The 225120-nt window shown below is 70.6% G+C and carries 211 protein-coding genes, 3 pseudogenes and 2 riboswitches (2 of these 216 cut by a window edge); of the genes and pseudogenes, 91 read left to right on the top strand and 123 right to left on the bottom strand.

The genetic code is table 11. The features are described from left to right. From SALPAC3_RS0101595 to SALPAC3_RS0101570, 6 genes and pseudogenes are all read right to left on the bottom strand, one after another. A protein-coding gene (locus SALPAC3_RS0101595) for a beta-ketoacyl-[acyl-carrier-protein] synthase family protein (protein ID WP_018219517.1) crosses the window boundary here: on the bottom strand, positions 1-682 show its 5' portion. Its footprint begins 557 nt before the window's first position; the window shows 682 of its 1239 coding nt (coding positions 1-682); it begins with the start codon at positions 680-682; its stop codon lies beyond the left edge, outside the window. Beyond that, positions 679-2295 carry a class I adenylate-forming enzyme family protein gene (locus SALPAC3_RS0101590; protein ID WP_026185868.1) on the bottom strand — a complete coding sequence of 539 codons (1617 nt, stop codon included), beginning with the start codon at positions 2293-2295 and terminating at the stop codon, positions 679-681. Before SALPAC3_RS0101590 ends, SALPAC3_RS0101595 begins: the two co-directional genes overlap by 4 nt. 111 nt (positions 2296-2406) lie before the next feature. Next, a pseudogene (locus SALPAC3_RS29325) lies at positions 2407-2577 on the bottom strand (beta-ketoacyl synthase chain length factor); the annotation flags it as partial. Between the two features lie 227 nt (positions 2578-2804). Further along, positions 2805-3884, bottom strand: coding sequence for a beta-ketoacyl-[acyl-carrier-protein] synthase family protein (locus SALPAC3_RS0101580; RefSeq protein WP_018219515.1), 1080 nt, complete (start codon positions 3882-3884; stop codon positions 2805-2807). Then, a complete protein-coding gene (locus tag SALPAC3_RS0101575; protein WP_018219514.1) occupies positions 3877-4116 on the bottom strand; it encodes a hypothetical protein in 240 nt (79 codons plus the stop codon). Before SALPAC3_RS0101575 ends, SALPAC3_RS0101580 begins: the two co-directional genes overlap by 8 nt. After that, positions 4116-4382 (bottom strand): acyl carrier protein, encoded by a 267-nt coding sequence (locus tag SALPAC3_RS0101570; protein WP_018219513.1) that lies wholly within the window; start codon positions 4380-4382, stop codon positions 4116-4118. The genes SALPAC3_RS0101575 and SALPAC3_RS0101570 overlap by 1 nt, the downstream gene beginning before the upstream one ends. Before the next feature lie 15 nt (positions 4383-4397). Between SALPAC3_RS0101570 and SALPAC3_RS26490 the strand changes: the two genes are divergently transcribed. Then, the gene (locus SALPAC3_RS26490; RefSeq protein ID WP_080635102.1) at positions 4398-5129 is read left to right on the top strand and encodes a 4'-phosphopantetheinyl transferase family protein; all 732 of its coding nucleotides are present in this window, start codon (positions 4398-4400) and stop codon (positions 5127-5129) included. Here SALPAC3_RS26490 and SALPAC3_RS0101560 read toward each other — a convergent pair. From SALPAC3_RS0101560 to SALPAC3_RS0101515, 10 genes are all read right to left on the bottom strand, one after another. Beyond that, positions 5024-6424, bottom strand: coding sequence for a class I adenylate-forming enzyme family protein (locus SALPAC3_RS0101560; RefSeq protein ID WP_018219511.1), 1401 nt, complete (start codon positions 6422-6424; stop codon positions 5024-5026). The two genes, SALPAC3_RS26490 and SALPAC3_RS0101560, sit on opposite strands and share 106 nt — an antisense overlap. Positions 6425-7190: 766 nt before the next feature. Continuing rightward, positions 7191-7550: an antibiotic biosynthesis monooxygenase family protein gene (locus SALPAC3_RS0101555; RefSeq protein WP_018219510.1), complete on the bottom strand. Its 360-nt coding sequence runs from the start codon at positions 7548-7550 to the stop codon at positions 7191-7193. Next, positions 7547-8794 carry a beta-ketoacyl synthase N-terminal-like domain-containing protein gene (locus SALPAC3_RS0101550; RefSeq protein WP_018219509.1) on the bottom strand — a complete coding sequence of 416 codons (1248 nt, stop codon included), beginning with the start codon at positions 8792-8794 and terminating at the stop codon, positions 7547-7549. The genes SALPAC3_RS0101555 and SALPAC3_RS0101550 overlap by 4 nt, the downstream gene beginning before the upstream one ends. Continuing rightward, complete coding sequence (locus SALPAC3_RS0101545) at positions 8791-10062, bottom strand: beta-ketoacyl-[acyl-carrier-protein] synthase family protein (protein ID WP_018219508.1); 1272 nt, start codon at positions 10060-10062, stop codon at positions 8791-8793. Before SALPAC3_RS0101545 ends, SALPAC3_RS0101550 begins: the two co-directional genes overlap by 4 nt. Before the next feature lie 22 nt (positions 10063-10084). After that, positions 10085-10489, bottom strand: coding sequence for a cupin domain-containing protein (locus tag SALPAC3_RS0101540; protein ID WP_018219507.1), 405 nt, complete (start codon positions 10487-10489; stop codon positions 10085-10087). Beyond that, the gene (locus SALPAC3_RS0101535) at positions 10482-11201 is read right to left on the bottom strand and encodes an SRPBCC family protein (RefSeq protein ID WP_018219506.1); all 720 of its coding nucleotides are present in this window, start codon (positions 11199-11201) and stop codon (positions 10482-10484) included. Before SALPAC3_RS0101535 ends, SALPAC3_RS0101540 begins: the two co-directional genes overlap by 8 nt. Beyond that, a complete protein-coding gene (locus SALPAC3_RS0101530; RefSeq protein ID WP_018219505.1) occupies positions 11198-12574 on the bottom strand; it encodes an acetyl-CoA carboxylase biotin carboxylase subunit in 1377 nt (458 codons plus the stop codon). The genes SALPAC3_RS0101535 and SALPAC3_RS0101530 overlap by 4 nt, the downstream gene beginning before the upstream one ends. 13 nt (positions 12575-12587) lie before the next feature. Beyond that, on the bottom strand, positions 12588-13193 hold the full coding sequence (gene accB, locus SALPAC3_RS0101525; RefSeq protein ID WP_018219504.1) for an acetyl-CoA carboxylase biotin carboxyl carrier protein: 606 nt from the start codon (positions 13191-13193) through the stop codon (positions 12588-12590). Beyond that, complete coding sequence (locus SALPAC3_RS0101520; protein WP_018219503.1) at positions 13190-14884, bottom strand: acetyl-CoA carboxylase carboxyltransferase subunit alpha; 1695 nt, start codon at positions 14882-14884, stop codon at positions 13190-13192. The genes accB and SALPAC3_RS0101520 overlap by 4 nt, the downstream gene beginning before the upstream one ends. Continuing rightward, complete coding sequence (locus tag SALPAC3_RS0101515; protein WP_018219502.1) at positions 14881-15213, bottom strand: TcmI family type II polyketide cyclase; 333 nt, start codon at positions 15211-15213, stop codon at positions 14881-14883. The genes SALPAC3_RS0101520 and SALPAC3_RS0101515 overlap by 4 nt, the downstream gene beginning before the upstream one ends. A 393-nt stretch (positions 15214-15606) precedes the next feature. Here SALPAC3_RS0101515 and SALPAC3_RS0101505 point away from each other — a divergent pair, with 393 nt between their 5' ends. The 4 genes from SALPAC3_RS0101505 to SALPAC3_RS0101490 all read left to right on the top strand — a co-directional run bounded on the left by SALPAC3_RS0101505 (position 15607) and on the right by SALPAC3_RS0101490 (position 19177). Continuing rightward, positions 15607-16431, top strand: coding sequence for an AfsR/SARP family transcriptional regulator (locus SALPAC3_RS0101505; RefSeq protein WP_018219501.1), 825 nt, complete (start codon positions 15607-15609; stop codon positions 16429-16431). A gap of 78 nt (positions 16432-16509) precedes the next feature. Beyond that, positions 16510-16857, top strand: a complete 348-nt coding sequence (locus tag SALPAC3_RS0101500) for a TcmI family type II polyketide cyclase (protein ID WP_018219500.1) — start codon at positions 16510-16512, stop codon at positions 16855-16857. 7 nt (positions 16858-16864) lie between these two features. Beyond that, positions 16865-18217, top strand: a complete 1353-nt coding sequence (locus SALPAC3_RS0101495) for an FAD-dependent oxidoreductase (protein WP_018219499.1) — start codon at positions 16865-16867, stop codon at positions 18215-18217. A 207-nt stretch (positions 18218-18424) separates the two neighbouring features. Further along, positions 18425-19177 (top strand): helix-hairpin-helix domain-containing protein, encoded by a 753-nt coding sequence (locus tag SALPAC3_RS0101490; RefSeq protein WP_026185140.1) that lies wholly within the window; start codon positions 18425-18427, stop codon positions 19175-19177. Positions 19178-19278: 101 nt separating this feature from the next. On the opposite strand, the gene SALPAC3_RS0101485 is transcribed toward SALPAC3_RS0101490, so the two are convergent. Then, the gene (locus SALPAC3_RS0101485) at positions 19279-20718 is read right to left on the bottom strand and encodes a right-handed parallel beta-helix repeat-containing protein (protein WP_018219497.1); all 1440 of its coding nucleotides are present in this window, start codon (positions 20716-20718) and stop codon (positions 19279-19281) included. A gap of 408 nt (positions 20719-21126) precedes the next feature. Here SALPAC3_RS0101485 and SALPAC3_RS0101480 point away from each other — a divergent pair, with 408 nt between their 5' ends. Beyond that, positions 21127-22476, top strand: coding sequence for a hypothetical protein (locus SALPAC3_RS0101480; protein WP_018219496.1), 1350 nt, complete (start codon positions 21127-21129; stop codon positions 22474-22476). Positions 22477-22561: 85 nt separating this feature from the next. Here SALPAC3_RS0101480 and paaI read toward each other — a convergent pair whose 3' ends face one another. Further along, positions 22562-23065, bottom strand: a complete 504-nt coding sequence (gene paaI / locus SALPAC3_RS0101475; RefSeq protein WP_018219495.1) for a hydroxyphenylacetyl-CoA thioesterase PaaI — start codon at positions 23063-23065, stop codon at positions 22562-22564. A 155-nt stretch (positions 23066-23220) separates the two neighbouring features. Here paaI and SALPAC3_RS0101470 point away from each other — a divergent pair, with 155 nt between their 5' ends. Then, entirely contained in the window at positions 23221-23736 is a 516-nt protein-coding gene (locus SALPAC3_RS0101470) for a fluoride efflux transporter FluC (RefSeq protein WP_018219494.1), read from the top strand. Beyond that, positions 23733-24092 (top strand): fluoride efflux transporter CrcB, encoded by a 360-nt coding sequence (gene crcB, locus SALPAC3_RS0101465; RefSeq protein ID WP_018219493.1) that lies wholly within the window; start codon positions 23733-23735, stop codon positions 24090-24092. The genes SALPAC3_RS0101470 and crcB overlap by 4 nt, the downstream gene beginning before the upstream one ends. Positions 24093-24167: 75 nt before the next feature. On the opposite strand, the gene cobA is transcribed toward crcB, so the two are convergent. The 14 genes from cobA to SALPAC3_RS0101395 all read right to left on the bottom strand — a co-directional run bounded on the left by cobA (position 24168) and on the right by SALPAC3_RS0101395 (position 42498). After that, on the bottom strand, positions 24168-25829 hold the full coding sequence (cobA, locus tag SALPAC3_RS0101460; RefSeq protein ID WP_018219492.1) for a uroporphyrinogen-III C-methyltransferase: 1662 nt from the start codon (positions 25827-25829) through the stop codon (positions 24168-24170). Continuing rightward, positions 25826-26416, bottom strand: a complete 591-nt coding sequence (locus tag SALPAC3_RS0101455; protein WP_018219491.1) for a precorrin-8X methylmutase — start codon at positions 26414-26416, stop codon at positions 25826-25828. Before SALPAC3_RS0101455 ends, cobA begins: the two co-directional genes overlap by 4 nt. Beyond that, positions 26413-26670 carry a DUF362 domain-containing protein gene (locus tag SALPAC3_RS0101450; RefSeq protein ID WP_018219490.1) on the bottom strand — a complete coding sequence of 86 codons (258 nt, stop codon included), beginning with the start codon at positions 26668-26670 and terminating at the stop codon, positions 26413-26415. The genes SALPAC3_RS0101455 and SALPAC3_RS0101450 overlap by 4 nt, the downstream gene beginning before the upstream one ends. Next, a complete protein-coding gene (cobJ, locus tag SALPAC3_RS0101445; RefSeq protein WP_018219489.1) occupies positions 26658-28391 on the bottom strand; it encodes a precorrin-3B C(17)-methyltransferase in 1734 nt (577 codons plus the stop codon). The genes SALPAC3_RS0101450 and cobJ overlap by 13 nt, the downstream gene beginning before the upstream one ends. Next, a complete protein-coding gene (locus SALPAC3_RS0101440; RefSeq protein WP_018219488.1) occupies positions 28388-29707 on the bottom strand; it encodes a bifunctional cobalt-precorrin-7 (C(5))-methyltransferase/cobalt-precorrin-6B (C(15))-methyltransferase in 1320 nt (439 codons plus the stop codon). The genes cobJ and SALPAC3_RS0101440 overlap by 4 nt, the downstream gene beginning before the upstream one ends. Then, entirely contained in the window at positions 29674-30816 is a 1143-nt protein-coding gene (locus tag SALPAC3_RS0101435; RefSeq protein WP_018219487.1) for a cobalt-precorrin-5B (C(1))-methyltransferase, read from the bottom strand. The genes SALPAC3_RS0101440 and SALPAC3_RS0101435 overlap by 34 nt, the downstream gene beginning before the upstream one ends. Beyond that, entirely contained in the window at positions 30816-31637 is an 822-nt protein-coding gene (gene cobM / locus SALPAC3_RS0101430; RefSeq protein ID WP_018219486.1) for a precorrin-4 C(11)-methyltransferase, read from the bottom strand. Before cobM ends, SALPAC3_RS0101435 begins: the two co-directional genes overlap by 1 nt. Continuing rightward, positions 31634-32377, bottom strand: coding sequence for a precorrin-2 C(20)-methyltransferase (gene cobI / locus SALPAC3_RS0101425; RefSeq protein ID WP_018219485.1), 744 nt, complete (start codon positions 32375-32377; stop codon positions 31634-31636). Before cobI ends, cobM begins: the two co-directional genes overlap by 4 nt. Continuing rightward, complete coding sequence (locus SALPAC3_RS0101420) at positions 32374-33732, bottom strand: cobyrinic acid a,c-diamide synthase CobB (protein WP_018219484.1); 1359 nt, start codon at positions 33730-33732, stop codon at positions 32374-32376. The genes cobI and SALPAC3_RS0101420 overlap by 4 nt, the downstream gene beginning before the upstream one ends. After that, a complete protein-coding gene (gene cobO, locus SALPAC3_RS0101415) occupies positions 33726-34337 on the bottom strand; it encodes a cob(I)yrinic acid a,c-diamide adenosyltransferase (protein WP_018219483.1) in 612 nt (203 codons plus the stop codon). Before cobO ends, SALPAC3_RS0101420 begins: the two co-directional genes overlap by 7 nt. After that, positions 34337-36559, bottom strand: coding sequence for a VWA domain-containing protein (locus SALPAC3_RS0101410; RefSeq protein WP_018219482.1), 2223 nt, complete (start codon positions 36557-36559; stop codon positions 34337-34339). Before SALPAC3_RS0101410 ends, cobO begins: the two co-directional genes overlap by 1 nt. Then, positions 36556-40224, bottom strand: a complete 3669-nt coding sequence (gene cobN / locus SALPAC3_RS0101405; protein ID WP_018219481.1) for a cobaltochelatase subunit CobN — start codon at positions 40222-40224, stop codon at positions 36556-36558. Before cobN ends, SALPAC3_RS0101410 begins: the two co-directional genes overlap by 4 nt. Before the next feature lie 325 nt (positions 40225-40549). Further along, a riboswitch (cobalamin riboswitch) is annotated at positions 40550-40679 on the bottom strand. A gap of 110 nt (positions 40680-40789) precedes the next feature. Further along, positions 40790-41134 carry a hypothetical protein gene (locus SALPAC3_RS0101400; RefSeq protein WP_018219480.1) on the bottom strand — a complete coding sequence of 115 codons (345 nt, stop codon included), beginning with the start codon at positions 41132-41134 and terminating at the stop codon, positions 40790-40792. 143 nt (positions 41135-41277) lie between these two features. Next, a complete protein-coding gene (locus SALPAC3_RS0101395; protein WP_018219479.1) occupies positions 41278-42498 on the bottom strand; it encodes a PucR family transcriptional regulator in 1221 nt (406 codons plus the stop codon). A 193-nt stretch (positions 42499-42691) separates the two neighbouring features. Between SALPAC3_RS0101395 and SALPAC3_RS0101390 the strand changes: the two genes are divergently transcribed. Then, entirely contained in the window at positions 42692-44347 is a 1656-nt protein-coding gene (locus SALPAC3_RS0101390; protein WP_018219478.1) for an FAD-binding dehydrogenase, read from the top strand. A 124-nt stretch (positions 44348-44471) separates the two neighbouring features. On the opposite strand, the gene SALPAC3_RS0101385 is transcribed toward SALPAC3_RS0101390, so the two are convergent. Then, positions 44472-45686 carry an MFS transporter gene (locus SALPAC3_RS0101385; protein ID WP_018219477.1) on the bottom strand — a complete coding sequence of 405 codons (1215 nt, stop codon included), beginning with the start codon at positions 45684-45686 and terminating at the stop codon, positions 44472-44474. A 160-nt stretch (positions 45687-45846) separates the two neighbouring features. Between SALPAC3_RS0101385 and SALPAC3_RS0101380 the strand changes: the two genes are divergently transcribed. Both SALPAC3_RS0101380 and SALPAC3_RS0101375 read left to right on the top strand, forming a co-directional pair. After that, positions 45847-46833 (top strand): LacI family DNA-binding transcriptional regulator, encoded by a 987-nt coding sequence (locus tag SALPAC3_RS0101380; RefSeq protein WP_018219476.1) that lies wholly within the window; start codon positions 45847-45849, stop codon positions 46831-46833. Positions 46834-46893: 60 nt separating this feature from the next. Further along, the gene (locus tag SALPAC3_RS0101375; RefSeq protein ID WP_018219475.1) at positions 46894-47541 is read left to right on the top strand and encodes a CatB-related O-acetyltransferase; all 648 of its coding nucleotides are present in this window, start codon (positions 46894-46896) and stop codon (positions 47539-47541) included. Positions 47542-47747: 206 nt separating this feature from the next. Here the strand turns inward: SALPAC3_RS0101375 and SALPAC3_RS0101370 are convergent, their stop codons facing one another. Next, positions 47748-48962, bottom strand: coding sequence for an MFS transporter (locus tag SALPAC3_RS0101370; protein ID WP_018219474.1), 1215 nt, complete (start codon positions 48960-48962; stop codon positions 47748-47750). 274 nt (positions 48963-49236) lie between these two features. Here SALPAC3_RS0101370 and SALPAC3_RS0101365 point away from each other — a divergent pair, with 274 nt between their 5' ends. Next, complete coding sequence (locus tag SALPAC3_RS0101365) at positions 49237-50196, top strand: hypothetical protein (protein WP_026185138.1); 960 nt, start codon at positions 49237-49239, stop codon at positions 50194-50196. An 18-nt stretch (positions 50197-50214) separates the two neighbouring features. Here SALPAC3_RS0101365 and SALPAC3_RS0101360 read toward each other — a convergent pair whose 3' ends face one another. Next, positions 50215-51837 (bottom strand): ABC transporter permease, encoded by a 1623-nt coding sequence (locus SALPAC3_RS0101360; protein WP_018219472.1) that lies wholly within the window; start codon positions 51835-51837, stop codon positions 50215-50217. Continuing rightward, a complete protein-coding gene (locus SALPAC3_RS0101355) occupies positions 51834-52760 on the bottom strand; it encodes an ABC transporter ATP-binding protein (RefSeq protein WP_018219471.1) in 927 nt (308 codons plus the stop codon). Before SALPAC3_RS0101355 ends, SALPAC3_RS0101360 begins: the two co-directional genes overlap by 4 nt. Positions 52761-53161: 401 nt before the next feature. Here SALPAC3_RS0101355 and SALPAC3_RS0101350 point away from each other — a divergent pair, with 401 nt between their 5' ends. Next, a complete protein-coding gene (locus SALPAC3_RS0101350) occupies positions 53162-54943 on the top strand; it encodes an N-acetylglutaminylglutamine amidotransferase (protein WP_080635101.1) in 1782 nt (593 codons plus the stop codon). A gap of 75 nt (positions 54944-55018) precedes the next feature. Here the strand turns inward: SALPAC3_RS0101350 and SALPAC3_RS0101345 are convergent, their stop codons facing one another. Together SALPAC3_RS0101345 and SALPAC3_RS0101340 are read right to left on the bottom strand one after the other, a co-directional pair. Further along, positions 55019-56155 (bottom strand): carboxylate-amine ligase, encoded by a 1137-nt coding sequence (locus SALPAC3_RS0101345; RefSeq protein WP_018219469.1) that lies wholly within the window; start codon positions 56153-56155, stop codon positions 55019-55021. 141 nt (positions 56156-56296) lie between these two features. After that, entirely contained in the window at positions 56297-56719 is a 423-nt protein-coding gene (locus SALPAC3_RS0101340) for a Fur family transcriptional regulator (protein ID WP_018219468.1), read from the bottom strand. A gap of 265 nt (positions 56720-56984) precedes the next feature. Here SALPAC3_RS0101340 and SALPAC3_RS0101335 point away from each other — a divergent pair, with 265 nt between their 5' ends. From SALPAC3_RS0101335 to SALPAC3_RS0101315, 5 genes are all read left to right on the top strand, one after another. Continuing rightward, complete coding sequence (locus SALPAC3_RS0101335) at positions 56985-57410, top strand: TOBE domain-containing protein (RefSeq protein WP_018219467.1); 426 nt, start codon at positions 56985-56987, stop codon at positions 57408-57410. Beyond that, positions 57407-58174 (top strand): molybdate ABC transporter substrate-binding protein, encoded by a 768-nt coding sequence (modA, locus tag SALPAC3_RS0101330; protein ID WP_018219466.1) that lies wholly within the window; start codon positions 57407-57409, stop codon positions 58172-58174. Before SALPAC3_RS0101335 ends, modA begins: the two co-directional genes overlap by 4 nt. Next, on the top strand, positions 58171-59019 hold the full coding sequence (locus tag SALPAC3_RS0101325; protein ID WP_018219465.1) for an ABC transporter permease: 849 nt from the start codon (positions 58171-58173) through the stop codon (positions 59017-59019). The genes modA and SALPAC3_RS0101325 overlap by 4 nt, the downstream gene beginning before the upstream one ends. Then, complete coding sequence (locus SALPAC3_RS0101320; protein ID WP_026185137.1) at positions 59016-60080, top strand: ABC transporter ATP-binding protein; 1065 nt, start codon at positions 59016-59018, stop codon at positions 60078-60080. Before SALPAC3_RS0101325 ends, SALPAC3_RS0101320 begins: the two co-directional genes overlap by 4 nt. Before the next feature lie 109 nt (positions 60081-60189). Further along, the gene (locus tag SALPAC3_RS0101315; RefSeq protein ID WP_018219463.1) at positions 60190-60777 is read left to right on the top strand and encodes an ester cyclase; all 588 of its coding nucleotides are present in this window, start codon (positions 60190-60192) and stop codon (positions 60775-60777) included. A 51-nt stretch (positions 60778-60828) separates the two neighbouring features. Here SALPAC3_RS0101315 and SALPAC3_RS0101310 read toward each other — a convergent pair whose 3' ends face one another. The 3 genes and pseudogenes from SALPAC3_RS0101310 to SALPAC3_RS0101300 all read right to left on the bottom strand — a co-directional run bounded on the left by SALPAC3_RS0101310 (position 60829) and on the right by SALPAC3_RS0101300 (position 63229). Further along, on the bottom strand, positions 60829-61383 hold the full coding sequence (locus tag SALPAC3_RS0101310; RefSeq protein WP_018219462.1) for a GNAT family N-acetyltransferase: 555 nt from the start codon (positions 61381-61383) through the stop codon (positions 60829-60831). Positions 61384-61391: 8 nt separating this feature from the next. Further along, positions 61392-62089, bottom strand: a pseudogene (locus SALPAC3_RS0101305) (hypothetical protein); the annotation flags it as partial. A 108-nt stretch (positions 62090-62197) separates the two neighbouring features. Then, positions 62198-63229: an ABC transporter substrate-binding protein gene (locus tag SALPAC3_RS0101300; protein WP_018219460.1), complete on the bottom strand. Its 1032-nt coding sequence runs from the start codon at positions 63227-63229 to the stop codon at positions 62198-62200. Between the two features lie 76 nt (positions 63230-63305). Between SALPAC3_RS0101300 and SALPAC3_RS0101295 the strand changes: the two genes are divergently transcribed. The 5 genes from SALPAC3_RS0101295 to SALPAC3_RS0101275 are packed head-to-tail and all read left to right on the top strand — an operon-like array spanning position 63306 to position 68910. Then, the gene (locus tag SALPAC3_RS0101295) at positions 63306-64397 is read left to right on the top strand and encodes a FecCD family ABC transporter permease (RefSeq protein ID WP_026185136.1); all 1092 of its coding nucleotides are present in this window, start codon (positions 63306-63308) and stop codon (positions 64395-64397) included. Beyond that, positions 64394-65422: a FecCD family ABC transporter permease gene (locus tag SALPAC3_RS0101290; protein WP_018219458.1), complete on the top strand. Its 1029-nt coding sequence runs from the start codon at positions 64394-64396 to the stop codon at positions 65420-65422. Before SALPAC3_RS0101295 ends, SALPAC3_RS0101290 begins: the two co-directional genes overlap by 4 nt. A 26-nt stretch (positions 65423-65448) precedes the next feature. After that, positions 65449-66258: an ABC transporter ATP-binding protein gene (locus tag SALPAC3_RS0101285; RefSeq protein ID WP_026185135.1), complete on the top strand. Its 810-nt coding sequence runs from the start codon at positions 65449-65451 to the stop codon at positions 66256-66258. Next, complete coding sequence (locus tag SALPAC3_RS0101280; RefSeq protein WP_018219456.1) at positions 66255-68363, top strand: penicillin acylase family protein; 2109 nt, start codon at positions 66255-66257, stop codon at positions 68361-68363. The genes SALPAC3_RS0101285 and SALPAC3_RS0101280 overlap by 4 nt, the downstream gene beginning before the upstream one ends. Further along, positions 68356-68910: a GNAT family N-acetyltransferase gene (locus tag SALPAC3_RS0101275; protein ID WP_018219455.1), complete on the top strand. Its 555-nt coding sequence runs from the start codon at positions 68356-68358 to the stop codon at positions 68908-68910. Before SALPAC3_RS0101280 ends, SALPAC3_RS0101275 begins: the two co-directional genes overlap by 8 nt. Positions 68911-69249: 339 nt before the next feature. Here the strand turns inward: SALPAC3_RS0101275 and SALPAC3_RS0101270 are convergent, their stop codons facing one another. The 8 genes from SALPAC3_RS0101270 to SALPAC3_RS0101235 form a co-directional block, all read right to left on the bottom strand. Beyond that, positions 69250-70002 carry an SDR family NAD(P)-dependent oxidoreductase gene (locus SALPAC3_RS0101270; RefSeq protein WP_018219454.1) on the bottom strand — a complete coding sequence of 251 codons (753 nt, stop codon included), beginning with the start codon at positions 70000-70002 and terminating at the stop codon, positions 69250-69252. Positions 70003-70153: 151 nt separating this feature from the next. After that, on the bottom strand, positions 70154-70843 hold the full coding sequence (locus SALPAC3_RS0101265) for a RibD family protein (RefSeq protein ID WP_018219453.1): 690 nt from the start codon (positions 70841-70843) through the stop codon (positions 70154-70156). After that, positions 70836-71480, bottom strand: a complete 645-nt coding sequence (locus SALPAC3_RS0101260) for a GTP cyclohydrolase II (RefSeq protein ID WP_018219452.1) — start codon at positions 71478-71480, stop codon at positions 70836-70838. Before SALPAC3_RS0101260 ends, SALPAC3_RS0101265 begins: the two co-directional genes overlap by 8 nt. An 11-nt stretch (positions 71481-71491) precedes the next feature. Further along, a complete protein-coding gene (locus SALPAC3_RS0101255) occupies positions 71492-72424 on the bottom strand; it encodes a lysylphosphatidylglycerol synthase transmembrane domain-containing protein (protein WP_026185134.1) in 933 nt (310 codons plus the stop codon). Between the two features lie 65 nt (positions 72425-72489). Beyond that, the gene (locus SALPAC3_RS0101250; protein ID WP_018219450.1) at positions 72490-73338 is read right to left on the bottom strand and encodes a methyltransferase domain-containing protein; all 849 of its coding nucleotides are present in this window, start codon (positions 73336-73338) and stop codon (positions 72490-72492) included. Next, positions 73335-74369 (bottom strand): glycosyltransferase family 4 protein, encoded by a 1035-nt coding sequence (locus tag SALPAC3_RS0101245; protein ID WP_018219449.1) that lies wholly within the window; start codon positions 74367-74369, stop codon positions 73335-73337. The genes SALPAC3_RS0101250 and SALPAC3_RS0101245 overlap by 4 nt, the downstream gene beginning before the upstream one ends. Continuing rightward, positions 74366-74764: a 6-pyruvoyl trahydropterin synthase family protein gene (locus SALPAC3_RS0101240; RefSeq protein WP_018219448.1), complete on the bottom strand. Its 399-nt coding sequence runs from the start codon at positions 74762-74764 to the stop codon at positions 74366-74368. Before SALPAC3_RS0101240 ends, SALPAC3_RS0101245 begins: the two co-directional genes overlap by 4 nt. A gap of 4 nt (positions 74765-74768) precedes the next feature. Next, entirely contained in the window at positions 74769-75749 is a 981-nt protein-coding gene (locus tag SALPAC3_RS0101235; protein ID WP_018219447.1) for a zinc-dependent alcohol dehydrogenase, read from the bottom strand. An 86-nt stretch (positions 75750-75835) separates the two neighbouring features. On the opposite strand from SALPAC3_RS0101235, the gene SALPAC3_RS0101230 reads away from it, so the two are divergent. Continuing rightward, positions 75836-78199, top strand: coding sequence for a CDP-alcohol phosphatidyltransferase family protein (locus SALPAC3_RS0101230; protein ID WP_018219446.1), 2364 nt, complete (start codon positions 75836-75838; stop codon positions 78197-78199). Between the two features lie 126 nt (positions 78200-78325). Here the strand turns inward: SALPAC3_RS0101230 and SALPAC3_RS0101225 are convergent, their stop codons facing one another. After that, positions 78326-79525, bottom strand: a complete 1200-nt coding sequence (locus SALPAC3_RS0101225; protein ID WP_018219445.1) for an acyltransferase family protein — start codon at positions 79523-79525, stop codon at positions 78326-78328. A gap of 102 nt (positions 79526-79627) precedes the next feature. Here SALPAC3_RS0101225 and SALPAC3_RS0101220 point away from each other — a divergent pair, with 102 nt between their 5' ends. Continuing rightward, the gene (locus SALPAC3_RS0101220; RefSeq protein WP_026185133.1) at positions 79628-80272 is read left to right on the top strand and encodes a TetR/AcrR family transcriptional regulator; all 645 of its coding nucleotides are present in this window, start codon (positions 79628-79630) and stop codon (positions 80270-80272) included. 128 nt (positions 80273-80400) lie between these two features. Here the strand turns inward: SALPAC3_RS0101220 and SALPAC3_RS0101215 are convergent, their stop codons facing one another. After that, positions 80401-81300: a siderophore-interacting protein gene (locus SALPAC3_RS0101215; RefSeq protein WP_018219443.1), complete on the bottom strand. Its 900-nt coding sequence runs from the start codon at positions 81298-81300 to the stop codon at positions 80401-80403. Between the two features lie 257 nt (positions 81301-81557). On the opposite strand from SALPAC3_RS0101215, the gene SALPAC3_RS0101210 reads away from it, so the two are divergent. Further along, on the top strand, positions 81558-83030 hold the full coding sequence (locus tag SALPAC3_RS0101210; protein WP_018219442.1) for a coiled-coil domain-containing protein: 1473 nt from the start codon (positions 81558-81560) through the stop codon (positions 83028-83030). Between the two features lie 44 nt (positions 83031-83074). Here the strand turns inward: SALPAC3_RS0101210 and SALPAC3_RS0101205 are convergent, their stop codons facing one another. From SALPAC3_RS0101205 to SALPAC3_RS0101195, 3 genes are read right to left on the bottom strand one after another with little or no spacing between them, the layout of a single operon-like run. After that, complete coding sequence (locus SALPAC3_RS0101205; RefSeq protein WP_018219441.1) at positions 83075-83632, bottom strand: GerMN domain-containing protein; 558 nt, start codon at positions 83630-83632, stop codon at positions 83075-83077. Further along, the gene (locus SALPAC3_RS0101200; protein WP_026185132.1) at positions 83629-84981 is read right to left on the bottom strand and encodes a sensor histidine kinase; all 1353 of its coding nucleotides are present in this window, start codon (positions 84979-84981) and stop codon (positions 83629-83631) included. The genes SALPAC3_RS0101205 and SALPAC3_RS0101200 overlap by 4 nt, the downstream gene beginning before the upstream one ends. Then, a complete protein-coding gene (locus SALPAC3_RS0101195) occupies positions 84978-85652 on the bottom strand; it encodes a response regulator transcription factor (protein ID WP_018219439.1) in 675 nt (224 codons plus the stop codon). The genes SALPAC3_RS0101200 and SALPAC3_RS0101195 overlap by 4 nt, the downstream gene beginning before the upstream one ends. A 177-nt stretch (positions 85653-85829) precedes the next feature. On the opposite strand from SALPAC3_RS0101195, the gene SALPAC3_RS0101190 reads away from it, so the two are divergent. From SALPAC3_RS0101190 to SALPAC3_RS0101165, 5 genes are all read left to right on the top strand, one after another. Next, a complete protein-coding gene (locus tag SALPAC3_RS0101190) occupies positions 85830-86174 on the top strand; it encodes a hypothetical protein (protein ID WP_018219438.1) in 345 nt (114 codons plus the stop codon). Further along, positions 86171-86704: an STAS domain-containing protein gene (locus tag SALPAC3_RS0101185; protein WP_018219437.1), complete on the top strand. Its 534-nt coding sequence runs from the start codon at positions 86171-86173 to the stop codon at positions 86702-86704. Before SALPAC3_RS0101190 ends, SALPAC3_RS0101185 begins: the two co-directional genes overlap by 4 nt. Before the next feature lie 72 nt (positions 86705-86776). Further along, complete coding sequence (locus SALPAC3_RS0101180; protein ID WP_018219436.1) at positions 86777-87076, top strand: BON domain-containing protein; 300 nt, start codon at positions 86777-86779, stop codon at positions 87074-87076. A 280-nt stretch (positions 87077-87356) separates the two neighbouring features. Next, positions 87357-87797, top strand: coding sequence for a hypothetical protein (locus SALPAC3_RS0101170; RefSeq protein WP_018219435.1), 441 nt, complete (start codon positions 87357-87359; stop codon positions 87795-87797). Between the two features lie 74 nt (positions 87798-87871). Then, a complete protein-coding gene (locus SALPAC3_RS0101165) occupies positions 87872-88255 on the top strand; it encodes a hypothetical protein (protein WP_018219434.1) in 384 nt (127 codons plus the stop codon). A gap of 39 nt (positions 88256-88294) precedes the next feature. Here SALPAC3_RS0101165 and SALPAC3_RS0101160 read toward each other — a convergent pair whose 3' ends face one another. Then, the gene (locus SALPAC3_RS0101160) at positions 88295-89821 is read right to left on the bottom strand and encodes a glycerol-3-phosphate dehydrogenase/oxidase (protein ID WP_018219433.1); all 1527 of its coding nucleotides are present in this window, start codon (positions 89819-89821) and stop codon (positions 88295-88297) included. 49 nt (positions 89822-89870) lie between these two features. On the opposite strand from SALPAC3_RS0101160, the gene SALPAC3_RS0101155 reads away from it, so the two are divergent. Beyond that, entirely contained in the window at positions 89871-91433 is a 1563-nt protein-coding gene (locus SALPAC3_RS0101155) for an FAD-binding oxidoreductase (RefSeq protein WP_018219432.1), read from the top strand. 37 nt (positions 91434-91470) lie between these two features. On the opposite strand, the gene SALPAC3_RS29320 is transcribed toward SALPAC3_RS0101155, so the two are convergent. Then, the gene (locus SALPAC3_RS29320) at positions 91471-91719 is read right to left on the bottom strand and encodes a hypothetical protein (RefSeq protein ID WP_408640406.1); all 249 of its coding nucleotides are present in this window, start codon (positions 91717-91719) and stop codon (positions 91471-91473) included. Positions 91720-91776: 57 nt separating this feature from the next. Here SALPAC3_RS29320 and SALPAC3_RS0101145 point away from each other — a divergent pair, with 57 nt between their 5' ends. Further along, complete coding sequence (locus SALPAC3_RS0101145) at positions 91777-92679, top strand: hypothetical protein (RefSeq protein WP_018219430.1); 903 nt, start codon at positions 91777-91779, stop codon at positions 92677-92679. Beyond that, entirely contained in the window at positions 92676-93251 is a 576-nt protein-coding gene (locus tag SALPAC3_RS0101140; RefSeq protein ID WP_018219429.1) for a flavoprotein, read from the top strand. Before SALPAC3_RS0101145 ends, SALPAC3_RS0101140 begins: the two co-directional genes overlap by 4 nt. 25 nt (positions 93252-93276) lie before the next feature. On the opposite strand, the gene SALPAC3_RS0101135 is transcribed toward SALPAC3_RS0101140, so the two are convergent. The 6 genes from SALPAC3_RS0101135 to SALPAC3_RS0101110 all read right to left on the bottom strand — a co-directional run bounded on the left by SALPAC3_RS0101135 (position 93277) and on the right by SALPAC3_RS0101110 (position 98785). Next, entirely contained in the window at positions 93277-93870 is a 594-nt protein-coding gene (locus tag SALPAC3_RS0101135) for a TetR/AcrR family transcriptional regulator (RefSeq protein ID WP_018219428.1), read from the bottom strand. Between the two features lie 25 nt (positions 93871-93895). After that, positions 93896-94786: a bile acid:sodium symporter family protein gene (locus SALPAC3_RS0101130; protein WP_018219427.1), complete on the bottom strand. Its 891-nt coding sequence runs from the start codon at positions 94784-94786 to the stop codon at positions 93896-93898. Positions 94787-94861: 75 nt separating this feature from the next. Continuing rightward, on the bottom strand, positions 94862-95743 hold the full coding sequence (locus SALPAC3_RS0101125; protein WP_026185130.1) for a hypothetical protein: 882 nt from the start codon (positions 95741-95743) through the stop codon (positions 94862-94864). A 73-nt stretch (positions 95744-95816) separates the two neighbouring features. Further along, positions 95817-97475, bottom strand: a complete 1659-nt coding sequence (locus SALPAC3_RS0101120) for an ABC transporter permease (RefSeq protein WP_018219425.1) — start codon at positions 97473-97475, stop codon at positions 95817-95819. Beyond that, positions 97475-98383 (bottom strand): ABC transporter ATP-binding protein, encoded by a 909-nt coding sequence (locus SALPAC3_RS0101115; protein ID WP_018219424.1) that lies wholly within the window; start codon positions 98381-98383, stop codon positions 97475-97477. Before SALPAC3_RS0101115 ends, SALPAC3_RS0101120 begins: the two co-directional genes overlap by 1 nt. Before the next feature lie 114 nt (positions 98384-98497). Further along, on the bottom strand, positions 98498-98785 hold the full coding sequence (locus SALPAC3_RS0101110; protein ID WP_018219423.1) for a hypothetical protein: 288 nt from the start codon (positions 98783-98785) through the stop codon (positions 98498-98500). A 118-nt stretch (positions 98786-98903) separates the two neighbouring features. On the opposite strand from SALPAC3_RS0101110, the gene SALPAC3_RS25200 reads away from it, so the two are divergent. The 6 genes from SALPAC3_RS25200 to SALPAC3_RS0101080 all read left to right on the top strand — a co-directional run bounded on the left by SALPAC3_RS25200 (position 98904) and on the right by SALPAC3_RS0101080 (position 104228). Then, positions 98904-100151: a MalY/PatB family protein gene (locus SALPAC3_RS25200; protein ID WP_018219422.1), complete on the top strand. Its 1248-nt coding sequence runs from the start codon at positions 98904-98906 to the stop codon at positions 100149-100151. A gap of 145 nt (positions 100152-100296) precedes the next feature. Next, a complete protein-coding gene (locus SALPAC3_RS0101100; protein ID WP_018219421.1) occupies positions 100297-100857 on the top strand; it encodes a sigma-70 family RNA polymerase sigma factor in 561 nt (186 codons plus the stop codon). A 54-nt stretch (positions 100858-100911) separates the two neighbouring features. After that, the gene (locus tag SALPAC3_RS0101095) at positions 100912-101697 is read left to right on the top strand and encodes a zf-HC2 domain-containing protein (RefSeq protein ID WP_018219420.1); all 786 of its coding nucleotides are present in this window, start codon (positions 100912-100914) and stop codon (positions 101695-101697) included. A gap of 98 nt (positions 101698-101795) precedes the next feature. After that, complete coding sequence (locus tag SALPAC3_RS0101090) at positions 101796-102383, top strand: copper chaperone PCu(A)C (RefSeq protein ID WP_018219419.1); 588 nt, start codon at positions 101796-101798, stop codon at positions 102381-102383. After that, a complete protein-coding gene (locus tag SALPAC3_RS0101085) occupies positions 102380-103609 on the top strand; it encodes a Dyp-type peroxidase (RefSeq protein ID WP_026185129.1) in 1230 nt (409 codons plus the stop codon). Before SALPAC3_RS0101090 ends, SALPAC3_RS0101085 begins: the two co-directional genes overlap by 4 nt. 16 nt (positions 103610-103625) lie before the next feature. Continuing rightward, the gene (locus SALPAC3_RS0101080; protein WP_018219417.1) at positions 103626-104228 is read left to right on the top strand and encodes a copper resistance CopC family protein; all 603 of its coding nucleotides are present in this window, start codon (positions 103626-103628) and stop codon (positions 104226-104228) included. A 138-nt stretch (positions 104229-104366) separates the two neighbouring features. On the opposite strand, the gene SALPAC3_RS0101075 is transcribed toward SALPAC3_RS0101080, so the two are convergent. From SALPAC3_RS0101075 to SALPAC3_RS0101045, 7 genes are all read right to left on the bottom strand, one after another. Further along, entirely contained in the window at positions 104367-105209 is an 843-nt protein-coding gene (locus SALPAC3_RS0101075; RefSeq protein WP_018219416.1) for an energy-coupling factor ABC transporter ATP-binding protein, read from the bottom strand. Then, positions 105206-105946: a cobalt ECF transporter T component CbiQ gene (gene cbiQ, locus SALPAC3_RS0101070; protein WP_018219415.1), complete on the bottom strand. Its 741-nt coding sequence runs from the start codon at positions 105944-105946 to the stop codon at positions 105206-105208. The genes SALPAC3_RS0101075 and cbiQ overlap by 4 nt, the downstream gene beginning before the upstream one ends. Position 105947: 1 nt before the next feature. Continuing rightward, complete coding sequence (locus tag SALPAC3_RS0101065) at positions 105948-106265, bottom strand: energy-coupling factor ABC transporter substrate-binding protein (RefSeq protein ID WP_018219414.1); 318 nt, start codon at positions 106263-106265, stop codon at positions 105948-105950. After that, on the bottom strand, positions 106262-106942 hold the full coding sequence (locus SALPAC3_RS0101060) for an energy-coupling factor ABC transporter permease (RefSeq protein ID WP_018219413.1): 681 nt from the start codon (positions 106940-106942) through the stop codon (positions 106262-106264). Before SALPAC3_RS0101060 ends, SALPAC3_RS0101065 begins: the two co-directional genes overlap by 4 nt. 29 nt (positions 106943-106971) lie before the next feature. Continuing rightward, positions 106972-107143, bottom strand: a riboswitch (cobalamin riboswitch). A 104-nt stretch (positions 107144-107247) separates the two neighbouring features. Next, the gene (locus tag SALPAC3_RS0101055; RefSeq protein ID WP_018219412.1) at positions 107248-108060 is read right to left on the bottom strand and encodes a class I SAM-dependent methyltransferase; all 813 of its coding nucleotides are present in this window, start codon (positions 108058-108060) and stop codon (positions 107248-107250) included. Next, positions 108057-109649 carry a radical SAM protein gene (locus SALPAC3_RS0101050; protein WP_018219411.1) on the bottom strand — a complete coding sequence of 531 codons (1593 nt, stop codon included), beginning with the start codon at positions 109647-109649 and terminating at the stop codon, positions 108057-108059. Before SALPAC3_RS0101050 ends, SALPAC3_RS0101055 begins: the two co-directional genes overlap by 4 nt. A gap of 130 nt (positions 109650-109779) precedes the next feature. After that, positions 109780-110343, bottom strand: a complete 564-nt coding sequence (locus SALPAC3_RS0101045) for a PadR family transcriptional regulator (protein ID WP_018219410.1) — start codon at positions 110341-110343, stop codon at positions 109780-109782. Positions 110344-110581: 238 nt separating this feature from the next. On the opposite strand from SALPAC3_RS0101045, the gene SALPAC3_RS0101040 reads away from it, so the two are divergent. Next, a complete protein-coding gene (locus tag SALPAC3_RS0101040; protein ID WP_018219409.1) occupies positions 110582-111607 on the top strand; it encodes an LLM class F420-dependent oxidoreductase in 1026 nt (341 codons plus the stop codon). A 105-nt stretch (positions 111608-111712) separates the two neighbouring features. Here SALPAC3_RS0101040 and SALPAC3_RS0101035 read toward each other — a convergent pair whose 3' ends face one another. Continuing rightward, on the bottom strand, positions 111713-112804 hold the full coding sequence (locus SALPAC3_RS0101035; RefSeq protein WP_018219408.1) for a Zn-dependent alcohol dehydrogenase: 1092 nt from the start codon (positions 112802-112804) through the stop codon (positions 111713-111715). Between the two features lie 100 nt (positions 112805-112904). On the opposite strand from SALPAC3_RS0101035, the gene SALPAC3_RS0101030 reads away from it, so the two are divergent. Both SALPAC3_RS0101030 and SALPAC3_RS0101025 read left to right on the top strand, forming a co-directional pair. Continuing rightward, positions 112905-113579, top strand: a complete 675-nt coding sequence (locus SALPAC3_RS0101030) for a TetR/AcrR family transcriptional regulator (RefSeq protein ID WP_018219407.1) — start codon at positions 112905-112907, stop codon at positions 113577-113579. Positions 113580-113654: 75 nt separating this feature from the next. Further along, positions 113655-114581 (top strand): SDR family NAD(P)-dependent oxidoreductase, encoded by a 927-nt coding sequence (locus SALPAC3_RS0101025; protein WP_018219406.1) that lies wholly within the window; start codon positions 113655-113657, stop codon positions 114579-114581. Positions 114582-114736: 155 nt separating this feature from the next. Here the strand turns inward: SALPAC3_RS0101025 and SALPAC3_RS0101020 are convergent, their stop codons facing one another. Continuing rightward, positions 114737-116245, bottom strand: a complete 1509-nt coding sequence (locus SALPAC3_RS0101020; protein ID WP_026185128.1) for an aldehyde dehydrogenase family protein — start codon at positions 116243-116245, stop codon at positions 114737-114739. Between the two features lie 252 nt (positions 116246-116497). On the opposite strand from SALPAC3_RS0101020, the gene SALPAC3_RS0101015 reads away from it, so the two are divergent. From SALPAC3_RS0101015 to SALPAC3_RS0101000, 4 genes are read left to right on the top strand one after another with little or no spacing between them, the layout of a single operon-like run. Beyond that, positions 116498-117244, top strand: a complete 747-nt coding sequence (locus tag SALPAC3_RS0101015; RefSeq protein ID WP_018219404.1) for an enoyl-CoA hydratase family protein — start codon at positions 116498-116500, stop codon at positions 117242-117244. A gap of 29 nt (positions 117245-117273) precedes the next feature. Beyond that, positions 117274-118116 carry a CoA transferase subunit A gene (locus SALPAC3_RS0101010; RefSeq protein ID WP_018219403.1) on the top strand — a complete coding sequence of 281 codons (843 nt, stop codon included), beginning with the start codon at positions 117274-117276 and terminating at the stop codon, positions 118114-118116. Beyond that, positions 118113-118844: a CoA-transferase subunit beta gene (locus SALPAC3_RS0101005; protein WP_018219402.1), complete on the top strand. Its 732-nt coding sequence runs from the start codon at positions 118113-118115 to the stop codon at positions 118842-118844. The genes SALPAC3_RS0101010 and SALPAC3_RS0101005 overlap by 4 nt, the downstream gene beginning before the upstream one ends. 52 nt (positions 118845-118896) lie before the next feature. Next, positions 118897-119958 carry an NAD(P)H-dependent flavin oxidoreductase gene (locus SALPAC3_RS0101000; RefSeq protein ID WP_018219401.1) on the top strand — a complete coding sequence of 354 codons (1062 nt, stop codon included), beginning with the start codon at positions 118897-118899 and terminating at the stop codon, positions 119956-119958. Here SALPAC3_RS0101000 and SALPAC3_RS0100995 read toward each other — a convergent pair. Next, entirely contained in the window at positions 119942-121075 is a 1134-nt protein-coding gene (locus SALPAC3_RS0100995) for an acetyl-CoA C-acetyltransferase (protein WP_018219400.1), read from the bottom strand. The two genes, SALPAC3_RS0101000 and SALPAC3_RS0100995, sit on opposite strands and share 17 nt — an antisense overlap. 58 nt (positions 121076-121133) lie before the next feature. On the opposite strand from SALPAC3_RS0100995, the gene SALPAC3_RS0100990 reads away from it, so the two are divergent. The 3 genes from SALPAC3_RS0100990 to SALPAC3_RS0100975 all read left to right on the top strand — a co-directional run bounded on the left by SALPAC3_RS0100990 (position 121134) and on the right by SALPAC3_RS0100975 (position 125495). Next, complete coding sequence (locus SALPAC3_RS0100990) at positions 121134-122339, top strand: acyl-CoA dehydrogenase family protein (RefSeq protein WP_018219399.1); 1206 nt, start codon at positions 121134-121136, stop codon at positions 122337-122339. After that, the gene (locus SALPAC3_RS0100985) at positions 122336-123475 is read left to right on the top strand and encodes an acyl-CoA dehydrogenase family protein (RefSeq protein ID WP_018219398.1); all 1140 of its coding nucleotides are present in this window, start codon (positions 122336-122338) and stop codon (positions 123473-123475) included. Before SALPAC3_RS0100990 ends, SALPAC3_RS0100985 begins: the two co-directional genes overlap by 4 nt. Positions 123476-123863: 388 nt before the next feature. Then, the gene (locus SALPAC3_RS0100975) at positions 123864-125495 is read left to right on the top strand and encodes a GMC oxidoreductase (protein ID WP_018219396.1); all 1632 of its coding nucleotides are present in this window, start codon (positions 123864-123866) and stop codon (positions 125493-125495) included. A 35-nt stretch (positions 125496-125530) separates the two neighbouring features. Here the strand turns inward: SALPAC3_RS0100975 and SALPAC3_RS0100970 are convergent, their stop codons facing one another. Then, positions 125531-126757 carry a cytochrome P450 gene (locus SALPAC3_RS0100970; RefSeq protein ID WP_026185127.1) on the bottom strand — a complete coding sequence of 409 codons (1227 nt, stop codon included), beginning with the start codon at positions 126755-126757 and terminating at the stop codon, positions 125531-125533. A gap of 110 nt (positions 126758-126867) precedes the next feature. Here SALPAC3_RS0100970 and SALPAC3_RS0100965 point away from each other — a divergent pair, with 110 nt between their 5' ends. Beyond that, positions 126868-128031, top strand: a complete 1164-nt coding sequence (locus SALPAC3_RS0100965; protein ID WP_018219394.1) for a steroid 3-ketoacyl-CoA thiolase — start codon at positions 126868-126870, stop codon at positions 128029-128031. 39 nt (positions 128032-128070) lie between these two features. On the opposite strand, the gene SALPAC3_RS0100960 is transcribed toward SALPAC3_RS0100965, so the two are convergent. Both SALPAC3_RS0100960 and SALPAC3_RS0100955 read right to left on the bottom strand, forming a co-directional pair. Further along, entirely contained in the window at positions 128071-128865 is a 795-nt protein-coding gene (locus SALPAC3_RS0100960) for an SDR family oxidoreductase (RefSeq protein WP_026185126.1), read from the bottom strand. After that, on the bottom strand, positions 128862-130022 hold the full coding sequence (locus SALPAC3_RS0100955; RefSeq protein WP_018219392.1) for an acyl-CoA dehydrogenase family protein: 1161 nt from the start codon (positions 130020-130022) through the stop codon (positions 128862-128864). Before SALPAC3_RS0100955 ends, SALPAC3_RS0100960 begins: the two co-directional genes overlap by 4 nt. A 153-nt stretch (positions 130023-130175) precedes the next feature. Between SALPAC3_RS0100955 and SALPAC3_RS0100950 the strand changes: the two genes are divergently transcribed. From SALPAC3_RS0100950 to SALPAC3_RS0100935, 4 genes are read left to right on the top strand one after another with little or no spacing between them, the layout of a single operon-like run. Next, a complete protein-coding gene (locus SALPAC3_RS0100950; RefSeq protein WP_018219390.1) occupies positions 130176-131021 on the top strand; it encodes an enoyl-CoA hydratase in 846 nt (281 codons plus the stop codon). Next, the gene (locus tag SALPAC3_RS0100945) at positions 131018-132289 is read left to right on the top strand and encodes an acyl-CoA dehydrogenase family protein (RefSeq protein WP_018219389.1); all 1272 of its coding nucleotides are present in this window, start codon (positions 131018-131020) and stop codon (positions 132287-132289) included. The genes SALPAC3_RS0100950 and SALPAC3_RS0100945 overlap by 4 nt, the downstream gene beginning before the upstream one ends. Beyond that, complete coding sequence (locus SALPAC3_RS0100940; RefSeq protein ID WP_018219388.1) at positions 132286-133293, top strand: acyl-CoA dehydrogenase family protein; 1008 nt, start codon at positions 132286-132288, stop codon at positions 133291-133293. The genes SALPAC3_RS0100945 and SALPAC3_RS0100940 overlap by 4 nt, the downstream gene beginning before the upstream one ends. Continuing rightward, positions 133290-134381 (top strand): acyl-CoA dehydrogenase family protein, encoded by a 1092-nt coding sequence (locus SALPAC3_RS0100935; protein WP_018219387.1) that lies wholly within the window; start codon positions 133290-133292, stop codon positions 134379-134381. Before SALPAC3_RS0100940 ends, SALPAC3_RS0100935 begins: the two co-directional genes overlap by 4 nt. Here SALPAC3_RS0100935 and pip read toward each other — a convergent pair. From pip to SALPAC3_RS0100910, 5 genes are all read right to left on the bottom strand, one after another. Next, the gene (pip, locus tag SALPAC3_RS0100930) at positions 134372-135337 is read right to left on the bottom strand and encodes a prolyl aminopeptidase (RefSeq protein WP_018219386.1); all 966 of its coding nucleotides are present in this window, start codon (positions 135335-135337) and stop codon (positions 134372-134374) included. The genes SALPAC3_RS0100935 and pip overlap by 10 nt on opposite strands. 68 nt (positions 135338-135405) lie before the next feature. Beyond that, positions 135406-136593: a lipid-transfer protein gene (locus SALPAC3_RS0100925; protein ID WP_018219385.1), complete on the bottom strand. Its 1188-nt coding sequence runs from the start codon at positions 136591-136593 to the stop codon at positions 135406-135408. Beyond that, positions 136590-136979: a hotdog family protein gene (locus SALPAC3_RS0100920; protein ID WP_018822095.1), complete on the bottom strand. Its 390-nt coding sequence runs from the start codon at positions 136977-136979 to the stop codon at positions 136590-136592. The genes SALPAC3_RS0100925 and SALPAC3_RS0100920 overlap by 4 nt, the downstream gene beginning before the upstream one ends. After that, entirely contained in the window at positions 136976-137965 is a 990-nt protein-coding gene (locus tag SALPAC3_RS0100915; protein ID WP_018219383.1) for a bifunctional MaoC family dehydratase N-terminal/OB-fold nucleic acid binding domain-containing protein, read from the bottom strand. The genes SALPAC3_RS0100920 and SALPAC3_RS0100915 overlap by 4 nt, the downstream gene beginning before the upstream one ends. A gap of 40 nt (positions 137966-138005) precedes the next feature. After that, entirely contained in the window at positions 138006-140255 is a 2250-nt protein-coding gene (locus SALPAC3_RS0100910; protein WP_018219382.1) for an acyl-CoA dehydrogenase family protein, read from the bottom strand. Positions 140256-140399: 144 nt separating this feature from the next. Between SALPAC3_RS0100910 and kstR the strand changes: the two genes are divergently transcribed. Further along, complete coding sequence (gene kstR, locus SALPAC3_RS0100905) at positions 140400-141020, top strand: cholesterol catabolism transcriptional regulator KstR (RefSeq protein WP_018813424.1); 621 nt, start codon at positions 140400-140402, stop codon at positions 141018-141020. Positions 141021-141444: 424 nt separating this feature from the next. Next, positions 141445-142185, top strand: coding sequence for a hypothetical protein (locus SALPAC3_RS0100900; protein WP_018219380.1), 741 nt, complete (start codon positions 141445-141447; stop codon positions 142183-142185). 72 nt (positions 142186-142257) lie between these two features. On the opposite strand, the gene SALPAC3_RS0100895 is transcribed toward SALPAC3_RS0100900, so the two are convergent. Continuing rightward, positions 142258-142941, bottom strand: coding sequence for a PaaI family thioesterase (locus SALPAC3_RS0100895; RefSeq protein WP_018219379.1), 684 nt, complete (start codon positions 142939-142941; stop codon positions 142258-142260). A gap of 278 nt (positions 142942-143219) precedes the next feature. Here SALPAC3_RS0100895 and kstD (SALPAC3_RS0100890) point away from each other — a divergent pair, with 278 nt between their 5' ends. The 4 genes from kstD (SALPAC3_RS0100890) to SALPAC3_RS0100875 all read left to right on the top strand — a co-directional run bounded on the left by kstD (SALPAC3_RS0100890) (position 143220) and on the right by SALPAC3_RS0100875 (position 147497). Continuing rightward, entirely contained in the window at positions 143220-144869 is a 1650-nt protein-coding gene (kstD, locus tag SALPAC3_RS0100890; RefSeq protein WP_018219378.1) for a 3-oxosteroid 1-dehydrogenase, read from the top strand. A 163-nt stretch (positions 144870-145032) separates the two neighbouring features. Then, on the top strand, positions 145033-146052 hold the full coding sequence (locus SALPAC3_RS0100885) for a synaptic vesicle VAT-1 family membrane protein (RefSeq protein WP_026185124.1): 1020 nt from the start codon (positions 145033-145035) through the stop codon (positions 146050-146052). Between the two features lie 134 nt (positions 146053-146186). After that, positions 146187-146948, top strand: coding sequence for a glucose 1-dehydrogenase (locus SALPAC3_RS0100880; RefSeq protein ID WP_018219376.1), 762 nt, complete (start codon positions 146187-146189; stop codon positions 146946-146948). Between the two features lie 66 nt (positions 146949-147014). After that, positions 147015-147497 carry a pyridoxamine 5'-phosphate oxidase family protein gene (locus tag SALPAC3_RS0100875; protein ID WP_018219375.1) on the top strand — a complete coding sequence of 161 codons (483 nt, stop codon included), beginning with the start codon at positions 147015-147017 and terminating at the stop codon, positions 147495-147497. 229 nt (positions 147498-147726) lie between these two features. Here the strand turns inward: SALPAC3_RS0100875 and SALPAC3_RS0100870 are convergent, their stop codons facing one another. Next, positions 147727-148485 carry an SDR family oxidoreductase gene (locus SALPAC3_RS0100870; protein ID WP_018822104.1) on the bottom strand — a complete coding sequence of 253 codons (759 nt, stop codon included), beginning with the start codon at positions 148483-148485 and terminating at the stop codon, positions 147727-147729. A gap of 107 nt (positions 148486-148592) precedes the next feature. Here SALPAC3_RS0100870 and SALPAC3_RS0100865 point away from each other — a divergent pair, with 107 nt between their 5' ends. Further along, complete coding sequence (locus SALPAC3_RS0100865; RefSeq protein WP_018219373.1) at positions 148593-149465, top strand: TIGR03619 family F420-dependent LLM class oxidoreductase; 873 nt, start codon at positions 148593-148595, stop codon at positions 149463-149465. On the opposite strand, the gene SALPAC3_RS0100860 is transcribed toward SALPAC3_RS0100865, so the two are convergent. From SALPAC3_RS0100860 to SALPAC3_RS0100840, 5 genes are all read right to left on the bottom strand, one after another. Beyond that, positions 149462-150586: a sulfotransferase family protein gene (locus tag SALPAC3_RS0100860; protein ID WP_018219372.1), complete on the bottom strand. Its 1125-nt coding sequence runs from the start codon at positions 150584-150586 to the stop codon at positions 149462-149464. The genes SALPAC3_RS0100865 and SALPAC3_RS0100860 overlap by 4 nt on opposite strands. A gap of 15 nt (positions 150587-150601) precedes the next feature. Next, positions 150602-151378: an SDR family oxidoreductase gene (locus tag SALPAC3_RS0100855; RefSeq protein ID WP_018219371.1), complete on the bottom strand. Its 777-nt coding sequence runs from the start codon at positions 151376-151378 to the stop codon at positions 150602-150604. Between the two features lie 3 nt (positions 151379-151381). After that, positions 151382-152539, bottom strand: a complete 1158-nt coding sequence (locus SALPAC3_RS0100850) for a hypothetical protein (protein WP_018219370.1) — start codon at positions 152537-152539, stop codon at positions 151382-151384. A 134-nt stretch (positions 152540-152673) separates the two neighbouring features. Next, complete coding sequence (locus SALPAC3_RS0100845; protein ID WP_018219369.1) at positions 152674-153768, bottom strand: NAD(P)H-dependent flavin oxidoreductase; 1095 nt, start codon at positions 153766-153768, stop codon at positions 152674-152676. Further along, a complete protein-coding gene (locus tag SALPAC3_RS0100840) occupies positions 153758-155377 on the bottom strand; it encodes an acyl-CoA synthetase (protein ID WP_018219368.1) in 1620 nt (539 codons plus the stop codon). Before SALPAC3_RS0100840 ends, SALPAC3_RS0100845 begins: the two co-directional genes overlap by 11 nt. Positions 155378-155440: 63 nt before the next feature. On the opposite strand from SALPAC3_RS0100840, the gene SALPAC3_RS0100835 reads away from it, so the two are divergent. Further along, complete coding sequence (locus SALPAC3_RS0100835; protein WP_018219367.1) at positions 155441-156235, top strand: crotonase/enoyl-CoA hydratase family protein; 795 nt, start codon at positions 155441-155443, stop codon at positions 156233-156235. A 5-nt stretch (positions 156236-156240) separates the two neighbouring features. Here SALPAC3_RS0100835 and SALPAC3_RS0100830 read toward each other — a convergent pair whose 3' ends face one another. Further along, positions 156241-157791 (bottom strand): acyl-CoA synthetase, encoded by a 1551-nt coding sequence (locus SALPAC3_RS0100830; protein ID WP_018219366.1) that lies wholly within the window; start codon positions 157789-157791, stop codon positions 156241-156243. 90 nt (positions 157792-157881) lie between these two features. Here SALPAC3_RS0100830 and SALPAC3_RS0100825 point away from each other — a divergent pair, with 90 nt between their 5' ends. The 6 genes from SALPAC3_RS0100825 to SALPAC3_RS0100800 all read left to right on the top strand — a co-directional run bounded on the left by SALPAC3_RS0100825 (position 157882) and on the right by SALPAC3_RS0100800 (position 162825). After that, positions 157882-158889: a Zn-ribbon domain-containing OB-fold protein gene (locus SALPAC3_RS0100825; RefSeq protein ID WP_018219365.1), complete on the top strand. Its 1008-nt coding sequence runs from the start codon at positions 157882-157884 to the stop codon at positions 158887-158889. After that, a complete protein-coding gene (locus SALPAC3_RS0100820; RefSeq protein WP_018219364.1) occupies positions 158886-159944 on the top strand; it encodes a thiolase domain-containing protein in 1059 nt (352 codons plus the stop codon). The genes SALPAC3_RS0100825 and SALPAC3_RS0100820 overlap by 4 nt, the downstream gene beginning before the upstream one ends. Continuing rightward, the gene (locus tag SALPAC3_RS0100815; protein ID WP_026185123.1) at positions 159941-161098 is read left to right on the top strand and encodes a thiolase domain-containing protein; all 1158 of its coding nucleotides are present in this window, start codon (positions 159941-159943) and stop codon (positions 161096-161098) included. The genes SALPAC3_RS0100820 and SALPAC3_RS0100815 overlap by 4 nt, the downstream gene beginning before the upstream one ends. Positions 161099-161133: 35 nt before the next feature. After that, positions 161134-161310, top strand: coding sequence for a hypothetical protein (locus SALPAC3_RS28205; protein WP_018219362.1), 177 nt, complete (start codon positions 161134-161136; stop codon positions 161308-161310). Positions 161311-161527: 217 nt separating this feature from the next. Further along, positions 161528-162073 (top strand): DUF4265 domain-containing protein, encoded by a 546-nt coding sequence (locus SALPAC3_RS0100805; RefSeq protein WP_232430438.1) that lies wholly within the window; start codon positions 161528-161530, stop codon positions 162071-162073. Then, entirely contained in the window at positions 162070-162825 is a 756-nt protein-coding gene (locus SALPAC3_RS0100800; protein WP_018219360.1) for a 5-formyltetrahydrofolate cyclo-ligase, read from the top strand. The genes SALPAC3_RS0100805 and SALPAC3_RS0100800 overlap by 4 nt, the downstream gene beginning before the upstream one ends. Positions 162826-162997: 172 nt before the next feature. Here SALPAC3_RS0100800 and SALPAC3_RS0100795 read toward each other — a convergent pair whose 3' ends face one another. Together SALPAC3_RS0100795 and SALPAC3_RS0100790 are read right to left on the bottom strand one after the other, a co-directional pair. After that, on the bottom strand, positions 162998-163720 hold the full coding sequence (locus SALPAC3_RS0100795) for a response regulator (RefSeq protein WP_080635100.1): 723 nt from the start codon (positions 163718-163720) through the stop codon (positions 162998-163000). Continuing rightward, positions 163717-164577 (bottom strand): sensor histidine kinase, encoded by an 861-nt coding sequence (locus SALPAC3_RS0100790; RefSeq protein WP_018219358.1) that lies wholly within the window; start codon positions 164575-164577, stop codon positions 163717-163719. The genes SALPAC3_RS0100795 and SALPAC3_RS0100790 overlap by 4 nt, the downstream gene beginning before the upstream one ends. A gap of 137 nt (positions 164578-164714) precedes the next feature. On the opposite strand from SALPAC3_RS0100790, the gene SALPAC3_RS0100780 reads away from it, so the two are divergent. Together SALPAC3_RS0100780 and SALPAC3_RS26485 are read left to right on the top strand one after the other, a co-directional pair. Beyond that, positions 164715-166784 (top strand): hypothetical protein, encoded by a 2070-nt coding sequence (locus tag SALPAC3_RS0100780; RefSeq protein WP_080635099.1) that lies wholly within the window; start codon positions 164715-164717, stop codon positions 166782-166784. Next, positions 166784-167449, top strand: a complete 666-nt coding sequence (locus tag SALPAC3_RS26485) for an ABC transporter ATP-binding protein (RefSeq protein WP_332308186.1) — start codon at positions 166784-166786, stop codon at positions 167447-167449. The genes SALPAC3_RS0100780 and SALPAC3_RS26485 overlap by 1 nt, the downstream gene beginning before the upstream one ends. Positions 167450-167711: 262 nt before the next feature. Here the strand turns inward: SALPAC3_RS26485 and SALPAC3_RS0100775 are convergent, their stop codons facing one another. The 8 genes from SALPAC3_RS0100775 to SALPAC3_RS0100740 form a co-directional block, all read right to left on the bottom strand. Further along, positions 167712-167990: a hypothetical protein gene (locus SALPAC3_RS0100775; RefSeq protein WP_018219356.1), complete on the bottom strand. Its 279-nt coding sequence runs from the start codon at positions 167988-167990 to the stop codon at positions 167712-167714. 131 nt (positions 167991-168121) lie between these two features. After that, complete coding sequence (gene amcA / locus SALPAC3_RS29150) at positions 168122-168283, bottom strand: multiple cyclophane-containing RiPP AmcA (RefSeq protein ID WP_332308157.1); 162 nt, start codon at positions 168281-168283, stop codon at positions 168122-168124. Between the two features lie 445 nt (positions 168284-168728). After that, positions 168729-169613: a phosphotransferase gene (locus tag SALPAC3_RS0100765; RefSeq protein WP_018219354.1), complete on the bottom strand. Its 885-nt coding sequence runs from the start codon at positions 169611-169613 to the stop codon at positions 168729-168731. Positions 169614-169620: 7 nt separating this feature from the next. Beyond that, positions 169621-170982: an NsdA family TPR-like regulatory protein gene (locus SALPAC3_RS0100760; protein WP_018219353.1), complete on the bottom strand. Its 1362-nt coding sequence runs from the start codon at positions 170980-170982 to the stop codon at positions 169621-169623. A 152-nt stretch (positions 170983-171134) separates the two neighbouring features. Beyond that, positions 171135-174749, bottom strand: a complete 3615-nt coding sequence (locus tag SALPAC3_RS0100755; RefSeq protein WP_018219352.1) for an AAA domain-containing protein — start codon at positions 174747-174749, stop codon at positions 171135-171137. After that, a complete protein-coding gene (locus SALPAC3_RS0100750; RefSeq protein WP_018219351.1) occupies positions 174749-175132 on the bottom strand; it encodes a hypothetical protein in 384 nt (127 codons plus the stop codon). Before SALPAC3_RS0100750 ends, SALPAC3_RS0100755 begins: the two co-directional genes overlap by 1 nt. A gap of 348 nt (positions 175133-175480) precedes the next feature. Then, a complete protein-coding gene (locus SALPAC3_RS0100745; RefSeq protein WP_018219350.1) occupies positions 175481-176251 on the bottom strand; it encodes a nucleotidyltransferase domain-containing protein in 771 nt (256 codons plus the stop codon). Further along, the gene (locus SALPAC3_RS0100740; RefSeq protein ID WP_018219349.1) at positions 176248-176922 is read right to left on the bottom strand and encodes a nucleotidyltransferase domain-containing protein; all 675 of its coding nucleotides are present in this window, start codon (positions 176920-176922) and stop codon (positions 176248-176250) included. The genes SALPAC3_RS0100745 and SALPAC3_RS0100740 overlap by 4 nt, the downstream gene beginning before the upstream one ends. A 315-nt stretch (positions 176923-177237) precedes the next feature. Here SALPAC3_RS0100740 and SALPAC3_RS28200 point away from each other — a divergent pair, with 315 nt between their 5' ends. The 3 genes from SALPAC3_RS28200 to SALPAC3_RS0100725 all read left to right on the top strand — a co-directional run bounded on the left by SALPAC3_RS28200 (position 177238) and on the right by SALPAC3_RS0100725 (position 179375). Beyond that, positions 177238-177399: a hypothetical protein gene (locus SALPAC3_RS28200; protein ID WP_018219348.1), complete on the top strand. Its 162-nt coding sequence runs from the start codon at positions 177238-177240 to the stop codon at positions 177397-177399. A 10-nt stretch (positions 177400-177409) separates the two neighbouring features. Continuing rightward, the gene (locus SALPAC3_RS0100730) at positions 177410-177670 is read left to right on the top strand and encodes a hypothetical protein (RefSeq protein ID WP_026185122.1); all 261 of its coding nucleotides are present in this window, start codon (positions 177410-177412) and stop codon (positions 177668-177670) included. A gap of 253 nt (positions 177671-177923) precedes the next feature. Continuing rightward, positions 177924-179375, top strand: a complete 1452-nt coding sequence (locus SALPAC3_RS0100725; protein ID WP_018219346.1) for an MFS transporter — start codon at positions 177924-177926, stop codon at positions 179373-179375. A gap of 44 nt (positions 179376-179419) precedes the next feature. Here SALPAC3_RS0100725 and SALPAC3_RS0100720 read toward each other — a convergent pair whose 3' ends face one another. After that, positions 179420-180451 (bottom strand): cell envelope lipid trafficking protein PgfA, encoded by a 1032-nt coding sequence (locus tag SALPAC3_RS0100720; protein WP_080635237.1) that lies wholly within the window; start codon positions 180449-180451, stop codon positions 179420-179422. Between the two features lie 171 nt (positions 180452-180622). Here SALPAC3_RS0100720 and SALPAC3_RS0100715 point away from each other — a divergent pair, with 171 nt between their 5' ends. Then, the gene (locus SALPAC3_RS0100715) at positions 180623-182137 is read left to right on the top strand and encodes a FadD3 family acyl-CoA ligase (RefSeq protein WP_026185121.1); all 1515 of its coding nucleotides are present in this window, start codon (positions 180623-180625) and stop codon (positions 182135-182137) included. 16 nt (positions 182138-182153) lie between these two features. On the opposite strand, the gene hsaB is transcribed toward SALPAC3_RS0100715, so the two are convergent. Genes hsaB through hsaA form a run of 4 tightly spaced genes read right to left on the bottom strand, consistent with a single transcriptional unit; the run spans position 182154 to position 185635 of the window. Next, a complete protein-coding gene (gene hsaB, locus SALPAC3_RS0100710; RefSeq protein WP_018219343.1) occupies positions 182154-182711 on the bottom strand; it encodes a 3-hydroxy-9,10-secoandrosta-1,3,5(10)-triene-9,17-dione monooxygenase reductase subunit in 558 nt (185 codons plus the stop codon). Next, positions 182708-183607 (bottom strand): iron-dependent extradiol dioxygenase HsaC, encoded by a 900-nt coding sequence (gene hsaC, locus SALPAC3_RS0100705; protein WP_018219342.1) that lies wholly within the window; start codon positions 183605-183607, stop codon positions 182708-182710. Before hsaC ends, hsaB begins: the two co-directional genes overlap by 4 nt. Then, complete coding sequence (gene hsaD, locus SALPAC3_RS0100700; RefSeq protein ID WP_018219341.1) at positions 183604-184455, bottom strand: 4,5:9,10-diseco-3-hydroxy-5,9,17-trioxoandrosta-1(10),2-diene-4-oate hydrolase; 852 nt, start codon at positions 184453-184455, stop codon at positions 183604-183606. Before hsaD ends, hsaC begins: the two co-directional genes overlap by 4 nt. Positions 184456-184462: 7 nt before the next feature. Next, complete coding sequence (gene hsaA / locus SALPAC3_RS0100695; protein WP_018219340.1) at positions 184463-185635, bottom strand: 3-hydroxy-9,10-secoandrosta-1,3,5(10)-triene-9,17-dione monooxygenase oxygenase subunit; 1173 nt, start codon at positions 185633-185635, stop codon at positions 184463-184465. 123 nt (positions 185636-185758) lie between these two features. On the opposite strand from hsaA, the gene SALPAC3_RS0100690 reads away from it, so the two are divergent. From SALPAC3_RS0100690 to SALPAC3_RS0100680, 3 genes are read left to right on the top strand one after another with little or no spacing between them, the layout of a single operon-like run. After that, positions 185759-186892, top strand: coding sequence for a 3-ketosteroid-9-alpha-monooxygenase, oxygenase component (locus SALPAC3_RS0100690; protein WP_018219339.1), 1134 nt, complete (start codon positions 185759-185761; stop codon positions 186890-186892). Further along, the gene (locus SALPAC3_RS0100685; RefSeq protein ID WP_018219338.1) at positions 186889-187152 is read left to right on the top strand and encodes a hypothetical protein; all 264 of its coding nucleotides are present in this window, start codon (positions 186889-186891) and stop codon (positions 187150-187152) included. Before SALPAC3_RS0100690 ends, SALPAC3_RS0100685 begins: the two co-directional genes overlap by 4 nt. Next, positions 187152-188138, top strand: a complete 987-nt coding sequence (locus SALPAC3_RS0100680) for a ferredoxin--NADP reductase (protein ID WP_018219337.1) — start codon at positions 187152-187154, stop codon at positions 188136-188138. Before SALPAC3_RS0100685 ends, SALPAC3_RS0100680 begins: the two co-directional genes overlap by 1 nt. A 53-nt stretch (positions 188139-188191) precedes the next feature. Here SALPAC3_RS0100680 and SALPAC3_RS0100675 read toward each other — a convergent pair whose 3' ends face one another. After that, entirely contained in the window at positions 188192-189784 is a 1593-nt protein-coding gene (locus SALPAC3_RS0100675) for an FAD-binding protein (protein WP_018219336.1), read from the bottom strand. 109 nt (positions 189785-189893) lie between these two features. Between SALPAC3_RS0100675 and kstD (SALPAC3_RS0100670) the strand changes: the two genes are divergently transcribed. After that, positions 189894-191567, top strand: a complete 1674-nt coding sequence (gene kstD, locus SALPAC3_RS0100670; RefSeq protein ID WP_018219335.1) for a 3-oxosteroid 1-dehydrogenase — start codon at positions 189894-189896, stop codon at positions 191565-191567. Then, complete coding sequence (locus SALPAC3_RS0100665) at positions 191567-192397, top strand: MaoC/PaaZ C-terminal domain-containing protein (protein ID WP_018219334.1); 831 nt, start codon at positions 191567-191569, stop codon at positions 192395-192397. The genes kstD (SALPAC3_RS0100670) and SALPAC3_RS0100665 overlap by 1 nt, the downstream gene beginning before the upstream one ends. 3 nt (positions 192398-192400) lie before the next feature. Here SALPAC3_RS0100665 and SALPAC3_RS0100660 read toward each other — a convergent pair whose 3' ends face one another. The 3 genes from SALPAC3_RS0100660 to SALPAC3_RS0100650 all read right to left on the bottom strand — a co-directional run bounded on the left by SALPAC3_RS0100660 (position 192401) and on the right by SALPAC3_RS0100650 (position 195122). Next, positions 192401-193543: an acyl-CoA dehydrogenase family protein gene (locus SALPAC3_RS0100660; RefSeq protein WP_026185120.1), complete on the bottom strand. Its 1143-nt coding sequence runs from the start codon at positions 193541-193543 to the stop codon at positions 192401-192403. Beyond that, a complete protein-coding gene (locus tag SALPAC3_RS0100655) occupies positions 193524-194543 on the bottom strand; it encodes an acyl-CoA dehydrogenase family protein (RefSeq protein WP_018219332.1) in 1020 nt (339 codons plus the stop codon). Before SALPAC3_RS0100655 ends, SALPAC3_RS0100660 begins: the two co-directional genes overlap by 20 nt. 147 nt (positions 194544-194690) lie before the next feature. Continuing rightward, on the bottom strand, positions 194691-195122 hold the full coding sequence (locus SALPAC3_RS0100650; RefSeq protein ID WP_018219331.1) for a type II toxin-antitoxin system Rv0910 family toxin: 432 nt from the start codon (positions 195120-195122) through the stop codon (positions 194691-194693). A 223-nt stretch (positions 195123-195345) separates the two neighbouring features. On the opposite strand from SALPAC3_RS0100650, the gene SALPAC3_RS0100645 reads away from it, so the two are divergent. From SALPAC3_RS0100645 to SALPAC3_RS0100635, 3 genes are read left to right on the top strand one after another with little or no spacing between them, the layout of a single operon-like run. Continuing rightward, entirely contained in the window at positions 195346-195690 is a 345-nt protein-coding gene (locus SALPAC3_RS0100645; protein WP_018219330.1) for an ArsR/SmtB family transcription factor, read from the top strand. Beyond that, a complete protein-coding gene (locus tag SALPAC3_RS0100640; RefSeq protein ID WP_018219329.1) occupies positions 195687-196184 on the top strand; it encodes an SRPBCC family protein in 498 nt (165 codons plus the stop codon). The genes SALPAC3_RS0100645 and SALPAC3_RS0100640 overlap by 4 nt, the downstream gene beginning before the upstream one ends. Further along, positions 196184-196849 carry a dihydrofolate reductase family protein gene (locus tag SALPAC3_RS0100635; protein WP_018219328.1) on the top strand — a complete coding sequence of 222 codons (666 nt, stop codon included), beginning with the start codon at positions 196184-196186 and terminating at the stop codon, positions 196847-196849. Before SALPAC3_RS0100640 ends, SALPAC3_RS0100635 begins: the two co-directional genes overlap by 1 nt. 42 nt (positions 196850-196891) lie before the next feature. Here SALPAC3_RS0100635 and SALPAC3_RS0100630 read toward each other — a convergent pair whose 3' ends face one another. After that, on the bottom strand, positions 196892-198835 hold the full coding sequence (locus tag SALPAC3_RS0100630) for a cellulase family glycosylhydrolase (RefSeq protein WP_018219327.1): 1944 nt from the start codon (positions 198833-198835) through the stop codon (positions 196892-196894). A gap of 216 nt (positions 198836-199051) precedes the next feature. Here SALPAC3_RS0100630 and SALPAC3_RS0100625 point away from each other — a divergent pair, with 216 nt between their 5' ends. Then, positions 199052-199603 carry a DUF5872 domain-containing protein gene (locus SALPAC3_RS0100625; RefSeq protein WP_018219326.1) on the top strand — a complete coding sequence of 184 codons (552 nt, stop codon included), beginning with the start codon at positions 199052-199054 and terminating at the stop codon, positions 199601-199603. A 112-nt stretch (positions 199604-199715) separates the two neighbouring features. On the opposite strand, the gene SALPAC3_RS0100620 is transcribed toward SALPAC3_RS0100625, so the two are convergent. Then, positions 199716-201884 carry a carbohydrate-binding module family 20 domain-containing protein gene (locus SALPAC3_RS0100620; RefSeq protein WP_018219325.1) on the bottom strand — a complete coding sequence of 723 codons (2169 nt, stop codon included), beginning with the start codon at positions 201882-201884 and terminating at the stop codon, positions 199716-199718. Between the two features lie 223 nt (positions 201885-202107). Between SALPAC3_RS0100620 and SALPAC3_RS25190 the strand changes: the two are divergent. Beyond that, positions 202108-202583, top strand: a pseudogene (locus SALPAC3_RS25190) (serine hydrolase domain-containing protein). Positions 202584-202608: 25 nt separating this feature from the next. Here the strand turns inward: SALPAC3_RS25190 and SALPAC3_RS0100610 are convergent. Together SALPAC3_RS0100610 and SALPAC3_RS0100605 are read right to left on the bottom strand one after the other, a co-directional pair. Beyond that, positions 202609-203280: a response regulator transcription factor gene (locus SALPAC3_RS0100610; protein WP_018219323.1), complete on the bottom strand. Its 672-nt coding sequence runs from the start codon at positions 203278-203280 to the stop codon at positions 202609-202611. Next, a complete protein-coding gene (locus tag SALPAC3_RS0100605) occupies positions 203268-204557 on the bottom strand; it encodes a sensor histidine kinase (protein ID WP_018219322.1) in 1290 nt (429 codons plus the stop codon). Before SALPAC3_RS0100605 ends, SALPAC3_RS0100610 begins: the two co-directional genes overlap by 13 nt. 131 nt (positions 204558-204688) lie before the next feature. Between SALPAC3_RS0100605 and SALPAC3_RS0100600 the strand changes: the two genes are divergently transcribed. Beyond that, positions 204689-205312, top strand: a complete 624-nt coding sequence (locus tag SALPAC3_RS0100600; protein WP_018219321.1) for a DUF998 domain-containing protein — start codon at positions 204689-204691, stop codon at positions 205310-205312. A 138-nt stretch (positions 205313-205450) separates the two neighbouring features. Then, on the top strand, positions 205451-205846 hold the full coding sequence (locus SALPAC3_RS0100595; RefSeq protein WP_018219320.1) for a VOC family protein: 396 nt from the start codon (positions 205451-205453) through the stop codon (positions 205844-205846). Here the strand turns inward: SALPAC3_RS0100595 and SALPAC3_RS0100590 are convergent. After that, the gene (locus tag SALPAC3_RS0100590; RefSeq protein ID WP_018219319.1) at positions 205835-206500 is read right to left on the bottom strand and encodes a helix-turn-helix domain-containing protein; all 666 of its coding nucleotides are present in this window, start codon (positions 206498-206500) and stop codon (positions 205835-205837) included. The two genes, SALPAC3_RS0100595 and SALPAC3_RS0100590, sit on opposite strands and share 12 nt — an antisense overlap. Before the next feature lie 61 nt (positions 206501-206561). Beyond that, on the bottom strand, positions 206562-207002 hold the full coding sequence (locus tag SALPAC3_RS0100585) for a cupin domain-containing protein (RefSeq protein ID WP_018219318.1): 441 nt from the start codon (positions 207000-207002) through the stop codon (positions 206562-206564). A 171-nt stretch (positions 207003-207173) separates the two neighbouring features. On the opposite strand from SALPAC3_RS0100585, the gene SALPAC3_RS0100580 reads away from it, so the two are divergent. Both SALPAC3_RS0100580 and SALPAC3_RS0100575 read left to right on the top strand, forming a co-directional pair. Continuing rightward, a complete protein-coding gene (locus SALPAC3_RS0100580; protein WP_018219317.1) occupies positions 207174-207668 on the top strand; it encodes a response regulator transcription factor in 495 nt (164 codons plus the stop codon). Positions 207669-207850: 182 nt separating this feature from the next. Beyond that, entirely contained in the window at positions 207851-208708 is an 858-nt protein-coding gene (locus tag SALPAC3_RS0100575) for an SDR family NAD(P)-dependent oxidoreductase (protein WP_018219316.1), read from the top strand. Here the strand turns inward: SALPAC3_RS0100575 and SALPAC3_RS0100570 are convergent. Then, the gene (locus tag SALPAC3_RS0100570) at positions 208659-210281 is read right to left on the bottom strand and encodes an MFS transporter (RefSeq protein ID WP_018219315.1); all 1623 of its coding nucleotides are present in this window, start codon (positions 210279-210281) and stop codon (positions 208659-208661) included. The genes SALPAC3_RS0100575 and SALPAC3_RS0100570 overlap by 50 nt on opposite strands. A 37-nt stretch (positions 210282-210318) precedes the next feature. Continuing rightward, positions 210319-210987 (bottom strand): DUF899 domain-containing protein, encoded by a 669-nt coding sequence (locus SALPAC3_RS0100565; RefSeq protein ID WP_018219314.1) that lies wholly within the window; start codon positions 210985-210987, stop codon positions 210319-210321. Positions 210988-211116: 129 nt separating this feature from the next. On the opposite strand from SALPAC3_RS0100565, the gene SALPAC3_RS0100560 reads away from it, so the two are divergent. Then, positions 211117-214437, top strand: coding sequence for an AfsR/SARP family transcriptional regulator (locus SALPAC3_RS0100560; protein ID WP_018219313.1), 3321 nt, complete (start codon positions 211117-211119; stop codon positions 214435-214437). Between the two features lies 1 nt (position 214438). On the opposite strand, the gene SALPAC3_RS0100555 is transcribed toward SALPAC3_RS0100560, so the two are convergent. The 7 genes from SALPAC3_RS0100555 to SALPAC3_RS0100525 all read right to left on the bottom strand — a co-directional run bounded on the left by SALPAC3_RS0100555 (position 214439) and on the right by SALPAC3_RS0100525 (position 223089). Next, positions 214439-216124 carry a M16 family metallopeptidase gene (locus SALPAC3_RS0100555; protein ID WP_018219312.1) on the bottom strand — a complete coding sequence of 562 codons (1686 nt, stop codon included), beginning with the start codon at positions 216122-216124 and terminating at the stop codon, positions 214439-214441. Beyond that, positions 216121-217065 (bottom strand): hypothetical protein, encoded by a 945-nt coding sequence (locus SALPAC3_RS0100550; protein WP_018219311.1) that lies wholly within the window; start codon positions 217063-217065, stop codon positions 216121-216123. Before SALPAC3_RS0100550 ends, SALPAC3_RS0100555 begins: the two co-directional genes overlap by 4 nt. Positions 217066-217183: 118 nt before the next feature. Continuing rightward, the gene (locus SALPAC3_RS0100545) at positions 217184-218437 is read right to left on the bottom strand and encodes a TIGR04053 family radical SAM/SPASM domain-containing protein (protein ID WP_018219310.1); all 1254 of its coding nucleotides are present in this window, start codon (positions 218435-218437) and stop codon (positions 217184-217186) included. Then, the gene (locus SALPAC3_RS0100540) at positions 218434-218886 is read right to left on the bottom strand and encodes a hemerythrin domain-containing protein (protein WP_018219309.1); all 453 of its coding nucleotides are present in this window, start codon (positions 218884-218886) and stop codon (positions 218434-218436) included. Before SALPAC3_RS0100540 ends, SALPAC3_RS0100545 begins: the two co-directional genes overlap by 4 nt. Before the next feature lie 190 nt (positions 218887-219076). Next, a complete protein-coding gene (locus SALPAC3_RS0100535; RefSeq protein ID WP_018219308.1) occupies positions 219077-220156 on the bottom strand; it encodes a hypothetical protein in 1080 nt (359 codons plus the stop codon). Continuing rightward, a complete protein-coding gene (locus SALPAC3_RS0100530; protein ID WP_018219307.1) occupies positions 220153-222075 on the bottom strand; it encodes a CRTAC1 family protein in 1923 nt (640 codons plus the stop codon). Before SALPAC3_RS0100530 ends, SALPAC3_RS0100535 begins: the two co-directional genes overlap by 4 nt. 396 nt (positions 222076-222471) lie before the next feature. Then, a complete protein-coding gene (locus SALPAC3_RS0100525; RefSeq protein WP_018219306.1) occupies positions 222472-223089 on the bottom strand; it encodes a MerR family transcriptional regulator in 618 nt (205 codons plus the stop codon). A 472-nt stretch (positions 223090-223561) separates the two neighbouring features. On the opposite strand from SALPAC3_RS0100525, the gene SALPAC3_RS0100520 reads away from it, so the two are divergent. Further along, positions 223562-224284 carry a helix-turn-helix domain-containing protein gene (locus SALPAC3_RS0100520; protein WP_080635096.1) on the top strand — a complete coding sequence of 241 codons (723 nt, stop codon included), beginning with the start codon at positions 223562-223564 and terminating at the stop codon, positions 224282-224284. Positions 224285-224482: 198 nt separating this feature from the next. Here SALPAC3_RS0100520 and SALPAC3_RS0100515 read toward each other — a convergent pair whose 3' ends face one another. Beyond that, positions 224483-225120: the 3' portion of a cytochrome P450 gene (locus SALPAC3_RS0100515; protein WP_018219304.1), read on the bottom strand. Its footprint extends 724 nt past the window's final position; only the last 638 of its 1362 coding nucleotides appear in the window; its start codon lies beyond the right edge, outside the window; its stop codon occupies positions 224483-224485.

Below are 225120 nucleotides of genomic sequence, written 5' to 3'. Positions count from 1 at the left end.
CGAACCCGTTGCGGCGAAGGTCGAACGGTCGGCTGGCCGCCGTCGGGTCGGCCCACCCGCGGGCGAGGGCCCGGGCGTTGCCGAAGGTGTCGGCGAAGGTCGGGAAGAGGGGTGCCTCGCTGGCCCCGCAGAGCACCACGTCGGCCTCACCGGTCTGGAGCAACCGAACGGCGTCGGCGACCGCCTGGACACCGGAGGCGCAGGCGGTGCCGACCGAGGAGCTGTACCCCCGAATGCCGTGCCGGATCGCGATCCGGGCCGACGGCATGTTCGGCAGTACCCCGGTGAGCAGGTACGGGCTGACTCCCGCTCGCCCCCGGGCCGCCCGGGTGAGTACCTGCGTCTCCAGGGTGGACAGCCCGCCGACTCCGCCGACGATGACCGCCGCCCGCTCCGCGGCAACGTCCCGGCCCACCTCGACACCGGCGTCGGCGAGGGCATCCGCGGCGGTGAGGAGGGCCAGCAGCACGATCCGGTCCAGCACCCTGGTGTCCGGACCGGACGAGACCGACCGCGGGTCGATCGCCGGCAGCAGCCCGGCCACCTCCAGGCTTCCGGCGGCAGGGTGGTCGGCCGGCGGACGGGCCAGCCCGGAGCGGCCGGTGCACAGCGCCTCGAAGGTGGCCTCCACCCCCCGGCCCAGCGGGGTGTACAGACCCATCCCGGTGATGACCACGCTCATCGGGACGCCTCGCTCAGGTAGCGTTCCCGCAGCGCCACCTTGCGGACCTTGCCCGTCACCGTGACCGGGAGCTCGGCGGAACGGACCGGAACCACCCGCCGTAGGGTCGCCCCGACCTCACCACCCAGCGCCTCCCGCACCGCCGCGGTGCGGTCCGTCGTCTCGTCCGCGCCGGTGGCCAGTTCCAGCAGCACGTCGGTGACGACACCGGCCGGCTCACGCACCATGACCACCGTGCAGTCGGTGACATCGGGGCAGGCGGCGAGAATCCGTTCCTCGGAGAGCGCGGTGTAGAAGCGCTTCCCGTCGACCGAGTCGACCGAGTCGACCGCCCGGTCCAGGTGGTAGTACCAGCCGTCGGCGTCGGCGTAGACCAGGTCCCCGGTCAGGTACCAGCCGCGCTGTCGGTAGCGGTGGGTGGTGACCGAGTCGTTCCAGTAGCCGCGGAACAGCGATGGCGAGTCGATACCCAGCCAGCCGGCCTCGCCCGTGGGCACCGGCTCGCCCGCCGCGTCCAGGACGGCGACCTTCGTGAACCGGTACGGCCGGCCGATGCACCGTCCGTACCGCTCGGTCTCCTGGGTGTGGGTGATGTGGAACACGGAGTGTCCCATCTCGGAGGAGCCGAGACCATCGATGAACACCGATCCCGGCACTCGGGTGACCCCGGTACGGGTCATCACGTCCCGGGAGCCAACCGCCACCAGGCGCCGGATGTGCGGCTCGTGCGACGAGTCACCGGTGTTGAACCACAGCCGTACCGAGTCCAGGTCGTACCCGGCCAGCTCGCACCGGGCCAGCTCGGCCCAGGTGACCGAGAAGCCGAACACCCCGTCCGGGCGCCAGCGCTGGATGGCGTCGAGAACCCGCTCTCCACCTTGTTCGGAGAGGAGGAGCATCTCCGAACGGTTACCGAGCACCTGGTTGACCATGAGCACGGTGGCGGTGTGCGGGGCGGGCAGGGCACTCAGGATCCGGCTGGTGCCCTGCGCCTGCGGCATGCTCAGCAGGTGCCGGGTCGCCGCGAAGAGGCTGGCGTGCGAGTGCAGCACCGCCTTCGGCACTCCGGTGGTGCCGGACGTGTGGGTGATCACGATCGGGTCGTCCGGGTGGTGCCGGTAGTGGGCGGGCGCCGCGGCCGGGTCACCGCTACCGGCCTCGGCCGGCGTGCCCAGCACGGGGACCCCAAGGTCATGTCCGGTGAGCAGCGTGCGGTGTGCCTCGTCGGCGAGCACCGCGACGCCACGCAACCGCCGGATGTACTCGGCGGCGATGGTCGGCGGCAACTGCCCGTTCATCAGCGCCGGGATCGCGCCGAGCCGGGTCAGCGCGAGGTAGCTCAGCACCATGTCCGCGACCGCGGTGGCCCAGACCGCCACCGGGTCGCGGGGGCCGATGCCCCGTTCGTGCAGCCAGGCGGCCCGGGCTGCCACTCGGCGGTCGAGCTGTCCCAGCGTGAGTGTCGTCTCGGCGGGATGCCCGTCCAGCGGTGTGTCGAACGTCAGGCAGGGCGTGTCCGGGTCGGCGCCGTGCGCCAGTACCCGCTCGAGCACGTTCCCGGCGCCAACATGGTCGTCGGCGGCGAGCAGCCCACGGATTCCCCTGGGTTTCATGGTCGCTCCTCCCTCCAGCAGCACGGCGACGGCTGACTCCGCATCACCGTCGTCCGGTGCCGTGTCGATCAGGATCAGCAACACCGCGTCGGCATCGCCGTCGTACAGCAACAGGTCGGCCTCGGCGAACCCGGCCGCCTGCGGGTCGCCGGTCGGCGCGAGGCAGACCACCGGTCCACCCAGCCCCCAGCGGGCGGCCAACTGGCCGGCCACACTGTTCGGCACCGACTGGAAGAAAAACAGTGGTCCCGGCCGACGGTCAGCGGCCACCGCCGCTTTCACGTAGGCCGCACTGGCCTCGTCACCGGTCGGGCTGACCAGCACGATCGCGGTGCGCTCCCCGTCGACGGCCGGTGCCGCCCGGTATGCCCGGCGCAGGCACCGATCCGCCACCGCCGCCACCAGCGGGTTGAACGCCGAGTGGACGAATCCTGGTAGCGGTGGCAACGCGCCGTCGCCCGGTTCCGGCCAGACCGCCCGGGCCCGGACGGTCGGTCCACCCAGGCCGGTCACATCGCACCCAGCAGCAGCGCGGTGCTCGCGCCGCCGAAGGCGGCGTTGAGGGTGAGCGCGTAGCCGTTGGCCGCCGGTCGGGGCGCGTCCCGGATGACATCGAGCGGGCAGTCCGGGTCCGGCCCGAGCCAGCCGGCGTTCGTCGGCAGCTCGCCGCGCCGCAGCGCGAGCACCGTCACCACCAGTTCCAGCAGGCCAGACGCCTCCAGAGCATGCCCGTGCAGAGCCTTGGTGGAGCTCACCGGCACCCGCTCGGCCTGCGGGCCCAGGGCGGTCCGCAGCGCCACCGCCTCGGCCGCGTCGCCCGGCCCGGACCCGGTGGCGTTGGCGTTGACGTAGCTGATGTCCGCTGGGTCACGACCGGCGCGGGCCAGCGCGGCGGTGATCGCCCGGGCCAGGCCGCGGCCCTTCGGCTCTGGCTGACAGGGGTGGAAGGCGTCACTCGCCCGCCCCCAGCCGAGGAGGCCGGCGATCGGTTGCCCGGCGATGTCAGCACGTTCCAACACCACCGCCGCCACTCCGTCGCCGAGCAGCAGGCCGGTCCGCCCGGCGCTGAACGGACGCACCGTCGCGTCGGTGGCGAGCGCCCGGCCCACGTCGAAGAGGGCGTACTGGTCGGGCTCGACCAGGTAGCCGGCGGCGACTACCGCCCGGTTGACCTCGCCGCGACGCAGCAACACCGCCGCGTCGGCGACCGCGTTGGTTCCCGAGACACACGCCGTGGTGTACGTACGCACGGCGGGGAAGCCGGTGGCCGCGGCGAGACCCGCGCTCAAGGCCGGTATGGACCTCCCGCCGTGCACCGCGAGCAGCAGTGCCGCCTCAGCCCGGTGCGATGCGGTGAGCCCTGCCGACCGGCACGCCGCGGTCACCGCCTCGGTCAGTTCGTCGGCGAGCGGGCCGGTGTCCGGCAGGGTGGCCGCCGCCTTGACCCGCCGGGGGCCGGTGTCGAACCGGCTGACCGGTCGGAACGCGGGGATTCCGGCTAGTACCCCGGTCAACTGTGCCTCGGCACCCCGACCGAGTGCACTGGTCGCGTGGACACCGGTGAGGAGAACATCGGCCGACTCAACCATCGGCGGCGGCCAGGGCGGTCTGGAAGATCACCAGTGCGTCGTCAACGGTGCGGATCCCGGCGAGTTGGTCGTCGGTGAGGTCGAGCCGCCGGCCATAGCGCTGCTCGACCATGTGTACAAGCCAGGCCAGCTCCATCGAGCCGATCCGGTCGGGCTGGTCAGTGGATCGGTGGGTGAGCTGGGCGAGCATGGCCACCAGGTCGCCACGCCCGAGGTCGGGCTGACCGGCCATCAGGATTGGTCGCCCGGCGCCCCGGCAACCCGGTTGGCGACCATCGTGGTGAACTCGCCCACCGTCATCAGGGCGAGCTTCTCCGACTCCTCCTCGGCGAACGTCAGTCCGTACTGGTCCTCGACCCGGACAGCCAGGTCGGCGAGGGCCAGTGACTCCAGGTCCACCCCAGCAGGCCCGAGAGTGGCATCGTCGTCGATTCCCTCCACGTCGTAGTTCATGTCGGTGAGTTGCTCGACGACGAAGGCGCGGATCTCGGCTCTCATGGTTAACCTCTCTCCGTGAACCTGTCACCGGTGTCCGGTCGGGACACCGTTTTCGTGTGGATCGGTCGGGGTACTGGCGATCAGCCGGCCTCAGCCGAGCGGCTGCTGCGGCAGGCGGCTGCTGAGGTGCTGGGCTGTCCGGAGGCGGACCTCGTGGTGACCCACCGGCCCGGCGCGGCTGCACTGGTCACCCGGGACACCGGCCCGGGTGACCAGCTCGTCGTGCCGGCGAGTGTGAGCCGCGGCGGTGGCGTGACCGTGGTCGCCGTGCGGACCGGCGGGCCGGTGGGGGTGGACGTCGAGCGGTGCCGCCAGTTGCCCGCGCTGGGCCTGGCCCGCCGCTGGTACAGCCCGGCCGAGGTGGCTTGGCTCGCCGCCCGCCCCGAACCGGGCCGCAGTCGGGACTTCCTGCGGTTGTGGACCGCGAAGGAGGCCGTCGGCAAGGCGCTCGGCCTCGGTCTGCGCGCTGGCGGTCCGCGCCGGCGGATGCCGGTCCCCGGCCCCGGACGGATGCGCCCGGTGCCGGCTGTCACCGATGTCTGGGTCGGCCATCCCCACTGCCCCGGGACGCTGCTGCTGGCGGTAGCGGTGGTCGGCGGCGAAGCGGAGATGGTGGTCGTCGGGGAGGCGGAGCGGCCCGGTCACGACGTCCCCGCCGTCCGCAGCGTCTCCACCGAGCGGACCAGCTTGCCGGTGGTCGTGCGGGGAAGCTGTTCGAGCAGCCGCAGGGTGCGGGGCTGCTTGTAGCTGGCCAACCGCTCGGCGAGCTGCTGATCCAGGGTCTCCTCGGCTAGCGTGCCCACCGGCTGCACGTACGCGGTGATGCCGTCATCCCAGACCACCACCGCGGCGGCGACCCCCGGTAGCTCGGCGACCGTGTTCTCCACCTCGGTGAGGTCGACCTTCATCCCGCCGACCGAGACCTGGGAGTCGAGCCGGCCGCGGATGGTCACCAGGCCGCTGTCCGGGTCCACGGTGCCCGCGTCCCGGGTGTGTAGCCAGCCTTCGGACCAGCGAGACGGGTCGGTGTGGCCGAGGTACGGGGAGGCGGGACAGCTCACCCGCAGCTCGCCAGCGACCGCACGAACATCGATACCGGGGGCGGGGATGATCCCCGGCCGATGTTGTCCATGCAGGTCGGTGCCGATGACGCCAACCTCGGTCATCCCATACATGTTGCCCAGCGGCACACCGAACCGATCGGTGAAGGAGTGGACCGTGCTGGCCGGAACCAGTTCCCCACCGGTGATCATCCGGGCGAACATCGGTAGTGGCCGGTCGAGCTGGGTCGCGGCCAGAAGTCCGATATGGAATGGCACGCCGAGGACGGTGGCCGGGCTGTCGGCTGCGCCGATCGCATCGAGCACCGCCGCGCCGCTGAGTCGTTCTGGTGGGACCAGTTCGACGCCGGCGTGCAGCCCGTAGAGCAGACCACCGACGAGGCCGAGCACATGCACCATGGACGGCAGCAGGATAAGTCGTTCGCCGGGTAGGGCCACACCGTCGAGCTGGGTGTAGCGACGCACCTCAGCGACCAGGTCAGCGGCGGTCCGACCGATAACCTTGGCGGGTCCGGTGGAGCCGGAGCTGAGTTGGATCACCGCGTGGGCGGTAGCGGCTGGGCGGTCGCCGTACGGAGTGACCCCCTCGGTGACCTCGACGAAGACTCGTAGTGCGCCGCCACCGGTGTGGACCGGCGCCACAACCGCCTGCGGGGTGAGCCGCCGTAGTGCGCGGTCGACCTCGTGGTCGGTGAGTCGATGGTCCAGCAGGATGGCCTGGGCACCGCTCCGCCAGGTGGCGAGCAGGTGCACCACGTACGCCAGGGACGGCGGCAGCCGTAGCGCGACGGCGCCCCCGGGGCGCAGTCCAGCAGCGCGGAGGCGGGTCTGCGCCTCGGTGACCAGCCGGTGTAACGTGCCCCGGTCAACCGGGTCGGGGAGCCGGAAGCAGACGTCGGCCGGATTGCCGGTAAACAGAAAATCGTCTACCCAGTCGGGATCGGTCACATCGGAATCGCGGGACGAGGGGTTCCCATTCACTGCCGTTCACCGCCCAGCACAAATAAGGGCATTCCTGCCCTTGAGGGGTTCCACTGAGATGCTGCGGCCGACCCTACGGCAGACTCCAGAGCCGCTGACAGGTGCGAAAGGATAGATCAAAAAAAGCGGCTGGCCGGATTGCCGGCAACCACTTCGCCGTGCAAGATCGCGCGCGTGCCTCCCGCACCAAAACCAACGGGTGACCCTGCATGCGTTAGGAGGAACCTCAACGCCCCGAACGCATGATGCGCCTGCGCCCACGACGGTCTTCCCCGCCGATCGCGCTCATGCGGGGATACCGCATGAGCAAATAGGACATACATTCCTCCACACCTATTGCCCAAAATACGCCGGGTAACGGCTGCCGCTAGCGATTTCCGACAACATCACCCCGCCACCGCGCGCGGTTCCGGCCACCATTCTGGCCGGGTTGTTCGCAATTCGGCCTACCTCCGCTGCCGAGGGGTGGCCCGACGTGCAGCCGTACCGACGGGTGGTTCGGGTCAACTCGCGGGGGTAGGTCTCGATCGTCACGAGCTGGGAGCCGTCCGGCAGGGGGTAGAGCCCAAGGGGGTACGCGTGGACCATCGAGGGGCGGACGCCGCGACCCTGCCGTGACGCTGGCGCCCGCCCTGCCCGTCGGTGCGACGGACCATCGCGTCGGGCCACGCGTCGACCGGTGACTCGCACCGCCAACGCGAGGTGTCAAGGCCGATGCCGGCCGGGCATCCCGCACCCGCCAGAGTGCGGGCTGACCGCGATGCCGTCAGGGTAGGGTGGGAGTCTGGGCAAGAATGTGGAAGCGCAGGGAACGGGCATCGGTGAAGCACTCCCGCATCGGGCGAACCAGGTCGCGGTGCTCCGGGCTTCGCTCCCACGCCTCGAAGTCCGCCAGACTCGCCCACTCGCTGGTGATCAACCACTGCTCCGGGTCCGCCGCCGACCGACACACCTGATCAACCCGGTGTCCCGGCACCCCGTCTGCGACGAGGTGGCGCACCGCCTCGTACGCGGCCAGGAACGCCTCCGTCCGTTCCGCTGGCACCCGCACCAAAAACACCACCCGCCCTCCGGCCATACCGGCGCCAGGCCGGGCCGAGGCATTCCGTTCGTCCAGTTCGGTCACTGCTCACCGCCGTCACTGGGCGCCGCCCCCAGCAGGACCAGCGCACTGTTGAACCCGTCGAAACCGCGGGCACAGACCAGCGACAACCGGTTCACCGGCTGTCGCTGCTCCCGCAGGAAGTCCAGCTCGCACCCGGGCGCGACCTCGTCTGGCCCGGCGGACGCGGGCAACGTGTCATGGGCGAAGGCGAGCAACGCGGTCGCCACGTCCAAGGCGGCTCCCCCCTGGTGAGCCCGCCCGGTCAGCGACTTCTGCGTGGTGACCGGGGGCAGCCGGTCGCCAAAGACAGCGCGCAACGCGATCGCCTCACTGCGGTCGTAGCGCGGCACCCCCAACGCGTCGGGCACCACCACGTCGACCGCGTCCGCGCCGACCCCGGCCCGGTCCAGCGCCAGCCGCATCGCCCGGGCGTACTGCACCGGGTCGCCCGCCGTGTCCGTGGTGGTGTGCGCGCCGTCGTGGGTGGCGCCCCACCCCATCACCTCACCGTAGATCCGGGCCCCTCGGGCCAGGGCATGGCCCAACTCCTCCACGACGAAAACCGCACCCCCCTCGGCCGGCAGGTAGCCCCTCGCCGCCGCATCGAACGGTCGGTACGCCCGCTCCGGGTCCGCCCCCTCGCTGAGCATCCCGGAGGCGAGCTGACAGGCGAGCGCGTACGGGCTCAACGGGCACTCGGTCGCCCCCGCTATCACCACCGGGGTCCCCCGGCGGACCGCCCGGGCGGCATGCGCCAGGCTGTCCAACCCGCCGGCGGTCTCGGACACCAACACCCCGCACGGCCCCTTGAACTGGTGGTGGATCGAGAGCTGACCGACGCTGGCGGCGTAGAACCAGGCGATCGACTGGTACGCCCCGACCGTCCGGGTGGACCCGCCCCACAACCGTTGCAGCTCCCGCTGCCCGAACAGGTTCCCCCCGGACGAACTGGCCAGGGCGACCGCGTAGCCGTACGGGTCCGGGGCCCGCAGCGGCAGCCCCGCGTCGGCCAGGGCCAGGCGGGTGGCGGCGAACCCGAGGTGCGTCCACCGGTCGGTCTGCACCAGCCGGCGGTTGTCGGCATAGCCGGCGGCGTCGAATCCCGACACCTCACCGCCGAAGCGGGTCGGGTAGCTGGAGGGATCGAACAGGGTGATCGGCCCGGTGCGGCGGGTTCCGGTACGCACCGTCTGCCAGTGCGCGTCCACGCCGACACCGCTCGGCGCGACCACCCCGATCCCGGTCACCACCGCCCGCGCGGTCACGACGTCACCGCCGACAACCGCCGAAACACCATCGCCGACTGGAAGCCGCCGAATCCACTGCCGACCGACAACGCCACGTCTACCGGCAGCTCCCGCGCCTCGTTCGGCACATAGTCCAGGTCGCACTCCGGGTCGCGGGTCGCCCAGTTCGCCGTCGGCGGTACCACGCCGAACTCGATGGCCAGCGCGCAGGCGGCCATCTCGATCGAACCGATCGCACCGAGCGAGTGCCCCACCATCGATTTGATCGAACTGATCGGCACCCGGTACGCGACCTCGCCGAGCGCCCGTTTGAACGCGGCGGTCTCATGCCGATCGTTCTGTCGGGTTCCGGAGCCATGGGCACTGATGTAGGAGACCTGGTCGGCCCGGATCCGCCCCTGGCCCAGCGCGTCGGTGATGGCGAGCCCCATCTCCAGCCCATCCGGACGGAGCCCGGTCATGTGGTAGCCGTTGCTGCGGCTGGCGTACCCGGCGACCTCGCAGTAGATGTGCGCGCCCCGCCGCCGAGCCCGCTCCTCCTCCTCCAACACCAACACCGCGGCGCCCTCGGCGAGGACGAAGCCGTGCCGGTCGGCGTCGAACGGGCGGGAGGCGTGCTCCGGGTCGTCGTTGTCGGGGCTGGTGGCCTGGATAGCGTCGAACGAGGCGACGGTAACCGGGGAGATCGGCGAGTCAGCGGCACCGGTCAGCACCACGTCGGCCTCGCCGTCAACGATGAGCTGATGGGCGTAGCCGATCGCGTCGATGCCGGACGTACAGCCGGTGGAGACCACCTGAACCGGGCCGTGCAGCCCGTACCGGCAGGCCACGTCGGCGGCGAGGCTGCTCGGCACCAACGCCTGGTACAGGTACGGGCCACCCCGGGCGGCGTCAACCAGCCAGTTCCGGCCGCCGTCGCTGACCGTGACGTACTCCTGTTCCAGCGCCATCGTCCCGCCGACGGCGGTGCCCAGGACCACGCCGGTGTGTTCCCGGAGCGCGTCGGTGAATTCCAGGCCGGCGTCAACGACGGCCTCGGCCGCGCAGGCAAGCGCGAACTGCACGTATCGGTCAGCACGCCGCTGTTCGGGAATGCTGAGGCCGGCGGCAACCGGCTCGAAGTCGCACTCGGCGGCGATTCGCGACCGGAACGGCGACGGGTCGAAGAAGGAGATCCGCCGGGTCGCCGTACGCCCCTCGGTGATCGTCTTCCAGAACCTGTCCCGAGTGGCGCCACCCGGCGCGACCACCCCGACGCCGGTCACCACCGAGCGGCGCCCGGTCACGGTGCCACTCCGATCTTCGCGCTCATGACCCACCTCGTTGCGTGACGAGTTCGGTGTCGACGTGGCCCAGCTCGGGGCGCGGGGCGAGCGGACCGAGGTGGAACACGACCTCGGCGTCCACAGTCCCGGTGTTGCGCAGCCGATGCCGGACATTGATCGGTACGAAGAGCGCCTCGCCGGTTGCCAGCGAGACCGGCGCGTCGTCCAGGTCAACGGTGATCGCACCCCGGGCGACGTAGAGGAACTCCTCGCTGTAGGGGTGGTAGTGCTCGGCGATCCGCTCCCCCGGTCGCAGCGTCGCCACACCCATGAACCCCGAGGTGCTGCCGACGGTACGCGGGCCGAGCAGCACCCGCAGCTCACCGCCGCGGCGGGTGTCGGCGGCCACGTCCGCCGCGGCCACCACCCCGGGCTCCCGCTCACTCATCCCCGGCTCCCGTCTCCTGCGCGGCCCGCCGCTCGATCTTCTCCTTGATCACCGCGAGCTGCACCGCGCTGTTGGCGTTGATCCGGTCGGTCATCTCGGCGTTGTTCAACGGGGCGGTGGGCTTCATGGCGAAGTCCTGCGTCCAGATCATCCGGGTACCACCGGCCTCCTCGACGTAGCGCCAGTGGATCCGCATGTACTCGAACGGCCCCGGCTCCACCCGCTGCGCGTGGACCTCCCGCCCCTCCGGGTCGGCCGTGCGCTCGCTGACCCAGCTCCAGGCGATCCCGTTCTCGTCGGGGTGCATGGTGAGCCGGAACCGGACGGTGTTCCCCTCCTGCTGCAGGATCTCGGCCACCGCGTACTCGGTGAACAGGTCGGGCCAACCGGCGACGTCGTTGGTGACCTTCCAGACCAGCGGTAGGGGGGCGGCGATCAGGATCTCGTTCTCGGTGTGCCCGGCCGGCTCGACGCGGCGGGCGACCAGATCCGCGACGCCCGCGATGCTGAGCTGCCCGGTCTCCTCGGGGATGCGCACCTGCCAGCGGTCGGCGACCACAGCGGAGAGCTCAAGCAGGGCGAGCGAGTCCATGCCCAGCTCCTCCAGCGAGGCGGCCGGGGTGCGGGCGGCGTCGTCGGGGTTGAGCCCGCAGTGGGCTACCAGGATGTCGGTGATGTCGGCGGCCAGTGGGCGGCCGTCGGTGACGGTCATGCGTTCCTCCTCGATTGGGTGGGCAGGTCAGCGAGTAGCGTCTCGACCAGACCGGTGCAGTGGCGGCCCTTACGGAATCCGGCGTCGTCGAGCACCCGCCGGACGAACGGGATGGTGGTGTGGACGCCGGGGCCGGCGACGTCGAACTCGCCGAGCGCACGTTCCAGCCGGTTCAGGGCCAACTCCCGGTCCGGGGCCCAGACCGCCACCTTGGCCAGGAGCGAGTCGTAGTGGGGGCCGACGACGTAGCCGGGATACCCGTGGGTGTCAACCCGGGTGAAGGGGCCACCCGGGGGGACGAACCGCTCCAGCCGACCGGGAGTCGGTACGAAGTTCCGGTCGGGATCCTCGACGTTGACCCGGCACTCGACCGCCACCCCGTGTGGCACGATCTCCTCCTGCCGCCACCGCAGCGTCCCGCCGGCGGCCAGGTGCAGCTGCTCGTGCACCAGGTCGATTCCGGTGACCATCTCGGTGACCGGGTGCTCCACCTGGATCCGACAATTGATCTCCAGGAAGTGGAACTGTTCCGCCGGGTCAACCAGGAACTCCACCGTCCCGGCGCCGGTGAAGCCGACCTCCAGCGCGCCGCGTAACGCGCTGTCGGCGATCGCTTCCAGGGCGGTCGTGGACAGGGCCGGGGCGGGCGCCTCCTCGACGAGCTTCTGGTGTCGGCGCTGCACCGAGCAGTCCCGGGTCCCCAGGTGCACTCCGTTGCCGTGGCTGTCGCAGAGCACCTGCACCTCGACGTGCCGGGCGTTGCCGAGGTACCGCTCGACGTACACCCGGTCGTCGCCGAAGGCCACCTGGGCGGCGGCCCGGGTTCGGGCGTACGCCCGCGGCAGCTCGGCCGGTGTGGGGACGACGGTCATCCCCCGCCCACCACCCCCGGCGGCGGCTTTCACGATCACCGGATAGCCGACCTCGGCGGCGACCCGGGCGGCGTCGGCGGCGGTCGGCACCGGTGCGATGCTGCCCGGTGGCAGCGGCAGGCCGGCGCGGCTCATCAGCGCCCGAGCGGACGACTTGTCCGCCAGCGCGGCCATCACCTGCGGCGGCGGACCCACGAAGGCGAGACCGTTGTCGGCGCAGATCTCGGCGAAGTCGGCGTCCTCGGAGAGGAAGCCGTAGCCGGGGTGCACCGCCTGCGCCCCCACCAGGCGGGCGGCCTCGACGATGGCCGCGGGGTTCAGGTAACTGCGGCGGCTCGCCGCCGGTCCGATCAGGACCGCCTCGTCGGCGAGCCGCACCGCGGTCGAGTCGGCGTCCGCCGTGGAGTAGACCACCGCGGTACGGATGCCCAACTCGCGGCAGGCGCGCAGCACGCGCAGCGCGATCTCGCCCCGATTGGCGATGAGTACCTTGCCGAACATCAGCCCACCCGCCTCAGACCGGATCCACCGCGAGCAGCGGCTGGTCGTACTCCACCGGTTGACCGTCGTCGACGAGGACCTCGGCGATACGCCCGGCCCGATCGGCGGTCACCTCATTCATCAGCTTCATCGCCTCGACGATGCCGACGACCTGGCCGGGGTGGACCCGGTCGCCGACGGCGACGAACGGCGCCGCGCCGGGCTCCGGCGCCCGGTAGAAGGTCCCGACGATCGGTGACCGCACCGTGTGCCGAGCGACGGGTACGGCTGCTGGTTGCGGGGGGACGACCGGCGGCGCGGCGAGAAGCGGTTGCGGGGGGACGACCGGCGGCGCGGCGAGGACCGGTTGCGGGGGAGGTTGTCCGATGTCACCCACCGCGTGCCACTCCACCTCCAGGATCGCGTCGCCGTTGCCCAGCCGGATCCGCCGGATCGGCCCGGCCAACTCGGCGAGGAGTTCCCGGGCCTGACGGCGCAGGTCGGTCAGCGCGACGTCCGCCGGAACGTTGGATACCGCGGCCGCCGTGGCGTCGAGGGCCCCGCCGGACCGTGGTTCCAGGTCCGCCGCCGCGTCACCGTTGAGGATCGTGACGCCGGCCGGCGCCAGGTCGGCGCTCATCGGGCACCCGCCCTGGCTCCGAGGCCGGCGGCACCGAACCGACGGAACCGCCGCCTTCGGCGGCGAACCAGGGTCGCGGTGGGCACGTCGAGCAACGGCACCAGGTGCGCCAGCACCGCCTCCCGCACCGCCTGCATGGCGGCCGGTGGGTCGTGGTGCGCGGCCGGCGCCGGTTCCGGCACCACCCCGTCCACCACCCCGAGCCGACGGAGGTCGGCGCTGGTCAGCCGTAGTGCGCGGGCCGCCTGCGGGGCCGCGGACCGGTCTGGCCAGAGAATCGCAGCACACCCCTCGGGGCTGATCACCGAGTAGACGGCGTGTTCCAGCATCAGCACCCGGTCGGCGACCGCGAGCGCCAGCGCACCACCGCTGCCGCCCTCGCCGGTGATCACCGCGACGACCGGGGTCGGCAGCATCGTCAGGGTCAGGATGTTCTCCGCGATCGCCGCAGCCTGGCCCTGCTCCTCCGCGCCCACTCCCGGGTCAGCGCCCGGGGTGTCCACGAGGGTGACGACGGGCAGCCCCCACCGCGCGGCCAGCCGGACCAGCCGGAGCGCCTTCCGGTGCCCGGCCGGGCTCGCCATTCCGAAGTTGCGGGACATCAGATCGGCGGTCGTGTGGCCCTTCTGGTGGCCGACCACCAGGACCGGCCGGCCGGCCAGTTCGGCCAGCCCGCCGACGACCGCCGGGCAGTCCGCGCCCAGCCGGTCACCGTGCAGCTCGACGAAGCTGTCGAAGGCCGTCTCCAGATAGTCCAGGGTGGTCGGGCGACCCGGGTGCCGGGCCAGCCGGACCGTCTCCCAGGCGTCCCGCTCGTCCGCGCCCTGCGTCGGCGGGCTGCTCACGGGTGGACCCTCCGGTTCGGGCCCGGCACCCACCGGTTCACGCCCGCCGGATGCGGCAGCTAGCAGCGTGGCGAGGCAACCGCGCAGGGCGTGCCGGGGTACCACCAGATCAACCTGGCCGTGCCGCAGCAGAAACTCGGCGGTCTGGAACCCGTCGGGCAGCTCCCGGCCGGTCACCTGGCGAATCACCCGAGGACCGGCGAAGCCCATCCGGGCACCGCTCTCGGCGACCACCACGTCGGTGTTGGTGGCGAACGAGGCGGCCACCCCGCCGTACGTGGGGTCGGTGAGCACACTGACGCTCGGCACCCCGGACTCGCGCAACGCGGCGACGGCCTGGCTGACCGTCGCCATCTGCATCAGCGACAGCACCCCTTCCTGCATCCGCGCTCCGCCGGAGGCGGTTACCACCACCAGCGGAACCCGGTCGGCGAGGGCACGCTCGGCGGCCCGGGTGATCAGCTCGCCGACCGCACACCCGAGGCTGCCGCCGAGGAAGCGGAAGTCCATCACGGCGATCACGCAACGGCTCCCGGTCACCGTGGCGGTACCGCAGACAACCGCCTCGGCCAGCCCGGTGCCACTGCGCGCGGCGGTGAGCCGATGGGGGTAGGGGAGCACGTCGACGAAGCCGATCGGATCCACCTCCGGCGCCTGGTCGGCGAGCGCGGTAAACGACCCGGGGTCCACCAGCTGCGCCAGGCGGGCCGGCGCGTCGAGCCGGGAGTGCGCGCCGCACTCCGGGCACACGTCCAGGTTCCGCCGCAGCCGTTTGCGGTACAGCAGGCTGGCGCAGCCGCCGCAGCGGGACCAGAGCTGCCCGCCCCGGGGCGTGGTCGGGTTCATGGCCGGTCTCCGGGAGCGTCGAACCGGTACACGCACCGGGCCATCGCGTCTCGCGGCTCCCGCCAGGTCGGCAGGTACGGCGAGACGTACGGACGCAGCCGCTCACTGACCCGGACGAACTCCGGGTGATGGCGGGCCTCGGCGACCGCCGTCTCCCCCGGCAACTCCGTTTCCAGGAGGTGTAGATACAGGTCTTGCAGCCGGTACAGCGACCGGTGCTGGACCCCGGCCAGGCGAGGCAACTCGGTCGCGTCGGACTCGGCGAAGATCTCGGCGATCCGCTCCTCCGCGCTCGGGTCGACCTTCGCGACGATCAACGAACGCTCCATCGATGAACCTCCCCTAACGGCTGCGGACGCCGGCGGCGCCGTACGCCGAAAAGCCGGATGACTATGCGCACCATGGCCGCGCCACCGTCACCGGCGCGTCACCGGAGCCGTCCCCGGCCCAGAGTTTGGTGACGTTGCGTTGACGCTGACTGTGTAGGAGCTGTGACATGCAACCTGCACATAGTGGCCTATCCCCAGTTCAGAGCGCGTTTCATAGCAGTTACACACCGATCGGGATGTTGACGGTGCGTGACTAGATTGATAATCTCCGTCACGGTTAACCCGGTGGCCGTGACCCGATGCCGTGCCGCGGGACCAGCTACCCCGACCCGTGGGGTCACGGGCAGCCGCGCCGGGGGACACAACCGAGGAACATTCCGCAGGGGGTCCGCCATGGCCGCTGGTCCGTCCATGCCGACCGCCGGGGACCGTCCGGGCACTCCGATCCGGCTGCACCTGCTGGGCGGGTTCCGGCTGTTGCACAGCGACGCCCCGGTGGTCGTACCGCGCGGGCTGCAACGCGTACTCGCGCTGGTCGGCCTGCGCCCCGGCACCACCCGCAGCCACCTCGCCGGGCTGCTCTGGCCAGACACCCCGGAGGAGCGCGCCCTCTCCTCGCTCCGCACCGCCCTGTGGCGGTTACGCCAGGACCCCTACTGCCCGCTGCGCACCAGTGGGGACACCCTCCGGCTCGGGCCCGCAGTCCAGGTTGACGTGGACGCCCTGGTCGGCATGGCCGCCCGGGTCCGCGACGGGGACGACCCGAACACCGCCGCGGCCGTACTCGCGAAAGGCCGCCACGACCTGCTGCCCGGCTGGTACGACGACTGGGTGTTGGCCGAACGGGAGCGGCTACGCCAGCTGCGGCTCCACATGCTCGAGGAGCTGGCCGACCACTATCTGACAGCGGGCCGGCACGGTGAGGCGCTCGAAGCGGCGTTGGAAGCGCTGGCCGCCGAGCCGCTCCGCGAGACACCCCACCGCCTGGTGGTCCGCATCCACCTCGCCGAGGGCAACGCCTTCGAGGCGGTGCACGCGTTCTACGTCTACCGCGACCTGCTGCGTCGGGAGCTACGGCTGGAGCCGTCCGCCGCGATGACCGCCCTACTCGACGAGACGCTCCGGCCGATCCGGCAGGCCAGCCGTGACCCCCACGGACGCCGGCAGCCGCCGACCCCCCGCGTCACCAGAACCGACCTGGATGTGACGGGCAGGTGACAGGGGACTCGGCAGCGTGGACAACGGCACGCGCCCCGGACCGGCCGCACGGGGCACCACGGCGGAAGGAATCCCAAAATGAGCCGACTACTGATCGTCAGCAGGATCGTCCCCGGCGCGGAGGGACGGGTGGCCCAGATCTTCGCCGAGTCCGACGCCACCGAGTTACCCAGCCTCACCGGCGTCCGGCACCGCTCCCTGTACTGCCTGCATGACCTGTGCGTCCACCTGATGGAGACCGCCGACGTAGACCCGGACACCCTGGCCGGCGCCCGGAACCATCCGCTCTACCGGCAGGTCAACGAACGACTCTCCGCGCACACCTCCCCATACCTGCCGACCTGGCGCTCACCGCGCGACGCCATCGCCGGCTGCTTCTACCGTTGGGACTCCACGGCTGCCGCCGCGCCCCACGTGGCGGGCTGACGCCCACGTGTCCCGCGACCAACCACACGTTCTGATCATCGGGGCGGGGACCGGTGGGCTCTGCCTGGCGCAGGGACTGCGCCAGGCCGGAATCGCCGTGACCGTCTATGAGCGGTACCGCACCCGAGGCGATGGCCTACTCGGCTACCGGGTCGGCATCGGACCAACTGGCAGCCGGGCGCTGCGCGAGTGCCTGCCGTCCGAACTTTTCCACACCTACCTGGCCACCTGCGCCAAGTCCCCCCGCTACTTCAACGTCATCACCCAACGGCTCCGGCAGACCGCGTCCTTTCCGCTACGACCGGAGACCGACGTGGTGAACACCGAGCGATCCGTCGCCCGGATGACCCTGCGCCAGGTGCTGCTCACCGAATTGGAGGACGTGGTCCACTTCGACAAGGCCCTCACCCACTTCGAGCAACGCGATGACGGCAGCGTCACCGCGTACTTCGCGGACGGGGACAGCGCCACCGGCGACCTGCTGGTGGGCGCCGACGGCACCCACTCGGCGGTCCGACGCCAGTACCTGCCACACGCCGTCACCCGAAACGCGGGCACCATCAACATCGCCACCCGGATCCCGTTCACCGAGGAGGTACGGGCGCTGCTGCCGGAGCGGATCGAGAAGGGCATCTCGCTCATCTTCGGCAACGGTGGGGTGATGGGTGTTCTGCACGTCATGGAGTTTCCGTGGGACCGCTCGGGCGCCCTCAAGGACGGCCTCGATCCGGCCGATGTGGCGCTGTTGAACCGCTGGCCCGGCCGGGCGCACGACACCACCCGCGACAACGTGAACCTGGTGGTCTGGAGCACCGCCCGGCGGTTCCCGCCGGACATCATGCGCCAACGCGGCGAGGAGCTGATCCACACTGCGCTCGGCCTGACCCGCAACTGGCACCCGCACCTGCGCCAGCTGCTGAACCTCGCCGACCCGGCCAGTGCCCTGCCGGTCAAGGTCTCCACCAGCGAGCCGGTTCCGCCCTGGAAGAGCAGCACTGTCACCCTGCTGGGCGACGCCATCCACACGATGACGCCGGGGCGCGGGGTGGGCGCGAACACCGCCCTGCGGGATGCCGCCCTACTGACCCGGCAGTTGTGCCACACCGCCGCCGGGGAGAAGACGCTGTTGCAGGCGGTAGCCGACTACGAGGCGGCCATGCTGCCGTACGGCTTCGCGCGGGTGGCGGATTCGTTGAACCGCAGCGGCACCAGCGGCGACGACCCCATGTACAAGCCGGTCGTCGGGCGGCTCGCCCTGCTCGGGGCCCGTGGTTACTTCGGCATCACCAGCCGGGTGCCGCGGCTCGCCCGTCGGTTTGTCGATGACTTCTACAGCTACCGGGGCGAGGAGGAGGACTGACCACAATGGCCGGACCCGGCCCGGGGTCCGGCCACACCCCCCGCCGACCCTTTCGGCGACGTTGAGTCGTGCTATGAACACCGTGGGTGCGATCCGGTCCGGCTACGAGCTGTGTTAACAGGCCATACTGTCGTACCGCACCGGGAATGTGGCAAGCTGCGGCGAGCTTTCTCGACTAACTCGCTAATCGAAAAGGGGAGGTCTGCCGTGGCGTGGTCGGACTGGCCGTTGATTGTCGTGGCCCTGCTAGTGGGCGCCGCCGCCGGCTGGGTGGTCCGCGGCCGGCGGAAAGCCGCGCGGGGTGGTGGCACCACTGGGGATGGCACGCCGGCACCCGCGACGAGGGCCGCCGAAGGAGCGCCCGCCCCCACCTCCACCGACCGCGACCCCAACACCAACGCTCCCAGCGCGACCGAAGCGGCTCCAACCTCGGCTGCTGCGACGCCAGAGCCCACATCAGCGCCGGCACCAGAACCGGCGTCGGCGTCAGAACCCACGTCAGCGTCGGCACCAGAACCGGCGTTGGCGTCGGAGCAGGTCGACCTGGCGCCAGCGGCCCCGGAGCAGGCCCCGGCGGCCGACAGCAGGCAGGCCGAGGAGCCAGCCGACGCCGACCCGACGGCGCCCCCGGTGGTCGTCCCACACCCGGCGGCGCCCGACGCCGAGCCGGCGGATCAGGCCCCGGTTGCCGCTGAGTCCGGATCGGAGCCGGAGACCAGGGACGACTTCCGTCGAATCCAGGGTGTTGGGCCGAAGATGGCCGCTGCGCTCCACGCCGCCGGCATCCGCAGCTACCGGCAACTCGCCGAGTTGGACGAGCCGGCGCTGCGGGAGATGATTCGCGCCGCCGGCCTGCGTGGCGCGGCGAGCCTGCCGACCTGGCCACAGCAGGCGAAGGCGCTGGCCAAGGCACCCGAGCCAGCGGGTGCGCTGCCGACCGAGAGCGGCTCGGGCGCCTAACGGCGCGGGCCCGGCGACACCGGCCGACGGATGTCCGACCGCACCGGGGACGGCGCTGCCGTCCCCGGTGCGGTCGGATACCCATCTGATCGCGGGTGGTGTTACCGGAAGCAGTTCAGCACCGGGCCGGTGCTACCCAGACAGTTGGTCTGCTGGTTCTCCCCGACCACGGTCTGCGAGTCCAGCGTCGCCTGTGCCTTGTCCACCAGCAGGCCGCCGGCGGGCAGCGTTGACTGGTTCCCGGTTACCTGACTGCGGTAGAGCGCGACCCGCCCCATGCTGACCGTGATCCCACCGCCGGTGGACTTCGCTTTGACGGCGCGGTTGCCCCGGACCGTACTGTCCCGGACCAACAGGTTCGACTTGGCCGCGTGAATGCCGCCGCCCGAGCCGTGTGCCGTGTTGCCCGCCACCACGCTGTCATCCAGCGGTACGAGGCCCTGGGAGGTGGAGAGGCCACCACCGTTGCCGGTGGCGAGGTTGTCCCGGATCTCCATTCCCCGCAGGAAGATCAGCGCGTCCGAGTTCGCGATCCCGCCCCCGGTTCCCGCCTGGTTGCCGACGACGGTCGAGTCGGAGACGCGGGTACGGGCCGAGAAGCTCGCCAGACCCCCACCCTGCGCCGCCGAGTTCTGCTCGAAGGTGCTCGTGTGCACCTCCGCCGCGGCCTGGTAGTTGCCCAGCCCACCACCGTAGGCGGTGGCGCTGTTACCCGTGAAGGTCGAAGAGTGCAGGGCCAGCACCCCGTTGTTGAGCAGCCCCCCGCCCTTGCCCGCCGCTCCGAGGGCGTGGTTGTTGATGAGCGTGCTGTCCCGAACGACCATGTTGCCGTCGTTGAACAGGGCTCCCCCGCCGCCCTCCGCCGAGGACGAGGTGTTGTTCATCGCCGTCACCTGCTCGATCAACGCCGATGCGCCGTGCACCACGTGGACGGCACCTCCCTCGGCGTCGGAGTGACCGCCGACGAGCCGAACGTTACGCAGGGTTAGCTCACCGGCGTCACGGACAGTGAAGAAGCGGAACACTTCGGCATCCTGCGCGCGCTCGATCGTGGCCTGGTCACCCTCGATGGTGACCGGGTGGTAGATGACCGGCAATCCTGCCTTGTCGTCGGCGGGGTTACGCGGCGGCTTCTCGGCCGCACCCGGGTTCTCGGCCGCGTCCGCCGCCTCCCGCGCGTCCCGGATGCCGCCGTCGTACAGGTCGGGCTGGTGGAAGGCATCGGTGAGCGTGTAGGTGCACCTCGGCGCGAGCCGCAGCACCCCACCGCCCTCGGCGTTGACCCGGACCAACGCGGCGATCAGCTGGGCGCTGTCACAGGGCACCGGCGTCCCGAGGGACTCTCCGCCGAGTTCACCGGCGGAGTCCCCCTGGGCCACGGAGGCGTTCTCGCTGCCGTGCGGTCGCTCGTGCGCCGCGGCCGTGCCGGCCAACCCCGCCGCTCCGACGACCAGGCCGCTGGCCACCAATCCGCCGGCGAGCAGCCGTCGGGGCCGGCGCCGGCCCCGCGGCGGTCGCTGGCTGTCGTGATACGTGGACATCGTGCTCTCCTGCCTTCCCCTCGCACCTGAGCCGACCGGACGATTCCGGACGGTAGGGCACCGACCACGTGGTCGTCACCGAACGTCACGGTACGGACCAAAGAGAGAGCAGGCTTGACAACGTGAATAAATCACCTCTTTACCTCACATTACGGAACACAGCGCCGGCGGGCGACCGGCCGGCAGTCGGCATCGTCGAGCGCCCGTCCCAACGGCCCACGGGCAACCAGGGCGACACTACTACCCCGTTTAGGGAGAGCTTTTCGTATTTATAGCTGTTTGGGAGATATGTCGGTTTAGCTCGAGGATGGCTGCTACCGCCCACCTGGTAGTCGAGGAGCAGCACCCGGCCCTACCACCCGGGGTGACCTGCTGCTTGTCCGCGACGGGAAGGACACCGAGACCGCGATGAACCATCCGCACCACGACCACAACCACGAACCGAACCCACCAGGTGAGGGCCGGACGAGGGGGCGATGGTGGACCCTCGGGCTGGCCGGGGTAGCGGGCCTGGCTTTGACCGCCGCCGCCGCCACCCCGGCCGCCGCCGCCATCGGGCGCACCCTCCCCGCCGACGACCGCCCCTCCGCCGACGGGCATCGCGGGGCGGGCAAGAGCGACGGCAGGGCAGGCAAGGAGGAGAAAGCCAAGGGCACCCCCGTCCCCTGCAGCGCGGACAAACTCATCGCCGCGATCACCCTCGCCAACGCCCGTGGCGGCGGCGTCCTCGACCTCGCCAAGAACTGCACCTACCTGCTCACCACCAACATCGAAGGCAACGGCCTTCCCGTGATCACCACCCCAATCACCCTCAACGGCAGCAAGCACACCACCATCGAACGCTCCACCGCCGCCGATCAATTCAGAATCCTCAGCGTCGACACCGGCGGCAACCTCACCCTCAACAAACTGAAGATCACTGGCGGTGTGGCCGAGGAGGACGGCGGGGGCGTCCTCGTCAACCAGGGCGGAGAGTTGACCGTCAAACACAGCACCATCACCCGCAACATCGCCGAGGACAACGGCGGCGGCATCGCCAACAACGGCACCACCAGGGTCAAGGGCTCCACATTCACCCTCAATCGAGCCCAGGAGGGTGGTGGCATCCAGAGCAACGGCCACCTCAGGGTGGCCGAAACAGAGATCAACCTCAACGCCGCCGGGGATGTCGGTGGCGGCATTGACGTAGGCGAGGATGGCACCGCGCTGGTGCACAAGAGCGTGGTGAACGACAACATGGCGGAAATTGCCGGCGGACTGAGCATCGACTCCGGGATCCTCCGGCTCACCCACTCGGAAGTCGTCGGCAACTCCGGCGCCGATGACGGTGGCGGAATCGTCCTCGGCGAGGCGCAAGCCACGCTACAGCAGGTGAAGATCGTGAAGAACACCTCCTTCGAGGGCGCGGGACTAGCCATCTTCTCCGATTCCACGCTGGTGGCCGAAAAGACTCTGATCAAGAACAACATCTCCCTTGGGGAGGGTGGCGGAATACACAACGACGGCCAGGTCGTGCTGCGCAAGAACGAAATCGTCAGCAATCTTGCGGACGAGGCGGGTGGCGGAATCTTCAACGACAGCGACGGCACCATCAGCCTGTTCACCACCAAGGTCATCAAGAACATCTCCGCCGAGGACGGCGGCGGGATCTTCAACGAAGCCGGCGGCACGGTGAACCTCAACACCGCCACCGGCACCGTGGTGGCCAAGAACCGGCCGAACAACTGCTCCGGCGACGTGCCTGACTGCGCCGGATAACAGCATCCGAGCACCTCGGACCCGAGGGGTTTCGCTCCCGCCGCCTGCCGGTGGGGCGGAACCCCTCAGCTCGTACCGAACCGACTCAGTCCCCGTTCAGGACTCGGCTACGACCACGAAACTCGGCGATCACCGCACCGTCGGTTCGGGTGACGGTGACGTCGTAGATCCCGCTGCGGCCGTAGCGGAGGCGTTCGACGGCGTGGGCAAGCAGCAGATCCCCCTCGCGCGCCGGTCGGACGAAGATGATGTCACCGCCGGCCGCTACTGTCACCGGTCCGTGACTGTTACCGGCCAACGCGAACGCGGTGTCAGCGAGCAGGAACAGATAGCCGCCGTGGGCGATGCCGTGACCGTTGACCATCGCCCCGGTTACCCGCATCCGGGCCACCGCCGCCCCCGCCGCCGCCTCAACCAGCTCGATACCGAGCGTACGCGAGGCGACATCGGCAGCGAACATGTCGTACGCGGCGTTGCGCCGCTGCGGGTCCGGAGCCGACCGGTGACCGGAACCGTCCGGCTCCGGCACCGTCGCGCTCTCCCGTCCGGTCGGCTCCCCCCGGTCCGGGTGGGGCGGACGATCCGACATCGCCGCTCTCCTCACTGCGCCGAACGAACACTTCGACGATCTTGCCACCGTACGGCACGGCCGCGGATCCGGCACCACCGACGCCCAGCCGTACCCCGCTACCGCGTGGCCGTGCCGCCCCGCCGTTAGGGTGGGCTCGGTCAACGGCGGGGTGGATGGGGGAACGGGTGTCCGGACCGGAGCGGCGACGCGTCGACCCCGATGTCGACCTGGCCGTGCCCGCCGATCGAGCCGAGCTGCCCGCCCACCCGGCCGCGGTGCTCGCCGCCGTCTCCGCCGGCGGTGTGCTGGGCGCGCTGGCCCGCGCCGGCCTCTCGGCTGCGCTACCGCACGATCCCGCCGGCTTCCCGTGGCCGACGTTCGCGGTCAACCTGAGCGGATGTCTGCTGATCGGCGTGCTGATGGCGGTGCTCGCCAAGCGGACCAACCCACCGGTGCTGGCCCGACCGTTTCTCGGGGTCGGGGTGCTCGGCGGCTACACCACCTTCGCCACCCACGCCGTGGAGGCGCGGCAACTGGCCGCCGACGGCGCGGCGACGACCGCCCTGGCCTACCTCGCGGCGACCCTGGCCGGTGCGCTGCTCGCCGTCTGGGTCGGGTACACGGCCACCGACCGGCTCACGCCGTCGGTCGGCGGGACCGGGGCGGGACAGCCGGCGGTGCGCGGATGACCGCGCTGCTCGTCGCGCTCGGCGCGGCCGTCGGGGCGCCGCTGCGCTACCTCGCCGACCGAGCGGTACAGGACCGCTTCGGTGCCCGCTTCCCCTGGGGCACGTTCACCGTCAACGTGGCCGGCTCGCTGCTGCTCGGGTTCCTGCTGGGACTCCCGCTTTCGCCGGCGGCCGGCGTACTGCTCGGCACCGGGCTCTGCGGCGCCCTCACCACGTACTCGACGGCCAGCTACGAGACCCTGCGCCTGGCCACCGCCGGGCGGTTCCGTTCGGCGGCGGCCAACGCGTTACTCGGCGTCGCCGCCGCGGTGGCCGCGGCGGCGCTCGGCCACCTCACGGCGACCGCCCTGACCTGACCGTGAGCCGGGCCCGCCGCGCTCCCCACCACCGCAGTGGGTCACCTGCGCGGCAGACGGCAGCCGGGAGTCAGCTCACTGGCCCGACGTGGCCAGAACGGGCTCCGCGGCGAACGCCGCGACCGGGCCGACCACGAAGACCGCCGGAGGACCCACGCCCGCCCGAGCCGCCACCACGGCGATCTCGTCCAGGCGCGCCGGCAACGAACGCTGCCCCGGGTGGCCGGCGTCCTGAACGACGAGGGCGGGGGTATCCGGGGCACGCCCGCGCGCGATCAGCGCCACGGCTACGGCGCTGATCGTCTCCACCCCCATCAGCACCACCAGGGTGCCCCGGGCCTGGCCCAGCGCCGCCCAGTCAACCAGCGAGTCCGGATGCCCCGGTGGTAGGTGCCCGGAGACGACCGTGAACTCGTGCGCCGTCCCGCGATGGGTGACCGGCACCCCGGCCAGGGCCGCCGCGGCCACCGCGCTGGTCACCCCCGGCACCACGGTCACCGGGACCCCGGCCGCCGCGCAGGCCAACACCTCCTCGTGCCCGCGTCCGAAGACGTACGGGTCGCCGCCCTTGAGCCGGACCACCCGCCGCCCGGCGCGGGCGTGCCGGACCAGTGTCGTGTTGATGGCGTCCTGCCCGACGGACGGCCCCCGGGGTGACTTCGCCGCGTCCACCACCTGCACCCCCGGGCGTAGTCCGGCGAGCAGATCCTGCGGGGCGAGTCGATCCACCACCACCACGTCGGCGGCCGCCAGCAACGCCCGACCCCGGACGGTGATCAGGTCTGCCGGGCCCGGTCCGCCGCCAACGATCGCCACCGCACCCGGCCGCAGCACGGGCTCGGGGTGCTGGTGCTGGTGCTGGTGCTGGTGATTCTGCCCGCCCACCGGGTCGTCCGGGTGGTCGTGCGGGGTCTGCGGCCGACCCACCTTGTCGACGAAGCCCGGCATCGACACCCGGTACGCACAGGTGTCGCAGTTCATCCGGATGTCGCCCCGCACCGCCTCGGCGTGGCGTTCCAGCACCAGCTCGGCGAGGGCGTCGCAGTCACCGATCAGGTCCGCCACCCGCAGGTCCAGCCCCGGATGCGCGGCGGCGTACTCCCGGGACTGGGCCCGAATGCGATCCGGTAGCACCCCGGCGAACAGGAAGTACGGAGCGACGACGATCCGCCGCGCCCCCAGCCGGCGCAGCCGATCCAGGACCGCCGGCACGGACGGCTCGGCGAGCGAGATGAAGCCCGGCTCAACGCCCGCGTAGCCCCGGCCCTCCCACAACAACCGGGCCACCTTGGCGACCTCGGCGTTCGCGTCCGGGTCGGTGGAGCCACGCCCGATCAACGCCACCCAGGTATCGGCCCGCTCCGCGCCGGCCAGCGCGGCGTCAATCCGCTCCTGGAGAGCGGTGTGCAGCAACGGGTGCGGGCCAAGCGGTCGGCCGTAGGCGTAACGCAGGCCGGGGTGACGCTGCTGTTCCCGAGCCAGCGCCGCCGGGATGTCGCCCTTGCCGTGCCCGGCCGCGGTCAACACCAGCGGTAGCGCCACCAGTGCCCGGTGCCCCCGGCCGGCGAGCGCGCCGACCGCATCGGTCAGGGGCGGACGGGACAACTCGATGAAGCCACCCTCGACGTCTCCGACCGTGGCGCCGGCCCGGGTGCGGACCCGTTCGACCAGCGCGGCGAACTGCGCCACCCCCTCGGCGCTACGGGTGCCATGCCCGACGATGACCAGTGCGGTCACTCTTCCCCCTCCACATAGAGCAGGGCGTTGAGGGCGGCGGCGGCCACCGCCGACCCGCCCTTCTCGCCCCGGTTCGAAATGCCCGGCAGACCGCTGATCCGGAGCGCGGCCTTCGACTCCGCGGCCCCGACGAAGCCCACCGGCAGGCCGACCACCAGGGCCGGCCGAGCGTCCAGGGCGAGCAGTTCGGTCAGCGCGGTGGGCGCGCAGCCGACCACCCACACCGCACCGGGCCCCACCCGGCCCAGCGCGATCCGCATCGCGGCGGCCGAGCGGGTGATCCCGGCCCGCCGGGCCAGCGCGGCGGTGCCCGCCTCGGCAACCGGGCAGACCGTCGCCCGGCCGGTGATCCCGGCGGCAACCATCGCCACATCGGCCACGATCGGGGCGCCGGACCGGAGTGCGGCCAGCCCACCGGCCAGCGCGGTCTCGTCACAGACCAGATCCGTCACGTAACTCAGGTCCGCGCTGGCGTGTACCACCCGCTCGGTGACCGCGCGGGTCAACGGCGACAGGTGCCGAAGGTCAACCCGCTCCCGCAGAATCCGATACGACTCGACCTCGATCGGATGCACCGGCCGGCTCATCCGTCCGCCCGCGCAGGTGCGGGGTTGACCGGGGTGATGACCATCGGCTCCTCCAGGTGTCGCGGGCCGGCGGTGCGGATGGCGCCGACCGGGCAGATCTCCAGACATTCCAGGCAGCCAGTGCAACGGTCGGCCCGGATCACGAGGCCGCCGGGCACCGGCCGGATGGCGTGCGTGGGGCAGGTCAGCAGGCAGGCACCGCAGCCCTGACAGGCGTCAACGAATACCGGTGCGGGGCCGGTCACGTCCGCCACCGGTAGCCCCGCGGGGTGACCATCCGGCCGGCGACCCGGCGCGTCTGGCTACTGCCCACGACCACGACGCTGTACATGTCGACGATCGCCGGATCGAGAGTCTCCAGGGTGGCCAGATGCACCCGCTGCCCAGCTCGGCTGGCGTTCCGCACCACCCCGACGGGTGTGTCCGGCGGTCGGTGCTCCGCGAGGAGCCGCAGCGCCGCCGGCAACTGCCAGTCCCGGTTCCGGCTACGCGGGTTGTAGAGCACCGCGACGAAGTCCCCCTGCGCCGCGGCGGTCACCCGACGGGCGATGACCTCCCACGGGGTGTGCAGGTCGGAGAGGCTCAGGTAGGCGTGGTCGTGCCCCAGCGGCGCCCCGAGCAGGGCCGCCGCCGCGAGGGCGGCGGTCACCCCGGGCACGCCGACCACATCGACCCGCTCGTCGGCGTACTCCAGGGCAGGGCTCGCCATCGCGTACACCCCGGCGTCGCCGGATCCGACCAGGGCGACGGCCTGGCCGGCGGTGGCCTCGGCGACGGCGGACCGGGCCCGCTCCTCCTCGGCGCCGAGCCCGCTGGCGAGCACCCGGGTCCCCGGGCGCAACAGGTCGCGGATCTGATCCAGGTACTGGTCCAAACCGACCACGACGGCGGACCGCCGTAGCTCGGTCACCGCCCGGGGGGTACGCAGTTCGGCCGCACCGGGTCCGAGGCCGACCAGGGCGAGCCGGCCACGCGGCGCATGCCGGGCGACGGCGACGGTCGCCATCGCGGTCGCGGTCTTCGGCACCAGCAGTTCGGCGTCCCCGCCGAGCAACGCCGCGGCCTCCGCGACGCTCGGCGTGCCGACTGCGGCGCGAACCACCTCGCTGGGGTTGGGCACCGCCACCGCCGCCAGCTCCGCGGCGGACCAGGTCCTCAGGGGTATCCGCAGCGCGTCGGCGGTGGTGCGGATACCGTCCTCATCGGCCTTGATGTCGGCGCTGGCCAGACCGCGCAGGCTCGCCGCGCTGAGGCCCGCGGTGGCGAGCACCCGATCCAGCAGGGCACGCACCTCGGCGGCGGGCACGCCGCGGCTCGCCCCGACCCCGGCGACCAGGGAGGGGGGCCGGAGCACGGCGGTCCGCCCATCCAGGGGCACGATCCGGTCGGTGACCAGCACCCGATAGCCCACCGCGGGAGCACCGGCGGGGCCGGCCGGGGTGACCTGGACGTTGGTTGGCAGTGCCGGCAGTGGCCAGGGCGCGTCGGCGACCACCGTGACCGGCTCGCCGTCCAGGATCGCCCGGCTCACCGCGGCGATCGCCCCCTCGACCGGCCAGCCCAGGGTGTCCAGGCCAGGCAGGTCGACCGCGTCGGTGGCGGTGGTGACCACCGGCGCCGCGTCGAGTAGCGCCCCGACCTCGGCCGCGAGGGCGTTGGCGCCGCCGGCGTGCCCACCGAGCAGGGCCACCGCGTGCCGGGCCGCCTCGTCCACTGTCACCACCGCCGGATCGCGGCGCTTGTCGTCGAGCAGCGGCGCCAGGAGGCGGACCACCGCGCCGGTGGCCAGGAACGCGACGATCTGGTCGCACTCCGACCAGGCGGCCCGGAGTCCGGCGGCGGCGCTCTCCGCCTCCAGCAGCCGGGCGTGCGGCCAGGCATCGGCGAGGACCCGGGCGTGCCGGCGCCCCGCCGCGGTGACCGCGACCAGCCCGATCCGGCCCGACCGTGCCTCGGTGCATTCGACGTGCTTCACAGAAACTCCCCGGTGAGGACGACCACCGGATTGGTGGCCGCGAGACGGATCGACCCGCCGGGCAGGTCGGCGAGGCGAGCGGCGGAGAGTTGGACACCGTTGACCGTGTAGCCGGCGGCTCGCAGCACGTCCCGGGCCGGGGCGACCCGGTCCAACGCGGCGAGCGCGACGAGTACCCGCGCCGGGCGGCGGGCCGTCACCGCGGCGAGCACCCCGGTGCCGCCCCCGCCGACGAAGGCCGCGTCGGCGTCGGGGAGCCCGGCCAGGACGTCCGGGGCGGCACCGTGGACCACCCGTACGTCCACACCGTGCCGAGCAGCGTTGTCGTGAACCAGGTCCACGGCGGCCGGGTCCCGCTCCACCGCGACGACCGCCGCGCCGAGCAGGGCACACTCGATGCCCACCGAGCCGCTGCCGGCACCCACGTCCCACACCAGCCGGCCGAGCCGGGGCCGCAGCCCGGCCACGACCAGCGCCCGCACCTCCGCCTTCGTGATCATCGAAGCGCGGTGCCGGTACGCCCCCTCGGGCAGCGCCCACCCAGCGGCCGGGGCAGCGGCCGGTTGGTTGTCCACCCGGGCCACTCCGCCCGGCCCGGGACCGAGGCTCAGCAGCACATGCGGATCAGTCCAGCTGCCAGCCGCCGCCTCCGCCGGGGTCGTCCAGGTGATCCGTTCGGCGTCGGTGCCGAGGTGCTCGGCCACCACCAGCTGACGTGACCAGCCCACCAGGCCGGCACCGAGTTCCGCGGCCCCCGCACCCGGCGCGGTGAGCACCGCGACCCGGGGCAGCGCCCGGCAGGCGTTGAGCGCCGCTCGGGCATCCCGGCCATGGGCGCTGACCACGGCCGCGCCGTCCCAGGAGAGCCCGGCCCGGGCGAACGCGGCGGCGACGCTGGACACCGCCGGTAACACCCGCACCGGCAGCCCGGCCGCCCGCAGCCGGCGCACGATCCCGAAGCAGCCCGGATCACCGCTGGCGAGGACGACGGCCGGGGTGCCGGTGGCAACCGCGGTGGTGAGCCGTTCCAGGGCCGGCGGCAACGGACCGAGCACGACCGTCTCCGCGCCGGCCGGCACCGGCACGGCCGCCAGGTGCCGGGCGGCGCCGACCACGAGCCCCGCCCGCGCCAGCTCGGCGGCGAGGGCCGGGTGCGCCGGGTTACCGGCGGCGTCCACACCGGCCACCGTCACCACCGTCGCCCCGACACCGGCACCACCGACGACGGAGGCGCCGGGGCCCTCAACACCGGTGTCCCGCCGACCCACACCCGGCGTACCGGTCACCGGGCCCACCGCCCGCTGGCGGCCACGCATCGCCGCCCGGCGAAGTCCACCATCGCCACGTCAACGGCGAGGGCGTCCCCGGCGAAGCGTCGCAGCACCGCGCCGACCCGATGGCAGAGCAGGTCACCGGCGGGGCCGAGTAGGCCGGCGGCCTCCCACAACTCGTACGCGTGCCGGCCGGTGTTGGCGGCGGTGACGGCGGCGGCCAGCTCAGCGGTGCCGCCCGCCTCGACCGTCACCGCGCCGAGAAGCGACAGGTCCACTCTGGAGCGGGTGTAGTGGGTCATCAGCACCCCGGCGGCGAGCTTGGCCAGCTTGCCGGCCATCCCGACGAAGGCCACCCCGGACAGTCCGTGGGTGACGGCGGCGGTGACCGCCGCACCGGTGAAGTCACCCACCTCCACGAAGCACACCTCGGGCAGCTCCGGCAGCAGCTCCCGGGCGGCCCGCTCGGTCCGCCCACCCGTGCACAGCACCACCGTCGACTCTCCCTGCGCTGCCGCCACCTGTACGGCCTGCACGACGCTGGCCCGCCAGGACGCGGTGGAGAAGGGCCTGACCACGCCGGTCGTGCCGAGGATCGAGATGCCGCCGAGGATCCCGAGCCGGCGGTTCGTGGTCTTCCGGGCCATGATCTCGCCGCGCGGGACGCTGATCACCACCCGGACGCCGAGGACGGCCAGGTCGACCAACTCGGCGACCGCCGCGCCGATCATCTGGCGCGGGGTGTCGTTGATCGCCGGCCCGCCGACCGGCAGTCCCAGCCCGGGCTTGGTCACCGTACCCACCCCGGGCCCACCCGCCAGGGTCAGTCCGGGAACCTGCCGCCAGCCGACCGTGGCGGTCAGCTCGGCGCCGTGGGTGACGTCCGGGTCGTCGCCGGCGTCCTTGACCACCACCGCCTCGGCGCCGCCAGCCGTACGGTCGCAGCGGGCCACCGGGAAGCACACCCGCCGCCCGGCCGGCAGTCCGATCTCGACCTCCTCCGGTGACACCCCGGTGACCAGGGCGGTCAGCGCCGCCTTCGTCGCGGCTGTCGCGCAGGCGCCGGTGGTCCAGCCGGTGCGCAGCGCCACGGGCCGGACCTTCGCGGTACGCGGCAGGTCCGGCTCGCGCAGGGGCGGCAGGTCGTACGCCATCAGGTCGGCCGGTCCGCCCGGGCGGTGACCTCCCGGCGAAGGGCGGCCCGCGCGGCCGGCTCCGCCCGCCGGTGACCGTGGAAGTGCCCCGGATGGTAGAGATGCGAACGGGTACCGGCGGCTGCCAGCGCCGGCCCGACCAGGATGAGGGTGTGCTTCCAGAGCCGGTGTTCCTTGACCGTCGCCGCTAGGGTGCCGACGGTGCAGTGCGCCACCAGCTCGTCCGGCCAGGTCGCCTGATACGCCACGACCGCCGGGGTGTCGGCCGAATACCCCCCGGCGAGCAGCTCGGCCTGCACCTGGCCGGAGCGGGCCGCGGAGAGGAACAACGCCATGGTGGCGCCGTGCCGGGCGAACTCGCGGACCCGCTCCCCCGGCGGCATCGGCGTCTTCCCACCCTCCAGGCGGGTGAGGATGACCGACTGCGCGACCTCGGGTACGGTCAGCTCCCGCCCGATCCGGGCGGCGACCGCGGAAAACGCGGAGACCCCCGGCACGATCTCCACGGCCAGCCCGAGCGCCCGGCACAGGTCGAGCTGCTCCTGCACCGCGCCCCACAGCGAAGGGTCGCCTGAGTGGATCCGGGCCACGGTCAACCCGTCGGCGGCGGCCCGTTGATACAGGGGCAGCACCCCCTCCATCGGCAATCGCGACGAGTCGACGATCTCGGCGTCCGGTCGGGCGTGGGCCAGCACGTCGGCGTGGACCAAGCTGGCCGCCCAGACCACCACATCGGCGGCGGCGATCACCCGAGCCGCACGCAGGGTCAACAGATCCGCCGCGCCGGGTCCCGCACCCACGAACCAGACGGTGCCGCTCACAGTTTCCCCCCTCGGCGGTCCCGGCGGGCCGGGACCAGCAGTGTCGACAGATACGGCGGGTCGTCGCCCGCCTCGGCGGCCGGACCGACGCGGTCGCCGGCCAAGCCCAGCCCGCTACCCAGCACCGCCTCGGTGAGTCGACCCTGCCGGCGGAGTTCGGCCAGCAACTCCGGGTGCCGCCGCCACCCCTTGTAGGCGACGACCGTGCCCGGCCCGGCGACCGCGTCGGCGAAGAGCGCCAGCCCGGCGGTGGCCGGCAGCAGGGTCAGCGGCTCTCGCCCCTCGCAGAGTGGAACTCCGCTTCTGGCGGCGAGCTCCTGCATGGCCGTGATCCCGGGGACGGTGTGCACGGCGACCGCCGGCCGCAGCTCGCGGAGGGTCTGCGCGAGATAGCCGAAGGTGGAGTAGACGTTGGGGTCGCCGATGGTGGCGAAGGCCAGAGCTCGGGCCCCGTCGTCCACCGCGGTGGCGACCGCCTGCGCGGCGGCGTTCCACGCGCTCTCTCGCCGTCGGGTCACCCCGCCCCGGTCGTCCAGGGCGAACGGCAGCCGGCGCAGCCGCTCCGGCGGTAGGTACGGGGCGATCGTGGTCTCGGCCCGGCCGGGGGCCGCGGCGCCCGCCGGCCGGTCCAGCACGGGTACGAAGACCACGTCAGCCTCACGCAGCACCCGTACCGCGCGCACGGTGAGTAGCTCCGGGTCGCCGGGGCCCACCCCGACCCCGGTCAGCGTCACGGTCATCGGGTCGCCGCCGCTACCAGCCGCTGGGCCGCTCGGGGCTGCCCGGCCCAGTGGGTGTGCAGGTACGAGGCGTGGATCCGGCCGGCGACGAAGCCGTGCGCGGCCCCGTCCCAGCGCCACGCCGGCTGCTCACCGTGACCGGGATCGGTGCCGGTGCGGTGGAACTCGTGCCCGCGGACCAGGTCCCCGGCGGCGTGCGGCACCGAGTCGGCGGCGGCGACGGCCGCCCGGTAGCCGAGGGTGAGCCGTCCGGTCATTCGAGCCGTCAGGTCGAGTCGGCCGCACATCGGCACCCCGTCCAGTTCGCGTCCCAGGTAGAGCAGACCCGCGCACTCGGCCACCACCGGCCCGTCGAAGGCGGCCAGATCGGCGCGCAGCCCGGTGTTGGCGGCGAGCGCCTCCACGTACACCTCGGGAAAGCCGCCGCCGACGACCACGGCCCGGGTACCGGCGGGCAGCGCCTCGTCGCGCAGCGGATCGAACGGCACAACGGTGGCGCCGGCGGCCGTGAGCAGCTCGGTCGTCTCGGCGTAGCCGAAGGTGAAGGCCGGGCCACCGGCGACGGCGACCACCGGCCGGTCGGGCCCGGCCGGGCCGCCGACGGCGGCGGCCGGGTCCCAGGGCAACGCGGTCAGTGGCGGGGCGCTGCGGGCCAACTCCAGCACCGCGTCGAGGTCCACGGTGGCTGCCACCAGGTCGGCCAACGCGTCAACCACGGCGATCGACTCGGCGGCCCGCTCCGCGACCGGCACCAGGCCCAGGTGACGGGCGGGGGCGGCGACCTCGGCGGCCCGGGTGACCGCGCCCAGCACCGGTACGCCGACCTCGGCCAGGGCCTCGCGCAGCAGCGACTCGTGCCGGGGCGAGCCGACCCGGTTGAGCACCACCCCGCCGATTCGCACCGCCGGGTCGAAGGCGCTCATTCCGAGGGCCAGGGCGGCGGCGCTGCGCCCCTGGGCGGTGGTGTCGAGCACCAGCAGCACGGGCGCGGCGACGAGCCGGGCGACGTGGGCGGTGGAGGCGTACCCGCGGTGGCCGACCGCGCCGTCGTGCAGCCCCATCACCCCCTCGATCACCGCGATGTCGGCGGGGCGGGGCACGGCCGCGCCGTGCCGCAGCAGACCGGCGATCCGCTCCTCCCCCACCAGCCACGGGTCGAGGTTGCGGCCGGGCCGGCCGGCGGCGAGGGCGTGGTAGCCGGGGTCGATGTAGTCCGGGCCGACCTTGTGTGGACTGACCAGGTGGCCCCGACGACGCAGCGCGGCGAGCAGCCCGGTGGCGATCGTGGTCTTGCCGTGGCCGCTGGCCGGTGCGGCGACCACCACCCGCGGCAGGGACCAGGGGGCGTTCACCATTCGATGCCCTTCTGGCCCTTCTGGCCGGCGTCCATCGGATGCTTCACCTTGGTCAGCTCGGCAACCAGGTCGGCGGCGGCCACCAGGCGCGGGTCGGCGTCCCGACCGGTGATGACGACGTGCTGAAAGCCGGGTCGGGTGGTGAGGGTGTCGACCACCTCGGCGACGTCCACCCAGCCCCACTTCATCGGGTAGGTGAACTCGTCGAGCACGTAGAGGCCGTACCGCTGGGCGGTCAGGTCGCGCTGGATCTGCCGCCACCCCTCGCGGGCGTCGGCGGCGTGGTCGGCCGTACCGTCGCGCTGGATCCAGGACCAGCCCTCACCCATCTTGTGCCAGCTCACCGGGGCACCCTGACCGGTCTGCTCGTGTACCTCGCCGAGGGCGCGGAACGCGCGCTCCTCACCCACCCGCCACTTGGCGCTCTTGACGAACTGGAACACCCCGATCGGCAGTCCCGCGGTCCAGGCCCGCAGCGCGAGGCCGAAGGCGGCGGTGGACTTCCCCTTCATCGATCCGGTGTGGACGATCAGCAACGGGCGGTTCCGCCGCTGCCGGGTCGTGAGCCCGTCGGCCGGCACCTGCGTCGGTTTGCCCTGCGGCATCAGCGCACGCTCCGCTCCGCGGCGAAGCCGGCGGTCGCCAACGCCGCCAACGGGGCGGTCGTCACGGTGGGCAGGGGGTGGTGGGCGGCGGCCAGCTGGGTGGCCAGGCGGCGGGCCAGGGCGAGTCGGACGGGGCCGGACTCGCAGTCCACGACGACACAGGGGGCGCCGGTCGCGCGCAGCACCGCCGCCGCCCGCGCCGCGCGGGGCAACGGGTCGGCGCCGGCGGTGGCCCGACCATCGGTCAGGACCAGGGTCAACGGTTGCCGGCGGGGATCCCGCAGGCGCTCCACCCGCAGCAGCTCGGCGGCGGCGAGCAGGCCCTCCGCGAGCGGGGTACGCCCACCGGTGGGCAGCTCGGCCAGCCGGGTGGAGGCGGCGAGCACCGAGGCGGTGGCCGGCAGCAGGACCTGCGCGCCAGCACCGCGGAAGGCGACCACCGCCACCTTGTCGCGGCGCTGGTAGGCGTCGGTGAGCAGGGCGAGCACCGCGCCCTTGACGGCACTCATCCGCTGCCGGGCACCCATCGAACCGCTGGCGTCCACCACGAAGAGCACCAGGTTGCCCGCCCGCCCCTCCCGAACGGCCTCCCGTACGTCAGCCGGGTGGATCCGCAGCGGACCACCGGCCCGTCCCCGGGCGACCTGGTGCCCGGCGGCGGTCCGGATCGTCGCCGGCAGGTGCAACGCGCCGAGGCGGCCGGCCGGCACCCGGGCGCCGGTGGTGCGACCGCGCCCGGTCCGCGCCCGCGACCGCCGGCCCGGCACCCCCTCGCCGATGCCCGGCACGGTGAACAACCGCGCCCGGAGCCCGAGCTGCGGGGCGGCCACCGGGTGCGGGACCCCGCCCGGGTGCGCGTCCCGGCTCGGATGCGCGGACGGGGACGCACCGTCCTCGGGGACCGCGGGTCGGTCCGGATCGGACGGCTCAGCCGCGGAGCCGGTGCCGCCATCGGGGTGGATGCCCGCCGTGGAGCCGGTGTCCGGCTCGGTCCCGGTGTCGCCGGCCGGGTCGCCCGCACCACCGGGACCGGTGCCCCCGCCCGGACCGCCGTCCGGTGTGGTGCCGCCCCCCGGACCGCCGTCGGGACCGGCGTCATCCCCCGGATCACGGCCCGGACCGGTGCTGTCGTCCGGGTCGTCGGGATGCTCCTCCTGCGCCCGGTTCAGCGCCTCGTCCAGGCGTTGTTCGTCCAGTCCCGGCGGGTCGAACGGATCCCGGCGGCGGCGGTGCGGCAGGGCGAGGCGGGCAGCCACCCGAACGTCCTCCGCGCTCACCCGGTCCCGACGCTGCCAGGCGGCGTGCGCCACGGCGGTCCGGGCGATGACGATGTCGGCCCGCATCCCGTCCACGTCGAACGCCGCGCAGACCTCGGCGATCTGCCGCAGGGCCGCGTCGGTCAACACCACCCGGTCCAGCCGGGCGCGGGCCTCGGCCACCCGCCCGGCGACCGCCGCGTCCTCCCCCGCCCAGCGGGCGGCGAAGCCGGCGGGGTCCGCGTCGGCATCGAGCCGGCGACGCACCACCTCCACCCGTACGGCCGGGTCGCGGCTGGCCGTCACCTCGACGGTCAGCCCGAACCGGTCGAGGAATTGCGGACGCAGCTCCCCCTCCTCCGGGTTCATCGTGCCGACCAGCAGGAACCGGGCCGCGTGGCGGACCGACACGCCCTCCCGCTCAACGTGGCAGCGCCCCATCGCGGCGGCGTCCAACAGCAGGTCGACCAGATGGTCGTGGAGCAGGTTCACCTCGTCGACATAGAGCACCCCCCGGTGGGCGGCGGCGAGCAGGCCGGGCTCGTAGGCGCGGACTCCGTCGGCGATTACCCGCTCCAGGTCGAGCGAGCCGACCACCCGGTCCTCGGCGGCGCCGACCGGCAGTTCGACCAACGCGGCCGGGCGACGTTCGGTCGCCGGCACCGCCGGGTGGGGCCCGTCCGGGCAGCCGGGATCAGGCGTCTGCGGATCGCAGGCGAACCGGCAGTCGGCGACCCGAACCACCGGCGGCAGCAGCGCGGCGAGGGCGCGCACCGCGGTCGACTTGGCGGTGCCCTTCTCGCCCCGCACCAGCACCCCGCCGATCGCCGGGTTGACCGCGTTCAGCAGCAGCGCCAGGCGCATGTCGGCCATGCCGAGTACGGCCGAGAACGGGTAGTTCGCCCCGGGCGCCTCCGGCCGCGGCGGCCGTGCAACCCGCAGGCCCGGTTCACTCGTCGTGCTCATCCGCGCTCCTCCAGATCGCCCTCGCTGGCCAGATACGTCTCCCGGAGGCGGTCCAGGGTGCTCGGCTCCGGCTTTGCCCACAGCCCCCGGTCGGCGGCCTCCAGCAGCCGTTCGGTCATGCCCCGCAGCGCCCACGGGTTGGACCGCTCCAGGAACTCCCGGGTCTCGGCGTCGAACAGGTACGCCTCGGCGAGCCGCTCGTACATCCAGTCGTCGACCACGCCCGCGGTGGCGTCGTAGCCGAACAGGTAGTCGACGGTGGCCGCCAGCTCGAAGGCGCCCTTGTAGCCGTGCCGGCGCATCGCCGCGACCCACCTCGGGTTGACCACCCGGGCCCGGAACACCCGGCGGGTCTCCTCGCTGAGGGTGCGGGTCCGCACGTCGTGCGGCATCGCCGAGTCGCCGACGTACGCGGCCGGGGCGGCACCGGTGAGGTGCCGGACCATCGCCACCATCCCGCCGTGGTACTGGAAGTAGTCGTCGGAGTCGACGATGTCGTGCTCCCGGGTGTCCTGGTTCTTCACCGCCACGGCGATCCGCGCGAAGGCGCGTTCCATGTCGGTGCGGGCCTCCCGGCCGTCCAGCCCCCGTCCGTACGCGTAGCCGCCCCACACCGCGTACACCTCGGCCAGGTCTGCGTCGCTGCGCCAGTTCCGGGCGTCGATCAGCGGAAGCAGCCCGGCCCCGTACGCGCCCGGCTTCGACCCGAAGATCCGCGCGGTGGCCCGGCGCTCGTCGCCGTGCCCGGCGAGGTCCTCGGCCACGTGCGCCCGGAGGTGGTTGTCCGAGGCCGACTCGTCCAGCGCGGCCACCTGTCGTACCGCGTCGTCCATGAGCGCCACCACGTGCGGAAAGGCGTCCCGGAAGAAGCCGGAGATGCGGACGGTCACATCGATGCGGGGGCGACCCAACTCGGCCAGGGGCACCACCTCGACCCCGGTCACCCGCCGGGACCGGTCGTCCCAGGTGGGTCGACAGCCGAGCAACGCGAGCACCTCGGCGATGTCGTCGCCCTGCGTGCGCATGGCGCTGGTGCCCCACACGGTAAGCCCGACCGAGCGCGGGTACGCCCCGGTGTCGGCGAGGTGCCGGCTCAGCAGCGAGTCAGCCAGGGCCACGCCGACGTCCCAGGCGTTGCGGCTGGGGATCGCCTTCGGGTCGACCGAGTAGAAGTTGCGACCGGTGGGCAGCACGTTGACCAGGCCCCGGGTGGGTGATCCGGACGGGCCGGGGGGCACGAACCGCCCGTTGAGGGCGGCGAGGGTGTGCGCCAGCTCGTCGGTGGTGCGCTCCAGCCGCGGCACCAGTTCGGTGGCGGCGAAGCGCAGCACCGCGGCGGCCTCCGGGATCGCCCGGCCGGTGACCTCGGAGACGACCTCCGGCGCCCGGTCGGGGGGCCAGCCGAGCGTCTCCATCCCGAGGGCGAGACGCCGGGCCAGACCCTCGATCAGGTCGACGGCGTCGGCGGCGGTGCCGGCCGGCCCACCGGCCACGTCGGTCAGCGCGGCCGGCACCCGCACCCGGGCTCCGGGCGCGGCGAGCAGCACGGTTTCGTCCAGGCCGTAGCTGGCGGCGAGGGCCTGCCGCAGGCCGGGCAGGGCCCGGGTCCCGCCCCACACCTGTGGGGAGCGCAGCACGGCGAGCACCAGGTTGACCCGCGCCTCGCCGGCGGGTGCTTCGGCCAGCACGTGCAGGCCGTCGCGGATCTGCACGTCCTTGACCTCGCAGAGGTAACCGTCGAGGTGCAACACGAAGTCGTCGAAGTCGTCGGCGGCCGGCATCTCCGACTGGTGCAGGTCGTGGTGCAGCTCCGCGGTGCGCACCAGCTCCCAGATCTGTCCCCGTACGACGGGCACCTTCGCCGGGTCGAGCGCCTGCACGGTGGCGTACTCGTCGAGTAGCTGCTCCAGCTTCGCCAGGTCCCCGTACGTCTCGGCGCGGGCCATCGGCGGCACCAGATGGTCGACGACGACCGCGTGCGCGCGGCGCTTGGCCTGCGTCCCCTCCCCCGGGTCGTTGACGATGAACGGGTACACCAACGGCAGGTCGCCGAGGACCGCGTCTGGGGCGCAGTCGGCGGCCAGCCCGAGGCCCTTGCCCGGTAGCCACTCCAGGGTGCCGTGCTTGCCCAGGTGCACCACGGCGTCCACGCCGAAGCCCCCCGCCGCGGCGGGGGCGGCCAGCCACCGGTACGCGGCCAGGTAGTGGTGACTCGGGGGCAGGTCCGGGTCGTGGTAGATGGCGATCGGGTTCTCCCCGAAGCCGCGGGGCGGCTGGATCAGCAGGACCACGTTGCCGAACCGGAGGCCGGCCAGGACGAGGTCGCCGCCGTCGGTGTACAGCTCCCCCGGCGGCTCCCCCCAGTGGCTGATCATGGCGCCGCGCAGCGGCGCCGGCACCTGGTCGAACCACCGCCGATACGTCTCCCGCGGTACCCGCGCGCTGGCGGTGGCGAGCTGCTCGGGGGTGAGCCACTCGACGTCGTGGCCGCCGGCGGCGATGAGGGCGTGGATGAGGGCGTCCCCGTCGTCCGGGACGGGCGTCGCGCCGAGGTCGTAGCCGGCGGCGGCGAGCGCGGCGAGCAGCCGCACCGCGCTGGCCGGGGTGTCCAGGCCGACGGCGTTGCCGACCCGGGAGTGCTTCGTCGGGTACGAGCTGAGCACCACCGCCACCCGTTTGTCGGCGTTCGGCAGGTGCCGCAGCCGGGCGTGCCGGACGGCGATTCCGGCCACCCGGGCGGCGCGCTCCGGGTCCGGCGCGTAGACCGACAGCCCGTCGGCATCGAGCTGTTTGAACGAGAACGGCACGGCGACGATCCGCCCGTCGAACTCGGGGATCGCCACCTGCATCGCCGCGTCCAACGGGGACAATCCGGCGTCGCTGTCGGCCCACTGCTCCCGCGTGCTGGTGAGGCAGAGCGCCTGGATGACCGGCAGGTCGAGGGCGGCGAGCGCACCCACGTCCCAGGCGTCCTCGTCGCCACCGCCGGCCGCCTCGGCGGCCACGGTGCCCCCGGCGGCGAGCACGGTGACCAGCAGCGCGTCGCAGCGGGCGAAGAGTTCCAGTGGGCCCGTGCCGGCGGTCAGGCCGCGCAGCGAGCCGCAGAAGATCGGCGCCGCGTTGCCGCCCGCGGCCTCCACGGCGTCGGCGAGCGTGTCCACGAAGGCGGTGTTGCCGGCGAGCGCGTGCGCCCGGTAGAAGACGATCCCGACGGTCGGCCGGTCCGGGTCGGCCGACCGTGCACCGTGCGTCCCGTACGCCGGGGTCGGGGTGGGGGGCGTGAACCCCTCCCCGGTGAGCAGCACCGTGTCGGAGAGGAACCGGGCCAGCTGCGCCAGGTTCTCCGGGCCCCCCTCGACCAGGTAGGACAGGGCTTGGGTGGTGACACCGGAGGGCACGGTGGAGGCGGCGGTCAGCTCGGCGTCGGGGACGCTCTCCCCGCCCAGCACCACCGTCGGCACGCCCGAGGCGAGGATCGCGGCCAGTCCGTCCGGCCAAGCGGCCCGGCCACCGAGCAGGCGTACGACGGCCAGGTCCACGCCGTCGAGCAGTTCCGGGACGCTGTCAACGGCCACCCGGGTCGGGTTGGCCAGGCGATAGTCGGCCCCGCTGGCCCGCGCGGCGAGCAGGTCGGTGTCGGCGGTGGAGAGCAGCAGAATGCGCACGGCAAACTCCGGAGAGTGACGCCCGCACGGAGGGGCGGACGATCAGCGAGACGGGAGGTGATTCGGCTTCACGGGCGCCACCTCGGACCACCCGACTGGGTGGCCGACGGGGGCGCGCGTCAGGCAGCGATCAACCGCGGGCAGCGGGGTCGAGAACGGCGGCACCGAGCACGGCAGCGGGGCCAGTCGCGGCAGCTCCAGGCCGCGGACCGGTCGCGGACCTGCCGCCGCCCGCCAGGTTGGTACGACAGCTGTCGATGGGTGGGACGCTACGCGTCATCGGGTCCTCCTCGGGTATCCACGCCCTGGGGTGCACCGACGGCCGAAGTATCCTGGCTCCCGGATCGATGCTCACCCCGGCCTTCCAACCGTGCGACGCACGGTCGTGGCTCCACAAGGAGGATCACTCCCCGGTGACAGTGGCGGGACCGCGCCGGATTCACACCGGCTTCCTTCACTGCCGTCCGGCCGCGAACTCTGCCACACCAGTACGTCCGGGTCAACGAAACGAGAGGAGCCCAGCGGTCAACCGGTCCCGGAGCCACGGCCCCGGAGGGCACGGGGGCTACCGAAGGCGCCGCTCCGGGTGGGCCCGGTTCCAGGCGCGCATCCGCTCCGGGTAGCCCATCTTGGCCGCTTCGTACAGCGGCAGGGCCAGTCGGCGGGCGAGGGACGCAGCAACCCGTGGCGACCCGGTACGGCGGCGGATCCACTCGCCGTCGTGCGCGATCGCCACCACCGTCGTGTCCGTCGCCGTCGTCTCCGGCTCCAGGTAGAACTCGACCCCGGTCCGGCTGGCGACGAACTGCTCCAGCGCCACCAGGTCCGCGCGGGTGCCCTCCCGGTCGAGCTTCGTCGGCACCCCGTCAGCTTCCCAGGTACGCGACCGCTTCCGACTGAACCAGCCCATGCCGCTCCTCCTTGCATCTCCGGTGCCGCCGGCCTCCAGTGCACCACCCTTGGCTGAGCGCCGTCTGTACGCCCCCTGATGACGCGCTGAGGATGCACCGCCGGCCGGTGGTGCAGCAAGCCCGCGGGGAGGCATCGGCCGGCTCACCGCCCCGGGGGCGACGGGAGTGAGGCGTGCGTCACCGCGAGCACGAGCCGGTCCCAGGAGTGGGTCAGACTACGACCGGTGAGCTCGGTGAGCCGGCGGAGCCGATGGCGCATGGTCTGCGGGTGCAGTCCGACCGCGGTCGCGGCCTCGATCGCCGACCCGTGGGTGAGGTACGCGTGCAGCCCTTCGAGCAGGTGGGCGTTGGCGGGGGTGAGCACCGGCCCGAGGACCGCGGCGTGCAGTGCGGCACGGTCGACGGGAGGCGTGCCGTGCAGTACCGCGACGGTGAGCGCGTCGCCACGGTCGAGCACGGTCCGGCGGGCGAACGCCGCCACGGGTGCGTGCTTGAGCGCGGAAACCGCAGCCCGGTAGTCCTGCGGCAGGGTCGCCGGGGAAGCTCCGCTGATCAGACAGGCCCGCCAACCGCCCGCGGCCACGGCCGTCACGACCTCGGACCGATCGTGCTCGTCCGGGAGCAGCAGGACACCGGCGCCGGCCCGCACCGTGCTCAACAGCGCACCGGTACTCAGGTCGACCGGGCCGTGGTCCACGCCGACGGCTGGCGACGCAACGAGCGTGGCGACGCGGGCCGGGTGGGTTTCCGGGCTCTTCGGGTCACCCACGGCGAGGAGGAGGCCGAAGCTGGCGGGAACGCGGACGTTGAGCTGCTCGGTACGGTCGGCGAGGGCACCGGGCGAGGTCTGGCGGCCGGCGAGCAGATCGTGCAGGAACTCGTCAATCAGTCGACGCCGGTCAGTGATCAACTCGGCGGCCTTGTGCTGATAGCCGTTGGCCAACGCCTCGGACAACTCGTCGAGCGCGGCGACCAGGGCCTGCACCAGCGCGGCGAGGTCGGCGACCGTCAGCCCGGGCGGGGCATGCTCGGCGACAGCGTCGGTGATGATGGCCGCCGCGACGCGATAGGCGCGCAGCACCGCCAGCAGCGGCCGACCGTCGGTGGCGCGGGTGGCGCCGATGCCCCGAAAGCGGCTGATGTCCCGGGTGGTGAGCCGAGTGCCGTCCACCCACATCTCGGTGAGCCGGGTGACGGCCCACTGGGCGATGGCCGTGACCTCCCGCAGTTGGGCGTCGCTGAGTTCGCGGTAGATCGGGACCTGGTCGACGACCGCGCCGACCATCTCGTCCACGAGGGTCGAGCTACGCTCGGTGAGCATCCGATGTACGATCAGCCGTTCCGTGAGGCCCACCCCGGTCACCGCCCCTCGCGCTGCCAGCCGGCCCGACCGCCCCCGGGCCGCGCGGGTTGACAATACTCATGCTCACCTGGTGCGGAAGTGGTGGCGTCAACCGGTTGGCTGCGGCACGGTGGGGCAACCCCCGGCGCCGCCCCGCTCCCCGCGATCGGCCCGGAAGCGGGTCAATGCCCGCTCGCACCGATAGGAGGCAGCCGTGGAAGCTGACGTCGTCGTGGTAGGAGCTGGTCTGGCCGGGCTGGTCGCCGCCGCCGAGACAGCAGACCTCGGCCGGAGCGTCCTCCTCGTTGACCAGGAGGGGGAGCAGAACCTGGGCGGGCAGGCCTTCTGGAGCCTGGGCGGACTGTTCCTGGTTGACAGCCCCGAGCAGCGGCGGATGGGCGTTCGGGACTCCCTCGAGCTGGCCCGGCAGGACTGGTTCGGCAGCGCCCAGTTCGACCGCGACGAGGACCGGTGGCCGCGCGCCTGGGCCGAGGCGTACCTGGAGTTCGCCGCCGGAGAGAAGCGGTCCTGGCTGCGGCAGTACGGGCATCGCTTCTTCCCGGTGGTCGGCTGGGCCGAACGCGGCGACGGCCGGCCCGGTGGGCACGGCAACTCGGTTCCGCGGTTCCACATCACCTGGGGCACCGGCCCCGGCGTGGTGGAGCCGTTCGAGCGACGGGTACGGGCGCACGTCGACACCGGGCGGATCCGGTTCGCGTTCCGCCACCAGGTTGACGGGCTGCTGGTGGAGGCCGGTGCGGTGGTCGGGGTGTACGGCAGCCGGCTGGAGCCGGCCACGGCCGAGCGGGGCCGGCCGAGCAGCCGCACCGTGGTCGGCGAGTTCCAGGCCCGGGCCCAGGCCGTCATCGTCACCAGCGGCGGCATAGGCGGCAACCACGACCTGATCCGCCGGGCGTGGCCGGCACGGCTCGGCAGCCCACCGAAGCGGATGGTGGCCGGAGTGCCGGCCCACGTGGACGGCCGGATGCTGGGCATCGCCGAGGAGGCCGGCGCCAACATCATCAACCCGGACCGGATGTGGCACTACGTCGAAGGGCTACGAAACTGGGATCCGATCTGGGAGAACCACGGAATTCGCATCCTGCCCGGCCCCTCCTCACTCTGGCTGGACGCCGCCGGCAACCGGCTGCCGGCTCCGTACTTCCCCGGCTTCGACACCCTCGGCACCCTGCGCCACCTGCGCCACAGCGGCTACGACTACTCCTGGTTTCTGCTCACCCAGAAAATCATCGAGAAGGAGTTCGCGCTCTCCGGCTCCGAACAGAACCCGGACCTGACCGGCAAGGATCTGAAACTGCTGCTGTCCCGGGTACGGGCCGGTGCTCCCGGGCCGGTCGAGGCGTTCAAGCGGCACGGCGAGGACTTCGTCGTCGCGGACACCCTCGACGACCTCGTCACCGGGATGAACCGCATCGCCGACCCGGACGTGCCGGCGATCGAAGTCGCCCGGATCCGCGCGCTCGTCACCGAACGGGACCGGCAGCTCACCAACACCTTCTGCAAGGACGCCCAGGTCAAGGCGATCCGCTCCGCCCGCAACTACCGCGGTGACCGGCTCCTGCGGGTCGCCGCGCCGCATCGCCTCCTGGACCCGAAGGCTGGGCCGTTGATCGCCGTACGGCTCAACGTCCTCTCCCGCAAGACCCTCGGTGGGCTGGAGACCGACCTGGACGGTCGCTGCCGGACCCGCGACGGCGACGCCTTTCCCGGCCTCTACGCCGCCGGTGAGGTGGCCGGGTTCGGTGGTGGCGGCATGATGGGCTACAACGCCCTGGAGGGCTCCTTCCTCGGCGGCTGCCTCTTCTCCGGCCGGGTCGCCGGCCGCGCCGCCGCCCGCCAGCTCAGCTGACCGGCGGGGCCAGGCGGGGCCGCCGTAGCGGCAGCCGCAAGGTTCGGATCAACCACGCCTCCCAACGAAGTCCATTGCGGATACGCAAGGACCATCCGAGCGTCCGCTGTCCCCGCCGGGACGGTCAGCGAGGAGGGCGGGTCACCGGCAGCAACGCCAGCGACGGCAGTAGCAGGACCGGCACGACCAGCAGGGCGTGCAGCGTCCCGACCCGGTCGCCGATCAGGCCCAGCAGCGGTGGTCCGGCGAGGAAGGCGGTGTAGCCGATCACGGCCACCACGCTGACCCGGGCCGCGGCGTGCTCCTCCACGTTGGCCGCAGCGCTCATCCCCACCGGAAAGCTGAGGGAAACGCCGAGGCCCCACAGCGCCACACCGGCGACCGCAACCGGTCCGGAACCGGCCAGCACCGCCACGCTCACGCCGACCACGGCGAGCAGGATCGTGGTGCCGAGCACGGGCACCCGGCCCCAGCGGTCCAGGGCGAGGGTGCCGACGGTCCGTCCTACGGTCATGCCGATCACGAACACGCCGTAGACGGCGGCTCCGGCCGCCTCGGTGACGCCGTAGCCATCAACGAACGCGACCGCGACCCAGTCGGTGGCGACCCCTTCACTGAACGCTGCTACCAGCACAAACAGGCCGATCAGCAGGGTCCGTGGTTCCCGCCAGGCGGCCAGCACCGCCCGGCGCCGGGCCGCCGGGGAGCCCCCGTCGGCATCCGGCGCCGGCTCGGCGAACGGCAGGAACACCCGGGTGCCGGACACCGTGCCGAGCAGCACCGCCGCGCCAACGAGCGGCAGGTGGACCGCCAACGCCAACCCCACCTCAGCGGCCACCGCACCGAGGCCAGCCCCCGCCACCGAGCCCAGGCTCCACGCCGCGTGAAACCGCGGCATCACCGTACGACCGAGCCGCCGCTCAACCGCGGCACCCTCGATGTTCATCGCGACATCACAGGTACCGGTGCCGTAGCCAAGGATGACCAGACCCACCGCCACCCCGGGCAGCCAGCCCGCCGCACTCGCGCTGACGCCGGCGATCCCCAAGCCCACGGCGACCAACAGGGTCGCCACCGCCACCGTCCGGGCGGTGCCCAGTCGCTGGGCGACCAGACCGGAGGTGGGCATCGCCAGTACCGCTCCCGCCGACATCGCGAGCAACAGCAGCCCGAGCCGACCGGCGGTGAGGTCAAGCGCCTCCCGGACCGCCGGCACCCGGGCGAACCAGGACCCGATGGCGAGGCCGTTGAGGGCGAACACCACCGCGACACCGGTACGGGCGGTGCGCACCAACCGGTGTGCGGCGGTAGTCGCGGCCGGGGCTGTGACGCTGCTCACCACGGGTTCCTTTCGCTTCAGTACTGGGCCTGGCTGCACGAGCACACCCCTGAGAACGTTCTCAGTGCAAACCGAAAATGCCCGCAGGTCACCGCCGTCGAGGCGAGCAATAATGTCCGGACGACAAACGTCGCCCCGGCGACGGGAACGGGGGACCACGATGCCGGCACCGCAGCGCGCGCCGACCCTGGCGGATGTGGCTCGGGTGGCCGACGTCTCCCGGGCCACCGCCTCCCGAGTGCTCGCCAACAACGGGTACGCCGCGGCCCATACCCGCGACCGGGTCACCGCCGCCGCCGAGAAGCTCGGCTACGTGCCGGACCCGGCCGCCCGCGCCCTGGTACGGGGCACCGGTGTGCGGCTGGTCACGGTGGTCCACGGCACCTCGCCCCGGGTGCTCGAGGATCCGTACGTCGACCAGGTTGTCGGCGCCGCCGCCCGGGCGTGCGCCCCGCACGGCGTCGGGGTGGCCCTGCACTGGCTGCCGACCCGCGACCTCGCCCAGCTGCGGCGGCTCGGCGAGCAGCGCGGGGTGAGCGGGTTGATCCTGGTCAACACCACGCCCGCGGTCCTGGCCGCGGTGCCGCCCACGCTGCGCGGCCGGGTCGCCTCGCTCGGCGTCGGCTCCCCCGTGGTGGCCTCCTTCGACATCGACAACGGTGGCGGCACCACAGCGCTGGTGGAGCACCTGTACGCGACGGGCCGCCGCCGCATCGCCATGATCAGTGGTTCTCGCTGGCTACCCTGCGCCGGCCGCTCGGTACGCGCCTACCGGGGAGTGCTGCGCGCGGCGGGGCTGCCGCCCCGGCTGGTTCGGGGTGACTTCACCGCGGGCCGAGGGCGTGCCGCCGCCCGGGAGGTGCTGGCGCGCTGGCCAGACACCGACGCGATCGTCGGCGCCAGCGACGTGACCTCGTTCGGCGTGATCAGCGGGCTCCTGCGCGATGGCGTCCAGGTCCCGGGGGACATCGCGGTGACCGGCTTCGACGACACCCCGCTGGCCGCCATTACCAACCCCTCGCTCACCACCTCCACCCACCCGGTGGCCGGAATCGCGACAGCGGCCGTGACCGCCGTGCTCAACGGCAGCGCGGTCCTACCGCCAACGCTCTTTCCGTCCCGCCCGGTGCACCGGATGAGCGGCTGACGCGACGTGCCTCCGCGGAACAGGTCCCGGTTTCCACCTTTCACCCAGAAGGACGTTACGATGACAGGCACTCCAGCCGACCCGGGTGTCCTACATCCGATGCCCGAACAGCCACGTCTGGTGCTGCTGAAGCCACTGATCACCTCGCCACTGATCGAAGTCGGGGAGTTCACCTACTACGACGACCCGGACGATGCGACAGCTTTCGAGGTTCGCAACGTTCTCTATCACTACGGGCCGGAGCGGCTGGTGATCGGGAAGTTCTGCGCGTTGGGCGAAGGCGTACGGTTCATCATGAACGGCGCCAATCACCGCATGGACGGGCCCTCGACCTTCCCGTTTCCGATCATGGGTGGCTCCTGGAGCGAACACTTTGACCTCATCACCAACCTGCCCGGGCGAGGAGACACGGTGGTTGGTAACGACGTGTGGTTCGGTTACCGCACCATGGTGATGCCCGGCGTCCGCATCGGCAGCGGGGCGATCGTTGCTTCTGGATCTGTCGTCGTTGACGATGTCCCCGAATACAGCATCGTCGGCGGCAACCCGGCCCGGGTGATCCGCCGCCGCTTCCCCGAAGAAGAGGTTGCCCGCCTGATGGCGCTTGCCTGGTGGGACTGGCCGTTGCCACACATCACGGATCACATTCGCACGATCATGTCCGGCAGCATTGACGCCCTGGAGACCGTGGCACCGCCAAGGGGCTGACGAGTCTTATCCATCGGAAATCAGCGGTTCGGGGCCGCCGCGGGACGACTCATTCGTCGTTCGCGACGGACCGGGGTGCTTCCGGTTTTCTCGCTGTCGAGCTGCCCCATGAGAAGGGGCGCGACGCGGGGCACGACGCTACTTCGGTTAGTCGGTTCCGGCGACGAGCTGATGATCCGCATCGCCACAGCGACGACATTTGTTAATCAATCATGGAGTTCACGAGGAGGGCGGGTGGCGGGCACCAACGCGACCGACAACAACAGCAAAATTGGTACCACCAGTAGGGCGTGCAGTGTCCCGACCCGGTCGCCGATCAGGCCAAGCAAAGGTGGGTCGGCGAGGAACGCGGTGTAGCCGATCGCGGCGACCACGCTGACCCGCGCCGGGGCGCGCTCCTCCTCGTCGGCCGCCGCACTCATCCCCACCGGAAAACTGAGCGAGCCGCCGAGGCCCCACAACGCCACGCCGACCGCCGCCACCGGCTCGGATTCAGCCAGCACCGCCACACTCACCCCGGCCACCGCGAGCAGGATCGCACCGGTGAGCACCGGCACTCGCCCCCACCGGTCCAGGGCGAGGGTGCCGGCGGTCCGGCCAGTGGTCATGCCGACTACGAACATTCCGAACACGACCGCTCCGGCCGCCTCGCTGACGCCGTACCCATCCACGAACGCGATCGCGACCCAGTCGGTGGCGCTCCCCTCACTGAACGCCGCGACCAACACAAACAGGCCGATCAGCAGGGTCCGCGGCTCCCGCCAGGCCGCCAACAGTGAACGATGGCGGGTCGCCGGGGATACCTTGCCACCGGCCGATGTCGTCTCGGCAGCCGGCAGGAACCCTCGAGCGCCGAAGACCATCCCGACCAGCACCGCCACGCCGACCAGCGGCAAGTGGAAAGCCAACACCAGCCCCGCCTCAGCAGCCACCGCACCGAGCCCCGCCCCCGCCACCGAACCCAGACTCCACGCCGCGTGAAACCGCGGCATCACCGTACGACCGAGCCGCCGCTCAACCGCGGCACCCTCAATGTTCATCGCGACATCACAGGTACCGGTGCCGTAGCCAAAGACAAACAGGCCCACCGCCACCCCGGGCAGCCAGCCGACAGCGCTCGCACAGACCCCGGTTACCAGCAGTCCGACCGAGAGCGTCAGCGCCGCCACCACCACCGTCCGGGCGGTGCCCAGCCGCTGGACGACCAGACCAGAGACGGGCATCGCCACCACCGCGCCGACCGACATCGCGAGCAACAGCAGCCCGAGCCGGCCCGCGGAGAGATCAAGCGCCTCCCGGACCGCCGGCACCCGGGCAAACCAGGAACCGATAACGAAGCCATTGAGGGCGAACACCACCACGACACCAGTGCGGGCAGCCAGCACCGACCGAGCGGCGGCCGGGGCGACGACGCTACTCACGACTGGATCCTCTCGCTCGAGCGGTGGCGCTGGGGCCGGGCCGCACGGGCACACCCCGAGCAACATTCTCAACACGCACCGAATTTCCCCGCACCGGCTCCCGCGCAGTCAGCCGAGCGCCGATCGGCACGCCGCGCCGCTGCCGCCCCACTGGCCCGGTCCTTGTTAACGTGAGTACGCGGCGACACCGCACCTGCCGGCACTCCCCTCGTATCTGGCACCGACCGCACCACCCTTCGACCCGGCGGACCGGTTGACGGACGAGGGAGGCGACATGGCCGACGGCCCGCCGACGGAGGCGCCCCCGCCGCCGGTAGCTTCCGATCCGGATCAGCATCGCCCGGCCGCTCCGGACGCCACGCGCCCTGGCCGCTGGGCCCGGCTGGTGCGGGCGTGCCGACGGAGCACGACACGGCTGGCAGCCGGAGCGCGGCGAGTAGCCGCCCGGTTGGCACCAGCGACCCGTCGGTTCGCCGCCCAGCTGACATCAGCGGGCCGGCGACTCGCCGCCCGGTTGGCACCGGCCACCCGGCGGCTGTGGCGGTGGCTGCTCACGCTGGCCCGTACGGTCGACACGGCCGCCAAGCAGGGGCCGGCCCCACCCCCACCACAGGACCCGATCGAGCGGCGCGAGCCGGTCGGGCCGATCACCGTCTTCGCCCGGGGTTACGTCTTCACCTTCACCATCCGCGCCGACCTCACCTGGTGTTCGCAGGGACTGCGACCGGATCAGCTGGCCTGGTACGCCCACTACTTTCTGCCACCGGCCACCCAGCGGCTAACCAGCATCGCCGCCGATCTCGCCCGTACCGTCGCACCGCACCGGGCCGGCGAGTTGGAGGCACAGCTGCAGCGGAAGCTCGCCGGGCAGGAGCCGTGGTCGTTCGCACGCGGCGGTCAGACGGTCACCTGCCGGCCCGAGGCGTGGGTGCAACTCGACGAGCGGGTCCGCCAAGCCCTTCAGCCCTACTGGGAACGGGTGATCGCGCTGGACTGCCGACACGAGGAGTTGCTACGGCGCGCCCGCTACGCCGAGCAGCTCAACCGACGCTGGTCGGCGATCCTCGCCGACCTGCCCGACGCCGACGTCCCGGAGGCGGTCCGTGAGGGGCTGGCCCGCGCCCGGGAGCGAACCCTCTCCGAGCAGCGGGCCGCCGCGCGGTGGAGCGGTGAACTGCTACGCCAACGCCACACCGGCTCGGAGTCCGAAACGGAGCCGGAGGTATCCGGCTGACGTCCCGGATCGAGCCACTCAGCTGGGGACGTCGCGGCGGCGGAAGCCGGCCAGCCCGGCGGCGAGCAGCGCGCCGGCCACGGCGACAAGCAGCACCAGCGGTAGCGTGGTTGCCTCGACCGCCGGCACCGCGGGAACATGGGTGTACGGCGAGAGGTTGAGCACCGCCTGCGGCAGGTCGAGCGCCGCGCCGAGCTGCCCCAACAGCAGGAACCCGATCAGCACCGCCCAGGACAGCGACACCGACCACCGGGGAACCAACCCGAGCAGCGCGGTCACCAAGCCCGCCACCACCAGCAACGCCGGTAGCTGTAGTAGCCCGGCCCCGCCCAGTTCAAGCGCACACCGGCCCGGATCGCCGGCTGCGAGTCCGTAGCCGAGGCCGGTCGCGAGCCCGGCCAGCAGCACGAGGACCGCCGCGCCCAGGACGGCGCCCACCACCTGGGTGGCCAACCAGCGAACCCGGCCCACCGCGGTCGCGAGTACCGCCTCCAGGACGCCGCCCGCCTCGTCGGCGCGGGTACGCAGCAACGCCTGCACCACGTACGCGCCGACAGCCAACGCGAATACCCCCAGCATCGCGGCGAGGAACGCGTCCACCAGGTCGTCAACCCCGCCCCCCATCGCAGCGATCAGCTCGGCGGCGGCGGGATTCTCGGCGATCACGTCATTGACCTCGTCCGCGGCGAAGCCCATCGAAACCCCGAGGACCACCACCGCCACCGACCAGCCGACCAGGGAGCCGCGGTGCAGTCGCCAGAGCAGTCCGCTCGGGCTGAGCAGGCCGGCGGCGGCCCGGGCCGGCCCCCGCCGGTCGCTGAGCAGACCGGCGCCGAGGTCCCGCCGACGGGCGAGACCGAACGCGGCCAGGGTGGCGCCGACCAGTAACACGACCGGCAGGCCCAGAACCCACCACCGCTCGGCGCCGAACGCGCGTACCTGGTTGCCCCAACCGAGCGGGGAGAGCCAGGACGGCCAGGCGCTCACCAGTTGCAGGCCGTCCCGCTCACCGAGGACATCCCCGGCGGCACGGAGCAGGAACGCCACCCCGACGGTGGCCGCCGCCAGCGCGTTCGCACCACGGGAGGTAACCGTCAGCTGGGCGGCGACGGCGGCGACGGCGGTGAAGGCGATGCCGACCCCGCCAACCGCCCCGGCGGCGGCGAGGGATCCGGCCAGCGGCAGACCGGCGGCGGCGAAGGCCAGCCCGAGGAGGAGGGCGGCGGCGACGTTCGCCCCGACGACCACAAGCAACGGGGCGGCGAGCAACGCGTGCCGGCCGACGACCGCCGCACCGAGCAGCTCCGCCCGGCCGGTCTCCTCGTTCTGTCGGGTGTGCCGGACGACGGCGAACGTGCTGACCAGGGCGGCGAGCAGAGTTAACGTCAGGTACGCCTCCGCGACGACGATCGAGCCCAGTTCGGCGTTGAAGATCGGCCCGTTGAAGGCCCGCGCCACCACGCTGGTCAGCGCGGTGTCGGCATAGCTGAGGCGAGTGGCCTCGTCGGGGTAGAACTCGGAGACACTCCCGGCGAGGGCGAACCCGAGCAGCGGCGTACCGAGCAGCCAGGCTCCGAGCTTGATCCGGTCGCGGCGCAGGACGAGCCGGGCCAGTCGGCCGGTGCCGGTGAATGCGCTCACTGGGCCGGCTCCGCGCCGCCCCCGGCGACGATCCGGCCGTCGTCGGCCCCGTCGTAGTGCCGCAGGAACAGCTCCTCCAGGGTGGGCGGTGCGCTCACCAGCGCCCGGACCTCGAAGCGGATCAGGTGGGCGAGCAACGCGTCGAGGTGCTCCGGCTCGACCTCCAACCGGACCCGACCGTCAACGGCCCGGACCTCGTGCACGCCGGGTAGCTCCGCGACGCCGGTCAACCGGCGCACCGTCTCGACGGTGACCGTGGTGCGGGCGAGGTGCCGTAGCTCGATCAGGGAGCCCGACTCGACGGTACGGCCGGCGCGGATGATGCTGACCCGGTCGCAGAGCGCCTCCACCTCGGCGAGCACGTGACTGGAGAGCAGCACCGTGGCGCCGTTGCCGGTGAGCCGCCGCACCTCTTCCTGGAACACCGCCTCCATCAACGGGTCGAGCCCGGAGGTCGGCTCGTCCAGCACGTACAGCTCGACATCGGAGGCGAAGGCGGCGACGATCGCCACCTTCTGCCGGTTGCCCTTGGAGTAGGCCCGGCACTTCTTGGTCGGGTCGAGGTCGAATCGCTCCAGCAGCTCGTCGCGGCGACGCTGGTCCAAGCCACCGCGCAGGGCCCCGAACAGGTCGATCGCCTCCCCGCCGGAGAGGTTGGGCCACAGGTTCACGTCGCCCGGAACGTAGGCGAGTCGGCGGTGCAGCGTCACCGCGTCGCGCCACGGGTCACCGTCGAGCAGTCGCACCTTGCCGGCGTCACCGCGTAGCAGCCCGAGCAGGACACGGATGGTGGTGGACTTACCGGAGCCGTTGGGCCCGAGGAAGCCGTGCACCTCCCCCGCCTCCACCTGCAGGTTGAGCCCGTCGAGCGCGCGGACCGCACCGAAGCTCTTCACCAGGCCGTCAATCGCGATAACGGACATGGGATCTCCTGTCGCCGTCAGTTCGCGCCGGTTGCGCACGTCCGGCGCACCGCCCGGGGTGAACCGGTCGCCACCACCCTAGGGGTCCCGCGCCACGCTTTACCGGTCGCGAGTCCGCCTCGAAGCTCCGTTCGGACGCCGAAGCGCCACCGTGCGCCGTCGGCCGACCACGACGCCCGAGGCTGGCCGCAGGAGAGCACCGCGCGGTCTGGCCGGTGACGGGCACTGGGGCGGGTTTGAGCGACCCCGAGCCCGGGTACCCGGCGCACCCGTCCGCGGGACGGGGCCCGGGCCATGCCCGGTGGCCAGGTGAGACGGTGCGACGGGACGGTGGCCATGGATTCGACGCTCGGCCATCGGCCCTCCCGGACCGCCGGACAGCGGCCAGAGGGGCACTGAGCGTGTGCGGCATCAGCGGGGAAGCGCGTTTTGACGGATCGAGGCCGGGCACCGAGGCGGTGATCCGGATGAGCCAGGCGATGGAGTCCCGCGGCCCGGACGACACCGGCCACTGGGCGGACGATTGGATAGCCCTCGGACACCGCCGGCTCACCATCATCGACCTCTCCGACGCCGGCGCTCAGCCGATGGTGCGCGAGGACCTCGGATCAACGTTGGTCTTCAACGGATGCATCTACAACTATCCGCAGTTGCGCGAGGAGCTCCGAGCCGCCGGGCACACCTTCCGCTCCACCAGTGACACCGAGGTCATCCTGGTGGCGTACGCCGAGTGGGGGGAGGCCTTCGTCGACCACCTGGTCGGCATGTTCGCGATCGGGCTGTTCGACCGGACCCGTCAGCGGTTGGTGCTGGCCCGCGACCGGCTCGGCATCAAGCCGCTCTACCTGGCGGAGTCCCCCGGCCGCCTGCGCTTCGCCTCGACTCTGCCCGCGCTACTGCACGCCGGCGACGTGGACACCGACATCGATCCGGTTGCCCTGCACCACTACCTCTCCTGGCACTCGATTGTGCCGGCGCCCCGGACCGTGCTGCGTGGCGTCCGGAAGCTACCCCCGGCGACGCTGCGGGTGGTCGAGGCGGACGGGCGTAGCCGCGAACACGTCTACTGGCAGCCGGAGTACGCCCGCGACCCCGCCCACGCCGGTCGGGATGCCCGGGACTGGCAGGCAGCGGTCGGGGACGCCCTGCGCGCGGCGGTTCGCCGGCGGCTGGTGGCGGACGTCCCGGTCGGGGTGCTGCTCTCCGGTGGCCTGGACTCCAGTCTCATCGTGGCCCTGCTCGCCGAGGCGGGCCAGCACCACCTGCAAACGTTCAGCATCGGATTCGACGGCCGGGGCGACGAGGCCGGCGACGAGTTCCACTACTCCGACCAGGTGGCCCGGGCCTTCGGCACCGACCACCGGCGGATCCGACTCGCCGACAACGACCTCCTGCCGGCGGTACAGGCCACGATCGCCGCGATGACCGAGCCGATGGGCAGCCACGACGTGGTGGCCTTCCACCTGCTCAGCGAGCAGGTGGCCAAGCACGTCAAGGTGGCCCAGTCGGGGCAGGGCGCCGACGAGGTGTTCGCTGGGTACGGCTACCACCAGCCGCTCGCGAGGACGCCCCGGGACGGGGCGGCGGAGGTGTTCGCCGCCTCCTTCTTCGACCGTGACCACGCCGAGTTGTCCCGGGTTGTCAGTCCGGCATACGCCCACGACCGGGATGCCAGCCGGGAGCTACTCGTCGCCGAGTTGTCCGCACCCGGTGCGGAGACCGCGCTGGACGCGGTGCTGCGCCTGGATACGCACCGGATGCTCCCCGATGACCCGGTCAAGCGGGTGGACAGCATGTCCATGGCGTGGGGGCTGGAGGTCCGCACCCCCTTCCTGGACCAGGATCTGGTCGCGCTCGCCGCGGCCTGTCCGCCGGAGCACAAGGTGGCGCAGGGCGGCAAGGGCGTACTCAAGGAGATCGCTCGGGAGGTGCTGCCGGCGGAGGTGATCGACCGGCCGAAGGGGTACTTTCCGGTGCCGGCGCTGCGCAACGTCTCCGGGCGGGTGCGGGAGCTGGTCCTGGACGCGCTGCGAGCACCGGCCGCCCAGGAACGGGGGCTGTTCCAGCCCGAATATGTTGACGAACTGCTCGCCGACCCGGCGGCGACGCAGGCCGCGGCCGGCAGCAACAAGCTGTGGCAGCTCGGGCTGCTAGAGCTGTGGCTGCAGACGCACCAGCGGTAGGACGGACGGCCGCACCACCACCAGCGGTCGGACGGGCGGTTCGGCTCAGCGGTAGGACGGGCGGTCTGGCCCAGCTCAGGCGGGGGTGGGGCGGGTCTGTGCGGCCAGGTGGGCCAGCACGGCACCGACATCGCAGCCGGTCCGCTCCAGAATCCGACGCTGCCGTGCCGCACCGGTGCCCTCGTCCCGGAGCCGAGTCAGCTGGTCGAGCACGTACCCCCGGTCGCCCTGGCGCTCCAGGGCGGGCGTGACGAGGGCGAACATCTCGTCCACCAGGTCCCAGGCCGGCCGGGCGTGCCCGGTACGAAGGTCGACAAGGTCACCGTCGAGCCCGTCGTGAGCGGCCCGCCAGTGCGCGGCGGAGACCAGGCAGCCCCGGATCCGGGTCGCGCGGGCACCGCCCCGGACCTCCGCCGCGAGGGTCGCGACGAGGGCACGTACCAGCGCGGCCACCAACACCGTGTCGTCAACCGTGGGACAGACGTCGCCAACCCGAACCTCGACCGTGGGGTACGCGACGGAGGGCCGGACATACCAGTAGACCATCCCGGCATCGAGCATGATCCCCGCCTTGATCAGATCCGCCACCGTGGCGTCGTAGTCGGCGGCCGAGTCGAAGTACGGGGTGGGGCCGATGCTCGGCCAACGCTCCAGCTGCATTCCGCGCCAGCTCGCGTGCCCGGTGTCCTGGCCGTCGTGCAGCGGCGAGTTGACGGTGAGGGCCTGCACGACCGGCAACCACGGGCGCAGGTGATTGCAGACCTGGACCGCCAGTTCCCGGTCGGGCAGGCCGACGTGCACGTGGCAGCCGCAGACCGCCGGGTCGTGCGCGACCGGTCCGAACCGCCGGGACATCGCGTGGTAGCGAGGTTCGTCCGGTACCGTCCGGTGCGCCTCGTTCACTGGAGTCGCTCCCACCGCGACGAGGCGGGCGCCGGCGGCCTCGGCCGCGTCAATGGCGGCGGTGCGCAGCGCCACCAGATGCCGCCGCAGCTCCGTCAGGTCGGACACGACCGGCGTGACCATCTCGACCATACTGTGTCGAAACTCCTGCCGGCTCTGCTCGTAGGCGGCGCCGGACAACCCGTCGAGTACCCGGGCGGCGACCGGCATGCTCTCCCCCGTGTCGGAGTCCAGCAGCAGAAACTCCTCCTCCACCCCGAGGGTGAGGGTGTCCAGGTCGGGGCGGTCGGTGGCCGGACGGTACGTCATGGCGATCGGCGTCCGTTCGTCGGGCGGCGCGCGGCGCCGCGTTGCCGGGGTGCCGGGGTGCCGATTTCCCGAGCGACGGGGCGGGAAACACCCGGCTGGTGACAGCCGGCCGAGGTCAGGACGCGGCGCAGGCGGCCGAGGTCAGGACGCGGCGCAGGCGGCGCAGTTGCCGAAGATCTCCAGGGTGTGCCCGACCTCGGTGAAGCCGTGCTCGGCCGCCACCTGGTCGGCCCAGCGTTCGACTGCCGGGCCGGCCACCTCCACGGTCCGTCCGCAGGACCGGCAGACCAGGTGGTGGTGGTGACGACTCTGGCTGCACTGGCGGAAGAGCTGTTCACCGCCGGGCAGCCGGGTGGAGTCGATCTCGCCGGCGTCCACCAGAAGCTGCAGGGTCCGGTAGACGGTGGTCAGGCCCACCCGGGCGTCGCGGTCGCAGAGCATCCGGTGCAGTTGCTGCGCCGTGTGGAACCCGTCGAGCTCCCCGAGCAGCGCGAGCACCTCGGCCCGCTGCCGGGTGTTCCGGGTTGCGTTCGGAATCGTCTGCGGCACCGTACTCCCCACCATCTCACGTGTGCTGACCGCCGAGGCAGCTCCGGCGTACCCACATTATGCGCCGCCGGGTCAGACCCGGCCCGCGCCGTACGCCGCGGCGGCGGGCCGGGGCCCTCGATCCCGCCGCTGACGGGTAGACCGACCGGCGGACCAGGTAGGCACGCCGGCGCCGGACCAGACAGACCTCGCGGTTGCGAGGAAATCTGACTCCGGAACCTTGCAACCGCTGGATACGAGCGGGGTAACGCCTCTCGGATGCAGACGCTAAGGTGATCGGGTGACGAGGTTCCGGATCGGGGAGGCGGCCGAGCTGCTGGGGGTGAGCGCCGACACCGTCCGCCGCTGGATCGACGCCGGGCGCATTCGGGCAGAACGCGACGAGCACGGACACCGCGCCGTGGACGGGGTGGATCTGGCGGCGTTCGCCCGAGCGCAGGCGGCCGAGCGCGACGAGCGGTCCGACGCCTCGTCGGCCCGCAACCGCCTACGCGGCATCGTCGTCGGCGTCGTCCGGGACACCGTGATGGCCCAGGTCGACATCCAGGCCGGCCCGTTCCGCATCGTCTCCCTGATGAGCCGGGAGGCCGTCGACGAATTGGACCTGCGGGTCGGCTCGCTGGCCGTCGCCGTGATCAAATCGACGAACGTGCTGGTCGAGCGGACCACCCCGCCGGCCGGCACCCGGGGAAGGCAGGTGCCGTGAGGCCGCGTACCTCGGTCCTGGCCGCCGCCGTCACGCTGATCCTGGCCGGCTGCGGCACCCCGGGTGGTGAAGCCGCCGACGGTGGCGTGACCGGCACGGTGACCGTCTTCGCCGCCGCGTCGCTCACCGCGACGTTCGACCAGATCGGGCGCGACTTCGAGGCAGCCCATCCGGGCAGCACCGTCGTGTTCAACTTCGCCGGCAGCTCCGCCCTCGCCACCCAGCTCACCGAAGGGGCCCCGGCGGATGTCTTCGCCTCCGCCGCCCCGCAGCACCTCGCCGCCGTCGCCACCGCCGACGACGCGGACGGCACGCCGGCCGTCTTCGTCCGCAACCAGCTCGTCATCGCGGTCGCCGGCGGCAACCCCGAGGGCATCCGGAGCCTGGGTGACCTGACCCGGCCTGGGCTGAAGGTGGCGCTCTGCGCCGAGCAGGTGCCGTGTGGGTCGGCAGCCCGCCGGGCGCTCGACGCCGCCGGAGTCACGCTGACCCCGGTCACCCTGGAGGCGGATGTGCGGGGGGCCCTGGCGAAGGTGCGGCTGGGTGAGGTGGACGCCGCCCTCGTCTACCGCACCGACACGCACGCCGCCGCACCGGAGGTGGCGGCGGTGGAGTTCCCCGAGTCCGCCCAGGCCGTCAACGACTACCCGATCGCCGTGTTGGCCGACGCGCCGAACCCCACCGCGGCCCACGCCTTCGTGGCCCACGTCCGCTCCGCCCGGTCGCGGGCGGTGCTCACCGAGGCCGGGTTCCAGGCGCCATGACGCTCACCGAGCGTCCGGAGCGCCGGCCGGCGGGCTCCCGCCGGCCGCATGGCGCGCGGCGGCGAGTCGGTGGCGTCCCGGTCGCGTTGCTACTGCCGGCGCTGTTCGGTCTGGCCTTCCTGACCCTGCCGCTGATCGGTCTGCTGGCCCGCACCCCGTGGAGCACCCTGCCGCAGCGACTCGCCGAGCCTGGGGTGCTCGCCGCGCTGCGGCTGTCGCTGCTCACCGCCACCCTGGCGACCCTGCTCTGCCTGCTGCTCGGGGTACCGCTGGCGTGGCTGCTCGCCCGGGTGGAGTTCCCCGGCCGGCGGCTGGTGCGCGCCCTGGTCACCGTGCCCCTGGTGCTCCCGCCGGTGGTGGGCGGGGTGGCCCTGCTGCTGGTCTTCGGTCGGCGTGGGCTGATCGGGGGCTGGCTCGACCAGACCCTCGGGATCACGCTGCCGTTCACCACCACCGGCGTGGTTTTCGCCGAGGCGTTCGTGGCGATGCCGTTCCTGGTCATCGCCGTGGAGGGGGCGCTACGAGGCGCCGACCGCCGATACGAGGAGGCCGCGGCCACCCTCGGCGCCGGCCGGTGGACCACGTTCACGCACGTCACCGTGCCGCTGGTCGGCCCGGGCCTGGCCGCCGGCGCGGTGCTGTGCTGGGCCCGCGCGCTGGGCGAGTTCGGTGCCACGATCACCTTCGCCGGCAACTTCCCGGGCCGGACCCAGACCATGCCGCTCGCGGTCTACCTGGCGCTGGAGACCGATGTCGAGGCCGCGATCGTACTCAGCCTGATCCTGCTCGTCGTCTCGGTCGTGATCCTGGCGGGGCTGCGCGACCGGTGGATCGGCACACCGTGACCGGGCATCTCCTGGACGCGCGCCTCGCAGTGGAGCGGGGCGACTTCCGGCTGGACGTACCGCTGCGGGTCGCCGCCGGTGAGGTGGTGGCGCTGCTGGGTCCGAACGGCGCCGGCAAGACGACCGCCCTCCGGGCGCTCGCCGGCCTGCAGCCCCTGACCGCCGGCCACCTCACGGTGGCGGGCAGCGACCTGGACCGGCCGGACCGGCGCACCTTCGTCCCCGCCGAGCACCGTTCGGTCGGCGTGGTCTTCCAGGACTACCTGCTCTTCCCACACCTGAACGCGCTCGACAATGTGGCCTTCGGCCCGCGCCGGCACGGCGCCAACCGGTGGGCGGCCCGGCGCATCGCCGGGCACTGGCTGGCCCGGGTGGGGCTGGTCGAGCACGCCCGCCGGCGACCCGGGCAGCTCTCCGGCGGACAGGCGCAGCGGGTGGCGCTGGCCCGGGCGCTCGCGGTACGGCCGGCCATGCTGCTGCTCGACGAGCCGCTGGCCGCCCTGGACGCCCGTACCCGCCTGGACACCCGCGCCGAGCTGCACCGGCACCTGGCCGCCCACCCCGGCGCCACCGTGCTGGTCACGCATGACCCACTCGACGCGCTGGTGCTGGCCGACCGGCTGGTGATCGTGGAGGACGGTCGGGTCGTCCAGGAGGGCGACGCGGCCACGGTCACCGCCCGCCCCCGCACGGACTACGTCGCCCAGTTGGTCGGGCTCAACCTGCACCGGGGTCGAGCCGAGAACAACCGGGTCCGGGTGGCCAACGGGCTCCTGCTCACCGTCAGCGATCGCCTCGATGGTGACGCCTTCGTCGCGTTCCGGCCCTCGGCGGTGGGGCTGCACCCGGGTCGGCCGGTCGGTAGCCCGCCTAACACCTGGCCGGCCACGGTCGCCGGGGTGCAGCGGCACGGTGACAACCTGCGGGTGCAGTTGGACGGGCCGATCCGGGTGGCGGCCGACGTGCCGCCCGCGACCGCGGCGACCCTGCGCCTGGTTCCCGGCCAACCAGTGTGGGCAGCGGTCGGGGTGGCGGAGACGCGCGCGTACCCGACGGGGTGAGCGGTCCCGGCCCGACCCGTCGTGGCACTGGCACAGCCAAGTCGATAAGGTCAACTGTGTCCGAAAACGGTTCGACTGTCCCCCTACCCGCCGGACTCCGAGGAGCCTGATGTCACCCCGCACCCTTCCACCGGAGGACGTGCTGCGCGCTCGGGAGAGGCTCGTCCTCGACCATTTCGACGACGAGGCCCGCCAGGAGTGGGATCGCGTGCTGTCCACCTTCCCCCACCCGCACTACGAGTTGATCGCCTCGATGACCGTGCACGACGGCGACCGCGCGGTACGGGACTACTACCACGACACCCGGATCGCCTTTCCGGACCAGCACCACGAGATCATCGCGATCCGACACAGCCACGACGCCGTAATCGTAGAGTTCTGGTTGATCGGCACACATCTCGGTCCGCTCGGGAAGATCCCGCCGACCGGCGGTCGGCACCGTACCCGCATGACCGCGTACTTCATCTTCGATGAGAACGAGAACCTGGTCACCGAACGCGTCTACTTCGATCAGATGTCCATCCTCAAACAAGTTGTCGGCGGACTGGACAGGAAGAAGCCGCGAGACCTACTCAGGTTGCTGCGGGTCGTCCGCGGAATGCTGTCCATGGCGGGCGGTGCGGCAGACCCTCGTCTGCTGGCCGCCGGAAGCACGTCCCCTGTGCAGCACGCGAACGAAGGTCAGCGCGGCGGGTGAGGGCCGGCGCTGGACGTCCCCTTCAGCGGACGCCCGGTCCCAGACGTCGTGCTACCGGCGCGGCCGCCAATCGTCGGCCAGCACCGACCAGACCTGCATGTCGTTCTCCCGGCCGCCGGCCGAGGCCGGCCGCCCTGAGCTGCGCCGGCCATCGAGGGAGAAGCCCAGCCGTCGGGCCACGGCGAGGCTACGCTCGTTGCGGGCGTTGGTGTGCCACTCCACCCGGGCGACACCACGCTCAAGGACCGCCCAGTCGATCAGCCTGGTCACGGCACGGCTGACCAGCCCGCGTCCCTCCGCGTCGGGCTCCAGCCAGCAGCCCACCTCGCACTGCCCGAGCGCGGCGTCGAACGACACGAACATCACCCCACCGACAAGCCGCCAGCCGTCCCAGATCCCCCAGATGCCGCCGCTGTCCTGCGCCCACCTGTCGGCATACCGTTGCAGGACCGCCCGGGCCGACTCCAGGTCGGTGGCCATGAAGGACGGCCCCACCCAGGGCCGAATATGCTCACGGGCCCGCTCCAGGTGGGCGAGGAACTCCTCGGCTCGCCAGGGGTCCAGCGGGCGCAGGACGACGTCTTCGATCAGCGGCGACGCGAACAACCTCTACCTCCCCGGTTGGTGACGGCCTCATCCTCGCCCATCGTGCACCATGCCATTCGGCGACCGTCTGCCAGCAGGGTGAACCTGAGGTGCGCCCGGCCGTCCACCATGGTGCCGGCCACCACGGCGGCACCGGAGGCGGCGAGTGGGGCCCGGGTGTGCCGGTTGGCCTCGTCGGTCAGCTCGGTGTCGGTGCCGGCGGGGCACCAGCGGAAGACGACGGTGCTCAGCGGTGAGCGGGCGACCACCTCGAAGCGGGGGTCGGCCTCGGCGCGGGCCCAGGCGTCAACGGCGCGACGGCAGACCTCGTCGAAGAGCGCGCCGATCGCGTCCGGTGCGCCAGCGCTCTGGTCCCAGGTGTCCAGCGATGAATTGACCGCGGTGAGCATCGCCTCGCCGAGCAGCGCGGGATCGCCACCGGGCAGTTGAGGTGGGCCAGGGAGTGGGGGTGGTGGAACCAGACCGCGTCGCGCAGCCACAGCTCGTCCGGGGTGACCCCGGGTGAAGGGTCGGTCGACCGTGGCGACCCGATGGGCCACCTGCTCCACCCCCGTCGGCGAGCGCCTGTCGATAGTGGTCGACCGGGCCATTGCCAAGCAGGTACGCCTGGGCGGCAGCGTCCGGGGGACGCCTCCGGGTCGGGTCGGGCCGAGGTGGGCCTCGGGTCGAGTGGTACGGCGTCAACGGGGCCTGCGGACGGGTTCATGGCGCCCGGATTTGGCAGCCACCATCGTCCGCCGTGCGCTGACGGCGGTTGCGGTGAGTAGTTTCGGGCGGGTCCCGGCCGGCTGCGGCGCCGGCCGGGACGCGAGGGTCAGCTGACCTTCTTCGCACCCTTGATCGCGGTGGCCAGGTTCTCCAGCAGCGGGGCGGCGCCGGCGTACGAGAAGCGGGGCACGGCGTCCCAGGCGGTGACCTGGTTGGCCGCCACGGCCGGCAGCTGCGCCCAGGTCGGCTTGGTGGCGAGGTCGTCGGCCTGCAGCGCGGTGCTGCGGTTGTCGAGCAGAAGCAGGTCGGCCGGGAACTTGCCGGCGTTCTCCCAGCTGAGCGCTTCGAAGTAGTCGCCCGCCTCCAGCTTGGTGGGCACCACGAGGTCAACGCCGAGCTCGGCGAAGTACATCAGGTCGGTGCTGACCCGCGGGTTGGAGACGTAGAACAGGTCGGGGCTGCCGGAGCAGGCCATCACCTTGACACCCGGGTTGGCCTTGACGGCTTCGCGGACCGACTCCGCCGCGGCGTCAAAGCGGGCCTTCGCCTTGGTGACCGCCGACGCGGACAGGTCCGCGCCGAGGGACTCGGCGAGCTGCGCGTATCGTTCGATGGGCTGGGTCATGGGCACCCGTGCAGTGGTGATCGCCGCGACCTGGGCGAGGGAAACGATCTTGTCCTTGCTCTCGTCCGGCACGTACCAGAGTGCATCGGGGTCGTACATGTGGGTGACCAGCAGTTCGGGCCGCAGGCCGGCGTACTTCTCCAGGTTGAACTCGCCCCACGTGTTGCCGAGGATCTCCACGCTCTCCACGTTCAGCTCCCCGGCCTGCGGGTCCTTGCTGCCGTCGGCACGGGTGGTCTCGCCGAACACACCGACAACCTGCTCGTTGACGCCGAAGTCGACCAGCGCCGCGGCCACTCCGGTGAAGGCGACGACGCGGGTCGGAGGCGCGTCGGCGGAGAGCTTCTCGCCCCGGTCGTCGGTGAAGGACCAGGGGCCGGAGTCAGTGTCGGCGACAGGGGCGTCGGTGTCCTCACTGCCGCAGCCGGCGAGGAGGGCGGCCAGGCTGACACCGCCAGCGGCGGCGAGCAGACCGCGACGGGAAAGTCGACGGGCGGACGCGGGATGCGACATGTTTGATCTTTCGGTCGGGGTCGCGGGCAACCATGGACAAGCGGGGTTAGGCTAACCTAACCTAAGATGCTGCCAGATCTCGCCCCCGGCGATTCGCACCACCTCGGAGTTCACCCTGTCCGTCACTCACTCGCCGCCGTCCGCTGCGCAAACGGCTTCGGCGCACCCCATCCGACGCGGTCGCACCACCCCCCGCGCCAGCGGCCTCGCCGCCGCCGTGCTCCTACTCGCCGTCGTCGCGGTGCTCAGCATCGCCATCGGGGCAAAGGCCCTCCCCCTCGCCGACGTCTGGCCCGCCCTGCTCGACCCCGACGCGGACGAATACACCGTGGTCCACCAGATGCGACTGCCCCGCACGCTGCTCGGCCTGCTCGCCGGGGCTGCCCTCGGGGTGGCTGGGGCGGTCATGCAGGCGCTCACCCGCAACCCGCTCGCCGACCCCGGACTACTCGGCATCAACGCCGGAGCCTCCGCGGCGGTAGCCACCGGCACGGCCCTCACCGGTGTCGCGGGACTGAACGGACAGGTCTGGTTCGCGTTGATCGGCGCCGCCGCCGTCACCGCCGCCGGTTACGTCGTGGGCGGCGGGCGCGGCGCCACCCCCGCGCGGCTGGCCCTCGCCGGGGCCGCGCTCAACGCCACCCTCTACTCCTATGTGAGCGCGATCATGCTGCTCGACACCGCCTCACTGGAACGGTTGCGGTTCTGGACCGTGGGCTCGCTGGCCAGCGCCGAGCTGGCCCTCGTCGGCACGGTGGCGCCATTCATCGCGGTGGGGCTGCTGCTCGCCCTCGCCGTGGCCCGCCCACTGAACGCCCTCGCCCTCGGCGACGACACCGCACGGGCACTCGGCACGCGGCCGGCGCTGATCCGGGCGGCGGTCATCGCGGCGGTCACCCTGCTCTGCGGCGCCGCCACCGCCGCCTGTGGACCGATCGTCTTCGTCGGGCTGCTGGTCCCGCACCTCGTACGCGCGTTGACCGGGCCGGACCTGCGGTGGCTGCTGCCCTACTGTGCCGTGCTCGCACCCGTGCTCCTGCTCGGTGCCGACGTGCTCGGCCGGATCCTCAGCCGCCCCGGCGAACTCCAGGTCGGCATGGTCACCGCCGTGCTGGGTGGGCCGCTCTTCCTCTGGCTGGTACTACGGGGGCGGGTGGGGCAGCCATGATCGTCTTGCGTACTCCCGGCGGTGTCTCGCTGCGCCTACACCCGCGCGCCCTCACCGTCGGCCTGACCTGCGCGCTACTCACCCTCGCCGTGGGGGTGCTGGCACTGGGGAGCGGCGACTACCCGATGAGCGCCGCCGATGTGCTCCGCACCCTGGCCGGCGGCGGTACCCCGGCCCAGGAGTTCATCGTCCACGAGCTACGACTCCCCCGCCTCGCCACCGCCATCGCGGTCGGCGCCGCGCTGGCTCTGGCCGGCGCCGTCTTCCAGACCCTGGTCCGCAACCCCCTCGGCAGTCCCGACCTGCTCGGCTTCACCCAGGGCGCGGCGACCGGCGCGCTGGTGGTGATCGTCGTCGGCGGCACCAGCACGATGCTCTCCGGAGCCGCCGCCATCAGCGGATTCGCCACCGGCCTCCTGATCTACCTGATCGCCTGGCGCCGCGGGGTGCACGGCTACCGACTCGTGCTGGCCGGCATCGGGATCGCCGCGATCCTTACCGGGGTCAACGGGTGGCTGCTCACCCGCGCCCCACTGATGGACGCCGCCCGGGCCGTACTCTGGCTCACCGGCAGCCTCGACGGCCGGGGCTGGATCCACGCCCTGCCGGTCCTGATCGCCCTCGCCCTGCTCGGGCCGGCGGTGCTGGCCGGCGCCGGGCCCGCCCTGCGGCTGATGGAGATGGGCGATGACTCTGCCAACGCCCTCGGCGTGCCGGTCGAGCGGCTGCGGCTGGCCCTGCTCGGCGCGGCCGTGCTGCTGGTCTCCCTCGCCTCGGCGGCGGCCGGCCCGGTCAACTTCGTGGCGCTCACCGCGCCGCACCTGGCCCGACGACTCACCCGCGCACCCGGGCCCAATCTGCTGCCCTCGGCGCTGCTCGGGGCACTACTACTGGTCGTTGCCGACCAACTCGCTCAGCGCGCCGTACCCGGCCACCAACTTCCGGTGGGCGTGGTGACCGGCTTGATCGGCGGCGGATACCTGATCTGGCTACTGGCGGCCGAGCGCCGGGCGGGCCGGCTGTGACCACGACGGAGAACGGAGCACCGAAGATGCGGTCCCGGTTACGCGGTGACGCGATGACCCTGGCGTACGAACGGCGGACCATCTCCCGCGAGTTGACCGTTGACGTTCCGGACCAGTCGTTCACCGTCGTCATCGGTCCGAACGCATGCGGCAAGTCCACCCTGCTGCGTGCCCTGTCCCGGCTGCTGCGACCGAGCGTCGGTGCGGTCCTGCTGGACGGGGCGGACATCCACCGACGTCCCGCCCGGGAGATCGCCAAGACCCTCGGCCTGCTGCCCCAGTCGTCGATCGCCCCGGACGGCATCGCGGTGGCCGAGCTCGTCTCCCGAGGGCGATACCCACACCAGGGGCTGCTGCGGCAGTGGTCCCGCGAGGACGAAGCCGTGGTCGCCGAGTCGATGGCGGCCACCGGCGTCGCCGACCTCGCCGACCGTCCGGTAGCCGAACTCTCCGGCGGGCAACGACAACGGGTCTGGCTCGCCATGGCCCTCGCCCAGCAGACCCCCCTGCTGCTGCTCGACGAACCCACCACGTATCTGGATATCGCCCACCAGATCGAAATCCTGGACCTCTGCGCCCGGCTACACGAGGAGGAGGGTCGTACGCTGGTCGCCGTACTCCACGACCTGAACCAGGCCGCCCGCTACGCCACCCACCTGATCGCGATGCGCGACGGGCAGGTGGTGGCGACGGGCCCGCCCCAGACGGTGGTCACCGCCGCGCTCGTCGAGGAGGTCTTCGGCCTCCCCTGCCGGGTCATCGACGATCCGGAGACCGGCACCCCGCTGGTGGTGCCGGCGGCCCGGCGCCGGGCCCCGATCGGAGTCATGGCGTGAGACTCTTCCGAGACCGGTGGGGTGTCCCGCACCTGCGGGCCGACGATCCCGACGAACTGGCCTACGCCCAGGGCCGGGTCACCGCGTACGACCGGGCCTGGCAGATCGAGGTGGAGCGGCACCGGTCGCTGGGGGCGAGCGCCACGTTCCTCGGCCCCGAGGCGGTGCCGTGGGACCGGCTCGCCCGCCAGGCCCGCCTCGCCGACACCGCCCGGCGCTGCCACGCCCGCCTCGACCCGGCGACCGCCTCCTGGGTGGGCCGGTACGTGGCCGGAGTCAATGCCGGCCTGGCCGCGGGGGCGGCCCGCGACCCGCGCTTCGCCACCGCTGGGCTCGACGCCGGTCGGTGGGAGCCGTGGACCCCGCTGGCGATCTGGCTGGCCCACCACGTCCTCTTCGCCGGCTTCCCCAGCAAGCTCTGGCGCGAGCACGTTGCCCGGCGACTCGGCCCGGAAGCCGTCGCGCTCTTCCAGGCGGACGCGCCGGTCAGCTCCGGCAGTAACGGCTGGCTGCTGACTGGCGACCGTACCGCCACCGGTGCCGCCCTGCTCGCCGGCGACCCACACCGGCACATCGAGGACCCGGGCATCTACCAGCAGATCCGCCTCGCCTGCCCGGCGTACGACGTGGTCGGCCTGGCGGTGCCGGGGGTTCCCGGCATCGCCCACTTCGGGCACACCGGCGAGGTCGCCTGGGCGATCACCAACGCGATGGCCGACTACCAGGACCTGTACGCCGAGCGGCTACGTCGACGGGGCAGCGGTGTGGAGGCCTACGGGCCGGACGGCTGGCAGCCGACGCGCACCCACGCAGAGACGATCACGGTGGCCGGCGGCGAGCCGGTCGAGGTGGAGGTGGTGGAGACCGACCGGGGGCCGGTGGTCGTCGGCGGCCCGGAGTCGGCCGAGGCGATCAGCCTCCGCTACCCGCCCCGGGTCACCGGCGAGCTGGGCTTCGCCGCGTTGCCGGCGCTCCTGCGGGCACGCACCGTCGCCGACGTTGACGCCGCCGTGGAGCACTGGGTGGAGCCCGTCAATGTGGTGCTCGCCGCCGACACCGCCGGTGGGCTGCTGCACCGGGTCGCCGGTGCGGTGCCGGCCCGCCCGGCGGCCAACGGCGTACGGGTTGTACCGGCGTGGGAGCCCCGGTACGCCTGGTCTGGTTGGTGCTCGATGCCGCGGGCCACCGTCACCGAGGTCGCCGTGATGGCCAATGAGCGCGCTGTCTCCGCTCCGCTGGGGGTCGAGTTCGCACCCCCGCACCGGGCCCGGCGCATCCGCGAGTTGCTCGACGCGACCACCGGTTGGACGGCGGAGCGAATGGCCGACGTGCACACCGACACGTACACGGCCGCCGCCGGGCCGCTGCTCACCCTCCTGGCGGGCCTGGCGGAGCTGCCGACGCCGGCCGCCGCGCTGCGAGACCGGCTGCTGCGCTGGGACCGACGGATGGCCGCTGACAGCGCCGACGCGGGCGCCTTCGCCGCCGTCCGGGCCGCCCTGGTCCGGCAGATCACCGCGCATCCGGCGCTGGCGGCGCTCGCCGACCCACCGGCGTACCCGGAGGTCTTCGCGCCCTGGTTGGCGCTGGCCCCTCGGGTGGGGACGGCACTGGGCACGTTGCTCGCTCCCGACGCGCTCCCCGGCCTGGACGCGCCGGCCCTGGTCCGGGCCGCGCTGCTGGAGGTCGCGGGCAGCGACCTCGACCCCGCCGTCGGCCGCGAGGCAGCCCGATGGGGCGCCCGCCACCGGCTCGCGCCCTGGCGGGCGGTGCCGGTCACCGTGGTGGTGGAGAACGTGGTCGCGGACAATCCGGTGCCGGGTTCCCCGGAGGTGGGTGCCGGACCGGAACTCGGCGGAGAGCACGACTGTGTACTCTCCACCTCCAGCGTGCCCGGTCTGACCGACCTGTGCCGGCGCGGGCCGGCCGCCCGGTACGCCTGGGACCTCGCGCGCCGCGAGAACAGCCGCTGGGTGGTGCCCCTCGGCACGGATGGGGTGCCCGGCTCGGCGCACGACGACGATCAACTGGCCGCCTGGCAACGCGGGGAGCTGCTGCCGGTGGTTACCGACTGGGACAAGCTGACTGAGGAGCGAGATGGGTGACCGGGTGGTTTTCGGGCGAGTGGTCAAGGGCTTCGGCGAGGTACAGCTGCGGCCGGTGGATCCGGAGGGCGACCTGGATCTCATCCACGGCTGGGTCAGCCAGGAGCGGGCCCGGTTCTGGGGGATGCGTGACGCCGGTCGCGACCGGGTGGCGGAGATCTACCGCCACCTGGACTCACTCCCCACTCACCAGGCCTGGCTGGCGCTACGCGACGGGGTTCCGGCGGCGCTGTTCGAGACGTACCAGCCGGACACCGATCCGGTGGGTAAGGTGTACCCGGTCCAGCCCGGCGACCACGGCATCCACTTTCTGATCGGCCCGCCGGCCCGCCCCGAGCCGGGCTTCACCGGCCACCTCTTCGGGCTCCTGGTCGACTTCGTCTTCGCCGACCCCACCCACCAGCGGATCATCGCTGAGCCAGATGCCCGCAACGAGCGGGCACAGGCCCGGCTGCGCCGTACCGGCTTCGTCGATGGGCCGCTGGTCGACCTGCCGGGCAAGCAGGCCCGACTGATGTTCCTGGACCGTACCGCCGTGGGCCGCTGACTGGCCGGTAGTGGAAAGGTCCGTACACCGGAAGGTCCGTACACCGGTAGGCTCGGGCGCCCGAAGGCTTGGCATCGGACGGCTAGGCAACCGAGCGTTTCTGGACCGCCGGGCCGGGCGCCAGGAGGATACCTCTTCCAACCGCTGTCGAGCTGCCCCACGGACGAGACCATTGCCGGCGGCTTCCCGAATCGGCAACAGCGGCCACCCGGCCCGTCCGACCGGCGGAGTCACCGATTCGCTGTGGCTGGTATTCGCCCGCCTAAACGGGCATCGGTGCACGCGGTGCGGCAGCCCGTGGTGGTCGAGGTACGCAGCCCGGATGCGCCGAAGGGCGACTCAGTCGGCGAACGGGCCTCGGACTGTCACGCCCCCGTCAACGGCGACGCTTTGCCCGGTCACATAGGACGAAAGCGGTGAGGCCAGGTAGACGGCAGCTGCGGCGGCGTCGTCAGGAGCGCCGAGTCGGCGCATCGGGATCTCGGGCACCTCGCCGGCAGGCTGCGTAGAATTTGCTACCGCCGTTGCGATGGCACCGCAGGACACGATATTCATGCGGATACCGTCGGCGGAGTACTCGGCAGCGACAGTCCTGGCGAGACTTACGAGGCCGGCCTTGGCGGCACCATAGCCAGCCTGCCTGGGTGCGGCCATTACCCCAGCGACCGAACCGACACTTACGATGGAACCGCCCTGCCCCTGGGCCAGGAAGGCACGGATCGCGGCGCGGACCGCACGGACGGCATAGCCGAGGTTCATTTCGTACGCGAGGTCCCAGTCGTCGTCGCTCATCTCGTGTAGCCGCACCGCGGGCACGAAGGCGACCTGCCCGCCCACAACAGTCACGAGCGTGTCGAGCCGGCCAAACTCGGCGATCGTGGCAGCGACAAAGGTGTCCACAGTTGATCGAGACCGTACGTCGCCGATGAGGGGAAGAGCACGGGCGCCGGATCCGATCAACTCCTCAACGGCATCGTGCGAGCGCACATTGTCAATGTCAGCGACGGCGACGGCAGCGCCAGCCGAGGCGAACGCCCGCGAGATCGCCCGTCCGATTCCTTTGCCTCCGCCACCGATGATCAGCGCGCTCATGCCGTCGAGTGATTGAGCCAGGCTATGCATCGCCAGATTCTTCCATGACCATGGGGGGTCCGCGCCCTGCCGCCCGCCGCCACCGCCCGCGCCCCGCCGCAGGCTACGGCGGGTCATCGCGGCGTGGGAGCATCCACGCCAGATGCGGCGGTCAGCCGGGACAGCGGTCGGTGAGGGCGTAACGAACCAACGCGACATCGCCGATCTGCCGCACCTCGGCGACCTGCGCCCGGCGTCCGGCGTGCCACGGGAATGAGCCGTCTCGCACAAAGCGGGGTGCCCGGCCGTCCCCGACGAAGAACGGGGCGACCACCAGATGTAGCTCGTCGGCGAGTCCGGTGGCGAGGAACTGGGTGTGCATGCTCGCGCCCCCCTCCACCAGCAACCGGCGAATCCCCCGGGCGGCCAGGTCGGCAAGCACCGATACCAGGTCAACCGGCTCCCCGGCGTCGACCACGGTGGCGAGCTCGCCCAGGCGCTCCCGGGCCTTCACCACCCCCGGGGTGGCACAGTAGATCAACCGTACGGTCGCGCCGGTGGTGAACACCCGAGCCCGCGGGTCAAGGTCGCCGCAGCCGGTGATGGTCACCCGGGCGGGTGAGGCAGCCCGGCCACGGGCAACCCGTGCGGCCCGCCGCGCCGCGGACCGCACCAGCAGCCGCGGATCGTCCCGCCGGATGGTGCCCGCACCAACAAGGATCGCGTCGCAGCCGGCCCGCACCTCGTCGATCCGGTCCAGATCGGCGTCGTTGGAGAGCACCAGCCGCTGACCGGTCGCGTCGTCGATGTAGCCGTCCAATGACGCGGCACAGCTGAGCAGGACGTACGGGCGCTCAGTCATGAACGAAGGGTAGGTCGAGGGCGTGCTCGCCGCGAGTCGCCTTGATCGCCAGATAGTCGGCGTTGGTCGCGGAGAGGAAGACCCCGGTGGTCACTCGTTCGCTGACGGCGACACCGTGTCGGTTCAGCTGTGCGTACTTGTCCGGGTTGTTGCTGAGCAGCGCGACCCGGTCCACGCCGAGGGCGGTGAGCATCTGCGCGGCGACGGTGTAGTCCCGCTCGTCCGCCCGGTGGCCGAGGGCGATGTTCGCCTCGTACGTGTCCAACCCGGTGTCCTGCAACGCGTACGCCGCCAACTTCGCGTACAGGCCGACGCCCCGGCCCTCCTGGCGCAGGTAGAGCAGGTAGCCACCGCGGTCGGCGATCCGTTCGACCGCCTCGCGTAGCTGCGGGCCGCAGTCGCAGCGCTGGCTGCCGAAAACGTCCCCGGTGAGGCACTCACTGTGCGGCCGCACCAGGGGCACCGAACGCTCGGTCGGCACAACCGCCGGGTCAGCCCGGTCACCGAGCCCAAAGGCCAGGTGCTCACGCCCGTCAACCAGACCAGCAAAGGAGTAGACCCGGGCCGTGGTGGCGTACCCGTCCGGGAATCGTAGCGGGACGACGACCTGGGTACGGATCGTGGCAATGGGATGCATCGGACTCCTCGTCAGCGGGTGCCAGCTGGCACGCGGACACGACGGGCCGCCAGGACGGCGGCGCCGGGAAGACTGGCGACGAGCACCAGAGCTCCGTAAACGATGGCGGTAGCGACGCCCTCAGCGGCGGAGAGGCCGGCGGCGCCGAATGCCCATGCGGCCGCGCCCTCGCGGGGCCCGAAGCCAGCTATGTTCGCCGGGATGCTCGTGGCGAGCAGGGCCAGTAGGGTCAATGGCACCAACAGCGACAGCGGCGCCGTGGAGCCGGCGGTTCGGGCGGCGAGCACAAAGGTCGCCAGGTGCCCCGCCACGGCCAGGGTCGAGGCGAGCAGTACCCCGAGCCAGGTGCGGCGGGCCAGGAGGCCGGCGCGGATGTCGGCGCCGGCGACACGGACCACCCGCGCCCACCGGGACTGACCGGCGGGACGCACCCACCCCAGGAGCGCTGCGCCGAGGCCGACACCGGCCAGAGTAGTGGTCACCACCGGCAGGTACGGCCGGACCGGGGACGGGAACGCGGCCAGCACCACCACCGCGACCACCGCGAGGACCACCTGGCCGGCGGTCCGCTCCCAGAGGACGGCCCGGACACCCCGGCCGAGGTCCCCCGCGGACCGCCCGTGGCGGACCGCCCGGTGTACGTCGCCCAGGATCCCGCCGGGCAGCGTCGCATTGAGAAAGACCGCCCGGTAGCAGTGGGCGATGGCGGTGCACAGCGGCAGCCGGACCCCGAGTCCCCGGGCCACCAGACTCCAGCGCCACGCACCGCAGACCGTGGTGACCCCACCGATCGCCACCGCCGTGGCCAACGCCGGGACGGTGATCAGGCGCAGCCCGGCAAGGAACGGGCCGGTGCCCACCAGCCAGAGCAGCAGGGCCAGCAGGCCGAGGCCGCCCAGCGTACGGGCCCACGCCCAGCGCCGGCCGCTGGCTGCCGGTAGCAGGGCGCCGACCTCGCCATCCGGCCCTGCCTCGCGGTCCGTCCTTGGGTGGGCACGCTCCACAACCGTCACGAGTTCACCGTCGGTAGGGCCAACAGGTCCCGGTGGTCCACCAACACGGAAAGCCGGCCAGCCGCAAGGTCGGCCCGGCGACGACGCACGTACCCGGTCAACGGGCCGGCCAGCTGGGGCCGCTGCTCCTGGGCTGCGTCGGTCCAGCCGCTGAACCACTCCCCCAACAGGCCCGCATCGGCCGGGCCGAGCCGCCACGGGCTGGACCGCGATGTGACCACAGCGCCCTGCCGGGCGAAGGCGGCGGCGGTGTCGGCCACCGCGTCCGGACCGAGTAGCCGCCGTCCCCGAACAGTACGGCGCTGGTGGTCGTCGAACGCGGAAGCGACCTCCACGTCGAGCGGGTCCGCGGGGTCGAGGCGGACGTGGCCGACCACCGAGAGCGTAAAGAGAGCCGGACGCCCGGCGCAGGCCGCCGCCACCCGTCCGACTTCCTCGGCGGTGAGCATGTCCAGCAGCGCGGAGGCGGTGATCAGGTCGGCCTCGGCCAGCTCGGTGGCCGTGAGCCGGGTCAGGTCACCGCGACGGGTCTCGACGGTGACCGGGCTCCCGTCGGCGGCAGCCGGTGGTGGGTCGGCGGCGGCCCGGGCCAGCAGGCTGGCGTCTCCGTCGTGCAGAACCCAGTGTTGGGGCCCGGGTAGGCGAGGAGCGAGCCACCGGCCCATCGCGCCGGTGCCGCTGCCAAGGTCGTGAACGACGACCGGGCGGGTGCCGGTGAGCCGGGCCCGGACCTGGTCGGCGAGGTCAACGACGCGGGCGACGGCGTCGGCCGGTTCCCGCCGGGTGAGCCAGTCCGCGAAGGCCGCCGGTAAGCCCAGCTCGAGGTCACCATCCCGATCCTTCATCTCGCTCCTTCCAGCGCCGCCGCGAGCGATCTGGTGGTGGTGGTCCAGCAGGTGAGAGTCGCCCGGCGGGCGCGCGCGGCGCGGCGCAGCCGGTCCCGCAGGGCCGAGTCGACGAGCCAGCGGCGGAGCGCGCCGGCGAGAGCGGCCGGGTCATCTGGGGGCACCAGCATTCCGGGCACCGTCCCGTCCGGGGCGCGGCCGAGGGTGTCGGGCAGGCCACCGGCGGTGGTGGCCAGCACCGGTACACCGCGCGCCAGCGCCTCCGTCACCACCATCCCGTACGTCTCGACCCGGGAGGCCAGCACCAACAGGTCGGCGGTGGCGTACCCGGCGGCCAGGGCGACGCCGGTACGGGGTCCGGCGAGGTGCACCCGCCGGGCGAGACCCAGGTCGTCGATCCGTCGCCGGAGCCGCTGGACGAAGCCCGGGTCCTGGGTGAGCGACCCGAGGCAGTCACAACGCCAGGCTAGCTCCCCGACGATGGCGAGGGCGTCAACCAGTGTGTCGTGTCCCTTGTGTGGGGTGAGGGCGGCGACGCAGAGCAGCCGCTCGCCCGCTGCCGAGCCGCGCCCGGCGGTGGCCCGGTCAACCCCGGGCGCCGCCACATACACCCGCTCGGCGGGCAGCCGGTACCGGTGGAGCAGCCACCGGCGGGTCCAGGTACTGGTCGCCACGATCACCGCCGCGTGCCGTAGGGCCGCCCGCTCCGCCGCGTTGTCCAGCGGCAGGTGCACCAGCACCGCCAGGCGCAGCCGCCCGGCGTGCGGGGCCAGAAGCTCCGGTACCGCGCTGGCGACGAGCCCGTCGAACAGGACGAGTGAACCGGACGGCAGCGCGACGAGCACCCCGGCGAGGGCGAGGCGGTCCGCGCTCGCCGGGTACGGCCAGGCGCCGGGCACCGGGTGCTCGTGGATCGACCAGCCGACGGCTGCCAGCCCGTCGAGGACTCGCCGGTCGTACCGGTTGCCGCCACTCGGGTTGGCCGGATCGTCCACGTTGCCCGGTAGCACGACGTGCAGGGCGTGGGTCACAACGACCGTTCGTAGCTGGCCCAGGCGACGTGCGACTCGTGCAGAGTGACGCTGATGCCGCTCAGACCACCGGCGCCCGTGCCCAACTCCCCCGCGTGTACGCGCGCCGCGAGGCGGTCGGCGACGGTGCGAGCCAGTACCTCGGTGGTGGTGTTCACCCCGGCGAACTCCGGCTCGTCGTCCAGGTTGCGGTAGGTCAGCTCGGCGAGGACCGCGCGCAGTTGCGCGGTGGCCCGACCGATGTCGACCACGACCCCGTCGGTGTCCAGGTCACCGCGGCGGAAGGTCGCGTCCACCACGAACGTCGCCCCGTGTAGTCGTTGGGCGGGACCGAACACCTCGCCCTGAAAGCTGTGGGCGATCATCATGTGGTCCCGGACGGTCACGCTGAACACAGTGTCACTCTCCGTCGTAGGTGATGAGATGGCAGAGGGCTGGCAACCGCCGGTCGGCGAGCCGGGGCAACAGGTCGGGCAGGTCCGCGAACCGGGACTCCCCGGTCAGCAGGGCGTCGAAGACCGGGTCGGCGAGGAGCTCCAGCGCCAGGGTGAGCCGGTCGGCATGGCTACGCCGACTCCGCCGGGCCGGGGCGACCCGTCCCACCTGGCTGCTGCGCAGGGTAAGCCGGCCGGTGTGAAACTGCGCACCGAGCGGCAGCGCCACCTCGCGGTCGCCGTACCAGCTCAGCTCCAGCACCGTACCCTCCGGCGCCACCAGTTCGAGGCAGCGACGCAGGCCGGCGGCGGTCGCGCTGGCGTGCACCACCAGGTCCCGTCCGGCCGCCGCGGCGGCCGGCGGGGCGAACCCGACGCCGAGCGCCCCGGCGAGCGCGGCCCGCGTCGGGTCCACATCGACGAGCTGCACCCGTACGCCAGGAAACCGGGCGAGTAGGGCCGCGACGGCCGCGCCGACCATCCCGGCACCGACCACGGTGACCCGGTCGCCGACCAGGGGTGGCTCGTCCCAGAGCGCATTCACCGCCGTCTCCACCGTGCCGGCGAGCACCGCCCGGGCCGCCGGTACCTGCTCGGGCACCACCACCACGGCCCGGGCCGGGACCACGTACGCCGTCTGGTGCGGGTGCAGGCAGAAGACGGTCCGTCCGCGCAGGTCGGTCGGACCCTCTTCGACCACGCCCACGCTCAGGTAGCCATACTTGACCGGGGCCGGGAAGTCACCCTCCTGGAACGGGGCGCGCATCGCCGCATGCTGTCCGCTCGGGACACCACCGGTGAACACCAGCGTCTCGGTGCCGCGGCTCACGCCGGAGTAGCAGGTCCGGACGAGCACCTCGTCGGCGTTCGGGGTGGGCAGCAGCACCGGGCGGATCTCGCCCCGCCCGGGCGTTGCCAGCCAGAAGGCGCGTGCGTGCCGGCTCACCGGTTGCTCCTCTCCGCGGCTCCGGCGAGCCGGAGCGATACGCATTCGTAGACCCTGTCAGAGTGGTCGATCATAAACAGGGAGGCATGGTGGCCACGGTTCGAAACGGTCCGCTGATTGGGCTGTCCGTCCAGATTCTCCTGCTGGCTGCGGTGGCCGGGACGGTGGGGCTCGGCGCCGCTGGTTGGTTCACCGGCCTCGCGTACGGGCTGGTGCTGTGTCTGGCGCTCAGTCGCGGTCTGCACCAGGTGGCGAGGGGCCTCGGCCCGGCCGACCGGGTGACGCTGACCCGGGCGGTGCTCATCGGAGCGGTCTTCGCGCTGGTGGCCGACGAGCTCGCCGGCCGCCCGGTGCCGGTCGGGCTCCTGACCACTCTCGCCGCGGTGGCGCTGTCGCTGGACGCGGTCGATGGATACGTGGCCCGACGCACCGGCACCGAGAGCGCATTCGGCGCCCGGTTCGACATGGAGATAGACAGCGTCCTGGTGGCCGTGCTCAGTCTGCACGTGGCACCCGTGGTGGGGCCCTGGGTGCTCATCCTCGGCGCGATGCGGTACGTGTTCCTCGTCGCCGGATGGGCCCTGCCCTGGCTGCGCGGGCCGCTGCCGCCGCGCTACTGGCGAAAGGTCGTCGCGGCGGCTCTCGGCGTGGTGTTGCTGGTGGTGACGTCCCGACTGCTGCCGAGCACGGTCGGCGGGCTGCTCGCCCTGGCGGTGTTGGTGCTGCAACTGGAGTCGTTTGGCCGGGACGTGGCCTGGCGGTGGCGGTACCGAGCCAGCACGCCGCCGGCCCCACTGGTGACGGCACCCACCGAGGCAGCGGGGCCGCGATGGCGTGCATGGTGGCGACGGGTACCCGCCACGCTGGCGGTGCTGCTGGTGTTGGCCGCCCTCACCGTGCCGCGGCAGCCCAGTCAGCTGGTACCGGCCGCGCTACTGCGGATCCCGCTGGAAGGTCTCGCGTTGGCGGCTGTCCTGCTCGCCGTACCCGCCCGGGTACGGCGGCCGATGGCCGCACTGACGGGGACGCTGCTCGGGCTGCTGGTGGTGGTCACGGCTGCCGACCTGGGCTTCCACAGCAGCCTCGACCGGCCGGTCGACCTGGCCCTGGACTGGCGCCTCCTCGACGAGGCGTTCACCTTCGTCAGCGCGTCGGTTGGCCGAACCGCCGCGATCGCCGCGTCCGTCGGCGCCGGCCTACTGGTGGGGGCGCTGCTGACGGCCACCACCTGGGCGGTCCTGCGGCTGAGTCGGCTGCTGACCGGGCATCCGGACAGCGCGCGGCGGGTACTCGCGGGCCTGGTGGCGCTCTGGCTGGTGGCCGCCGCCACCGGGGTACGGATCGTCCCGGCGCTTCCGGTGGCTGACGCGACCACAACGGACCTGGTCCGGGCGCACGCCGCGCAGGTGCAGGCACGCCTTCAGGACAGCGCGAGCTTCGCCAACCGGGTGAACATCGACCCGTACCGCCTGGTCCCCGACGATCAGCTGCTGACCGCACTGGAGGGCAAGGATGTCCTGGTCGCCTTCGTGGAGAGCTACGGGCGGGACGTGGTGCAGGAGCCGGAGTTCGCCGCCGTCGAGGCGGTACTCGAAGAGGGCCAGCGGGAGCTCTCCGCCGCGGGCTTCGGTACCCGTAGCGCCTTCCTCACCTCGCCCACCGCCGGAGGGGGTAGCTGGCTGGCCCACGCGACGCTGCTCTCCGGGCTCTGGATCGACAACAACCAGCGGCACCAGACGCTGCTGGCCAGCGATCGGACCCCCCTCGGTGCGGCGTTTCAGCGGGCCGGCTGGCGGACGGTGGGGGTGATGCCGGCGGTCAACCAGCCCTGGCCGGAGGGGGCCTTCTACGGCTACGAACGGTTCTACGACGAGTACAGCCTCGGCTACCAGGGACCCCGGTTCGGCTTCGCCCCGATGCCCGACCAATACACCCTCTCCGCCTTCCACCAGCGGGAACTGGCCGGGGCCGACCGGCGGCCGGTGATGGCCGAACTGGCCCTGGTCTCCAGCCACTCGCCCTGGACCCACCTCCCGAGGCTGGTCGACTGGGACGCCCTCGGCGACGGTCGAGGGTTCCACGACGCCAGCGAACGCAGCTCCGCAACGCAGCCCCGTATCGGGTACCGCCGTTCCATCGAGTACGCCCTCGGCGCCCTCATCTCCTACCTGCAGCGGTACGGCGACGACGACCTGGTGCTGATCGTGGTCGGTGACCACCAGCCGGCACCAGTGATCACCGGTCCGGACGCCAGCCGGGACGTACCCGTCCACCTCGTTACCCGCGATCCGGCCGTGTTGGCGCAGATCGCCGGATGGGGCTGGCCGGACGGGCTGCGCCCGGTGCCGGATGCCCCGGTGTGGCGGATGGACGAATTCCGGGACCGCTTCCTGACCGCCTTCTCCCCCACCCTCGCCCCGCCGCCCCCGGTGGCCGGCCCGCCGCGCTGACCGCCAAGGCTATCGGCCCTGGCCCTTGCGCTGGTGAGATCTGAAGGCGGAGGCCAGGTTGCCCGCAGCGGTCCGCCGCCGATGAACACGGCGTCGCTGGCGCCCGGAGCCGCGTTGGAAGGACAGTCACAGGATCGTACGGAGGCCGGGCAGCCGACGGACTGTCACGGCAGTGGCGACGCTGATGACGATGCCGAGAGTGGTGACGGCGACGAAGGTGGCGATGGTGGGTAGGCCGGCGCGGGCGAACGCGAACTGCAGGGCGACGACGATCGGCAGGTGGATGAGGTAGATCGTGTAGGAGCTGGCGGCCATGGCGCGGGTGAGCCGGTTGTGGGCGGCGAAGACGTCCCGGAACAGGGTCACCAGGCCGATGCTGAGGCCGACGCACAGGAAGGTCTCGGTCAGCGCCCAGCAGGCCGAGGCCCAGGAGGCGCCGCCGGGGGCGAAGAACCAGGTGTCGGTGCGGGTCCAGAATAGTACGGCGGTGAGTGCGGCGCCGATGGCCAGCCAGACATAGCCGGTCCGGCGGGGCAGTCGGGCGAGCCAATTGCGTCGGTAGGCCATGGCACCGGCGGCGAAGAATGCCGTGTATTGGGCGAGGCGAGCTGGTTCCGCCTGGATGAACCCGAACAGCGGCACCCACTGGTCAAGCGGATACCAGATTCGGATGAGGAACACGACCGCGGCCACGGTGAGAATGCAGATGATCAGGCTACGGCTGTCGGTCATCCAGGTCAGCCGGGCCGGTCTCGGGTTGGGGCGGACGCGGCGCAGCAGCCCGCCCAGCCAGTGGAACAGCAGGTACAGGGCACTGAGGGCGAGCAGAGTCTGGATGAACCACAGGTGTCCGAACTGCAGGTCGGGCCAGATCGGGCCGGTCCAGTCGGCCGGCTGCGGGCCGAAGCCGAGGAACACGTCCAGATAGTAGCGAGGAAACGAGATCGGCGGATAGCCGCGGTATTCGCGGTAGTAGACATACATCAGTACGGGAATGATCGTGGCCGAGCCGATCAGAAACGGAATGCCGAGGCGCTTGAGTCGGCTGAGTATGAATTTCCAGCCGCCTTTGTGGTCGACGGCGCGGGGCACGAGGAACGCGGCGACGAAGAACAGCAGGCTCATCCGGAACGCCCCGCCCACTGCGGAGAGGGTGGCCAGGACGGGCAGGCGCTGGTCGCCGTTGAAGTACCACCAGTCGGCGGGGCCGTATGCCTGGGCGGCGTGGTGGATCACCACCAGGAGGATCATCGCCACCCGCAGATTGTCCAGATAGTGCAGGTACTGGGTGCGACGTGTGGGGGGTGCACTGACGACATTATTCATCCGTTCAATATACTGAACAGATGTTCAGCCATGGATCCACCGAACCCCCATCTCGGGAAGTCCCCCGAGGACGGCGCCGGCACGATGACATACCGTGCTGACATGGAAGCGTCGCCGTCGGACCTGACCGGACGGGCGCGGCTACGCGAGGCGGCCCTGCGCCTGTTCGCGCAGCGTGGCTTCGCCGCCACCTCGGCCCGCGCGGTAGCCGCTGAGGCCGGGCTGTCGCCGGCCCTCGTGATGCACCACTTCGGCTCCAAGGAAGGGCTCCGCGCCGCCGTTGATGAGCAGGTCCTGGCCCGGCTCGGCGCTGCCCTGCGGGAACTGGAACCGGGCGGCACGGATCTGATGGCGTCACTGGGTGAGATGTCCGCGCGGATGTTCGGCGCCGACCCGACACTGCGTGGCTACCTGCGTCGGGTGCTACAGGAGGACAGCCCGGCGAGCGCGGCGCTGTTCGGCCACCTGCTGGAGGGTACGCGCACCGAGTTGGAGCGGCTGATCGCGGCCGAGGGCGGCCACACGGATGCGGATCTGCGGTGGGCACCGTTTCAGATGCTGTGCCTGATCGTGGGCCCGCTGCTGCTGGAGCCGGTCATGCAACCGAATCTGGACCAGCCCATGTTCGAAGCGCCGGCACTGGCCCGCCGCAGCGCCGCGAACCAACGCCTACTGCGACTGGGCCTGTTCGGGGCCGACCAGTCATCCGGTGCGCCGGGCGCGGCGAAGCCTGCCCGGCGGCAGTGATCTCGGCGAGGCGGTTCCTCCGTTGAGCACTGCTGCCACTGGCGGTTGAGCGGTGCAGCCTACGGACTGCGGCGGCATCCGACGCGAGGCCACGACGACCGCGAGGCCACGGGCCGGTCGGCCGGCGGTCAGGCCGGATCCGGGCGGCCAAGGCGCCAGTAACCCATGAAGGCAACCGCCCGACGATCCAATCCGCGTTCGGTGACAAGATGGCGACGAAGGGTACGGATGACGCCCGCCTCGCCCGCCAGCCAGGCGTACAGCGGGGCCGGGAGAACGGAGCTGGGCACGTCCCAGAGAAGCTCCACGTCCAGGTTGAGCTCGGTGATCGGCACCCCGACCGACGGACCGGACATCAACTCCGCCGCCGCGGCCGACACGGCCGGCACAAGCCGGGTGCCGGATGGGTGCCCGCCTCGGGCCAGCCAGTGCACCACCACCCCGGGTGGCGCCGCCACCGGCTGCGCGTCGTCGGCCTCCGGCACTTCCAGCAGCACCCGGCCACGGGCGGTGGCGGGGAGCCGCTCCAGGATGGAACAGATCGCCGGCACCGCCGTCTCATCGCCGGCGAGCAGAAGCTTCGCGGCGGCCGGTGGCCGGAACTCGACCCCGCCGTGTTCGCCGTCGAAACCCGCATCCGGACCGACAATCACGATCTGGTCTCCGGGCTGCACTCGACGCGCCCAGCGGGTCGCCGGCCCACCGTCACCGTGCAGAACGAGGTCAACATCGACCTCGGCGAGCTCGGGACGCACGGCGCGGACGGTGTACGTGCGGATCGGATTGCGCTGACGCTCCGGCAGTGCCCGCCAGCGGGCGTACCAGTCCGGACCCTCCGGCAGCCTGGCCTCCCGTTGGCCCGGCAGCGGGAAGGCCAGCTTGACGCGCTGGTCGTAGCCGTTGTCGGCGAACCGGTCCAGGTCCGGGCCGGTGAAGGTGATCCGCACAAACGACGGGCTGAGCCGACGCGCGGCGCGAACCTCGGCGGTGAACAGCCGCCAGGGCGCAACGGGCAGGGTCTGGGTCATGATGCCTTCCGGGGTCGGACGTGGGAACCGGTCCCGCGCCGCACTCGACCCAGTTAGGTTAGCCTTACCTTGACCGCTGTCAAGTGGAGATCGACACAGTCGAACGACTCGACCGCCCGACAGCTCGCCGCCACGCCCCCAAGGGCGGGGCAGGTCTTCAGCCCACACCACGACGGCGGTAGCGTGTCGCCACACCGTTGCCCGTGGGGTGGTCCCCGCCCCGGCGTGGCGCTAGCGATCGTACGGAGGATGCAGCCATGTCCCACGGCGACGAGTCGTTCGCGGTCAGCGACCACAAGGTGTCGCGGCCGGCTTTCGACGTCACCATGCGAGGCTTCGACAAACGGCAGGTGGAACGACACCTTGACCAGCTCGACGGCGAGCTGCTCCAGACCGTGACCGACCGCAACCAGGCGCACGCCCGAGCCGAGGCACTGACGGCCCAGGTCGCCACCCTCGAAGCGGAGGTCGCCGAGCTACGCGAGCGGCCAGCCCGAGTCGACCGTGCCGCGTTCCGCGATCTGGGACCGATAGTCGAGGAAATCCTGGTGCTGGCCGAGCGGCAGGCCGCCATGATCGGCGATGCGGCCGGGCAGCAGGCCGCCGAGCTCACGGCGGAGGCGGAGCGGACGCTCACTGAGGCCCAGGAACACGCGGCCAGAACCATGCGCGACTTCGAGGAGGAGTTGGCTACCCGGCGTACCGACCAGGAGCAGGCGGACAAGGAGCGGCGGGCCGCCGCCCAAGCCGAGTTGGCCGAGATCCGCGCCGCCGCTGACCAACTGCGGGAGGCGGGCGAGGCCGCCCACGAGCGGGCCCGGCAGGAGGCGATCCAGGTCGACGAGCAGAGCGCCCAGCGGATCGAGCAGGCCCGGGCCGAGGCCGAGGCATTCCTCAGCTCCGCCCGTACCCAGATCCAGCAGGAGGTGCAGGCGGCCCGGACCCGAACCCAGGAGGAGTTGGCGCGCTGGCAATCCACGGTAGAACGAGAGTTGACCGACCGGCGTACCGCCGTCGAGCAGGAGATAACCGAACAGCGGGCCACGGCCGAGGGGGAGCTCGCGGCCCAACGTACCGCCGCCGAGCAGGAGATCGCCGCGCTCATCGCCGAGGCGCAGGAGTACGCCGCGAAGGTGCGCCAGCGAATCGACGAGCAGGCCGCCAGCCACCAGCAGCAGCTCGCCGCGGTGCAGCAGGACATCCGAGACCGCCGGGAGGGGCTCGGCCGGCTCCAGTCCGAGCTGGAGGCCGGCCAGCAGCAGCTCGCTCAGGTCCGCCAGGACGGCAACGCCATCGACCAGGAGGTGGCCAAGCAGCAGCAACGACTCGGCACCGCCCGCCGGGAGCTCGCCGACGAGCTGCACCGGCTGGAGGAGGCCCGGCGCGCGGCCGACTACGCCGACCAACACGCCAAGGAGGTCAGGTCGCGAGTCAAGCGCGAGGCGAAGCGGGTGGCCGACCTGGCCGCGGCAGCGGTCATGGCAGCCGCCACCGGCGGTGCCGCGACCGCGGAGTACCCGCAGGTGGTCGCCCGCAACGCCCCCGCCGGTGGCGATGCACCCGCACCCGGCCAGAGTCATTCGGCCAGCGGCCAGCCGTCACCGCAACCGGACGAGGACGCCAGCGGCGACAACGGGCACAACGGAGAGGCGTCGGAGCTGCCTGGCGCCGCCCCGGCGCACCCTGACGAGCCGACCTTCCCTGGCGAGACGGTCCCGGTCGCCGGCTGACCGCCACCGCCAGGCCGGAGCCGAGCCGGCTCGACCGCTACCGCTCAGTCCGAATCGGACAGCTCGACGTAGTCGGCGGCGGTGAGTGGCCCCGGCGACAGCGAGCCGTCTGCCCGAGGAACGCCCAGCGGCGCGCCGTCGCGTAGGAAGGACACCGAGTCAACCTCTGGGCGGGCGGTGAGGGTGCAGACGATCTGGCCGAAGGCGAAGACCTCGTCGCTCCGGCCGGCGCCCTCCGCCACCGACGGCACGTCCACTTCGGCCCGCGTCTCGGTGAGGCGGATGCCGGCCACCGTGACCGCGCCGAAGAGCGCAGTGGCCAGCCCCTCGGCCCGCTCGGCCTCGTTCGGCCCAGCCAGCAGATGCTCCAGGTGCTGGTCCACCGTGGGCAGGACATCGAGGCGACGGCGGACCAGGACAAGGCGGTCGTCGCGGACGAAGTAGAGCGCTTCGGTGAACCGCCCGGCCGGGTCGGAGACCGCCGTACTCGGGGTCGGGAACGGCCCGTACGGCGCCTCTACCGCCCGCGGCTGGTCGTCGGTGGGCACGCCGCAACCTGCCAGCAGCACGAGCAGCATGGCCACCGCCAGGTGGGCCTTCACTCCAGGCTCCCCGGCAATTCCACCCGAAACCGCGCCCCGCCCCCGGGCCGGTCGGCGACCATGGCGTGCCCGCCGTGCGCGGTGGCGTGCTGCGCGACGATCGCCAAGCCGAGCCCGGTGCCGTCAGTACCCCCACGGGCGCGGGCGGCGCGGCTGCGAACAAAGCGGTCAAAGATGACACCCCGATCGGCCACCGGTACGCCCGGACCGGCGTCGTCCACCTCGATGATGCCAGTGGCGCCGATGGCTGACAGCCGGACCGCGACCGGGCCCCCGCCGTAGCGGACCGCGTTCTCGAGCAGGTTGACCAGCAGTTGCTCGGTGCGCCGCCGGTCCACCCGCCACTCCGTGGGCATACCGGGATCGGGGCGCACCAGGCTTTCCGGCAGTTCCCGGCTCTGGCACACCTCACCGGCGAGCGCGGCGATGTCCACCGACTCCCGCTGGGCGGGCTGGTCGGTACGGGCCAGCTCCAGGAGATCGTTGACCAGTTGCTGGAACCGGCCGATCTCGTCGGCCACCAGCCCCGCCGCGGTCGCGGTCCGTTCGTCGTGGTGTCCCCGCCGACGGGTCAGCACGCTCGCGGCGGCGTAGAGGGTCTGCAACGGTGAGCGCAGCTCGTGACTCACGTCGGCGGCGAAGCGTCGGTCCCGTTCGATCCGTCGGGCCAGCTGGTCAACCATGTCGTTGAAGGAGGTCGACAGGCGGGTCAGATCCGGGTCCGTGGCCGGCGCCAGCCGGGTCGTGAAGTCGCCGGCGGAGATCCGCTCGGCGGCGTCCGCGACGGCGGTCAGCGGGCGCAGACTGTGCCGGGTGGCGTACCAGCCGAAGGCGGCGCCGGCGCCGGCCACCATGATCGCCACGGCGGTCAACGCCAACGCGAGAACCTGGAAGGTCTCCTCCAACTCCCGCAGGGAGGTCAGTTCGTAGTAGCTGGCGCCGTCGGGCAGTGGTACCCCAACCAGCAGGGTCGGCTGCCCGGCCAACTGGACCCGCTGCACCCCGGGCTGTCCGGCCCGGACCTGCCTCTGCAAGGCCGCCGGCACGCTCGTCGCCGCCGTCTCGGCGGTACGCCCGTACCAGGAGCCGTCGAGGTGGAGCAGGGGCCGCCGGGAGCTGCCGGTGTCCAACGACCGGAGCACTTCGACGACGTCGGGTTCGTCGGTGTTCAACCCGATGCGTACGACGGCCGCGTCGAAGTAGGCGGCCCGCACGGCCGTGCGTTCCCGCTCGTCGAGCAGGCTGCGCCGGGTCAGGTCATAGGAGATCAACGCCATCGAGGAGGCCAGCAACGCGGCGCCGACGGCGAACCCGGCCGTCACTCGCGCGCGGAGCCCGAGATGTCTCATCGCTGCAGCTTGTAGCCGAGGCCACGGAGCGTGACCAGGTGTCGCGGGTTACCCGGTTCCGCCTCGATCTTCTGGCGCAGGCGCCCGACGTGCACGTCCACCAGGCGCTCGTCGCCGCTGTCGTACCCCCACACCCGCTGCAACAACTGCTGCCGAGACAACACCCGGCCGGCGTGCTCGGCCAGCTCGCAGAGAAGTCGGAACTCGGTGCGGGTCAACGCCACCGGCGCTCCGGCACGACGCACCTCCCCCGCCTCCGGGCTGATTTCCAGGTCCCCGATGACCTGCACCGCGACCGGGGTAGCCACCGCCCGGGCCCGCCGTCGCAGCGCCCGCAGCCGGGCGGACAGCTCCTTGATGGCGACCGGTTTGACCACGTAGTCGTCGGCACCGGCCTCCAGCGCGGCGACGATATCGTGGGTGTCGTCCCGGGCGCTGACAACCACGATCGGGACGTCGTCGTCGCGGCGCAGCTGACGGATACCCTCAAATCCATCAATACCGGGCAGCATCAGGTCGAACAACACGTTATCGGCCGGGTCGGACCGCTGCATCCGCAGCCCCTCCTCGGCGGTCGCCGCCCCCCGCGCGGTGTAGCCCTCCTCTTCCAGGGCGAGCAGCAGTGCCAACCGGATCCGGTCGTCGTCCTCGATCACCAGTACCGCGGTCATTACGGCATCATCCCCGGCGCGCCGGCGACCGCCCACCCCGGGGCAGCCGCCACATTTTTTGTCATGTGACTGTCATCCAACCGCACCGACCGCTACACGACCCACTTAGAGGGTGGGAGGCGTGTCAGGCCGCCCGTCGCGCCAACGCCGGCCCCATCCCGCTGAGAGGAGGCAGCAGTGACCGGCAACGCCCTCATCCACGCTCTCATCGTCGGCGTTTTCGTCGGCCTACTCGGGCGGTTCGTTCTCCCGGGCCGCGACGCTGCCCCGGTGTGGCTGGCCGTCGCCGTGGGTCTCGGTGCCGCCCTGCTCGGCACCATCACCGCCCGAGTCGCTGGCGTCGATGTCGCTGCTCCCTCCGGGCTGCGGCTGGCCGTGCAGGCCGGCTTCGCCGGCGCCGCGGTTACCCTCGCGGTCGTAACAGCGAGGCGTACGCCGGGACCAACGAGGCGGTCCATCCACCGGTGGCGTACCGCCGCTGACCCCTCGGCGCCGACGGACCGGGAAGGGAACCAACCATGACGGTCGTGCCAGACGACAACATGATGACCCTGATCTGCGATGGTTGCGGGGAGACCGCCGCCAGCACGGCCGTCGTGCTACCCGACGACGAGGTGGTCTGGACGCTCGTGTCCGAGCATGGCTGGAGCGGGTCTCCGTTCGCCACCGGTCCACACCGGTGTGCCGGGTGCACCCCACCCCCACTCCCGTCCGGCCGAGCCGCCCCCGCCCAGCCGCTCGGGGTTGCCGACCACGATGAGGTTGTCGACGCCACCACGACGACGGACCCGTTACGGACCGCGCTGAGCAAGGCCACCGAGCACGGGGGACGCGTGGTCGTCGACCTCTCCGCCGTCGAGCAGATCGACTCCGTCGGCCTCGGCCTACTCGTCCGGGCCCGGCAGGAGGCGCGCCAGCGCGGCGCGGAGCTGTGCCTCCACGCGCCCTCCCGGTTCGTGTTGACCGTGCTACACACGATGCGCCTGGACACCGCCTTCCCCGTCGTGACCGACCAACCAAACCCAACGAACGAGCCCAAGGTGCTGGTGTGAACAGCGGACGGGCGGGTCGCGACCCGCGGCCGGCCGCACCCTGCTGCCAGCTCCAGCGATGAGGACTGCCCCATGGTCATGCCCTGGCCCTCGCCCGACGACGACCCGTTCCACCCGGCCTGGAACCCGCCGGCGCACCACGACGAGGACACTCGGCTCGCCGAGATAGCCGCCCAGCGGCTCCGAACTGATTGGACGACGCGTCGCCAGCAGATCACCGTAACCGCGCAGAACCGGGTGATCATCCTGGCCGGCACCATCGCCGACCTCGAAACCCGGCAGGTCGCGGGCGAACTTGCGTGGGATATCCCGGGCGTGGCTGACGTGTGCAACACCCTGCGAGTAGCGCAGCATGGACGCCGCCAGCGCTGACCGTGATCAGCGCACCACTGAATGTGGATGCTCGGCTGGCTGATCGGGCCACTGTGGGGCGGGCTCAGCGGCACGCGGACCACCCGGGCCAAGATCGCCGCTAGACCCTACTGACCTGCAGTTTTGTCGGATCTCAGCATCTTTTGGGCGACAGTTCCGCCGGGTGATATGACTGATCTATCGGCAATCAATGACGCTCGTCGTCATCCCCTCCTCGCGCAGCGCCGGTCCGAGGGTGCCCCTGAGATCGGCTCGGCGAGTGACCACTTGAGGAGCTGCGGTGCGGAAAAGGCTGATCTGGCGAAATCGACGGCCCTTCGAGAACGCCGTCGTCTTCACCTCGCCCATGTGCGGCACGATGATGCTCGTCCTGGGGGCGCCGCCCGCGTTGGGCGTCGCCATACCCGAGCCGATCCGCATCGGCTGGCAGCTGGGGCTGGTCGTCGCCGGCCTGATCGGCATCGCCGGGCTGTTGTGGCCAGGCCGGTACGCCACCGGGCTCGGGCTGGAACTGGCATCCATGCTGATGCTCGGCACCATCACCAGCATGTACGCGATCACCGTTGGGGTGGGCGGTGGCCTGGCGGCCGTCACCTCCGTCGCCTTCCTCACCGCGGTGGCGCTCGCTTCGTGGTGGCGGGGTGGGGAGCTCCTGCACGATCTACGCCGGCTGGTCGAGCCGCAACGCCCAGCCCCGGACCTGGCTGGTGAGTTCCCATGACAGCCCCACCCCCACCCCCGCCACCCCCACCCGCGACCGACGCAGCAGCAGCCGCCCCACAGTGGCTCCAGGTCGTGCTGTCGGTACTCGGCGTCCTGGGCGGCGCCGGCGGATTCGCGACTATCGCCGCGGTGGTGGTGAAGCGGGGAAAGTTCCGCGCCGAGGCGGCTGATGTGATCACGGATACCGCCCTGACCCTGGTGCAGCCGATGCGAATCCGGATGGCCGAGTTGGAGGCCGAGGCGCAGACCATCCGGGAGCAGCTACGCGCCGCGAATGAACGAAGCCGTCGACTCCAGGCCAGCATCGCCCACCTTCGCACCATACTGGACCGCTGGTACGCACTGATCTTCGCGCCGGACGCCTCGCTCCAGTCGATCCGGTACGCCGTCCGTGAGGACCGCCGACGCATCCGGACGTCGGGCGAGGTCCGGGCCGAGCCGACCGGTGACGGGTAGGCGTCCAGACCCGACGGCGAGCCAGCGTACGACACCCGGTCACCGGGTCGCGGCGAGCTCAAGGACCTCACCCGCCACCGGCAGCGCCGCGTCCCGGTAGGCAGGAACGAGACCGAGGCGGGTTCGCCGGTCCAACAGATCATCAACCGTACGGGCGAGTTCGTGCCGGACGGCCCAGAGTAGCTCGGCACCGGTGACCGGGATCTCTGCGCCGATCGGCCGGTGGAGATGCGCCGGCGCCTCGGCCAGGACGTTGACCGCCTCGACCCCGTAGCGGGCGACCAGCCGCCGGGGGGCCGAGACCCGTGCCAGGTGGGCGGGGCTCGCGGCACCTGGCAGCGGGAGACGGCGAGTGCGGCAGACACCGGCGGTCAGGTTCCGACAACGCACCGCGGTGTCCACCGCCTCCTCGGCCATCCGCCGATAGGTGGTGAGCTTTCCGCCGACGACGCTGATCACCCCGTCCGGGTCGTCGATGACGGCGTGCTGCCGGGAGAGGTCGGCGGTACGGTCGGCGGCCTCGGCGAGCAGCGGCCGGAGCCCGGCGTAGGCACCGAGGACGTCGCCGCGGTGCAGTGGCCGGTCGAGGACGCCGTTGAGCACGTCGAGCAGGAAGGCGATGTCGGCCTCGGTCGGCTCCGGTACGTCCGGGATGGGTCCGGCCAGCGGCTCGTCGGTCAGCCCGACGTAGACCAGGCCGTCGGGCTGGGGCAGCACGAGGACGTAGCGGGTGAACTCGCCGGGAACCGGGATGGTCAGACCGGCCCAGAGCCCATCCAGCGCCGCGGCGGGCAGCACGAGGTGGGTGCCGCGGGAGGGCCGCAGGCGCACGTGTGGAGTCAGGCTGCTCGCCCAGACCCCGGTGGCGTTGATCACGGCGCGGGCAGCGATGTGCAGCGTCTCCCCGGTGCGGGTGTCCTCGACGGTGGCGCCGTCGCCGTGCAGGGCGACCACCCGGGCACGGGGCAGGATGCGGGCGGAGCGCGCCGCCGCCGCACGGGCCAGACCGACCACGAGCCGGGCGTCGTCGCAGAGCTGGCCGTCCCAGGACAACCGAGCGCCGCGGAGGCCGACCCGGCGCAGCCCCGGCGCCATCGCGCCCGCCTCGGCCGGGCCGAGCCGTCGGGTTCCCGGCAGGGTCCGGCGGGTGGTTCCCGCGCTGACGCGCAGCAGGTCGCCAACGCGGAGCCCAACCGTCGCGGCCCGGTCCCGCCAGCCGACGGTGTAGTCGGTGGTGGGCAGCAACATCGGCAGTGCCCGGATCAGGTGCGGGGCGGTGCGGGTCATCAGGACGTGACGTTCGACCGCGCTCTCGTACGCAATGCGAACCTGACCGTGGGCGAGGTAGCGCAGTCCACCATGGACCAATTTGGAACTCCAGCGGGACGTGCCGTGGGCCAGGTCCTCGGCCTCCACGGCGGCCACGGAGAGGCCGCGGCTGGCCGCGTCCAACGCCACGCCCGCGCCGGTGACGCCGAGCCCGACGACGAGAAGGTCAACGCCGGCGCCACCGGCCAGCTCGGCGAGTTCCCGGTCCCGGCGTGGTCCGGTCAGCGTGGCGTCCACGCGCACACCCCCTTGCGGAAAAGTGACACTGAATGTCACTGTGTCACACATGAATGAAGCTGGGGAAGACACCGACCGATGGACCCGCTGGGGGGCGGCCTCGGGAGCACAGCCCCTACCGGAATCCGCGTCGGAGCTCCTGGCGCAGCTACTGGAGCTGACCCCCGCGCCCCCAGCCGTGCCCCTACCCGACGTCGCGATGCCCGCGGCCGAACCCGGCGGAGCGGTCCTGGCCGCACTCCGGGAGGCCGTCGGCACCGAGCACGTGCTGACCTCCCGGCCAGTCCGGGCCCGCCACGCAACCGGTCTATCCACACCCGACCTACTACGACGGCGGCGGGGCCGGCTCCACCACGCCCCACAGGCGGTGGTCCGCCCGGCCGACCATGCCGAGGTCCTCGCCCTACTCGATCTCTGCTCCCAGCACCGGGTGGCCGTGGTCCCCTTCGGTGGTGGCACCTCGGTCGTCGGCGGCCTGACACCGACCGCGCCGGCACACATCACCATCGACCTGAGCCGACTGAACGAGGTCCTCGCCGTTGACGCCGTCTCCCGTACCGCGACCCTCCAGGCGGGACTCCCCGCCCCCCGCGCCGCGGAGTTGCTCGCCGAGCACGGACTCACCCTCGGCCACGTTCCCCAGTCCTACGAATACGCCACCATCGGTGGCTTCGCCGCCACCCGCTCCTGCGGGCAGGCGTCAACCGGGTACGGCCGCTTCGACGACCTGGTGACCGCACTGACCGTCGCCACCCCCCGCGGCACCATCAGGGTGGGACGCGCCCCCGCCTCCGCCGCCGGCCCCGACCTGCGACAGCTCTTCCTGGGCAGCGAAGGAACGCTGGGCGTCATCACCGACGTAACCGTACGGGTGCGACCGATCCCGGCGCAGACCCACTACGAGGGCTGGCGGTTCGACTCCTTCCCCGCCGGGCTGCACGCCGTACGGAGGCTGGCGCAGGAGGGGCCGCAGGCCACGGTACTGCGGCTCTCCGACGAGGTCGAAACCCTGGTCGGGGCGAGCGGTCAGGGCCAATCCGACGGGGGTTGCCTACTGGTCGTCGGGTACGAGGGCGAGCAGGTTAACGCCACCGCCGAGATGGCCGCCACGGTGCTGGCGGCGCAGGACGGCCAACCGCTGGGCGCCGAGCCGGGACGGCAGTGGCAGCGGCACCGCTTCGACGCTCCGTACCTGCGCGACGCACTGCTGGACGCGGGGGCGTTCGCGGAGACCGTGGAGACCGCGGCGTACTGGTCTCGGCTGCCCGAGGTGCACGAGCGGGTCCGGGCGGCGATCCTGGACGCGCTGCCGGAGGGCACACTGGTGCTGGCGCACGTCTCCCACGTCTACGAAACCGGCGCATCGCTGTACTTCACCGTGATCTGCTCTCCCGGCTCCGATCCGATCGACCGGTGGCGCACCGCGAAGGCGGCCGCCAGCGACGCGATCGCCCGCGCCGGGGGCACCATCACCCACCATCACGGAGTCGGCACCGATCACCGCGACTGGTACGCGGCCGAGATCGGGGAGCTCGCCGTTGACCTGCTCCGCACAGTCAAGCGGCAGTTGGATCCGGCCGGCATCCTCAACCCCGGCATCCTGGTGCCATAGCCGGTCCCCGGCGCGGTGCTGGGCCACACCGAGCCGGCTAGGCGCGGGGGGGGGGGCACGCCACCCGGGCAGGCCAGCCGAGGAACCGGTCGAACAGGTCGGCGGCGCTGCCCGTGACGCTCGGGTTAAGCCGGTGCCGGTCGTCGATCGCGTCGTGCAGGCAGCCAGGTTGCCGCTGGCCCACCGGCGCACCGCTTGGATCGGGTGCGCCGGCACAACCAGGCTGACCCAGTCGGCGCACGGCCGAAATGTCTCCGCCATGCACCCGCGGTGCACCTACCGTCACCTCATGTGCGGCTACCATCGCCTCCACCGATGACTGTCCGTTCCGGAAGGACGTGCGATGGCGACGGTGACGACCTGGACCGGCCGGGACGCGAACGCGCTTCGACATGCGTTACGGATGAGCATGACCGGCTTCGCCGAGCACCTCGGCGCGGCGCGGCGGACCGTGGCCAAGTGGAGCAGCCAGGGCGACAAGGTGCTTCCCCGAGCCGATATGCAGGCCGCGCTCGACACCGTGCTGTCCCGAGCCACACCTGAGGCACGGGCGCGCTTCGAGGCACTGCGTACGGTGGGCACCAGCGGTACAGCTGCGGGTGCCGCACGGCGGGACGCCGGCGGGCATGCGGATGTTGGCGATGACGAAGACCGCGACTCGGATCCGGGGGGTGAGGTGCGACGGAGAGACCTCCTACGCGAAGCAGCGATCGGCGAAGTGGGCGACCGCGGGCCAGCCCTGGTAGCAGCCGAACGGAGCACCCGCGCCGCTGCCCTGAGCCAGGACCCGGTGGCGATTGCCGCGAGCGCCCGGATCATGACCCATGCGCTGATGGGCAACGGCCACGACGACCAGGCAGTCACCCTCGCCGCGAAAGCGGCCGACTCACTCGACCGAGACACCCGCCTCGTGTCGACCGGTGCGGTGGCCGTCTACGGTGCCCTCGTCCTTCGAGCGGCCATCGCCGCCGCCCGCCGAGACGACCGGGACACCGCCTACGCGATGCTCGATGGAGCAACGCGCGCCGCGGCCCGCCTCGGCTACGACGGCAACGATCGGTGGACCGGCTTCGGCGCCGTCAACGTCCTGCTGCACCAGGTCAACATCGCCCTGGCCCTCGGCGATGCCGGCACCGCCATCGCGGTCGCCCGCACCGTTCCGCTGGACAAGGTGACGCTTCTAGCCACCGGCTCCACCCGCACCGCCGCTGTCGACTTCGCCCAGAGTGCCGGGATCCCACTGTGACCGGCGGTCACCTCCAGATCGTCGTCTGTGGCGCCGGCCCGGCCACCAACGCGGCCCAGCTGGTCAAGGCCGCACAGGGCCGATCCTGGACAGCGACGGTCACCGCCACCCCGAGCGCGATGAACTTCATCGAACCGCAGCCACTCGAAAGCCTCACCGGCCATCCGGTCCGGTCGACCTACCAATCGTCACCCGGCACCCGCCGGTCGCTTCCCGCCACCGACGCCCTGGTCATCGCCCCCGCAACCTACAACTCGATCAACAAGATCGCCCTCGGTCTAGCGGACAACTACGCCATGACCTCAGTCGCCGAGCTGATCGGCAGGCAGGTACCGACCGTCACCGTCCCGTTCGTCAACGCCGCACTCGCCGCGCGGACGCCGTTCCAGCACGCCGTGGCCAGCCTCCGCGACGAGGGGGTACACGTCCTACTCGGCCCCGACGACCAGTGGGAACCGCACCCGCCCGGCAACGGCAACGAGCGGCAGAAGGCCTTCCCCTGGACAACTGCGTTCACGACAGCGGTCCGGCTCGCCCACGAACCTCGACCGCCTGCTACCGGCCGCCTCTGACCGTGCAGGACATCAGCTGGGAGTTCTAGTCCGGCCGCAGGTAGCCGTCCACCAACCGGGCCAGTTCCCGGTCCAGGCTGGCGGCGGGAAGACCGTCGGCGACGATCCGAGCGGAGAGCACGAAGGACTGCGTGGTCAGCAGGACAACCCGGGCCATGGTCTCGGCCTCGCCGGGCCGGACCGAGCCGTCGGCCCGGCCGTGGGCAACGGCGTCCACCAGGAACCGCAGCATCTCCTCCTGGCCCGCGCCGCGCCGGTCGAGGAGGTACGGGATCAGCACCTCCGGATCGACATCGCGGATCTTGCACAGCAGTGGGTGCTCCCGCATCACCCGTGCTCCCGCCACCACCCGCTCGACCAGGCGGGATCGGGCGTTTCCGGTGCCCTCGTCGGTCGTCGTGGCCAGCAGCACCCGCTGCCACTCCCGGGTCATCAGATCGCCGATCAGCGACTGCGCGTCCGGCCAGCGTCGGTAGACGGTCATCCGGGAGACCCCGGCGCGACGCGCCACGTCGGTCACGGTCGTGCGACGTACGCCGTAGGCGAGGACGCAGTCACGGGCGGCATCCAGAACCGCGTCCTCGATGCCACGCTCACCAGTCCTACTCCGCTCCACCACGCCGAATGTCTACCATCCCCCGCTGCTACGGATTCCGGCCAACCGACCCCTCCGACCGGGCTCCGGTGCGGGTCACCAGAAGGCCGAAGGCCGCGGCGGTGAAGAACATGACGATGCCGTAGACCGCAGCGGGGATGGCCATCCGGGTGTTGTCGAGCAACGCTGGGCTGAGCGCGACGGTGATCGCCAAGGTGCTGTTATGGATGCCGATCTCGAATCCCGACGCGGTCGCCGCGCCGCGATCAACCCCGGCCAATCGGGGCACCCCGTATCCGACTGCGAGGCTGAGCACGTTGAACGCCAACACCACCAGGCCGACCGAGACGAAGTAGTCGGCGAGGTTCTCCCGTTCGTTCAGCACCGCGCCGACGACCACCGCGACGAGCACCACGACCGACAGGGCCCGGACCGGCCGATCCAGGCGTACGGCGGCGTGGGGCGCCCGGGCCCGGATCAGCATGCCGATCGCGACCGGGATGAGCACGATGGCGAAGACCTGCAGCACCTTGTCGAACTGCAGACCCAGGCTCCCGCTGTCGGCGAGGAAGTAGGCCGCCGAGAGGTTGACCACGATCGGCAGGGTGACCACGGCCAGCACCGAGTTGATGGCGGTGAGGGTGATGTTGAGGGCGACGTGTCCGCCGAACAGGTGGCTGAAGAGGTTGGCCGTGGTGCCCCCGGGGGATGCGGCCAGCAGCATCATCCCGAGGGCAAGCTCCGGGGCCAGGTCGAAGGCGAGCACCAGCCCGAAGCAGAGCGCCGGTAGCACCAGCACCTGGCACACCAGGGCGATGAGGGCGGCTTTCGGATAGCGGGCCACCCGGCGGAAGTCCGCCACGGTCAGCCCGAGGCCCAGGCCGAGCATGATGATGCCGAGCGCGATGGGCAGTCCGATCAGGGTCAATGCCGAGTCCATGGCAGCACATGGTCAACCCTCGCGTTCGCTGCCGCAATCCCCCGGGTGGACCGCGCTGCCCGGCCTGGGCCAGCGTCAGTCCCTGGCCACGAGATCCCCGCAGCTCGTCTCATCCGGCAGCAACGGTCGCAGCTGCACCATCCAGCTCTTGCCGTCCGAGGTCCACCGCGCCGCCGCGGTGGTCTCCGCCGCCGCCGCGAGCAGCGTCTGCAGCTCAGCTCCGGTTACGGTCACACAGCCCGGCCCGGTGTCGGCACCGAGGGGCTCGCCGGGCAACGTTGGCCCGGGCCAGGCCACCTCGGGCTGGCCAAGGCCCTCCGCCTCGACGAACGGTACCGCGACGCCCGCGACCACGGTCGGCACGTAGGGCTTCGCGCTGTCAGCCTCGGTCGGCGCCAGCAGACCCGAATCGCTGGTGAGTGACGCGACGAACGCCCGCAGCCGCGTCCGGGCCGCCCGCTGGTCGGCGGTCAGCCCGTACGCGCCGTCGCCCGCCTCGGTGAGAGCCGGGACGTCGATCTGCTCGGTGCCGTTCGCGCCGCGTACCGTGAATCGGGCTGTCTGGGCGTCGGCGATCGTCGGGGTGCCGAAGTCCACCGCGCCGTCCACGCCGGCGGCCCGCGCCGACTCCAGCAGCGTCGAGACGTCCTCGGGGGCGATCGGGTGAACCTGGAGGTTGGGCAGCGCGGGCCCCGGGTAGATCAGGGTCGTGGGCCCCTCACTGATCACCCGTCCGTCACCGTAGACGCTGAGGGACGGGATGCGGCTGGCCAGCACGGACGGCATCCCGAACCCACCGATGGAGGTCATCTGGAACACCACCTCGTCAGCGGGATGCGACGCCTCCGGCTGGCCGGGATCGTCCGCGTTGGCCGCCTCACCCTGCGAGCCGCAGGCGGTGACGAGCAGGAGCAGCGACACGGCGGGCGCCGTCCAACGGAGTCGACTATTGGTCATGTCAGATCGGACGTGGCCGGGCGCCGGAAGGTTCCGTGGGGCGGCGATCCCTCGCCGCCCCACGGAAACCCGGTCAGGTTCGACCGACCACGTCCCGCCGGAACACCAGGCGAGCCACCTGGGCGGTCACCGCGGCGAGCATGGTCAGTACCAGGACCGCGACCACACTGACCTCCTCCAACGGGTGTTCGCCGACATGCGCGAAGGGGGACAGCCGCACGGCGCTGGCGGGAATCTCGAGGATCGGGGCGAAGTACCCGACGATCAGCCCGTAGCCGAGCACCACCCAGATCAGCGGCAGCACCCGCGGCGCCACCGCATAGAGCACCGCGGCGGCGGCGAGGAGAAGCCAGACCGCCGGAGTGTGCGCCACGTGGCCGAGTAGCAAACCACCGAAGGACCCGGCATCGCCGGTGCTCACCGCGGCTCCGACGCCCATACCGGCGCCGGCGACCAGCAGCAGCCACGGTACGCCGACCGCCGTCACCACGAGGTGGCTGCCGATCCAGGCCGACCGGCTGACAGCCGTCGCGAGGACCGACTCGGCCCGCCCTTCGCTCTCTTCGGAGCGCAGAGTCTGCATGGCGAGCACCGCGTAGACCCCGACGGCGAGGGCCATGGTGAGCCCCATGGTGCCGAGGTAGCCGTCCAGCAGGTTCTCCGCACCGCCCATGATGGCGACCATGTCCTCCGGTGCGTCGGTGAATCCGTCGAGCAGTGGCTGGGTGAACGAGCCGTAGGCGAGACCGGCGGCGAGCAGTCCCACGCTCCACCCGATCAGGCTGGCCCGGTGGAGCCGGAACGCGAGCGCGAGCGGCCCGTCCAGCCAGGCCGCCGCCCGGGCCGGCCCCGGCCGGGGCGGCACGAGCCCGGCTCCGAAGTCCCGGCGGGCGGAGAGCGCGTAGCCGGCGGCCACGGCGGTCAGCGCGAAGGCCAGCGAGATCACCAGTGGCCACCAGCGGTCGTGCACGTACGGCGCGGTCTGCTGGGACCAGCCGACCGGTGACAGCCAGGACAGCCACGACGCGCCGCTGCCCTGCGCCGCCGCCATGTCACCCAGCCCGCGCAGCACGAACGCCACTCCGAGTAGGGCACCGGCGGTGCCGGAGGCGGCCCGCGGATACTCCGACAGCTGGACGGTGACCGCCGCTACTCCGGCGAATACCAGCGCCACCGCACCGACCGAAGCACCGAACAGCAACGACCCCCCGAGGCCGTACCCCCGGCTGGCCATCAGGCCACCGATCAGGATGGCGACGACCGCGGCCATCGTGGCGGCGAGCGCCAGCACGGCGGTGAGCTGGGCGTGCCGGCCGACCACGCTGGCCCGGATCAGCTCGGCCCGACCGGAGCGCTCCTCGGCGCGGGTGTGCCGCACGACGGTCAGCAGTCCCATCAGGCCCGCGCCGATGGCCACGTAAAGGCCGTACTGCCCGGCGAGGAAGCGCTCGATGGTCAGGTCGTCGAAGCCGAATCCCGGGCCGCCGAAGAGCGCACCGGCCGGGCTGCCGGAGAAGGCGGTCAGCCCCTCCAGATCCGCCGGGCTCTCGACGAAGGTCTCCAGCGCGGTCGCGAAGTACCCCATCAGCAACGCCAGGCCGAGGGTCCACGCCGGGAAGCGGATCCGGTCCCGGCGCAGCATGAACCGCAGCAGCGTGCCGGTCCCGGTGACCCGGCCGCCACCCTGGCCGGGCGCCGCGAGCACCGGACGGCGCACCAACACGGTGGCCATCACGCCACCGCCCCGTGGCGGGTCGACTCATCGCCGTAGTGCCGAAGCAGCAGCTGTTCCAGGGTCGGCGGCCGGACGGTCAGCCCGCGTACGCCGAGGTCGCCCAGGTGCCGGACGACGACGGCGAGGTGCTCGCCGTCGACCTCGAAGCGGACGTGGCCGTCGATGTCCTGCAGCCCGTGTACGCCGGCCAGGGTGGCGAGCTGAGCCGCCGGACTGTCGACGATCGCGTCCACGGAGGTCCGGGTCAGGTGACGCAGGTCGGTCAGGGAGCCGGTCTCGACGATCCGCCCCTGCCGAATGATCGAGATCTGGTCGGCCAGCACCTCGACCTGGGCGAGGATGTGGCTGGAGAGCAGAACGGTCCGGCCGGCCGCGCAGGCCTCCCGGATGCACTCCTGAAACACCGCCTCCATCAGTGGGTCCAGCCCGGCGGTCGGCTCGTCGAGCAGCAGCAGGTCCACGTCGCTGGCCAGCGCCGCGATCAGGGCGACCTTCTGTCGGTTGCCCTTCGAGTAGGTCCGCCCCTTCTTGCGCGGATCAAGGTCGAAGCGTTGGCACAGCTCGTCGCGGCGAACCGGGTCGGTCCCGCCGCGCAGGCGGGCGAAGAGGTCGATCGCCTCGCCGCCGGTCAGGTTGGGCCACAGCTCCACGTCGCCGGGGACGTAGGCGAGCCGCCGGTGCAGTCGCACCGCGTCGGCCCACGGATCACCGCCGAGTAGCTGGACCCGGCCTCGGTCGGCGCGGAGCAGCCCCAGCAGGATCCGGATCGTGGTGGACTTGCCGGCACCGTTGGGGCCGAGGAAGCCGTGCACGGTACCGGTCTCGACCCGCAGGTCGAGACCGTCCAGTGCCTTGATGCGGCCAAAGCGCTTGTCGATGTGTTGAATATCGATTGCCGTGGTCATGGTCGTAGACCTCGTTCGAGGGAGGACCCCGGGCAGGTTGGAGCCCCGGGGTTGGTCCGATGTCGTCGGTCACGCGGAGCGCACCGAGAGTCGGTGAGCCGCCGCGGAGAAGATTCACGCCGGGGGGCGTGACAGCCGGTACGCAGTGCCTGCTGCGTCGCTCGCCGCCGGCGGGTCCGGGACGTACATCAGATAGTCATCCAGCATTGAGCGATCGACGTGCAGCCCCTGGGTGAACCGTTCGAGGGCCGGCGCCGTGATCCCGGCGGCACCGCCGCGCGGACCCGATGCGATCCCGGCGGCACCACGGCGCAGACCCGATGCGATGGGGGCACCGCGGCGCGGACCCGTGGTGACGAAGCCACCAATCTGGGTCTCGACAATGCCGCCGTCGGATGCCACCCCGATAGATTAAACAGTCGTTCAATGCGGGGCAAGCGCATACCGGGCCGAGGCGTACGGTCCAGCCCCGGCGACCAGTGAGAGTCCCGCCCGCCGCCGGACGCCCTAGGGTGGGCGGATGTCCCGCTCCACGCCCTCCGACGATCACCCCACCGCCGTACCGAACCCGCTCACCCAGCTCACGCTGGAACAGCTCCGGCGACGCACCAGCGTGAAGTGGGGCAGCTACGCCCCGGACGTGCTTCCGCTCTGGGTGGCGGAGATGGATGTCCCCCTCGCACCCGCCGTCACCGACGCGCTACAGCACGCCATCGCACTCGGCGACACCGGCTACGCCCACCCAAACGGGTACGCGGAGGCGTTCGGCGAGTTCGCCGCCGAGCGCTGGGGCTGGACCGACTTCTCCCCCGGCCGAACCGCGGTGGTACCCGACGTGATGCTGGGCATCGTCGAGGTGCTCCGGCTGGTCACCGACCCCGGCGACACCGTGGTTGTCTGCTCCCCCGTCTATCCGCCCTTCTACGCGTTCGCCCGGCACGCCGGACGGCAGGTCGTCGAGGCTCCGCTCGGGGCCGACCTACGGATCGAGCTCGCCGCCCTCGGAGAGGCATTCCGGCGGGCCCGGGCCCGCAGCAAGCGGCCGGCCTTCCTGCTGTGCAACCCGCACAACCCCACCGGGGTGGTACATCGCCGCGCGGAACTCGAGGCCGTCGCCGAGTTGGCCGACCGGCACGGCGTACGGGTGATCTCCGACGAGATCCACGCTCCGCTGGCGCTGCCGGGGGTAGCCGTCACCCCGTACCTGACCGTGACCGGCGCCCAGAATGCCTTCGCGGTCACCTCCGGCTCCAAGGCGTGGAACCTCGCCGGCGTGAAGGCGGCACTCGCGATCGCGGGACCACGCGCCGCGGCCGAGCTGGCCCGAATGCCGGAAGAGGTCAGCCACGGCCCGAGCCACCTGGGTGTGGTCGCGCAGACGGCCGCCCTCCGGGCCGGCGGGGAGTGGCTCGACCGTCTCCTCCGCGGCCTAGACGCCAACCGCACCCGACTGGAGTCCCTACTGGCCGAGCACCTGCCCACCGTCGGCTATCACCGCCCCGAAGGCACCTACCTGGCCTGGCTGGACTGCCGGCGTCTCAGCCCACACAGTGCTCCACCCGACAGCGCGTCCGACGAGGTCAGCACCGATCCGGCCCAGCTGTTCCTGGAACGCGCGCGGGTGGCCCTCAGTTCCGGGCACGCCTTCGGCACCGGTGGTGCGGGCCGGGTCCGGCTGAACTTCGCCACCTCCCCCGGCATCCTCACCGACGCCGTCACCCGGATGGGCCGGGCTGCCCGGGAGGCGGGAACCACCGCCGCGAGATGATCCACAACAGTTGGCGGCCCAGAACCGGCGAGAGCCCGGCGCGCCGGGAAGGTCGTACGCTACCGTTCAGCACGATGCTCAGCCGTCTCGTACGGGCATTTAGTGCCCGTCGTTCGCTCCGAACGGCGACCCGGAGGTACCCACCGTGACCGACGACACCGACGTCACCTCGTGGGCTCTCCAGGCAGGAGGCGGTGACCAGGCGGCTGCCGCCGCCTTCATCCGGGCGACCCAGCAACAGGTCCGGCGCTTCCTGGCCGCCCTGATCTCCCCAGCCGAGGCGGATGACCTGACGCAGGAGACCTACCTACGCGCGCTGCGGTCGCTTCCCTCATTCGCCGGGCGCTCCTCCGCGCGCACCTGGCTGTTCAGCATCGCCCGGCGGGTCGCGGTGGACCACGTGCGGACCGCCACGTCCCGTCCGCGGACGGTCCCGATGACCGACTCCCACGACATCACCGACGCCGACGAGAGCGGCTTCGACCGGCAGGTCGCCCTGGAGCAGGTCATCGCGGCGCTGCCGACCGACCGCCGGGAGGCCTTCGTCGTCACCCAGGTTCTCGGCCTCTCCTACGCCGAGGCCGCACAGGTGTGCGGCTGCCCGGTCGGGACGATCAGGTCACGGGTGTCCCGGGCTCGGGCAGACCTGGTCGTCGCACTACAGGCCCGCTCCGGCGAGTCGGCCCGGCACACCGCAACCGGCTGAAGACCTCCCGTCCCGCACGGGAACCAACGCCGGCGCCGGTCCGACTACCGGTACATGGGGTGTGAGCAGTGGCGCGAGGTGTTGTCGGCGCAGTTGGACGGGGAGGAGACCCCGGCTGAGCGGGCGGCAGCCGACTCCCACCTGGCCAGCTGTGGTGGGTGCCGGACGTGGTTCGACCAGGCCGCGGCGATCACCCGCCGGGCCCGGCTGTCGGTCAGCGTGCTCGGCCCCGACCTCACCGATGTGATCCTGGCCGCAGCCCCGGCAGCCCCGGCAGCCCCGGCAGCCCCGGCAGGGTCAACGACGCGGCCGCCGTGGCGACAGCGGCTGGTGATCGCCCTGCGCGCAACGCTCGGGCTGACCGGCGCGCTGCAGGTCCTGCTGGGTCTGACCCAGGTCGGTCAGGCGGCGGCAGGCCCGCACATCCACGCCGGCGGACCGCTGGCCTCGGGCCACCTGTGGCACGAGGCAGCGGCGTGGAACATCGCCGTCGGTGCCGGGTTCCTGTTCGTGGCCGCCCGCCGCACCCCGCCGACCGGGCTGCTGCCCATGTTGAGCGCCTTCGTCGGCACGCTGGTGCTCCTGTCGGTCAACGACCTGATGACCGGCCGGGTGGAGACCGCCCGGCTGGTCAGTCACGGATTCCTCTTCGTCGGCTATGCGATCGTCGTGGCCATGTCTCGGCCGGGTCTACACCCGGACGGCCCGCCCACCGACCTCCGTGCTGATCGTCCCCGCTGGCGGATCCGGGCCGAGGATGAGCCGCCCCCGCCGGGGCTGCGGCTCGTGCCCCCGCCGGTTCCGGGTTCGGCGTGCCATCGGGACAACGCGGCGGCCTGAGCGTCCCGATACCGGTGATGTCGCTAACCGAATCATCGGGAACTTTCCCGCCCTGCCGAACCGACCAACAGTCGACACCGAACTCAGAGAGGTCCTACATGCCAAGCAACGTCACCGATCGGCGCCTACGCCCGGCCGCCCTGGTCGCCGCTGCCCTGCTGACCGCCGCCATGGCCGGTTGTGGCTCATCCAGCGGCTCGTCAACGACCAACCCAACCCCGTCGGAGACGGCCGCTCCGGCGGCGGATGCCCCCGCCGGCGTGATCGGGATCAACGACCCGTGGGTGAAGGCCGCCGACAAAGGGATGACCGCGGCGTTCGCCACCCTGGTGAACGAGAGCGACGCCGACGTTACCCTGACCGGCGTCAGCACAGAGGTGTCGCCGATGGAGCTGCATGAGATGGCCATGAAGGATGGCGAGATGGTCATGCAGGCCAAGAAGGGCGGCATCGTGATCAAGGCGAAGAGCAGCCACCTGCTGGAGCCCGGCGGCGACCACCTCATGCTGCTGGACCTGCAGCAGCCGGTGCAGGCCGGGGATGAGCTGACCTTCACCCTCGCCTTCGCCGACGGGCGGACCCAGTCCTTCACGGCGGTGGCGAAGCCGTTCACCGGTGCTGAGGAGAGCTACGACCCCGAGCACAGCATGCCGGACATGTCCATGAGCCCCAGCGCAGCGTCGTGACTGGGAGCGGCCCCCGCGCGGTGAGCCGGCGCGGTCTACTCGCGGGCGGTGCCCTGGCTGCCGGTGGCGCGCTCGGCGCCACCGTGGCCGTCACCGCCGTTAGCCCCTCCGACGACCCCGCGACCCGCCCCGCCGAGCTGACGCCGGTGGCGGAGATCGGGCTCGCCATCGAACCATTCCACGGGACCCGCCAGGCGGGGGTCGCCACCGAACCGCAGGCACACGCGGCGTTCGTCGCGCTCGCCCTCCGGCCGGAGACGGACCGGGAGGCGCTGGGGCGAATGCTGCGACTGCTCTCCGACGACGCCGCCCGCCTCACCCAGGGCCGTCCCGCCCTGGCCGACACCGAGCCGGAGCTCGGGCTGCTGCCGGCCCGGCTGACGGTGACCTTCGGCTTCGGCCCCGGTTTCTACCAGGCGGCCAACGCCGACGAGCGGCGGCCACCATCGGTGGCCGCCCTCCCGGCGTTCCGCATCGACCGGCTCTCCCCCCACTGGTCCGGCGGGGATCTGCTGCTGCAGATCTGCGCCGACGACCCGCTGACCGTCGCGCACGCCCAGCGGGTGTTGGTGAAGGACAGCCGCCCCTTCGCCACCGTCGCCTGGGTACAGCAAGGCTTCCGACGCGCGGCCGGGTCCGAGCCGGGGCGCACCCAGCGCAACCTCTTCGGCCAACTCGACGGCACCGCCAACCCGAAGCCGGGCGCTCCCCTGGAGACCGCGGTGTGGGTACCGGACGGGCCGACCTGGCTGCGCGACAGCACCACCCTGGTCGTCCGGCGGATCAGCATGAACCTGGAGACGTGGGATCTCCTCGGCCGCACCGACCGAGAGTTGTCCGTCGGCCGCCAGCTCGACACCGGCGCGCCGCTGACCGGCACGGACGAACACGACGAGCCCGACTTCGACGCCCTCGGATCGGGCGGGCTCACCGTCATCCCGGACTTCTCGCACCTGACCCGCTCCCACGTCACCGAGGACCGGCTCCGGATTCTGCGCCGCCCCTACAATTACGACGGCGTGCCCAGCGCCGACGGCACTGCGGACAGCGGCCTGATCTTCGCCTCGTACCAGGCCGACATCACCCGTCAGTTCCTACCCATCCAACGACGGCTGGCCGAGCGGGACCTACTCAACGAGTGGACCACCCCGATCGGCTCCGCCGTCTTCGCGATCCCACCCGGCTGCCCCGAAGGCGGCTGGATCGGCCAGCAACTGCTCGGCTGACCTCGACAGGAGAACCATGCGGACCAACACCCGCCCGAGACCCGCCGGCTTCCTCGCCGCCGTCCTCGCCGCCGCCGCGCTGCTGCTCGTACCGGCCGCGCCGGCTGCCGCGCACAATTCCCTGAAGACCACCACACCGGCCAAGAACGCCGAGCTGGACAAGGCGCCGACCGAAATCACACTGGAATTCCTCCAGAAGCTGGATCCGGCGTTCACCACCATCGTCCTCTCCGACGCTGCGGAGCAGAAGGTCCCGACCGGTGAACCCGTGGTCACCGGGGCAAAGGGCACGATAAGCATCGACGGAGCTCTGGCGAACGGCACCTACACCGTCGCGTACCGGGTAGTCTCCGCCGACGGGCACCCGGTCCAGGGCTCGTACGCGTTCACCGTCGCCGACCCCGCTGGCGCCGAGGCGCCAGCTCCGACGCCGGCGGGGTCGTCCCCCGCGGCCGAGCCCACCACACCGCCGACGGAGCCCGCGACGGCCAGCCCGGTGGCGGCGACCGACAATGACGGCGGCGGGATCGGCACGGCGACGGTGATCGGCGGCGGAGTCTTGTTGGTCCTGGTAGCCGGGGGCCTGGTGCTACTACGCCGCCGACGCGGCACGGCCTGACCAACGGGTGCCGGGCGGCGCCGAGCACCGCCCGGCACCCGTCGGCGCCGCTGTCCCAGCGGGATGAGCACCGCTGCCACAGGCGGGCGGCGTGGCCGTTGCCACGGCCACGCCGCGCGTCGCGTTGCGTTGCGGCGATCACCGATCGTCCGCCGCGGCATCGTTGAGCAGCGCGGCGAGTTCGGTCACCGCCCGCGGACGGGCCCCCGCCAGCTCCGGAATCCGGTCCAGGAGCCGGTGCACCAGCGGCGCCCAGGCCGGCACCAGGTGTGCCGCCGCGAGCAGGCCCCCATCGGCAAGGCCGTCCGCCGTGGCTACGGTCCGCACGCCACCGCCGGAGACCACCGCCACCGCTTCCGCCCAGCGGAAGGCGAGGTCGACATCGTGCGTGGAGAGCACCACCGTCGTACCCGCGGTGTGCAGGTCGTCCAGGGTGCGCAGCAGTGCTTCCACCCCGGCCGGGTCGAGCCCGGCGGTGGGTTCGTCGAGAATGAGCAGCCGTGGGTGCATCGCGACCGCACCGGCGATGGCCACCCGCTTGCGCTGGCCGTAGGAGAGTAGATGGGTGGGTCGCTCGGCGAGCGCCGACACACCGAGCGCCGACAGCGCCGCATCGCAGCGCCGCCGCACCTGCGCGGCCGGGAGCCCCAGGTTGACCGGCCCGAAGGAGACGTCCTGCCAGACGTTGGCGGAGAAGAGCTGGTCGTCTGGGTCCTGCACCACCAGCTGCACCTGCTGCCGCAGCTCCCGAAGGCCGGCCCGGGTGTGTCGCACCTGGGTGCCGGCGAGGACGATCTGGCCCGTGGCGGGCCGCAGCGCGCCGGCCGCCAGTCGGAACAGCGTCGTCTTGCCGCCGCCGTTCGGGCCCAGTACGGCCAGCCGCTGACCGGGGTCGATCCGAAGATTGACCCCGGTCAGGATCGACCGACCCGGCTGGTAGGCGAAGCCCACCTCATCGAACTCCAACAGCGAGGCGTTCACCAAGGAGACACCAACCCGGTGCTGACCGTGACAATCGCGCCGAGCAACACCGTGGTCGCCGCGACGAACGGCACCGACACCCGGTGGGCCGCCACCTGCACGGCGAGTGACCCGGTGTAGCCCCGTACCGCCAGTCCCTCCTCCAGCCGCCGCGCCCGGTGCAACGCCCGAACGAACACCGCCCCCGCCTGTCCGGCCAGCGACCGGTAGGCGGTCCGCCAGGTACGGAAGCCAAGCCGGGCCGCCTGCGCCTGGCGGACCGCACCCACGCTCTCCACCAGCAGGAAGAGCATCCGGTACGTCAGCGCGGCAACCTCGGTGACCGCCGGGGGGACCCCCAGCCGGTGCAGTCGTGGCAGGACATCCGACAACGGGGTGGTGGCGGTGAACAGCAGCAGGCAGGTCAACGCCGCCACGGATCGGCCCGCGGTCTGTGCCGCCAGCGGCAGGCCGGCGGGGTCGATGGCCAGGCGCGCCGGAGCCGGCATCGACACCAGCAACGGGACCGTTGACGTGGCCACGAAGAGCAGCGGCACCCGGCCCGCCCGCAGCACCACGACCAGTGGCACCCGTGCGGCGGCCAGCAGCACCGCCGCGGCGCCGCCGGACAGGAGCGCGGCGGGCCAGGTGGGCAGGGCCACCGCGCAGACCAGCAGCCCGAGCGCGAGCAGCGCCTTCTCGGCGGGGTGCCGACCTCGCCAGGGACCGGTGTGGGCGGCGATGTCGAGGGCGAACACGCTAACCGCGCTGCCGATCGACGGCGTCGCGCTGCCGCTGCCGGGTCCGGGCAACACCGAAGTAGTAGCCGAGCAGGCCGGCGCCGAGCGCGGCCTGAAGGGCGAAGAACGCCGACTCCAGCTCGGCCGACGGCGGCTCGTAGATCGGCGAGAACCACGGCTGGTAGTCCGGGTGGTCATCCACAATGGCCTGCTCGGCGACGGCGTCCGCGCCGGAGAAGGGCTCCTCCCCCGACCCGAGGCCGAGCGCCAGCGGCACCACCGCCAGGAGTAGCACCGCGAGCAGCAACAGCAGGTTCACCCAGGAGAAGCGCCTCATGCCCGTACCTCCGCCGCCGGGCGCAGCAGGCCGAGCCGACGCAGGTCGTCCCCGCTGGTCCGACTCAGCAGGCGGACCACCAGAACGGTCAGTAGTCCCTCGCTGATCGCCAACGGAATCTGGGTCACGGCGAAGATCCCGCCGAACTTCGCCAGCGCACCGCCGACGCCGGAGACCGGGTCGGGGAACGCCAGGGCCAGCTGGGCGACGGTGACACCGTACGTCGCCAGGCTGCCCAGGGCCGCAGCGGCGAACACCGCCGGACCCAGTCCGCCGCCAGCGCGACGGACCACGGTATAGCTCCCATACGCCACCCACGGGCCGACGATCGCCATCGAGAAGATGTTCGCGCCCAACGTGCTCAGCCCGCCGTGGGCCAGCAGCAGCGCCTGGAACAGCAGCACGATGCCGCCCAGCACGCTCATCACCGGCGGTCGGAACAGCACCGCCCCCAGCCCGGTGCCGGTCGGGTGGGAACTCGACCCGGTCACCGACGGGATCTTCAATGCGGACAGCGCGAAGGTGAAGGCACCGGCCGCCCCGAGCAGCAGTTTCGAGTCTGGATCTGCACGGACCTGCCGGACCAGGGCCCGGCTCCCGTGGACGACGAATGGCGCGGACACGACGAACCACGCCGCCGCTTGTTCCGGAGGGAGATACCCCTCGGCGATATGCATCGAACGACCTTCCCTTCCAGCACCTCGTGGATGAGATCCGTGTCAAGGCCGGTCTCCTGGCTTCCGGATCGACGTTCACTCCAGCCTTCCCAGGCCTGGTGGGGCCCAGTGGCACAGTCAGAGATCACTACCCGGTCACAGTGGCGAGGGCCGCGCCGGTCTTCCACCGGCTTCCCGTGCACCTTGACGGCGAGAGGCTATCGGGCACCCGCCCGGACGGCAAGCTGTTGATTCGCGCCAATCGCTACGCGTCTCCGCCGACTGCGGCGAATCGGACGCCACGCTGGGCCCACGGGCCGGGAGCTTCAGCCCGGGCCAGAGCCCGGTTTCCTGGCGGTCAGGAGGGCGTAGCCGAGCACACCGTCGGCGACCGCGGCCCGGGCCGCGGCCAAGACCGCCGGGGCCCGGGCGAAGTCCAGGCCGAGCGCCGCCGCCTGATCCGCGGCGGTCAGCCGCAGCACGGTCAGGCGCGCCTCGATCTGGTCGATCATCGTGGTGACCGCAGAGTCGTGCCGTTCGGTGTGGGTTGTCGTCAACCCCGCGCCAGCCAGCAGGGCGACGTACTCATCGAGGGGACGCGCATCGGCAACGCAGGCGATCCACGCTCCCAACCCGGTCAACTCGGGGGGCAGCCGGTCGGGGACGGCGACCACATCGGCCAACCCGAGTTGACCGCCCGGGACCAGCACCCGGGCCAGTTCCCCCGCTGCGGTGGGCTTGTCGGGGAAGGTGCAGAAGGCGCATTCGCAGACCACCACGTCCACCGAGTGCGAGTCGACAGCGAGCCGCTCGGCGTCTCCCCGCCGGAACCGCACCTGGTCGGCGAGCCCAACGGACCGGGTCACCCGGGTAGCCGCCTCGACGTTGGAGCCGGCGAGGTCCACACCGGTCACCGTGCAGCCGTACTCGGCTGCCAGCAGCAGCGCGCTGGTACCCCGTCCGCTCGCCACATCGAGTACGCGTTCCCCGCTGGCCAGCGCTAGTCGGGCGGCGAGTCGGCGGGTCAGCGACGCCCCGCCGGGATGGTACGCCTCGCCGAGGAGCAGGGCGAGCAGGTCCGAACCGTAGACCGCGGCGCAGCAGCCCTTCGGATCCGCCGCGGGCTCACTCCTTGTCACCGGATCCGCCGCCCGACGTTGGTGGCGTCCCGCGCCACCCGCCGTACGGCGGCGACGCCGTCGGGGTGCTGGGCGACCTTCGACCCGTACGGAGAGTCAGTGATCATCGAGCGGAGTGCGAGTGCGTTGGGCACCACGTCGGCGACCGGCACCCCGGACATCTGCTCGCGGACCTGTTCCCGGTAGCCGACCGAGTTGTAGGCGCAGAACGGGATCAGTCTGCCGTCCGGAGTGATCTCCTCGACGCAACACTTCATCAGCTGCCGCACATTGAGGGTGTACGGGTCCTGGAAGTCCTGGATCACGATCATGAAGGCTCGGTCGGTCAGGTTCGCCACCGCCTCGGGTAGGTTGACACCACAGGCGTCGGCACAGTCCAGCGCCGCGGCGGTCTGGGCGAGGCGCACGTTGGTCGTGTCGGTGCCCATGAATGCCGACGCCGACCACAGCTTCTCCAACGCTTCCCGGACAGCGGGGTCCGGCACCACCCGATTGGTGACGTAGTCGAGGTGGTCCGCCACATCCAGCAGCCGGGGAATCGGCACCACCGCGAATTCCTCGGTGCCGGGCGTGCCCGAGGTGAGCAGATAGGTGATCGACCGGCAGGTCGGGAAGCAGCACGGCACCGGGAAGAAGTCCTCGGCCCGGAACCAGTCGGGCCGCTGCCGCGCGACGAGGTGAATGATGTCGGAGTTGGTCAGCCGGGTCAGCGGGTCGAAGGGCGTGTGTCGGCCGGAGTGGGTGACCGGTTGGAACGAGACGCTCCGCACCGCCGGGTGCGCCAGGCCGTGGCTGATGATGGCGCCGAGTTCGTGCTCGTTGAGCCCCCGTTCCACCGCGGCGACCAGGGTGACGGTCAGGCCGACCTCGGCGCAGTTGTCCAACGCGCGCTGCTTGATCCCACGCAGGTCCCGACCCCGGATCTCCCGGTGTGTTCGCTCGTCGAACCCATCGAACTGCAGGTAGATGTTGACCGCGCGGCCGGGACGGTTGCGCTCGCCGAGCGCTGCCACGAACGCCCGGTCGCTGGCGAGCCGGATTCCGTTGGTGTTCAGGTTGACCGCCTGAATCGGACGGGCCTGTGCGGCGTCCACGAAGTCCAGGATCTGCCGGTGGATGGTGGGCTCTCCGCCGGAGAACATCACCACCTCGGCCTCGCCCTCACTCGCCACGAAGACGTCGAGCATCCGCTCACATTGCTCGAGGCTGATGGCGTACCCGTCGGGCTGGTGGCCGGAGTCGGCGAAGCAGATCGGGCAGTCGAGGTTACAGCCGGTGTTGACCTCGATAATGCCCAGACAGGCGTGCTGCTTGTGTTCCGGACACAGCCCACAGTCCGCCGGGCAGCCGTCGCGCACCTCGGTCTGGAAGGTCAACGGGATCGTGCCGGGCTTGTTGAATCGGGCGCTGTCGAGATACATCCGCGCGTCGCCGTACACCAACGCCTCGAACTGGCCGTGCTCCGGACAGCGCTTACGCAGGTAGACCTTGTCGTCGCGGAGGTTGACCTGTCCGTCGACAACGACCTTGCAGACCGGGCAGATCGACTTTGTGTACTCGACGAACACCTCGTCCCGGTCCCGCTTCATGGCTCTCACCATTCCACGCCACACTGCCCCGGCACGCCGGCTTGGTCGAATACCGCCCGGCGTGGCTGACCGACCGGCGACGCCCCGCCGCGTGCTGGTGGCCGGGCGGGGGCAACCCGGCGCTGGCGGGTCAGCGCGATACTGGAGCACGAGCGCGGAGCAGGGCCGCCACCTGGACACACCACTCGCGATTTTCCTGCTCGAAGCGACGCCCCCGCAGGCAGGTGAGGTACGGCCCGATCCGGTTGCTCTCGCGCAGGAACATCTCCTCGGTCAGGTCACCGCGCAGTTGCCGGAGCATCCGGTCGAAGAGTTCCACCTTGGCGGCGGCGATGACCGCCCGCTCCTCAAGCTGGGCGATGACCGGTGCCGGGTCGAGTCGGTCCACGGCCTGGACCATGACGAGCAGGTCCTCCCGGATCGACGACGGCTTCGACGGCACGGCGGCGAAGGTGGCCAGTTCGGCGAGGCCGGCGGGGGTGACCGTGAACAGCCGCTTGTTGGGGCGGTCGTGCTGGATCACCTGGCGACCGGTGATCAACCCCGCCCGTTCCAGCTTGGTCAACTCGGCGTAGAGCTGCTGGGGTACCGCGTACCAGAAGTTGGAGCAGGAAACATCGAAGATTTTGGCTAGCTGGTAGCCGCTGTACTCCCCATCGAGCAGCACCGCCAACACCGCGTGCCGCAGCGCCATCGCCACACCTCCCGCTCCGGGTGAGGACAGAGTCTTGGCGGGCCAGCACCGCGTCACCGACCCTTCCCCCGAACCATACTCAATGATATGACTATTCCTGTTGAGGAATACCGGCGGCAGTCCTCCCGACCGTCGATCCTGCCCACCGGCACCCTGCCGACCGTCACCACGCCGAACGAGACGGCACCACCGGCTTCTCCCGCACCCGGGACTCCCGGGCACCTGGAAGGACACCCCCATGAAGCTTGGCTACACGACCGGCTACTGGTCCTCCGGGCCGCCCGAGGGCGTCACCGCGGCCATCGCCGAGGCCGACCGACTCGGCTTCGACTCCGTCTGGGCCGCCGAGGCATACGGATCGGACTGCCTCACCCCACTGGCGTGGTGGGGAGCGAGCACCTCCACCGTCCGCCTGGGCACCAACATCATGCAGATGTCGGCCCGTACTCCGACCGCCGCGGCGATGGCCGCGCTCACCCTCGACCACCTCTCCGGCGGCCGCTTCGTCCTCGGGCTCGGCGTCTCCGGCCCGCAGGTCGTGGAGGGGTGGTACGGCCAGCCGTACCCGCGTCCGCTGGCCCGCACCCGGGAGTACATCGAAATCATCCGTGCCGTCCTCGCCCGGTCCGAGCCGGTCACGTACGACGGTGACTTCTTCCAACTACCGCATCCCGGCGGCACCGGGCTGGGTAAGCCGCTGAAGTCCACCGTCCACCCGCTGCGCGCCGACATCCCGATCTTCCTCGGCGCCGAGGGGCCGAAGAACGTCGCCCTGGCCGCCGAGATCGCCGATGGCTGGCTCCCGATATTCTTCTCCCCCAAGGCGGACAGCTTCTATCGGGCCGCGCTGGCCGAGGGCTTCGCCCGCCCCGGCGCCCGCCGCGACCTCGACACATTCGAGGTCGCCGCGACCGTACCGATCGTCGTCCACGACGACATCGAGCGGGCGGCGGACCGGCTCCGACCCTTCGTCGCGCTCTACGTGGGCGGCATGGGAGCCAAGTCAGTCAACTTCCACCGGGATGTCTTCGCCCGCCTCGGCTACGAGAAGGAGTGCGAGGTGATCACCGAGGCGTACCTGGCGGGCGACAAGAAGCGGGCCATCGCCGCCGTGCCGACCGCGCTGGTGGAGGACATCGCCCTGATCGGCCCGGTCGCCAAGGTCCGCGACGAGTTGCAGCGGTGGCGCGAGACCGTGGTCACCACGCTGCTTGTCCAGGGCAATGCCCAGCAGCTACGCCAGATCGCTGACGTGGTGGGCTGAGCACCCGTCCAGCCGATCACCCGACCCCGGTTGGCCCACCTGACTGCGGCCCGCGCCGCCGCGGCGGTGGGCCACCGGAGTCACGAAGTCAATCCACACCGACGGTCAACTGACACCGTCGTAACAGATGACCTGCCGAATCACGTCCCCGCGACCGAGAGCGGCGAGGGCGTCCCCGACCTCCTCCAGCCGCAGCCGGTGCGTGATCATCGCACTCAGGTCGAGTCGACCGGCCCGCCAGAGGTCAAACATCCGGTCAAAGTCTCGCGGCGCCTGCGACGCGCCGTAGAGCGAGGAAGTGATGCTCTTCCCCTCGAACAACAGCTCGAAGGGACTGAAGGCGACCTGCTGATCGGAGCGACCGGCGCCCACGACCACCACCGCCCCACCCCGACGTGCCGCAGTCCACGCCGCACGTAGCGTCTGCGGCACCGCCACCACGTCGAAGACGGTGTCGAATCCCTCGCCATCGGTGAGCTGAGCTGACAGCTCACCCAAAACCTCCGGGCCACACCCGTGGGTTGCCCCGAAGCGCAACGCGGTCTGCTGTTTGGCCTCGACCGTGTCGACCGCGACGATGACGGCGGCACCGGCGAGCCGCGCGCCCTGGATCGCAGCAATACCCACGCCGCCGCAGCCGATCACCGCGACGGCGGCACCGGGCTCGACCCGGGCCGTGTTGATCACGGCGCCGACGCCGGTCATCACGCCACAGCCGACCAGCGCGGCCACCTCGTACGGCACATCGGGGGCCACCTTCACGGCGCCGGCCCGGGGAATAACGATCTCTTCGGCGAAGGCGCCACACCCGGCCATCGCGAAGACCGGGGTCTCGCCGGCCAGGAAGCGCGGCTGGGCGTAGCCGGCCAGCACACTGGTCAAGCACAGGTAGGGCTCTCCGCGCGCGCAGGAGGGGCAGGACCCACACGCGGGTAGCCAGTTGACCACGACCCGGTCCCCCTCGGCCAGGTCGTCCACGCCATCGCCGACCGCGACGACGTCGCCGGATGCCTCGTGCCCCAGCACCACGGGCATCGGGTGTGGCAGCACCCCCTCGCGCGTTGAGCGGTCGGAGTGACACACCCCGGCCGCTCGAACCCGGATCCGGACCTCCCCCGCGCCCGGCCCGAGCACCGTCACGTCATCGCGAATCTCGACCTTGTCGTCACCCACCGTGTGAAAGATCGCCGCGCGCACGAAATCACCTCCGAAAGTGAAACCTGTTCTAGCCTAGGGGTCGACAAGGGCCCGGGCAAGCGGCTGGGGCGCAGCCGGGGCGACCGGCATAATTCGACCCGTGACCACAAAGAAAGCCAGCAGCGCGGGCCTGCCCTCGGAGCGTCGCACCCACCTCGTACGCCTGGCCGGGGAACTGTTCGCCGAGAAGGGCTTCCGAGCCACCACCGTGCGGGAGATCGCCGACGCGGCCGGCATCCTCTCCGGCAGCCTCTACCACCACTTCGACTCCAAGGAGTCGATCGGGGACGAACTCCTCTCCGGTTTCCTCAACGAGGTGCTCACCGGCTACCGCGAGGCAGTCGCCGACACGGACGACCCACGCCGCACGATCGAGCAGTTCGTACGCTCCAGCGCGGCGACGCTGGCTCGACACCGCGCCGCCCTGACCATGCTGCAGAACGACTGGAACCACTTCCGTGCCGTACCCCGCTTCGACTATCTGCGCGACGCCACCCGGGAGATCGAGCACCTGTGGGTGGACCAGTTGGAGCGGGGAAAGCAGAGCGGACTTTTCCGCTCCGATCTGGACGCCAAGCTGACCTACCGACTACTGCGAGACGTGTTATGGATACCGACACGGTGGGGGCAGAACGGTAGCAACGGCTGGACTGCCGACCAGATCGCCGACGCGGTCCTTCGCCTGATCTTCGACGGCATTCTCGCCCCGGAGAGCAGGTCGGCTGGGGGGTCACCGGCCGGCCGCTCTCCTCGGGCGAAGCCAACGAGAAGCTGATACGCTCCCAAGCAAGCGATTGGTCACCAATGTGCCCGGCGGAGCCACCGACTGCCCGCGGACGAGGGAGCACCAATGACAGATCAGCAGTTCACACTGGATGGCACGGTCGCGATCGTGACCGGGGCGGGTAACGGTTTGGGGCGCGCAGAAGCCCTCGAGCTGGCGGCAGGCGGAGCCCGGCTCATCCTCAACGACCTTCCCGGCGACGCCGTCACGGCGGTGGCCGCCGAGATCGCGGCGGTGGGCGGCGAGGCGACGGTGTGCACGGGTGACATCGGCGACTGGTCCACCGGTGAGTCCCTCCTGAACGCCGCCCTCGACACGTACGGCCGACTGGACATCCTGGTCAACAACGCCGGCGTCCTCCGCGATCGAATGGTCTTCACGATGTCGGCGCAGGAGTGGGACCTCGTCCTACGGGTGCACCTGCGAGGCCACTTCGTCACCACCCGCTTCGCCACCGCCTACTGGCGCGAACGCAGCAAGGCGCTCGGCACCCCGGCCTACGGCCGGATCATCAACACCTCCTCCGAGGCGTTCCTGCTCGGCTCGCCCGGCCAGCCAAACTACGCCGCCGCGAAAGCCGGCGTTGTGGCGCTCACCGTCGCGACCGCGCGGAGCTGCGCCCGGTACGGTGTCCGGGCCAACGCCATCTGCCCACGGGCGCGCACGGCGATGACCAGCGAGCTCATGGGACCCTCCCCCAAGGACGCGACCGATCCGTTGTCCCCGACGCACGTCGCGCCGCTCGTGCGGTATCTCGCCAGTCCGGCCGGAGATCCGATCAACGGCGAGGTCTTCGTGATCCACGGGGGCGTGGCCGCGGTGCTGGCCCCACCCAGCGTCCGGGCAAGTTTCCACACCAATGGCGAGTCCTGGTCGCCCACCGCCCTCCACGACGCCCTGGGACCTCTCTTCGGCGAGCAGGCCTCCGGAGCGGGCTACGCCTGCGAGGCCACCCTGCCGCTGGCGGCGACCACGTTCGGCGAGGGCCGGTAGCCAACCCCGGGGTGCGGCAGAGCGGCGGCGACCGACGGTTTCGCCGCCGCCTCCCGCCGCAGCAACTGCCGCCGGCCGCCGGTCACCGGTCACCGGTCACCGGTCACCGGTCACCGGTCAGGACACCCCACCGGGTCGGCGACGACGCCCGCCCCCTACATGAGCTCATCCGTGGTAGGCAGGAGGACGGTCTTCACCTCGGTGAATGACTCCGCCGAGCCGCGCCCGCCCTCCCGACCGAGACCGGACTGGCCGAATCCGCCGAAGGCCGCGTGCGGCTCTACCTGGTAACCATTGACACCGACGGTTCCGGCTCGCACGGCTCGGGTCAGCCGCATGGCCCGCTTCACATCGCTGGTCCACACCGTGGCGGCGAGTCCGTACTCGGTGTCGTTCGCCAGGCGTACCGCCTCCTGTTCGTCGGTGAACGGCGTCACCCCGAGCACCGGGCCGAAGATCTCCTCCCGGGCGATGGCCATGTCGCTGGTCACGTCGGCGAAGAGTGCCGGCGTCACGAAGTTGCCGGCAGCCAGCTCTCCGCCAACCCGTTCACCGCCGCAGACCAGGCGGGCCCCCTCCGCCTGCCCCTTCCCGACATAGCCGAGCACCCGGTCCAGCTGCCGCGGGTTGATCAGCGGCGAGGCGGTGGTCTCGGCGTCGAAGGGATCTCCGTAGTTCACCAGGGCGGTTGCACCGGCGGCGACTGACAGGAAGTCGTCGTAGACCTCCCGCTGGACCAGCGCGCGGGTATGGGCCACGCAGACCTGGCCCGACAGGCCCACCGTGACCGTTCCCATGGTCAGTGCCGCCGCGGCGTAGATGTCGGCATCGGCGAAGACAATCGACGGGCTCTTTCCCCCGAGTTCCAGACTCACTCTGGTGATCCTGTCCGCCGCCGCATGCAGGATGCGCCGGCCGACCGCACGGCTACCGGTAAAGGTGATCTTGTCTACCAGCGGGTGGGTAACCAGCGCCTCGCCGGTGGTCTCCCCGGGCCCGGTCACCACATTGAGCACACCCGGCGGTACGCCCGCCTCCTCTAGAATCCGCACCAGTCGCAGTACGGCGAAGGTCGCGTACTCCGACGGCTTCAGCACCACGGTGCACCCGGTGGCCAACGCCGGCGCGAGCTTCTGCGCCGCCAGCAGGAGGGGCGCATTCCATGGGATGACCGCCGCCACCACCCCGATCGGCTCGCGCAGGGTGAACACCATGTGATCACCCCCCTGGTAGGGCGACAGCGTTTCACCAGCCAGTTTGTCGACCCAGCCCGCGTGGTGATCAAAAATGTCGGCCGCGCACTCGGCCGACACCGCATAGGCGTCGCCAAAGCTCAACGGAACGCTGTTGTCGAGCGCCTGGAGCGCAAGCAGTTCATCGGCGTGCTCCCGGATGAGGTCAGCGGTCCGCCGCAGCACCCGGATGCGCTCCTTCGCCCGGCTGTGGGGCCAGGGCCCCTCGTCGAATGCGGTTCGGGCGGCTCGGACGGCGGTGTCCACGTCGGCGCCGTCCGCGACCGCGAACTCCCCCACCTCCTCACCCGTCGCCGGATGTAGGTGCACCCACGTCCGGTCGTCCCGCGACGGCCGCCAGTCACCGGCAAGGAGCAGTTCCCCCCGGGTCAGTCCCACCGCGTCCCGTCGTGCCCTAATCGAGAGAACCATGCCCACCTCCACAGCCGACCAGGTATAACTCGTTCTATTTCTCGGCAGGATACGCCGAACGCGTGTGCACTGCCAGGCTCCGGGTCAGGCATCGATACACAGCTCGGCTTCGTGATAGATTCTGCCAAGCAAGCGCTAGGTAGCACGGCGGTGTGGACGGCGTTCGGGGATGGCCACGCGTGTCGCTATCCGTTGCGGAGCATGCGGTGGCCTCCGTTCCGGAGCATCCGGTGGAGCTGGAGGAAGTCAACGATGGGCATCGACATTCGCGGCGACGAACGGATCAGCGAGGTGGTCATCGCCATCCCCCCGGTCAACGCCCTGGCTAGCGACGACTGGTTCGCACTGGCCGATGCCATCCACACCGCTGCGGCCAGCCCCACCACGTCGGCCGTGATCCTCAGCGCCGAGGGGCGAGGTTTCTGTGCCGGTGTGGACCTCAAGGAACTCCAGCACAGCACCGACCACGCGGCGCTGATCGGGGTCAACCGGGGCTGCTATGCCGCCTTCGCCGCCGTCTACGAGTGTCCGGTGCCGGTCGTGGCAGCCGTCCACGGGTTCTGCCTCGGCGGCGGTGTCGGCCTCGCCGGCACCGCCGACATCGTGGTGGCCGCCGACGATGCCACCTTCGGGCTACCGGAGGTGGACCGGGGCGCCTTGGGCGCAGCGACACACCTGTCCCGACTGGTGCCGCAGCAGCTCATGCGGGCGATGGTCTACACCTGCCGACAGATCACCGCGCCCCAGCTGCGGGACTTCGGGTCGGTGCTCGACGTGGTGCCACGGGAACGACTGGCGGCCACGGCTCGCCGGGTGGCCGAGGAGATCGCGGCCAAGGACCCGGTCATCATTCGCCGGGCAAAGGAGTCCCTCAACGGGATCGACCCTATTGACCTCCGCCGGTCCTACCGCTACGAGCAGGGCTTCACCTACGAACTGAACCTCGCGGGCGTGTCCGACCGGGCCAGACAGAGCTTCTTCGACCGAGGCAAGCACTGACGGACCGACGAGGGAGGGTGGCCTGACCCATGGCCGACAAGGTAGTGAGCATCGCGGAGGTGGTCGGCGAGCTGCGCTCCGGTATGACGATCGGCATCGGAGGTTGGGGGTCACGACGGAAGCCGATGGCGCTGGTTCGGGCCATCGTCCGGTCCGCCCTGACCGATCTCACCATCGTGTCCTATGGCGGACCTGACATCGGCCTGTTGGTGGCGGCGGGGCGGGTGCGGCGAGTGGTGACCGGGTTCGTCTCCCTCGACAGCATCCCCCTCGAGCCCCACTTTCGACGAGCCCGGCAGCTGGGTACCGTCGAGCTGACCGAGTTGGACGAGGGAATGCTGCACTGGGGACTGCTCGCCGCCGCACGGCGGCTTCCCTACCTGCCGATCCGCGCCGGGCTGGGCTCCGATGTCCTGCGGGTGAACCCCGAGCTCCGTACCGTGCGGTCCCCCTACTCCGACGGCGAGGAGCTGGTGGCGATGCCGGCCCTCACCCTGGATGTCGCGTTCGTACACCTGAACCGGGCCGACCGCCAGGGCAATGGGCAGTACCTGGGTCCGGACCCGTACTTCGACGACCTCTTCTGCCTCGCCGCCGCCCGGAGCTTCATCTCCTGCGAGCGGTTGGTCGACCCGGCCGAGCTGCGCTCCGGCGGTCCGGCACAGAGCCTCCTGGTCAGTCGCATGATGGTCAACGGCGTCCTCGAGACCCCACATGGCGCGCACTTCACCAGCTGCGTGCCGGACTACGACCGCGACGAGGCGTTCCAGCGTGAGTACGCGGAATCCGCTGCCAGCCCGCAGGCCTGGAGCCGGTTCCGGGCTCGCTACCTCGATGTGGATGAGGCCCACTACCAGCGAGCCGTGTCGTGACCGGGGCCAGCCGCGTCGAGGTCTGCATCGTCGCCTGCGCCGAGGCGTGGCGGGGCGATGGCGAGATCCTGGCCAGCGGGATCGGACTGATCCCCCGGTTGGGCGCCCAGTTGGCCCGCTGCACCTTCGCTCCCGACCTGGTGCTCAGCGACGGCGAGGCCGCGTTGGTCGGCGACGACGGGGCCGAGGGGTGGCTGCCCTACCGCGCGGTGCTCGGTATCGCCGCCGCCGGTCGTCGCCACGTGATGATGGGGGCCAGCCAGCTGGACCGGCACGGCAACCAGAACATCTCCTGCATCGGCTCCTGGGCACAGCCCACCGCCCAGTTGCTGGGGGTGCGCGGCGCCCCGGGGAACACCATCAACCATCCCACCAGCTACTGGGTGCCCCGCCACAGTCGGCGCGTCTTCGTGGACCGGGTCGACATGGTCTCCGGCATCGGCTACGACCGGGCCGCCGCCCTCGGTCCCCCAGGCAACCGGTTCCACGAGATCCGGATGGTGGTGACGGACAAGGCGGTCCTCGACTTCCGGTCACCAGATCGGGGGATGCGGTTGCGCTCGGTACACCCCGGCGTCAGCGTGGACGAGGTCGTGGCCGCGACCGGCTTCCCGGTGCAGCTGCCGGCTCAACTACCGGAGACCAGGACCCCCAGCGATCACGAGCTGCGACTCATCCGCGATCGACTGGATCCGGCTGGGTTACGAGATCACGAGCTGGAGCGGTGAATCCCCGACGCCCGTCCGGCCGTTCCTGCCCGGCAACGACAGGGAGCCCACCATGCACCCGGCACTGCGCACCCAGTTGACTGAGTTGGTCGGCGTCCGGTACCCCATCGTCCAGACCGGCATGGGCTATGTCTCCGGTGCCGGGTTGACCGCGGCGACAGCCCGGGCCGGCGGCCTCGGCATCATCGCCTCGGCCACGATGAACCTCGACGAGTTGCGCTCCGCGATCCACCAGGTGCGTCGGTGTACCTCCGCGCCGTTCGGCGTCAACCTGCGCGCAGACGCGACGGACGTGCGGGAGCGGGTCGAGTTGGTCATCGCGGAGTCGGTTCGGGTCGTCTCGTTCGCGCTCGCACCGCGCCGCGACCTCATCCGTCAACTCCGCGACGCCGGGGTCATCACCATCCCGTCCGTCGGCGCCCTCCGGCACGCGGAGAAGGTGGCCGGCTGGGGGGCGGACGCCGTCCTGGTTCAGGGGGGCGAAGGTGGTGGGCACACGGGGACGGTGCCCACCAGCCTGCTCCTGCCCCAGGTGGTGGACGCGGTCGACATTCCGGTGGTCGCGGCGGGTGGCTTCTTCGACGGCCGCGGCCTGGTCTCGGCCCTCGCCTACGGGGCGGCGGGAATCGCCATGGGTACCCGGTTCCTGTTGACCAGCGACAGCCCGGTCGGATCAGCGGTGAAACAAACCTATCTCGACAGCGGCCCCACCGACACGGTGGTCACCACGCGGGTCGACGGCGTACCGCACCGGGTTCTCCGGACCCGGTTCGTGGACCGGCTCGAACGATCGGGCCGGATCCGCACCCTGGCCAGCGCGCTCGGGCGGGCCCTCGCGCTGCGCCGACACACCGCAATGCCCTGGTCGACGCTGATTCAGGATGGTCTCGCCACCCGACACAGCCGCGAACTCTCCTGGTCCCAGACCCTGATGGCCGCCAACACCCCGGTCCTCCTCCGGGCGGCGATGGTGGACGGCCGGGCCGACCTCGGGGTGATGTCTGCCGGGCAGGTGGTGGGGCTCATCAACGACCTGCCCTCGTGCGCGGAGCTCATCGACCGGATCATGGCCGAGGCAGATGGCTGCCTCGGCCGGCTTACAACCGCTCAATGACGGTGACGTTCGCCTGGCCGCCCCCCTCGCACATCGTCTGCAACCCGTACCGGCCGCCGGAGCGATCCAGCTCGTGCAGCAGGGTGGTCATCAGCCGTGCGCCGGTCGCACCGAGCGGATGCCCAAGGGCGATCGCCCCACCGTTGACATTGACCCGTTCCAGCTCCGCACCGGTTTCGCGCAGCCAGGCGAGCACTACGCTGGCGAACGCCTCGTTGATCTCGATCAGGTCAATCTGGTCGAGCGTCATCCCGGCCCGCCGCAATGCGACCTCAGTTGCCCGGATCGGCGCGGTCAACATCAGCACCGGGTCGTCGCCCCGGGCGCTGAGATGGTGGACGCGGGCCCGGGGCGACAGCCCGTGCACCCGAAGTCCCCGCTCGGAGGCGACCAGCACGACGCTGGCCGCGTCGGCGAGTTGGCTGGCGAGAGCCGCCGTGGTCGTCCCGTCGGGACGTAGTGGGGCAAGGGTGGCCATCGCTGCCAGGGAGGTATCCGGTCGCGGGCACTCGTCGACCGTGCAGCCGGCGCAGGGCACGATCTCAGCGGCGAACCGTCCCGCCTCCCGGGCGCGGACCGCCCGCTGGTGACTGAGCAACGCGTACTGTTCCAGCTCGGGACGAGTGATCCCCCATCGGGCGGCGATGAGGTCTGCGCTGCGGAACTGGGAGATCTCTTCCTCGCCATAGCGAGCCGCCCACCCGACGGAGCCGGCGTACGGGCCGTGTGGGGCCATCGCACTCGCGATCGGCACCTGACTCATGCTCTGCACCCCACCGGCGACCACCAGGTCTGCGGTGCCGGCCAGAACAGCCTGGGCGGCGAAGTGCACCGCCTGTTGGGACGAGCCACACTGTCGGTCGACGGTAACCCCGGGCACCTCCTCCGGTAGGCCAGCCGCCAGCCAAGCCGTCCGGGCGATGTCACCGGACTGGGGCCCGAGGGTGTCCACGCAGCCGAGGACGACGTCGTCAATCGTGGCCGGGTCAACCCCCACCCGGTCCAGTAGGGACGCGATGACCTGACCGCCGAGGTCTGCGGGGTGCACCCCGGCCAGCCCACCACCGCGCCGCCCCACCGGGCTACGCACCGCGTCGACAAGGTATGCCTCGCTCATTCAGGCCTCCTCCGTTATGCTAGAACGCGTTCTAAATCTAGCCGAATGGGGCAGCGCTATGCACCTCTCCTACTCGGTCGAACAACAACAACTCCGTTCCCGCCTGCGCGCGTACTTCGCTGAGCTGATGAGCCCCGAAGTCCGCGAGGCGCTCGCCATGACCGATGGTGAGTATGGAGACGGCAAGGTCTACCGCGACATCGTGCGACGCCTGGGCCAGGATGGCTGGCTGACGCTCGGCTGGCCCCGGAAGTACGGCGGTGGTGACCGGTCCATGCTGGATCAACTCATCTTCACCGACGAGGCGGCGGTCGCGGGGGTGCCGGTTCCGTTCCTGACCATCAACACCATCGGACCGACGCTGATGCGCTTCGGCACCGAGCGACAACGCGCCGAGTACCTGCCCCGGATCGCCGCCGGCGAGCTGCACTTCTCGATCGGCTACTCCGAGCCGGAGGCGGGCACCGACCTGGCCGCCCTACGCACCACCGCGGTACGCGACGGTGAGACCTATCTGGTCAACGGCCAAAAGATGTGGACCAGCCTCATCCAGTACGCGGACTACGTCTGGCTGGCCTGTCGCACGGCGCCGGAGGCCCCCCAGCACGAGGATCTGTCAATCCTCATCGTGCCGACCGACTCGCCGGGCTTCTCCTGGACTCCGGTGCGCACCGTCGCCGGGCCGACCACCAGCGCCACGTACTACACCGACGTCCGGGTACCGCGCTCGGCACTGGTGGGCGCGGAAAACCAGGGCTGGCCGCTGATCACCAACCAGCTCAACCACGAGCGGGTCGCGCTCACCTCAGCCGCCCCGATCCGACACGCGTTACGGGAGGTGCGGGACTGGGCCCGCACCACCACCCTGTCGCGCGGGAAACGGGTCATCGACCAGGAGTGGGTCCAGCTACACCTGGCCCGGGTGCACGCCAAGGCCGAGTTCCTCAAGGTCTACAACTGGCGACTCGCCGCCGAGTCAGCCAACGGCCTCGACCCGGCCGCCGCCTCGGCTACCAAGGTCTACGGGACCGAATTCGCCATCGAAGCGTACCGGTTGCTCATGGAGGTGCTCGGCACGAACGCGGCGATACGGCAGGGGTCCCGCGGCGCCTTGCTGCGCGGGCGGGTGGAGGCATTGCACCGCTCCGCCCTGATCCTCACCTTCGGCGGCGGCACCAACGAGGTGCAGCGAGACATTATCGCCACCGTCGGCCTGGGTCTGCCAGCGGCCCGTCGGCGCACCCAACCGCAGGAGTGGTCATGAGATTCGCCCCAAGCGAAAGCCACCGCGACCTCGCCCGGCTGACCCGGCAGATCCTCACCGACCAGGTCACCACGGACCGGCTCCGGGACCTCGAGGCGAAGGACACCTGGCTGGACCGACCACTCTGGCGGGAGCTCGCCACGGCGGGGGTGCTCGCCGCCGCACTGCCCCACCGGGCGGGCGGTGACGGGCTCGGCCTGATGGAGCAGTGCGGCGTTCTGATCGAGGTGGGCCGGAGCGTCGCTCCCGTGCCCTACCTGTCCAGCATCGTGACGGCGGCAGCCGGACTGGCCACCTTCGGTGACGACCAGCAGGTCACTCGGTGGGTCACTCCAGCTCGGGAAGGGACCATGGTCCTGACCGCCGCCCTCGCGGAGGGCGAGGTGGGTGCCGAACGCGTCGCCGGCCGTTGGGTGTTGACCGGGACGAAGACGACCGTGCCGGCCGCGCCGGACGCCGACCTGGTGCTGGTCCCGGCCAAGTTCGGCCGTCGGACCGTGGTCTTCCTCGTCTGCCCCGACGACCCCGGGGTCACCGTGGAGCCGCAGCAGGTGGCGGGGGGCGAGGGGGCCGGCTGGCTGGACCTGGCCCGGGTGGCCCTTCCCGACGACCGGCTGCTCGGCACCGTCGCGGACGGCGGCGCCATCGCCGCCTGGCTCACCACCCGGGCCACCATCGGGTCCTGCGCTCTCCAGCTCGGGGTGACCGAGCGGGCGCTGGAGTTGACCGCGGAGTACGTCCGCAACCGGGTCCAGTTCGGTCGCCCGATCGGCACCTTCCAGGCGGTGGCGCAGCGGCTCGCCGACACCTACATCGATGTCGAGGCGATCCGGCTCACGCTCTGGCAGGCGGCTTGGCGGCTCGCCGAAGGGCTACCCTGCCCGACCGAGGTGGCGACGGCCAAGTTCTGGGCCGCCGAGGCCGGACACCGGGTCGCGCACACCGCCGTCCACCTCCACGGTGGCGTAGGAATCGACCTTGACCACCAGCTGCACCGCTACTTTCTCGCCGCGAAGCACCACGAGTTCCGGTTGGGCGGTGCCACCGCCCAACTACGGGCGATCGGGGCCGCCCTCACCTCGACCGAGCTGGAAGACCAGGACGGCTCAGCCGGTGCGGCGCCCCCCGCCGGCTGAACCCCAGCGGGTGCCCCAGCGGGCCCCACCAACCGCCTCGCGGGTCTGACCCCGGGACGTTGACGGCGCAGAGAGTACACCATAGATTGACATACATGGATTTAATGGGAGCTGGTGCGCGGGGCCTTCGACGCAGACCCGAAAGCCACTCCCCCTCCGAACTGATAGGCGGTGACCGCCACGATCAACCCCGGCGGCGATCGCCACGGATGCGGTCGGCCGCCAGCCATCGGCGACTCTGTCACCAAGCTGGTGGTCAATCTCGATCGACACCGCCAGCCGCTCACCACCAGGCGGGAGACCTGAGCCCGAGGGACGGTCGGCGCGCGCCCGACGTGACGCATGGGCATCGGACACCGATCACGACCAACAATCGAAGGGGCCGAGCATGACAGGTACGAGCCTTTCCCGACGTGGCCTACTCCGGGCCACCACGCTCGGCGCCGGCGCCGCCGTCGCCGGGGCCGCTCTAGGCCAGCAGGCGGCCCAGGCGGGTGGTCCGGTACCCGCGTTGGCCGGAAAGACCGCCGTGGTCATTGGTAGTGGCTTCGGTGGGGCGGTCGCCGCCTACCGACTCGGCCAGGCCGGAGTGGTCACCACCGTGCTGGAGCGTGGTCGCCGCTGGAATGTGGACGGCTCCGGCACCACGTTCTGCAGCATCAATGAGCCAGACTGGCGGTGTGGCTGGTTCCTGGACCGCCCACCACTGGGCATCAACCTCGGTTCGACGATCGAGAAGCGTGCTGGGTTGATCGCCCGCCACGACGGAGATGGAATCTCGGTGCTGAGCGGAACCGGAGTAGGCGGCGGCTCCCTCGCCATCGGGATGTTCCTACCGCAGCCGCGGCGCAGCGAGTGGGAGCAGGCGTACCCGGCCGAGGTCGGCTTCGACGAGATGAACGATGTCTACTGGCCCCGGGCTCGGCAACGCCTCGGCGCCGCGCCGATCCCCGAGGACGTGCAGAGCACCGGCCCCTACCGGGGAGCCCGCGCCTGGCTCGACTACCTGTCGGAGTTCAAGCAGACCCCCCTGCCCATCCCGTTCGCCGTGGACTGGGACGTGGTCCGCGCCGAACTCGCCGGTGACGCCGTGCCCTGCCACACGATCGGCGAGGGCCCGTACGGCAGCAACTCCGGGGCGAAGAACAGCGTGGACCGCAACTACCTCGCCTGGGCCACCGCGACCGGCAACGTGACCACCTTGGCATTGCACGAGGTCACCGAGATTCATGAGGTGTCCGGCCAGGACAAGTTCGAGATCAGGTGCCGCCAGATCGACGAGCACGGCACGGTTCTCTCCACCAAGACCTTCGTCTGTGACTACCTGTTCATGGCGGCGGGTTCCGTCTACACCACCTCGCTGCTGCTCACCTCCCGGGCCAAGGGCGGACTTCCCCGCCTGGTCAACCAGGAGGTGGGTAAGGGCTGGGGCAACAACGGCGACTTCCTGGTGACCCGGATCAATCTGCGAAAGGACGTCGGCCACGCCCAGGGCGGTCCGGGTAACGTCAAGTACATCGACGAGGACAACCCGTACGCACCCACCTCGATGGCGTGGGAGGCGGCACCGGTTCCCCGTTGGATGCCGCGTACCACGGCGCACCTGGTAACCAGTATGGCTCCGGAACGAGGCGAGATTCGCTACGACCCGGATACCGGGACCGGCAGGGTGCACTGGCCGTACGGCGTGCTGGAGACCACCTCCGAGAAGGCGGCGGTTAACCTGGTGACCCGGTTGTGGTGGGAGACCGAGGGCCGCAAGGGGTACCTCCTGCACGGTCTGCCGACCTACGCCCGGGGCGTCGGTACCGGGCTCGGCGCGGCGAACACCTGGCACCCGTTGGGTGGCATGGTCATGGGCAAGGCGACCGACTTCGGCGGTCGGTGCCTCGACTACCCCAACCTCTTCTGCGTCGACGGATCGATCCTGCCGGGTACGGCCTGCCTGGCCAACCCTTCCCTGACCATCACCGCGAACGCCGAACGCTGCATGGATCGGTTCCTCGCCGTGCACTCCTGACCCGTACGGGGCCCGGCCACGAGCCGGGCCCCCGTTCAGCGGTACCGCACCGGCATCTCCCGGATCCCGTTGATCCAGCCCGACCGCAGCCGCTGCGGATCGGCCACCTTGCGGATGTCCGGCATGTGGTCGGCGATCGAATTGAAGATCAGTTCGATCTCCAGGCGGGCGAGGTTCGCACCCAGACAGAAGTGCACACCACTACCGCCGAATCCGAGGTGCGGATTGGGGCTCCGGGTGATGTCGAACCGTTCCGGCTCCTCGAACACCGACTCGTCGAAGTTGGCCGACCCGTAGAAGAGCGCTACCCGTTGGCCGGCGGTGATCGCCTGCCCGCCCAGGGTGGTGTCGACCAACGCGGTGCGTTGGAAGACGTTCACCGGGGTAGCCCAGCGAATGATCTCCTCGACCGCGCTCCGGGGGCGCTCGGCCTTGAACAGTTCCCACTGGTCTGGGTGCTCGAGGAAGGCCAACATGCCGTGGGTGATCGCGTTCCGGGTCGTCTCGTTGCCCGCCACCGCCAAGAGCATCACGAAGAAGCCGAACTCGTCGGTCGTCAGGTGCTCTCCGTCGATCTGCGCGTTGACCAGCTGGGTCACCAGATCGTCGCTCGGGTTGCGCTGTCGCTCGTTGGCCATCTCCATCGCGTACGCGAGCAGCTCGGCGGCGGCGGCCATCGGATCCACACCGTACGCCGGATCGTCGTAGCCGATCAGCTGGTTCGACCAGTCGAAGACCTTCCGACGGTGGTGCTGCGGCACCCCGATCAGCTCTGCGATCGCCTGCAGCGGTAGTTCGCAGGCGACGTCGGTGACGAAGTCACCCGTGCCCCGCACGGCCGCGTCCCGCACGATGCGCTCGGCCCGCTCCGCCAGCGACCCACGCAACGCGTTGATCGCTCTGGGGGTGAAGCCGCGGGACACGATGGCCCGTAGCTTGGTGTGCTCCGGCGGGTCGACGTTGATCATGATGACCCGCTGCATCTCTCGATCCGCCTGGGTGGTGCCCGGCTGGAAACGGGCGATCGCGGTGTTCTCCCGGGTCGAGTACGTTTCGCTGTCCCGGGAAACCGCCATGACATCGGCGTACCGGGTGACCACCCAGTACCCGTCGTCGTCGAAGCCGGCCGAGCCCCTCGGTTGGACGTTCCACCAGACCGGGGCCGTCCGGCGCAGCTCGGCGAACTCCTCCCGAGGCACACGGCGCTCCAGGACGGCCGGGTCGGTGAAGTCAAATCCCACTGGAATACGCGGCTCAGTCATCGAACCTCCTACTGTAACCTGTTCTAATATTGAAACAGATCACATGTTGTTTCGACAACGCAGCGTGAACTCCGGCGCGGAGCACGTTTGCTCTCCGAAGGGACGGTGCGATGGGCACTCCGGTGATCGTTGACGCGGTTCGCACACCGATCGGCAAACGGGGCGGCTGGCTGGCAGGGCTGCACGCCGCCGAGCTGCTCGGCGCGGCACAACGCGCCCTCGTCACCCATGCAGACCTCGACCCGGACACCGTCGAGCAGGTCATCGGCGGGTGCGTCACCCAGGGCGGCGAGCAGTCCAACAACATCACCCGCACCGCCTGGCTACACGCCGGCCTGCCGTACCGGACGGGCTGTCTCACCATCGACGCCCAGTGCGGTTCATCCCAGCACGCCGCACATCTGGTCGCCGGGCTCATCGCCACCGACGCCATCGAGGTCGGCATCGCCTGTGGTGTCGAGGCGATGAGCCGGGTACCGCTGCGCGCGAATCTCGGCGTGGACGCCGGCACTCCCCGGCCGGCCTCGTGGGAGATTGACCTACCCAACCAGTACGTCGCCGCCGAACGGATCGCCGTCCGGCGGGGACTGTCCCGTACGGCGGTGGACGAGTTCGGCGTCCGCTCGCAGTCCAACGCCGCTCGGGCCTGGGCACGGCGGCACTACGACCGCGAGGTTGTACCAGTGACCGCGCCGATCCTCGACAGCGAGGGGCAGCCAACCGGAGAAGCCCACACGGTGGAGCGGGACCAGGGCCTGCGGGACACCACCCTGGCGGCGCTGAACCGACTACGACCGGTGATCGACGGCGGGCTGCACACCGCCGGCACCTCGTCGCAGATCTCCGACGGCGCCGCGTCGGTACTACTGATGGAGGCCGACCGGGCCCGCGCGCTCGGTCTCCGCCCACGAGCCCGGATCGTCGCCCAGTGCCTGGTCGGCGCCGAGCCCTACTACCACCTGGACGGCCCCGTGCAGGCGACCGAACGCGTGCTGTCCCGCGCCGGCATGAAGATCGAGGATATCGATCGGTTCGAGGTCAACGAGGCGTTCGCCGCCGTCGTGCTGTCCTGGCTGTCGGCCCACCGCGCCGACCCGGAGAAGGTGAACGTCAACGGCGGCGCGATCGCCCTCGGGCATCCGGTGGGCAGCACCGGGGCCCGACTGCTCACCACCGCCCTACACGAGTTGGAGCGAACCGCCACCCGCACAGCATTGATCACGATGTGCGCCGGGGGCGCCATGTCCACCGCGACCATCATCGAGCGCCTCTGACCCTCCGGCGGCGATGCCCGCCGTTGGGTGCGGTGGCACTCAGGGATGCTGGCTACTGACCGACACCACCTCACCGGCGAGATAGGAGGCGTAGTCGCTGGCGAGGAAGGCCATGACGGCCGCGACCTCCCAGGGCTGCGCTGCCCGGCCGAACGCCTCCTGGCCGGTGAGCTCGGCGAGCAGGTCCGCACTGGTCACCTTCGACAGGTTGGGGTGCATGGCGAGGCTGGGCGCCACCGCGTTGACGCGGATGCCGTAGGGTGCCGCGTCCAGCGCCGCACACCGGGTCAACGCCATCACCCCCGCCTTGGCAGCCGCATAGTGCGCCTGACCGGCCTGGGCCCGCCAGCCCAGCACCGACGCGTTGTTGACCACCACACCACCGTGGCCCTGCGCCAGCATCTGCCGTACCGCTGCCCGCGTACAGCGAAAGGTGCCGGTCAGAGTCACGTCCAGCACCCGCGACCACTCGTCGTCGGTCATCTCCATGACCGACGCGGTGCCGCCGAGCCCGGCATTGTTGATCATCACGTCCAGCCGTCCATAACCCGTCACGGCGGCGTTGACCAACGCTTCGACTGCCTGCTCGTCGGTCACGTCACAGGGCACCGACCGAACCCGGCCCGGGTGGTCCGCCGAGAGCCGTTCGTGGCTCTCGGCAAGCCGCCGGAGATGCCGGTCGCTGATCACCACGAGCGCCCCCTCGTCCAGGCAGCGTTCCACCACGGCCGCACCGATCCCGGATCCCGCCGCCGCGGTCACCACCACCACCTTCTCCGCGAGCAGTTCCCGACCAGCCGGGCGAAACGGCGGCGTCGGGCCCGGGGGCCTCATCCGCGGGCCTGTCGCGGCAGACCGAGAACGCGCTCGGCGATGATGCCCCGTTGGATCTCGTCCGACCCGCCGTAGATCGTTTCCGCACGACCGAACAGGAAGAGGCGCTGCCAGTCGTCCAGGTCGTAGGGGGCATCCTGGGCAACCGTTCCGGCGGCACCGCGCACCTGCATCGCCAACTCGCCGAGTTGCTGATGCCACCGCGACCAGAGCAGCTTCACCGCGGATGCGCCCTGCCCGGAACCCGACTGGTCCGCCTCGGCCATCGTCCGTAGGGTGTGCGCGCGCAGCGCCCAGAGCCCGACAGCGGCGCGGGCAAGCCGGTCGCGCAGCTCTGGTTCACCGGCGACGCCGGTGTGCCGGGCAAGCGCCACCAGGCGGTCCAGCTCCCGCTGGAACCCGACCTGTTGGCCGAGTGTCGCCGCGCCCCGCTCGAACGCGAGAGTGCCCATCGCCACCCGCCACCCCTGGCCCACCTCGCCGACAACCAGGTCCCGCGAGGTGCGCGCGCCGTCAAAGAAGACCTCGTTGAACTCCGAGGTACCAGTCAGTTGGCGGATGGGCCGCACCGTAATGCCGGGTTGCCGCATCGGCACCAGTAGATAGGAGAGCCCGGCCTGGCGCGGCCCGGTGCCGGCGGGCTCGGTCCGGGCCAGGAGAAAGCACCAGTGCGCCACGTGCGCCAGCGAGGTCCACACCTTCTGGCCGTCGATAATCCACTCGTCACCGACGAGTCGGGCACGGGTCGCCACGGCGGCGAGATCAGACCCCGCCCCCGGTTCGGAGTATCCCTGGCACCACAGCTGTTCGACAGCGCGAATCCCGGGCAGGAAGCGCCGGCGCTGCTCCGGCGTGCCGTAGGCGATCAACGTCGGACCGAGCAGTTCCTCACCCAGGTGGCCGACGCGCGCCGGAGCACCGGCCCGGGCGTACTCCTCGTGGAAGGCGACCTGTTGGGCGAGCGTCGCGCCCCGACCGCCGTGCTCGACCGGCCAGCCGAGACAGGTCCAGCCGGCGGCGGCCAGCCGGCGGTTGAAAGCCAGCCGTTCGCGGTATGCCTCGTGCTCCCGGCCCGGTCCACCCGCCCCCCGCAGCTCAGCGCTGACATTCTCCGCCAGCCAGGCGCGCACCGCCCGCCGGAACTCGTCGTCGTGCACTGGTGTCACCTCCCGAAGCGCGCGTAGGCTCACCCTACCAAGCACTTGCTTGCGTGAGGAGGTGTCGATGGAACGCCGAGCAGAGCAGGAAACCACGCCACCCGACCCGACCGACAAACCACTCGAGCAGGTGCTTCGGCAGGAGGCAGCACAGTGACAGCAGACGGGTTGGTACGACTCGAACGCCAGGGCGCCACCGCGGTGGTCACGATGAACCGGCCCCGCTACCGGAACGCCCAGAACTCGGCGATGACCTACGCCCTCGACTCCGCCTTCGCCGCGGCCGTGAATGACGATTCGGTCGCGGTCATCGTGCTCGCCGGCGCCGGTGAGCACTTCTCCGCGGGCCACGACATCGGCTCACCCGGCCGAGACGTCGAAAAGAGCTTCGAGCGCCGGGCGGTGCTCTGGTGGGACCACGTCGGCCGGTCCGGCGCCGACCAGCGGTACGCCCGGGAGATGGAGGTCTACCTTGGCATGTGCCGGCGCTGGCGGGAGCTTCCGAAGCCGACCATCGCGATGGTGCAGGGGGCCTGCCTCGCCGGCGGGCTCATGCTCGCCTGGGTCTGCGACCTGATCATCGCGGCCGAGGACGCGTACTTCGCCGACCCCGTGGTCCGGATGGGCATCCCCGGCGTGGAGTACTTCGCCCACCCGTGGACGTTGGGCCCCCGCCTCGCCAAGGAGATCCTCTTCACCGGGGACCGGTTCGATGCCCGGCGCGCGTACGAGGTCGGCATGGTCAACCGGGTCGTCCCCCGGGCGGAGCTGCACTCCCACACCCTCGGTATCGCGCAACGAATCGCCGAGATGCCCCGCTTTGGACTGGCCCTGACCAAACGGGCCGTCAACCAGGCCGAGGATCTGATGGGAATGCGCTCGGCGATGGACGCCGCCTTCGGTCTGCACCACCTCGCGCACGCGCACAACGCGGAGGTGGCCGGCGACCCGCTGGCCGGGATGGACGCCGCGAGCATGAAGGCGAGGTCCAGTTCGTGAGCCCGGTCGGCACGATGAACCTCGACCTCGACAACGAGACCCGCGCGTTCCGGGCGGAGGTCCGGTCGTGGCTGGCGACGAACGTGCCCACCACGCCGTTGCCGCCCGTGGAAACTCCGGCGGGTGACCGGGCCCACCGGGCGTGGGAGCGACGCCTCGCCGCGGCCGGGCTGTCGGTGGTGTCCTGGCCCACCGCCTACGGTGGACGCGACGTCTCACCCCTGCAGTGGCTGATCTTCGAGGAGGAGTACCACCGCGCGCGGGCGCCGGTCCGGATCAACCAGAACGGCCTCTTCCTCCTGGCTCCGACCCTGTTCACCCACGGCACGGCCGAGCAGCGGGCTCGCCTGCTGCCCCGGATGGCACGGGCCGACGACGTGTGGGCGCAGGCCTGGTCGGAGCCGGAGGCCGGCAGCGACCTGGCCGGAATCCGCTCCCGTGCGGTACGCACCGACGGCGGTTGGCTCCTGTCCGGGCAGAAGACCTGGAGCACCCGGGCGGCACGGGCCGATCACGCGTTCGGGCTCTTCCGCACCGGAGTGGACCGCCACCGCGGCCTGACGTACCTGATGTTCGACCTCCGCGCCGCGGGCGTCACGGTCCGGCCGATCCAACAGGTGGGCGGTGCGGCCGGCTTCGCCGAGATCTTCCTCGACCAGGTGTTCGTGCCCGACGCCGACGTGCTCGGCGTGGTGGACCAGGGTTGGACCGTCGCGATGAGCACCGCGGGCCACGAGCGCGGGTTGTCGCTGCGCAGTCCGGGACGCTTCACCGCCGCCGCCCAGCGGCTCGTACGGCTGTGGTGTCAGGCCGGTGCGCACGCCGCCGACCCGGGGCTGTCCGACCGCGTCGTTGCCGGCTGGATCGCCGCCCGGGCGTACCAGCTGCACAGCTACGGCACGGCCACCCAGGAGGCCGCCGACCGGACGCCCGAGCCTCCGCCACCCCCCGGCCGAGCCGATCGACCAGCGCAGACCGGTTCGACGGCGTTGCGGGGCAGTGGCCACGCCGCCAGCATGACCAAGGTTTTCTGGTCCGAACTGGACGTCGCCCTACACGAGGTGGCGCTCGACCTCCTCGGGCCGTACGCCGAAATCGGTGGTCTTCCGGCGGATTCGGCGGGCCGGGCGGACGATGCCGGCGACGCGGACGCCTGGCTGGACGGCTACCTGTTCTCCCTGGCCGGTCCGATCTACGCCGGCACCAACGAGATCCAGCGCACGGTGATCGCCGAACGGGTACTCGGCCTGCCCCGGGATCGACGATGAAGCTGACCCCCTCCGCGGAGCAGGAGCAGTTCGCCGCCGCCCTCCACGCGATGTTGACCGAGGCGGACATTCCCGCCGTCGCCCGGCAGTGGGCCGCCGACGACCCGGCTCCCGGGCAGGCACTCTGGCGCCAGCTGGCCGAGCTCGGCGTGACCGGGCTGGCGGTGCCGGCACGGTGGGGTGGCCTGGCCGCACACCCGGCGGACCTCGTCGTCGCGTGCGAGGAGCTCGGGCACCACGCCCTGCCCGGTCCGGCCGCCGAGTCCATCGCCGCCCTGCCCGTGCTGCTGACGGCGCTCGGCGACGACGCGCTCTGCGAGACCTGGCTGCCCCGGCTCGCCAACGGCGAGGTGATCGGCACACTCGCCGTGCCGCCGCACGTGCCGTACGCGACGGACGCTGATGTCGTGTCCCTGGTTCTCCGGGCGGATGAGCAGACGCTGCGCCTCGGGGTGCCGGGGCCACGACTGCGCTCGGTGGACGGCACCCGACGACTGGTCGAGGTGGCCGACGGAGCGCTGCTGGCGACCGGTCCGGCCGTCGGCCCGGCTGTCGCCCACGCCCTCAACGCCGGCGCGCTGGCCTGTGCGGCGCAGCTTCTCGGAGCGGGCCACGCGCTGCTGGAGACAACCCTCCGGTACGCCGGCCAACGCACCCAGTTCGGCCAACCAATCGGGCAGTTCCAGGCGGTCAAGCACCAGCTCGCCGACGTGGCAATCGGCCTCGAGTTCGCCCGGCCGCTGCTGTACGCCGCCGCCGTCGCCCTCGCCGACCACCCGTCCACGGCTGCCCGCGACGTCTCCGCCGCGAAGGTGGCCTGCGCCGACGCCGCCCAACGGGCGGCCCGCACCGCACTACAGGTGCACGGGGCGATCGGGTACGCCCGGGAGTCCGGCCTCGACTCCTGGCTGACCAGGATCTGGGCGCTGGCTCGGACCTGGGGCACCCAGTCCTGGCACCGCGATCGGATCCGGACCGCACTAGCCACTGGAGCTCTGACATGACGACGGAGCAGCAAGCCCTGCGGATGAGCGTCCGCGGTGTGCTGTCCCGGCACACCGCCGACCGGTCCATCGCCGAGCTGACCGAGTCAACGACGGGAGACGACACCGAGCTCTGGCAGGTGCTGTGTGGCCAGATCGGAGTGGCGGGACTCGCCGTACCCGAACGGTTCGGTGGGCTCGGCGCCGGCCTGGGCGAGGCCCATGTCGTGTTGGACGAGTTGGGCCGCACCCTCACCCCCGCACCGATGCTCGGCTGCGCGGTCCTCGCCGGCCAGGCCCTGCTGCACAGCGGGGACGAGGCGGCCTGCCGCCGCATCCTGCCCGACCTGGTCGGCGGAGAACGGCTGGCCGCGCTCGCCTGGACCGACCAGCACGGGGACTGGGATCCACACCGGCCCGCGGTCACCGCGACGAAGGGCGGCCGGCTCACCGGCGAGGCGCACCACGTGCTCGACGCCACCGTGGCCGACGTGCTGCTGGTCGCCGCGAGTACCCCCGCTGGGGTCCGCCTCTTCGAGGTGGATCCACACGCTGCCGGCGTCCGACGACGCCCGGTCACCACCGTGGACCTGACCCGCCGGCTGGGGGTGGTCGTGCTCGACGAGGCACCCGGTCGTCAGCTGGGCGAGGTGAACCCGCTGGAACGGCTCCGGGACATCGCCTGCGTCGCGCTCAGCGCCGAGCAGGTCGGGGCGGCCACGCGGGCCGTGGAGCTGACCGTGGCGTACGCGCTGAGCCGGGTGCAGTTCGGCCGGCCAATCGGTGCCTTCCAGGCGATCGCACACCGGCTGGCCGACCTACACGTCGTGGTGGAGAGCGCTCGCTCCCTGTCGTATGCGGCGGTGTCGAGCCTCGACTCCGACGCACCCGACGCCCACCTGCTCGCCGCCGGGGCCGCGGTCCACTGCGCCGAGGCGCTGGAACAGGCCGCCGCGCAGATGATCCAGCTACACGGCGGCATCGGTATCACCTGGGAGCACGACGCGCACCGCTACTTCAAACGGGCCCACGGGGCGGCGCACCTCTTCGGGCACCCGCGGGCACATCTCGCCCGGCTCGCGGACGCGGTCATCGGCACTCAGTCGTGATAGGAGGCGCCGAATTGGTCCAAGGCGCTGATGACCGCGTCCCCGACACCGTGTCCGGCACCGTGACCGGCCTCGTCGACCAGCTCCAACCGCGCGGCGGGCCAGGCCTTGGACAGTTGCCACGGGACGTCCACCGGGCTGCCCAGGTCGAGCCGGCCGTGAACCAGCACGCCGGGAATTCCGGCGAGCCGGTGGGCACCTGCTATCAACTCGCCGTCGGTGAACCAACCGTCGTGTGCCCAGTAGTGGGTGACGAGGCGGGCGAAGGTCATCCGGAACACCGGGTCCTCGAACCTGGGGTCGGGTCCACTACCGGGTAGGTTCGAGACGAGGGCGTCCTCCCAGGCGCACCAGGCGCGGGCGGCGCGGTCGCGTACCGTCTCGTCCGGATCGGCCAACAGCCGGGCGTAGGCGGCGGGCAGGTTGCCGTCGCGTTCGGCGGCCGGTACCGCATCCGAAAACCTGTCCCACTGTTCGGGGAAGATTCGTCCGAGGTCGCGGGTGATCCACCGATGCTCGGCCGGGGTGCTGGTGACGACGCTGAACAACACCATCTCGGTGACCCGGTCGGGGTGCCGCTGGGCGTAGCCGAGGCCGAGCGCGCTGCCCCACGATCCGCCGAGCAGCAACCACCGGTCGATGTTCAGGTGTTCGCGCAGCTTTTCGATGTCGGCCAGCAGGTGCGGCATGGTGTTGGTCGACAGGTCGGTTCGGACGTCACCCGCGTCCGGTGTGCTGCGCCCGCACCCCCGCTGGTCGAACAGGACTATCCGGTAGACGGCCGGATCGAAGAACCGCCGCCAGCCGGCGCTGGCGCCGGAACCGGGGCCGCCGTGCAACACCAGCGCCGGCTTGCCGAGTGGGTTGCCGCAGCTCTCCCAATAGACGAGGTGGCCGTCCCCGACTGCGAGCAGGCCAGCCGCGAAGGGTTCGATCTCGGGATACACACGCATCATCCGCGTGATTCAACCAGTCGCGCGCCGACCGCGCTCGGGGCCCAACGGCAGCCGGAGCCGGAGGTGGCTCAGGGTCCGATGTTGCCGAGGTCGGGGGGCCCGAGCAGGAGGCCACTGGTCGGTACGCCGGTGCCGGCGGTCACCAGCACCGGACCAGGCCCGGCGACCTGGTTGACCGAACCTCCCCGGATCTGCCGGACCGCCTCCACGATGCCGTTCATCCCATGGATGTAGGCCTCGCCGAGCTGCCCACCGTGCGGGTTGACCGGGAGCCGACCATCCAGTTCGATCGCTCCGTCAGCGATGAAGTGCCGTGCCTCGCCCGGCGGGCAGAACCCCAACTCCTCCAACTGCATCAAGACGTACGGGGTGAAGTGGTCATACAGCACCGCGACCCGCACGTCGTCGGGGCCGAGACCGGACTGCTCCCAGAGTTGCCGCCCGACCACGCCGAGCTCCGGTAGGCCGGTCAGGTTGTCGCGGTAGTAGCTGGTCATGATGTACTGCTCCGCTCCGCTGCCCTGCGCGGCAGCGGTAATCACCGCGGGGGTCTGCCGCAGATCGGCGGCCTGCTCGACGCCGGCCACCACCACGGCGACCGCTCCATCGCTCTCCTGGCAGCAGTCCAGGAGCCGAAGTGGCTCGGCGATCCACCGGGACGCCTGGTGGTCGGCGAGGGTGATCGGTCGTTCGAAGAACCAGGCTCGTGGGTTGGTCGCGGCATGCCGGCGCGCAGCCACGGCCACCCGGCCGAAGTCCTCCCCGGTGGCCCCGAAGACGTGCTGGTAGCGCCGGGCGACCATGGCCACGGTGGCCGCCGGGGTACTCAACCCCATCGGGTAGTGCCAGCCGTTGTCGACGCCGGAGCTGGTCGGTGCGCTCGAGATATCCCGCGACACCCGACCGAAGCGGCGGCCGGAGCGCTCGTTGAGCGCGCGGTAACACACCACGACCCGCGCCACCCCGGCGCTGATCGCCAGGGCCGCCTGCTGCACCGTGGCACAGGCCGCGCCGCCGCCGTAGCCGACCTGACTGAAAAAGCGCAGCTCCCCGGCACCGATCTCCCGGGCCAGGGCGATCTCGGCGGTGCTGTCCATGGAGAAGGTCACCAGACCGTCGACATCGACCGGCGTCAGCCCGGCGTCGGCGAGTGCCGTGCGAACCGCCTCCACCGCCAGTTGGAGCTCGCTGCGGCCGGAGTTCTTGGAGAACTCCGTCTCGCCGACCCCGACGATCGCCGCTCTTCCCGAGATCACGGAAGCCTCCCGACCTCAACCTGCCCGGTGACGTGATCGCCCCCGGCAACCCGCCCCACCACGGCCACCACACACCCGGTTGCCGACACCCGCGTCACCTGACCGGTCAGGACGAGCGTGTCGTACGCGTAGCAGGGCGCCCCGAGCCGGATGGCGACGCGGTGCACCATCGCTGTCGCTCCCGCCCAGTCGGTCACGTACCGCTGTACCAGTCCGGTCGTGGTCAGAATGTTGAGGAAGATGTCCTTCGAGCCCCGCCGCACGGCCTGGTCCCGATCGTGGTGTACATCTTGGAAGTCCCGGGTGGCCACCGCGGTGCTGATCACGAAGGTCGGGGTGACCGGGATCCGCAGTTCCGGCAGGACGACGCCGACCGCCGCGTTCATGGCAGCAGCCGCCACGCCGGCAGGGTCAGCTCGGCGTCCACCGGTACGAAGTCAACCTGGACCGCGGCGCCGATCCGCACCTGCGCCGGGTCCGCTCCGAGTAGCTCGCCCACCATCCGTACCCCTTCGGTCAGCTCCACCAGAACGACCACGACCGGTAGCCGCCGCCCCGGCACCGGTGGATGCCGGTGCACCACGAAGCTGAAGACCTCACCGGTACCGCGGGCGGCCAGGTGGTCCTGGCGGTCGGCGCCGCACCGTCGGCAGACCGGCCCCGGTGGATGTCGCAGCTGACCACAACCGCCGCACCGCTGGATGCGCAGCTCGCCGGCGGCGGTGCCAGCCCAGAAGTAGGCGGTGTCCCGGGTGAGGACCGGCCGGAGCACGTCCGCCGCCGCCGGAGCCGGCGCGGGTGCCGGTGCCGGAGCCGGCTCGGGTGCCGGTGCCGGAGCCGGGGCCCGCCCGGATGTCGCCGGAGCCGGCGCGGATGCCGGAGCGGCCGCGGTGGAGCCCGGCGGCCGGAACTTGAGCACCCGGAAGGTCATCGACGCTACGGCCTCCGCACCGACGTACCAGGTGCTGTCGGTGGTGACAAACCAGCCCTCGCCGAGCGCCGTTCGTTTTGGTCCGCGCACGTCTACCAGCCGGCTGCGCACCTCGACCCGTTCGCCGTCGCGCAGATACCGGTGGTATGTCTGCTCGCAGTTCGTGGCCACCACTGAGGTGAACCCGGCCCGATCGAGTACGGCGGACATGGCCGACAGCGGATCGGCGGGATCCGCGGCCGGGTGTAGGCCACGCATCGTCCACACCTGCGTCATCGCTGGTGGTGCCAGACCGTCCTGCTCGTAGCGGGGATTCCGGTCGCCGATCGCCTCCAGCCAGTTCCGGATCATCGGTAGGTTGACCGGGTCGCGTGCCGGCCGGGCCGGCCCCGCACCGGCAGCCCGGATCCGCTCCGCGGCGGCGTTGACAGTGTCCTCCATCGAATCTCCCTCCTCCCCCGGCGACTGGCCTGATCCACAGTCAGCCCGCGGATGCCCGGGGCAGGCCGAGAACCCGTTCGGCCACCAGGGAGAGCAGGATCTGGGTGGTTCCGCCGGCGATACTGAGGCATCGGGTGAGGAGGAAGTGGTGGACTGGCTCCGCACTCGCGCCGTCGGCCGCCGCACCGTTCGGACCGCAGAGCGTCAGCGCCGTCTCGGCCACCGCCTGTCGATGGCTGACACCGATCAACTTGGCGACCGCCGATTCTGGCCCACCTCCACCAGCACCGAGCTGCCGTAGCGTGGCCCGGCACTCCACCAGGGAGACCGCGAGACCATCCGCGATGTGACCACCCAGGCGTTCCCGCATCCCCGGCTCGCCGGCGACTCCACCCGCCCCCACCATCCGGACCAGTCGGTCCACGTCGGCACCGAATCCGGGCCCGCGTCCCATGGCGACCCGCTCGTAGGAGAGCGTCGCCCGGGCCAGCTGCCAGCCCTGTCCTGGCTCGCCCACCACACCCTCGTCGGGGACGAAGACGTCATCCAGGAAGACCTCGTTGAAGACCGACCGCCCGGTGATCTCGCGCAGTGGGCGAATCTCGATGTCGGGGCTGCGCATGTCGACCAGGAAATAGGTCAGCCCACGATGTTTGCTCACCGTGGGATCGGTGCGGGCCAGGCAGATCGCCCAGTCCGCCTCGGCCGCCAGCGACGTCCAGACCTTCTGGCCGGACAACCGCCAACCACCCGGCACCCGGTTCGCCCGGGTGCGCAGCGAGGCCAAATCCGAACCGGCCTCCGGCTCGCTGAAGAGCTGACACCAGGTGAGCTCGCCCCGAAGGGACGGGCCGGCGAACCGATTCCGCTGGGCGGCACTGCCGTAGCGCAGAATCGTGGGGATGGCCCAGCCGGCGATCGCCAGGTCCGGGCGGATGACGCCGGCCCGGTCCAGCTCCTCGTCGATGAGGAGTTGCCGGGCGGGTGTGGCGTCGAGCCCGTACGGCGCGGGCCAGTGTGGTGCGAGGTATCCGACGTCCGCCAACCGGGCCCGGCGCTCGGCCTCGGGAAGCTGTGCGATCGCCTGGAGCTGGGCTCGTACCGCCAACCGGTCCGCGGAGTCGGGGGCACTCTCCGCTCCGGACGACGGCGGTGCCGCTTCCGTCTCGGCCCGGTACTCGTCGCCAACCGCCCACACCTGCCGACGCGCCCCGGCCAACGTCAGCTCCGCGCAACGCTGCCGCCATCGGGCGCCGCCGCCGAGTAACTGCCGTAGGGCAAGTGCTCGGCGCAGGTAGAGGTGGGCGTCGTGCTCCCAGGTGAACCCGATCCCGCCGAGCACCTGAATACAGTCCTTGGCGTTGTCCACCGCGGCGTCCAGAGCGATCGCGGCGGCGGTGGCGGCGGCCAGGGGGAGTTCCTCCGGCGCCTGGTCGTAGGCGCGGGCCGCGTCCCAGGCCACCGCGTTGGCCCGTTCCGCCCGGCAGAGCATCCCGGCGCAGAGGTGCCCGACCGCCTGGAACGACCCGATCGCCTGATCGAACTGCCGCCGCACCTTGGCATGCTCGGTGGCGGTGCGCAGGCACCAGGAGGCCACCGCTGCCGCCTCCACCGCGGCCAGCAGCGCCGCGCAGTCGCGGAGTCGGTCCGGCGCGGGTGTGGGCAGGAGTTGATCGGGCTCGACGAGCACCCCCGCCAACCGCACGTCGGCCAGGGGCCGGGAGAAGTCCACCGGCGTACGTGCGGTGTGGTGGACCCCCGCATGCTCCGGATCGAGCACGAACGACAACGTTTCGGCTTCGGTGTCAGCGGTCAACATCAGGTGGGTGGTGCTCCCCGCACCGAGTACGGCGTTGGCCTGCCCGGTCACCCGGTAGGCTCCCCCGGCGACCGGCACCGCCGTCAACGCTCCTGGAGTGAGCGCCACCCCGACCGAGACCCTGCCGGCCGCAAGGTCGGGCAGCAGGCTCTTCGCGACGGGCGTCGGCCCGGTGGACGCGAGTGTCAGGGCCGCGAGCAGGGTGGGCATGACCGGGCCGGGGACCAGGGCGACGGTGAGCTGTTCCAGCACGGCGGCCAGCTCGCCGACCCGGCCACCGTCACCACCGAGCTGCTCCGGCACGGCCAGGGCGAAGCAGCCAAGGCCGGTGAGGCCGGCCCAGTAACGGTCGGCCGCTGCGGACGGCCCGTTCTCCAGCGCGCGTACGGTGGCCAGGAGATCGGCTCCGGCAGCCCACTGCCGGATCGCGTCCTGGAGCGCCAACTGGTCGGTGGTCATCGCGATCGGCATCGACCCTCCCCACTCAGACACCTCACGCCAGTAGAACATGTTCTACCGGCCTCCGCCAGCCACCCTGAGCGCACGATGCCCGCCCGTTGCTAGACTTGGGACGGCATGGCCGCTGCCAATTCAACCAAGATCACGGAAGGCAAGATGGTGGCGTCGAGAACACATACCAGAAGCCCGGGCGCGGGCAGCCTGACCGACACCGAGCAGGGGTCGGCGGCGCAGCGGGAACGCCGACGGCGCATCCTGGACGCCACCCTCGTCCTGGCCTCCAGGGGAGGATACGACGCGGTGCAGATGCGCACCGTCGCCGAACACGCCAACGTCGCCCTCGGCACGTTGTACCGCTACTTCCCCTCCAAAATCCACCTATTGGTTTCCGCCTTGGCCCGAGAGTTCGAGCGGACGCAGGACCGGCTCCGCCGCACCGCCATTCCGGGCGAGACGGCGCACGAGCGGACCGCGTTCGTCCTCGGCCGGGTCACTCGCGCCATGCAGCGCGACCCCATGCTCACCGAAGCGATGACCCGGGCGTTCATGTTCGCCGACCCGACCGCCGCCACCGAGGTCAACGCCGTCGCCCGACTCATGGAAGACATGTTCATCCTGGCCATGCGGGACGGCAAGCCATCAGCGGACGACCGGGCCAAGGCCCGCGTCATCGGTGATGTCTGGCTCTCCAGCCTGGTCGCCTGGGTAACCCGACGCGCCTCGGCTAACGACGTGCACGAGCACCTCGAACTCGCCGCCCGCCTGTTGCTGCGCTGACGGCCAAGGCGGCGGAGCCTGGGGGCCCCGCCGCCACCGGGCCGCGAACAACACCGGCCCCCTGGTCCACAAGACCGGGGGGCCGATTCCTGGCAATCAATAGATACTCACCTTAGGTGGTGGCGCAGTCACTCAGCTTGTCCTACGGTGCTGGGGCGAAGGTCGGCGGCGCACCACGGGCTCCACGCGGGCCACCATCCCGGCTGGGTCAACGATGTGGCGTGGGAGGGACAACCCGGATGACGCGATCGTTGCCCACGAGGGTGAGCCCGTTGTTCTCGTCCGCGACGCCGCCGTTGCCGGGAGCGGCGGGCGCGCTGAGCTCTCCGCTGGTGGGCCTGCCGCGTCGGATCCGCTGGTAGGAAGCCGGTCTGGCGTTGCCGATGCAGGGGTATCCGCCGGGAAGGACAGGAGAGCACCCACGATGACCTACCAGCACGACCGGGACGTGTATCTCACCCACAGCCCGGAGCGGGGCTACTGGCACTTCATGCTCTACATCGAACCACCGGCGTACACCGGCGGCGCCATCAACGCCGGCCAGCAGCTCGACACCTACGCCAGCCCATACGCGGCCGAGTGGCGAGACCGGCTCACGCCCTGCACCCCAGACGCCCTACACGTCACCCTCGTCACCCCGGACGAGGCGCCCCAGCTCTGGTATCCCTGCGTCTACGACGACCCCGACTCTCCCTCCGCGGTCGCCGGTGACGGCTGCCTCTGCTGGCGCGCCTTCCGTGATCCGATCACCTGGCTGCCCGTCGCCGTGCACCACTATCGGACAGTCACCGGCAACCACGAGCACTGGGAACATCACACCTACGCTCCCCTCGCGCTTCCCGACGGGGAGCAGCTGACCGCCCTGATCATCGACCGCGAGGCCGACATGGTCTGGGCCCGCACCGACCGCGGCACCCTGCACATCCTGCCCGAGAAGCAGACCGCCGGTTACAGCACCGGCTACCCGGGCAGTGGGCCGGCCGAACTCGCCAGGATGATCGAAAAGATCGTCGCCTCCGACGGCTACGACGTGACCCCAGGCACGCCCAACCAACAACCAGCCGAGACCGTATTCGGCTGGGCCAGCAGCCACGCTGCCGCCCACACGCAGGAGCTCACCCTCCAGCAGCTCATGCTCCTCTGCCGCACCGGCGTCGTGGCCTAGCCAGCACTCCGAGGCTGCCTCCGCCGGCAGTTCCGGGGGGCAATGGCGGCTCCGTGGAGCCACAGCTACGGATCAGTCGTACTCGACGGAGGGATTGTCGGCCTCCCAGTACGGTGCCGCACCGAAGAGCCGCCAGGACTGTTCCGGTCGGGGCGCGACGAACACCCCGGTCGCCTCGACCAGGAGGTCGTCGGGGTGGGCAGCGGTCGCGATAACGCCGTGGGCGGTGGTCTTCCGGCCGTTCACGGCGGTAACCCGGGCCATCAGGTGTAGCGGCGTGCGCAACGGGATGGGTGCGCGATAACGGGTGTCGAGCCGGACGGTCATCCCCGCGTTACCCCTGGCACTCGCCACATAGCCGAGTAGCTGGTCCAGTAGTTGGGCGCTGACTCCGCCATGGGCGTACCGGGGCGGCCCCTCGAAGGCGGGCCCAAGGGTGCACGCGCCGACGGCGACCCCATCAACCAGGTCGATGCGCAGTGGCGGGGCCAGGGCACTGCCGACGCCGGTAACCGGGTTGTACATCCGGACTCCACCCAACAGGTCGTCGGCGCTCGGTATCCGCGTCACCTCCCGCTCGTGCGTGGTCAACGGACGGGCCGCTCGGCGCAGGTCGGCCGTGACCTGGCGGAGCTGGTCTGCTGGAATCTCCGTGGTGACCGCCTGCTCGACCAGGTCGCGTAAGGCGTCTCCCAACTCCGCGATGGCCTCCCGCCGGTCCAACAGAGCAGGGCTGGCGTCCCGCTGCTCCCGCATGGGGTGGTGGCTACGCCAACGCTCGTGATTCGACCTACTCATCGTCACCGTCGTGCACCTCGTCTTCGACCGGTTTAACGGCCATCATGACACCGTCCGGCGCCGGCTCGACCGCGTCCGCGTCGCTCGCGGCGGTCCGGGCCGGGCATCGTCACAACCGCCGGTTGGCGTAATCAAGATCAATGATTTGATTGAAGTATGTACATGCAACACCTCCCGACGCCGATCTGAATACAGTAACGTGTTCCACCATCTGTTACCGCTGGGCTGGGGGTCCGATGACGACCGTGGTCGAGTACGACGTAGTGGTGGTGGGTGCCGGCGCGGCCGGCATGGTGGGTGCGCTTACCGCGGCGAAACGCGGCCTGCAGACCGTTGTGGTGGAGAAAGCCGATGTCTACGGCGGCACCACCGCCCGCTCCGGGGCGGGAATCTGGATACCCAACAACGAGGTGCTCCTCGACGCCGGAGTGCCGGACACTCCGACCAAGGCCGCCGAGTACCTGGCCGCGGTCGTCGGGGACGAGGTCCCCGCCACACGCCTGCAGGCGTACCTGTCGGCCGGGCCAGCCATGATCTCCTTCCTGTTGGAACACACACCGCTGCGGTTCGCCTGGATGGAGGGCTATCCCGACTACTACCCCGAACTGCCCGGTGGCCTGCCCGGTGGCCGGTCGATCGAGCCGCAACCCCTCGACGCCAATGTCCTCGGCGCCGAGTACGCCGCCCTGAACGCGCCCTACATGGCCACCCCGCCCGGCACCGTCGTCATGGATGTCGACTACAAGTGGCTGGCCCTCATCGCCCGCCACCCCCGCGGGCTGACGACGGCCACCGAGATTGTCCAGCGCTACCTGGCGGCATGGGCCAGGGGCGAAAAGCCGATCACCATGGGCCAGGCGCTCGCGGGCGGGCTGCGCGCCGGCCTGCTCGCCGCCGACGTGCCGGTCTGGCTGAACACCCCCCTGACCGAGCTGGTCATCAGCGAGGGACGAGTCACCGGGGTACGGGTGGTCCGGGACGGCGAGGAGGTCCTCCTCACCGCCCGGCGTGGGGTCATCGTCGGATCCGGCGGTTTCGAGCACAACGAGGCGATGCGCAAGCAGTACCAGGAAGCTCCCACCGGCACTGACTGGACCGTCGGCGCGTCGTCGAACACCGGGGACGGCATCCGGGCCTGCGCCGAGGCGGGCGCCGCTCTGGACCTCATGGACAGCGCCTGGTGGGGGCCGATGATCCCGCTGCCGACCGGCCCCTACTTCTGTCTATCCGAACGCACACTGCCGGGAAACATCTTCGTCAACCCGGCCGGGGAGCGGTTCGTCAACGAGGCCGCCCCCTACGGCGACGTGGTCCGCACCATGTACGCGCAGGACGCCTTCCCGGCCTGGATGATCACGGATCAGCGGTACCGCAACCGCTACCTGTTCCGTGACCTCCCACCGCTGCTGCCCTATCCCAGCGAATGGTATGACTCCGGCGCCCTGGTCCGCGACTGGACCATCAGGGGCCTGGCCGACAAGATCGGCGTCCCCTCGGCGACCCTGAGCGCCACCGTCAAACGCTTCAACACGCTCGCGAAGACCGGTCGCGACACCGACTTCCATCGGGGCGACAGTAGCTACGACCACTACTACGCCGATCCCACCAACGACCCGAACCCCTGCCTGGCCGCGCTGGTGCTGCCACCGTTCTACGCGATGCGGATCGTCCCCGGCGACCTCGGCACCAACGGCGGAGTCCGTACCGACGAGCGGGGTCGGGCGTTGCGGGAGGACGGCACGGTCATTCCCGGCCTCTACGCCGCCGGCAACGCGAGCGCGGCCGTCATGGGGAAGGGTTACGCCGGAGCAGGGTCGACGCTCGGGCCAGCGATGACCTTCGGATACCTGGCCGCGTTGGACATCGTCGAGGCGTCCCACGGTTGACGGCAACCGTCTCGGGCCCCGCCAACACCCCTTACGCTGGCCGTTGGCGGTCACCGCCTCGCCCGGGTAGCCCATGTGGCCAACACCCATGCGGCCGACACCCGGGCGAGCGGATGACCGCCGACGGAGTAGTCGGCGTAAGACGTTGGAGGTCGAGGAATCGATGCGCGCTGTCTGGATCACCAAGGCGGGTGGGCCCGAGGTCCTTGCGGTACGGGAAACCCCCGATCCGCAACCGGGTCGCGGTGAGGTGCGCATCGCGGTCCGCGCCTGTGGCTTGAACTTCGCCGAGGTCATGGCCCGGCAGGGGCTGTATCCGGACGCTCCGAAGCCGCCGTCCGTGGTGGGATACGAGGTGGCCGGGGTCGTGGACGCCGTTGACGCCGAGGTCACCGGCCTCGAGGTGGGGCAGCGGGTGCTGGCCCTGGTGCGCTTCGGTGGCCACGCCGACACCGTTTGCGTGCCCGCCGCGCGGGTGCTGCCGATGCCCGATGGCCTCGACTTCATCGAGGGAGCCGCGATCCCGGTCAACTACCTGACCGCCTACCACATGCTCTTTCGGGTGGCGAACCTCCGCCCCGAGGCCCGCGTCCTGGTGCACATGGCCGCGGGTGGGGTCGGCACCGCGGTGCTGCAGCTGTGCCGCACCGTACCGGGAGTTGTCACCTTCGGTACCGCCTCGGCGGCCAAGCACGCCGTGCTCCGCGAGGAGGGCTGCACCCATCCCATCGACTACCGCACCGAGGACTACGTCGCCCGGGTGCGGGAGCTCACCGGCGGCGAGGGCCTCGACCTGGTGCTGGACTCCCTGGGCGGTCGCGACTGGAAGCGCGGGATGAGCCTGCTCCGGCCGGTTGGGCAGCTCATCGCGTACGGCTTCGCCAACCTGTCCACCGGTGAGCGGCGCAGCCTTCGCCGGCTCGTCGGTCAGCTCACCGGCGTGCCGTTGCTGACGCCGTACGGGATGATGGACCGCAACCACACGGTCAGTGGCGTCAATCTGGGGCACCTGTGGGAGCGCACCGACCTGCTGCGTGAGGAGCTGACCGCGCTGCTGGACCTGTGGCGCGAGGGCGCGATCAAGCCCCGGATCGACCAGGTGTTTCCGTTCGAGGAGGCCGCGGCGGCGCACCGCCGGATCGGCGAGCGTCGCAACATCGGCAAGGTGGTCCTCGTCCCCTGACGAGTCTCACCAGGTCGAGCGAGAACGCGATTGTCCATGGCCGCCGCGGGCTGCAGCCCGCGGCGGCCGTTTTGTTGCGGCGCCGGTGTCTCGCCGATGCTATGCTCCCAAGCAAGCGCTTGGCAGGAGGGGCGATGGGGCGACTGGACGGCAAGGTGGCGCTCATCACCGGCGGCGCGCGCGGCATGGGCAAGGCACATGCCCGGCAGTTCGTCGCCGAGGGGGCCCGGGTGGTCATCGGCGACATCCTCGACGACCGCGGCACGGCCCTCGCCGACACCCTCGGTGCTGATCGTTGCCGCTACGTGCACCACGACGTCACCGGCGAAGACGAGTGGGCTGCCGCGGTCGCCACCGCGCTGGCGGCGTTCGACCGACTCGACGTGCTGATCAACAACGCCGGCGTCTTCCGGCACGCGGCGATCGCCACGATGGACCCGGCCGAGTTCCGCCACGTGATCGACGTGAACCTCACCGGCTGTTGGCTCGGCATCCACACCGTGGTGCCGGCAATGATGAGGGCCGGCGGCGGATCGATCGTGAACGTGTCATCGATCGAGGGGTTCGTCGGCGCGGCCGGCCTCTCGGCCTACAGCGCCAGCAAGTTCGGGATCCGCGGCATCACCAGGTCCGCGGCCCAGGAACTCGGGCCGGCCGGCATCCGGGTCAACTCGGTCCATCCCGGCGGCGTGCTGACCCCGATGGCGCTGGCCGCCGCCGAGACCATGCCCGCCGTTGACTCGGACGCGTTCCTCACCTCGCTGCCGATCGCCCGACTCGCCGAGCCGGTGGAGATCTCCCGACTGGTGGCGTTCCTCGCCTCCGACGAATCGTCATACACCACGGGTGCCGAGTTCGTGGCCGACGGCGGGCTACTGTCCGGACCGGGATACTGAGATGACCTCGCTGGATCGAGCGCCCGCCGCACCCGGCACCAGTAGCGGCGCGGAGGGCGAGGAGTCGTGAACCAGCGCGCCACGGTGGCGATGCCACCCGCGGACGTCGCGGAGCACTTGGCCCAAGGCCGGAAGCTCCAGCTCGCGACCGTCAACCGGGACGGCACACCGCACCTGGTCAGCATGTTCTACGCGATGCACGGCGGACGCATCGCCTTCTGGACCTACCGCGTTTCGCAGAAGGCCCGGAACATGGCCCGTGACCCACGGGTGACCTGCCTGGTCGAGGCGGGCGACGGCTACTTCGAACTGCGCGGCGTCCAGGTGACCGGCGAGGTCACCCGGATCGACGATCCGGCGGGAGTCACCGCGGTCGGCCGGCTGATCGCCGCGCGGATGCCCAGCCCGCTGGCGGCCGGCGATCTGCCGCCCGATGAGGTGGCAGCGGCGCTCGACGGCTATGTCGCGCACGCGGCGACCAAGCGGGCGGCCTATCTGGTGGAGCCGCGGCGGGTGGTCAGCTGGGACCACCGCCGACTGATGGCCTGAGGACCGCCCGGACCGCCCGGACCGCCCGGACCGCCCGGACCGCCCGCTAAGCTACTCCACAACAGGCAGTTCCGTCCGCATAGCGCAAAATACTCCAGTTGGGACAGCGCCCCGGCACGGAAACATCTTCCCAACGATGGAGGCATTCGTTACGGAAGTTGATTGGACAAAGGGTCAGGGGAAGAGAGGTGACACTTCATCACTGAAGGCCGCCGAGGAAGCCCGCTACCTACGATGAGGATGGCTCAGCAGTAGGGCCGCGCAGGTCCCCGAGATAGCCCGGCCACTCGCCACCACCGTGCACTGCCACCGCCGCCCCGGTCACATAGGACGCCAGCGGAGAGGCCAACAGCAGACAGACGCCGGCGACCTCGGCCGGCGTCGCGGGTCGCCCCAGGGGCACCGTGCGCGCCACCGCCGCCGGATTCAGCCGGAGGCTCCCGTCGCCGGCCACCGGACCGGGGACGACACTGTTCACCCGCACCGCCGGCGCCCACTCGGCGGCCAGACTTGTCGCCAGGTGGTGCAGTCCGGCCTTGGCGGCGCCGTACGCGGCGGAGCCGGGCGATGGACGCGTGCCGCTGACACTCCCCACCATGATGATGACCCCGCCACCGGGCTGCTGTTGCATGACCGTGTTGGCCGCCTGCGCCACATGCAACGGAGCAACCAGGTTGAGCTCCACAACCTTGGCGTGCAGCCGGGGTGAGGCGCTGGCCGCCACCGCCGGGGGCGCCCCACCGGCGTTGTTCACCACCACGTCGAGGCGACCGAACCGGTCAACCGCCGCCGCCACCAGGGCGGCCGCCTGCGCGGGGTCACGAACATCAGCCGGCACGAAATCGGGCACCGCCGAGGACGGTTGGGTCCGGCCACAGACCAGCACCCGGGCACCCGCCGCGCGGAAGGCCGCGGCGATCGCGGCACCGATCCCCCGCGTCCCCCCAGTGACGACCACGCCGCGACCCGTGAAATCGAGAGGCTCCATCGATTGATGTTAACCCTTGGGTATTCGCCGGGTCGACCCGAAGATACCATCCGACCAGACCATCTGGGACCCTGCCATGGTCGGGTAGAACACGTTACAGTCCATAGATGAAGTTCAGCCTCGGAATCGCACTCAGCCCGCTCGACCAACTCACCGACCTGGCGCAATCCGCCGAGGAGTGCGGCTTCTCGGCCATCGCCCTCCCCGACTCGCTCTTCTACTCCGAAGAGGTCAGCGCCAAGTACCCGTACACGCCGGACGGCAGCCGGTTCTGGGACGCGCAGACGCCCTGGGTCGACCCGCTGGTGACCGCCGCCGCGCTCGGCGCCGCCACCACCCGGATCCGGTTCTACACCCAGGTGCTCAAGCTCGGTCCCCGCAACCCGGTCCTGTTGGCGCGGCAGGTCGGGTCGGTGGCGAACCTGATCGGTAACCGGTTCGGGCTCGGCGTCGGGCTGGGCTGGTCGCCGGAGGAGTCACTCTGGTGCGGCTCACCGTTCGCCGCCCGGGGCGCCCGGGGCGACGAGGCGATTGAGGTGCTGCGGCTGATCCTGGGCGGTGGCATGGTGGAGCACCACGGCAAGCACTTCGACTTCGGCCGGCTACAGATGAGCCCGGCCCCGACCGAGCCGATCCCGATCTACGTGGGCGGTCACACCGATGCGGCGTTGCGCCGTGCGGCCCGGCTGGGCGACGGCTGGTCCTCCGCCATGATGCGCTTCGACGAGCTGTGCGCGACAATCGACCAGCTTGCCCGGCTACGCGTCGAGTACGACCGGGCCGACCAGCCGTTCGAGATCCAGGCGGTCTGCATTGACCGATTCGGCCTGGCGGGCTTCCAGCAACAGGCCGAGGCCGGCGTCACCGACGCGATCGTGATGCCCTGGCGCTTCTACGGCGTCGGCTTCGACGGCGACCTCGCCGCCAAGCGGGACGGCATCCACCGCTTCGCCGACGAGGTGATCAGCAAGATCCATTAAGCGAAGGTGGCGTCCACCACAGCCGGGGTCAGTCCGAAATCAGCGAGATCGTAGCGATGTGCGGGGCGCGTTCGCTGCTGGTGCAGCGAGCTCATCGCGGCTCGCGCCGCAGTGGTCAACCGGGCCCCCAACCGCTCGTAGATCACCTCAACCACCCGAAGCGGGTCGGCGACGAAGTCGTCGTGGGAGACGTCGATGAAGTGTGCCGGGTCGTGTCGCGCGCGGTCGGCCATGAACCGCCGCAGCCCACGCGACCAGAGCTGCGCCTGCGCCCCACCGAGCACCTCCCCGCGGAACAGCTCCGACCAGCCCTCGCACGCCTGCGCGTTGAGGCTGCAGACCGAGGCGACCACCTCCCGCGGCGCGCGGTGCGTCTGGATCACCACGGCGTCGGGGTAGACGGCGAGCAGCGCGTCGAGGGCGAACAGGTGGCTCGGGTTCTTTAACACCCAGCGACGATCTCGGTCGTGCAGGCCGATGAGCTGGAGGTTGCGCCGGTGCCGCCGATAGGCAGCGGTCCAGTCCTGCGCACTCAACCACCGCGAGTAGCTCGGCAGGTAGGCCAGGCACTCGAAGGACACCGACATCATGGACTGCCGCAGCAACCGCCAGCACTCCTCCACCTGGTCGGCCGCGGTGTAGTGCGCACCCCGCAGGCCCGGGTTGGTCTCGTGGTACTGCTCGTAGCCGGCCTGCAGGCTCACGTAGCCGGGGTTCGACTCCCAGGTGGCTCGCGGCGGGCGGGGTTGGGGGACCTCGGTCAGCCACAGCTCAAGCCCCTGGTGGGCGGGGTCGGCGGTGAGCAACCGGTGCAGGGCGGTGGTGCCGGTTCGGGGCAGGCCGGTCACGAAGACCGGCCGGGTCACCGGGGCCTCGGCGTGCTCCGGGAACTGCCGCCACGCCGCCTCGCTGAGCAGTCGGGACACCAGCGCCGCACGGAGAAACGCCCGGGAGACCTTGCTCCCGGTGGGCGTGAGGGCCGCCTCATTCCGGTACGCGGCCAGCAGTTCGCCCATCCCCTCGCGGTAGTCGTCGTCGCCGAAGTCGTCGAGCCCGGTGAGCCGGGTCGCCGAGGCGTGGAGGTCCTCGATCGTGCCGACATCCGTACGGGTGCTGCTCATGCTCGCTCCCGGAATTCAGTGATGGAACTCGCCGCAGTTGACGTCGAGGCACTGGCCGGTGATGCCCCGAGCCAGGCCGGAGCCGAGGAACAGCACGGCGTCGGCGACCTCGTCGGGCACCGGCAGCCGGCGCAGGTCGGTGGTGGCGGCGACCTCGTCGTAGAGCTGCTGGGGCGGCACGCCCCGCTGGTTCGCCTGGTAGTCGAACCAGAGTCGCAGGCTGTCGGCCCAGATCCAGCCGGGTGCCACCGAATTGACCCGCACGCCCTTCGGCCCGAGCTCACTGGCGAGATTCTGCGCGGCGGCGAGGAGCGCGGCCTTGGCCAGCTTGTAGGGGCCGAACGCCCGCCGGGAGTGGCGCAGCACGGCAGAGTTGACCATGACCACCGAGCCGCCGGACTCCACCAACGCGGGCGTCAGCAGCCGAGTCAGGCGCAGCGCCGCCAGCACGTTGACCTCGAAGCTCGACCGCAGGTCGGCCAACTCGACCTTCCCGAGACCGCGCATCGGCGGCATCTCGAAGGCGTTACTGACCAACACGTCAACGCGGCCGTACTCGGCGAGGGCGGCCCGCACGAGCGCGGCGCTCGACTCACCGTCGGTGAGGTCGGTGGGTACCGTCAGGGCCCGCTGACCCGCCGCCCGTACCTTTCCGGCGACCTCGGTGAGGAAGGACCCGGTGCGGGCGGCGAGCACCACGTCGGCGCCGGCCTGCGCGGCACGCACCGCGATGGCCTGGCCCAGCCCGGGGCCGACCCCGGCCACCACAACGACCTTCTCCGCGAGCAGCACGGCTCAGCCCAGCATCCGGGCCGCGGTCGCGGCCTGCCGGGCGGCGATGCGTTCCTGCCACGCCGCTCGCCCGATCGGCTCGTAGTACGGCACCTGCTTGGGTAGGTCATCCACCGCGACCACCTCCACCCGCGGCCCGTCCGCGGCGGTCAACGCGTGCGAGAGTCGCTGCCAACGCAGCTGCACGTAGCCGCGATCGTGGCCCGTGCACTCCAGCCAGTTCGCCACCCCCGGGTCGCGTTCGCTGATCACGTACCGGATCATGCCGTCCGGGTCGATCCGGGCCTGGGGCACGGTGAGGCTCGTCTGGTGGTTGCTGTAGTCCAGCGAGATGTACCACATGCTGCCCAGCTGGATGCCCTGGTAGGGCGCGTCGGAGACCCGCACGGTGATCACCATGGCCTGGTCCTCGGCGAGCTGGTAGTGGCCCACCGAGGAGTACTGGGTCGCCAACCCGCCGGGGGTGAGCCGGGGCGGGGTCAGGGTGTTCACCGGCAGGTTCAGGTAGAACCGCTCGGCGAACGCGAGGAAGGTGTGAATCCGACCGGTGAGAATCTTGCCGGCCACCGCGTAGCGTTTGGCCAGGGTCTCCTCGGTCAGCGGCGGCGGTGTCCCGCCGATGGTGTCGGGGCGGTGAATGCGCAGCATCCCGGGGCGTTCGGCCGCCCAGTCGCTGAACACCTCGCGCACCACGAGCATGGCCGAGCCGGGGGCGAGCGGGAACGCGTTCGGGCCGGAGAGCCCCGGCCCGAACCGAATCTCGAAGGAGCCGTCGGCAGCGACTTCGATCTCGCGGTCGTCGAAGGCGGTGAGGCTGCCCGGGACGTTGACCGGGGAGTAGGAGCCGTCGAGGACCTGGAAGCTCAGGTCGGCGGTGCTGCCCCGGCGGCCGGTCACCACGTACTCCGCGTCGTCGTGGAGCCACGCGTGAAAGTAGAGGGTGTCTGGATTGTCGAGGCCCATCTTCGTGTACGGGCCGGTGGAGCGGACGAAGTAGGGAAATTCGCGGTCGTAGGACCAGGCCATCTGGATCGAGCTCCGGATGCCACCAGCCAGGTAGTCGTAGCCCTCGAGCAGGTCCTGCTGGCCGCGGACGTGGGCCGCCTCGGCGATGACCCGCTCGGCTTCCGCGATGGCGTGGGAAAACGGCTGAGTAAGCACGATACCAATAATAGAACGTGTTCTACTTTTTGGTCAATGTGGTGCCGAGAACGGAACCTCTTCGGCACCACACGTGCAGTTTTCATGAGCACTTGCCCAGCCCCGCTTGACCAAGCCCATATGGCCACCACCCCCTAGCGCAGCCCTCCGAGGTGGACCAATCTCTCCTCCGCCTCGGCGACCAGATCCGCCAACACGTCGACGACGGAGCGCACCTCATTCATCCGACCCACGATCTGCCCCACCGGCATCGGAACGACCGTCGGGTCATCAGAATCCATCAGCCGGCTGTGCGCCGACGCCACCAGCAGATTCTGGAGTGGCATCGGCAGCGGTCGGGGCGCCCCCTCCTCGCTCCAGGCCTCGGTCCACCGATTGCGCAGCAGCCGGGCCGGCTTGCCGGTGTAGATCCGGCTGCGGACCGTGTCCGCCGACCCGGCCCGGAGCAGTGCCGTACGCAGCGCGGAGTTGCTCTGGTATTCGGCCGTGCCGAGCCAGACCGAGCCCATCCAGACCCCACCCGCACCGAGCGCGAGCGCCGCCGCGATCTGGCGGCCACTCCCGATGCCCCCGGCGGCCAACACCGGCACCTGCTCACCGACCGCGTCCACCACCTCCGGCACCAGCACCATGCTGGCGATCTCACCGGTGTGGCCGCCGGCCTCGTACCCCTGCGCGACCACCAGATCGACCCCGCTCACCACGTGCCGGCGGGCGTGATCGGCCCGGCCGGCCAACGCGGCCACCAGCACCCCCCGCGCGTGCGCCTGGGCGATCACGTCGGGCGGCGGCGAACCGAGCGCATTGGCGATCAGTCGGACCGGGTGCGTCAGCGCCACCTCGACGTGACTGCGGGCCACCGAGTGCAGCCAACCGAGCACGCCGGCCTGGTGCTCGCCGTTGCCGCCGAGCGGCGGCACGCCGAGGCGCAGCAGGGTTCGCTCCACGAAGTCGCGATGCCCCGCCGGAATCAGCCGGTCGAGATCAGCCGGGGCGCCCTCGGCCGGTTCGGTGCTGGGCATCACCACGTCCACCCCGTACGGCCGGCCTTCGGTCTCCCCGTCGAGCCAGGTGAGGACCGCGTCGAGCTCCTCCGGGTCGTTGAATCGCACGCAGCCCAACACGCCCAGTCCGCCGGCCCGGCTGATCGCCGCGACCACCTGCTCCGAGGGGCTGAAGCCGACGATCGGATACGCGATGCCGAGCTGTTCGCTCAGCTCAGTCCGCATGGCTGACCTCCTCGGCCGGGTGTTGTTCCGCATGCCGCTGCGCCCACTTGTAGTCAGCCTTGCCGCTGATCGTGCGCGAGATCTCGGCCACCAGCCAGATCGACCGTGGCACCTTGTAGCCGGCGATCTGCTCCCGCAGGTGCGTTCGCACCGCCGCCAGGTCGAGCGTGCCGCCGGCCCGGGGCTGGATCAGCGCCGCCACCCGCTGCCCGAGCCGCTCGTCGGGCACCCCGACGACCAACGCGTCGAAGATGTCGGGGTGCGTCTTCAACGCCCCCTCGACCTCCTCCGGGAAGACCTTCTCACCGCCGGTGTTGACACAGGTGCTGCCCCGACCGAGCAACGTGATGGTGCCGTCGACCTCAAGCCGGGCGAGGTCACCCGGGAGCGCATACCGCACGCCGTCCACCTCGATCAGCAGGGCGGCGGTCTTGACCGGGTCCTTGTAGTAGCCGAGGGGGAGGAAACCGCTCTTCGCCAGCCGCCCCTCCCCGCCCGGCGGCACCGGCCGCCCGTCCGGGGCGAGCACCACCGTGTTCGGCCCGGGCGTGACCCGCGGATCCTGCACCGCGCCACCGGGCACCTCGGCGACCACGCCCAGCCCGATGAAGCCGGTCTCCGACGCCCCGATCGCGTCGGTGACCAGCGCGTCGGGCAGCAGCTCCAGGTACTGCCGCTTGACCCCCGGGGAGAAGAGGGCGCCACTGGACGAAACCGCGGCCACCGACGAGCCGTCGTAGCCACCGGCGGCGTAGGCCTCGATGATCGGGCGGGCCATCGCGTCGCCGATCAACACCAGCACGTTGACCCGGCGCCGCTCGACCGTCCGCCAGACCTCCTCCGGGTCGAAGCGCGACAGCAGCACCACGGTGTCACCGGCGAAGAGCGCGGCGAGCACCGCCCACTGCGCGTTGCCGTGGATCAGGGGGGCCATGCAGAGGCGTACCATCGGGGTCCCGCTGGCGCCCCGGGCGGACTGGGCCCACTCGTCCTCGAGCGGAATGCCGGTCATGAAGTCGACGCCACCGCCGAGCGCGCGCCACACGTCCTCGTGCCGCCAGAGCACCCCCTTCGGGTAGCCGGTGGTGCCACCGGTGTACAGCAGGTAGAGGTCATCCGCCGAGCGCTCGCCGAAGTCCCGCGCCGGGTCGCCGGCGGCGAGCGCGTCCGCGTACGGCACGCCGCCGTACCCACCGATCTCCTCCGCCGAGCCGTCGGGTAGGGCCACCACGGTGTGCGGACCGGCGGCGCCGGCCAGCACGGTAGCGACTCGGGGCGCGAAGCGACGGTCGTGGATCAGCGCCGACAGCTCCGCGTCGGCGAAGAGGAAGCGCAGCTCGTTCTCGACGTACCGGTAGTTGATGTTGACGATCGCGGCGCGCAGCTTGTAGACGGCGATCATGGCCACCACGGCCTCGATCGAGTTGCCAGCGTAGAGGCCGACATGGTCACCGGGGCGCACGCCGCGGTCACGGAGGAAGTGGGCCAGCCGGTTGGCGCGCTCCTCCAGCTCCGGGTAGCTGATCGCCTGCTCGCCGAGGAACACGGCGGGACGGTCACCGAAGGCGTCAACCGCATGTTCAAACAGGTCTGCGATATTTGCCACCATCACTTAAAAGTAGAACCTGTTATCGTCGCTGACAAGCCTTGGAAATCGTCGAAGGAGGCGCCCGTGGAATCGGCAGCCGACCAGCCACACGCACTCGTGGAGCAACGTGGACAAATACTGATCGTGACGATGAACCGGCCACGGGTCCGCAACGCGCTCTCCCCCGAGATGCTCGCGATCATGCGAGACGCCTGGGACCGTGCGGACGACGATCCGGAGATCCGAGCCTGCGTGCTCACCGGGGCCGGGGGCGCCTTCTGCGCCGGCGCCGACCTCCGCGCGATGACCCAGTCCCACCCCGGTGACCGGTTCAACGGCGCCGACCTCTCCCGGATCGACGCGCTACTCAAGGGACGGCGACTGACCAAACCGCTCATCGCCGCGGTGGAGGGGCCGGCGGTGGCGGGCGGCACCGAGATCCTCCAGGCAACGGATCTCCGCGTGGCCGGGGCTAGCGCCCGCTTCGCGGTCTCCGAGGCGTGCTGGGGCCTGTTCCCCCTCGGCGGCTCCGCCGTCCGGCTGGTACGACAGATCCCGTACGCCGTCGCGGCGGAGATGCTGCTGACCGGACGCCAGTTGGGTGCCGCCGAAGCCCGGGACGTGGGCCTGATCGGCCACGTGGTGCCGGACGGACAGGCCCTGGACAAGGCCCTCGAACTGGCCGGGATGATCGCCGCGAACGGCCCGCTGGCGGTGCAGGCGATCCTGCGCACGATGCGGGAGACCGAGGGCCTGGCCGAGAACGAGGCGTTCGCGCTGGAGGCACCCATCGGCACGGCGGTGTTCCGCACCACCGACGCCAAGGAGGGCCCGCGCGCCTTCGTCGAGAAGCGCACCCCCCAGTTCCACGGGCGGTAGCCAGGTCAGATCGCGCGCTGCTGCGCGGCCCAGTACGGGTCGCGCAGCACTCGCTTGTAGAGCTTGCCGTTCGGGTCGCGGGGCAACTCCTCGACGTAGTCCACGCTTCGGGGCAGCTTGAAGCGGGCCAGCCGGCCGGTCAGGAACGCCAGCAGCTCGCTGGTCAGCTCCGGACCAGCCGTCACCCCCAGCTCCGGCTGCACCACGGCCTTGATCTCCTCACCCCACTCATCGTGCGGGATGCCGAAGACCGCGACATCCGCTACCGCCGGATGAGCGGCGAGCTCCCCCTCGATCTCGGCCGGATAGACGTTCACCCCACCGGTAATGATCATGTCGCTCTTCCGGTCACACAGGTAGAGGTAGCCATCGTCGTCGAGGTAGCCGATGTCGCCGACGGTGAACATCCGGCCGCGCCAGGACTGCCGGGTCTTCTCGGCGTCGCCGAGGTATTCGAAGGTCGTCTCACCCATCTGCAGATACACCGTCCCGGGCTCACCTGTTGGCGCGTCGTTGCCATCCGGGTCGAGCACCCGCACCTGCGAGCCCGGCCAGGCCTGCCCGACCGAGCCGGGCCGGGCCAGCCAGTCCTGGGCGGTGATCAGGGTGCCGCCGCCCTCACTGGCGGCGTAGTACTCCACCACCACCGGCCCCCACCAGTCGAGCATCCGCCGTTTGACCTCGTGCGGACACGGCGCCGCACCGTGGATCATCATCCGCATCGACGACAGGTCGTACGCCGTCCGAACCTTCTCCGACAGGGCGAGTAGGCGACGGAACTGGGTCGGCACCATGTGGCTGTGGGTGACCCGGTGCCGTTCGATCAGCCGCAGCATCTCGTGCGGGTCCCACCGGTCCATCAGCACCACCGGATGGCCGAGCTGCAGCGAGATGACCGCGAAGTTCATCACCGCGGTGTGGTAGAGCGGTGAACAGCACAGGTGCACGTGGGAGTCGAAGGGTTCGAGGCCGAACAGCCCGAAGAACCAGAGCGATACCGGCGGAACGGTGTCCGGGTCGGCGCCGGTCAGCGGACGCCGTACGCCCTTGGGCCGCCCGGACGTTCCGGAGGTGTAGACCATCAACGCACCGAGGGTGCGCGGCGTGGGGCGGTCGGAGGCGCCGGCGCCGAGGTCGGCGAGCGGCCGGAACCCGGGAACCGCGCCGGCCACGGCGAGGCATCCGTCGGCCGGGATGCCGGCCTCGACGGCGGCGGCCACGGCCACCTCGGCGAATCGGCTGTGCGCGACGAACGCGCGGGCACCGCTGTCGCGCAGAATGTAGGCGATCTCGGCGGCGGTCAGATGCCAGTTCAGCGGCACCGAGTACAGCCCCGTCTCCAGGGCGGCGAACTCGGCGGCGAGCAGGTCGGCACCGTTGGGCAGCAGCATCGCCACGGTGTCCCCGGGCACCATCCCGAGCGCCTGGAGGCCGCGCCCGATCCGGTCGGCCTCGGCGGCCAACTCGCCATATGTGACGACCCGGCCATCCGGGTCAACGACGGCGATCCCATCTGGATCCTGACTCGCGATGTTCCACAGCCCGATGCCAGTCATGGACCAGACTCTATAACGTGTTCCACTTCCTGAACAGCGGAACGGGAGCGACCTTGATTCACCTCGATAGAACATGTTTCACTGAGCCTCGTGGATACCGCTTCGGCGCCCCCGCTCGCCGCCCCGCTGGACATCGCCTTCGACTACACCCGCTCCCTCGGTCCGGTCCTGGGGCGATTCATGACCGGCCTACGCGACCGTCGAGTGCTCGGCGCCCGCACCGCCGACGGCCGCGTCCACGTTCCCCCGCTCGAATACGATCCGATGACCCACACCCCGGTCACCGAGCTCGTTCCCGTCTCGCCCACCGGCACCGTGACCAGCTGGACCTGGACCGACCGGCCGCTTGACGGGCAGCCCCTCGACCGACCGTTCGGCTGGGCACTGATCCGGCTCGACGGAGCCGACACCGCGCTACTGCACGCCGTCGATGCCGGCACCCGGGAGTCGATGCGGACCGGCATGCGGGTCCGCGTCCGCTGGGCCGCGGAGCGATCCGGAGACATTCGCGACATCGCCTGCTTCGAGCCCGGCCCGGGCCCACCCCGCGCGCCCGACGACACCACCGGCGGCGATCCCGGCAGCGCGCCCGGCACCAACAGCGATCCCGCCACCAGCGACGATCCTGTCACCGGCATAGTGACTCCGATTCGGCTCTCCTACACGCACACCACCTCCGCCGAGGAGAGTCGATACCTGCACGCGCTCGCCGAAGGACGGCTGCTCGGCCAGCGCTGCCCGGCCTGCCGCAAGGTCTACGTACCGCCCCGGGTCTGCCCGGCCGACGGCCTGCCGACCGAGGAGGAGGTGCCGGTCCGCGACCACGGCACGGTCACCACGTTCTGCGTGGTCAACGTTCCCTTCGCCGGGCAGCGACTGGAGCCGCCGTACGTGGTCGCCCAGGTCCTCCTCGACGGTGCCGACATCCCGATCCCCCACCTGATCCTCGGCCAGGCCGGCGACGTCCGAATGGGCATGCGGGTGGCCGCGGTCTGGCGGGACCCGACGACCTGGACCACCACCCCGGAGAACATCGCGCACTTCCGTCCCACCGGCGAACCGGATGCGCCGTACGAGTCCTACCAGGAGCACCTGTGAACCCTGCCGTCGCCGTCATCGGCTTCGCCCAGGCACCCTGCCGACCCTCCGCGGGGACCACCAGTGGCGTCGAAACCCTCGTCCCGCTCTTCCACCAGGCCCTGTCGGCGGCCCGCCTCGACCGGCGCGAGGTGGAATTCTGGTGCTCCGGCTCCTCGGACTACCTCGCCGGCCGGGCGTTCTCCTTCGTCAACGCGATCGACGCGATCGGGGCATACCCGCCGATCTGTGAGTCGCACGTGGAGATGGACGCGGCCTGGGCGTTCTACGAGGCGTACGTGAAGATTCTGGCCGGCGAGGCGGAGACCGCGCTGGTCTACGGCTTCGGCAAGTCCTCGGCCGGCCTGCTGCGCCGGGTACTGGCGCTCCAACTCGACCCGTACGTCGCCGCGCCGCTCTGGCCCGACTCGGTGAGTGTCGCCGCGCTCCAGGCCCGGCTCGCCATCGACGCCGGGCTCGTCACCGAGCAGGCCATGGCCGAGGTGGCGGCCCGCAGCCGGGCCGACGCCAGCACCAACCCCTACGCCCAGGTGTCCGGGCAGCCAACCGTCGACGAGCTGGTCGCCGCCCCCTACGTCGCCGACCCGCTCCGGGCACACGACTGCGCACCCGTCTCCGACGGCGCCGCCGCACTGGTGCTGGCCGCCGGCGAGCGCGCCCGCCGGCACCGGGAGCAGCCGGCCTGGATCAGCGGCGTGGCGCACCGGGTCGACCCGCAGGGCCTCGGCGAGCGGGACCTGACCACGGTGCCATCCGCGACCGCCGCGGCCGAGGCGGTGGCCCTACCGGCGGACCTCGACGTGGCCGAACTGCACGCCCCCTTCACCCACCAGGAGCTACTGCTGCGCACGGCACTCGGCCTCGGCGACCGGGTCCGGATCAACCCGTCCGGGGGTGCGCTCTGCGGCAACCCCATGTTCTCGGCCGGGCTGGCGCGCATCGGCGCCGCCGCCGAACAGGTCATGACCGGCCGGGCCCGGCGAGCGGCCGGGCACGCCACCAGCGGGCCGGCGTTGCAGCAAAACCTCATCTGTGTGCTGGAGGCGAGGTCATGAGACGAGCAGCCGTGCTGGGTACCGGGCAGACGCAGCACCAGACGCGCCGTACCGACGTGTCGATGGCCGGGCTGTGCCGGGAGGCGATCGACCGCGCGCTAGCCGACGCGGGCGTCGACTGGCCACAGATCGACGCGGTCGTGCTTGGCAAGGCGCCGGACCTGTTCGAGGGCGTGATGATGCCGGAGCTGTTCCTCGCCGACGCGCTGGGAGCCGCCGGGCGCCCGCTGCTGCGGGTGCACACGGCGGGTTCGGTCGGCGGTGCCACCGGGGTCGTGGCGACCAGCCTGGTCCGGGCCGGTGTGCACCAACGCGTACTCGCGGTAGCGTTCGAGAAGCAGTCGGAGTCCAACGCCATGTGGGCGCTCTCCATCCAGCCGCCCTTCACCGCGCCGATCGGAGCCGGGGCCGGTGGCTACTTCGCGCCACACGTCCGCGCCTACATTCGACGCTCGAACGCACCCGAGCACGTCGGGGCGATGGTCGCGGTGAAGGACCGGCGCAACGGTGCGCTCAACCCCTACGCGCACCTGCGCCAGCCGGAGATCACGCTGGAGTCGGTGCGGGCCTCGCCGATGTTGTGGGACCCGATCCGGTACGACGAGACCTGCCCCTCCTCCGACGGCGCCTGCGCGATCGTGATCGGCGACCAGGCGGCAGCCGAGGCGAGCGAGCGGCCGGTGGCCTGGATCCGAGCGACGGCGATGCGCACCGAGCCGACCTACTTCGCCGGCAAGGACCACGTGAACCCGAGGGCCGGCGCCGAAGCTGCCCAGGCACTGTGGCAGGCGGCCGGGATCACCGACCCCCTCGCCGAGGTCGACGTGGCGGAGATCTACGTGCCGTTCTCCTGGTTCGAGCCGATGTGGCTGGAAAACCTGGGCTTCGCCGAAGCCGGACACGGCTGGAAACTCACCGAGTCGGGCGAGACCCAGATCGGCGGACGCCTGCCCGTCAACCCGTCCGGCGGGGTGCTCTGTTCCAACCCGATCGGCGCCTCCGGCATGCTGCGCTTCGCCGAGGCGGCCAGGCAGGTCATGGGACGGGCCGGCGAGCACCAGGTGGCCGGAGCGAAAACGGCGCTGGGTCACGCGTACGGCGGCGGGTCGCAGTTCTTCTCGATGTGGGTCGTTGGCGACACCGCGGGTCGGTGAAGTAGGTACAGGTTCCAATCGATGGGGAGGTCCAGATGAACACCTTCAAAACCCTGTTCCTCAGTGCGGCGATCGGCGTGGCGCTCGCCGCCCTCGGCATCGCGGCCACCATGGCAGCCCTCAGCCCGACCGCCGCCGAGGTCGCGAGGGAGATGGCCAGCGAGGAGGACTTCGACCCAGCCGCCCCGCCCGCCTTCTACGGCACCCGCTGACAGCTGCCCGCCACCGTCAACCCGTCACTACGGCCTCCCCGCCAGAACGCGTCCAGCGCGTCGACGAACGCTACGACCACATACCCCCGAAGAAACCGGTGGCCACCACGGGCTTGGCGCTGGGCCGGGTGAATCTGACGCGCTGCGCGACGCCTATCCTCCGTACCCGTAAGCGTGGTCTATCCGGCACATCGACTACTCGTGAGGTGGGTACGGCGTGGCATCGATAGCGCCAGACAGGCAGGTCCCGGACGAAGCTGGTCTGGTCAAAGTCATGTTTCGGTTCCGTCCGCGTGCGGGCTGGCTTCCCTATGACACCGAGGGCTTGTGGGCGCGGCCAGTAACCGTGGAAACTGCGCGGATTCAGAGCGCGCCGTTCCTGCAGGACGGCATCGCCGAGGGAGACGTCGTCCGCTTCACGACCGACAATACCGGTGTGCGATGGGCAGTCGAGCGCGTCCAGGCGTCAGGCAACTGCACGATCCGGGTCCTGCCCTTGCCGAATGGCCCGCTCGGACGGAACGCAGGAGCGGTGCACGAGCAGTTCGCGGGCTTCGGCCTTGGCGGTGAGTCCTTCAATGAAGAGTTCCCGTTCGTGGCCTTAACCGTGCCCGCCGATGCCGACTTGGCCGCTATCAAGGCGCTGCTGCAGTCGGGGACGAGCCTTGGCTGGTGGGCGTTCGAGGTGGGGTGCGCTACCGACGCCTGGCGTGACGCACGTACGAGGAAGGTCGGTAGCGACGAAGGACGAGACGCAGCGTGACCACCCTCGGCGATCTCGACCACGCGAAACGCGCTATCCGGCAACGCGTCTGGGATCTCCTCGAACGCGGCAACGCCGCCTCGTCCGGCGTGCATGGTCACATCCCCGACTTCGCCGGGAAGGAACAAGCCGCAGCTCGCCTGGCCGAGCACGACCAATGGAGGAGCGCCCGCGTCATTAAGTGCAACCCCGACCGCGCCCAGTTGCCCGTTCGGGTGCAAGCGCTACACGCAGGCAAACTGCTCTACATGGCGGTACCGAAACTCGCCACGACCAAACCGTTCTACCTGCTCGATCCCGCAGCCCTCACCGTGCCCTTCGAGATCGCCGCCACCAGCGCCGGTGCTGCCGACGTCGCTCCCCTGGTCGGACCGCAGGAGATGCGCCCGGTGGACCTCGTTGTCTGCGGAAGCGTCGCTATCGGCCAGTCCGACGGCGCACGAATCGGCAAAGGTGCCGGCTACCCGGACCTTGAACTGGCCCTCCTCACCGATGCCGGTCTCATCACCGAAAGCACCATCATCGCGACCACCGTGCACGAACTGCAGGTCATTGACGACGTCCTGCCCAACGACAAGCATGACTTCAGCGTCGACCTCGCGATCACTCCTACGAGAGTCTTGTCCTTCACTCCCGACCAGCCCCGGCCCGCCGGCAGCGTGGCCAGCAAACTCCGACCCGAGCAACTGGAGACCATCCCCGCGCTCGCTGAGGTGATCCAGCACCAAGACCCTGACCGGCAAAACTCCTGAGCACATCCCGCAAAGCGGGGCCGCCAGGGAAGGAGGAGTAGAAGGTCGGGGTGCCCGACTGTCCCATGGCTCCGCTCCCGCCCGGACCTGCCCAGAAGCAGACGCCCCTCAAGCCAGGAACCGTCGCAAAAACGACTACTCCTAGGAGGTGTGCAGCCCTCCTGCGGAATCGTCACACTATTCCCCGACGCCGCTGGTCAGGTGCGGGAGCAGCCACCGGAATCACCAGGCCGCAATCATATGCGGTGATCACAAGTTGCACCCGGTCGCGGGCGCCAAGTTTGCTCAGCAGATGCGATACGTGAGACTTGACAGTCTTGACAGCGATGGTGAGATGCCGGGCAATCTCGTCGTTAGACAGCCCCTGCCCGATGAGGCCCAGCACCTCCACCTCCCGGGACGTCAACTGTTCGAGCCGGGACCGCACTGGGCCGGCAGGGCCGGTGGGCCGAGCGCCAACGTAGTGCTCGACCAGACGCGCCAGGATCGATGGAGCGAATAGCGACTCGCCGTCACACGTACGCCTGATGGCATCCAGCAGATCCTCGGGCCGGCTGTCCTTCAGCAAGAAGCCAGCTGCTCCGGCGCGGAGCGCATGAAAGACGTACTCGTCAAGGTCGAACATACTCAGGACCAACACCCGGGTGTGCCCGAGCTCGGGTAGTCGGCAGATATCTCGGGTCGCGTCAATGCCGTCGAGCCGCGGCATCCTGACATCCATCAACACGATGTCGGGGGCCAAGGTCTCGGCGGCGGCGATCGCCTCCATCCCGTCGCCGGCTTCTCCAACCACGGTGAGATCGGGTTCGGAATCGATGATCATCGCGAGGCTCCGTCTGAGTAGGAGCTCGTCATCAACGACAACGACCCGCAGCGGTGGCGCTGACGCAGTCATACCGTCCCTTCGGGCAGGGTGACCGCCAAGCGAAACCCCGCGACTTCCCCACGCTCCTTCGCGCGCGGCCCTGCCGTCAGGGTTCCCCCCAGGCTGCTGACCCTCTCCCGCAGACCGACGAGACCAAGGCCGGCGCCGGGTCGAACGACCCAGGCCCGACTCGGCCCTCCGTCGTCAACCGCCACGCACACCGCGGCTGGGGTCCGCGTCAAACCAATTTCTACAGTAGTCGATCCGCAGTATCGGGCGCTGTTGGCCAACCCTTCGCGAACGACCCTGCAGATCGCCACCTGGATACCCGGCGACACCACGCCGAGATCCCCCTGAGCCAGGGTGACATGTAGACCGGCCCGCCGGGCGCCCTCAATGATGGCGGGCAGGGACGCCAGTGTCTCAGTCGGATGGCGGGCAGGCAGGCGGTCAACCTCCCGAAGCGCATCCATCATTCGGCGGAGCTCCGCCGTCGCCGTCCTGCTGATGGCCTCCACATCCGCAATAGCCGCCAGCAACACCTGATCGTCCGGCTTGCGCGCATGCAGGTGGGCGGCGGCGGCTACTCGTACAGTGATCATGCCCAGACCGTGAGAAACGATATCGTGCAGGTCCCGGGCCAGGTGCAGACGCTCGGCGAGTACTGCCTCCGCGACATCCCGACGCGCCATCGCCGATTCATGCTCACGCCGCTCGACCAGCAAGCGGACTATCGCCCAAGCGGAGATTGCCGCGAACATTGACAGCAAGACAGCCACGAACGGCCAGGTAAGTCCGAGCACGAGAACGGCCACCAGCACGACAAGCAGCATGCCGGGCGGCAGCAGCAGCCATGACCGTCGGAGGCGGTACCAGCTCTCGGTCATGCGGCGCAGCCTACCGTTCCGGTCTCGGTGCCGCCCGTGCTCGACGTGCGAATGCGAACCCTCCGGGTAGCCGGTGTCAGACCACGGTCCGACGGACTCAGGGCCGAAGAGCGACCCTCAAGGCCGACCACGGCCCGATGCGCGCCGGCGAACACCTTGATTCAGTGGATACGGCGAACGTCATCGTGCTCGCCGCAATGTCCACGGATCGCTCAGGAGGGTCGTTGTACAAGCGTGTGGTAGTCGCGGTCTCGGGTGCGCTGTTCTCCCTGATGGCTTTGGTGGCGGTGATAGTCACCGATCTACACGACCGAGACTTTCCACAGGCCATAACTGCACATAGCAGGCTGGGCCTGGACTTCGGAGAGTCGCAGTTCAGCGACAGGGAGGCGTTTTCGGTACTGACGCAGTTGGACGCCGACTTGAGCCTGGGCCTGCTACGGATCGCACCGGACCTGATCGGTGACGGTGACGGTGACGGTAACGAGCAGATCTTCGTAGCACTCAACGACGGAAATCTGCCCGCGACGTTCCACTCGTTCAGCGGCGTCGGCACGGCACGGATTGTCGACCGGGACCGGCTGACCAACTCTTCACCGGACGGTTCGTACCTGGTCAGCGGTTCTCTCTCGGGGCTGACAGAGTTGGAGAGCCGGCTGGCCGGCAAAGGCGTACGGGTGACGCGCACCGATGCCTCTGTGATCAGCAGCCTCGGGTTCGTCCTGCAGGAGGGTGGCTTCGCCGTACCCGTCCTGGCCGCCTTCGCCCTAATCGCGACGCTGGCGCTGTTCTGGTTGTCGATGAAGGCGCGCAGCCGCGCACTCAGGGTGCTCGCCGGATGCCCCACGCTACGCATTCAGGCGCAGGATCTGGGCGGGTTTGCGGCCGCCCTCCTCCTCCCAGCAGCCGCTGTCACCATCGCTGCCACCAGCTACGTTGGCCTCGCTCGTGGTTGGCTCTACATCGACGTCTTCGTCAAGGTGCTGGCGGGCGTGGAGGGCACGGTCATCGCGGTAGCGCTCTTCGTTGCCCTGATCATGTCGGCCTCCGCCTGGCCAAGCACGGCGATGCTCGCTACTCGGCAGCCCGCGGTGAAGAGCCTTCGTTTGGCGGCCGTGGTCCTCCAGGCACTGACCTTCCTGCTGGTGGTAAGCACCGCCGACCCGGCCTGGTCGGCATATCGCAACTCCTCCGCTCAAGCCGCGGAGATGGCACAGTGGAAGAACCTCGCGAACCAGGTCACGATACAGCTCGGGATAAGCGACGATGAAATGACCAGCCTCGAACCGTTGATCGGCAACCTTGTTGAAGACGGCGAAAAGGCCGGAATGATCGCCTCCTCATACACCTTCCACAACGAGACATGGGGCAGCGGTTTCGGTGACTACTCAGCAGTTTCCTTCGTAAACCAGCAATGGCTCGACCTGACGACCATCAACGCACCGGCAGGGGCGCTGACGCCGGTGCCGTACCAGGACGTGAGCGGCATGCTCTCCCGGGAGTTCACCGATACGTTCTCCCTGCTGTCGAGAGGGAAACGACCCGGCACGGAGGTCCTGTCGGGATTCGAATATCTGCAGCCTGCCAGCGGATTCCGGCTACCAGTCGCCCAGGGTGGCGGTGGAGATCTCCACTTCTTGGGCAATGTTCTCGTCGCCATCGTGCCCTCCCTGCACCAAACCTTCAACGACCGAAACCTAACTTCCATGCTCTCGACGAGAAACGTTCTGTTCACCGGCGTGGCGGCAACCCAGGATTTACTCGAGCGCAACGGCCTCTCTGCCGGGGCACTGGTCGGCCAAGGGGTCGAGGGCGACCTCAGTATCGTCTACGTCGCGGAGCGAGGGATCCTCCGAGCACAGTTCATGGCATATATGGCCTGGCTGATGAACCTCGCGCTCGCCGCCCTGGCCGTCGCCTTCACGGTCGCGACCCTGATCAGCGCGCTTATCACCGCCCTACTGCACGTAAAGCGCGACTTCCCCTTGCGGCTGTCCGGCCGCCCGTGGGCGCAGATCCTACAAAGCCGGGTGATGAGGGAGTCGCTGGCCGGATCGGCACTCATCGGTCTCGTCGCGCTATTTCAGAGGCCGGACAACATCGCGGCACTGCTGGTAGCCGCGCTGTGCGGGATGATTATCGTGCCGCTGGGGCACGTGTGGGCCGCGAGTTGGTTTTTCTCCGGCGTCAGCAGGCGGCGAATCTGATGGGAATACCGATGCAAATTGAAACCCAAGGTGTCTCCGTGGTAATAGGTGGACGTTCGGTGCTCAATAATGAGTCCGTACGCTGCGAGCCCGCGACGATGACCGCCCTCGTGGGTCCAAGCGGGTCAGGAAAAACAACTCTGCTGCACTGCCTCGGGCTGCTACTCCCGGTCAGCCAGGGTCAGATTCTGATCGATGGCAAGGATGTCACAAAGTACGGGTCGGCGGCGCGGCGTCGATTCTGGCGGGACCACGCAGCATTCGTACTGCAAGACTACGGCATCATGGAATCAGAATCTGTTGCCTTCAACGTAACGATGCAATCGAGCCAGCTGGGCAAGCGGGCCTCCGGGGACGTACGGCGACTGGCGCAGATTCTCGATCGGACTGGGCTGGCCGACCGGCCAGATGAGGCGGCCAGCCACCTTAGTGGTGGTGAAAGGCAACGACTCGCCATAGCTCGGGCCATCTACAAACGAGCCGCAGTAGTATTCGTCGATGAACCCACTGCCTCGCTGGACGCCATAAACCGGCGGAAGGTCATCGATTTGTTAACGAAGTTTGCCACCAACGGCTGCACAGTCGTCGCGTCCACGCACGACCCGGAAATGATCGAAGCGTGCAACAAGCATCACGAAATTGGGAGCGGACCGGCTGTCGCGTAACCCTACCGCCAGGCCATGCGGCTTCTCACCCTCATGACCGCCAGCACCAATACCGGCGCTGCCGTACCCATAGCCGGTCAAACCCCTTGCTGAGCGCGTCGCGCAGGCGCTCGGCGACGGCCCGACGACTCGTCAGCTGGCGGGCCGGGGCGGCTGTTCGTCGATGTATGCCGGGGTTGACTCCAACACGGTCTCCCACGACCCTGCGCAGTGCACCACCAAGGCCGAATCACCTGGGTGGCACTGATGACGTCAGTGCCATTCATGAGGGTTTCTCTTCATCGGGAGAGGCCCTGATGGCGATCCGGTAGGAGCGGTAGTGCCGGGCGGGCCAGCCAAGGAAGCGGTCGAAGACATCCGCGGCACTGCCGGTGTCGCTGGGATGGAGCTGGTGCAGATCCTCGATCGCGTCGTGCAGACAACTGGCCAGGTAGAGAAAGAGGCTGACCGGGCTGTCCCGGTGCTCCGTCAGAAGGGCGACCTTCGCCGCTCCGCACGGCCACGGATGGCCGCATCGGCGGCACCGCCACAGCGGCCGCATGGGCAGATGCGGCCGGGGCAGCCCGGCGCGGACCGCCCCGGCTGACCGCTCTGGCGGAGCCAGCGGCCGTAAGGAAGGGCGTTCCGCCGGCTCGGACGATTCAGCGTCCGCGGGGCAGCCTCCGTCGCTGTTCATCGGGGATCGCGCTCCCGTGCCTGCCGCTCGAAGACGATTCGCCAGACGTACGTCAGCAGCGGCGGATCGGTCGGTCCCGGCTGCATCGGCAAAGCCGAAGTTAACCGAGGTCGTGGCAGGTCGCCGACCGTTGCGTTGCGTGAAATATAGACAGTCATGACCGGACGCCACTTTGACTCGCTGTGTGAGTGCGGTGGGCTTGTCGACACGCCGGCAAGCCCACCGCCACTGGCCGGCGACCGGGAGCAGACCGCCGGCCACCCGCCCACGCAGCCCTGATAGCAGTACGCGAGCGAGGAATCACCCGTGCGGTTGACGGAGTGCCCGGTGGGGACCATTTTCGGTGCGTTGGGTCGTATTCCGACCCGCCGCCGTAGGGCACGTCCATCTGAAGCTCCCTGGTGTGACATTGCCGCTGGCCCGTCGGCGCGCCATGGCGGTCAGGACGGTCCTAAGCCATTCGCCGACGTGTTTCTGGCCTCTACGATCGCTGGCGGCACCGCTTGGAGATAGACCCAGCGTGGTTGGCCACGGTGGGTCTCACCATGACCGTCTTAGGTCAATACGAAGAAAACGGGGGCGGCCATCGTTACGAAACTTGGTTCAGAGAATGTGCCAGCGACGGAGTTCCGGCCCGTCGTCAACAAGGCCCGTGATCCGGTGGTGCACCTCGTCGGCGGCCTCGGTCCCAGACCGGGACTTGCGAGCGTTGGTAGCGATCATCTGCAGCTCACGAAGCTGGCACAGTTTCTCGAACCCTGGCCAGGATGTGGCGTCCCAGCCGTAGGCTGCGGTGAAGTCGGCGAAGGCATCCGCGCCTGGTGGGTCGAACCGGCGGCAGTGGACAGCCACGGTTGCGATGTCCCACTCCCGGGGTCCGACAGCGGCACCGTCCCAGTCGGCCAGTACGGGCGTGCCGTCGAAGTCGCGCAGCGCGTTGCGGATCTGGGGATCGGACTGAATCATGCTCGTGCCTCGGGGAAAGCACATCGCTTCCCAGCTGGCCGTCATTGCTTCAAGCCGACACATCAGCAGATCCCGTTCCTTGTCGTTCAGGATCTTCGCGCGGGTGACGGACCGCTCGATGCTGCGGATCGGTCGGAGTACGGGCAGTGGCACCGGCGGAGCCGGCAGGGCGTGCAGGTCTCGGAGCAGCGTTCCGAGCTCGGAGACGGTGATGCGGTTGTCGTACGCCGGGTCCAGCCGCTGCCAGACCGTGACGACGTGCCCACCCACCCGCAACGGCTGGACCAGTCCTGGGTGAAGGCCCACGGTGGGGAACCCTCGGTCCACCAGCCAGTGGACCACCGCCACCATCCCGCGCACCCGTTCGAGGCCATGGTCTCCGGGGGCGATCTTGATAACCACGTCACCGACTGCGTACACGGCGTTGGTGTGGTGCCGCAGCAGGGTCGCGTCCAAGTCGTGGTAGCCAAGGCGACGACATACCTCGGCGAGCACCGGCCGGGTGCGCGCCTCGACGAACATGGGGCTCCTAGGGACCGGGTGCTGCTGTGGTCCCAAGCCTACGGGCGCTCTCGCGGCAGGCCCGCACATAGTCCGTAAGGACCGCGACCTCACCAGGCCGGCTCTCCTCAGGGATCGCCCTTGTCACGTCGGTGGCCCTGGTCAGGATGATTTCGGTCCGTTGCGCCTCGGGTAGGTCCGCGACAGCATCACGCGCGGTCACCGCCGCTTCGGTCGCTCGCCGGTCCTGGGCAAGGCACATCGACCGATCCAGGGCGATGAGCGCCGCATCAATAGGTACGGCCGGAGCCGCGCCGTAGAGCCGCAACGCCTCTTCCTGGATCCGATACGCCTCACCCGTGTCACCCAGCCAGGTGTAGGCACCGGAGAGGTAGAACAACAGCCGCTTCACCGGGAACCGGAAGGCCACGTCGGTGTCCTCGTCACCAGCCTGATCGAACAGCCGACGCGCCTGGTCAATTGCCGACTCTGCCTGCTCCGCAGCACCGATTCGGGCCAGCGCACGCGCCCGGCCTGCGGCTGCCAAGGCAGCAGGTGACGATGCGATGGATGTGACCGCCAAAGCTGCGTCAGCCAAAGCAACAGTCTGGGTCGGGTCCCCGAAATAGTACGGCAGCATCGCCGCTTGGGCCCGCACCAACACCCTGAGACGAGCCTCCCCACTGTCGTCCGCCGCGTGGATCGCCGTGCCATACCAACGCCGAGCCTCGGCCGCATCCCCGAGCCGCATCATCGCATCAGCGCACATCGTGGCCAGCAACGCCGCCACCCCGGAAATCCGGGCCTGAACCGCCGCCGGCTGCCGCCGAAGGGACAGCATCTGAACCTCCCGGCAGTCGGCAGCCAACAACGACAGCATGACCTGAGGCGAGGCCGACGGGTAAAGCGTCATGTGCTCGCTTGCGGACTCCTCAATCAACTCAAGTTGCTGAGGAGCGACACTTGTCAACGCCAAAGCCTCGTCCAGGCCAAGCCGTAGTCTCGCCAGGCCGCCTACCTCCACGCTGGCGTCCGCACTTGCCAACGGACTGTGTGCTCCGCTATCCGCGGCCACGACATCGGAGTCCCCACCCACGCGGGTGCCCGCGTCCCGGCCGAGTCCCATCGCTGGACGCGGGATGCTAAGGCCGACCGCGATTCGCTCCAGCACCTCGTAGGCCGTTACCTGACGGATGCCCTTGGCGATTTCCGCCGCACGGTTCGACGAAATCCCCACGAGAGCCGCAATCCTGCCGTAAGACACGCCCCGAGCGTGCAGGAAACGGAAGACCGCGGCAACGTCCCGCCGCTGCAGGAATTCACCGATCGGGCGGCCGTTCCAGACTCCCGACCTCCACCACTCGGGATTCACCTGCGAGCCCACAATCACCTCCGATCGAACAAGTACCTATCGTCAGCACCACGCATTCACACCATCACATCAAGTCGGGACAGGTCGAGTCGCTGGATGCCCCACAGGATCGAGACTGGTGACATCATCCGGAACCCCCACCGTGGGCCCTCACGGTGCTTCAGGAAGGGCTACCGACGCACATCCAAACCATCGATCTGTTCCTGCCCGGACCGCGTCAGAGTGTCGACTAACTCTGACGCCACCTGCTCCGGCTCGGCCAGGCAACGCCATGCCGGCACCCGACGGACCGGTGTGGCACCACTGATGACATCGATTCGAGCGAGTACCCGACGTAGTCCCCGGCCCACGGGGTCGCCCGCCGGATCGTCAACGACGACGGCTAGCTCGGCAGCTCCGCGCCCCACCACGAGGTCAACAGCCCGGCCAGCCACGGGGACGTCGCGCCGCACGGTAAGACCGACGCTCCGAAGTGCCAGGTGCAATCGGTCTACTGGCACATTCGCGGTCCCTGATTGAGCATCGGCGGTAGCATCAGGGACCAACGCCAAGGCGGTCAGCAGGCCGCGTTGCCCCGACCACCACGACCGGTCACCGACCACGACGAGCTGGGATCGCGCCCTGGTGATGGCGACGTTCCACAAGTTGGTCTGGTGTACCAACCAGCCTCGGGTGCGGTCCGGAATGCCATGCGCCCCGATCGGTGAGACGACCATGATGTCCTGCTCGCTGCCCTGAAACTTGTGAATCGTCGCGCAGAGCACGTTGTCTGTGCGGCCGGCGTCGCGAAGGGCCGCGGCCAGGCGACGCTGGTGCGCAGCGAGCGGCGTGACCACCCCGATCGAGACATCGGGGTACGCCGTCCGTAGTTCCGTCACCTCGGCTACGACCGCGTCGATCTCGACCTGGTTGAACCCGGACCCGGTTGTGCCGCGGCTGAACTGGCCGGGCACGTGGCGCCAACGAACTGCGGGATCGGCCGCAGCGGCCAGTCGGGCAGGATCTGTCAGCACGGTAAGCCGACCCTGATAGACCTCCCGGTTTGGCACCTGCACGATGTCTGGGTGGCACCGGTAGTGCTCGTCAAGGAGGTACGTCGCGCCCGCGGCGGTGACGAACGCGTCGTACGCGGAGTGGGCCGTGTAGGTCAGCCGCCGGGCGGTGAGCCAACCGGTGCTCAGGTCCGCTCGGGCCCGTTCCGTGACGTCGTCGGCCTCGGACAAGTCCACGACGGGTGCGAGCTGACGCGGATCACCGATGAGCAGTGCCCGCTTGGCCCGGTAGAGCATGGGCAGAATTGCGGGAATCGTGCACTGCGCCGCCTCGTCGATCACCACGAGGTCGTACAACGCGGGACTCCGCTTCAACCGCCGGGCGGACAGGGCGGTCACGGCCCAGCCCGGCAGCACCCGGAGCAGCTCCGGGAAGTAGGCCCAACTGTCCGACTGCGGCTTGGCCATCTCGTCGGCTCGGTCCTGCAGCAGGCGTGCTCCCGCAGCCACCCTGCGGGCGATCTGGGCGTGCAGCAGGTTCACGCTGAGGTTCGGCCGTTCGGTGCCGATCAGGTCGGCCAGTCGCCGCCAGGAAGCATCGGTGTCGGGCAGCTCAGTGAGGAGCCGCCGGCTTTCCCGCCAGCGCAGCTCGAGCACCGCCCGCTCCGCGAGCGCCTCGACAGCGTGGCGATCCGCGACCTGGTACGACCGCAGCTGCCACCGGTACCACCAACCGAACCACCTACTGACGAGCCCGCGGTCGGTCAGCCGGACGAGGTGTGCCAGGGCCCTGTCGTCGGCGGGCAGCGGTGCCACACCGTCGCCCGCATCGGCCCCACGCTCAACAGCCAGATCGGCGAGGTCGCGTTCGAGCAACCGCTGTTGGTCGAGCATCGCGCGGAGTCTGGCAGCTTCTTCGCCCAGGAGCCGCAGTTCGTGTCGGAGCGTATGGTCGTCCGACGTCGTGGGCCGCTCGCCCGGCGGGTACGCCGCGAGAATGTCGGCGATGTGCTTCGGCTCCTGCGTCCGGTGTTCCTTGTTGCCGGTGCGCATCAGCAGACCCGGGCCGATCAGGTCGGTCACCCGGTCGAGCACCGAGTCGACGGCCTGGTTGCTGGTAGAGCCGATCAGCACGCTCTGTCCGGCGGCGGTGGCGGTCGCCAGCAGGGCGGTGACGAGTTGACTCTTGCCGGTGCCCGGCGGCCCCTGGGCCACCGTCAACGGCTGGGACATCGCCGCCTGGATGATCTTTTCCTGCGCCTCGTTCGCCGCGCTCATCGCCACCGTCACGACTGGCGTAGCCGCGGCTTCGTCCGGGCGGAGAGCCAGCGCGCCCAGTGCCGTCCCCTGGATGAGCCGCGGATTCTTCACCATGCCCCGTAGATCGTCAACGAGCTGCCGCTGCGGCGACTCGGCAGCATCGACGGTGTACAGAATCGCGGCGTTCTGCACCCCGTTCACCGGTCCCGACCTGATGGTGCCGCCGAGCACCGCCGGGTCCAACTCCGTGACCGGTCTCAACCCGAACGTCTTCACGAGCACATCTACGGTGGCAGCGATGGCGGTCGGATCGCCGGGCGCGAATGCCTGCTCGACACGTTGCCGCAGTTCGTCGCCCTCCACCTCAGAGAGCTGGAACAGGTCGACGAGTGCGGCGCTGGGGCGGGGTGGAAAGGAGGCGTGCAGGACGTTGTCCGCGCCAACGGTGACATCGCAGACCAGGAGCGGAGCGAGCCGGAGTGGCTTCTGCCGGGCCGGCCGAACGGCGACGACCGGATAGCCGTATTGCAGTTCCCGGCCCTCGGCGCGGGCCCGAGCGGCGAGTTTGGCTGCCGACCCGGCCAGCTGCACGGGCGTAGCCGAGGAGAAAACCGCTTCGGACCCTGGTGGTGCCGCGACGTACGTCCCGGTCGCCCGCGGGTCGATGAACGATTGCAACACGGTTGAACGCTGCATGCAGTTGATGTAGTAGGTCACCAGGCGACGCCACTGATCCGCGTCGAACGGCGCCTCGTCCGTCGGGCTCGAAGTAACGGCGGTGACCTGCCGCCCCGCGGCGGCGGAGCCCGGCGCCGTCACCAGTCGGATCGGCTCGGTGACGCCCTCACTCGACTCAACCGGCGTGTGCTGGCGGCGCCGGGCCATCTCCGTCGGGGCGTACCGGGAGAGGTCGTTGGTGGTGATCCAACCATCGTCCGAGGGCCCCTCGGCCGCACCCCGTAGACCATTGAGCAGCACCTCAGTGAAGACGGACGGGTGGTCCGGCCCCTGCGCCTTGGACGCCTTCAGGTGCGTGCTCGACGTCAGGATGAAGGTGCCACGCTGACGCTTGAGGCGACGCGGCTCTTCCCGCACCCCGCCCCGGAACCGGTGCCGCGCCGTGAACGCGCCAGAGAAGCAACAGTCAAGCAGGACCACCTTCTGACTGGCCTTCGTGTCGTTGAGTAGATGACGCAGCATTCCGTCGGTGTCGAACGCGGTGGTGTGCAACTGCCCGGTGACCGTGTCGGTCGCGGCCAGGAACAGCGACTGACCATCACCGTGCAGCACCCCGTGGCCGGAGTAGTAGAGCAAAGCCAGGTCACCCGTGCGTCGCGCGCCGTAGAACTCCTCGACGACCTGACGCAGGTGTGCCGCTGGCAGGTCCAGTTCAGCGCGTACGGTGTCGAACTCCCCGGCACCGTCCAGCAGCGTCTTGAGCTGCGCCACATCCTGGCGTACCGAGGGAAGGGGTGCGAGCTCACTGTCCATCTGGCAGGTGGCGGTGCCGAGCAGCAGGGCGTGCCGTCCCATCAGAGACGGGCCCGTTCGATTGCGGCCCGCGCTGTTCTGACCAATTCATCGGTCTGGGCGTGGGTGGGCCGGTCGATAGTCATTTCGATGTCCCCGACTCGCAGGTGTACCCGGCGGCCGGTGTGGCGCTGGAGGAAGCTCAGGACCACGTCAACCAGCGCTTGGACGTAGCCGGGGTCGGTGCCCGTCAGTACGGTTACCACGCCGAGCATCAGCTCTGCCGCGCCTTTGGCGTCCGGGTTGACAACGGGGTTACCAACGCGCTCCACCTCGCCGCCGATCTCGCGGAGACTCTCCGCCAGCTCGTCGGTCAGCTCACCGAGGACGAACTCGTCGTCGTCGGTAAACGGCGTGAAGTCGATCTGAACCAGGACGCGAGCCATCCAACCTCCTGCACGAGCGGTGCGACCAATCTACGGAATAGGTTCGCGTTGGGGCCGAGACTGTCGGCTTGCCGATCAAATACCGCCTACGCACCGCCCATCGTCCTCCTGTGTAGAGTTGAAAATTACTCCAATCGAGAGTCCCAAAGATAGGCACGGTCGCCGTGCCGCGGGCACAGATGACCCAAACGATCCGCGGACCCGACCACACCGTCGCCTACGCGCCGGCACGGGCAACGCCTTTCGGGCATACCTTCAAAACAGCCCTCAATGACCAGGTGCATCTGGCCCTCGCCGGCCCCGGCGGGCTTGACTGCCCGCCGAGCAACGCCGTCTGGAGGTACATGCTCAAACGTTCGCAGAAGCGCACGAGGTCGCCAGGCGGGTGCGCACCACCAGGTCGTGCAGGGCGCCCACGGCCGCCGGGGCTGCGGAGTCGGGCAGCGCGGACATGTCTCGGGCCGCCTCCAACTCGGCGCGAAGCCGCGGCACGTCGGCGGCGAGTCGCGGCGCAGCGTCCACGGGCAACGGTCCCTGCTCGGCCTCCCGCTTGGCGGCGATGAGGTCGGGCACGTACGGCAACCCAGTCCCGAGCACGCCGAGGTCCGTCTCGAGGCGACCGGTCCGCATCAGGTGGATCCCGGTGAGCAGAACGCGCAGCGTGTACAGCGCGGGTTTGAGCTTCCCGGTCCTGGCGTACAGGTTCTGCTGGGTGGCCGCGAAGCCGAGGTAGTGGTGCGCATGGTGACGGGTGATCAGTCGTGGGGCCAGCGACGTGAGCTCGGCGTGCACCGGGCTCGTGACGACCACCAGCGGCGACAACACCTGCTCCAGGACGTACCCGTTGCGGCTGTTCAACAGTTTGGCGAACTTCAGCAGGTCGTGGCTGACCACGTCCAACTCGACACCGTCGCGTACGCCGGTGTACTGCAACGTCTGCGGCCCGGTGCGCAACCCGACCACCTCTGCTGGTGGCAGTAGGTGCGCGCCGCGCAGATCAAGGTCAGAGTCGACGGACGCGAAGCCGTACAGGTGCGCACCGCTGACGGTGGCGAACAGCAGCGGCCGGGGCAGCATGCGCGCGGCCTCAGCGGCCCACGGCGGCACTTCGGTGGTCACGACAGATTCCCTTCCCGTACGGCGATGAGCAGCCGATCCACGGCATCGCGGTCGGGCAGTTCCGGTAGCGCGGTGGCGGCCGCCGCGTCGGCGAGCTCGGCGAGCAGGTCCGCCGCCCAGGCGGCGACCGTTTTCCAGGGCAGCTCGCCGCGCCGCACCGCGAGCAGCTTGTCGCGCAGATGCCGCACGTCAACGAGGACATCCCCGGTACGCAGCACATGTGTACCGGCCACCAGCAGCCGGATCATGTGCATGGCCTGCTTGTGATTCGTCTCGCCGGTGCGATCGCGGCGGGAGGCCACCCGGTTCAGCTGATCCCGGGCGTAGCCGCCATACGTCTCGGCCACCCGCCGCGACAGGAACGCCTGCCGCGCCGCCAGCAACCGTTCCCCATCTGCGGTGATTGCCTCGACGAGCGGGGACCAGAGCACCTCCAGAACCGTCGGGTTGCCCTGCAGAGCAAGCAGGCAGAAGCGTTCGAACTCCCAGGAGAACTGCTCCGCCGCCGGCCCGTCAACGTGGGTGGGCGGCTTGTCCAGGTGCCAGAACGCGCGGGTCGGCGCCGCGAACACACCACGCCGGTCGTAGTCAGAATCCGGTCCGTGCAGTCCGTACGCCCGTGATCCGACCACGACGGAGAGGACGGTACGCCGCTCGACAAGCTCGATCACGCCCAGCGACGCTACCGGAGCATCACCCGGCAATGCATGATCTATTCCCGGCGGGACCGGGCGTCGCTGGAAGGGTAAACACCTCGCCGGGCGGAGCGGTGCCACGGGAATGGAACAACCGGAAATCATGGCGCACCACCCCGGATCCCACCCCCACCCCCACCCCGCCCTGCCCTGCCCTGCCCCGGAGACTGCAGGCCAATGCCAACCGCAGCACGGTGCGTGCTGCGTGCTGCCGCCAACCCCCGCACCAATCCCACCACGGGGCGAGGGAAGACCCCATCGCGAAGGCGAACCCCGGCGTCGGTCTCCCCGGTGGGGCAGCTCGACAGTCAGCAGCACGCCACCACCACCGCCGCCGTCGCCACCACCGCCGCCCGAACAGGTGACGCTCCGGGCGTGGCCCCCGGCGGTTTGCCGATTCCGGTTGCCAGCCCGCAAACGGTGTTCGACACTTTCCTCACGTATCCGATTTGAGGGGTTTGATATGGCTAGGTGTGATGTCTGCGGGAACGACTACAAGATGCCATTTCAGGTGCACATGGCCAACGGCGACGTGCACACCTTCGACAGCCTCGAGTGCGCCAACCACAAGCTCGCCATGAACTGCGAGCACTGCCAGGTCAAAATCGTGGGCCATGGCATCGAGGTCTCCGGCCGCTTCTACTGCGGCACCCACTGCGCCCGAACCGAGGAAGGGTCCCTGGCCACCGAACTGCGCGGCACGTTGACTGCCCAGCCGGCCTGAGTGGGGCGGAAGGGGGCGGCAGGGCCTCAGTAGCGAATCCGCGTGTGCCGCCGCCCCCACCGCCGCCGAGAACCACGACCGCCAGCCTTGCCCCGACCCCACCGGCTGGCGAACACCGCCTAGTTGTCCGCCGGGCAGCGGGACACCGCCACCGGAATCCCACGGCCGGAGCAGTCCATCTCGTACCAGGTGACTGGACCACGTCGGCAGGCTCGTACCCAGCAGGCCGCTGCCCCAAAACCAGGCGGTAAGGATGTCACGGTGGGAAGCGCCGGTAGGGATCGCGCACACCCGACCCTGGCGAGTCCTCAACATCGCGCTGGTCGTCTCGTTCATCAGCTGGATCGACATCGGTGCCATCACCGTGATGTTGCCCTCCATCGACGAGGCGCTCGGCACCGACGACAACGTTCTCCAATGGGTCGTCTCCGGCTACTCACTGATGTTCGCGCTCGCCCTCGTCCCCGCTGGGAGACTCGGCGACGCCAAAGGCCGGCGTCAGGCCATGCTCATCGGCCTGGCCATGTTCGTCGGAGCCAGCACGTTGGCAGGACTGGCCAACTCCGGCACGGTGCTGGTGATCGCCCGGCTCCTCCAGGGCGCGGCGGCGGGCGTCCTCGCACCCCAGATCACCGCCCTCGTGGAGCGACTATTCCCCCCCGCGGAGCGCGGACGCCCCTTCGGCGCGGTCGGTGCCACCTCCAACGCGGCCACCGCCGTCGGCCCACTGATCGGCGGCCTGGTCATCGCCGGGGGCGGAGCGGACCATGGCTGGCGGCTCGTCTTTCTGATCAACGTCCCGATCGGGATCATGGCGGCGATACTCATCTGGCGTTTCTTTCCGAAAAGGCCGCTTCGTCCCCAGGCCGACCGTCGCCACGACGTGGTCGGGACGCTGCTGCTCGCCCTCGGGATCATGTTGGTGATCCTGCCCGCGCTGCAATGGCAACAGTGGATGGGGTGGCTACCGTGGCTGTTGGTGCCAGCCGGGCTCGGCGTCCTCGTCGCCTTCCGATCCTGGGAAACCTCCACCATCCGGCGCCACCCGCCGGTCTTTGACTTTCGCCTGTTCACCCACCGGCCGTACCGCCTGGGGCTGCTGCTCGGGTTCCTCTTCTACGCCGGCTTCGTCTCCCTACCGCTGATCTTCAGCTTCCACCTGCAGTACGGGCTCGGCACCAGTCCACTGAACACCGGCCTGACGCTCGCACCGCTCGCGGTGGGCTCCACCCTCGGCGCCGTGCTCGGCGGACGCTACGTTGGCCGGCTTGGCCGTGCCCTGCTGGTCATCGGACTCATCATCGTCCTGGTGAGCCTCGCCATCATGACCGCTCTCACCGGCTTGCAAGGGGGCGCCTTCTCGGCCGCGACCGTGTTCCCGCTCTTCCTCGCCGGAATCGGCAGCGGCCTCGTCATCACACCGAACAACACCCTGGCGCTAGCCCAGGTGCCCAAGCCCGACGCCGGCAGCGCCGCCGGCATGTATCGCACCATGCGACAGATGGGAGCCGCGGTGGGGCTGGCAATGATCACCGCCACCCTGCTCGCGGCGGTGGCCGCCAACGACGGACGCTGGTCAATCGCACTTCGCTACGCACTCGCCGTGGAGATCGGCATCATCGTCGCCGCCCTCCTCATCTGCCTCGTCGACATCCTCGGCGAGCGCCGCGACGAACGGAAGCGCGCAGCGCGGACGAGCCGGTAGCGCAGAGCGTGGTGGACCTCGTTCAGCCGCTGCCCTCGCGGAACTCAGGAGTCGACCTGAGTGGCGGTTGCTGGTCCGGGCCCCCGGGACCGCCCCCGACGCGCGAGCACGAACCCGGCCCCGGCGGCGAGGAACCCCACCACCAGGACGCCGATCGGCAGGTAGCGACCGAACAGCAGCAACTGCGCCCGACCATCTTGGGCCTGTTCGATCACCGCGTCGGCGGTGGCATCGTCGTACTGGAAGGTGGCGTTCAAGATGACCACCGGCGGCCCGACGTCTGGCACCAGCTCGTGATGCTGCTGGTCGCGGTAGCCCAGAATGCCACCGGTCATCGGCTCCACCCAGAGCGTGCGGGAGGCGCGGTAGCTCATCGTTGCGCCTGTCGCCTCCGGTGCCAGGAAGCCAAGCAACTGGGCCAGCGCCTCCTCGTCCATGTCGAGGCCCCGCTGCGGGATGGTCTGTTCGAAGCGGTACGTCTCCAGGCCGGCAATCTCCTCCACGCCCTGGTACCGCATCGGCAGCGACTGCCGCAGGGTGCTGTCAAAATACTGGTAGGTCTGCTTCTTCGTATCGAAGGGGAACAGGTACAGCTGCCCGGTGTACGCGATGTTCCCCGCCTTGCACCCGGTGGCACCCAGCTCCTCGGCCACTACGTCGTTGTAGCACTGGCCCTCCCACTCGGCGGCGGCGCCGGACACCCGGTCGAGGGCGATGCGGCTCTCGGACCGCTCGACCGGCAGGTCCCGATCGACCCAGTCGGTCGCTTGATACACGTTCCAGATGAGAGTTTCACCCGCGAGGCTTCCGGTGAGCTCTGCGGCGGTGTCGTTGTCTGGCTTGATGCCGGTGGCCGAACGCAGAGTACCGGTTTCGACGGTCACCGCGGGGTCACCGTTGGGCAGCGTCCGGGCGCTGACGAAGGTGGCTGATGGCGCGACCACCACGATGTCTGGCGGCGTCACATCGTAGGGCACCTGCTTGAGCGCCGGCACGATCAGCCATACCAGGCCCACGGCTGCGACAACACAGAGTAGCCCCAGACCGAAAAGAGCCGCGCCGATTTTCTGTCGCATCAGCACACCCTCCCTTTAGGTGAAACTTGTTCTAAGCTACTGCCACTTACCCGGCAGGGAAACCCCTCAGCAACACGCCATTCGCCGCACCGTCATCCACTGGCGCCAATACCCGCTCCCGCGTAGTCTGACCAAGCACTTGCTTGGCCAACATCGCGCCCGGGAGGTCCGATGATGCCGTCGATCCCAGCGGCCCTACACCGGGCGGCGCGTGAGTTCAGCTCGGCGCCGGCCCTGGTGGAGCCCGGCGTCGCGCAGCTGAGCTACGCGGAGCTCCGCGCCGAGGCGCGGCACGTGGCACGGGCTCTGATCGCCGCCGGGCTACGCCCGGGCGATCGGCTCGCACTCTGGGCACCGAACTCGACGCAGTGGGTGCTGGCCGCCCTCGGCGCGAGCTACGCGGGCCTCACCCTGGTGCCGGTCAACACCCGGTTCACCGGGATCGAGGCGCTCGACGTGATCCATCGAAGCGGTGCCAGCGGACTCGTCGTGGTGGACCCGTTCCTCGGCACCGACCGACTCGCCACGCTGCGAGCCGCCGCGACGGCGGAGGGCAAACAACTCCCTCGCCTGGTCGTGCAAGTGCCCTCCGGTTGGGAGGAGTTCGTATCCCGGGGCGGGTCGGTTCCCGAGCTGGAGGCCGACGCCCGCGCCGCCGCGGTCAACCCCGACGACCTGAGCGACATCCTGTTCACCTCGGGCACCACCGGGCGCAGCAAGGGGGTGATGAGCGCGCACCGGCAGTCGGTGGCCGTCGCTGCCGCCTGGGCCGATATCGCCCGGCTGACCCCCGACGACCGCTACCTCGTGATCAACCCTTTCTTCCACAGCTTCGGCCTGAAGGCCGGCATCCTCGCCTGCCTGGTCAGCGGGACCGCCATCGTGCCGCAGGCGGTCTTCGACGTACCCCGGGCGATGGCCCTGATCGCGGACCAGCGGATCACCGTCCTACCTGGTCCACCCACCCTCTACACCAGCCTGATCGGTCATCCCGACGCTCGGCGATTCGACCTGTCGAGCCTGCGCCTGGCCGTGACCGGAGCGGCCACCGTGCCACCGGCCCTCGTCGATCAGATCCGCACGGAGCTCGGCGCGGACGTGCTCACCGCGTACGGGCTGACCGAGGCGGTGGTTGCGACGATGTGCCGGCCGGGCGACAACGCGCAGACCGTGGCGCAGACCTCCGGACGCGCAGCGGCCGGATTTGAGATCCGCATCGCCGACCCGGGCGGCGAGGTCCTGCTGCGGGGACCGAATACGATGCTCGGCTACCTCGACGACCCGGCCGCCACCGCGGCCGCCATCGATGCCGAGGGATGGCTGCACACCGGCGACATCGGGCATCTTGACGAGCGCGGCTACCTGACCATCACCGACCGGCTCAAGGACATGTATGTCTGCGGCGGTTTCAATGTGTATCCGGCTGAGGTTGAGCGGGCGCTCGCGCAGCTTCCGGGAGTGGCCGAGTCCGCGGTGATCGGTGTGCCCGACCCACGGCTCGGCGAGGTCGGGAAGGTCTACCTGATCTGCCGCCCGGGTCACTCGCTCAGCGCGGCTGAGGTGATCGAGTTCTGCCGGAGCCGACTCGCCAACTACAAGGTGCCGCGGTCGGTGGAGGTCCGGTCCGAGCTACCGCACAACGCCTCGGGCAAGATCCTCAAGTATCTGCTCCGCGCGGAGAGTTGACAGCTGCCGAGGCGCGCTAGATCCAGTCGGTGTGCCGGGGCCACGCCAGCAGCGTGTCGACCACCTCGGGCGGCTCACCAGTTGGCATCGGCGCGAGGGCGCGGTATCGGCCCTTGAAGAACAGCAGCGGACGGTCGTCGCGGCACTCGCCGAGCGCGGTCACCCGGCCCACCACGATCGCGTGGTCGCCGCCCGGATGCACGGCCTCAACCCGGCAGTCGGCCCAGGTCAACGCTCCGGTAAGGATCGGCATACCGGCCGGGGAGGGAGCCCAGGCGACATCGGCGAACTTGTCCGCGCCCGTCGCGCCGAAGACCCGGGACAGCGGCCCGTGTGCCTCCGCCAACACATTGACACCGAACACCCCGACGTCGCGGATCCGTTGCCAGGTGGTGGAGCCCGCCTGCGGGCAGAACAGCAGGAGCGGTGGGTCCAGCGACAGTGGGGCGAAGGCCTGGCAGGCGAACCCCGCCGGGCCTTCGTCGTTGAGCGTCGTAATGACGGTCACGCCAGTGCAGAAGTGGCCGAACACCCGCCGAAACTGCTGGGTGTCCACCACGGCTGCGGCGGTCACCCGACTCGCTGGAACTGGTGGCCCCACACGCTGTGCGCGGTCGTCTGCCGAGCGATCCAGGTGCGGTCGTCCACGGTGTCACCGTCGGTGCCGTACTCGATGTCGAACCCACTCGGGGTGCGCAGGTAGAACGAGATCATGCCGTCATTGGCGTGCCGGCCCAGGGTCGCGACCATCGGGGTCTTGTTTCGGGTGCCACGATCCAGGGCTCGGCCGACGTCATCGATGGTCTCGGTCTCGATCATCAGGTGGACCAGGCCACTGGGGGCTGGTATTGGAGCCAGGGCGACGCTGTGGTGTCGCGGGTTGCAGCCGAGAAAGCGCATCCAGAGTGGTGTGTCGCTGGGCGGCAGGCCGATGGTCTCGGGACGCAGTCGCATCGAGTCGCGCAGCCGAAAGCCGAGCACCTCGGTCCAGAAACGGAGCCCGGCGGCGTCGTCGAAGGTCGGCAGCACCACGTGCCCCATGCCCTGCGCACCCGTGACGAAGCGGGTGCCGTACGGGCTGTGCGCCGGGCGGCTGTCGAGCTCGGCCCCGCAGTAGAACTCCAGGCGGTTACCGGAGGGGTCATCGACGCTGACCATCTGCGCCACCCGACGGTTGGCCAGTTCGTCAGCCTCGGCCGTCTTGATCACGGTGCCGGCCCCCTCGAGGACGCCGGTCAACTGATCGAGCGCGGCGGGATCAGCCAGCTCCCAACCGCTGGCGGCCAACCGGTCCCGCTCGCCGGGTACCACCACGATCCGCGCGGGCAGGTCGTCCATGCGGAGATAGGCGGCCTCCGGGTCGGGGCCACGGCCCTCGGTCATGCCGAGCACCTTGACGCCAAACTCCCGCCAGGCGGAAACATCGGTGGCTTCCACCCGGAGATAGCCGAGGGATCGAATGAGACTCACGGGCGGTTTCCTTCCAGGAAATCAATGGCGAGGCGATTGAACTCGTCGAACTTCTCCAGGTGTGCCCAGTGTCCGCAGCCACCGAAGACGTGCAGTCGGCAGCGGCGGATCAGCTTGAGCGCGACCAACGCTCCATCGAGCGGGTTGACCCGGTCCTCCCGCCCCCAGACCAGCAGGACCTCGTTGCGCAGCCGGTGGGCGTCGCGCCAGAGCAGACCCTCCTCGTAGAGATCCGGATCGGCGAACGAGGCGCCCAGCGCACGCATGCCGCGCAGGGCGCCTCGGTCGGTCGCGGCCCGCATCCGTTCATCGATCAGCTCGTCGGTGACGAAAGACTGGTCGAAGACGAGCGTGCGCAGGAACTCGGCCAGCTTCTCCCGGCTGGGACCGGGTGGGGCGCCGAACGCGGTGAGCCGCTTGACCCCCTCGGTCGGGTCGGAGGCGAAGACGTTGAGGCTGAGCCCGCCGGGGCCCATCAGCAGCAGCCGGCCGGCCCGCTCCGGATAGCGCAGGGCGAACCGGACCGCGGTGCCGCCGCCGAGCGAGTTGCCGATGAAGTCGACCCGGTCCAGGCCCACCTCGTCGAGCAGGGCCGCGAGCCGGTCGGCCGAGTGCGTGAAGTACTGCCGGCCACTCGGGCAGCTCTCGGACCCGCCGTATCCCGGTTGGTCAACGGCGAGGGTGTCGAATCGCTCGGCGAAGACCGGGATCGTCCGCCCGAAGTTACTCCATGCCGAGGCGCCGGGCCCGCCGCCGTGCAGCAGCACGACCGGGTGTACGCCCACCGGCCCGGCCCGGTGATAGTGCAGCCCGGCGGCGGTGGCATCGATGATTGTGCTGGTCGTCATGGCGTCCTCACACCATCGCATCCGCGATGGACAGGCCGAACTCGCCGCTGCCGTACATGGACAGGGCACGTTCGGGATCGTTGATGGCGTGTACCCGGCCGGCGTGTGCGTCGCGCCAGAAGCGCTGGATCGGGTGGCTCGTGTAGATCGCCCGACCACCGGAGTTCTCGAAGAGCCGGTCCGCGGCCTGGATCGCCAGTTCCGTACCCCGGACCTGGTTGCGACGCGCCCGCAGGCGCAGCCGCATCGGCAGCTTCTCCCCCGCCGTGACCAGCCCCATCAGCTCGCCCATGTCGGCGGTGAGGGTGAGCCAGGCCGCGTCCACGTCGGCAGCCGCCCGGGCGACCCGCACCTGCGAGTACGGGTCCTCGGCGGCCCGAACCCCGGCGTAGGCGGCGCGGACCCGCTCCCGCATGTGGCGCACGTGCGCCTCGTACATCCCGGTCGCCATCCCGATGATCGGGGCGGTGATCGTGTACGGGAAGATCGAGCCGTACGGGATCCGGTAGAGCGGCCCGGGGTTGCGCTCCTGACCGGGGCAGACGCACCGAGCCGTGTCGCCGAAGCTGAGCGATCGATACGCCGGGACGAACGCGTCGGAGACGACGATGTCGTTACTACCGGTGCCCCGCAGCCCGATCGTGTGCCAGACATCCTCGATCGTGTAGTCGGCCGCGGGGAGCAGGAACGTGCGGAAGTCGGCGGGGCTGTCGTCCTGGCCGGGCACGATGCCACCGAGCAGGACCCAGGTGGCGTGGTCGCATCCGGACGAGAAGCTCCACCGTCCACTCACCCGGTATCCCCCGTCGACTTCTTGGATCTTGCCGGTGGGGGCGTAGGAGGAGGACATCAGGGTGCTGGGGTCAGCGCCCCAGACGTCCTGCTGGGCCCGTTCGGGGAAGAGGGCCAGCTGCCAGTTGTGCACCCCGATCACCGATGCGACCCAGCCGGTCGATCCGCAGGCGCCGGCGATGTCGCGGACGCAGCTGAAGAAGACCGTCGGGTCGGCCTCAAGCCCGCCACACCAGACCGGCTGCAGCAGCCGGAAGAAGCCGGTGGAGGCCAGTGATTTGAGGTGCTCGGCGGAGAGTGTCCGGCGATCCTCTGTCTCCTGGGCCGCCTCCCGCAGGACGGGTAACAGCTCCCGCACCCCCCGTGCGACCAGTTCGGCGCCCTCCATGAGATCCCCTCCGGTGGCTTGGCTGAGGAACGTGACGATCCCTATAATAGAACACGTTCTACTTGACGGCTACTACGCGACCAGCGGGACCTTTAACACGTTCCATCACAACTGAGGAGCGACATGACCAATGTCGAGGCAGTACGCACGATCGACAGCGGGGTTCTGCCCACCAGATTTGCCCGCGGCTGGCACTGCCTGGGCCTGGCCGACTCGTTCCGCGACGGCAAACCGCACGCCGTCGAGGCGTTCGGCACCAAACTCGTGGTTTTCGCCGACTCGACCGGCACCCTGCACGTGCTCGACGGGTACTGCCGCCACATGGGCGGCGATCTGACGATGGGCACGATCAAGGGCGACGAGATAGCCTGCCCGTTCCACGACTGGCGCTGGCGCGGGGACGGTCGCTGCACCGCGGTGCCGTACGCCCATCGCGTTCCGCCCCGCGCCCGTACCCGCTCCTGGCCCACCTGTGAGGAGAACCGCCAACTGTTCATCTGGAACGACCCACAGGGTGCTCCGCCATCGCCGTCCGCGGCGATCCCACACATCGACGCCGCATTCTCTCCCGAGTGGACCAGCTGGACCTGGGACTCCATCCGGATCGATGGCGCCAACTGCCGCGAGGTCATCGACAATGTTGTCGACATGGCGCACTTCTTCTACATCCACTTCGCGTTCCCGACGTTTTTCAAGAACGTGTTCGAGGGCCAGGTAGCCGCGCAGTACCTGCAGACCCGGCCCCGGCCGGACGTACCGACCGCCACCCGACAGTCCGGGGAGGCGACGCTCCGCTCGGAAGCCGCCTACTACGGCCCCTCCTACATGATCGACTACCTCTTCAACGACTACCACGGCATCGAGATGGAGTCCGTGCTGATCAACTGCCACTACCCCATCTCGGCCAACTCGTTCATGCTGCAGTGGGGCATCATCGTCAAACAACTACCCGGCCTCACCGCCGCGCAGGCCGACAAGGCGGCGGCGAAGTTCGCGGCCGGGATCGGGGTCGGCTTCCAGCAGGACGTGGAGATCTGGAAGCACAAGAGCCGGGTCGACAACCCGCTCCTCTGCGCCGAGGACGGCCCGGTGTACCAACTCCGCCGCTGGTACGAGCAGTTCTACGTGGACGTTGAGGAGGTCACCGAAGACATGGTGGCCCGCTACGAGTTCGAGGTCGACACCAGCAGGGCTGTCGAAACCTGGACCGCCGAGGTGGCGGCCAACCTCGATCGACAAGCCGACTCCGCGTCATGAACCGCACCGACCCGCCCACCGAGCGGCAGGAGTATCTGATCGGCGGCTATGTGGAGCTGTCCTGCGCCCGCTGCGCCGCCCAGGTCCGGGTACGCAAGTCGAGCCCGCAGCAGACCAGCGTGCAATGGAGCACCAAGGCCACCCGCCGATGCCCCGCGCTGACCAGCGGCGAACAGCGGCACGCACCGGTGCCCACCTGCCCCGACCTGCGCACGAGCATTCAGCACGCGGTGCGTACCGGAAGCCTGGGGGTGGCGTGATGTACCACCGGCTGCGCGTCATCGACGTGATCGAGGAGACGCCCGATGCGCACTCCCTGGTCCTGCGCGTGCCACCCGAGCTGACCACCGAATTCGCCTACCGCCCCGGCCAGTACCTCACCGTCCGCGTGCCGCACGGCCGGGGAATCGTGGCCCGCTGCTACTCGTTGTCCAGCGCTCCGTACACCGAGACGGACCTGAAGATCACCGTCAAACGGGTACCCGGCGGGCCGGCATCGAACTGGATCTGCGACGACATCCGTGCCGGAGCCAGCCTGGAGCTCATGCCACCGGCTGGCTCGTTCACCCCCGACTCGCTCGACGGCGACCTACTCCTGCTCGCCGGCGGCAGCGGCATCACCCCGGTGATGTCCATCATCAAGTCCGTACTCGCGGCCGGTCGCGGCCGGCTTGCCCTGCTGTACGCGAACCGCGACCAGCACTCGATCATCTTCGCCACCGAACTGGCCACGCTGAGCGAGCTACACGGCGACCGGCTGAGCGTGACCCACTGGCTGGACAGCGAACGCGGCACCCCAGATCCCGCCACGCTGGCAAACCTGATCAGCCCTTATGCCGGGTGGGAGACCTACGTCTGCGGTCCGGCGCCCTTCGTCGTGGTAGCCCAGGACACGCTACGGCGCGCTGCCGTGCCGGCTGACCGCATCCAGGTCGAACGCTTCGAGGTCGAGCGGCGCACGGCTGACGACCGCGACGCCACCCTCGAAGTGGAACTCGACGGCCAGACCCACCGACTGCCCTGGCCGGCCGGCGTCCGCCTGCTGGACGTGCTGATCGCAGCCGGGCTGAACGCACCGTTCTCCTGCCGCCAGGGCCAGTGCGGCGCCTGCGCCTGCCGACTGCTGGACGGTCAGGTCGACCTCGCGCACAACGAGATCCTGGAGGAGGAAGACTTCGCCGACGGCTACATCCTCGCCTGCCAGGCCGTCGCCCGGAGCGACGAGGTGTCGGTCACCTACTACTGACCAGTCACCAATCGCCGTCCCGGTCCCGAGCGGCGGTTGGCGTGACCCGGCCGTCAGTCGCCGCGCTTCTGGCCCCGGATCGCCGCGCTTCGGCCCGCCCGACGGCCCGAGAAGACACAGTCGGCCAACGACAGCCCACTGACGTAGTTACGGGAGCAGATGCCCACCGCGGTACGGCCGGCGGCGTACAGGCCGGGTACACCCGCGCCGTCGGTGCCCAGGGCCTGCCCGGTCTCCTCGTCCACCCGGAGGCCACCGAGGGTGAGCATGGGTGCGGGCGCGAAGAGCCGGGCCCGCACCGAGACATCGACCAGCGAGTACGGCGGGACGGCCAGGGGCCGAACCTGGTCGACGGGCTTGCCGGCCGGGTCGGGGCCAGCCGCCTGATAGGCCGTCAGGGTCTCGACCAGCTGCTCGGGATTCACTCCGGCGCGGCGGGCGACCGCCGCTGGTGTCGCCCCGGTGACCTGGCCAAAGGTCAGCAGCCACCGGGCCTGCAAGCGCTGGAACCACAGCGTCTGGGCCCGCAGCTGCCGGCGGCACTCAGCGCGCAACGCGCCGTCGAGCAGCAGCCAGGCCCGCGCGCCCGGCGCGCGCAGGATCGCCTCGCCGACGGCCGCGCCGTAGCGGGACTCGTCGCAGAGCCGTCGGCCATCCCGGTCGACGAGCAGGCCGCCGAGCATCGCCGCGGGCGGGGCCAGGAATCGCCAGATGCTCATCCGGTCAAGGTGGTCGGTGGCTGCGCCAGCCGCCACGCCGAGCCGGATCCCGGAGCCGTCGTCACCGGGCGTGCCCAGCCGCAGCCCACCGCGGTACTCCGGCGCGTGGGTACGAAGCAGTTCGCGGTCGAAGACGAAGCCGCCGGCGCAGAGCACGACACCGCCGGCCGCCCGGACCCGCAGCCGACGGCCGTACCGCCGCTCCAGCCAGGCGACTGGCCGGTGCAGCGCGCGCCCCAGGGCCGGCAGGTAGACACCGGGCCGGACCGAGCAACGGTGCAGGAGACGGTGGGCGAGCCGAACCCAGCGGGCGGCACCGTGCAGGGTCCGGCACTCGACTCCGGTGATGCGGCCGTCGGGGCCGGTGACGAGCCGCTCGGCCCGGGTCTGCGCGCGCAGCTCGACGCCCCGGTCGCGGGTGGCAGCGGCGAGCCGGGCCGCGAACAACCGACCGGAGGTGCCGCGGGCGTGCACCCGGTGGCCGCGTGGGGCAGGTGGTGCCCGGTGGGCGAAGGACGGCTCACTCCCGGAGTAGTACAGGTAGTGGCGATCGGTTGGATATGAGGTCTTGTATGGACAGAGACTCGCCTCGAAGGGTACGCCGAGGCCGGCCAACCAGTCGATCGCGTCGGCGCTCTGCTCGCAGAACCGACGCAGGGTCGCGGGAGAGACGGTGTCGCCGACCTCCTCGCGCAGGTAGTCCAGCATCGCCTGGGGGGTGTCGGTGACCCCGGCCGCACACTGCTGCTGGGTGCCGCCGCCGGCATAGATCACCCCACCGGACATCGCGGTGGTGCCGCCGCCGGAGAAGCGGTCGAGCACCAGGACGTGCGCTCCCGCGTCGGCCGCCTCGACCGCGGCGCAGGCCCCGGCCGCGCCGAAGCCGACCACCACGACGTCGGCCGTCTGGTCCCACTCCTCGGTCACCGCGCCTCCGTGGTGTTCCGCAGATCAACGTGGTCGGCTGCGCCGACCACGAGGCGGACACCGTCGCCGATCGGTGGTGGCGAGCCGGATAAAACTATAACCTGTTCTCGTGTCGATATCGGAACGGGAGTTCGATGTGGTCGTCGTCGGCAGCGGCGGCGCCGGCATGGTCGCGGCACTCACCGCGGCGCACCGGGGGTTGAGCGCGGTCGTGCTGGAAAAGGCCGGGACATACGGCGGTTCCACCGCCCGCTCCGGCGGCGGGCTCTGGCTTCCCGGCAACGAGGTGCTCGCCCGGGCTGGGGTCGCCGACCGGCCCGAAGACGCGCGCACCTACCTGGCGTACGTCGCCGGCGCCGACGCCACTCCGGCCCGGCAGCACGCGTTCCTCGCCACCGCACCGGAGGTGGTCGCCTTCGTCCGCGACCACACCCCACTCGACTTCGCCTGGGTGCCCGGCTATCCGGACTACTACCCCGAAGCTCCCGGTGGGCTTCCGGGCGGGCGCAGCATCGAGCCACTCCTGCTCGACACCCGGTTGGTCCGAGCTGACCTCGCGACCTTGGCCGCGCCCTACAAGGCAGCGCCGAAGGGGGTGGCGGTCACCCAGGTCGACTACCGGTGGCTGTCGCTGGGCCTCCGACATCCGCGGGCGATCCGCACCGTGGCCCGGCTCGCCGCCCGCGGCCTGGGCGCCCGGATCCGGCGCCGGCAGCTACTCACCATGGGCCAGGCGCTCGCCGCCGGGCTCCGCGCCGGCCTGCGCAACGCCGGCGTCCCGGTCCGGCTCAACACGCCGATGACCGACCTGCTCATCGAACGGGGCCGGGTCACCGGGGTTACCGCCCAGCAGACCGGCGCCCCGATGCTGTTCCACGCCCGACGAGGTGTACTGCTGGCCAGCGGCGGGTTTGAGCACAACCAGTCGATGCGCCAGGAGCACCAGGCGGGGATCGGCACGGAGTGGACCACTGGCGCGGTCACCAACACGGGGGACGGCATCGAGGCGGGCAAACGGCTCGGTGCCGCCCTCGAGCTGATGGACGAGGCCTGGTGGGGGCCGTCGATTCCGCTCCCCGGCGGGCCCTACTTCTGCCTCGCCGAGCGCAACCAGCCCGGCTGCCTCATGGTTGATGCCAACGGCCGGCGCTTCGTCAACGAGGCGGCCCCCTACGTGGACGCGGTGCACGCCATGCGCAGCCCGGGGGTCGACCAACCGGCGTGGCTGGTGGCCGACCAAACCTACCGGGACCGCTACCTGTTCGGCGGCCGGGCCCCACGCTCCGCGCTACCACGGCGCTGGTTCACCTCGGGGGCAGCGCACCGCGCCGACACCCTGGACGACCTGGCCAACCAGATCGGAGTGCCCACGGCCGCGTTGACCGGCACCGTGCGCCGGTTCAACGAGTTCGCGCAGCGCGGTCGGGACGACGACTTCCACCGCGGGGACTCAGCCTACGACCGCTACTACGGCGACCCGCGGCATCGGCCCAACCCGTGCCTGGGCACCGTGGCCCGGCCCCCGTTCTACGCGTTCCGCATGGTCCCCGGTGACCTGGGCACCAAGGGCGGCCTGCGGACCGATGAACGGGCCCGGGTGCTGCGCCCGGACGGCACGGTCGTACCCGCGCTGTACGCGGCGGGCAACGTCAGCGCCTCGGTGATGGGGCGCAGCTACGCCGGCGCCGGTGCGACCCTCGGCCCGGCGCTCGTCTTCGGCTACCTGGCCGCACTCGACCTGGCCACGACGGCCGCCACCCCCACCCCCCTCCAGGAGGACTGATGCCCATCGACCCCGCCGTCGCCGTCGGCGCCGAACTTCCCGGCCGGGACCTGAGCTGGGACAGCACCGACGTACTGCTGTACCACCTGGCCGTCGGAGCTGGCCCCGACGAGCTGTCCTACGTCTACGAGGGCGCGCTGCGTGGCGTCCTGCCCACCTTCGCCACGGTGGCCACCACCCTGCGGGACACCGAGCCGCCCACGCTGACCATGCCCGGTATCGACATTGATCTGGCCCAGGTCGTCCACGGCCGGCAGGAGCTCGAACTCCACCAGCCGATCCCGGCGAAGGGCAGCTGTGCGGCTCGCTCCCGGATCGTCGCCGTGTATGACAAGGGCAGCGCGGCGGTCATCGTCACCGAGACCAGCACCGAGCTGTTCACCAGTCGGATCAGCATCTTCGTCAAGGGTGCGGGCGGTTTCGGCGGAGAGCGGGGGCCGACCACCCGGGTGCCGGTGCCCGACCGGGCACCGGACGCGGTGGTGCTCTCCCCCACCGATGCGCGGCAGGCCCTCTGGTACCGGCTCTGCGGCGATCGCAACCCGCTGCACGTCGACCCGACCTTCGCCGCCCACGCCGGGTTCCCCCGGCCGATTCTGCACGGGCTCTGCACATACGGAATCGTGGCGAAGGCGGCGGTCGACGCCCTGCTCGACGGCGATCCGGAACGGGTGGCCGGCTACCAGGCCCGCTTCGCGGGAGTCGTCTTCCCTGGCGAAACCCTGCGCACCGAGATGTGGCGGGAAGACGGTCAGCTGGTGCTGCGCGCCTCGGTTGCCGACCGGGACGACGCCCCGGCCCTCTCCGACGTGAGCCTCACCCTCCGCTGAGGGCTAGCGCGGCACGCGAGGCAACCCGAGCCCGGCAGACGCGATCAGTTCCCGCTGGATCTCGTTGACCCCACCGCCGAAGGTCAGCACGAGGTTCCGCTTGACCTGGACGTCAAGCCAGGTCAACAGCTCTGCCGTCGCCGGGTCGGCGGGGTCGCCGCGGCGCCACACGACCTCCTCCAACTCCTGGCTGAGCCGCAGCAGCCACTCCGACGAGAAGACCTTGGTGACCGAGGCGTCCGCCGCATTGGGTTCGTCCCCGGTCGCCGACCAGTTGAGCAGTTCGTTGATCCGCTGGCAGGCGGCGACGCGAGCGAGGACACGTCGCACATCGGGGGCTTCGAGCAGGCTCCTCGAGTACGCCCAGTCGTGTACCCGTTCGCCGACGGCACCGAGCCGGCCGGCCGGGCCCAGCATCACCCGCTCGTGATTGAGCTGCGTGGTCAGCAGTCGCCAGCCGTCGTTCTCGGCACCCACGCGCCGGGCCACCGGCACTCGCACCCCAGTCAGATAGACCGTGTTGACGTGGTGCGCCCCATCGCACGTGATAATCGGCGTCCACGAATAGCCGGGATCTTTCGTATCCACGATGAGGATGGAGAGGCCGTGGTGCCGGGGCGCGCCCGGGTCGGTGCGACAGGCGAGCCAGAGGTAGTCCGCCGCGTGCGCCCCGGTGGTGAGAGTCTTCTGACCGTCTACCACGTAGGCGTCCCCGTCGCGTACCGCTCGGGTCCGCAGCGCGGCGAGGTCGGTGCCGGCCTCGGGCTCGGTGTAGCCGATCGCGAAGTGCAGCTCCCCGGCCAGGATGCGGGGCAGGAAGAACTCCTGCTGCTCGGGCGAGCCGTGGGCGAGCAGCGTCGGCGCCACGGTCTGCAGGGTGACCGCGGGCAGCGGAACGTCGGCACGGGCTGCCTCGTTGACGAAGATCTGCTGCTCCACCGGGCCGAGCCCCCCGCCGCCGAACCGGGTCGGGAAACCCAGGCCCAGCCAGCCGTCCCGGCCGAGTCGACGGATCAGTTCGCGGTAGACCACGCCGTGCCGCTCGCGCAGCAGAATGGCGCGCTCCGCTGGTGGCAGCACCTCGGCGAGGTACGTGCGCAGCCGCGCCCGCAGCGCGTGCTGCTCCTCAGTCAAATCGATGTACACCATGGGCTCCCAGTTGGTGCAGGCAGTACTCGGTGCCGCCAAGGTGCCGGACCAGGTCCCGGACCAGGGCGGTGTGGCGGTGTAGCGGGTAGTCGGCGACCAGCCCCAGCCCCCCGTGCAGGTGGTGGCAGGTACGCAGCGCCGGCTGGGCGATGCTGCTCAGCCAGTACGCTGCGGTCCACCCGTCGGCGTCCTGGCCCACCTCGGCACCCCAACTTGCGGCGAGCGCCGCCAGATGCATGGTGCGAGCGGCGACGTACACATCGGCGATCTGCTGGGCGACCGCCTGGAAGGTGGCGAGCGGACGGTCGAACTGCTGCCGGTCTCGCACGTGGTCGGCGGTCAGCTGTAAGGCACCGGCCAGCGCGCCGTCGCCCAGCGCACAGGCTCCGGCGACCGCGAACCGGCGCAGCTCGATCTCGGCGTCACCGAGGGGCTCCGCAGCGGCCCCCTCGAGCCGCAACGTGAACTCGTCGGCCCCGGCCGAGGTCGGGGTGCGCAGCAGCGTCACCCCCGGCGCGGTTGGATCGATCAGGGCGACCGTCGGCCCGCCCCCGCGCACTCGCACCGGAACCAGAACCCGGTAGGCCGCCTCAGCGTCCGGAACCGGACCGCAGGCACCGGTGATCCGCCAGCCGTCGGTGACCGGCAGCGGCGCCCCCAGGGCAGCCGTCAGAACCCGCCCCTCGAGCACGCCCGACAGCAGCTCGCGTTGCTGCTCGGGACTGCCCGCCCGGGCCACCGGGAGGACACCGAGCGAGAGCGTGGACCAGGCGGGAACCCGGGCGGCGCGCCGCCCGATCTCGGTGAGCAGCACGCCAGTTGCCATCGCGCCCAGTCCAGCGCCGCCCAACCGCTCCGGCACAGCGAGGCCGAGCAGGCCGGACTGACCGAGGGCCTTCCACAGGCGCTCCGGCGTACCCTCGCTGTCGCTCAGCACCTCGTCAGCGAGACGAACGATCGACTGCTGGGAATCGTCGAGCTCAAAGTTCGGTCCCATTTTCCTATTAGAACACGTTTCACTTCGAGTCGACACCTGCCTTTGTTGCCCACCAGGGGCAGGACCCGAATACCAAGACCAGCCACACCGCGATCCCGCACCACAGAACTCACGGAAGCGACGGTGTGGCCGCCCCGGGAAATGACCTCAGTCCAGCAGCGCGACGAGCTTCGCCAACGCCTGCTGACACGCCGTGGTGGCCTGCTTCTGCAACATGCCGTCCATCGCACCTTTCAAGGCCGGGCCGGCAAACTCCATCCCGTAGGTGATGTGCGAGCCCCCGCCGCTCGCCTCGACCGCGATCACCATCTTCGCCTTGACGCCCATCGGGCCGTCGCCCGCCTGCTCGAGGCGCCCCGGCGCCTCCGCCTTCGTCACCCGCCAGGCCATCTCGGCCGGCATGCCCATCAGCTTCACCCGCTGCTGATACGTGGTCCCCTCGCCGAGGGTTTCCGGCACCTCGCCGGCGAAACCCTCGTGCATCGTGTTCCACTCGCCAACCCTCGGCAGGGCCACCACGAGCTTCCAGACCTGCGTCGGATCCGCCTTCGCGTCGGCCTCGACCGTCACTGTAGCCATCGTGACCTCCTCTTCGAGATGAATCTAGAACAGGTTATAACAGGGGCATTGTTTCCACCAGCTTTGATCATGGCGGCACTCCAGCCCGAGAGCACCGGGTCCACCGCCACCAGGTTCACCCGGCCGCCGTCACCGCCCCCGGCCGGCGTCCGCTGGGAGCCGCCCGGCCAGGACACCCTCCCCGCCAACTTGACGCATGCCGTTATGGGAATATGATGGCGTCATGGCGCGAGCAGCAACGACATCGGACGCGTTCAACGCGATCGCGGAGCCGCAGCGTCGAGACATCCTCGGGCTACTGCGGGCCGGTGAATGGCCAGTGACCGACCTGGCCCAGGAACTGGGGATGAGCCAGCCGCAGGCCTCCAAGCATCTGCGGGTACTCCGGGAGGTGGGGTTGGTGCGGGTTCGCGGGGTGGGCAAGCAGCGCCGCTACAGCCTGGACGCGGGTGGGCTGCGGCCGGTCCACGAGTGGATCGGCGGATTCGAACAGTTCTGGAACGAGAGTTTCGACCGACTGGACAGCTACGTCCAAGACCTCAAACACGACAGGAGGAACAGCCAGTGACAGGAACCAGGCAAGACGCGCAGCCGGCGACGACGGACCGGGAGATTGTCGTCTCCCGGCTCATCGACGCCCGGCAGGAACTGGTATTCGAGGCGTTCACCGCGGTTGAGCACCTGTCCCGATGGTGGGGCCCGGCCGGGTTCACCACCACCACGTACGCCTTCGAGTTCCACGAAGGCGGAGTCTGGGACTTCGTGATGCACGGACCAGACGGGACCGACTACCCCCAGTGGATCATGTGGACCGAGATCGTCCCACCGAAGCGGATCACGCTGCTGCACGGGGCGTACCGGGACGACCCGGACACCTTCGAATCAATCCTGGACTTCACGCCACACGGCGCCACCACCCGGATCGTCATGCGCAGCATCTTCCCCACCCGACAGCAACGAGACCGGGTTGTGCTGGAGTACCACGCGATCCAGCGCGGCGAGCAGACGCTGGGCAAGCTGGCCGCCTACCTCGCCGAGGTCGCCCGGAAGGGGGCCCGCTGATGCCGGGGAAGGTGTTTGTCAGCATCGGCATGTCGCTCGACGGCTTCAGCGCGCCCGAGTCGATGGAAGGCCTCCTTGCCACGCCCGAACAGCGAGAGCAGGACCCGCGGCTCGACCACTGGATGGCCCAGTGGATGGAGCTTCAGGGGTGGCTCTTCGCGCAGCGGTTCTTCCAGGAACGGCTCCACCTGGGGGAAGGCGGCGAGGAGGGGAGTGACAACGACATCGTCCGGGAGACGTTCGAACGTACCGGGGCAAACATCATGGGCAAGCGCATGTTCGACCTCGGCGAGCACGCGTGGCCGGAGGAGGCGCCCTTCCACGTCCCCGTGTACGTCCTCACCCACGAGCGACGCTCCCCCTGGGAACGGCCCGGCGGGACCACGTTCCACTTCGTCAACGACGGCATTCACCACGCGCTGGATCAGGCCCGCGAAGCCGCCGGAGAGCGGGACATCCGCATCTCCGGCGGCAGCGAGACGGTCCTGGCGTACCTCAACGCGGGCCTGGTCGACGAATTGTCGATCTCGGTCGCACCGGTGCTCTTTGGTGCCGGCACCCGCCTCTTCGAGGGCGTGGACGCGTCCCGGATCGCGCTGAAGCCACTCCATTCGAAGTCGTCGGCCCGGGTGACCCACCTGACCTACACGGTGCACCCACGCTAGCCGCGCAGGTCCTCCCTTCTGGCGGGACCAGATCCACCTGGATCAGCGGGCAGCGCAGGTCTGCCCGGCCGGCGCGGTGCCCGGACCGGTGCCGGTGAAGCCAAACGTGGTCCTACTCCCGGCCGCGAGCTGACCGTTGTACGCCTCGTGCAGCACCACATTCTCGCCACCGGTGAACGTCCACCTGCCGTTCCACAGCGAGGTGATCGCGGTCCCGCCCGGGTCGGTCCAGGCGACCTGCCAGCCGGCGATGGTTACGGTACCGGTGTTTTCCACGGTGACCTCACCCTGGAAACCTCCCGACCACGTATTGATCAGCTGGTACGTAGCGGTGCAGCCGCTGCCTCCGCCACCACCGCCGGGTGGGGTGGTGACGGTGCGGGCCGGGGAGGCGGCGGAGACATTTCCCGCCGCATCCCTGGCCCGCACCGTGAAGGTGTATTCGGTCTCGGCCGCAAGGTCGGTCACCTGGTAGGTGGTGCCGGCGACGGTGGCGACTGTGCTCGGTGGGCCGCCGTTGGTCGCACGTCGTACCTCGTAGCCGACGACCCCGACGTTATCGGTGGACGCGTCCCAGGTCAGGGTGACCGTGGTGGAGGTCAGATCACTGGCCACGGGACGCCCCGGTGCGGTCGGCGCGACAGTGTCGCCACCGCCGCCGGTGTAGCGCTCGGTGAGGCTGATGCCGGTGGTGGAGGCCCCGCCACCGAGGCGTACCTGATGGTCCAGGCTGACGAACTTGCCGTTGTACTGCCAGAGCGCCGGCTTGAGCACCTGTTCGTACTTGACCTCGTCCCAGGTCTGCCAGTCGTGTTGCAGCAGGCCGCCGGTGTCGCCGGAGTTCGGGTTCAGGCACCAGAAGGTGTGGTGGATCCCCTCCTCGGCCATCAGGTCCCGCAGGGCCTGGAGCCACCTGTCCTGCCGTTCGTCCTGCCCGAACCGGCCACCCCACTCGCCGACCAGCAGCGGCGCGGTGCCGTCCTCGTGGAGGTAGAGCCAGTTTGGTCGCCACACGTCGTTGGTCAACGCGGTCTTGTCGAAGTCCTTCTGGAACCACGGCTGCTCGTGCACCAACGGCCCGTAGTCGTGCGGCGAATAGACTAACTGGTCTTGGTGGTCACCCAGATTGATCGGGTGGTCCTTCGCCCCCCGCAGGTTGCCACCCCACCAGTTGTAGTGGTAGTTGGGGCTCTGGTCCGGGTCGGTGTTGGGTGATTCCCAGCTCTCCCCCGGGCGCGGGTAGACCTCGATGCCCTCGCAGAGAATCAACACGTTCGGGTTGATGGCAAGGATCCGATTGCCCGCCGTCTCGCAGGTGTGTTTGAAGTTGTCGATGTCGCTGGTGCTGTCCCACTTGGCCCGGGGCGGGTTGTTCGGGGTACCGTGCGGCTCGTTCTGGATGTCCATCGCGACGATGGTGTCGTTGTGCTGGTACCGAGCGGCGACCCACTCCCAGCCCTGGTAGAACAGCTCCGGGGTGATCTTCCCTTTGTACCACATTGGATAAAAGTGGCCGGAGTTGTCTGCCTCCGCACTGTGCACATCGAGCATGACCTTCAGCCCGTACTTCTCGCAGAGGGCCAGCCAGTGGTCGAAAATCTGCAGGTTGTCCAGGCCCGCCAGCTCCGGGTTGACCGACAGGTTCACGTTCGGCAACACCGTCTGGCCGGCCTTCCACTCCAGCAGCAACTCCGTGGAGATCGGCACCCGTACGATGTTGATTCCGCGCTCGGCCAGCTGCCGCGTGATGGTCTCGATGTTGCCGGCCCAGAGCCCGTGGAAGACCCGTTCGGTGGCGTTGTAGCCAAACCAGTTCGCGCCGGTCAACCACACCTGGTTGCCCAACTCGTCCACGATCTTGTTGCCGTCGGTGTGCAGCCAGTCGGCCGCCGGGGCCGAGACAACCTGCGCCTCCGGCTGGGGTGCGGTGGTGGCGAACGCGGCTGGGGCAACGGCCGCCAGCCCGAGAGCTACGCAGGCCGCCACCGCGGCAGCCGGCAATCGTGATTTCACAGACACGGGAAGCTCCTAGTGGTGATGGTCAACGACTGGGAGCGCTTCCACACATAGATTAAGCTGGCTGTCGACGCAACGGAAGGGAAACTTTCCGTAATCACTGCTTAACGGATCAAGGCGCATCCGGCCCATCGCTCGACCTGGGATGCGGGGCGTAGGGTGTGCCGACACCGGGTAGCCGAGGGCATGGCGCGGTACACCGATCCGAAGCTACGAAGAAGACTCAAAGACGAGATCAAGGCATCCGACAAGGGCGCCCGGCCCGGACAGTGGTCGGCCCGAAAGTCGCAACTGCTGGTCAAGGAGTACGAGAAGCAGGGCGGAGGCTACCAGGGGCCACGAGACGAACGGCAGCGATCCCTGCGACAGTGGGGCCGCGAGAAGTGGCAAACCCGAGAGGGCGGCACCCGGGCGCGGCAGGACGGCGAGACAAAGCGCTACCTGCCCGAACGCGTGTGGAAGGAACTCCCCGAAAAGGAACGCCGCGCCACCGACACCAAGAAACGTAAGGCGTCGAGGAGCGGCCGGCAGTACGTGGCCAACACCGGCCCGGCCAGCCGTACCCGCCGCGACACCACGTCGGTCGACCGGCTACTCGACCTGCGGGTCCCCGACGCGGCGAAACGGCTGACCGGGCTCGACACCCGCCAACTCCGGTCGGCGCTACGGCGCGAACGCGCCGGCAAGAGCCGAAAGACACTGGTCCGCCGAATCGAGGCGGAACTCGCGCGCCGGTAGGGTGCCCACCGCAGGTGGCCAGGCCGGCGCGGCGAGACACCACCGCCCACGGGGCCGTGCCCACCACCAGGGCCCACCCGCGGAGGTAGTCCGAGGGTGAGCCCGGCTGCGGCTAGCGCCAGGTGTCCGTGTTGGTGCGGGTGCCGGTGGTCGGGGTGGTGAAGCTTCGGTTTGACTGGGACTCCCAGGTCACCGAGCCATCCGGATTCTTCTTCACGTACTTGTACTCGATGTGGGTGCTCGGCGGCAGGTCGACGGTCGCCCGCCAGACCGGGTAGTCGGCCGCGGAGAGCGCGATGGCGTTGTCCGGATTCCAGCTGCCCAGTTCCGCGACATTACCGACCACAAAGACGTTCTGCCCGAAGTAGGTGTAGACGGTGGCGTGGAACGAACTGGGGATCGCCGGGGCGGGGATCGAGTCGCCCCGGAAGGTCTCGGTCAGCGCGTACGTACCGGAGGCGGGGGTGGTGAAGCTCCGGTTCTCGCCGGATTCCCAGGTCACGTCTCCCCCGCCGGTCACCTTGATGAACTTGTACTCGACCGCGGTGGACGGGGGCAGGTCGATCGTGCCGCGGTAGGTGTTCCCACCCTGCGGGGTCAGCCGCACCGCGGCGGCCGGGGCCCAGGAGCCGAGCTCGGCGATGCTACCGACGGCGTAGACGTCCTGATCGGCGCTGGGGGTCGCGCTGACCGTGAAGGTCGTGGCGATCTCGTCGGTGGGGTCACCGGTGGGGCTGACCGTCGGCGACGGCGTCGCGCCGGGGCGGGCGTTGACGTGGATGGCGACAGCGTTGTTCGCCGGGATGCTCACGGTGGCCTGACCGCCGGTGACACTCACCGTAGCGCCGGTGCAGCCGCTACCGTCGGCCGCGCCGGAGATGACGTCGCAGTAGGCACCGTCGGCGAGGCCGGTGGCGAAGGTGGCGGTGGCGGTGCCACCGGAGTCGTTGATGCCGATCCAGGCCCGGTCGCCCCGGTGGAAGCCGATCACGTTGTCGTTGACCGCGGTGAAGTCGGCGACGCTCTGGACCAAACGCGCCGCGTTGGCCCAGCCCACCATGCCCTTGATGCCGGTGCTCTGGCTCAGGCAGTTCCAGGCGCCACCGCAGACCGTGTCGGTGACATACCCACCACCGTTGTGTGGCGGGGACTGATTCCGATTCGACCAGGTGAAGCTGTCGAAGACCGACGGTTTGCCGTGCGGGTAGGCCAGCGCGAAGTAGTTGGCGAGCACGTAGTCGGTGCCGTCCTTGTACGACAGCACCACCCCGTCTCGCTCCAGGTCGTGATTGGTGACCATCGAGAAGACGTTGGCACTCGGCGCGTCGAGGTTCCAGTTCGGAATGTTGCCCAACGTCGCGATCGAGCCCTGGAAGGCGGAGCGAATGCCCTTGGCGTACGCGAAGTCGAGCACGTCGCCGTTGCCGATGAACGCCCGGGCCTGAAGGTCAGGGTTGTTGGCGCCGTCGAAGATCTCCTGGGCGACGTAGGGGCGCTTCCCCTCCGCGACGGTGTCGTCCAGCCGGCTGAGGATCGCCGCGAAGTCGTCCTTCCGAATGTGCTTGACCGCGTCCACCCGGAAACCGTCGACGCCGAGGCCGATCAGGTCGTTCAGGTACCCCGCGATCGTGTCGCGCACGTACTCCTTCTCGGTGTAGAGATCGGCCAGGGAGAGCAGCTCGCAGCTGGTCACCTGGGCTACGTTGTCCCAGTCATTGATGGAGCCGTCGGTCGGGCAGTTGTCGCCCGGGCGATGGAAGTCGCCCCCGCCATAGGGAACCGAGGGGTAGCTGTAGCCGGAGAACTCGGTGCCGGCGTAGCCGCGGGTGCCGGGCGGGTTGTTGGTGCCGGCCATGTGGTTGACGATCGCATCCACATAGACGCGCACGCCCGCATCGTGGCAGGTGCTGACCATACCGGCGAACTGCTCCCGGCTACCGAACCGGCTCTCCAGCTGGTACGAGACCGGCTGGTAGACCTCGTACCAGGGGTGCACCCCGTCAGCGCTGTTGGGTAGGTACACCGACTCCTGCGGCGGGGCCACCTGCACCGCGCCGTAGCCGGCGGGGCCGAGGTGGTCGGTGCAGGCGGTGGCGACCGAGTTCCAGTTCCACTGCCACAGGTTGGCGGTCACCTCGCTGTCGTTGAGCACGACTGCGGCGCGGGCGGAGCTGGCGGTGGTCGCGGCGGTGACGACCGCTGTGCCGCCCACCGCGACCAGCGCGGCGGCGAGCACCAGACGGCCGGTGCGGCCAACTGGATGTGGTCTCGCGGTTTCCATGACGGGGACCTCTCGTGCGAAGGGGCGCTCGGCAAGGGCGGACGGCCATCCGGTAGCGAACACGATGCGGCATCTATGAAATAAGTTGCAAGAGTTTTCGGAAACATTCTCGAAACTTCACTGCCCGCCGTCCGGCGACCACCAAGCCACGCACCCGTAGCGCGCTAGGGTGTGCGGCATGGCCCAAGTGGACATAGCAGTACAACAGGGCGACGAGGTCGTCGTGGCCGACTACACAAAGTCCCGCTTCCAGCTCGCCTCGGTCAGCAAGCAGTTCACCGCCGCTGCCCTGCTCCTGCTGGTGGAAGAGGGCACGCTACTCCTCGAGGATCCCATCAGCCGCTGGATCGACGGCTGCCCGGAACAGTGGCGGGACATCACCCTGCACCACCTGCTCAGCCACACCTCCGGCCTCGGCCACTGGGACGACTACCCCATGATTGATCTGGGGCAGCGGGTCCAGCCGAGCGAACTACTGAAAACCTTTCACTCCGTACCGCTGCAATTCCCACCCGGCGCGGGCTGGAGATACAGCAGCCCGGGGTGCGTACTGTTGGCGCAGATCGTCCAACGATCCGCCGACACAGCGCGGGCTACCAGACGTTCGTCGGGCACATTCCGGAACTAGGCCGCCGGTTCGTGGTGCTCAGCAATACCGAGGCGACCACCCCCAGCATCCTGGAGCCGCTGCTCACCTGACGGCGGGCCGGGGAGAGACCCGCCCCTACGAGGGGTACGGCGGGCCCGTGCGTAGGTAGGTGAGGACAGCCAACACCCGGCGATTGGTGTCATCACTGGGCGGCAGCTCAAGCTTGGTCAGGATGTTGCCGACATGCTTGCCGATCGCCGCCTCGGTGATGAAGAGCTTCCCCGCGATCGCCGCGTTGGAGTGACCTTCGGCGATCAGCGCGAGTACCTCGCGTTCGCGGGTGGACAGGGTGGCGAGCGGGTCACGGGGGCGAAGCAACAGCTGCCGTACGACGTCGGGGTCGATGGCTGTTCCGCCAGCCGCCACCCGACGCAGCGTCGCGACGAACTCGGCGACGTCGGCGACCCGGTCCTTGAGCAGATAGCCGACCCGGCGCCCGTCACCACTGTTGAGCAGGGCGGAGGCGTACTCGCTCTGCACGTACTGACTGAGCACCACGACTGCTAGATGCGGCTGTTCCGCACGCAGCGTGACGGCCGCGCGCAGGCCGTCATCCCGGTGCTGGGGCGGCATACGGATATCGGTCACGACCAGGTCCGGCTTCTGGGTGCGGACCGCGTCCAGCAGTGCCGGCACGGAGCCGACGGCAGCGACCACCTCGAAGTCGAACCTGGTCAGCAGGCCGACGAGACCCTCGCGCAGCAGAACCTCATCCTCGGCCAGCACAACCCGGGTCATCGGTGCCATGGCAGCTCCACCCGCAACACGGTGGGGCCACCGGCCGGGCTGGCGAGCAGCAGCCGTCCGTTGACCGCGGCGACCCGGTCGGCGAGGCCGGTCAGGCCGGTGCCCTGGCCGGGGCTGGCGCCGCCGCGGCCGTCGTCTTCGACCTCCACGACGAGTTCCCGGTCGGCCTGGGTCAACCGCACCTCGGCCCGGGTCGCCTGAGCGTGCTGGGCCACGTTGCTGACGGACTCGGAGACCACGAAGTAGGCGGTGGTCTCGACCAGCTCCGGCAGGGGTTGCCGGAGGTCGGCGTGGACGGCGAACGGGACGGTGGTGGCCGCGGCCAGTTCCCGGACGGCACCGGCGAGACCGAGCTCGGCGAGGTGCTGCGGGCGGATGCCCTGCACGATCTGCCGGAGCGTCACCATCAGGGCCTTGGCCTGTCCGTGTGCGATGGCCAGTGGCTTCGCGGCCGGGGAGTCGTCGGGCACGTCGAGCTTCGCCAGGCCGAGCTGGAGGGTGAGGCTGGTCAGCCGGGGCTGGGCCGCGTCGTGCACATCCCGCTCGATCCGGCGGCGTTCGGCCTCGTACGCGTTGACCAGCCGGGTCCGGGAGCGGGTGACCTCCCGCAGCGCCGCCCCGGCCACGGGTCCCCCGAGCAACCGGCGGGCCACGACCGCCTGAACGGCGACGAGCAGCCCGAGCAGGTACCACAACACCGGAATGAACAGCAGGCCCACGACCGCGTACGGGATCGCCTGGCCTGGGGTGTCGACCGTGGTCTGGACGAGGATGACCCGGTCGCTGTCGACGGCCAACCAAGGGCTGGCGATCAGCGTGAGGTCCAGCAGAATGAGCAAAAAGAGCATCCAGTACGCGACCGGCACCGCCCCGCCCAGCCAGCAGAGGTAGGCCACTTCCCGCCACGCCGCTGGGCTGGTGTAGCGGGCGGCCAGACCCCGGAGCCGCGCTCCCGCAAGCGGACGTGGGTCAACCAGGCCGAGCCGCCACCGCTCGAACGGAGCCACCACGGCACTCACGATCGGCGCCAGGGCGAGCAGGGCCAGCCCGGCGACGGTGAGAAATATGATGACGGGAAGCTCCACCGACTGACCCTGCCGCACCGCAGAGACAACCGCCCACAGGGGTACGGCGACAACGAGCAGCCCAGCGAAGAGGGCGCCGGCGATCGGGAGGGTGCCGGCGGCGTACGCCAGGGCACGCCACGGCCAGGATGAGAGCAGGTAGCCACGCCGGCGAAGTGCCGCCACCAGGTGTCGGGGTCGATCCAAGGTCATGCGGCAACGCTAACCAGGACAGATAGGTCGAACCAGCTGCGTACGTGTATTCCTCGGGTATACCCAGCCCTACCTCTGACTGACTGACCAGGCCCAGTGCGAGGCCCGCCGGGACGCGCTGGACTTGCCGAATGGGTATACACCGCCTTGGCGCTCACAGCTGGCTGCTCGCCGCCCCGCTCTTCCTCGCCGCAAACCTGACAATCGGTTTGGCCTGGCGGCAGCCACGGTTCAGCTGGAGCACCAACAACATCAGTGACCTGGGCAATGTGACCTGTGGGAGGTGGGACACCACCCGCCCTCGTGAAGTGTGCTCGCCCTGGCATGTCGCGATGAACAGCGCCATGGTCAGCACCGGGGTACTGCTCGCACTCGGCGTCTTTCTCACCTGGTCAGCGCTGGGACCCGGAATCGCCGCACGGACCGTGCAGCTGCTGACGCTCGCCGGCGCGAGCGGCTACGTCCTGGCTGGGGCCTACCCAGCGGATGTCAACGAGAACAAGCATTTCCTCGGGGCCATACTGATCTTCTTCCTGGCCAACGGCGGAATGCTCGTGGCCGCGCTGGCCCGCCGCTCACCGGTGCTGACCTCGATGCGCCCGCTCAGCCTCACCCTGGGCCTGGTCGGGTTGGGCGGTACAGCCCTGTTCCTGGCCCAGGTTGACCTCGGCATCGGCGTCGGCGGCATGGAACGGGTAGCCGTGTTCCCCCTGTTCATCTGGACATCCGCGGTGGCGGCGCGGCTCGCCCGGTGAGGCGGGGGTGTGACCCGCCACGTCGAAGCCGCGGCGCAGTGGAGCGGGGCAGCCGGGGTGTCCGCCCGGACCAGGACATTCCAGTGCCCGTCCGATTCGTTCAAGACGGAGCGGCGAGCCGCTCGTACCGTCGAGGTCATGGCACCCACCTTCAGCGCGATCGGCCTTGCGGTGGCCGACATGGCAGCATCTCTATCCTTCTACCGCCGACTCGGCCTGCCGTTTCCGGCCGGCGCGGAGGATGAGCCGCACGTCGAGGTGACCGTCTCCGGCGGCATCCGCCTCATGTGGGACACCCACGCCTCAATACGGTCGTTCGACCCCGACTACGAACCTGGACCGCCCTCCGGCGGTTGGGCCTTTCGCTGCGCGGACGCGGGCGAGGTGGAGAAGCTCCACGCCGACCTCGTCGCCGCCGGCTACCCGTCGGTCCAGGAGCCCTGGGACGCACCGTGGGGACAACGCTATGCACAGGTGCGTGACCCGGACGACAACGTCGTGGACCTCTTCGCCCAGCTCCCGTCACCCCAGTAGCGCGGTGAGCGGCACCCCGGCCAACGCCCGCACCTCGCGGGCGAGGTGGGCCTGGTCGGCGTAGCCCGCCTCGGTTGCTACCGACGCGAAGGGCTGACCGGTCCGCGCCAACGCGACGGCCCGCTGCATCCGCAGGATCCGGTGCAGGGTCTTCGGCCCGTAACCGAACGCGGCATTGCTGCGTCGCTGCAGCTGCCGGGAGCTGAGGCCGCAGCGCGCCGCGACCAGGCCAACGGACAGTCCGGCCCGCGCGGCACCGGCCAAGGAAACCAGCACCCGGTCGGTGCCGTGCCAGCGACGGCGCGCCGCGGCCGTCAAGGCGGCGAGCGGATCCGCCGCCTCGGCGATGGCGCGGACGGAGGCCGGCGGCCACACCGTTTCCAACGGCACCTGCCGATCGACCACCTCGCTGGCGGGTATGCCGAGCACGCCGGGCCCGGTCCCGGCACCGAAGCGCAGCGCGGCGTAGCGACTGCCCGGCGCGGAGGACGCCATCCGAGCGGACGTGTCCGGCCCCGCGACAAAGACCCCACCGTCCCGCCAAATCAGGTCGAGGCAACCGTCGGGCAGCACCCGTGCCGGAGCGCCACCCGGTGCCGTGACGCTACGCCACGCGACGACGTACGGCAGCGGCGAGGCTAGTTCTTCGTACACGCCCGCGATCCTCCTCCGCAGGTATGACGACGCGGCAGCCGCCGCTCCCCCGGCGAGACCCCTATTCCAGCTGGAAGTCAGCGAAGTCGAACCCGGGTGCCACCACACAGCTGACCAGGACCGGCTGATCACCGGTGGGGATCGCGGCCTGCCACGTCCCACCCGGAATCAGCACCTGCGGACGCTGACCGGCGGAGACATCCGCGCCGAGAGCAACCTCTCTGGAGTCGTCCGCCGGCTGCTGGCCAGAGCCGCCGAAGCGCAGCGTCAGCGGACCGCCCGAATGCCACAACCACAGCTCGTCCGAGCGCACCACATGCCAACGGGAGCGCTCACCCGGGTGCAGCAGGAAATAGATGGCCGTAGCCGCGCTCCGGCTGCCGTCGTACCCGGTGGGACGCAGCGTCTGGGTCGAGCGCCACGTCTCTCGGAACCAGCCGCCCTCGGGGTGGGGCGCGAGGTCAAGCAGTTCGACCAGCTCCGACCGCTGCACATCCGGCACGCGAAACTCCTCTCGCTGAGATGTCACCAGGGCGAAACCACGGGGACCTGGCACGAAGGCGACCGCCTGACGGTAACAGGGACGGCAGACGTACCACCAAGATCCGCGAGACAACCTAAGCGCATTTACGGTCACCACCAAGTGGCCGCTGGTCTAGGAGGGAACGCTGTCGTGACCGAGCCGCCCATCACGGTGCTCATCGCCGACGACCAGGACCTCGTCCGTACGGGATTCACGCTCGTCGTCAACTCCGCCGCCGGCCTGCGGGTAGTCGCCACCGCCGCCACCGGTGCGGAAGCGGTTGACCTCGCCGCCGCGCACCAGCCGGACGTCATTCTGATGGACATCCGGATGCCCCACACCGACGGTATTACCGCCACCCGGGCCATCCTCGCCGCCCCCGGGCCTCGCCCGAAGATCATCGCACTGACCACATACGACAGCGATGACTACGCGACCCGAATCCTCATTGATGACTTTACCGCCCGGGAGCGCGACGTCTTCCACCTGGTCGTGGCGGGAGCAAGCAACGCCGAGATCGCCCAACGGCTACACCTCGCCGAGGTCACGGTGAAGACCCACGTCGGCCGGGTGCTGGCGAAGCTCGGCGTACGGGACCGCGTCAACATCGTGATCTGGGCATACCGCAACGGCGTCGTCGGCTGACCCGGCGGCTGCCCACGATCCGTACCGCCCTCGGGCGGGACCCGGGGTCGGGCGGGACCCGGATCCCGCGACTCGGCGGCCGCGGAGCGGCTCACCGCGTACTGTCGGATGAACGGATGTCCATGGCAGGCACACCGCGTTTGCCGGACGGCCGGAAATCCCGTTCCGACCTGGGGTGAGCATTGAACACGAACCCGAATCGCTGCGTCCTGATCACTGGAACGTCCTCCGGAATCGGACTGGCCACCGCCATCGCCTGCGCCCGTGCGGGCTGGACGACCGTGGCTACGATGCGGGACACCACAAGGGCGGAGGCGTTGAACGCCGCCGCGGCGGCCGCCGGGGTGTCCCTGGATATCCGTGCCCTCGACGTCACCGACGAGTCGGTCCGGGACGGTATCGACTCGGTGGCGGCCGAGCACGGCCGGCTCGATGCCGTGATCAACAACGCCGGCGCCGCGTACCTCGGCACCGTGGAGAATGACGACCTCGCCGACATCCGCGCCTGCGTCGAGGTGAACTTCTTCGGCGTGATCCAGGTATCCCAGGCGGCGATGCCGCACCTGCGGTCCAGCGGCGGCCGCCTCCTGACCATCAGCAGCGTCGGTGGCAGTGTCGGGCAGCCCTTCAACGAGGCGTACTGCGCCGCCAAGTTCGCCGTCGAGGGCTTCATGCAGTCGCTGGCGCCGGTCGCCCGCACGGTCGGCGTGCAGGTTGGCATCATCGAGCCCGCCGCAGTTGTCAGCGAATTCGTGGCCAACGCCAACGTGGACATCCCGGCCATGGTGGCGCAGGCCGGGCCGTACGCGCCGGCGCTTACCGCGTACGTGCAGCGGGTCCAGGCGATGTACGAGGCGGACACCGGCAAGCCTCAAACGTCCGACGAGGTCGCAGCTGTGGTCATGGAGGTGCTGACCGCGCCGGAGCTGCCCTTCCGGACGCAGACCTCGAACGAGGCGCGGGACTTTGTGGGCCGGTCGCTGTCGGACCTCAATGGTTCGGCCGTCCTCGGGGAGACCCGGGGCTGGGTCGCCCAGTAGGGCTAACAGGCTCCCGCTCGATGTGCGGTGGGGGCGAGCCGGCGGAGGCCGGCCGCTCCGCCGTCGGACGAACCCGGCGCAGCAGCGACGCCGACACCACGGCGAGGAGCACCGCCAGCCCGGCGCTCACCCCGCCGGCGGTGTTGAAGCCACCGGTGAACGCGACCCGCGCCGCCTCCAGCAGCGCCGCGCCGGCCGGCTCGGGCAGCTGCTCGGCGACGACGGTGGCGCCGGCGAGGGATTCCGCAGCCGCCTCGCCGGCATCTCCTGGCAGGCCCACCGGGATGGCGGCGGCGACCGCACTGCGGTACACCGCTGTGCCGACGCTGCCCAGCAGCGCGACACCAAGCGCGACCCCGAGTTCGGTGCTGGTCTCGGAGATCGACGATGCGGACCCGGTCCGCTGTGGTGGAGCGGCCCCGATGGCCAGATCGGTGCCCAACACGGCCCCGGGGCCGAACCCGAGGTAGACCAGTACCAGGCCGAGCACTGCCAGGCCGAGCCCACCGGCGCTGCCCACCAGGCCGATCAGCGAGTAGCCGACCGCCGCGACCACCATGCCGCCGGCCACCACGTAGCCCGGGGTGACGCGCCGCGCGAGCAGCGGCGCCAGCATCGAACCGGCCAGCATGGCGATCGCGTACGGCAACATCCACAGGCCGGCTCGCAGCGGGGAGAGGCCCACGACGAGCTGGGCGTACTGCGCGAAGAGCAGGGCGATGCCCCCGATGGTGGTCCCACCGACCAGCATGATGAGCAGAGCCGCGCTGAAGGTGCGGTTGGCGAAGAGGCGGACCTCCAGCAGTGGGTGGGCGAGCCGGCGCTGCCGGCGGACGAAGACCGCACCGACCGCGAGGCCGACCATCATGGCCAACAATGGCGCCACGCCGAGGCCGTCCTTGGCCAACTCCTTGAGGCCCCAGACGACCGGTAGGACGGTGACCAGGGAGAGCACGACGCTCACCGGGTCCAGGCGGCCGGCTTCGGGGTTTCGGTACTCCGGCAACAGGACCGGCGCGGCGATCAGCAGTACGGCCATCACGGGTACGGCGAGCAGGAACACCGAGCCCCACCAGAAGGACTCGAGCAGGGCCCCGCCGATCAGTGGGCCGAGGATCGAGCCGATCATGAAACAGCTCATCCAGGTCCCGATGGCCACGGTACGCTGCTCCGGACTGCGGAACATGTTGCTGATCAGCGACAGGGTGGACGGCATCAGCGTCGCGCCGGCAACTCCCAGCAGCGCCCGCGTGCCGATCAGCATCTCGGCGCTGTTCGAGTACGCGGCGACGATTGAGGCCACGCCGAAGGCAGCGGCGCCGATCATCAGCAGGCGTCGTCGACCGATCCGGTCACCGAGGGTACCCATCGTGACCAGGAATCCGGCGATCATGAAGCCGTAGCTGTCCATGATCCACAGCAGTTGGGCGGCATCCGGCGCCAGGTCGGCGCTCAACTGCGGTAACGCCAGGTACAGCACGTTGAGGTCAAGTGCCAGCAGCAGCGTGGGCAGGGCGAGCACCGCGAGCCCCACCCATTCCCGCCGGCCAGCCCGGCTCTCGTTGATGTCCATCAAAGGATCCCGTCGGGTCCGCGCACCGGCCCCGGATCTACCCGTCGTAGTCGTCGTGCAGCCGCCACCAGCTGTACGGCGTGCCCTGCGGCCGCCCGCCCGGAGTCTCCTCCCAGGTCTCCTGCCGGCCCAGCGGAGTCAGGTCGAGCAGGGTCCAGTTGCTGCCGAGGGCCTCAACACCGCGCCCAGTGGTGAAGTACGTGCGGTACACCTCGTCGCCGTCGCGCAGGAAGACACTTAGGCCAAAGGACTCCCCCGCCTCCGACGTCAGCCCGAAGTCGGGGTTGAAGTCGGTGCCGTAGGACGAGTACCAGGGCAACGTCCAGCCCATCCGCTCCTGGAACGGCGTGATCTCGGCCCGGGGCGCCCGCGAGATCAACGCGACTGTGGTATCCCGTGCGTTCAGGTGAGCCGGGTGCCCGAGGTTGTCCACGAACATGGAGCAGCCCTCGCAGTGGTGCGACGAGTCGGGGGTGAGCATGAAGTGGTAGACGACCAGCTGCCGCCGTCCCTCGAACACGTCGGCCAGGCCGACCCGGCCGGCGGGCCCGTCGAAGACGTACTCCTGCTCGATGCGGGTCATTGGCAGCCGGCGGCGCTCGGCGGCGAGCGCGTCCCGGGCTCGGGTCGCCTCCTTCTCCTTGACCAGCAGCCGCTCGCGCGCGGCCTGCCACTCCTGGGCGGACACAACCGGTGGCAGGTTCACGATCTTTCTCCGTTCCTGGGGTGCGGCCGGTGGATCCCAGCCTCCTGGTCCACCCTGTCCGGCGGCACTCTCGGTCCAATCCCGGCGAAATCACGGTCCGTTGTCGGGGCCCTGGGCTACGGTGCCCCCATGCGCTTCGGGCTCCTCGGTCCGCTGGGTGTCTGGACGGCGGACGGCACACCGGTCACCGTGCCCGATCTGAAGGTCCGGCTCCTGCTCGCCACCCTGCTGGCCCACGAGGGGCAGCCGGTGTCGATCGACCGGCTCCGCGAGCAGGTGTGGACGGACCGGCCACCAGCCAACCCGACCGGGGCACTGCAGACGAAGGTCTGGCGACTGCGCCGTGCCCTGGACGCCGCGACCCCCGGCGCCCGCGACCGCGTGCTCTCCCACCCGCCGGGTTACCTGCTCCGGACGGGCCCGGAGCCGACCGACGCCGAACGGTTCACGGCCTTGCTGGAGCGGGCCGCCAACACCGCCGCCGCGCCCAACCGGGCCGCGCTCCTCGACGAGGCGCTCGGGCTGTGGCGGGGCCCGGTGCTGGCCGACTTCCCCGAGGCCCCGTTCGCCACGGCACTGGCCGCGCGGCTGGCGGAGCAGCGGTTGACCGCCATCGAGGACCGGGCCGAGGCCCGGCTCACCCTCGGCGAGCACCACCCGCACAGCGGGGAGCTCGCCGACCTGCTGACCCACCACCCGTACCGGGAGCGCCTGCGTGCCCTGCATCTGCGGGTGCTGTATCGCGCGGGCCGACAGGGTGAGGCGCTGGACAGCTACGACCGATTCCGTCGGCAGCTCGCCGACGAGTTGGGCGTGGATCCCGGTCCCGAGCTGGTCGCCCTCCACCGGGCGATCCTGTCGCAGGACCCGGCGCTGCTCGCCCCAACGGCGACGAGCAGCCCGGTCACCATCGCGCCACCGCCGCCGGGCGCGGTATCTCCAGCACGGGTGCCGGGAAACCTTCCCGTAGCGCTGACCGAGCTGATCGGCCGGGAGGAGGCGGTACGCGACCTTCACCGTCTACTCGATGCCGGCCGGCTGGTAACCCTGGTGGGCTCCGGCGGGGTGGGCAAGACCCGCATGGCGGTCGAGGCGGCCCACCAGGTAGCCGGGGCGTACCCGGACGGGGTGTGGCTGGTGGAGCTAGCGGCCCTGGAAGCCGACCCGGCGGTCCTGGCCGGGGCGATCCTCGCGGTGCTCGGCGTCCGCGAACACGCGGAGCGCCCGCCCGCCGCACCGCCCGCCACGCCGGCCGAGCGGTTGCTGGCGGCGCTACGTGGTCGCCAACTCCTGCTGCTCCTGGACAACTGCGAACACGTCGTCGAGTCCGTCGCCGAGCTGGCCAACCGGGTACTGCGACACGCGCCGGGCGTCCGCCTGCTGGCCACCAGCCAGGAGCCGCTGGGCGTCGCCGGCGAGCAGGTCTGCGCCGTACCTCCGCTGGCCCTGCCGGATCCCGCGGTCGGCGACCCGGTGTTGCTCGCCCGGGCGAGCGCGGTCCGACTCTTCGTCACCCGGGCGAGAGCCGCCGCGCCCGCGTTCGCGCTCGACGAGACGAACGCCCGGGAGGTCGCCGAGCTGTGCCATCGGCTCGACGGCATCCCGCTGGCGCTGGAGCTGGCCGCCACCCGGGTCCGCGCACTGGGAGTCCACGGTCTGCTGACCCGGATAGACGATCGATTCCGGGTACTGACCCGCGGGCACCGGGGCGCACCACCCCGCCAGCAGACCCTCCGCGCGATGATCGACTGGAGCTGGGAGCTGCTCGGCGAGCCCGAACAGCTTGTCCTGCGGCGGCTTGCGGTGCACGCCGACGGTTGCACGCTGGAGGCCGCCGAGGTGGTGTGCGCCGACGATGATCTCCCTGCCGAGCGGGTTCTCGACCTGGTGGCCCGCCTGGTCGACCGCTCGCTGGTGGTCCTGACCGAGACGCCGGTCGGGCCGCGGCACCGGCTGCTGGAGTCCGTGGCGGCCTACTGCGCCGAGCGGTTGCGGGAGGCGAACGAGGCGGCGACAGTCCGTCTCCGTCACCGGCGGTACTACACCGCGCTGGCCCGCCGGGCCGATGAGGAGCTGCGCGGCCCGAAGCAGCGGCAGTGGCTGGCCCGGCTCGACCAGGAGACCGCCAACCTGCGGCAGGCGCTGGACAATGCGGTCGCTGACGGTGACGCGGCGGGGGCACTCGACCTGAGCACCGCGCTGGCCTGGTACGGCTACCTGCGGGGCCGGCTGCGGGAGACGCGCCGATCAATCGAGGCCGCGCTCGCTGTCGCCGGTCCCGCGCCGGCGACGCCACGGGCCGCCGCCGCCTGCTGGCGCGCCGGACTGGCGCTGCTGGAGCGCGGCGGCGAACACGCACCGCTGGTTGCCCCCGCGCTGGGCGGCTGGCCAGCCGGGGAGGGGTTGGCGGCGCGGGCGCGGGCCGTGGCCTTCCTCGGGCTCGCGCTGCTCAACACCGGCGATGTGGCCAGCAGCAAGACCCTGGTCCACGAGGTGTTGCCGGAGTTCGAGCGGCTCGGCGACCGGTGGGGGGTCGCCGCCGCGCTGAGCCTGCGGGCGAGTCAGGCACTGGCTCACGGCGACCTGGCGGCGGTACGCCGGGACGGCGAACGTGCCGTCGCCCTCTTCCGCGAGTTGGGCGACCGGTGGGGCCAGTTGCAGGCGTCCTTCCCGCTCACCAACCGGGCGGAGGCCACCGGGGACTATCCGGAAGCGGCCCGGCTGCACCGGGAGGGCCTGGAGCTGGCCGAGGGGCTGGGGCTGTGGCTGGAGGCCGCGGACCGCCTCTCCGGCCTGGGCCGCATCGCGCTCCTCACCGGCGACTACGACCGGGCCCGCGAATTCCACGAGCGCGCGCTGCGACTGGCCGCCGCGCAGAGCTGCAAACCGGCGGAGCTGTACGCGCAGATCGGGCTGGGGCTCGGCGCCCGCCGCGAGGGCCGCCTCGCCGATGCGGAGCGGTTGCTACGGAGCGTCCTGGACTGGACTCGGCAGCCGGGCCTGGACGCCGACGTGGTGCGGGCCCTGCTCCTGGCGGAGCTGGGTTTCATCGCCGAACTGCAGGGCGCCGCCCCCGCCGCGGATTCCCTGCACGCCGAGTCGTTCGCCCTGGCGAGCGCCGTCGGCGACCCGCGGGCGCAGGCGCTGGCGCTGGAGGGGCTGGCCGGCGTGGCTGCCATCGACGGTCGCCCCACGCGGGCGGCCCGGCTGCTCGGCGCAGCGGCGATGGCGCGCGACTCGGTGGGCGCGCCACTGCCGGCCGGGGAGCGGGGAGACGTGGACCGAATCACCGCCGCCGCCCGCGCCGCGCTGGGTGCCCCGAGGTTCGCCGCGGAGTTCGACCGAGGCACGGGGCTGCGCCCCGAGCAGGCGTACGCCCCCTCCTGCGCGCACGGAGCTCACTCTGGGCAGGGGGCCGGTGCGACTCGGCCACCGGCGGACGTGGGGTGACTCAGTACGGCTCCTTCCAGGCTTTGACGACCGAACGGACGAGCAGAACGGGGCCCACCAAGCCGCCGATGACTGTTATCGCCCTCAGCTCCACCTGGCCGGTCATCGTGCCAATGAACATCGTCGCGGACAGGCCGACAACTCCGGCCGTGACGCAGCCGAGTGCGACGACGCGAGCCTTCTTCCGGGTGCTGAAACTGCGGAACCGACGGAAAACGCCGGGTCGCCGGGATACCGGGGGCGGCTGCGGGATCTCCGCCGGATCACGGGCCGGCAGCTCCACCCGAACCCGCGCGGGTACCGCCTGATCCACCGCTTGGGTGGGCAAGCCCGGATATAGAGTCGGTTCGAGGCGAACCGAGATGCCGTCCGCGCCAAGGAGTTGTCGGCCGCCGTCCGGCCAGGTGAGCAGCGCGGCACAGGTGTCGTAGTGGACGGTGACGAACTCGTCACTGTCGTTGCTGACCACGCTCACCCCATCGTTCCCGACGACGAGTCGCTGGGTCAGACCACCCTGCCCAGGATAGTCGGTGCCGGTAACGACTGCGGTCGACGAGGTCGGCGCAGCGACGAATCCGGCCCAGTCCGCGGTACGCCCACGCGGTGTCATCAGCAACGAGTCCGCGAGTACGTCGGTCGCGACCTCGTGCACCGCCTCCGGGGTAACCTCCTTCACCTGTCGTAGCAGGTCGTCGCTGGCGGTAAGGCCCTCCCCGGTGAGCACGTCGAACGCGGCCGAGGCCAGCCGGGCGCTGTCGACGTCCTCAGCGGAGAGCGCCTCCGTGGCCTTGCCGATCACCGCGGCGATGTTCGCCTCGTCAATCCGACCGACCCGAACCTTCGCCAGAACGTCAATGAATCCGCCGAGCACCGCATCCTGCTTCTCGGGCAGGGCATCGGCGAGTGCGGTTATGGTCGCGTACCCGTCGCCACGCGGTTCGTAGTTGGTGGCAGCGGTGTAGGACAGTCCGTCCCGTTGGCGCAGCGCCTGAAAGAGTTCCCGCTCCAGCGCCCCGGCGAACACGCTGGCGGCCACGCTACGGGCAGCCACGGCGTTGATGGCGGTCAGGCCGCCGGAGCCGGAGAAGAACGCCGGGGTCTGGGGCAGCGCCGACGACGGCGCTGGGACCGGCATCCGCTGGCCGGTTGGAAGGTCGATTCGCAGCCCGGCCGGTAGGTCCGCTCCCGCCAGCCACAGCACCGCGTTCTCCTTGGTGAAGTAGCGTCGGGCCCAATCCTGCAGGTCCTCCAGGGAGACCGCGTGCAGGCCCCACTCGGGATAGCTGAGCAGGCCGTGGCCGCGGGCGCCGTATCGCCACAGCGGCAGCTCGTCCAGGCTGGAGCCGGATTTGCTGTTCCACTCGGTCCGCAGGATCGCCTTTTCCGTCTCCACCCGACTGGCCGGCAGCTCACGCAGGCTCTTGCACACGCCCGTCAGGAACGTGGTGATGTCGTCAACCGACCCCTGTAGGTGAAAGTGGGTGACGACGCTACCGGTGGTGCCGTTGTAGTGATAGTCGGCGGTTCCCAACGGGTGTAGCACGAGATGCTCCAGCAGGTGGGTGATCCCACGCCGGGCCAGGGTCTCGTCGGCCTGACCAACCCGAAACATGAGTCCGGCGTGGGTGGGCCCCGTAGTCGGGGCGAGCAGCGCCGGCACCCCGTCGACCTCCAGCTGCCGGATCATCGCCAGTCACCTTTCGCCATCGCCTTACGGCGGAAGTCGTCAAACTCTTTCACCGGGTCATCGAAGTATCCCCAGACGCTTTCACTGACCAGATTGCCGACCGCGGCGAAGTACGGGGCCGCGAGGGCGTGGGCGCCGAGGACGCTGTAGATCAGCGCGAACCGGCTGACCGCGTCGACCCAGCCGTGTTCCGTGCCGAAAGCCGGATGCAGCACCGATCGGGCGGCAGCCTCGCGTAGCTCCTCCCGGACCCGAAGGTCCTTGCGGTAGTCGGCCCGTTCGGTGCCCGCCAGTTCGGTCAGGTGCTCGTAGTGGGCTTGGGCGACAAGACTGCCCTGTGCCGCGCCCTCCGGCGCAGCCAGCATCGCGTCCCAGGCGAAGGAGTGCATCCCGTGGTACGAACCACCCCACTTCGGACAGATCTGCTGTAGATACTGCAGCTGTCCCGGCAGGTGGTGCGGGTCGCCTTCGGCGAGCCGGTCGTAGCGGCGACGCGCCTCTGCCTGGCCGAGTTCGAGGCCTCGGGCGGTGAGAAGGCGGCAATACCAGATCGCCGGGTCACCCGGCTGGTACGCGGCGGCGTCGATCAACATCTGTTCGGCGCCACGCAGGATCCGATGGAACTCGCGGAACTGGTCCTGGCTGACGTACTGGGCCCGATAGCCGGTTCGTACCTCCCAGGCCTTCACGATCAGGCATTTGCCGAGCAGCGCGGCGGCGAGCCCGTCGGCCGGGTCGGCCTCGACCTGCCGCCGGGCGAGTGCCGCGGTCGGTGGCAGCGAGCCAGCGTAAACGATCATCTCGGTCCGGGTAGCCGGGCGCTGGCCGTCGACCAGGCGTCGCAGCGCGACCCAGTCACCATCCAGCACGCCAGCGCGCAGGTCGGAGAGCTCGCGATAGGCGGTAGCGAGGTCGGTGGTGAGTACGGGCGCGGTGGACATGCGGGGATCCTAAGCCGACTGCGACGCAACCAACCAACCGGATTGGCGGACCACCGGGCCACGTCAATTGATAGCGACCCGTTTCATTACTGTATTGCTCAATATGCGCCGTTGTCGGTCACAACTGCCCGGAAAGAGCCAGCTCCGTCTGGTATGGAAAGGAGCCGGGCTGATAGCCGCAGGACGGTTCCTCGGCCCAGATATCGCCGGTCACCGCGTACGCCCGGGCCCGCGATCCGCCGCAGGCGGTGCGAAACTCGCAGCCACCGCAGCGGCCACCGAGCCGCTCGGGATCACGCAGCGCGGTGAACAGCGCCGAATCCCGGTAGATGTCGCGGAGCGGTCGCTGCCGCACGTTGCCGGCCGCTACCGGCAGGAAGCCGCTGGGATGCACGTCGCCACGGTGGGACACGAAGACAAATCCGTTGCCGGCACTCACCCGTAGCGGCACCCGCCGGACCCGGCCGGCGGTACCGGTCAACCCGCGCGAATCGAGGTCGTCACGCAGGTGCCGGTACAGCCGCCCGAGGCCGAGGAGACGGACGTGGTCGTCGCCCCGCCGGGCCAGCGCCTCGCGTTGCAGGCAGACCCGGCGGAAGTGGTGCGCCTCGGTGGTCTTGACCGCGATGGTCTCACCGAGGTCGTACAGCACGTTGAGCACGTCCTCGGTCTGGGCGGCGTCCAGGCTCCGCAGTCCCTGACCCCGTCCGGTCGGGACGAGGAAGAAGACGCTCCAGAGCAGGGCGCCGTAGTCGCGTACCTGGGTGGCCAGCTCCGCCAGATCGTGGACGTTATCCCGGGTCACGGTGCTGTTGATCTGCACCTTGAGGCCAAGGTCGGCGGCGTCACGCCAGGCCTGCATGGTCAGGTCCCACACTCCGGGGACACCCCGGAAGCCGTCGTGTCCGGCGGCGGTGGCCGCGTCGAGGCTCAGCGAAACCGCCCGTGCCCCGGCTGCGCGCAGGGCGGTCAGCGCCGGACGGGTGAGGGTGGGTGTGCCTGATGGTGAGACGGACACCGGCAGGCCGAGCTCGGTGCCGCGCCGGACCAACAGCTCCAGGTCTGGGCGCTGGAACGGGTCCCCGCCCGTGATCACGAACAGCGGCGCGGGACGTCCGAACTCGGCAACCTGCATCATCAGTGCGGTGGCTTGTTCGGTGCTCAGCTCGGCTCGGTCCCGGTCGGGGCGGGCGGAGGCCCGACAGTGCAGGCAGGCGAGCGGGCACGCCTGGGTGGCCTCCCAGATCACGATGAAGGGACGTTCCCCGACGTTCTGCTTCGGTGTCCGCACCGGCGCGCCCGGGCCCCGGCGCGCTGCCTGCTTCCGGTTCGTCCCGATCGGGCGCTGCCGCTCGGTCCGCGGCGGCGTCATGCCTGTTGGGCCGCGGTGTTCGACTGCGGTGGGGTCAGCCGGTCCCAGGCGGACATCGGCAGCGCGATGACCGCGGCTGGGAACAGCCCGTGTTCCTCGTTGTCGATGTGCCGGTGCAGTCGGTCCAGAGCAGCCAGCACCGCCGGCCAGTCCGGTGCCGCACGGTCGACGTTACTGAGGACGCCGTGAATGTCGTCGTGCTCGTCGCAGAGCTGCTCCACCGCTTCGGTGAGGCTGCCCTCGGCACGCAGCTCGGGAAAGAGGCCGCGTTCCTCGGTTTCGGTGTGCGGCATCAGCAGCGTGAGCAGGTCGTCGAGGAGGTCAACCCGGTCGTCCGCGCCCACCGTGATCGCCGTACGCAACCGTCCGGCAGCGTTGGCGATCGCCTCGTGTTCGGCGGTCAGTTGCCCGATCAGCGGGAACTCCCGACAACCGCAGTAGTTACACATGGCCCCTCTCCCGACCGTGATGTGGGGGATACATCAACCTTGCCCTGATAAACCCGGAGCACCTAGGGCCGTTCGACCTGTCCCCGCCGGAGACAGGTCCCGGACACCCGGATTCGACGGCCGGTCCGCCCCGGACGGGGGCGGACCGGCCGTCGACTCACACTCGGGACCGGGACGGAGCACCGGTGGATCACGTCGGGCGCGCACCCGCCCCCACCAGCGGAGCGGCCACCGCGGCCGGCTCCTCGGCCGTGGCCCGTTCCCGCAGCCGGTCCCGCAGCCAGATACCCCACCAGATCAATCCGCGACCCAGGCAGACGAGGGTCACCGCGAAGAACAGCGTGTAGACCACATTGAAGATCATCAGCACGCCGTAGACCCCGGCCACGGCGGCGCCAAAGATGAACTGGGCTCGACCCTTCATCGGGGTGGTGCCCGGGTCGGTAATCATATAGTTGGTGAACAGGACGAATGCGACACCGGTGATGGGCACGAGCGCCGCCCAGAGCTGCACATCCCAGATGAGGTGCCGCAGCACGGCCTGGATCACGAAGCCGCCGACCCAACCCACGATGAGTGGGATCTTCTTGGTGAGCACGCCGTTCAGGACGGTCCCGGCGGTGATAATGATCAGTGGCACGAAGACCTGCATCACGTCCGGCACGTTCTCGGTGAAGTGGTACGGCGGAGCGATGTTGACCCAGGAGAAGACGAGCAGGGTCACCGTGATGCCCAGATTGGACGGGTTCATGAAGTGCCGCATTCGGCCGCGAATGGGTGCCTGGAAGATTGCCTTCTGCCCGATCGCGACCACGACCGCGAACGCAATCGGCCAGAACTGGTCGTTGGCGTAGAGCAGCATGTTCGCCGCGAGCGCCGTGATGTGCGCCGGTAGTAGGAAGGTATAGACGCCCCAGGCGCCGTTGCCCAGGAAGGCCGGCCGTCGACGGTGCGCCCAGGCGGTCACGAGTTCGACGATGACTTCAATGGCGTAGCCGACGGCCACGGCAAAGAGCGGCCAGGTCCACGGCTGCTCGAAGCCAAGCACCGTATAGCCGAGGATGTTGAAGACGCTCATGGAGATCGCGAAGTTTCGCAGCGCCAGGTACCGGGGATCGCGGCTGTCCAGCCGTGGCGGGCTGTCCCGGTTGGTCGAGGCGTGGCGATCGAAGCTGGCGGCGGTGGCGATGCGGGGCGGAGCGGAATCGGTGCGCGGCACGGTGCCGGATGCCCCCACATCAGCCCGGGTATTGTCTCGGACGTCGGTCATTGTGCCTTCATCTCCTGGACTTCTTCAGTGAGCAGCAGGTCGTGCCAGCCGGCCGTGAGGTCGAGGGTCTGCGTGTGTGCGTTGCCGGTGCGGTCGCGCCAATGGATCTCGGCGGAGACGGGTTGGCTGCCGGCTGCACCGAGTCCGAAAAAGACGTCAAAGCTACGCTTGCCCGAGTGGCCGCTGCCGCCGTCGAGCTGCGCCACCCGGGTACGACCGTCCGCGGTGCGGACGACGACCTTGGCGCCGTAGGCGGGAGTGCCGGGCACCCCGGTCGGCGCTCCAGCGGCTGCCGGTCGGTAGAGCCGGAGGCCGAGGAAGTTGTTCTGGCCGGCGCGGTCGTTGCGGTAGTAGGACGGAGCACCCCACTGTCGCGCCACGGCAAAGTCCTGACCACCGTCACCGTTGGTGTCGGCCACCGCCACGCCACGGCTGGGCGTCGTATCGGTCATGCCGAGCTCGGCGGCGATGTCGGCGAAGCGGCCGTTGCCCTCCCGCACCCAGAAGGCGAAGGGCTGGGCACCGGCGATGTCGTCACCCGGCTCAGCGTTGGGCCACATAGCCGGGTTCCGAAGCATGAGGTCATTGCTCATCGCCAGTTCCTGGAGCAGGTTCCAGCGATTGGTCTCGCCCTTGACGAAGCCGGCGGTCTGCACCACGGACATCTCGCCGCTGTTGTTGAAGTCCGCCATCTTGGCGTCCCATCCCCACCCGACCCAGGCCAGGTTGAGCGAGGCCGCCTTGTTGTCGAAGACCGCGATCCCCTGGCTCAGCCGACGCCGGGCGTCGGCAGCGTCCACAGCGTTGTTCTTCCAGACAAAGTTGCTCTCCTCCAGGCCCCAGGAGGTGGTGATGTTGCTGACAAACATGTCGAAGGCGCCGGTGCCACCAAGATCACCGAACTCGATCGCCATGCCCTTGAACGAGTCGTGCCCGATGACCAGGGATTTCGGGGTGAACGCGCCCCGCTGCCCCTCGGTCAACTCAAAACGGATCTTGCCTGGGGTGGAGACGTTGTGGAAAAGGCGATCCTTGCCGAAATCATTGGCCAGGTAGAGTTCCGGCAGTAGGTCACCGTCGATGTCGGCCGATCCCGCGCCGAGGGTCCAACCCGTGGCGTACTGCGGCTTGATGGCCGGCTCCTCGACGTAACGTACTGTTGGCTGGTCACCGATGGTGGCCGAGGTCCAGCGCAGCAGGTGCGCGCCACCGGCGTTCTCGGCGCGCGACAGCGAGTGGTTCATCTCCACGTTCGGCTGTCCGACCGGGTCGAGCACCTGACTGTCCGGGAAGTAGTTGAACACGCCGATGTCCGGGTGTCCGTCACCGTCGAAGTCAGCGACCGCGACAGCGTTGGTGTTCCACAGTTTGCCCTGGTAGACGCCGTCGTTGGAGTTCTGTTCAGCGATCAACTCGGTCGGGTGGAAGGTCGCCGTACCGAGTGTCGGACCCGCACCGGTGCGATGCATGAACAGCACCGGCGTCCGGCCCCAGTAGTAGACCAGTAGGTCGAGCAGACCGTCACCGTTGAAGTCGCCGGGGACACAGCCCATCGGCGCCATCGCCGAGTGGGTGGGCAGTGGCTTCGGGTCGAGCACGAACGGTGCGTACCGCGCCGGCCCGTCAGGTGCCGGGGTGACGACCACGGTGTCACTACGCGTATCCACGAGACACAGGTCGTTGGCGATCCGGTCACCATCGAGATCGTTGACCGCGATCGCCGCACCGACCGAGGACACCCAGGCCCGAATATGCTCGTATGCGGGATTGACTGGCCGGACCGTACGCTGAGGCAGCCCTGGCGGCAACGCAATGGGCAATTCTGTGAAGCCATACCGGGAGGCGAGCGCCTGCCGTTCGGAGGCCGACGCACTGGGCAGGCGGGCCACGGCGAAGAGCGCAGCCGCCAGGACGAGCACGAGAAGTGCAGGAAGCGTTCGGCGGATCACACCGACAGGTTGGGGTGACAATGGTTCCCTCCAGGTAGGGGCCACTACCGATTCCGGGTACGGCAATTCAGCCGACAGGTCGGGCGGACCGGTGGTCACCAGCAGCCAAGAGACGGATGGTGCGAACTATCGTCGCGATACGAGTTACCTGCAATGGGTGCTGCAGTTCTCGGTCGATCCGCGAATAACCGGCAATCCCTTCACGTTGTCGGCCATCGAGATACGGAACTGGCTGCCAGCACACTTATCGTGCCGGTAGCACCGGCGGAGTTCTTCTCAAAAGTTGCTCAATGCCTTAACCGCGCCTCACCTGCACTGATCGGCGTCATCATCGGGGACGCACTCAGCGCTCTGGCAGTTCCGGCGTCATCGGCACGCCAGCTGATGTTCACGCGCCATCCGGCGTAGCGCGGCCAGGGCTACCCCGAACAGCACCCCACGGACTATTGCCGGGCCCTTCCGGTTGTCCGCGTCGGCCTTGCCGGCCAGATCCAGCTCGGCCCGTGCCACCTCCTCGGCCGCCCGGGCGAAGGGGGCGAAGAAGGAGGCGTCCGCCTCGCAGCCGAGGAGGCGCAGGCTCGCCAGCACCTCGGCCAGCACCTCCTGCCCGTTCGCGCTGGCATGCCGACCCCAGCCCATGGACTCCACCAGCGCCTCGACATCCTCCCGGGCGCTGGCCACAGCTACCGACCCGACCGACGCGGCACAGTCCAGGTCGATCGCCCGGTCCAGGACCTGGTACGCCTCGGCCAGGGACACCTGATCATCATCAATAGCAGCGAGGATGCCACGCACCGAGGCCAGGTCGAGACCGCCGACCCCGGTCAGCGTGCGGATGAAGCGAAGACGTCGCAGGTGCTGCTCACCGTAGTCGGCCTGGTTGCGACCAGTGGGAATCCCGGACGGCAGAAGCCCTTCGCGCAGGTAGAACTTGATCGTCGGTACCGAAACGCCACTTCGTCGACCTAGCTCCGAGATTCGCAAGCATCCTCCCCTGGCGAAACGTTGCGGGCAATCTTGCCACAGGTATCGGCAGAGGACCATTGAATGATTTCCGCCGACCATCCCGCCCCGGACGGATCTGCACCAACCTGTACTAATTAGGCGATTTCGCCCCCGGGCGCCCAACTGCCGCAGCACGCTTGGATAGTGGCGAGTTCCGATAGACAAAACTGTCGGGACACTCCCGCCAAGAGTGTTTATCACCACACCCAGACCAAGGGCAAGAATTGAGAAGGACAGTGCCATAACACTGAGCTACCCTTCAGGCACTCTCCGCCTTGACCGCCTTCTGAAGCTAGGCTAATATCAGCTCCCGAGCGGCAGATAATTGCCGATAATGCATTTGCAACAACGGCACCACAACCTCAGCAATGCCGCCACCATGTCCGCACGTTCTGGGGGAGAGAAAATGCAGGACGCAGCTGAAAGAGCCGTCGATCGCGTCATCGATACAATGCGAAACAACCTATCCGATCAATTAACAGTAGACGATATGGCGCGAGCGGCTATGTTCAGCAAGTTTCACTTCACCCGTATCTTTCAAAGGGTTACCGGGGTATCACCTGGCCGGTTCCTGTCGGCGATCCGGCTGCAGGAGGCGAAACGACTGCTCGTGACAACCAGGCTGAACGTGACCGATATCAGTATCCGCGTGGGCTACAACAGCGTCGGCACCTTCAGCACCCGGTTCACCAAGAGCGTGGGACTGTCGCCGACCACCTACCGCCGGATGGGTGGCTACACCAGACGTATCCCGACCCTGCAAACATCGACGGGGTACGGCACCGTCCGCGGCCGAATCACCGCGGGCAGCCAAGGCACGTCCCCCGGCCTGATCTTCATGGGGCTGTTCCAGCACCGAATCCCGGAAGGCGCGCCGACCCGCTGCGCGATCCGCGACGAGCCCGGCCCCTTCCGCTTCACCGACGTCCCGGACGGCTCCTGGTACCTGCTGTGTCACGCCGTGTCCGGTGAAGTGCTCCGGCTCCAACAGAAGAACGTGATGGTGGCGACCGCCGGACCGCTGATCGTACGCGACCGCCAAGTTATCAATCTCGATATACAACTCAAACCGGTTTCGAAGCTGGACCCGCCGGTCCTACTCGCCCTCCTCGACGCCCGAAAGGCCGCCTACGAGCGGCAGTTCACCGCCGCCACCGAGGCGATCGCCGCCTGACCCGTCCCTGCCGGTTCGCCGGCGCGTCAATACGGGGCTGACGCGCCGGCGCACCGGTGTGCGGCGTACCAGGGCCGAGACCACGACAACGCACCTGCTCGCCCGCGCCGGGATCGGGCATGAGCTGGCGGGCACCAACGCCGACAACCCGACCGGCTCACGTTGGGGCAACGCACAGCCACCGGTGCGGGTCGGGCCTCAGTCGACCCGCCGCACCGTCATCGGCAAACCGCCGCGTACCCGCAGGGACAGCATCGGCTCAGGTACGACCGCTCGACCCGGCAGGCCCTCCAGTCGCAGGTCACGCAGGAGCACGGCCAGGACCAGGGTGGCCTCCAGCATTCCGAGGTTGTTGCCGACGCAGAACCGCGGACCGGCCCCGAAAGGTATGTAGGCGTATCTCGGCCGGTCGGTGGTACGGGAAGGATCGAACCGCTCCGGGTCGAACCGCTCCGGCTCCGCCCAGAACCGGGGGTGTCGGTGCAGGGTGTACGGACAGATCAGGATATCGGCGCCGGCGGGTACCCGGTAGCCGCCGATCTCATCCTCCGCCCGCGCCCTCCGGGTGAGAATCCACACCGGCGGATACAGCCGGATAGCCTCCTCCACCACCATCGCCGTGTACCGGAGCTGATGCAGGTCCTCGTAGGCCGGGACCCGGTCTCCGAGCACCGTCCTGGCCTCGTGCCGGACCCGCTCACGCAGCTCGGGGTGCTGGTCCAGCAGATGCAAACTCCAGCCGAGAGTGCTCGCCGTCGTCTCGTGCCCGGCCAACAGCAGGGTGACCAACTCGTCCCGCAACCGCTCGCGCCCCAACTGCGGGTCGGCCTCCGCAC

Source organism: Salinispora pacifica DSM 45544, assembly GCF_000378845.1.
Classification (GTDB): Bacteria; Actinomycetota; Actinomycetes; order Mycobacteriales; family Micromonosporaceae; genus Micromonospora; species Micromonospora pacifica.
This window is presented reverse-complemented; position numbering and strand designations above follow the sequence as displayed.

What these genes read in the sequence shown, in the direction of transcription:
- SALPAC3_RS0101590 (WP_026185868.1), bottom strand. Translation starts at nt 2,295, where the DNA reads ATGAAACCCAGGGGAATCCGTGGGCTGCTCGCCGCCGACGACCATGTT.
- SALPAC3_RS0101580 (WP_018219515.1), bottom strand. Translation starts at nt 3,884, where the DNA reads ATGGTTGAGTCGGCCGATGTTCTCCTCACCGGTGTCCACGCGACCAGT.
- SALPAC3_RS0101575 (WP_018219514.1), bottom strand. Translation starts at nt 4,116, where the DNA reads ATGGCCGGTCAGCCCGACCTCGGGCGTGGCGACCTGGTGGCCATGCTC.
- SALPAC3_RS0101570 (WP_018219513.1), bottom strand. Translation starts at nt 4,382, where the DNA reads ATGAGAGCCGAGATCCGCGCCTTCGTCGTCGAGCAACTCACCGACATG.
- SALPAC3_RS0101540 (WP_018219507.1), bottom strand. Translation starts at nt 10,489, where the DNA reads ATGAGTGAGCGGGAGCCCGGGGTGGTGGCCGCGGCGGACGTGGCCGCC.
- SALPAC3_RS0101535 (WP_018219506.1), bottom strand. Translation starts at nt 11,201, where the DNA reads ATGACCGTCACCGACGGCCGCCCACTGGCCGCCGACATCACCGACATC.
- SALPAC3_RS0101530 (WP_018219505.1), bottom strand. Translation starts at nt 12,574, where the DNA reads ATGTTCGGCAAGGTACTCATCGCCAATCGGGGCGAGATCGCGCTGCGC.
- accB (WP_018219504.1), bottom strand. Translation starts at nt 13,193, where the DNA reads ATGAGCGCCGACCTGGCGCCGGCCGGCGTCACGATCCTCAACGGTGAC.
- SALPAC3_RS0101520 (WP_018219503.1), bottom strand. Translation starts at nt 14,884, where the DNA reads ATGAACCCGACCACGCCCCGGGGCGGGCAGCTCTGGTCCCGCTGCGGC.
- SALPAC3_RS0101515 (WP_018219502.1), bottom strand. Translation starts at nt 15,213, where the DNA reads ATGGAGCGTTCGTTGATCGTCGCGAAGGTCGACCCGAGCGCGGAGGAG.
- SALPAC3_RS0101505 (WP_018219501.1), top strand. Translation starts at nt 15,607, where the DNA reads ATGGCCGCTGGTCCGTCCATGCCGACCGCCGGGGACCGTCCGGGCACT.
- SALPAC3_RS0101500 (WP_018219500.1), top strand. Translation starts at nt 16,510, where the DNA reads ATGAGCCGACTACTGATCGTCAGCAGGATCGTCCCCGGCGCGGAGGGA.
- SALPAC3_RS0101485 (WP_018219497.1), bottom strand. Translation starts at nt 20,718, where the DNA reads ATGTCCACGTATCACGACAGCCAGCGACCGCCGCGGGGCCGGCGCCGG.
- SALPAC3_RS0101480 (WP_018219496.1), top strand. Translation starts at nt 21,127, where the DNA reads ATGAACCATCCGCACCACGACCACAACCACGAACCGAACCCACCAGGT.
- paaI (WP_018219495.1), bottom strand. Translation starts at nt 23,065, where the DNA reads ATGTCGGATCGTCCGCCCCACCCGGACCGGGGGGAGCCGACCGGACGG.
- SALPAC3_RS0101470 (WP_018219494.1), top strand. Translation starts at nt 23,221, where the DNA reads ATGGGGGAACGGGTGTCCGGACCGGAGCGGCGACGCGTCGACCCCGAT.
- crcB (WP_018219493.1), top strand. Translation starts at nt 23,733, where the DNA reads ATGACCGCGCTGCTCGTCGCGCTCGGCGCGGCCGTCGGGGCGCCGCTG.
- SALPAC3_RS0101455 (WP_018219491.1), bottom strand. Translation starts at nt 26,416, where the DNA reads ATGAGCCGGCCGGTGCATCCGATCGAGGTCGAGTCGTATCGGATTCTG.
- SALPAC3_RS0101440 (WP_018219488.1), bottom strand. Translation starts at nt 29,707, where the DNA reads ATGCGTGGCCGCCAGCGGGCGGTGGGCCCGGTGACCGGTACGCCGGGT.
- SALPAC3_RS0101435 (WP_018219487.1), bottom strand. Translation starts at nt 30,816, where the DNA reads ATGGCGTACGACCTGCCGCCCCTGCGCGAGCCGGACCTGCCGCGTACC.
- cobI (WP_018219485.1), bottom strand. Translation starts at nt 32,377, where the DNA reads ATGACCGTGACGCTGACCGGGGTCGGGGTGGGCCCCGGCGACCCGGAG.
- SALPAC3_RS0101420 (WP_018219484.1), bottom strand. Translation starts at nt 33,732, where the DNA reads ATGGTGAACGCCCCCTGGTCCCTGCCGCGGGTGGTGGTCGCCGCACCG.
- cobO (WP_018219483.1), bottom strand. Translation starts at nt 34,337, where the DNA reads ATGCCGCAGGGCAAACCGACGCAGGTGCCGGCCGACGGGCTCACGACC.
- SALPAC3_RS0101410 (WP_018219482.1), bottom strand. Translation starts at nt 36,559, where the DNA reads ATGAGCACGACGAGTGAACCGGGCCTGCGGGTTGCACGGCCGCCGCGG.
- SALPAC3_RS0101400 (WP_018219480.1), bottom strand. Translation starts at nt 41,134, where the DNA reads ATGGGCTGGTTCAGTCGGAAGCGGTCGCGTACCTGGGAAGCTGACGGG.
- SALPAC3_RS0101380 (WP_018219476.1), top strand. Translation starts at nt 45,847, where the DNA reads ATGCCGGCACCGCAGCGCGCGCCGACCCTGGCGGATGTGGCTCGGGTG.
- SALPAC3_RS0101375 (WP_018219475.1), top strand. Translation starts at nt 46,894, where the DNA reads ATGACAGGCACTCCAGCCGACCCGGGTGTCCTACATCCGATGCCCGAA.
- SALPAC3_RS0101365 (WP_026185138.1), top strand. Translation starts at nt 49,237, where the DNA reads ATGGCCGACGGCCCGCCGACGGAGGCGCCCCCGCCGCCGGTAGCTTCC.
- SALPAC3_RS0101355 (WP_018219471.1), bottom strand. Translation starts at nt 52,760, where the DNA reads ATGTCCGTTATCGCGATTGACGGCCTGGTGAAGAGCTTCGGTGCGGTC.
- SALPAC3_RS0101345 (WP_018219469.1), bottom strand. Translation starts at nt 56,155, where the DNA reads ATGACGTACCGTCCGGCCACCGACCGCCCCGACCTGGACACCCTCACC.
- SALPAC3_RS0101340 (WP_018219468.1), bottom strand. Translation starts at nt 56,719, where the DNA reads ATGGTGGGGAGTACGGTGCCGCAGACGATTCCGAACGCAACCCGGAAC.
- SALPAC3_RS0101325 (WP_018219465.1), top strand. Translation starts at nt 58,171, where the DNA reads ATGACGCTCACCGAGCGTCCGGAGCGCCGGCCGGCGGGCTCCCGCCGG.
- SALPAC3_RS0101315 (WP_018219463.1), top strand. Translation starts at nt 60,190, where the DNA reads ATGTCACCCCGCACCCTTCCACCGGAGGACGTGCTGCGCGCTCGGGAG.
- SALPAC3_RS0101300 (WP_018219460.1), bottom strand. Translation starts at nt 63,229, where the DNA reads ATGTCGCATCCCGCGTCCGCCCGTCGACTTTCCCGTCGCGGTCTGCTC.
- SALPAC3_RS0101290 (WP_018219458.1), top strand. Translation starts at nt 64,394, where the DNA reads ATGATCGTCTTGCGTACTCCCGGCGGTGTCTCGCTGCGCCTACACCCG.
- SALPAC3_RS0101285 (WP_026185135.1), top strand. Translation starts at nt 65,449, where the DNA reads ATGCGGTCCCGGTTACGCGGTGACGCGATGACCCTGGCGTACGAACGG.
- SALPAC3_RS0101275 (WP_018219455.1), top strand. Translation starts at nt 68,356, where the DNA reads ATGGGTGACCGGGTGGTTTTCGGGCGAGTGGTCAAGGGCTTCGGCGAG.
- SALPAC3_RS0101270 (WP_018219454.1), bottom strand. Translation starts at nt 70,002, where the DNA reads ATGAGCGCGCTGATCATCGGTGGCGGAGGCAAAGGAATCGGACGGGCG.
- SALPAC3_RS0101265 (WP_018219453.1), bottom strand. Translation starts at nt 70,843, where the DNA reads ATGACTGAGCGCCCGTACGTCCTGCTCAGCTGTGCCGCGTCATTGGAC.
- SALPAC3_RS0101260 (WP_018219452.1), bottom strand. Translation starts at nt 71,480, where the DNA reads ATGCATCCCATTGCCACGATCCGTACCCAGGTCGTCGTCCCGCTACGA.
- SALPAC3_RS0101250 (WP_018219450.1), bottom strand. Translation starts at nt 73,338, where the DNA reads ATGAAGGATCGGGATGGTGACCTCGAGCTGGGCTTACCGGCGGCCTTC.
- SALPAC3_RS0101230 (WP_018219446.1), top strand. Translation starts at nt 75,836, where the DNA reads ATGGTGGCCACGGTTCGAAACGGTCCGCTGATTGGGCTGTCCGTCCAG.
- SALPAC3_RS0101225 (WP_018219445.1), bottom strand. Translation starts at nt 79,525, where the DNA reads ATGAATAATGTCGTCAGTGCACCCCCCACACGTCGCACCCAGTACCTG.
- SALPAC3_RS0101220 (WP_026185133.1), top strand. Translation starts at nt 79,628, where the DNA reads ATGGAAGCGTCGCCGTCGGACCTGACCGGACGGGCGCGGCTACGCGAG.
- SALPAC3_RS0101215 (WP_018219443.1), bottom strand. Translation starts at nt 81,300, where the DNA reads ATGACCCAGACCCTGCCCGTTGCGCCCTGGCGGCTGTTCACCGCCGAG.
- SALPAC3_RS0101210 (WP_018219442.1), top strand. Translation starts at nt 81,558, where the DNA reads ATGTCCCACGGCGACGAGTCGTTCGCGGTCAGCGACCACAAGGTGTCG.
- SALPAC3_RS0101200 (WP_026185132.1), bottom strand. Translation starts at nt 84,981, where the DNA reads ATGAGACATCTCGGGCTCCGCGCGCGAGTGACGGCCGGGTTCGCCGTC.
- SALPAC3_RS0101195 (WP_018219439.1), bottom strand. Translation starts at nt 85,652, where the DNA reads ATGACCGCGGTACTGGTGATCGAGGACGACGACCGGATCCGGTTGGCA.
- SALPAC3_RS0101185 (WP_018219437.1), top strand. Translation starts at nt 86,171, where the DNA reads ATGACGGTCGTGCCAGACGACAACATGATGACCCTGATCTGCGATGGT.
- SALPAC3_RS0101180 (WP_018219436.1), top strand. Translation starts at nt 86,777, where the DNA reads ATGGTCATGCCCTGGCCCTCGCCCGACGACGACCCGTTCCACCCGGCC.
- SALPAC3_RS0101155 (WP_018219432.1), top strand. Translation starts at nt 89,871, where the DNA reads ATGAATGAAGCTGGGGAAGACACCGACCGATGGACCCGCTGGGGGGCG.
- SALPAC3_RS0101145 (WP_018219430.1), top strand. Translation starts at nt 91,777, where the DNA reads ATGGCGACGGTGACGACCTGGACCGGCCGGGACGCGAACGCGCTTCGA.
- SALPAC3_RS0101130 (WP_018219427.1), bottom strand. Translation starts at nt 94,786, where the DNA reads ATGGACTCGGCATTGACCCTGATCGGACTGCCCATCGCGCTCGGCATC.
- SALPAC3_RS0101125 (WP_026185130.1), bottom strand. Translation starts at nt 95,743, where the DNA reads ATGACCAATAGTCGACTCCGTTGGACGGCGCCCGCCGTGTCGCTGCTC.
- SALPAC3_RS0101120 (WP_018219425.1), bottom strand. Translation starts at nt 97,475, where the DNA reads ATGGCCACCGTGTTGGTGCGCCGTCCGGTGCTCGCGGCGCCCGGCCAG.
- SALPAC3_RS0101115 (WP_018219424.1), bottom strand. Translation starts at nt 98,383, where the DNA reads ATGACCACGGCAATCGATATTCAACACATCGACAAGCGCTTTGGCCGC.
- SALPAC3_RS25200 (WP_018219422.1), top strand. Translation starts at nt 98,904, where the DNA reads ATGTCCCGCTCCACGCCCTCCGACGATCACCCCACCGCCGTACCGAAC.
- SALPAC3_RS0101095 (WP_018219420.1), top strand. Translation starts at nt 100,912, where the DNA reads ATGGGGTGTGAGCAGTGGCGCGAGGTGTTGTCGGCGCAGTTGGACGGG.
- SALPAC3_RS0101090 (WP_018219419.1), top strand. Translation starts at nt 101,796, where the DNA reads ATGCCAAGCAACGTCACCGATCGGCGCCTACGCCCGGCCGCCCTGGTC.
- SALPAC3_RS0101080 (WP_018219417.1), top strand. Translation starts at nt 103,626, where the DNA reads ATGCGGACCAACACCCGCCCGAGACCCGCCGGCTTCCTCGCCGCCGTC.
- SALPAC3_RS0101065 (WP_018219414.1), bottom strand. Translation starts at nt 106,265, where the DNA reads ATGAGGCGCTTCTCCTGGGTGAACCTGCTGTTGCTGCTCGCGGTGCTA.
- SALPAC3_RS0101060 (WP_018219413.1), bottom strand. Translation starts at nt 106,942, where the DNA reads ATGCATATCGCCGAGGGGTATCTCCCTCCGGAACAAGCGGCGGCGTGG.
- SALPAC3_RS0101050 (WP_018219411.1), bottom strand. Translation starts at nt 109,649, where the DNA reads ATGAAGCGGGACCGGGACGAGGTGTTCGTCGAGTACACAAAGTCGATC.
- SALPAC3_RS0101045 (WP_018219410.1), bottom strand. Translation starts at nt 110,343, where the DNA reads ATGGCGCTGCGGCACGCGGTGTTGGCGGTGCTGCTCGATGGGGAGTAC.
- SALPAC3_RS0101040 (WP_018219409.1), top strand. Translation starts at nt 110,582, where the DNA reads ATGAAGCTTGGCTACACGACCGGCTACTGGTCCTCCGGGCCGCCCGAG.
- SALPAC3_RS0101025 (WP_018219406.1), top strand. Translation starts at nt 113,655, where the DNA reads ATGACAGATCAGCAGTTCACACTGGATGGCACGGTCGCGATCGTGACC.
- SALPAC3_RS0101020 (WP_026185128.1), bottom strand. Translation starts at nt 116,245, where the DNA reads ATGGTTCTCTCGATTAGGGCACGACGGGACGCGGTGGGACTGACCCGG.
- SALPAC3_RS0101015 (WP_018219404.1), top strand. Translation starts at nt 116,498, where the DNA reads ATGGGCATCGACATTCGCGGCGACGAACGGATCAGCGAGGTGGTCATC.
- SALPAC3_RS0101010 (WP_018219403.1), top strand. Translation starts at nt 117,274, where the DNA reads ATGGCCGACAAGGTAGTGAGCATCGCGGAGGTGGTCGGCGAGCTGCGC.
- SALPAC3_RS0101000 (WP_018219401.1), top strand. Translation starts at nt 118,897, where the DNA reads ATGCACCCGGCACTGCGCACCCAGTTGACTGAGTTGGTCGGCGTCCGG.
- SALPAC3_RS0100995 (WP_018219400.1), bottom strand. Translation starts at nt 121,075, where the DNA reads ATGAGCGAGGCATACCTTGTCGACGCGGTGCGTAGCCCGGTGGGGCGG.
- SALPAC3_RS0100990 (WP_018219399.1), top strand. Translation starts at nt 121,134, where the DNA reads ATGCACCTCTCCTACTCGGTCGAACAACAACAACTCCGTTCCCGCCTG.
- SALPAC3_RS0100985 (WP_018219398.1), top strand. Translation starts at nt 122,336, where the DNA reads ATGAGATTCGCCCCAAGCGAAAGCCACCGCGACCTCGCCCGGCTGACC.
- SALPAC3_RS0100975 (WP_018219396.1), top strand. Translation starts at nt 123,864, where the DNA reads ATGACAGGTACGAGCCTTTCCCGACGTGGCCTACTCCGGGCCACCACG.
- SALPAC3_RS0100970 (WP_026185127.1), bottom strand. Translation starts at nt 126,757, where the DNA reads ATGACTGAGCCGCGTATTCCAGTGGGATTTGACTTCACCGACCCGGCC.
- SALPAC3_RS0100965 (WP_018219394.1), top strand. Translation starts at nt 126,868, where the DNA reads ATGGGCACTCCGGTGATCGTTGACGCGGTTCGCACACCGATCGGCAAA.
- SALPAC3_RS0100960 (WP_026185126.1), bottom strand. Translation starts at nt 128,865, where the DNA reads ATGAGGCCCCCGGGCCCGACGCCGCCGTTTCGCCCGGCTGGTCGGGAA.
- SALPAC3_RS0100940 (WP_018219388.1), top strand. Translation starts at nt 132,286, where the DNA reads ATGAAGCTGACCCCCTCCGCGGAGCAGGAGCAGTTCGCCGCCGCCCTC.
- SALPAC3_RS0100935 (WP_018219387.1), top strand. Translation starts at nt 133,290, where the DNA reads ATGACGACGGAGCAGCAAGCCCTGCGGATGAGCGTCCGCGGTGTGCTG.
- pip (WP_018219386.1), bottom strand. Translation starts at nt 135,337, where the DNA reads ATGATGCGTGTGTATCCCGAGATCGAACCCTTCGCGGCTGGCCTGCTC.
- SALPAC3_RS0100920 (WP_018822095.1), bottom strand. Translation starts at nt 136,979, where the DNA reads ATGAACGCGGCGGTCGGCGTCGTCCTGCCGGAACTGCGGATCCCGGTC.
- SALPAC3_RS0100915 (WP_018219383.1), bottom strand. Translation starts at nt 137,965, where the DNA reads ATGGAGGACACTGTCAACGCCGCCGCGGAGCGGATCCGGGCTGCCGGT.
- SALPAC3_RS0100910 (WP_018219382.1), bottom strand. Translation starts at nt 140,255, where the DNA reads ATGCCGATCGCGATGACCACCGACCAGTTGGCGCTCCAGGACGCGATC.
- kstR (WP_018813424.1), top strand. Translation starts at nt 140,400, where the DNA reads ATGGTGGCGTCGAGAACACATACCAGAAGCCCGGGCGCGGGCAGCCTG.
- SALPAC3_RS0100900 (WP_018219380.1), top strand. Translation starts at nt 141,445, where the DNA reads ATGACCTACCAGCACGACCGGGACGTGTATCTCACCCACAGCCCGGAG.
- SALPAC3_RS0100895 (WP_018219379.1), bottom strand. Translation starts at nt 142,941, where the DNA reads ATGCGGGAGCAGCGGGACGCCAGCCCTGCTCTGTTGGACCGGCGGGAG.
- kstD (WP_018219378.1), top strand. Translation starts at nt 143,220, where the DNA reads ATGACGACCGTGGTCGAGTACGACGTAGTGGTGGTGGGTGCCGGCGCG.
- SALPAC3_RS0100885 (WP_026185124.1), top strand. Translation starts at nt 145,033, where the DNA reads ATGCGCGCTGTCTGGATCACCAAGGCGGGTGGGCCCGAGGTCCTTGCG.
- SALPAC3_RS0100880 (WP_018219376.1), top strand. Translation starts at nt 146,187, where the DNA reads ATGGGGCGACTGGACGGCAAGGTGGCGCTCATCACCGGCGGCGCGCGC.
- SALPAC3_RS0100870 (WP_018822104.1), bottom strand. Translation starts at nt 148,485, where the DNA reads ATGGAGCCTCTCGATTTCACGGGTCGCGGCGTGGTCGTCACTGGGGGG.
- SALPAC3_RS0100865 (WP_018219373.1), top strand. Translation starts at nt 148,593, where the DNA reads ATGAAGTTCAGCCTCGGAATCGCACTCAGCCCGCTCGACCAACTCACC.
- SALPAC3_RS0100860 (WP_018219372.1), bottom strand. Translation starts at nt 150,586, where the DNA reads ATGAGCAGCACCCGTACGGATGTCGGCACGATCGAGGACCTCCACGCC.
- SALPAC3_RS0100845 (WP_018219369.1), bottom strand. Translation starts at nt 153,768, where the DNA reads ATGCGGACTGAGCTGAGCGAACAGCTCGGCATCGCGTATCCGATCGTC.
- SALPAC3_RS0100840 (WP_018219368.1), bottom strand. Translation starts at nt 155,377, where the DNA reads ATGGTGGCAAATATCGCAGACCTGTTTGAACATGCGGTTGACGCCTTC.
- SALPAC3_RS0100830 (WP_018219366.1), bottom strand. Translation starts at nt 157,791, where the DNA reads ATGACTGGCATCGGGCTGTGGAACATCGCGAGTCAGGATCCAGATGGG.
- SALPAC3_RS0100815 (WP_026185123.1), top strand. Translation starts at nt 159,941, where the DNA reads ATGAGACGAGCAGCCGTGCTGGGTACCGGGCAGACGCAGCACCAGACG.
- SALPAC3_RS28205 (WP_018219362.1), top strand. Translation starts at nt 161,134, where the DNA reads ATGAACACCTTCAAAACCCTGTTCCTCAGTGCGGCGATCGGCGTGGCG.
- SALPAC3_RS0100795 (WP_080635100.1), bottom strand. Translation starts at nt 163,720, where the DNA reads ATGACTGCGTCAGCGCCACCGCTGCGGGTCGTTGTCGTTGATGACGAG.
- SALPAC3_RS0100790 (WP_018219358.1), bottom strand. Translation starts at nt 164,577, where the DNA reads ATGACCGAGAGCTGGTACCGCCTCCGACGGTCATGGCTGCTGCTGCCG.
- SALPAC3_RS0100780 (WP_080635099.1), top strand. Translation starts at nt 164,715, where the DNA reads ATGCGCGCCGGCGAACACCTTGATTCAGTGGATACGGCGAACGTCATC.
- SALPAC3_RS26485 (WP_332308186.1), top strand. Translation starts at nt 166,784, where the DNA reads ATGGGAATACCGATGCAAATTGAAACCCAAGGTGTCTCCGTGGTAATA.
- SALPAC3_RS0100775 (WP_018219356.1), bottom strand. Translation starts at nt 167,990, where the DNA reads ATGCGGCCGCTGTGGCGGTGCCGCCGATGCGGCCATCCGTGGCCGTGC.
- amcA (WP_332308157.1), bottom strand. Translation starts at nt 168,283, where the DNA reads ATGACTGTCTATATTTCACGCAACGCAACGGTCGGCGACCTGCCACGA.
- SALPAC3_RS0100765 (WP_018219354.1), bottom strand. Translation starts at nt 169,613, where the DNA reads ATGTTCGTCGAGGCGCGCACCCGGCCGGTGCTCGCCGAGGTATGTCGT.
- SALPAC3_RS0100755 (WP_018219352.1), bottom strand. Translation starts at nt 174,749, where the DNA reads ATGGGACGGCACGCCCTGCTGCTCGGCACCGCCACCTGCCAGATGGAC.
- SALPAC3_RS0100750 (WP_018219351.1), bottom strand. Translation starts at nt 175,132, where the DNA reads ATGGCTCGCGTCCTGGTTCAGATCGACTTCACGCCGTTTACCGACGAC.
- SALPAC3_RS0100730 (WP_026185122.1), top strand. Translation starts at nt 177,410, where the DNA reads ATGGCTAGGTGTGATGTCTGCGGGAACGACTACAAGATGCCATTTCAG.
- SALPAC3_RS0100725 (WP_018219346.1), top strand. Translation starts at nt 177,924, where the DNA reads ATGTCACGGTGGGAAGCGCCGGTAGGGATCGCGCACACCCGACCCTGG.
- SALPAC3_RS0100720 (WP_080635237.1), bottom strand. Translation starts at nt 180,451, where the DNA reads ATGCGACAGAAAATCGGCGCGGCTCTTTTCGGTCTGGGGCTACTCTGT.
- SALPAC3_RS0100715 (WP_026185121.1), top strand. Translation starts at nt 180,623, where the DNA reads ATGATGCCGTCGATCCCAGCGGCCCTACACCGGGCGGCGCGTGAGTTC.
- hsaD (WP_018219341.1), bottom strand. Translation starts at nt 184,455, where the DNA reads ATGACGACCAGCACAATCATCGATGCCACCGCCGCCGGGCTGCACTAT.
- hsaA (WP_018219340.1), bottom strand. Translation starts at nt 185,635, where the DNA reads ATGGAGGGCGCCGAACTGGTCGCACGGGGGGTGCGGGAGCTGTTACCC.
- SALPAC3_RS0100690 (WP_018219339.1), top strand. Translation starts at nt 185,759, where the DNA reads ATGACCAATGTCGAGGCAGTACGCACGATCGACAGCGGGGTTCTGCCC.
- SALPAC3_RS0100685 (WP_018219338.1), top strand. Translation starts at nt 186,889, where the DNA reads ATGAACCGCACCGACCCGCCCACCGAGCGGCAGGAGTATCTGATCGGC.
- SALPAC3_RS0100680 (WP_018219337.1), top strand. Translation starts at nt 187,152, where the DNA reads ATGTACCACCGGCTGCGCGTCATCGACGTGATCGAGGAGACGCCCGAT.
- SALPAC3_RS0100665 (WP_018219334.1), top strand. Translation starts at nt 191,567, where the DNA reads ATGCCCATCGACCCCGCCGTCGCCGTCGGCGCCGAACTTCCCGGCCGG.
- SALPAC3_RS0100655 (WP_018219332.1), bottom strand. Translation starts at nt 194,543, where the DNA reads ATGGGACCGAACTTTGAGCTCGACGATTCCCAGCAGTCGATCGTTCGT.
- SALPAC3_RS0100650 (WP_018219331.1), bottom strand. Translation starts at nt 195,122, where the DNA reads ATGGCTACAGTGACGGTCGAGGCCGACGCGAAGGCGGATCCGACGCAG.
- SALPAC3_RS0100645 (WP_018219330.1), top strand. Translation starts at nt 195,346, where the DNA reads ATGGCGCGAGCAGCAACGACATCGGACGCGTTCAACGCGATCGCGGAG.
- SALPAC3_RS0100635 (WP_018219328.1), top strand. Translation starts at nt 196,184, where the DNA reads ATGCCGGGGAAGGTGTTTGTCAGCATCGGCATGTCGCTCGACGGCTTC.
- SALPAC3_RS0100625 (WP_018219326.1), top strand. Translation starts at nt 199,052, where the DNA reads ATGGCGCGGTACACCGATCCGAAGCTACGAAGAAGACTCAAAGACGAG.
- SALPAC3_RS0100620 (WP_018219325.1), bottom strand. Translation starts at nt 201,884, where the DNA reads ATGGAAACCGCGAGACCACATCCAGTTGGCCGCACCGGCCGTCTGGTG.
- SALPAC3_RS0100610 (WP_018219323.1), bottom strand. Translation starts at nt 203,280, where the DNA reads ATGGCACCGATGACCCGGGTTGTGCTGGCCGAGGATGAGGTTCTGCTG.
- SALPAC3_RS0100605 (WP_018219322.1), bottom strand. Translation starts at nt 204,557, where the DNA reads ATGACCTTGGATCGACCCCGACACCTGGTGGCGGCACTTCGCCGGCGT.
- SALPAC3_RS0100600 (WP_018219321.1), top strand. Translation starts at nt 204,689, where the DNA reads ATGGGTATACACCGCCTTGGCGCTCACAGCTGGCTGCTCGCCGCCCCG.
- SALPAC3_RS0100595 (WP_018219320.1), top strand. Translation starts at nt 205,451, where the DNA reads ATGGCACCCACCTTCAGCGCGATCGGCCTTGCGGTGGCCGACATGGCA.
- SALPAC3_RS0100570 (WP_018219315.1), bottom strand. Translation starts at nt 210,281, where the DNA reads ATGGACATCAACGAGAGCCGGGCTGGCCGGCGGGAATGGGTGGGGCTC.
- SALPAC3_RS0100560 (WP_018219313.1), top strand. Translation starts at nt 211,117, where the DNA reads ATGCGCTTCGGGCTCCTCGGTCCGCTGGGTGTCTGGACGGCGGACGGC.
- SALPAC3_RS0100555 (WP_018219312.1), bottom strand. Translation starts at nt 216,124, where the DNA reads ATGATCCGGCAGCTGGAGGTCGACGGGGTGCCGGCGCTGCTCGCCCCG.
- SALPAC3_RS0100550 (WP_018219311.1), bottom strand. Translation starts at nt 217,065, where the DNA reads ATGTCCACCGCGCCCGTACTCACCACCGACCTCGCTACCGCCTATCGC.
- SALPAC3_RS0100545 (WP_018219310.1), bottom strand. Translation starts at nt 218,437, where the DNA reads ATGACGCCGCCGCGGACCGAGCGGCAGCGCCCGATCGGGACGAACCGG.
- SALPAC3_RS0100540 (WP_018219309.1), bottom strand. Translation starts at nt 218,886, where the DNA reads ATGTGTAACTACTGCGGTTGTCGGGAGTTCCCGCTGATCGGGCAACTG.
- SALPAC3_RS0100535 (WP_018219308.1), bottom strand. Translation starts at nt 220,156, where the DNA reads ATGACCGACGTCCGAGACAATACCCGGGCTGATGTGGGGGCATCCGGC.
- SALPAC3_RS0100520 (WP_080635096.1), top strand. Translation starts at nt 223,562, where the DNA reads ATGCGAAACAACCTATCCGATCAATTAACAGTAGACGATATGGCGCGA.